The 224,343-nt window shown below is 69.7% G+C and carries 222 protein-coding genes, 4 tRNA genes and 3 pseudogenes (2 of these 229 cut by a window edge); 127 read left to right on the forward strand and 102 right to left on the reverse strand.

What is annotated here, in order from left to right; translation table 11 throughout:
• The 3 genes in view from LXM90_RS09880 to LXM90_RS09890 are tightly spaced (at most 27 nt apart) and all read right to left on the reverse strand, a layout consistent with a single transcriptional unit that may run on beyond the window.
• A protein-coding gene (locus LXM90_RS09880; protein ID WP_020092081.1) for a uridylate kinase crosses the window boundary here: on the reverse strand, positions 1–250 show its beginning. 326 nt of this gene lie to the left of the window's left edge; only the first 250 of its 576 coding nucleotides appear in the window; it begins with the start codon at positions 248–250; its stop codon lies off the left edge, out of view.
• Positions 247–948 carry a (5-formylfuran-3-yl)methyl phosphate synthase gene (locus tag LXM90_RS09885; RefSeq protein ID WP_020092082.1) on the reverse strand — a complete coding sequence of 234 codons (702 nt, stop codon included), beginning with the start codon at positions 946–948 and terminating at the stop codon, positions 247–249. The genes LXM90_RS09880 and LXM90_RS09885 overlap by 4 nt, the downstream gene beginning before the upstream one ends.
• 27 nt (positions 949–975) lie before the next feature.
• Positions 976–1,500 (reverse strand): DUF3280 domain-containing protein, encoded by a 525-nt coding sequence (locus LXM90_RS09890; protein ID WP_026604768.1) that lies wholly within the window; start codon positions 1,498–1,500, stop codon positions 976–978.
• A gap of 186 nt (positions 1,501–1,686) precedes the next feature.
• Between LXM90_RS09890 and LXM90_RS09895 the strand changes: the two genes are divergently transcribed.
• From LXM90_RS09895 to LXM90_RS09935, 9 genes are all read left to right on the forward strand, one after another.
• Positions 1,687–2,958, forward strand: coding sequence for an ABC transporter substrate-binding protein (locus LXM90_RS09895; protein ID WP_042672901.1), 1,272 nt, complete (start codon positions 1,687–1,689; stop codon positions 2,956–2,958).
• 121 nt (positions 2,959–3,079) lie between these two features.
• Positions 3,080–4,063 (forward strand): YVTN family beta-propeller repeat protein, encoded by a 984-nt coding sequence (locus LXM90_RS09900; RefSeq protein WP_020092085.1) that lies wholly within the window; start codon positions 3,080–3,082, stop codon positions 4,061–4,063.
• Positions 4,064–4,130: 67 nt separating this feature from the next.
• Entirely contained in the window at positions 4,131–4,565 is a 435-nt protein-coding gene (locus tag LXM90_RS09905; RefSeq protein WP_081636452.1) for a hypothetical protein, read from the forward strand.
• Positions 4,565–4,807 carry a hypothetical protein gene (locus LXM90_RS09910; protein WP_020092087.1) on the forward strand — a complete coding sequence of 81 codons (243 nt, stop codon included), beginning with the start codon at positions 4,565–4,567 and terminating at the stop codon, positions 4,805–4,807. Before LXM90_RS09905 ends, LXM90_RS09910 begins: the two co-directional genes overlap by 1 nt.
• Positions 4,804–5,553, forward strand: a complete 750-nt coding sequence (locus LXM90_RS09915; protein WP_020092088.1) for an ABC transporter ATP-binding protein — start codon at positions 4,804–4,806, stop codon at positions 5,551–5,553. Before LXM90_RS09910 ends, LXM90_RS09915 begins: the two co-directional genes overlap by 4 nt.
• The gene (locus LXM90_RS09920; RefSeq protein WP_020092089.1) at positions 5,550–6,443 is read left to right on the forward strand and encodes an ABC transporter permease; all 894 of its coding nucleotides are present in this window, start codon (positions 5,550–5,552) and stop codon (positions 6,441–6,443) included. The genes LXM90_RS09915 and LXM90_RS09920 overlap by 4 nt, the downstream gene beginning before the upstream one ends.
• 13 nt (positions 6,444–6,456) lie before the next feature.
• A complete protein-coding gene (locus LXM90_RS09925; RefSeq protein ID WP_020092090.1) occupies positions 6,457–7,095 on the forward strand; it encodes a hypothetical protein in 639 nt (212 codons plus the stop codon).
• A 247-nt stretch (positions 7,096–7,342) separates the two neighbouring features.
• Positions 7,343–9,913, forward strand: coding sequence for a TonB-dependent receptor (locus LXM90_RS09930; RefSeq protein WP_020092091.1), 2,571 nt, complete (start codon positions 7,343–7,345; stop codon positions 9,911–9,913).
• A 213-nt stretch (positions 9,914–10,126) separates the two neighbouring features.
• A complete protein-coding gene (locus LXM90_RS09935; protein WP_234082503.1) occupies positions 10,127–10,480 on the forward strand; it encodes a hypothetical protein in 354 nt (117 codons plus the stop codon).
• Positions 10,481–10,521: 41 nt separating this feature from the next.
• Here LXM90_RS09935 and LXM90_RS09940 read toward each other — a convergent pair whose 3' ends face one another.
• From LXM90_RS09940 to LXM90_RS09955, 4 genes are all read right to left on the reverse strand, one after another.
• Positions 10,522–12,039, reverse strand: a complete 1,518-nt coding sequence (locus tag LXM90_RS09940) for an undecaprenyl-phosphate glucose phosphotransferase (protein ID WP_234082505.1) — start codon at positions 12,037–12,039, stop codon at positions 10,522–10,524.
• Positions 12,040–12,183: 144 nt separating this feature from the next.
• Positions 12,184–13,383 (reverse strand): glycosyltransferase family 4 protein, encoded by a 1,200-nt coding sequence (locus LXM90_RS09945; protein ID WP_020092094.1) that lies wholly within the window; start codon positions 13,381–13,383, stop codon positions 12,184–12,186.
• 141 nt (positions 13,384–13,524) lie between these two features.
• Positions 13,525–14,208 carry a PAQR family membrane homeostasis protein TrhA gene (gene trhA, locus LXM90_RS09950; protein WP_234082508.1) on the reverse strand — a complete coding sequence of 228 codons (684 nt, stop codon included), beginning with the start codon at positions 14,206–14,208 and terminating at the stop codon, positions 13,525–13,527.
• A gap of 150 nt (positions 14,209–14,358) precedes the next feature.
• Positions 14,359–15,462, reverse strand: coding sequence for a COX15/CtaA family protein (locus tag LXM90_RS09955; protein WP_234082512.1), 1,104 nt, complete (start codon positions 15,460–15,462; stop codon positions 14,359–14,361).
• A 210-nt stretch (positions 15,463–15,672) separates the two neighbouring features.
• On the opposite strand from LXM90_RS09955, the gene LXM90_RS09960 reads away from it, so the two are divergent.
• Together LXM90_RS09960 and LXM90_RS09965 are read left to right on the forward strand one after the other, a co-directional pair.
• A complete protein-coding gene (locus tag LXM90_RS09960; protein ID WP_012319661.1) occupies positions 15,673–15,879 on the forward strand; it encodes a DUF2842 domain-containing protein in 207 nt (68 codons plus the stop codon).
• Between the two features lie 66 nt (positions 15,880–15,945).
• A complete protein-coding gene (locus LXM90_RS09965) occupies positions 15,946–16,311 on the forward strand; it encodes a hypothetical protein (RefSeq protein WP_234082515.1) in 366 nt (121 codons plus the stop codon).
• 24 nt (positions 16,312–16,335) lie between these two features.
• Here LXM90_RS09965 and aat read toward each other — a convergent pair whose 3' ends face one another.
• The 4 genes from aat to LXM90_RS09985 form a co-directional block, all read right to left on the reverse strand.
• On the reverse strand, positions 16,336–17,019 hold the full coding sequence (aat, locus tag LXM90_RS09970; RefSeq protein ID WP_020092098.1) for a leucyl/phenylalanyl-tRNA--protein transferase: 684 nt from the start codon (positions 17,017–17,019) through the stop codon (positions 16,336–16,338).
• A gap of 79 nt (positions 17,020–17,098) precedes the next feature.
• Positions 17,099–18,451: an acetyl-CoA carboxylase biotin carboxylase subunit gene (gene accC, locus LXM90_RS09975; protein ID WP_020092099.1), complete on the reverse strand. Its 1,353-nt coding sequence runs from the start codon at positions 18,449–18,451 to the stop codon at positions 17,099–17,101.
• 104 nt (positions 18,452–18,555) lie between these two features.
• Positions 18,556–19,032: an acetyl-CoA carboxylase biotin carboxyl carrier protein gene (gene accB / locus LXM90_RS09980; protein ID WP_020092100.1), complete on the reverse strand. Its 477-nt coding sequence runs from the start codon at positions 19,030–19,032 to the stop codon at positions 18,556–18,558.
• A gap of 156 nt (positions 19,033–19,188) precedes the next feature.
• Positions 19,189–19,971 (reverse strand): DsbA family protein, encoded by a 783-nt coding sequence (locus LXM90_RS09985; RefSeq protein ID WP_020092101.1) that lies wholly within the window; start codon positions 19,969–19,971, stop codon positions 19,189–19,191.
• A gap of 183 nt (positions 19,972–20,154) precedes the next feature.
• Here LXM90_RS09985 and LXM90_RS09990 point away from each other — a divergent pair, with 183 nt between their 5' ends.
• Positions 20,155–21,309 (forward strand): pyridoxal phosphate-dependent aminotransferase, encoded by a 1,155-nt coding sequence (locus LXM90_RS09990; protein WP_103984755.1) that lies wholly within the window; start codon positions 20,155–20,157, stop codon positions 21,307–21,309.
• Positions 21,310–21,313: 4 nt separating this feature from the next.
• On the opposite strand, the gene gph is transcribed toward LXM90_RS09990, so the two are convergent.
• Positions 21,314–22,006: a phosphoglycolate phosphatase gene (gph, locus tag LXM90_RS09995; protein WP_020092103.1), complete on the reverse strand. Its 693-nt coding sequence runs from the start codon at positions 22,004–22,006 to the stop codon at positions 21,314–21,316.
• A gap of 172 nt (positions 22,007–22,178) precedes the next feature.
• Between gph and LXM90_RS10000 the strand changes: the two genes are divergently transcribed.
• From LXM90_RS10000 to LXM90_RS10030, 7 genes are all read left to right on the forward strand, one after another.
• Positions 22,179–22,643 (forward strand): hypothetical protein, encoded by a 465-nt coding sequence (locus tag LXM90_RS10000; protein ID WP_020092104.1) that lies wholly within the window; start codon positions 22,179–22,181, stop codon positions 22,641–22,643.
• Positions 22,644–22,772: 129 nt separating this feature from the next.
• Positions 22,773–23,486, forward strand: coding sequence for a ribose-5-phosphate isomerase RpiA (gene rpiA, locus LXM90_RS10005; RefSeq protein ID WP_020092105.1), 714 nt, complete (start codon positions 22,773–22,775; stop codon positions 23,484–23,486).
• Between the two features lie 44 nt (positions 23,487–23,530).
• Positions 23,531–24,124: a DUF2059 domain-containing protein gene (locus LXM90_RS10010; RefSeq protein ID WP_020092106.1), complete on the forward strand. Its 594-nt coding sequence runs from the start codon at positions 23,531–23,533 to the stop codon at positions 24,122–24,124.
• Positions 24,125–24,166: 42 nt separating this feature from the next.
• Positions 24,167–25,387 (forward strand): O-antigen ligase family protein, encoded by a 1,221-nt coding sequence (locus LXM90_RS10015; RefSeq protein ID WP_026604770.1) that lies wholly within the window; start codon positions 24,167–24,169, stop codon positions 25,385–25,387.
• Complete coding sequence (gor, locus tag LXM90_RS10020; protein WP_020092108.1) at positions 25,384–26,766, forward strand: glutathione-disulfide reductase; 1,383 nt, start codon at positions 25,384–25,386, stop codon at positions 26,764–26,766. The genes LXM90_RS10015 and gor overlap by 4 nt, the downstream gene beginning before the upstream one ends.
• Positions 26,767–26,821: 55 nt before the next feature.
• A complete protein-coding gene (locus tag LXM90_RS10025; protein ID WP_020092109.1) occupies positions 26,822–27,139 on the forward strand; it encodes an RNA polymerase sigma factor region1.1 domain-containing protein in 318 nt (105 codons plus the stop codon).
• A gap of 127 nt (positions 27,140–27,266) precedes the next feature.
• Positions 27,267–28,649: a class II 3-deoxy-7-phosphoheptulonate synthase gene (locus LXM90_RS10030; protein ID WP_020092110.1), complete on the forward strand. Its 1,383-nt coding sequence runs from the start codon at positions 27,267–27,269 to the stop codon at positions 28,647–28,649.
• 87 nt (positions 28,650–28,736) lie between these two features.
• Here the strand turns inward: LXM90_RS10030 and LXM90_RS10035 are convergent, their stop codons facing one another.
• The 3 genes from LXM90_RS10035 to LXM90_RS10045 form a co-directional block, all read right to left on the reverse strand.
• Positions 28,737–31,619 carry an EAL domain-containing protein gene (locus tag LXM90_RS10035; RefSeq protein ID WP_234082518.1) on the reverse strand — a complete coding sequence of 961 codons (2,883 nt, stop codon included), beginning with the start codon at positions 31,617–31,619 and terminating at the stop codon, positions 28,737–28,739.
• 394 nt (positions 31,620–32,013) lie between these two features.
• A complete protein-coding gene (locus LXM90_RS10040; protein WP_020092112.1) occupies positions 32,014–33,288 on the reverse strand; it encodes an efflux RND transporter periplasmic adaptor subunit in 1,275 nt (424 codons plus the stop codon).
• Between the two features lie 101 nt (positions 33,289–33,389).
• Positions 33,390–34,091, reverse strand: a complete 702-nt coding sequence (locus LXM90_RS10045) for a sulfate transporter family protein (RefSeq protein WP_020092113.1) — start codon at positions 34,089–34,091, stop codon at positions 33,390–33,392.
• 230 nt (positions 34,092–34,321) lie between these two features.
• Between LXM90_RS10045 and LXM90_RS10050 the strand changes: the two genes are divergently transcribed.
• Positions 34,322–35,581: an FAD-dependent oxidoreductase gene (locus tag LXM90_RS10050; protein WP_020092114.1), complete on the forward strand. Its 1,260-nt coding sequence runs from the start codon at positions 34,322–34,324 to the stop codon at positions 35,579–35,581.
• 87 nt (positions 35,582–35,668) lie between these two features.
• Complete coding sequence (locus LXM90_RS10055) at positions 35,669–36,295, forward strand: Crp/Fnr family transcriptional regulator (protein WP_020092115.1); 627 nt, start codon at positions 35,669–35,671, stop codon at positions 36,293–36,295.
• Positions 36,296–36,327: 32 nt separating this feature from the next.
• Here the strand turns inward: LXM90_RS10055 and LXM90_RS10060 are convergent, their stop codons facing one another.
• On the reverse strand, positions 36,328–37,326 hold the full coding sequence (locus LXM90_RS10060) for a 2-hydroxyacid dehydrogenase (protein WP_020092116.1): 999 nt from the start codon (positions 37,324–37,326) through the stop codon (positions 36,328–36,330).
• Between the two features lie 270 nt (positions 37,327–37,596).
• On the opposite strand from LXM90_RS10060, the gene LXM90_RS10065 reads away from it, so the two are divergent.
• On the forward strand, positions 37,597–38,160 hold the full coding sequence (locus tag LXM90_RS10065; RefSeq protein ID WP_020092117.1) for an SH3 domain-containing protein: 564 nt from the start codon (positions 37,597–37,599) through the stop codon (positions 38,158–38,160).
• Between the two features lie 143 nt (positions 38,161–38,303).
• Here the strand turns inward: LXM90_RS10065 and irr are convergent, their stop codons facing one another.
• Positions 38,304–38,819 (reverse strand): Fur family transcriptional regulator Irr, encoded by a 516-nt coding sequence (irr, locus tag LXM90_RS10070; RefSeq protein WP_012319639.1) that lies wholly within the window; start codon positions 38,817–38,819, stop codon positions 38,304–38,306.
• A 215-nt stretch (positions 38,820–39,034) separates the two neighbouring features.
• Between irr and fabA the strand changes: the two genes are divergently transcribed.
• The 4 genes from fabA to fabI all read left to right on the forward strand — a co-directional run bounded on the left by fabA (position 39,035) and on the right by fabI (position 42,136).
• The gene (gene fabA / locus LXM90_RS10075) at positions 39,035–39,571 is read left to right on the forward strand and encodes a 3-hydroxyacyl-[acyl-carrier-protein] dehydratase FabA (RefSeq protein ID WP_020092118.1); all 537 of its coding nucleotides are present in this window, start codon (positions 39,035–39,037) and stop codon (positions 39,569–39,571) included.
• Between the two features lie 140 nt (positions 39,572–39,711).
• Positions 39,712–40,938: a beta-ketoacyl-ACP synthase I gene (gene fabB / locus LXM90_RS10080; RefSeq protein ID WP_020092119.1), complete on the forward strand. Its 1,227-nt coding sequence runs from the start codon at positions 39,712–39,714 to the stop codon at positions 40,936–40,938.
• 59 nt (positions 40,939–40,997) lie between these two features.
• Entirely contained in the window at positions 40,998–41,120 is a 123-nt protein-coding gene (locus tag LXM90_RS31900) for a hypothetical protein (protein ID WP_267965799.1), read from the forward strand.
• A 185-nt stretch (positions 41,121–41,305) separates the two neighbouring features.
• Positions 41,306–42,136 (forward strand): enoyl-ACP reductase FabI, encoded by an 831-nt coding sequence (gene fabI / locus LXM90_RS10085; RefSeq protein WP_026604772.1) that lies wholly within the window; start codon positions 41,306–41,308, stop codon positions 42,134–42,136.
• A 6-nt stretch (positions 42,137–42,142) separates the two neighbouring features.
• Here the strand turns inward: fabI and LXM90_RS10090 are convergent, their stop codons facing one another.
• On the reverse strand, positions 42,143–42,394 hold the full coding sequence (locus LXM90_RS10090) for a hypothetical protein (protein ID WP_042672450.1): 252 nt from the start codon (positions 42,392–42,394) through the stop codon (positions 42,143–42,145).
• 137 nt (positions 42,395–42,531) lie between these two features.
• On the opposite strand from LXM90_RS10090, the gene LXM90_RS10095 reads away from it, so the two are divergent.
• Positions 42,532–42,771 carry a hypothetical protein gene (locus LXM90_RS10095; protein WP_020092122.1) on the forward strand — a complete coding sequence of 80 codons (240 nt, stop codon included), beginning with the start codon at positions 42,532–42,534 and terminating at the stop codon, positions 42,769–42,771.
• A gap of 52 nt (positions 42,772–42,823) precedes the next feature.
• The gene (locus tag LXM90_RS10100) at positions 42,824–44,335 is read left to right on the forward strand and encodes a DUF6880 family protein (protein WP_020092123.1); all 1,512 of its coding nucleotides are present in this window, start codon (positions 42,824–42,826) and stop codon (positions 44,333–44,335) included.
• Positions 44,336–44,353: 18 nt separating this feature from the next.
• Here LXM90_RS10100 and LXM90_RS10105 read toward each other — a convergent pair whose 3' ends face one another.
• Both LXM90_RS10105 and LXM90_RS10110 read right to left on the reverse strand, forming a co-directional pair.
• Entirely contained in the window at positions 44,354–44,716 is a 363-nt protein-coding gene (locus LXM90_RS10105) for a DUF427 domain-containing protein (RefSeq protein WP_020092124.1), read from the reverse strand.
• Positions 44,713–45,603 (reverse strand): methyltransferase domain-containing protein, encoded by an 891-nt coding sequence (locus LXM90_RS10110; RefSeq protein ID WP_020092125.1) that lies wholly within the window; start codon positions 45,601–45,603, stop codon positions 44,713–44,715. The genes LXM90_RS10105 and LXM90_RS10110 overlap by 4 nt, the downstream gene beginning before the upstream one ends.
• Before the next feature lie 149 nt (positions 45,604–45,752).
• On the opposite strand from LXM90_RS10110, the gene LXM90_RS10115 reads away from it, so the two are divergent.
• Both LXM90_RS10115 and LXM90_RS10120 read left to right on the forward strand, forming a co-directional pair.
• Entirely contained in the window at positions 45,753–45,998 is a 246-nt protein-coding gene (locus tag LXM90_RS10115; RefSeq protein ID WP_020092126.1) for a hypothetical protein, read from the forward strand.
• A gap of 28 nt (positions 45,999–46,026) precedes the next feature.
• The gene (locus tag LXM90_RS10120; protein WP_234082521.1) at positions 46,027–46,788 is read left to right on the forward strand and encodes a ComF family protein; all 762 of its coding nucleotides are present in this window, start codon (positions 46,027–46,029) and stop codon (positions 46,786–46,788) included.
• Between the two features lie 9 nt (positions 46,789–46,797).
• Here LXM90_RS10120 and LXM90_RS10125 read toward each other — a convergent pair whose 3' ends face one another.
• Complete coding sequence (locus LXM90_RS10125; RefSeq protein ID WP_020092128.1) at positions 46,798–47,391, reverse strand: GNAT family N-acetyltransferase; 594 nt, start codon at positions 47,389–47,391, stop codon at positions 46,798–46,800.
• A gap of 322 nt (positions 47,392–47,713) precedes the next feature.
• Between LXM90_RS10125 and zapE the strand changes: the two genes are divergently transcribed.
• Positions 47,714–48,946: a cell division protein ZapE gene (gene zapE / locus LXM90_RS10130; protein WP_020092129.1), complete on the forward strand. Its 1,233-nt coding sequence runs from the start codon at positions 47,714–47,716 to the stop codon at positions 48,944–48,946.
• A complete protein-coding gene (locus LXM90_RS10135) occupies positions 48,943–51,918 on the forward strand; it encodes a response regulator (RefSeq protein WP_020092130.1) in 2,976 nt (991 codons plus the stop codon). The genes zapE and LXM90_RS10135 overlap by 4 nt, the downstream gene beginning before the upstream one ends.
• A 50-nt stretch (positions 51,919–51,968) precedes the next feature.
• Here LXM90_RS10135 and ubiB read toward each other — a convergent pair whose 3' ends face one another.
• The 4 genes from ubiB to LXM90_RS10155 all read right to left on the reverse strand — a co-directional run bounded on the left by ubiB (position 51,969) and on the right by LXM90_RS10155 (position 56,403).
• Complete coding sequence (ubiB, locus tag LXM90_RS10140) at positions 51,969–53,531, reverse strand: 2-polyprenylphenol 6-hydroxylase (protein ID WP_020092131.1); 1,563 nt, start codon at positions 53,529–53,531, stop codon at positions 51,969–51,971.
• A 31-nt stretch (positions 53,532–53,562) separates the two neighbouring features.
• On the reverse strand, positions 53,563–54,348 hold the full coding sequence (ubiE, locus tag LXM90_RS10145; protein ID WP_020092132.1) for a bifunctional demethylmenaquinone methyltransferase/2-methoxy-6-polyprenyl-1,4-benzoquinol methylase UbiE: 786 nt from the start codon (positions 54,346–54,348) through the stop codon (positions 53,563–53,565).
• A 113-nt stretch (positions 54,349–54,461) separates the two neighbouring features.
• The gene (leuB, locus tag LXM90_RS10150; RefSeq protein WP_020092133.1) at positions 54,462–55,571 is read right to left on the reverse strand and encodes a 3-isopropylmalate dehydrogenase; all 1,110 of its coding nucleotides are present in this window, start codon (positions 55,569–55,571) and stop codon (positions 54,462–54,464) included.
• Positions 55,572–55,686: 115 nt separating this feature from the next.
• Positions 55,687–56,403 (reverse strand): carbonic anhydrase, encoded by a 717-nt coding sequence (locus LXM90_RS10155; protein WP_020092134.1) that lies wholly within the window; start codon positions 56,401–56,403, stop codon positions 55,687–55,689.
• A 194-nt stretch (positions 56,404–56,597) separates the two neighbouring features.
• On the opposite strand from LXM90_RS10155, the gene LXM90_RS10160 reads away from it, so the two are divergent.
• The 3 genes from LXM90_RS10160 (at position 56,598) to LXM90_RS10170 (ending at position 59,550) form a co-directional block, all read left to right on the forward strand.
• A complete protein-coding gene (locus LXM90_RS10160; protein ID WP_020092135.1) occupies positions 56,598–57,539 on the forward strand; it encodes a hypothetical protein in 942 nt (313 codons plus the stop codon).
• Between the two features lie 269 nt (positions 57,540–57,808).
• On the forward strand, positions 57,809–59,374 hold the full coding sequence (locus tag LXM90_RS10165) for a 2-isopropylmalate synthase (RefSeq protein ID WP_020092136.1): 1,566 nt from the start codon (positions 57,809–57,811) through the stop codon (positions 59,372–59,374).
• 100 nt (positions 59,375–59,474) lie between these two features.
• Positions 59,475–59,550, forward strand: a tRNA-Lys gene (locus tag LXM90_RS10170).
• Positions 59,551–60,671: 1,121 nt separating this feature from the next.
• Here the strand turns inward: LXM90_RS10170 and LXM90_RS10175 are convergent.
• Positions 60,672–60,747 (reverse strand) — tRNA-Phe (locus LXM90_RS10175).
• 319 nt (positions 60,748–61,066) lie between these two features.
• Between LXM90_RS10175 and LXM90_RS10180 the strand changes: the two genes are divergently transcribed.
• The 9 genes from LXM90_RS10180 (at position 61,067) to LXM90_RS10220 (ending at position 68,518) form a co-directional block, all read left to right on the forward strand.
• Complete coding sequence (locus LXM90_RS10180) at positions 61,067–61,894, forward strand: hypothetical protein (protein WP_234082525.1); 828 nt, start codon at positions 61,067–61,069, stop codon at positions 61,892–61,894.
• Between the two features lie 63 nt (positions 61,895–61,957).
• Complete coding sequence (locus LXM90_RS10185) at positions 61,958–62,212, forward strand: hypothetical protein (protein WP_234082528.1); 255 nt, start codon at positions 61,958–61,960, stop codon at positions 62,210–62,212.
• 78 nt (positions 62,213–62,290) lie between these two features.
• Complete coding sequence (locus LXM90_RS10190) at positions 62,291–62,752, forward strand: hypothetical protein (protein WP_234082531.1); 462 nt, start codon at positions 62,291–62,293, stop codon at positions 62,750–62,752.
• A 60-nt stretch (positions 62,753–62,812) separates the two neighbouring features.
• Complete coding sequence (locus LXM90_RS10195; RefSeq protein WP_234082534.1) at positions 62,813–63,223, forward strand: hypothetical protein; 411 nt, start codon at positions 62,813–62,815, stop codon at positions 63,221–63,223.
• A gap of 119 nt (positions 63,224–63,342) precedes the next feature.
• On the forward strand, positions 63,343–63,957 hold the full coding sequence (locus LXM90_RS10200; RefSeq protein ID WP_234082538.1) for a hypothetical protein: 615 nt from the start codon (positions 63,343–63,345) through the stop codon (positions 63,955–63,957).
• A 67-nt stretch (positions 63,958–64,024) separates the two neighbouring features.
• Positions 64,025–66,529 carry an AAA family ATPase gene (locus tag LXM90_RS10205; RefSeq protein ID WP_234082541.1) on the forward strand — a complete coding sequence of 835 codons (2,505 nt, stop codon included), beginning with the start codon at positions 64,025–64,027 and terminating at the stop codon, positions 66,527–66,529.
• A 235-nt stretch (positions 66,530–66,764) separates the two neighbouring features.
• Positions 66,765–67,004 carry a hypothetical protein gene (locus LXM90_RS10210; RefSeq protein ID WP_234082544.1) on the forward strand — a complete coding sequence of 80 codons (240 nt, stop codon included), beginning with the start codon at positions 66,765–66,767 and terminating at the stop codon, positions 67,002–67,004.
• Between the two features lie 239 nt (positions 67,005–67,243).
• Entirely contained in the window at positions 67,244–68,077 is an 834-nt protein-coding gene (locus LXM90_RS10215) for a metallophosphoesterase (RefSeq protein ID WP_234082545.1), read from the forward strand.
• A 72-nt stretch (positions 68,078–68,149) separates the two neighbouring features.
• Positions 68,150–68,518 carry a hypothetical protein gene (locus tag LXM90_RS10220; RefSeq protein ID WP_234082548.1) on the forward strand — a complete coding sequence of 123 codons (369 nt, stop codon included), beginning with the start codon at positions 68,150–68,152 and terminating at the stop codon, positions 68,516–68,518.
• Positions 68,519–68,720: 202 nt separating this feature from the next.
• On the opposite strand, the gene LXM90_RS10225 is transcribed toward LXM90_RS10220, so the two are convergent.
• The 3 genes from LXM90_RS10225 to LXM90_RS10235 are packed head-to-tail and all read right to left on the reverse strand — an operon-like array spanning position 68,721 to position 71,340.
• The gene (locus LXM90_RS10225; protein ID WP_234082549.1) at positions 68,721–69,212 is read right to left on the reverse strand and encodes an Lrp/AsnC family transcriptional regulator; all 492 of its coding nucleotides are present in this window, start codon (positions 69,210–69,212) and stop codon (positions 68,721–68,723) included.
• Between the two features lie 30 nt (positions 69,213–69,242).
• The gene (locus tag LXM90_RS10230; protein WP_234082551.1) at positions 69,243–69,971 is read right to left on the reverse strand and encodes a haloacid dehalogenase type II; all 729 of its coding nucleotides are present in this window, start codon (positions 69,969–69,971) and stop codon (positions 69,243–69,245) included.
• A complete protein-coding gene (locus LXM90_RS10235; protein WP_234082553.1) occupies positions 69,955–71,340 on the reverse strand; it encodes an aminotransferase class III-fold pyridoxal phosphate-dependent enzyme in 1,386 nt (461 codons plus the stop codon). Before LXM90_RS10235 ends, LXM90_RS10230 begins: the two co-directional genes overlap by 17 nt.
• Positions 71,341–71,808: 468 nt before the next feature.
• Here LXM90_RS10235 and LXM90_RS10240 point away from each other — a divergent pair, with 468 nt between their 5' ends.
• Positions 71,809–72,192 carry an ester cyclase gene (locus LXM90_RS10240; protein WP_234082556.1) on the forward strand — a complete coding sequence of 128 codons (384 nt, stop codon included), beginning with the start codon at positions 71,809–71,811 and terminating at the stop codon, positions 72,190–72,192.
• 181 nt (positions 72,193–72,373) lie between these two features.
• On the opposite strand, the gene LXM90_RS10245 is transcribed toward LXM90_RS10240, so the two are convergent.
• From LXM90_RS10245 to LXM90_RS10260, 4 genes are read right to left on the reverse strand one after another with little or no spacing between them, the layout of a single operon-like run.
• On the reverse strand, positions 72,374–72,781 hold the full coding sequence (locus LXM90_RS10245; RefSeq protein ID WP_234082559.1) for a RidA family protein: 408 nt from the start codon (positions 72,779–72,781) through the stop codon (positions 72,374–72,376).
• A complete protein-coding gene (locus LXM90_RS10250; protein ID WP_234082560.1) occupies positions 72,778–73,710 on the reverse strand; it encodes an MBL fold metallo-hydrolase in 933 nt (310 codons plus the stop codon). The genes LXM90_RS10245 and LXM90_RS10250 overlap by 4 nt, the downstream gene beginning before the upstream one ends.
• A 30-nt stretch (positions 73,711–73,740) precedes the next feature.
• Positions 73,741–74,526: a creatininase family protein gene (locus LXM90_RS10255; RefSeq protein ID WP_234082563.1), complete on the reverse strand. Its 786-nt coding sequence runs from the start codon at positions 74,524–74,526 to the stop codon at positions 73,741–73,743.
• Positions 74,527–74,536: 10 nt separating this feature from the next.
• Positions 74,537–75,907 (reverse strand): MFS transporter, encoded by a 1,371-nt coding sequence (locus LXM90_RS10260; protein WP_234082565.1) that lies wholly within the window; start codon positions 75,905–75,907, stop codon positions 74,537–74,539.
• A gap of 163 nt (positions 75,908–76,070) precedes the next feature.
• On the opposite strand from LXM90_RS10260, the gene LXM90_RS10265 reads away from it, so the two are divergent.
• From LXM90_RS10265 to LXM90_RS10280, 4 genes are all read left to right on the forward strand, one after another.
• Positions 76,071–76,745, forward strand: coding sequence for a TetR/AcrR family transcriptional regulator (locus LXM90_RS10265; RefSeq protein WP_234082568.1), 675 nt, complete (start codon positions 76,071–76,073; stop codon positions 76,743–76,745).
• A gap of 138 nt (positions 76,746–76,883) precedes the next feature.
• The gene (locus LXM90_RS10270) at positions 76,884–77,798 is read left to right on the forward strand and encodes a LysR family transcriptional regulator (RefSeq protein WP_234082570.1); all 915 of its coding nucleotides are present in this window, start codon (positions 76,884–76,886) and stop codon (positions 77,796–77,798) included.
• 117 nt (positions 77,799–77,915) lie between these two features.
• The gene (locus LXM90_RS10275; protein WP_234082573.1) at positions 77,916–78,662 is read left to right on the forward strand and encodes an SDR family NAD(P)-dependent oxidoreductase; all 747 of its coding nucleotides are present in this window, start codon (positions 77,916–77,918) and stop codon (positions 78,660–78,662) included.
• Between the two features lie 33 nt (positions 78,663–78,695).
• A complete protein-coding gene (locus LXM90_RS10280) occupies positions 78,696–79,094 on the forward strand; it encodes a cupin domain-containing protein (protein WP_234082576.1) in 399 nt (132 codons plus the stop codon).
• A 237-nt stretch (positions 79,095–79,331) separates the two neighbouring features.
• On the opposite strand, the gene LXM90_RS10285 is transcribed toward LXM90_RS10280, so the two are convergent.
• The 5 genes from LXM90_RS10285 to LXM90_RS10305 form a co-directional block, all read right to left on the reverse strand.
• On the reverse strand, positions 79,332–80,609 hold the full coding sequence (locus LXM90_RS10285) for a cation:proton antiporter (protein WP_020096195.1): 1,278 nt from the start codon (positions 80,607–80,609) through the stop codon (positions 79,332–79,334).
• A gap of 154 nt (positions 80,610–80,763) precedes the next feature.
• Positions 80,764–81,624 carry a transglutaminase family protein gene (locus LXM90_RS10290; protein WP_020096196.1) on the reverse strand — a complete coding sequence of 287 codons (861 nt, stop codon included), beginning with the start codon at positions 81,622–81,624 and terminating at the stop codon, positions 80,764–80,766.
• Between the two features lie 48 nt (positions 81,625–81,672).
• Positions 81,673–82,587: an alpha/beta hydrolase family esterase gene (locus LXM90_RS10295; protein ID WP_020096197.1), complete on the reverse strand. Its 915-nt coding sequence runs from the start codon at positions 82,585–82,587 to the stop codon at positions 81,673–81,675.
• 45 nt (positions 82,588–82,632) lie between these two features.
• The gene (locus LXM90_RS10300; protein WP_020096198.1) at positions 82,633–82,986 is read right to left on the reverse strand and encodes a hypothetical protein; all 354 of its coding nucleotides are present in this window, start codon (positions 82,984–82,986) and stop codon (positions 82,633–82,635) included.
• Positions 82,987–83,201: 215 nt separating this feature from the next.
• Positions 83,202–84,257 (reverse strand): fatty acid desaturase, encoded by a 1,056-nt coding sequence (locus tag LXM90_RS10305; protein WP_020096199.1) that lies wholly within the window; start codon positions 84,255–84,257, stop codon positions 83,202–83,204.
• Between the two features lie 619 nt (positions 84,258–84,876).
• On the opposite strand from LXM90_RS10305, the gene LXM90_RS10310 reads away from it, so the two are divergent.
• The gene (locus LXM90_RS10310) at positions 84,877–85,512 is read left to right on the forward strand and encodes a BA14K family protein (protein ID WP_081636583.1); all 636 of its coding nucleotides are present in this window, start codon (positions 84,877–84,879) and stop codon (positions 85,510–85,512) included.
• Positions 85,513–85,611: 99 nt separating this feature from the next.
• Here LXM90_RS10310 and LXM90_RS10315 read toward each other — a convergent pair whose 3' ends face one another.
• On the reverse strand, positions 85,612–85,908 hold the full coding sequence (locus LXM90_RS10315; RefSeq protein WP_128083233.1) for a hypothetical protein: 297 nt from the start codon (positions 85,906–85,908) through the stop codon (positions 85,612–85,614).
• A 353-nt stretch (positions 85,909–86,261) separates the two neighbouring features.
• On the opposite strand from LXM90_RS10315, the gene LXM90_RS10320 reads away from it, so the two are divergent.
• The 4 genes from LXM90_RS10320 to LXM90_RS10335 all read left to right on the forward strand — a co-directional run bounded on the left by LXM90_RS10320 (position 86,262) and on the right by LXM90_RS10335 (position 88,225).
• Positions 86,262–86,528 carry a hypothetical protein gene (locus LXM90_RS10320; protein ID WP_128083234.1) on the forward strand — a complete coding sequence of 89 codons (267 nt, stop codon included), beginning with the start codon at positions 86,262–86,264 and terminating at the stop codon, positions 86,526–86,528.
• Between the two features lie 218 nt (positions 86,529–86,746).
• Positions 86,747–87,103: a hypothetical protein gene (locus tag LXM90_RS10325; protein WP_042669323.1), complete on the forward strand. Its 357-nt coding sequence runs from the start codon at positions 86,747–86,749 to the stop codon at positions 87,101–87,103.
• 28 nt (positions 87,104–87,131) lie between these two features.
• Complete coding sequence (locus LXM90_RS10330; RefSeq protein ID WP_234082578.1) at positions 87,132–87,383, forward strand: hypothetical protein; 252 nt, start codon at positions 87,132–87,134, stop codon at positions 87,381–87,383.
• Between the two features lie 350 nt (positions 87,384–87,733).
• Complete coding sequence (locus LXM90_RS10335; RefSeq protein ID WP_205834012.1) at positions 87,734–88,225, forward strand: hypothetical protein; 492 nt, start codon at positions 87,734–87,736, stop codon at positions 88,223–88,225.
• A 143-nt stretch (positions 88,226–88,368) separates the two neighbouring features.
• On the opposite strand, the gene LXM90_RS10340 is transcribed toward LXM90_RS10335, so the two are convergent.
• Positions 88,369–89,115, reverse strand: coding sequence for a Crp/Fnr family transcriptional regulator (locus LXM90_RS10340; RefSeq protein WP_042669329.1), 747 nt, complete (start codon positions 89,113–89,115; stop codon positions 88,369–88,371).
• 344 nt (positions 89,116–89,459) lie between these two features.
• Positions 89,460–91,790 (reverse strand): FdhF/YdeP family oxidoreductase, encoded by a 2,331-nt coding sequence (locus tag LXM90_RS10345; RefSeq protein ID WP_234082581.1) that lies wholly within the window; start codon positions 91,788–91,790, stop codon positions 89,460–89,462.
• Positions 91,791–91,929: 139 nt separating this feature from the next.
• Between LXM90_RS10345 and LXM90_RS10350 the strand changes: the two genes are divergently transcribed.
• Positions 91,930–92,160, forward strand: a complete 231-nt coding sequence (locus LXM90_RS10350) for a hypothetical protein (protein WP_234082583.1) — start codon at positions 91,930–91,932, stop codon at positions 92,158–92,160.
• 12 nt (positions 92,161–92,172) lie between these two features.
• Here the strand turns inward: LXM90_RS10350 and LXM90_RS10355 are convergent, their stop codons facing one another.
• Both LXM90_RS10355 and LXM90_RS10360 read right to left on the reverse strand, forming a co-directional pair.
• A complete protein-coding gene (locus LXM90_RS10355) occupies positions 92,173–92,847 on the reverse strand; it encodes an HAD family hydrolase (protein ID WP_042669330.1) in 675 nt (224 codons plus the stop codon).
• Positions 92,848–92,861: 14 nt separating this feature from the next.
• Positions 92,862–93,833 carry an alpha/beta fold hydrolase gene (locus LXM90_RS10360; RefSeq protein WP_042669331.1) on the reverse strand — a complete coding sequence of 324 codons (972 nt, stop codon included), beginning with the start codon at positions 93,831–93,833 and terminating at the stop codon, positions 92,862–92,864.
• A 328-nt stretch (positions 93,834–94,161) separates the two neighbouring features.
• On the opposite strand from LXM90_RS10360, the gene LXM90_RS10365 reads away from it, so the two are divergent.
• Positions 94,162–95,340 (forward strand): zinc-dependent alcohol dehydrogenase, encoded by a 1,179-nt coding sequence (locus LXM90_RS10365; protein WP_205834010.1) that lies wholly within the window; start codon positions 94,162–94,164, stop codon positions 95,338–95,340.
• A gap of 54 nt (positions 95,341–95,394) precedes the next feature.
• On the opposite strand, the gene LXM90_RS10370 is transcribed toward LXM90_RS10365, so the two are convergent.
• On the reverse strand, positions 95,395–95,577 hold the full coding sequence (locus LXM90_RS10370) for a hypothetical protein (protein ID WP_205834009.1): 183 nt from the start codon (positions 95,575–95,577) through the stop codon (positions 95,395–95,397).
• A gap of 199 nt (positions 95,578–95,776) precedes the next feature.
• Here LXM90_RS10370 and LXM90_RS10375 point away from each other — a divergent pair, with 199 nt between their 5' ends.
• From LXM90_RS10375 to LXM90_RS10395, 5 genes are all read left to right on the forward strand, one after another.
• Positions 95,777–96,070, forward strand: a complete 294-nt coding sequence (locus tag LXM90_RS10375; protein ID WP_042669334.1) for a hypothetical protein — start codon at positions 95,777–95,779, stop codon at positions 96,068–96,070.
• A 522-nt stretch (positions 96,071–96,592) separates the two neighbouring features.
• Positions 96,593–96,784 carry a hypothetical protein gene (locus LXM90_RS10380; RefSeq protein ID WP_234082585.1) on the forward strand — a complete coding sequence of 64 codons (192 nt, stop codon included), beginning with the start codon at positions 96,593–96,595 and terminating at the stop codon, positions 96,782–96,784.
• Between the two features lie 4 nt (positions 96,785–96,788).
• Complete coding sequence (locus LXM90_RS10385; RefSeq protein ID WP_234082588.1) at positions 96,789–97,154, forward strand: hypothetical protein; 366 nt, start codon at positions 96,789–96,791, stop codon at positions 97,152–97,154.
• A gap of 550 nt (positions 97,155–97,704) precedes the next feature.
• Positions 97,705–98,469: a Crp/Fnr family transcriptional regulator gene (locus LXM90_RS10390; RefSeq protein ID WP_234082590.1), complete on the forward strand. Its 765-nt coding sequence runs from the start codon at positions 97,705–97,707 to the stop codon at positions 98,467–98,469.
• Between the two features lie 3 nt (positions 98,470–98,472).
• Positions 98,473–98,742: a hypothetical protein gene (locus LXM90_RS10395; RefSeq protein ID WP_042669338.1), complete on the forward strand. Its 270-nt coding sequence runs from the start codon at positions 98,473–98,475 to the stop codon at positions 98,740–98,742.
• A gap of 471 nt (positions 98,743–99,213) precedes the next feature.
• Here the strand turns inward: LXM90_RS10395 and LXM90_RS10400 are convergent, their stop codons facing one another.
• The 5 genes from LXM90_RS10400 to LXM90_RS10420 all read right to left on the reverse strand — a co-directional run bounded on the left by LXM90_RS10400 (position 99,214) and on the right by LXM90_RS10420 (position 102,758).
• A complete protein-coding gene (locus tag LXM90_RS10400; protein ID WP_234082593.1) occupies positions 99,214–99,510 on the reverse strand; it encodes a hypothetical protein in 297 nt (98 codons plus the stop codon).
• Positions 99,511–99,702: 192 nt separating this feature from the next.
• The gene (locus tag LXM90_RS10405) at positions 99,703–100,683 is read right to left on the reverse strand and encodes a PhnA-like protein (RefSeq protein ID WP_419149857.1); all 981 of its coding nucleotides are present in this window, start codon (positions 100,681–100,683) and stop codon (positions 99,703–99,705) included.
• A gap of 52 nt (positions 100,684–100,735) precedes the next feature.
• Positions 100,736–100,996 (reverse strand): GlsB/YeaQ/YmgE family stress response membrane protein, encoded by a 261-nt coding sequence (locus LXM90_RS10410; protein WP_042669340.1) that lies wholly within the window; start codon positions 100,994–100,996, stop codon positions 100,736–100,738.
• Between the two features lie 716 nt (positions 100,997–101,712).
• The gene (locus LXM90_RS10415; RefSeq protein WP_049961771.1) at positions 101,713–101,991 is read right to left on the reverse strand and encodes a hypothetical protein; all 279 of its coding nucleotides are present in this window, start codon (positions 101,989–101,991) and stop codon (positions 101,713–101,715) included.
• A 2-nt stretch (positions 101,992–101,993) separates the two neighbouring features.
• Positions 101,994–102,758: a Crp/Fnr family transcriptional regulator gene (locus tag LXM90_RS10420; protein ID WP_042669341.1), complete on the reverse strand. Its 765-nt coding sequence runs from the start codon at positions 102,756–102,758 to the stop codon at positions 101,994–101,996.
• Between the two features lie 650 nt (positions 102,759–103,408).
• Between LXM90_RS10420 and LXM90_RS10425 the strand changes: the two genes are divergently transcribed.
• The 3 genes from LXM90_RS10425 (at position 103,409) to LXM90_RS10435 (ending at position 104,521) form a co-directional block, all read left to right on the forward strand.
• Positions 103,409–103,735 carry a PAS domain-containing protein gene (locus LXM90_RS10425; RefSeq protein ID WP_234082595.1) on the forward strand — a complete coding sequence of 109 codons (327 nt, stop codon included), beginning with the start codon at positions 103,409–103,411 and terminating at the stop codon, positions 103,733–103,735.
• Between the two features lie 57 nt (positions 103,736–103,792).
• A complete protein-coding gene (locus LXM90_RS10430) occupies positions 103,793–103,942 on the forward strand; it encodes an HWE histidine kinase domain-containing protein (protein WP_085986734.1) in 150 nt (49 codons plus the stop codon).
• Positions 103,943–104,044: 102 nt separating this feature from the next.
• Positions 104,045–104,521, forward strand: coding sequence for a sensor histidine kinase (locus LXM90_RS10435; protein ID WP_234083109.1), 477 nt, complete (start codon positions 104,045–104,047; stop codon positions 104,519–104,521).
• Between the two features lie 26 nt (positions 104,522–104,547).
• Here the strand turns inward: LXM90_RS10435 and LXM90_RS10440 are convergent, their stop codons facing one another.
• The 4 genes and pseudogenes from LXM90_RS10440 to LXM90_RS10455 form a co-directional block, all read right to left on the reverse strand.
• Positions 104,548–104,835, reverse strand: coding sequence for a response regulator (locus tag LXM90_RS10440; RefSeq protein ID WP_326491897.1), 288 nt, complete (start codon positions 104,833–104,835; stop codon positions 104,548–104,550).
• A 53-nt stretch (positions 104,836–104,888) separates the two neighbouring features.
• Positions 104,889–105,488, reverse strand: a pseudogene (locus LXM90_RS10445) (IS630 family transposase); the annotation flags it as partial.
• A 68-nt stretch (positions 105,489–105,556) separates the two neighbouring features.
• Complete coding sequence (locus LXM90_RS10450) at positions 105,557–106,714, reverse strand: Gfo/Idh/MocA family protein (protein ID WP_234082597.1); 1,158 nt, start codon at positions 106,712–106,714, stop codon at positions 105,557–105,559.
• A gap of 178 nt (positions 106,715–106,892) precedes the next feature.
• Positions 106,893–108,851, reverse strand: a pseudogene (locus LXM90_RS10455) (AI-2E family transporter).
• 190 nt (positions 108,852–109,041) lie between these two features.
• Here LXM90_RS10455 and LXM90_RS10460 point away from each other — a divergent pair.
• Together LXM90_RS10460 and LXM90_RS32000 are read left to right on the forward strand one after the other, a co-directional pair.
• Complete coding sequence (locus LXM90_RS10460; RefSeq protein ID WP_234082600.1) at positions 109,042–109,869, forward strand: transglutaminase-like domain-containing protein; 828 nt, start codon at positions 109,042–109,044, stop codon at positions 109,867–109,869.
• 500 nt (positions 109,870–110,369) lie between these two features.
• Positions 110,370–110,528, forward strand: coding sequence for a hypothetical protein (locus LXM90_RS32000; protein WP_326491906.1), 159 nt, complete (start codon positions 110,370–110,372; stop codon positions 110,526–110,528).
• Here the strand turns inward: LXM90_RS32000 and LXM90_RS10470 are convergent.
• From LXM90_RS10470 to LXM90_RS10485, 4 genes are all read right to left on the reverse strand, one after another.
• Positions 110,464–111,489 carry an IS481 family transposase gene (locus LXM90_RS10470; RefSeq protein ID WP_234082603.1) on the reverse strand — a complete coding sequence of 342 codons (1,026 nt, stop codon included), beginning with the start codon at positions 111,487–111,489 and terminating at the stop codon, positions 110,464–110,466. The genes LXM90_RS32000 and LXM90_RS10470 overlap by 65 nt on opposite strands.
• A gap of 424 nt (positions 111,490–111,913) precedes the next feature.
• Positions 111,914–114,130, reverse strand: coding sequence for a CHASE3 domain-containing protein (locus LXM90_RS10475; protein WP_234082606.1), 2,217 nt, complete (start codon positions 114,128–114,130; stop codon positions 111,914–111,916).
• Between the two features lie 512 nt (positions 114,131–114,642).
• The gene (locus LXM90_RS10480; protein ID WP_234082607.1) at positions 114,643–116,679 is read right to left on the reverse strand and encodes an ATP-binding protein; all 2,037 of its coding nucleotides are present in this window, start codon (positions 116,677–116,679) and stop codon (positions 114,643–114,645) included.
• Positions 116,676–116,867, reverse strand: coding sequence for a type II toxin-antitoxin system ParD family antitoxin (locus LXM90_RS10485; RefSeq protein ID WP_234082610.1), 192 nt, complete (start codon positions 116,865–116,867; stop codon positions 116,676–116,678). Before LXM90_RS10485 ends, LXM90_RS10480 begins: the two co-directional genes overlap by 4 nt.
• Here LXM90_RS10485 and LXM90_RS32005 point away from each other — a divergent pair.
• Positions 116,842–117,222, forward strand: coding sequence for a hypothetical protein (locus LXM90_RS32005; protein ID WP_326491898.1), 381 nt, complete (start codon positions 116,842–116,844; stop codon positions 117,220–117,222). The genes LXM90_RS10485 and LXM90_RS32005 overlap by 26 nt on opposite strands.
• Here the strand turns inward: LXM90_RS32005 and LXM90_RS10490 are convergent.
• From LXM90_RS10490 to LXM90_RS10505, 4 genes are all read right to left on the reverse strand, one after another.
• On the reverse strand, positions 117,114–117,581 hold the full coding sequence (locus LXM90_RS10490) for a hypothetical protein (protein WP_234082612.1): 468 nt from the start codon (positions 117,579–117,581) through the stop codon (positions 117,114–117,116). The two genes, LXM90_RS32005 and LXM90_RS10490, sit on opposite strands and share 109 nt — an antisense overlap.
• A gap of 438 nt (positions 117,582–118,019) precedes the next feature.
• Complete coding sequence (locus LXM90_RS10495; protein WP_326491899.1) at positions 118,020–118,568, reverse strand: GAF domain-containing protein; 549 nt, start codon at positions 118,566–118,568, stop codon at positions 118,020–118,022.
• Entirely contained in the window at positions 118,565–120,694 is a 2,130-nt protein-coding gene (locus tag LXM90_RS10500; protein WP_234082613.1) for a PAS domain-containing sensor histidine kinase, read from the reverse strand. The genes LXM90_RS10495 and LXM90_RS10500 overlap by 4 nt, the downstream gene beginning before the upstream one ends.
• A complete protein-coding gene (locus LXM90_RS10505; protein WP_234082615.1) occupies positions 120,681–120,887 on the reverse strand; it encodes a type II toxin-antitoxin system ParD family antitoxin in 207 nt (68 codons plus the stop codon). The genes LXM90_RS10500 and LXM90_RS10505 overlap by 14 nt, the downstream gene beginning before the upstream one ends.
• A gap of 377 nt (positions 120,888–121,264) precedes the next feature.
• On the opposite strand from LXM90_RS10505, the gene LXM90_RS10510 reads away from it, so the two are divergent.
• The 10 genes from LXM90_RS10510 (at position 121,265) to LXM90_RS10555 (ending at position 134,146) form a co-directional block, all read left to right on the forward strand.
• Complete coding sequence (locus tag LXM90_RS10510; protein ID WP_234082617.1) at positions 121,265–122,389, forward strand: sensor histidine kinase; 1,125 nt, start codon at positions 121,265–121,267, stop codon at positions 122,387–122,389.
• Positions 122,373–122,798 carry a response regulator gene (locus tag LXM90_RS10515; RefSeq protein ID WP_234082619.1) on the forward strand — a complete coding sequence of 142 codons (426 nt, stop codon included), beginning with the start codon at positions 122,373–122,375 and terminating at the stop codon, positions 122,796–122,798. The genes LXM90_RS10510 and LXM90_RS10515 overlap by 17 nt, the downstream gene beginning before the upstream one ends.
• 8 nt (positions 122,799–122,806) lie before the next feature.
• Positions 122,807–123,973 (forward strand): hybrid sensor histidine kinase/response regulator, encoded by a 1,167-nt coding sequence (locus tag LXM90_RS10520; RefSeq protein ID WP_234082621.1) that lies wholly within the window; start codon positions 122,807–122,809, stop codon positions 123,971–123,973.
• 496 nt (positions 123,974–124,469) lie between these two features.
• Entirely contained in the window at positions 124,470–125,345 is an 876-nt protein-coding gene (locus LXM90_RS10525) for an STAS domain-containing protein (RefSeq protein WP_234082623.1), read from the forward strand.
• A gap of 4 nt (positions 125,346–125,349) precedes the next feature.
• Entirely contained in the window at positions 125,350–125,751 is a 402-nt protein-coding gene (locus tag LXM90_RS10530) for an STAS domain-containing protein (RefSeq protein WP_056271262.1), read from the forward strand.
• Positions 125,732–126,136 (forward strand): anti-sigma regulatory factor, encoded by a 405-nt coding sequence (locus LXM90_RS10535; protein WP_234082625.1) that lies wholly within the window; start codon positions 125,732–125,734, stop codon positions 126,134–126,136. The genes LXM90_RS10530 and LXM90_RS10535 overlap by 20 nt, the downstream gene beginning before the upstream one ends.
• A gap of 2 nt (positions 126,137–126,138) precedes the next feature.
• The gene (locus LXM90_RS10540) at positions 126,139–127,134 is read left to right on the forward strand and encodes an ATP-binding protein (RefSeq protein WP_234082628.1); all 996 of its coding nucleotides are present in this window, start codon (positions 126,139–126,141) and stop codon (positions 127,132–127,134) included.
• A complete protein-coding gene (locus LXM90_RS10545; protein ID WP_048431755.1) occupies positions 127,131–129,047 on the forward strand; it encodes an ATP-binding protein in 1,917 nt (638 codons plus the stop codon). Before LXM90_RS10540 ends, LXM90_RS10545 begins: the two co-directional genes overlap by 4 nt.
• 529 nt (positions 129,048–129,576) lie before the next feature.
• Positions 129,577–132,417, forward strand: a complete 2,841-nt coding sequence (locus LXM90_RS10550) for a PAS domain-containing protein (protein ID WP_234082631.1) — start codon at positions 129,577–129,579, stop codon at positions 132,415–132,417.
• Positions 132,418–132,430: 13 nt separating this feature from the next.
• Positions 132,431–134,146 carry an HWE histidine kinase domain-containing protein gene (locus LXM90_RS10555; RefSeq protein WP_234082634.1) on the forward strand — a complete coding sequence of 572 codons (1,716 nt, stop codon included), beginning with the start codon at positions 132,431–132,433 and terminating at the stop codon, positions 134,144–134,146.
• 539 nt (positions 134,147–134,685) lie between these two features.
• On the opposite strand, the gene LXM90_RS10560 is transcribed toward LXM90_RS10555, so the two are convergent.
• From LXM90_RS10560 to LXM90_RS10570, 3 genes are all read right to left on the reverse strand, one after another.
• The gene (locus tag LXM90_RS10560; protein WP_234082637.1) at positions 134,686–135,705 is read right to left on the reverse strand and encodes a CobW family GTP-binding protein; all 1,020 of its coding nucleotides are present in this window, start codon (positions 135,703–135,705) and stop codon (positions 134,686–134,688) included.
• Positions 135,702–137,303 (reverse strand): amidohydrolase family protein, encoded by a 1,602-nt coding sequence (locus LXM90_RS10565; protein ID WP_234082639.1) that lies wholly within the window; start codon positions 137,301–137,303, stop codon positions 135,702–135,704. Before LXM90_RS10565 ends, LXM90_RS10560 begins: the two co-directional genes overlap by 4 nt.
• Before the next feature lie 167 nt (positions 137,304–137,470).
• On the reverse strand, positions 137,471–138,892 hold the full coding sequence (locus tag LXM90_RS10570; protein WP_234082642.1) for an MFS transporter: 1,422 nt from the start codon (positions 138,890–138,892) through the stop codon (positions 137,471–137,473).
• A gap of 492 nt (positions 138,893–139,384) precedes the next feature.
• Between LXM90_RS10570 and alr the strand changes: the two genes are divergently transcribed.
• From alr to LXM90_RS10600, 6 genes are all read left to right on the forward strand, one after another.
• Positions 139,385–140,521, forward strand: coding sequence for an alanine racemase (alr, locus tag LXM90_RS10575; protein WP_234082644.1), 1,137 nt, complete (start codon positions 139,385–139,387; stop codon positions 140,519–140,521).
• 10 nt (positions 140,522–140,531) lie between these two features.
• Positions 140,532–141,797, forward strand: a complete 1,266-nt coding sequence (locus LXM90_RS10580) for a D-amino acid dehydrogenase (RefSeq protein WP_234082647.1) — start codon at positions 140,532–140,534, stop codon at positions 141,795–141,797.
• 132 nt (positions 141,798–141,929) lie between these two features.
• Entirely contained in the window at positions 141,930–142,403 is a 474-nt protein-coding gene (locus LXM90_RS10585; RefSeq protein WP_234082648.1) for a RidA family protein, read from the forward strand.
• A 29-nt stretch (positions 142,404–142,432) separates the two neighbouring features.
• Positions 142,433–143,488 carry a tartrate dehydrogenase gene (locus LXM90_RS10590; protein ID WP_234082650.1) on the forward strand — a complete coding sequence of 352 codons (1,056 nt, stop codon included), beginning with the start codon at positions 142,433–142,435 and terminating at the stop codon, positions 143,486–143,488.
• Between the two features lie 149 nt (positions 143,489–143,637).
• Complete coding sequence (locus LXM90_RS10595; RefSeq protein WP_234082652.1) at positions 143,638–145,056, forward strand: FAD-binding oxidoreductase; 1,419 nt, start codon at positions 143,638–143,640, stop codon at positions 145,054–145,056.
• A 147-nt stretch (positions 145,057–145,203) separates the two neighbouring features.
• The gene (locus tag LXM90_RS10600) at positions 145,204–145,551 is read left to right on the forward strand and encodes a tRNA-binding protein (protein WP_234082653.1); all 348 of its coding nucleotides are present in this window, start codon (positions 145,204–145,206) and stop codon (positions 145,549–145,551) included.
• Positions 145,552–145,807: 256 nt separating this feature from the next.
• Here the strand turns inward: LXM90_RS10600 and LXM90_RS10605 are convergent, their stop codons facing one another.
• Both LXM90_RS10605 and LXM90_RS10610 read right to left on the reverse strand, forming a co-directional pair.
• A complete protein-coding gene (locus tag LXM90_RS10605; protein WP_234082655.1) occupies positions 145,808–146,227 on the reverse strand; it encodes a hypothetical protein in 420 nt (139 codons plus the stop codon).
• Between the two features lie 128 nt (positions 146,228–146,355).
• Complete coding sequence (locus LXM90_RS10610; protein WP_234082656.1) at positions 146,356–148,011, reverse strand: anti-phage dCTP deaminase; 1,656 nt, start codon at positions 148,009–148,011, stop codon at positions 146,356–146,358.
• 459 nt (positions 148,012–148,470) lie between these two features.
• On the opposite strand from LXM90_RS10610, the gene LXM90_RS10615 reads away from it, so the two are divergent.
• The 3 genes from LXM90_RS10615 (at position 148,471) to LXM90_RS10625 (ending at position 153,737) form a co-directional block, all read left to right on the forward strand.
• Complete coding sequence (locus LXM90_RS10615) at positions 148,471–149,934, forward strand: NAD-dependent succinate-semialdehyde dehydrogenase (protein WP_234082989.1); 1,464 nt, start codon at positions 148,471–148,473, stop codon at positions 149,932–149,934.
• Positions 149,935–149,991: 57 nt separating this feature from the next.
• A complete protein-coding gene (locus LXM90_RS10620) occupies positions 149,992–150,882 on the forward strand; it encodes an EamA family transporter (RefSeq protein ID WP_234082659.1) in 891 nt (296 codons plus the stop codon).
• Positions 150,883–151,589: 707 nt separating this feature from the next.
• Positions 151,590–153,737, forward strand: coding sequence for a hypothetical protein (locus LXM90_RS10625; protein WP_234082661.1), 2,148 nt, complete (start codon positions 151,590–151,592; stop codon positions 153,735–153,737).
• 317 nt (positions 153,738–154,054) lie between these two features.
• On the opposite strand, the gene LXM90_RS31905 is transcribed toward LXM90_RS10625, so the two are convergent.
• The gene (locus LXM90_RS31905) at positions 154,055–154,186 is read right to left on the reverse strand and encodes a hypothetical protein (RefSeq protein ID WP_267965800.1); all 132 of its coding nucleotides are present in this window, start codon (positions 154,184–154,186) and stop codon (positions 154,055–154,057) included.
• Positions 154,187–154,404: 218 nt separating this feature from the next.
• Here LXM90_RS31905 and LXM90_RS10630 point away from each other — a divergent pair, with 218 nt between their 5' ends.
• Together LXM90_RS10630 and LXM90_RS10635 are read left to right on the forward strand one after the other, a co-directional pair.
• A complete protein-coding gene (locus tag LXM90_RS10630; protein WP_234082663.1) occupies positions 154,405–154,599 on the forward strand; it encodes a hypothetical protein in 195 nt (64 codons plus the stop codon).
• 29 nt (positions 154,600–154,628) lie between these two features.
• The gene (locus LXM90_RS10635; RefSeq protein WP_234082665.1) at positions 154,629–155,042 is read left to right on the forward strand and encodes a hypothetical protein; all 414 of its coding nucleotides are present in this window, start codon (positions 154,629–154,631) and stop codon (positions 155,040–155,042) included.
• Between the two features lie 877 nt (positions 155,043–155,919).
• Here the strand turns inward: LXM90_RS10635 and LXM90_RS10640 are convergent.
• The 3 genes from LXM90_RS10640 to LXM90_RS10650 all read right to left on the reverse strand — a co-directional run bounded on the left by LXM90_RS10640 (position 155,920) and on the right by LXM90_RS10650 (position 159,729).
• Positions 155,920–157,926 carry an AAA family ATPase gene (locus LXM90_RS10640; protein ID WP_234082667.1) on the reverse strand — a complete coding sequence of 669 codons (2,007 nt, stop codon included), beginning with the start codon at positions 157,924–157,926 and terminating at the stop codon, positions 155,920–155,922.
• 67 nt (positions 157,927–157,993) lie between these two features.
• Entirely contained in the window at positions 157,994–159,490 is a 1,497-nt protein-coding gene (locus LXM90_RS10645) for a DUF2235 domain-containing protein (protein ID WP_234082669.1), read from the reverse strand.
• A 65-nt stretch (positions 159,491–159,555) separates the two neighbouring features.
• Positions 159,556–159,729, reverse strand: coding sequence for a hypothetical protein (locus LXM90_RS10650; protein ID WP_234082671.1), 174 nt, complete (start codon positions 159,727–159,729; stop codon positions 159,556–159,558).
• Between the two features lie 234 nt (positions 159,730–159,963).
• Here LXM90_RS10650 and LXM90_RS10655 point away from each other — a divergent pair, with 234 nt between their 5' ends.
• From LXM90_RS10655 to LXM90_RS10665, 3 genes are all read left to right on the forward strand, one after another.
• On the forward strand, positions 159,964–161,067 hold the full coding sequence (locus LXM90_RS10655) for an XRE family transcriptional regulator (RefSeq protein ID WP_234082672.1): 1,104 nt from the start codon (positions 159,964–159,966) through the stop codon (positions 161,065–161,067).
• Between the two features lie 234 nt (positions 161,068–161,301).
• Complete coding sequence (locus LXM90_RS10660; protein ID WP_234082674.1) at positions 161,302–162,042, forward strand: DNA-binding protein; 741 nt, start codon at positions 161,302–161,304, stop codon at positions 162,040–162,042.
• Between the two features lie 481 nt (positions 162,043–162,523).
• Positions 162,524–162,811, forward strand: a complete 288-nt coding sequence (locus tag LXM90_RS10665; protein WP_234082677.1) for a hypothetical protein — start codon at positions 162,524–162,526, stop codon at positions 162,809–162,811.
• A gap of 154 nt (positions 162,812–162,965) precedes the next feature.
• Here the strand turns inward: LXM90_RS10665 and LXM90_RS10670 are convergent, their stop codons facing one another.
• The gene (locus LXM90_RS10670) at positions 162,966–163,547 is read right to left on the reverse strand and encodes a hypothetical protein (protein ID WP_234082678.1); all 582 of its coding nucleotides are present in this window, start codon (positions 163,545–163,547) and stop codon (positions 162,966–162,968) included.
• A 53-nt stretch (positions 163,548–163,600) separates the two neighbouring features.
• A complete protein-coding gene (locus tag LXM90_RS10675; protein WP_234082681.1) occupies positions 163,601–164,566 on the reverse strand; it encodes a hypothetical protein in 966 nt (321 codons plus the stop codon).
• Between the two features lie 255 nt (positions 164,567–164,821).
• On the opposite strand from LXM90_RS10675, the gene LXM90_RS10680 reads away from it, so the two are divergent.
• The 10 genes from LXM90_RS10680 to LXM90_RS10725 all read left to right on the forward strand — a co-directional run bounded on the left by LXM90_RS10680 (position 164,822) and on the right by LXM90_RS10725 (position 169,008).
• Positions 164,822–165,157, forward strand: coding sequence for a hypothetical protein (locus LXM90_RS10680; protein ID WP_234082683.1), 336 nt, complete (start codon positions 164,822–164,824; stop codon positions 165,155–165,157).
• The gene (locus LXM90_RS10685; protein WP_234082685.1) at positions 165,154–165,411 is read left to right on the forward strand and encodes a hypothetical protein; all 258 of its coding nucleotides are present in this window, start codon (positions 165,154–165,156) and stop codon (positions 165,409–165,411) included. The genes LXM90_RS10680 and LXM90_RS10685 overlap by 4 nt, the downstream gene beginning before the upstream one ends.
• A complete protein-coding gene (locus tag LXM90_RS10690) occupies positions 165,408–165,611 on the forward strand; it encodes a hypothetical protein (RefSeq protein ID WP_234082688.1) in 204 nt (67 codons plus the stop codon). Before LXM90_RS10685 ends, LXM90_RS10690 begins: the two co-directional genes overlap by 4 nt.
• Positions 165,608–166,150, forward strand: a complete 543-nt coding sequence (locus tag LXM90_RS10695; protein WP_234082691.1) for a hypothetical protein — start codon at positions 165,608–165,610, stop codon at positions 166,148–166,150. Before LXM90_RS10690 ends, LXM90_RS10695 begins: the two co-directional genes overlap by 4 nt.
• 11 nt (positions 166,151–166,161) lie before the next feature.
• Positions 166,162–166,554, forward strand: coding sequence for a hypothetical protein (locus LXM90_RS10700; protein ID WP_234082693.1), 393 nt, complete (start codon positions 166,162–166,164; stop codon positions 166,552–166,554).
• On the forward strand, positions 166,551–167,054 hold the full coding sequence (locus LXM90_RS10705; protein ID WP_234082695.1) for a hypothetical protein: 504 nt from the start codon (positions 166,551–166,553) through the stop codon (positions 167,052–167,054). Before LXM90_RS10700 ends, LXM90_RS10705 begins: the two co-directional genes overlap by 4 nt.
• Positions 167,055–167,297, forward strand: coding sequence for a hypothetical protein (locus LXM90_RS10710; RefSeq protein WP_234082698.1), 243 nt, complete (start codon positions 167,055–167,057; stop codon positions 167,295–167,297). It abuts the gene before it with no gap.
• A complete protein-coding gene (locus LXM90_RS10715; RefSeq protein WP_234082699.1) occupies positions 167,290–167,514 on the forward strand; it encodes a hypothetical protein in 225 nt (74 codons plus the stop codon). The genes LXM90_RS10710 and LXM90_RS10715 overlap by 8 nt, the downstream gene beginning before the upstream one ends.
• Positions 167,504–168,355: an HIRAN domain-containing protein gene (locus LXM90_RS10720; protein ID WP_234082701.1), complete on the forward strand. Its 852-nt coding sequence runs from the start codon at positions 167,504–167,506 to the stop codon at positions 168,353–168,355. The genes LXM90_RS10715 and LXM90_RS10720 overlap by 11 nt, the downstream gene beginning before the upstream one ends.
• A 179-nt stretch (positions 168,356–168,534) precedes the next feature.
• Positions 168,535–169,008, forward strand: coding sequence for a hypothetical protein (locus tag LXM90_RS10725; RefSeq protein ID WP_234082703.1), 474 nt, complete (start codon positions 168,535–168,537; stop codon positions 169,006–169,008).
• On the opposite strand, the gene LXM90_RS10730 is transcribed toward LXM90_RS10725, so the two are convergent.
• Positions 168,986–169,534 (reverse strand): metallophosphoesterase, encoded by a 549-nt coding sequence (locus LXM90_RS10730; protein ID WP_234082704.1) that lies wholly within the window; start codon positions 169,532–169,534, stop codon positions 168,986–168,988. The two genes, LXM90_RS10725 and LXM90_RS10730, sit on opposite strands and share 23 nt — an antisense overlap.
• A gap of 115 nt (positions 169,535–169,649) precedes the next feature.
• Positions 169,650–171,191 (reverse strand): tyrosine-type recombinase/integrase, encoded by a 1,542-nt coding sequence (locus tag LXM90_RS10735; protein WP_234082707.1) that lies wholly within the window; start codon positions 171,189–171,191, stop codon positions 169,650–169,652.
• A gap of 536 nt (positions 171,192–171,727) precedes the next feature.
• Here LXM90_RS10735 and tnpA point away from each other — a divergent pair.
• The 3 genes from tnpA (at position 171,728) to tnpC (ending at position 174,077) form a co-directional block, all read left to right on the forward strand.
• Entirely contained in the window at positions 171,728–172,135 is a 408-nt protein-coding gene (tnpA, locus tag LXM90_RS10740) for an IS66-like element accessory protein TnpA (RefSeq protein ID WP_234082708.1), read from the forward strand.
• The gene (tnpB, locus tag LXM90_RS10745; RefSeq protein WP_234082711.1) at positions 172,132–172,488 is read left to right on the forward strand and encodes an IS66 family insertion sequence element accessory protein TnpB; all 357 of its coding nucleotides are present in this window, start codon (positions 172,132–172,134) and stop codon (positions 172,486–172,488) included. The genes tnpA and tnpB overlap by 4 nt, the downstream gene beginning before the upstream one ends.
• Before the next feature lie 68 nt (positions 172,489–172,556).
• Positions 172,557–174,077, forward strand: coding sequence for an IS66 family transposase (gene tnpC / locus LXM90_RS10750; protein ID WP_234082714.1), 1,521 nt, complete (start codon positions 172,557–172,559; stop codon positions 174,075–174,077).
• A gap of 21 nt (positions 174,078–174,098) precedes the next feature.
• On the opposite strand, the gene LXM90_RS10755 is transcribed toward tnpC, so the two are convergent.
• The 4 genes from LXM90_RS10755 to LXM90_RS10770 form a co-directional block, all read right to left on the reverse strand.
• The gene (locus LXM90_RS10755) at positions 174,099–174,329 is read right to left on the reverse strand and encodes a DUF6429 family protein (RefSeq protein WP_234082717.1); all 231 of its coding nucleotides are present in this window, start codon (positions 174,327–174,329) and stop codon (positions 174,099–174,101) included.
• A 230-nt stretch (positions 174,330–174,559) separates the two neighbouring features.
• Positions 174,560–177,043, reverse strand: a complete 2,484-nt coding sequence (locus tag LXM90_RS10760; protein ID WP_234082719.1) for a Hint domain-containing protein — start codon at positions 177,041–177,043, stop codon at positions 174,560–174,562.
• A gap of 700 nt (positions 177,044–177,743) precedes the next feature.
• Positions 177,744–178,790, reverse strand: a complete 1,047-nt coding sequence (locus LXM90_RS10765) for a glycosyltransferase family 2 protein (protein WP_205833771.1) — start codon at positions 178,788–178,790, stop codon at positions 177,744–177,746.
• Between the two features lie 317 nt (positions 178,791–179,107).
• Complete coding sequence (locus LXM90_RS10770) at positions 179,108–179,344, reverse strand: hypothetical protein (protein ID WP_128083307.1); 237 nt, start codon at positions 179,342–179,344, stop codon at positions 179,108–179,110.
• A 531-nt stretch (positions 179,345–179,875) separates the two neighbouring features.
• Here LXM90_RS10770 and LXM90_RS10775 point away from each other — a divergent pair.
• On the forward strand, positions 179,876–180,199 hold the full coding sequence (locus tag LXM90_RS10775; RefSeq protein WP_128083306.1) for a hypothetical protein: 324 nt from the start codon (positions 179,876–179,878) through the stop codon (positions 180,197–180,199).
• A gap of 463 nt (positions 180,200–180,662) precedes the next feature.
• Positions 180,663–180,935: a hypothetical protein gene (locus tag LXM90_RS10780; protein WP_020092139.1), complete on the forward strand. Its 273-nt coding sequence runs from the start codon at positions 180,663–180,665 to the stop codon at positions 180,933–180,935.
• Positions 180,936–181,108: 173 nt separating this feature from the next.
• On the opposite strand, the gene LXM90_RS10785 is transcribed toward LXM90_RS10780, so the two are convergent.
• Both LXM90_RS10785 and LXM90_RS10790 read right to left on the reverse strand, forming a co-directional pair.
• A complete protein-coding gene (locus LXM90_RS10785) occupies positions 181,109–181,402 on the reverse strand; it encodes a hypothetical protein (protein ID WP_020092140.1) in 294 nt (97 codons plus the stop codon).
• Between the two features lie 231 nt (positions 181,403–181,633).
• Entirely contained in the window at positions 181,634–184,309 is a 2,676-nt protein-coding gene (locus LXM90_RS10790; RefSeq protein WP_234082722.1) for an excinuclease ABC subunit UvrA, read from the reverse strand.
• A 364-nt stretch (positions 184,310–184,673) separates the two neighbouring features.
• On the opposite strand from LXM90_RS10790, the gene LXM90_RS10795 reads away from it, so the two are divergent.
• Positions 184,674–185,417 (forward strand): dienelactone hydrolase family protein, encoded by a 744-nt coding sequence (locus LXM90_RS10795; protein WP_020092142.1) that lies wholly within the window; start codon positions 184,674–184,676, stop codon positions 185,415–185,417.
• 14 nt (positions 185,418–185,431) lie between these two features.
• Here the strand turns inward: LXM90_RS10795 and LXM90_RS10800 are convergent, their stop codons facing one another.
• Positions 185,432–185,944, reverse strand: coding sequence for a CYTH domain-containing protein (locus LXM90_RS10800; protein WP_026604773.1), 513 nt, complete (start codon positions 185,942–185,944; stop codon positions 185,432–185,434).
• A gap of 563 nt (positions 185,945–186,507) precedes the next feature.
• On the opposite strand from LXM90_RS10800, the pseudogene LXM90_RS10805 reads away from it, so the two are divergent.
• From LXM90_RS10805 to LXM90_RS10815, 3 genes and pseudogenes are all read left to right on the forward strand, one after another.
• Positions 186,508–187,344, forward strand: a pseudogene (locus LXM90_RS10805) (FAD-dependent oxidoreductase); the annotation flags it as partial.
• Positions 187,323–187,808, forward strand: coding sequence for a sarcosine oxidase subunit gamma (locus tag LXM90_RS10810; RefSeq protein WP_234082725.1), 486 nt, complete (start codon positions 187,323–187,325; stop codon positions 187,806–187,808). The pseudogene LXM90_RS10805 and the gene LXM90_RS10810, both read left to right, overlap by 22 nt.
• Positions 187,805–189,157 carry an L-serine ammonia-lyase gene (locus LXM90_RS10815; protein WP_020092146.1) on the forward strand — a complete coding sequence of 451 codons (1,353 nt, stop codon included), beginning with the start codon at positions 187,805–187,807 and terminating at the stop codon, positions 189,155–189,157. Before LXM90_RS10810 ends, LXM90_RS10815 begins: the two co-directional genes overlap by 4 nt.
• Before the next feature lie 35 nt (positions 189,158–189,192).
• Here the strand turns inward: LXM90_RS10815 and LXM90_RS10820 are convergent, their stop codons facing one another.
• From LXM90_RS10820 to LXM90_RS10840, 5 genes are all read right to left on the reverse strand, one after another.
• A complete protein-coding gene (locus LXM90_RS10820; protein ID WP_026604774.1) occupies positions 189,193–189,705 on the reverse strand; it encodes a prolyl-tRNA synthetase associated domain-containing protein in 513 nt (170 codons plus the stop codon).
• Between the two features lie 8 nt (positions 189,706–189,713).
• Complete coding sequence (locus LXM90_RS10825) at positions 189,714–190,496, reverse strand: electron transfer flavoprotein subunit beta (protein ID WP_042671677.1); 783 nt, start codon at positions 190,494–190,496, stop codon at positions 189,714–189,716.
• Complete coding sequence (locus LXM90_RS10830; protein WP_081636455.1) at positions 190,493–191,509, reverse strand: FAD-binding protein; 1,017 nt, start codon at positions 191,507–191,509, stop codon at positions 190,493–190,495. The genes LXM90_RS10825 and LXM90_RS10830 overlap by 4 nt, the downstream gene beginning before the upstream one ends.
• Positions 191,510–191,639: 130 nt before the next feature.
• The gene (locus tag LXM90_RS10835) at positions 191,640–193,505 is read right to left on the reverse strand and encodes a glycoside hydrolase family 15 protein (RefSeq protein WP_234082727.1); all 1,866 of its coding nucleotides are present in this window, start codon (positions 193,503–193,505) and stop codon (positions 191,640–191,642) included.
• 126 nt (positions 193,506–193,631) lie between these two features.
• Positions 193,632–194,876 (reverse strand): acyl-CoA dehydrogenase family protein, encoded by a 1,245-nt coding sequence (locus LXM90_RS10840; protein ID WP_234082729.1) that lies wholly within the window; start codon positions 194,874–194,876, stop codon positions 193,632–193,634.
• A gap of 124 nt (positions 194,877–195,000) precedes the next feature.
• On the opposite strand from LXM90_RS10840, the gene LXM90_RS10845 reads away from it, so the two are divergent.
• Both LXM90_RS10845 and LXM90_RS10850 read left to right on the forward strand, forming a co-directional pair.
• Positions 195,001–195,756 (forward strand): response regulator, encoded by a 756-nt coding sequence (locus LXM90_RS10845; protein WP_020092151.1) that lies wholly within the window; start codon positions 195,001–195,003, stop codon positions 195,754–195,756.
• Positions 195,753–197,162, forward strand: coding sequence for an ATP-binding protein (locus tag LXM90_RS10850; RefSeq protein ID WP_020092152.1), 1,410 nt, complete (start codon positions 195,753–195,755; stop codon positions 197,160–197,162). Before LXM90_RS10845 ends, LXM90_RS10850 begins: the two co-directional genes overlap by 4 nt.
• Positions 197,163–197,186: 24 nt before the next feature.
• On the opposite strand, the gene LXM90_RS10855 is transcribed toward LXM90_RS10850, so the two are convergent.
• A complete protein-coding gene (locus LXM90_RS10855) occupies positions 197,187–199,343 on the reverse strand; it encodes a methyl-accepting chemotaxis protein (RefSeq protein WP_234082732.1) in 2,157 nt (718 codons plus the stop codon).
• A gap of 415 nt (positions 199,344–199,758) precedes the next feature.
• Here LXM90_RS10855 and rocF point away from each other — a divergent pair, with 415 nt between their 5' ends.
• The 3 genes from rocF (at position 199,759) to LXM90_RS10870 (ending at position 201,778) form a co-directional block, all read left to right on the forward strand.
• Positions 199,759–200,727, forward strand: a complete 969-nt coding sequence (gene rocF / locus LXM90_RS10860) for an arginase (RefSeq protein WP_020092154.1) — start codon at positions 199,759–199,761, stop codon at positions 200,725–200,727.
• The gene (locus tag LXM90_RS10865) at positions 200,727–201,587 is read left to right on the forward strand and encodes an urease accessory protein UreD (RefSeq protein WP_042671671.1); all 861 of its coding nucleotides are present in this window, start codon (positions 200,727–200,729) and stop codon (positions 201,585–201,587) included. The genes rocF and LXM90_RS10865 overlap by 1 nt, the downstream gene beginning before the upstream one ends.
• A gap of 117 nt (positions 201,588–201,704) precedes the next feature.
• Positions 201,705–201,778, forward strand: a tRNA-Cys gene (locus tag LXM90_RS10870).
• Between the two features lie 48 nt (positions 201,779–201,826).
• Here LXM90_RS10870 and LXM90_RS10875 read toward each other — a convergent pair.
• Both LXM90_RS10875 and LXM90_RS10880 read right to left on the reverse strand, forming a co-directional pair.
• Positions 201,827–203,506 (reverse strand): methyl-accepting chemotaxis protein, encoded by a 1,680-nt coding sequence (locus LXM90_RS10875; RefSeq protein ID WP_020092156.1) that lies wholly within the window; start codon positions 203,504–203,506, stop codon positions 201,827–201,829.
• A 318-nt stretch (positions 203,507–203,824) separates the two neighbouring features.
• The gene (locus tag LXM90_RS10880; protein WP_020092157.1) at positions 203,825–204,061 is read right to left on the reverse strand and encodes a hypothetical protein; all 237 of its coding nucleotides are present in this window, start codon (positions 204,059–204,061) and stop codon (positions 203,825–203,827) included.
• A gap of 268 nt (positions 204,062–204,329) precedes the next feature.
• Between LXM90_RS10880 and LXM90_RS10885 the strand changes: the two genes are divergently transcribed.
• The 3 genes from LXM90_RS10885 (at position 204,330) to LXM90_RS10895 (ending at position 205,343) form a co-directional block, all read left to right on the forward strand.
• A tRNA-Asn gene (locus tag LXM90_RS10885) sits at positions 204,330–204,405 on the forward strand.
• A gap of 344 nt (positions 204,406–204,749) precedes the next feature.
• Complete coding sequence (locus LXM90_RS10890) at positions 204,750–204,974, forward strand: hypothetical protein (protein WP_234082735.1); 225 nt, start codon at positions 204,750–204,752, stop codon at positions 204,972–204,974.
• Between the two features lie 126 nt (positions 204,975–205,100).
• Positions 205,101–205,343: a hypothetical protein gene (locus LXM90_RS10895; protein ID WP_020092159.1), complete on the forward strand. Its 243-nt coding sequence runs from the start codon at positions 205,101–205,103 to the stop codon at positions 205,341–205,343.
• Positions 205,344–205,459: 116 nt separating this feature from the next.
• Here the strand turns inward: LXM90_RS10895 and LXM90_RS10900 are convergent, their stop codons facing one another.
• From LXM90_RS10900 to LXM90_RS10910, 3 genes are all read right to left on the reverse strand, one after another.
• Positions 205,460–206,131 (reverse strand): BA14K family protein, encoded by a 672-nt coding sequence (locus tag LXM90_RS10900; protein ID WP_020092160.1) that lies wholly within the window; start codon positions 206,129–206,131, stop codon positions 205,460–205,462.
• Positions 206,132–206,256: 125 nt separating this feature from the next.
• The gene (locus tag LXM90_RS10905) at positions 206,257–206,574 is read right to left on the reverse strand and encodes a hypothetical protein (RefSeq protein WP_026604776.1); all 318 of its coding nucleotides are present in this window, start codon (positions 206,572–206,574) and stop codon (positions 206,257–206,259) included.
• 69 nt (positions 206,575–206,643) lie between these two features.
• On the reverse strand, positions 206,644–206,826 hold the full coding sequence (locus LXM90_RS10910) for a hypothetical protein (protein ID WP_012319429.1): 183 nt from the start codon (positions 206,824–206,826) through the stop codon (positions 206,644–206,646).
• Between the two features lie 476 nt (positions 206,827–207,302).
• On the opposite strand from LXM90_RS10910, the gene LXM90_RS10915 reads away from it, so the two are divergent.
• The 3 genes from LXM90_RS10915 to LXM90_RS10925 all read left to right on the forward strand — a co-directional run bounded on the left by LXM90_RS10915 (position 207,303) and on the right by LXM90_RS10925 (position 209,309).
• Complete coding sequence (locus tag LXM90_RS10915) at positions 207,303–207,980, forward strand: hypothetical protein (RefSeq protein WP_020092162.1); 678 nt, start codon at positions 207,303–207,305, stop codon at positions 207,978–207,980.
• A gap of 72 nt (positions 207,981–208,052) precedes the next feature.
• On the forward strand, positions 208,053–208,631 hold the full coding sequence (locus tag LXM90_RS10920; protein WP_020092163.1) for an NADPH-dependent FMN reductase: 579 nt from the start codon (positions 208,053–208,055) through the stop codon (positions 208,629–208,631).
• Positions 208,632–208,976: 345 nt separating this feature from the next.
• Entirely contained in the window at positions 208,977–209,309 is a 333-nt protein-coding gene (locus LXM90_RS10925; protein WP_020092164.1) for a hypothetical protein, read from the forward strand.
• A 322-nt stretch (positions 209,310–209,631) separates the two neighbouring features.
• On the opposite strand, the gene LXM90_RS10930 is transcribed toward LXM90_RS10925, so the two are convergent.
• A complete protein-coding gene (locus LXM90_RS10930; RefSeq protein WP_020092165.1) occupies positions 209,632–209,847 on the reverse strand; it encodes a hypothetical protein in 216 nt (71 codons plus the stop codon).
• Positions 209,848–210,152: 305 nt separating this feature from the next.
• Here LXM90_RS10930 and LXM90_RS10935 point away from each other — a divergent pair, with 305 nt between their 5' ends.
• Positions 210,153–210,305 (forward strand): hypothetical protein, encoded by a 153-nt coding sequence (locus LXM90_RS10935; RefSeq protein ID WP_020092166.1) that lies wholly within the window; start codon positions 210,153–210,155, stop codon positions 210,303–210,305.
• Between the two features lie 3 nt (positions 210,306–210,308).
• On the opposite strand, the gene LXM90_RS10940 is transcribed toward LXM90_RS10935, so the two are convergent.
• Both LXM90_RS10940 and serA read right to left on the reverse strand, forming a co-directional pair.
• Positions 210,309–210,788, reverse strand: a complete 480-nt coding sequence (locus tag LXM90_RS10940) for a hypothetical protein (RefSeq protein ID WP_026604777.1) — start codon at positions 210,786–210,788, stop codon at positions 210,309–210,311.
• A 154-nt stretch (positions 210,789–210,942) separates the two neighbouring features.
• Complete coding sequence (serA, locus tag LXM90_RS10945) at positions 210,943–212,193, reverse strand: phosphoglycerate dehydrogenase (protein WP_020092168.1); 1,251 nt, start codon at positions 212,191–212,193, stop codon at positions 210,943–210,945.
• Positions 212,194–212,544: 351 nt separating this feature from the next.
• On the opposite strand from serA, the gene LXM90_RS10950 reads away from it, so the two are divergent.
• Complete coding sequence (locus LXM90_RS10950) at positions 212,545–213,393, forward strand: transglutaminase-like domain-containing protein (RefSeq protein WP_234082737.1); 849 nt, start codon at positions 212,545–212,547, stop codon at positions 213,391–213,393.
• Between the two features lie 34 nt (positions 213,394–213,427).
• On the opposite strand, the gene LXM90_RS10955 is transcribed toward LXM90_RS10950, so the two are convergent.
• Entirely contained in the window at positions 213,428–214,195 is a 768-nt protein-coding gene (locus LXM90_RS10955; RefSeq protein ID WP_020092170.1) for a Crp/Fnr family transcriptional regulator, read from the reverse strand.
• A 534-nt stretch (positions 214,196–214,729) separates the two neighbouring features.
• On the opposite strand from LXM90_RS10955, the gene rpsA reads away from it, so the two are divergent.
• From rpsA to LXM90_RS10975, 4 genes are all read left to right on the forward strand, one after another.
• Positions 214,730–216,442 carry a 30S ribosomal protein S1 gene (gene rpsA / locus LXM90_RS10960; RefSeq protein ID WP_010683172.1) on the forward strand — a complete coding sequence of 571 codons (1,713 nt, stop codon included), beginning with the start codon at positions 214,730–214,732 and terminating at the stop codon, positions 216,440–216,442.
• A 342-nt stretch (positions 216,443–216,784) separates the two neighbouring features.
• On the forward strand, positions 216,785–217,747 hold the full coding sequence (gene sppA, locus LXM90_RS10965; protein WP_020092171.1) for a signal peptide peptidase SppA: 963 nt from the start codon (positions 216,785–216,787) through the stop codon (positions 217,745–217,747).
• Between the two features lie 50 nt (positions 217,748–217,797).
• Positions 217,798–218,109 carry an integration host factor subunit beta gene (locus tag LXM90_RS10970; protein ID WP_012319412.1) on the forward strand — a complete coding sequence of 104 codons (312 nt, stop codon included), beginning with the start codon at positions 217,798–217,800 and terminating at the stop codon, positions 218,107–218,109.
• 18 nt (positions 218,110–218,127) lie between these two features.
• Positions 218,128–218,496, forward strand: a complete 369-nt coding sequence (locus tag LXM90_RS10975) for a LapA family protein (RefSeq protein WP_026604778.1) — start codon at positions 218,128–218,130, stop codon at positions 218,494–218,496.
• Positions 218,497–218,506: 10 nt separating this feature from the next.
• Here LXM90_RS10975 and LXM90_RS10980 read toward each other — a convergent pair whose 3' ends face one another.
• The 6 genes from LXM90_RS10980 to LXM90_RS11005 form a co-directional block, all read right to left on the reverse strand.
• Positions 218,507–219,166 (reverse strand): phosphoribosylanthranilate isomerase, encoded by a 660-nt coding sequence (locus LXM90_RS10980; protein WP_020092173.1) that lies wholly within the window; start codon positions 219,164–219,166, stop codon positions 218,507–218,509.
• Between the two features lie 113 nt (positions 219,167–219,279).
• Positions 219,280–220,386 (reverse strand): DUF2125 domain-containing protein, encoded by a 1,107-nt coding sequence (locus tag LXM90_RS10985; protein ID WP_020092174.1) that lies wholly within the window; start codon positions 220,384–220,386, stop codon positions 219,280–219,282.
• 136 nt (positions 220,387–220,522) lie between these two features.
• The gene (locus tag LXM90_RS10990) at positions 220,523–220,969 is read right to left on the reverse strand and encodes a hypothetical protein (RefSeq protein WP_012319408.1); all 447 of its coding nucleotides are present in this window, start codon (positions 220,967–220,969) and stop codon (positions 220,523–220,525) included.
• A 132-nt stretch (positions 220,970–221,101) separates the two neighbouring features.
• The gene (locus LXM90_RS10995) at positions 221,102–221,881 is read right to left on the reverse strand and encodes a lysophospholipid acyltransferase family protein (RefSeq protein ID WP_234082738.1); all 780 of its coding nucleotides are present in this window, start codon (positions 221,879–221,881) and stop codon (positions 221,102–221,104) included.
• Positions 221,882–221,955: 74 nt separating this feature from the next.
• On the reverse strand, positions 221,956–222,471 hold the full coding sequence (locus tag LXM90_RS11000) for a hypothetical protein (RefSeq protein ID WP_020092176.1): 516 nt from the start codon (positions 222,469–222,471) through the stop codon (positions 221,956–221,958).
• A gap of 109 nt (positions 222,472–222,580) precedes the next feature.
• On the reverse strand, positions 222,581–224,343 hold the 3' portion of the coding sequence (locus tag LXM90_RS11005; RefSeq protein WP_020092177.1) for an efflux RND transporter permease subunit. The gene runs 1,435 nt beyond the window's last position; only the last 1,763 of its 3,198 coding nucleotides appear in the window; the start codon falls outside the window, past its right edge — the gene reads right to left on this strand; the stop codon is at positions 222,581–222,583.

Raw genomic sequence — 224,343 nt, forward strand, 5'->3', positions numbered from 1 at the left:
GCACGAGCCGCGGCTCGATCCCGCGGAAGATGCCGGCCGCGTCGCTCATGGCGTCGAGCGCCCGGCGATGGGCCTCGGCGTCGCCGAAGCGCTCCCGCGCCTGCGCGGCCCGGACGGCGTCCGCGAAGGCGCCGCCGCCCGGCACCACGATGCAGCGCCCGTGCGTGCCGTCGCCGATCGCTTCCAGCAGGGCGCGGCGGCGATGCGGATCCGCCTCGAGGCTGCCGCCGATCTTGATGACGCTCGTCACGCCGCGTCCTGCCGGCTCGGCCGCAGGGCGCGCAGGGCCTCGGCCACGCGCAGCGGATCGATGCCGTTGCGGCGGTCGAAGTCCCGGCACAGGCCGCCGCGGAAGCCGAGGTAATCCGGCCGATGCGCGCAGAGGCCGGGGATGTCGATGACCCGCAGCGACCCGGCGAGGCCGCTCATCAGGCCGTTCGCCCGGCAGGCGGTGGTGAAGGCCGAGAGGTCCGAGGGCGCGGCGAGGTCGGGCAGGCGGGCGCCGGTCTTGCCGGCGGTGTCGATCATGGCGCCGGCAAAGCCGGCCGCCGCCAGGGCGGGCACATGCGGGGCCGCCGGCCCGTCCTCGGCGAACAGCACGGCGATCAGCCGGCCCGGCGCGGCCGCGACGCGATCGGCCAGCGTCGCCGCGTCCCGGATCTCGGCAGGACGTAGACCGACCTTCACCCAGTCGACGCCGGTCCGGGCCAGGGCGGCGACGGATCCGGCCGCCGGATCGGCCACCGCGCTCGTCGCGGCACCGCCGGACACGCGGGCGACGATCTCCCGCACGACGTCCTCGTCCAGGGCGCCGAGCGCCCCGCGCTCCGGGTCCTTGGCGTCGATCAGGTCGGCGCCGGCGAGGCGGGCTGCCTCGGCCTCGGCCGGATCGCGAACGCTGACGAGGAGCCGGGGCAGGGGGTCTTGCTGGATGGTGGACGCGGGCACGAAACACTCGAACTTGAACGGGCCGTCTCAGGACTTCCCGGGCAGCGGCTCGGCGAGCAGGCGGTTCTTGACCACCCAACGCATCGCATGCGCCCAGGTATCGTCGGTGTCGGCCCGGATCGTCACCTGCCCGCCGCGCACCACCTTGCCGGTATCGGCTTCGGCGATCGCGACGCTCAGGTTGAAGATCTGGCCGGACCCCTTCTCCACATAACCGGTCACGACGAGGTCCGCACCCAGGCTCTTGGCGATGTCGGCCGCGCAGCCGTTGCATTTGTAGAGCGGCCCCTCCTTGGCCACGACGTCGGCCTTGGGCGCGGTATCGACGATCTCCAGACCGGCCTTGTCGCGCAGGGCGTTGCGCAACTCGTCGGTGACGAGGGCGAGCTTCCGGGCGTCCACCGGCCGCGTCCGGGATCCGTAGGCGGCACCGGGATCGAACAGCTCGACCGGGAAGACGGCGGCCTTCTCGGCGGCGCCGGCCGCACCGGGCAGGGTGGTCCACAGGACGACGCCGCAGGCGAGCGCGGCGCGGAGAGACGTGTGGCGCATCGGCGGGAGCTTCCTCTCGAGGCGTTCGACCGCCCGAGGCGGCGGCATCGTTCCCGCCATAGGTCGGGCGAAGGGACAATTTGGCAATGTACTTCCGCGCCCGCCTATCCCACGACGGTAACGTGAACGTCGGGACGAGACGCCGCGGTTGAGCGGCCTGAGCGGAAGCTGATAGAGGCCGCGCGCATGCACCATCCTGCACCCGACACGGCCCTCCGGCACAAGACGCGCCCGTCCTGGCTGCGCGCGGCCGCCGTCGCGCTCGCCATCGCCCCGGCGGCGGCGCGGGCCGAGGACCCGGCGCCGGCCGCGGCGGCGCAGCCGGCCCAGGCCGCCGCTCCGCAGGCGCTCGAGACCCATGTCGGCCTGATCTACCGGCCGCAGTCCGCCCCGTCCTCGTACGATGCCGAGGCGGCGCCGGAGGACGAGGGCCTGGCCGGCGCCAAGATGGGCATCGCCGACAACAACACCACCGGCCGCTTCACCAAGCAGACCTACGTCCTGGACGAAGTCGCCCTGACCGACGACAAGCCGGACGCCGTGGCGGCGGCCAAGGAGCTGATCGGCAAGGGCGTGCGCTACTTGGTCCTGGCGCTCCCCGCCGACGCGGTTCTGGCCGTGGCCGACGCCGTCAAGGACACGGGCGCGGTCGTGCTCAACGCGGGGGCGCCCGACGATCGTCTGCGCGGCGCCGAGTGCCGCGCCAACGTGTTCCACATCCTGCCGTCGCGGGCGATGCTCACCGACGCCCTGGCGCAGTACCTGACCGTGATGCGCTGGCGGAAGCTCTTCCTGATCGTCGGCCCGACCGACGCCGACAAGGCCTACGCCGACGCGATGCGCAACTCGGCGCGGAAGTTCGCGCTGAAGATCACCGCCGAGAAGCCCTGGACCTTCGGCCCCCTCGCCAAGGCGCGCGGCGACACGCCGACCCGCGCCGAGGCGATGGTCTTCACCCGGGGCCTCGACTACGACATGGCCATCGTGGCCGACGAGGAGGGCGACTGGGGCGACTACGTGCCCTACCGCACCGTCGATCCGCGCCCCGTCGGCGGCACGCAGGCGCTGACGCCGACGACCTGGTCCCCCGTGCTGGAGACCTGGGGCGCCGCGCAGGCCCAGAACCGGTTCCGGCGGCTCGCCTCCCGGCTGATGCGCCCGCTGGACTATCAGGTCTGGGCCGCGGTGCGGACGGTGGGCGAGGCCGTGACGGCCAAGAAGACCAACGACCCGGCCGTGATCGCCCCGTACCTCGTCGAGCCCGCCTTCACGCTGCCGGCCTACAAGGGCGTGCCGCTGAGCTTCCGGCCCTGGGACCACCAGCTCCGGCAGGCGATCATCGTGGTACAGCCGAAGGCGCTGGTCTCCGTCGCGCCGGAGCAGGGTTTCCTGCACCAGCGCACGCCCCTCGACACGCTGGGCGTCGACCTCCCCGAGACCACCTGCAAGTTCAAGTGAACCCGCGGCCTGCGGCGATGGCGAGCGGCCAAGGCCCTCGCAACGCGCGGAAATCGCACTACAAACGTCCCCCGAGAACGTCCGCCCAGGGCGCCGGGCCGTCGCAAGGGAAGGAAACCGTATGAGCCGCCGCGTCGAGGCATGTCTGAGTGGGGTCGCCCTCGGTGCGTGGTTCGCCCTGTGCGGGCCGGCCGCCGCCTTCACCGCCTACGTGACGAACGAGAAGGGCAACTCGGTCAGCGTCATCGACACCAACACGATGGCGGTGACGGCGACGTGGAAGGTCGGGCGGCGCCCGCGCGGTGTGACCGTCTCCAAGGATGGCAAGGAGCTGTTCGTCTGCGCGAGCGACGACGACCGGATCGACGTGCTCGACACCAGTTCCGGAAAGGTGGTGCGCTCGCTGCGCTCCGGGCCGGATCCGGAGCAGTTCATCCTCGACGCCTCCGGGAACCCGCTCTACGTGGCCAACGAGGACGACAGCCAGGTCACGATCATCGACATCGAGAAGAACAAGGTGCTCGCCGAGGTACCGGTGGGCGTCGAGCCGGAGGGCATGGGCCTGTCGCCGGACGGGAAGATCCTCGTCAACACCTCCGAGACGACCAACATGGCCCACTTCATCGATACGAAGACATTCCAGGTCATCGACAACGTGCTGGTCGACGCCCGGCCGCGCTTCGCCGAGTTCACCGCCGACGGCAAGTTCCTGTGGGTCTCGGCGGAGGTCGGCGGCACGGTGAGCGTGATCGACGTCGCCCAGCGCCGCGTGATCAGGAAGATCACCTTCAAGATCCCGGGCGTGAACGACGAGGCGATCCAGCCGGTGGGCATCCGGATCACCAAGGACGGATCCAAGGCCTTCGTGGCCCTCGGGCCGGCGAACCGCGTCGCCGTGATCGACGCCAAGACCTACGCGGTCGAGAAGTATCTGCCGGTCGGCCAGCGGGTCTGGCAGCTCGCCTTCACGCCTGACCAGAAGCAGCTCTTCACCACGAACGGCACCTCTAACGACGTCTCGGTGATCGACGTGGCCGCCGAGAAGGTGGTGAAGAGCATCCCGGTCGGGCTCCTGCCTTGGGGCGTGGCGATCTCGCCGAACTGATCCGCGCGACCTCCGGGCGCCGAGCGAGGACGGCCGCGCGCGACGCGGCCCTAGGGTGGAACACGACATGACACGCATGTTTCGAACGGCGGCCCTCGGCTTGGCAGGGCTGCTCGCCGCGGCACCGGCCAGTGCCCTCGACCTGACCAAGAAGCGGGAGAACCTGCCCGACCTCGTCCTGGGCGACGATCAGGGCAACGACTTCGTGGTCGAGAACAAGGACATCACGCTGGAATCCGGCAAGGCCTACCGGCTACGGATCGTCGCCAAGGGGCGCCAGGAATACAAATTCTACGCGCCGGAGTTCTTCCGCTACATCTGGTTCAACCAGATCGTGATCGAGCACAAGGAGATCCACGGCGGCGGCCCACCCGATCACCTGGAGTTCGACGATCCCGGTGAGATCGCCATCGAGTTCGTCGCGATCAAGCCCGGCACCTACACGTGGTCGGTGCACGGCCTGGAGTCCAAGGGCATGACCGGCACGCTGACGGTGAAGTGATGCGCATCCTCCTCCTCTCCGCCTGCCTCCTCGCCGCCGGCCCGGCCCTCGCGGCCGACGACGCCTCGTCCTGCGCCGAGGGCATCACGATGATCCGCGACGCCCTCGCCCTGAACCCGCCCGAGACGGCGGTGCCGAAGCTCAGGGAGGCCCTGCGGGTGGCCGAGCGGGAGCAGAAGGAGGGCGAGTTCGACGAGTGCCTCGACGCCGTCTCCGACGCCCGGAAGGTCCTGGGCCGATGAGCGCGACCGAGCCGGCGGCCCTCCTGATCGAGCATGTCGGCCACAAGTTCGGCGCCCGCGCCGCGCTGAACGACGTCTCGATCACGGTGGAGCGTGGCCACTTCGCCGCGCTGCTGGGGCCGAACGGCGCCGGCAAGACGACGCTGTTCTCGGTTATCACCCGGCTCTACAACAACCAGACCGGGCGGGTTTCGATCTTCGGCCACGCCCTGGATCGCGAGCCGTCCCGGGCGCTGGCGCGGCTCGGCGTCGTGTTCCAGGCCCGCACCCTCGACACCGATCTCACCGTCGAGCAGAATCTCCTCTACCACGCGAGCCTGCACGGCATCGCCCGCGGCGCCGCCAAGGTCCGTGTGGGCGAGCTGCTCGACCGCGTCGGACTCGCGGACCGCCGCCACGACAAGGTGCGCACACTCTCGGGCGGCCAGTCGCGCCGGATCGAGATCGCCCGCTCGCTGATCCACCGCCCGGACCTGCTGCTCCTCGACGAGCCCACCGTCGGCCTCGACCTCGAGTCGCGGGCCGACATCGTGGCGATCGTCCGCGCCCTGGTGCGGGAGGAGGGCTTGTCGGTGCTCTGGGCGACCCACATCTTCGAGGAGATCGCGGACGACGACGACGCCGTGGTGCTGCACCGGGGCCGGATCGTCGCCCGGGGCCGGGCCGGCGGGATCGGCAGGCCCGGCGAGGCCCTCGCCGACGCGTTCCGCCGCTTGGTCGCCGAGCCGGGGAGGGCGGCGGCATGACGAACCCGACGCCCCTCGCCACCCGGATCGGCACCGCCCCGCCGCGCGGCCAGGCCGCGCGGATCGGCCGCCTCGATGCGGTCGGCTACCTGATCTGCCTCGGCGGCATCGTCCGCCGCGAGCTGCTGCGATTCTTCAATCAGAAGGAGCGGTTCTTCTCGGCGCTGGTCCGGCCGCTGGTCTGGCTGTTCATCTTCGCGGCCGGCTTCCGCAACACACTCGGCGTGTCCATCGAGCCGCCCTACCAGACCTACGTGCTCTACGAGGTCTACGTGGTGCCGGGCCTCGCCGTGATGATCCAGCTGTTCAACGGCATGCAATCGTCGCTGTCCATGGTCTACGACCGCGAGGTCGGCTCGATGAAGGTGCTGCTCACCTCGCCCTATCCGCGGTGGCTGCTCCTGCTCGCCAAGCTGATCGCCGGCGTCGCCGTGTCGATCGTGCAGGCCTACGCGTTCCTGGCCGTGGCGTATTTCTGGGAGAGCGACATCCCGTGGCTGGGCTACCTCGCGGCCCTGCCGGCCTTCCTGGCCACGGGGCTGATGCTGGGGGCGATCGGGCTGTTCCTGTCCTCGCTGGTCCGCCAGCTCGAGAACTTCGCCAGCGTGATGAACTTCGTGATCTTCCCGATGTTCTTCGCCTCGTCGGCCCTCTACCCCCTGTGGCGGATCCGGGAATCCTCCGAGACCCTCTACTGGATCTGCGAGCTGAACCCGTTCAGCCACGCGGTCCAGCTCGTCCGCTACGCCCTCTACCTCCAGTTCGAGCCGGTCGCCTGCGCCGTGGTGCTGGGCGTGGGGCTCGCCTTCTTCGGCATGGCGGTGGTCGCCTACGACCCCGGCCGCGGCATCATGGCCCGGCGCGGCGGCCCGGCCGGCGACAACACCTGATGGAGTCCGCCCAATGAACGTCCTCCTGACCCGCATCGTCGGCCCGGCGCTCGGGCTCGTGATCCTCGCCGGTCCAGCCCTGGCGCAGCCGAAACAGGATCCGGATTGGCCCTGCGTCCAGCGCAAGGTCGCCACACTCAGTCCCGGCCAGTTCTGGACCGGCCCCGACGTGGAGGCCGCCGGCGACTGGGGCAGCGACAACGACGCCGCCGTCCTGGCGCAGAAGATCGCGTCGCGCCGCACCGACCTCTCGCAGGTCGGCCCGCTCCTCGACACGTTCGCGGAGAAGTTCGGCTCCGACAAGGACGCGAAGGACAAGGCCCTGACCCGCGTCTACTCTGGCGTGTTCGAGGTGCTGAACGGCGAGCGCAACAAGGTGGTCGGCGGCATCGCGCGCTACGCGCAGGGCCAGCGCCGTATGGCCGAGCGGATCCGCGACGAGGCCGACAAGATCAGTCAGGTGAAGGACGCGCCGAGCGCCTCCGACGCCACGGAACTCCCGAAAGACCAGTCCGAGCTGGAGACGAAGTTCGCCTGGGATCGCCGGATCTTTCAGGAGCGGAGCCAGTCGCTGACCTATGTCTGCGAGGTTCCGCAGCTGCTCGAGCAGCGGCTCGGCGAGATCGCGCGCCTGATTCAGGCACGGCTCTGACCACGCGCCGGCGATCATTGCCAAATTATCCCGGGTAGATTGCCGAAATATCCTTAAGTGGCTGAAATCTTTACCGAAACTGTTGCTGTTTAACCACGTGGCGGCGGCTTCGCTCGGCGCAGGCCGGAAATGAGGCCGAAACGCGTCTCACGTGTTCTTGAACCAATTGTGCGCGTTCCCGGCACCCTCCAAGAAAGACCCAAGCTCGGCAGTCACGAGCACGTGTTTGGGTTTGAGGGGGTTGGGGATGTCACTTCGGGCGCTTCGGAGCGGCCTGGTCGCGTCGGCATCGGTTCTCGCCGGGACGGTTCTCCCGGCGGCGGTGCAGGCTCAGCAATCGGTCACGCTCGGCGAGATCAGCGTCGTCTCGACGTCGCCGGTCGGGTCCGGCGGCGGAAATTCGAGCCAGGCGCAGATCTTCAACGGTCCCGGACCGGTGCCGCCGGCCGGCTCCCTGGGACCGAGCACCGGCGTGCGGCTGCGCGGCTCCGAGCAGCCGCTCTACAAGATCCCCAGCACCGTCGAATCGGTCACGGCGAGCGATATCACGATCGATCGCGCCAGCGACAACCTGACCACGACGCTGGCCCGGCGCACGCCCGGCATCAACGTCTCCGACTCGCAGGGCAACAACAACCGCGTCGACATCACCTACCGCGGCTTCACGGCCTCGCCCGTGCAGGGCGTGCCGCAGGGCCTCGCCGTGTATCAGAATGGCGTGCGCATCAACGAGGCCTTCGGCGACATCGTCAACTTCGACCTGATCCCGCCGCAGGCGATCCAGCGCATCGACGTGGTCACCGGCAACCCGGTCTTCGGCCTCAACGCGCTCGGAGGCGCGGTCAACATCCAGATGAAGAACGGCTTCACCTGGCAGGGCACCGAGATCTCGGCCTGGGGCGGCTCGGACGCGCGCACCGCCGGCTATCTCGAGTACGGTAAGGTCTCCGGCCCGTGGAGCGTCTACTTCACCGGCGACGGCCTGAACGACCGCGGCTGGCGCTACGAGAGCCCGAGCACGATCGGCCGCCTCTACGGTGACATCGGCTACCGCTCGCAGGATGCGGAGTTCCACCTGATCGGGCTCGCCGCCCGCAGCTTCTTCGGCGCGGCCGCGGCCACGCCGGTGGACTTCACCCACCGCGACCCGCGGGCGATCTTCACCTTCCCGCAGACCACCACCACCGAGGTCGGCACGCTCCAGCTGACCGGCCGGGTCGACATCTCGCCGACCTGGGATCTCGCCGGCAACGCCTATTTCCGCCGCTTCAGCCAGACCTACGTCGACGGCAACGACGGCAACTTCGAGAACTGCAGCACGCGCTCCAGCTTCCGCGGCAACCTCTGCTTCGAGGATGACGGGTTCAGCCCGGCGGCCGGACAGTCGCAGCTCGCCTTCCGCAACCAGTTCCTGATCCTGGGGCAGCAGAACCAGCGCATCCCGTTCCGGGCGGGCATCCCGTACGGCACGCTTGACACGACCCGAACGGAAGCCACCGGCTTCGGCGGCTCGCTCCAGGCCGCCAATCGCGACCGGATCTTCGGCCTGTCCAACACCTTCGTGGTCGGCGGCAGCATCGACGCGGCCAATTACGGCTTCAAGTCGTCCAGCACGCTCGGCGTCATCAACCCGGATCTGTCGATCACGACCAACCCGAGCAACCCGTTCTACGGCAACGTCCCGGGCCTCGGCACGCCGCAGCTGCGGACCGCCGGCGCGCTCGGCATCGCGCCGAGCTCGGTCAACGGCTCCAACCTCTACATGGGCCTCTACACCCTCGACACGCTCGACGTGACCGACCGGCTGTCGCTGACCGCCGGCGCCCGGCTCAACTTCGCGCGCATCCAGAGCGAGGACCTGACCGGCTTCTCGCCGGACGTAACCGGCACGCACTACTTCAACAAGATCAACCCGGTCGCCGGCCTGACCTACCGGTTCTTCGACGCGCTGAACCTCTACGGCAGCTACTCGGAGTCGAACCGCGCCCCGACCCCGCTGGAGCTGGCCTGCGCCAACCCGGACCGGCCGTGCCTGCTGCCGAACTCGCTGGTGGCCGACCCACCGCTCAAGCAGGTCACCGGGCGGACCTACGAGGTCGGCTTCCGCGGCCAGCTGCCGAACACCTATGACGGCGGCATCATCACCTACAAGATCGGCGCCTTCCGCACCGATCTCGCCAACGACATCCTGTCGCTGGCCACCCCCGGCAACACCGCCCGCGCCTACTTCGTCAACGTGCCGTCGACGCAGCGGCAGGGCATCGAGGTCGGCGGCGAGTACACGGCCGATTACCTGCGGGTCTACGCCAACTACGCGCTGGTCGACGCGACCTTCCAGTTCAACGGCACCCTGTCGTCGCCCAACAACCCGCTCGCGGATGACGGCGCGATCCAGGTCCGCAAGGGCAACGTCGTGCCGCTGGTGCCGACCCACCAGATCAAGGCCGGGTTCGACTACTTCGTCACGCCCAACTGGCAGTTCGGCCTCTACCTCCAGGCCTTCTCCTCGTCCTACTTCCGCGGCGACGAGTCGAACCTGAACCGCAAGCTGCCGCCCTACTACGTTCTGAACTTCCAGACGAAGTATCAGGTGACGAAGAACCTCGAGGTCTTCGGCCTCATCACCAACCTGACCAACAACCGCTACACCACGTTCGGCACCTACGCCGAGCCGGGCGCGGTGGCGGGCAACCTGCGGATCAGCGATCCGCGGACCACGACCCTGGCGCAGCCCTTCTCGGTCTACGCCGGCATCCGCTACGCCTTCGGCGCCGATCCGGTGCCGATGTCGCCGGAGCCGATCATCCGGAAGTACTGATCCGTCAGCGGCGTCGAGAGGCGGGCGCCTCCCGCGGCCAGAAGGCCGCGCGGGGCGCCCGTCGCGTTTCCGCACTACCGCATGCGGCCTCCTGTCTCGGGAACGGGCCCGTTCGCCCGGCGTCTCCCCGGTAGCCGCACCGGCGCATTACCGTCCGCTCATGCATGAGGGGTCGGCGCCGGCCGCATCCCGACACCGTGGAGCCTCGTCCCGATGATCATGCGTTTCGCCGTTGCAGCCCTGGCCCTGGCGGCCGCTACGCCAGCCCTGGCGACCCCGTGCGCCGACGAGGTCGACACGCTGCAGCGGCGGCTGGACAGCGCCGGCGCGGCCTCGGTGACCGGCACGACGCCGCCCGGCGGCACCACGTCCTCGAACTCGCCCAAGGCGCTCGACACGCCGCCAGCGCTCACCAAGTCGGACGCCGCCGTGAAGCCCACCGCCGCGGGCGTCGAGGAAGCCAAGAAGCTGGTCGCGCTGGCGCGCCAGCAGGACAAGGGCGGCGACGCCCAGGGCTGCCGCGACACGATCCTGAAGGCCAAGGAGAAGGCCGGCGCGCTGCCGTAGCGCGCTTCCGGCCGGCACCGCTCCGGTGCCGGCCCTTCCGCTCAGTAGGCGTTCTCGGTCTTGAACAGCGCGAACGGCGTGGTCAGCAAGATCTGCAGATCGAGCAGCACCGACCAGTTCTCAATGTAGTAGAGGTCGTGCTCGACGCGCCGCTGCAGCTTCTCTGAGGTGTCGGTCTCGCCACGCCAGCCGTTGACCTGCGCCCATCCGGTGATGCCGGGCTTGACCTTGTGGCGCGCGAAGTACCCGTCGACCACTTGGTCGTAGAGCGTGTTGGCGGCTTTGGCCTGCAACGCGTGCGGGCGCGGGCCGACCAGCGACAGGTCGCCCTTGAGCACGTTGAACAGCTGCGGCAGCTCGTCGAGCGAGGTCTTCCGGATGAAGCGCCCGACCGGCGTGACCCGGGGATCGCCCCGTGTCACCATCTTGGCCGCGCCGGCGTCGCACTGATCCACGTACATCGAGCGGAACTTGTAGACCTCGATCAGCTCGTTGTTGAACCCGTGGCGCTTCTGCCGGAACAGCACCGGCCCGCGCGATGTCAGCCGGACCGCGAGGGCGATGACCAGCATGAGCGGCGATAGCGCCAGCAGCATCATCAGGCCGACGCAGCGGTCGAACAGCGCCTTCACCACGACGTCCCAGTCGGCGATCGGACGGTCGAACACATCCAGCACCGGGACGGAGCCCAGATACGAGTAGCTGCGCGGGCGCAGGCGCAGCTTTGCGGCGTGCGCCGAGAGGCGGATGTCGATCGGCAGGACCCAGAGCTTGGCGAGCATCTGGAGGATCCGGGCCTCCGCGGTGATCGGGATCGTGAAGACGATCAGGTCGAGCCGGGCGTGTCGCGCGTAGGCGACGAGGTCGTCGACGTTGCCGAGCTTCGGGTGCCCCGCCACCACGTCCGAAGAGCGATCGGCATTGCGGTCGTCGAACACCCCGACGATGCGGATGCCGCTCTCGCTCTGCGTCTCCAGGGCGGCGATCAGGTCCTCCGCGGGCTGCCCGCCGCCCACGATCGCGGTGCGCCGGTCGAACCGTCCTGCCCGGGTCTGGGCATCGATGATGCGGAACAGGACGAAGCGGCCGACCAGCAGCATCACGAGGCCGGTGCCGAAGAAGGTCGCGAGCCAGAGGCGCGAGTAGTGGTCGGCGACCTTGGCCAGCACGAGGCCGGCGGCGACCATCAAGAATGTCATCGACCACGCCGCGATCAGCCGGACGGCGGTCTTGAAGAAGCTCCGGAAGGCAGCGACCCGGTAGCCGCCGGACGCCTGGATCAGCGTCACCGTGATCACCGCGATCATGCCGATCGCGCCCGCGTAGGTCAGTCCGAACGGGACGCGGCCGCGGAGCATCAGCACGTGCAGCAATGCGCCCAAGCCGAAGATGAGCGCGCATTCCAGCCCGCGCACCAGACCGGCCACCACGACGGGCGAGATCGCCGTCGGGCCGGGGACGGCGGTCTCGGCGAGGGGCACGCTGCCCGCGGCCGGGGTCGAGGACGCCTCCATCGGGACGGCGGCCTCGAGAAGATCGCGAATGTCGAACGCGCTCATCGATCGGCTCCCCCCGAGCCTTGCGGTCGCTGCCTCGGCGAAACCCTGGCACGGGGCGTTGTGGGAACATTTAAGAGCGCGGGCGCCGCCGCCTTTTCCACCGCGGCGCACAGGCCCCCGTTCCTCTTGCTGCTGGTCTCGTCGTCAGGCGGTCCGGGCCCCGGCGATCGCGCGCGGTGCGGGATCGCGGCGCTCCGCGCGGGCCTCGAAGGCCGCGGCGTAGCCGGAGATCACCTCGCTGCCCATGCGTTCCAGGGAGAAGCGCTGCCGGATCGAGGCGCTCAGACTCTGCGTCCGCTCGGCCAGGGCCTCCGGCGCGGCGTCGAGGACCCGTCGGATCCCCTCCACGAGCGCCGCCGGGTCGCGCGACGGCACGAGGTCGCGCGCGGCCGCGCCGAAGATCTCCGGGATTCCGCCGACCCGAGTGGCGACCAGGGGCTGCGCCGCCGCGGCAGCTTCCAGCACGACGTAGGGCAGCGACTCCGCGAGCGACGGGACAACGAGGATCCGCCCGCGGGCGAGCACGGAGCGGATCGCCTGCGGCGGCTCGAACGCCACCGCGTCGGCGAGGCCGAGCCGCGCCACGGTGTCGCGAAGGATCTCGGCATCCGGTCCCGACCCAACGAGGAGCAGGCGCAGCGCCCGGCCCTCGGCCCGCAGCCGGACGAGGGCCTCGAGCAGGTAGGGCAGGCCCTTGGCCTCCCGCAGCTCGCCGACGTAGAGCAGGTCGAAGGGCTCGGCGACGCGGTCCAGCGGCGCGAACTCGGCCTCGGCGATGCCGTTGTGCACGATCCGCGTCACCCGCTCGGGACCGCCGACGAAGCTCCGATGGCGGCCGGCGACGTACTCGCTCTCGAACAGGAACGCGTCGGTGCGGCGGGCGAGCACCGCCTCGGCACCCATGTAGAGGCGGTGCAGCGGGCTGCCCGGCCGGTAATTGTAGCTGCCGCCGTGCGGCGTGTAGGCGCGGATCGCCGGACCTGCCGCGGCGAGCCGGGCATAGGCGCCGCCCTTGGCGCCGTGTCCGTGCAGGACCTCCGCGCCGACCTCCGCGGCCCTCTGCGCCACGGCCCGGAGGCAGGACCAGTCCGACGGATGCGGATTGCGGCGCATCGGCAGCCGGACAAGGCCGAGGTCCAGGCAGGGCACCAGGTCCGCCAGGGCGCCCGCAGCGCGGTCGCCGCCGGTGCTGGAATCACAGATGAGACCGACATGGTGCCCCGCGGCCGCCTGGAGGCGAGCGAGATCCATCACGTGCCGAAACAAGCCGCCCACCGGCGCGCGGAACACGTGCAGGATCCGGTAACGCTGAGCGATGCCAGAGTCGTTCGTCTTCGGGACCAAGGTCCAGCTCCCGGGAATATCAGTCCCTAGGTTGTGGTTCACCCGTGGTCGCAGGAAACTTAAAGCAGGTCGCCGCGTCTCGACCTTTCCATCAGGACGGTAACCGGAATTTTACGCGCACGATCGCAATCGATCCCAACGCTAAGTCATCGGCGAGCCGTTCAGGCTGGCCCAGATCGTCCCGTAGTGGCAGGCCGTGGCGGCGAGGACGAAGCCGTGCCAGATCGCGTTCTGGAAGGGCAGGGTCCGCCAGATGTGGAACACGACGCCGATCGAATAGAGCGCTCCGCCCATTCCCAAGAGCCACAGGGCGGTCGGCTGAAGCGCCGCGATCACTGATTCGTAGGCGAACAACCCGCTCCAGCCGAGCAACAGGTAGAGCCCGATCGACAGGCGGTCGAACCGGCCCGGCAGAACCAGCTTCACGGCGATCCCGATGAGGGCCACGACCCAGATCATCGCCAGGAGCGCGTAGGCCCGCGGGCCCGACCCGACGAGGGCCACCAGCGGCGTGTAGGTCCCGGCGATCATCAGGTAGATCAGCGCGTGATCGGCGCGGCGCAGGAGCCATTTGCGCGGGCTCACAGGGTAGAGATTGTAGACGGCCGAGACGCCGAGCATCAGGACGAGGGCCGTGGCGTACACGACAACGGCCGCACGTTCGCCGAGCCCGAGATGCGCCGTGACCGCGGTCGCCACCAGGGCAACGGCACCGGCGAGGCCGAGCACCACGCCGAGACCGTGGATCACGCCATCCGCCATGATCTCCCGCGGCGTGTAGTGCCAGGTCAGGGAGAGCGGTCGACCATCCTCCGCGAGAGACATCTTGAAGCCTCCTGCAACGCGTGCAGCTTAAAGCTTGAGAAGTCTTAGTCGTTCCATGTGCAGATTGCTGATGGGGAGTTATCCCAAGGTTCCACTGAAAGCGGTAAAAGTCTCGTGCGGCGCAGCAAGGCCGCTGCACCGCACGAGAGCCTAGATGCGGCCGGCGGCGAGCCCCTCGAAGCCCAGCGGCGGCTCGGCGGCTGCGGGCTCGACCAAGCCGGATCCCCGGCCGAGGCGGGCATGGACGGTGGCCATCGTGAGCACCGCCATGGCGAGCACCTGATGCGCGAGCGCCGCCCAGAGGGGCACGGCGAGGAGCAGCGTCGCGATCCCAAGCGCCATCTGGGCGAGGACGAGGATGACGACCCCCGTGGCCCGCCCGGCCGCGCTCTTCGGGCCGGTGAGCCAGGCGTCGACGGCGTGCAGCACCGCCACGACGAAGACGAGGTAGGCCGTCACCCGGTGGTCGAACTGAACCAAGGCGTGGTTGTCGATGAAATTCTCGATCCACGGCCGGATCGCGAACAGGCTGTCCAACGGAGGGACGAGATGGCCGTCCATGGTCGGCCATGTGTTGTAGACGAGGCCGGCATGCGAGCCGGCGACGAGGCCACCGAGGAAGATCTGCACCAGGACCAGGATCGGCAGCAGCAGGGCGGTCGCCCGCAGGCGCGCCGGGGCGGGCGCCAGGACGCCGGGGCGCTGGCCCGCGGCCAGCCAGACCAGCCCGGCCAGGATCAGGCTCGCGGTGGTGAGGTGCAGGGCGAGCTTGAGCGGCGCCACGGCCGTCATGCCGGGCTGGAGGCCCGAGGCGACCATGATCCAGCCGATGGCGCCCTGGAGGCCGCCGAGCGCGCCTAGACCGAGCAGGCCGAGGCCGAGCCGCCGGCTGATCCGGCCCTGCCACCAGAACACGATTAGCGGCAGGAAGAACACGAGGCCGATCACCCGGCCGAGCAGGCGATGGCCCCATTCCCAGCCGTACAGCACCTTGAAGGCGGACAATCCCATCCCCTGGTTGAGGATGTTGTATTGCGGCGTGTCCTTGTACTTGGCGAACTCGGCCGCCCAGTCTGCCTCCGTCAGCGGCGGGATCGCGCCCGTGACGGGGCGCCACTCGGTGATCGACAGGCCGGACCCGGTCAGCCGCGTCGCACCGCCGACCGCCACCATGGCGACCACCAGGGCCGCGACCACGTAGAGCCAGGTTCGCACCGCCCCCGACCGCCGGTCGCCCGCGCCGCTCATGTCCATACACGTCCCTTCCGCGGATGCCGGGATGCCCCCCGCAGTGCCCGGGTTAGGGGATGTCCGGTCGCCCATCAACGGCGCCGGCGCCGCAGCCCGCGTCAGCGGGCGCGTTGCCAACCGGGTTCTAGGACGGTAGCCGTCGCCCGTCCGAGCCCGCGGCGCCGCCCGCGGGACCAGGAGTACTTTTCGAAGACACGGTCCAGGAACACAGCAATGCGCCGCCGCACCCGGACCCTGATCGGCACCCTCGCCATCCTGGTCTTCGTCTGCCTCTACGGGCCGCTGGCGATGACCCTGGCCGATAGCCGCATCTCGGAGACGCCGGCGGCGGTGCAGGCGGTGATCTACTCGATCCTCGGCATCGCGTGGATCTTCCCACTGATGCCGCTGATCCGGTGGATGGAGCGGCCCGATCGCTGAGGCCGACCCTCGATTTTGCCGCACTCGGGGATCACAAGCCTGCCGTCGCCGCTCGAGACCCCCTCCGTGCACCGCCCGACTCTCTGCCTCAAGCCGCTGGCCGCTCTCGTCGTGCTACTCGCGCCCCTGCCGGCCCTGGCGCAGGGGACACCGCGCTCCATCGGTGAATGCGAGCGTCTCAAGAACGACCTCGCCTACAACCAGTGTCTCGCGATGTTCGGACCGGCGGCCAAGAACGTCGCCGGGGGCTACGCCTCGGCCGATACGGCGGTCGCCATGGCGGCGACGCCCGCGGCGGCTATGGCCGAGCCGATCCCGCAGGTGGAGGAGTCGGTCGAGGCCAGCACCAGCCGGCGTCGGCGCTACCGGTCCGTGCGCGGCCGTCAATACGCCTCGTTCTCGACCGGCTACCGCCACCGGCGTCGGCGCTAGCGGCCACCGGCCCGCGTCACTGCACTAACGGCGATCCGGAGCTTCGAGCGCCTCGAGGACCCGCGTACCCGGAACCGAACCGTCGCCGGGCCAGACGTTCCAGTCGGCGACCTGATCGAGAGCCTCGGCGAGGCGGCGCTTGTAGACGTGGCGCGGCACCTCCTCGGCACCGAACTGCGACAGGTGGTCGGTGACGAATTGGGTATCGGCGAGCCGGTAGCGCCCGGCGCGCAGGCGGGCCATCAGGTGGACGAGGGCGACCTTCGAGGCGTCGCGGACCTCGTGGAACATGCTCTCGCCGAAGAAGGCCGCCCCCAGCGAGACGCCGTACAGGCCGCCGACGAGCCGGCCGTCCGCGCCCGCGTAGACCTCGACCGTGTGGACGTGGCCGATGTCGAACAGGGCGCCGTAGAGCTCGCGGATCCGCCCGTTGATCCAGGTGCGCTCGCTGTCCCGCCGGGGCGCAGCGCAGCCGTCGATCACCCCGTCGAAATCGGTGTCGCAGCGGACCACGAACTGGTCGGACCGCACCGTCCGGGCGAGGCGCCGGGGAACGCGGAACGTGTCGAGGGGCAGAACGCCGCGCGCCTTGGGTTCGACCCAGTAGAGCGTGGGATCGTCGGCATCCTCCGCCATCGGGAAGATGCCCGCCGCGTAGGCCTTCAGCAGGATCTCAGGGGTGATGTCCACGCGGGCGGTGTCGTGCATGCCGTGAATGTCGCGCGCGGACGGCGCGAAGACCAGATCCCGCGCGCGCCGCGCTCGCCGCAGCCCCGCCCAGGTCCGGTCAGGCTTTCATGCCGCCGTCTTCCAGGAAATGCTCCAGCCAGTGAATGTCGTAAAGGCCGTTTTGCACGTCCGGGTTGCGGACCAGCGTCCGGAACAGCGGCAGCGTCGTGTCGATCCCGTCGATGACGAACTCGTCCAGGGCGCGCCGCAGGCGCATCAGGCACTCGTTGCGGGTCCGGCCGTGGACGATCAGCTTGCCGATCAGCGAATCGTAGTTCGGCGGGATGCGATAGCCCTGGAACGCGGCCGAATCGACCCGGACGCCGAGGCCGCCGGGCGTGTGGTAGTGGGTGATCTCGCCGGGCGACGGCCGGAAGGTCTCCGGGTGCTCGGCGTTGATCCGGCACTCGATGGCGTGGCCCTCGACCTTGATGTCCGCCTGGCTCACCGACAGCGGGCCGCCCGAGGCGACCTGGATCTGCTCGATGACGAGGTCGATCCCGGTGATCATCTCGGTGACCGGATGCTCGACCTGGATGCGGGTGTTCATCTCGATGAAGTAGAAGCGTCCGTCCTCGTAGAGGAACTCGATGGTTCCGGCGCCGAGGTAGCCGAGCTCCTTCATGGCGTTGGCGCAGATGCCGCCGATCTCGGCGCGCATCGACTCGTTGAGGGCCGGCGAGCCGCCTTCCTCCCAGACCTTCTGGTGTCGGCGCTGGAGGGAGCAGTCGCGCTCGGCGAGGTGCACGGCGCCGCCGCGGCCGTCGCCGAGCACCTGCACCTCGATGTGCCGGGGCTTCTCCAGGTATTTCTCGAGATAGACCGCGTCGTCGCCGAAGGCGGCCTTGGCCTCGGACTTGGCCATGCCGATCGCCTGCTCGAGGTCGGCCTCGGAGCGCGCGACCTTCATGCCGCGGCCGCCGCCGCCAGCCGCCGCCTTGACGAGCACCGGGTAGCCGATCCCGGCAGCCACGCGCTTGGCCGTGTCGATGTCGTCGACGCCACCCTCGGAGCCCGGCACGCACGGGATGCCGAGCTTCAGCGCCGTGCGCTTGGCCTCGATCTTGTCGCCCATGGTGCGGATGTGCTGCGCCTTGGGTCCGATGAAGCCGATCTGGTGATGGGCCAGAACCTCGGCGAAGCGGGCATTCTCCGACAGGAAGCCGTAGCCGGGATGCACGGCATCGGCCCCGGTGATCTCGCAGGCCGCGATGATCGACGGGATGTTGAGGTAGCTGTCGCGGGCGGCCGGTGGCCCGATGCAGACGCTCTCGTCGGCGAGGCGCACGTGCATCGCGTCCGCGTCGGCGGTGGAGTGGACCGCCACGGTAGCGATCCCGAGCTCCTTCGCCGCCCGCAGGATGCGCAGGGCGATCTCGCCGCGGTTCGCGATCAGGATCTTGTCGAACATCGGACCCGTTAGGGCGTCCTGGCGATCCCGGACCGCGCAGGATGCTCTATCCTCTCGTGTTGCGGCGTCGTCCGGGACTGGGCGGCGGGCGCCCGGCGGACGTCCTAGGTGATGACGAGCAGGGCCTCGCCGAACTCGACCGGCTGACCGTCCTCGACGAAGATGGCGCTGATCGTGCCGGCGCGGGGCGCCACGATCTCGTTGAAGGTCTTCATCGCCTCGATCAGCAGCAGCTTGTCGCCGACCGCGACCGTCGAGCCGACATCCACGAAGGCCTTGGCGTCGGGCGAGGGGCGGAGATAGGCGGTCCCGACCATCGGCGAGGGCACGGTGCCGGGCTGCGCGCGGGCCGGCTCGGCCGGGGCGAGGGGAGACGACGCGGCGGGCGCGGAAACCGGAGGCGGGGCGACGGCCGCGAGCGGCGCGGGCGCCGCGACCTGCACGCTCACGGGCTCGAGCCGCCGCGCCACGCGGATGCGCAGGTCGCCCTTCTCGACCTCGATCTCGGACAGGCCGGTCTCGGTCACGAGGTTGGCGAGCTCGCGCACGAGCTCGGGATCGATGGCGTCGTTCTTTGGCATCCGGCCTACTTCGTCTCGCGGCACGTCGGTGCGTACATCCGGGCTCGGCCCTGGACCCCACCGCGGCCCTGCGGCTGGCGGCTCTTAGACGAAGGCGCCCCGGCGCGACAAGGCTGCGCGGACCGCCTTCGGGGTTCCTCGGCCCGATCCGTCAGCTCAGCAGGAGGCGTGGCCGCACTGGCGCACGTCGGCGATGGTCTTGCGCATCGGCTCGACGCCGACGGCGCCCGGGATCACCTCGTCGCCGATGATGAAAGCCGGCGTGCCCGACAGGCCCAGGCGGTCGCCGAGGCCGCGGTTCTCGCTGAGCGCGGCCTTCACCTCGGGGGAGGCCATGTCCTTCTGCAGCTTGGCCGTGTCGACGCCCATGTCCTTGGCGACCTGGATCGCGCGGGCGCCGTTCACCCGGCCCTTGGTCTCCAGAAGCTTCTGATGAAACTCGAACAGCTTGTCGCCCTTCAGCTGCTGGCGCACCGCGACGGCGACCTGGCTGGCCTCCAGCGATTCCGGGCCGAGGACCGGGAAGTCCTTGATGACCACCCGCAGCTTCGGGTCGGATTTGATCAGCGCCTGGATGTCGCCTAGGGCCTTGCGGCAGTAGCCGCAATTGTAATCGAAGAACTCGACCAGCGTGACGTCGCCCGACGGGTTGCCGGCAACGACGTCGTGGGGACCGTTGTGGAGAGCCTCGCGCGACTCCTTGAGGGCGGCGGCCTGGGCCAGGCGCTGCGTCTCGGCCTGCTGCTTCTCGGCCTCGGCGAGGGCCTCCTGGAGCACCTCGGGATGCTTGATCAGGTAGTCCTTGACGATCGCCTCGATGCCGGCGCGCTGCGCGTCGGTGAACGGCGCGGCGGGGGGCGTCGCGGTCTGCGCGAGGGCCGGGACGGCGACGAGGCCGAGCGCCAGGACCAGCGCGGGCAGGGGGCGGATGAAGGGCATAGATCCTCGCTTGCGCGGCGGGGCGGCCCGCGCGTGGCGCGAGCGGTAGGGGCTGGGTTAGGCGTTTTCGCGGCGTCCGGTCAATTCCCGCGGCGAGGGCGGCGTGCGCCGCCGGCTTGAGGCGGGAAGGGGGAGCGTCTAACCCCCGGAGGCTCCAGCGTCGTCCGGCTCAGAGCAGACCCCATGATCCCGATCTCCCGGCGCGCCGCCGCCGTCCAGCCGTTCCTCGCGATGGATGTCATGGCCGCCGCCGCCGCCAAGGCGCGGGCCGGCAGCGACGTGGTGCGGATGGAGGTCGGCCAGCCGTCGGCGCCGGCGCCCCGGGCGGTCATCGCGGCCGCGCAGGGGGCGCTCGCGACCGGCCGCGTGCCCTACACCGAGGCCCTGGGCCTGCCGTCCCTGCGCGCCCGCATCGCCCGGGACTACGCGGAGCGGCACGGCGTCGCGGTGAGCCCGGAGCGCGTGGTGATCACCACCGGATCCTCGGCCGGCTTCATCCTCGCCTTCATGAGCCTGTTCGACTCCGGCGCCCGGGTCGCCGTCCCGCAGCCCGGCTATCCCGCCTATCGCAGCATCCTGGCCGCCCTCGACCTCGTGCCGGCGCCGATGGTGCTGCGCGCCGAGGACCGCTTCGCGCCGACCGCCGCCCTGCTGCGCGAGACCCACGCCCGCGCGCCAGTCTCCGGGGCACTGGTGATGAGCCCGGCGAACCCCTCCGGCACAGTCATTACGGAGGGCGCCCTGCAGGATCTCTGCGCGGCGGCGCGCGGCCTCGGCCTGCCGCTGATCTCCGACGAGATCTATCACGGCCTCAGCTACGGCGAGCCCACCGTCACGGCCCTGCGCTTCGACCCCGACGCGGTCGTGATCAACTCGTTCTCGAAGTACCACTGCATGACCGGCTGGCGCGTCGGCTGGATGGTCGTGCCGGAGGCGCTGGTCCGCCCGATCGAGCGGCTGGCCCAGAACCTCTACATCTCGGCGCCGTACCTGTCGCAGGTCGGCGCCCTGGCGGCCTTCGATGCGACGGACGAACTCGACGCCGTTCGCGACGGCTACGCACGCAACCGCGCGATCCTCCTGGACGCGCTGCCGGCCCTCGGCCTCGGCCGCGTCCACCCGGCCGACGGCGCCTTCTACCTCTACGCGGACGTCTCGAACCTCACCAACGACGCCTCGGACTTCTGCCGGCGCATGCTCGACGAGGCGCACGTCGCGGCGACGCCGGGCCTCGATTTCGATCCGGACGTGGGCAACCATCACGTCCGCTTCTCCTTCGCGGGCTCGGAGACCGAGTGCCGCGAGGCGGCGCGGCGCCTGAAGGCGTGGCTGCGCTGACAGGTCAGGCCACCGGCACGAGCGCGCCGACCGCCTCGACCAGCTCCGAGAAGTGCTCGATCACCCGGTCGGGCCCGAGCTCGGCGACCGGGCGGTCGGTGTAGCCGAAGGTGACCGCCACCACCGGGATCCCGGCGGCCTTGGCGGTGTCGATGTCGGTGCGGGAATCGCCCACCATCACGGCGCGGGCCGGATCGCCGTCGGCGCGGGCGATGGTGCCGGTCAGGTGGCGGGGGTCGGGCTTCGACTGCGGGAAGGTGTCCCGACCGCAGATCGCCGCGAAGCGGTGGCCGATGCCGAGGAGGCGCAGCAGCTCGACCGACTGCCCCTCGTACTTGTTGGTGCAGACCGCGAGCCGGAAACCCGCCGCCTCGAGGGCGTCGAGCGCCTCGACGACGCCCGGGAAGAGGTGGGACGTGTCGGCGAGGTGCGCCCCGTAATGGGCAATGAAGGCGTCGAACAGCCGGTCGTGGTCCTCCGGCGAGAGTGGCCGGCCCTCGGCCTCGAAACCCCGCCGGATCAGCGCCCGGGCGCCGGCGCCGATCAGCCCGCGCGCCTGCGAGAGGGGCAGCTCGGCCAATCCCTCGCGCTTCATCAGCACGTTGAGGGTGCCGATAAGGTCGCCCGCGGTCTCAGCGAGCGTCCCGTCCAGGTCGAAAACGGCGATCGGGGGCTTGCGCGTCGATTCGGTAGACATGCCTGGGCGGTTCCGTGCTCGGCGGGATCTCGAACGGCGTCGCTATCGGGGCCGGGCACCCGGGGCAAGCCGACCGGCGCAGCACGGCGGATGCGCGGATCGTCTCACCGGGCGCCCCAGACTCGCCCGAAAGCGCAGCGAAAGGCAGCGCGTACCAGCCCCGGGACCCGCGATGAAACTCTTCCTGCCCCTCCTGGCCGCCTGCGCCGCGCTGCAAGCCCTGCCGGCGGCGGCGACCTCCTTCGAGTTCGTGCCCGCCCCGCAGACCGACCTGAACCGGATGTACCGAGTCGACAAGGTGACCGGCGAGGTGACCTCTTGCCAGTACGGCCTCCAGGAATCGGCGGGCGGCATCGGCCAGACGGTCTGCTTCGGATCGGGAGAGGGCGCCGGGCCGCAGACCCCGTCCGAATACGGGCTGGTGGCGAGCCGGCATACCCGCGAGGCCGGCGTCTTCCGGGTGAACTACCGCACCGGCGAGATGAGCATCTGTTTCGTGCTGGTGAAGAAGGAGCAGGTCGTCTGCACCCAGCAGGGCAAGCCGGGCGCCGAGGGCGCGTCCGACGCGCCGCTGACCGGTCCGGCCCCGGGTCGCGCGGGCGCCAGCGCCACCCCGACACAGGGCGGCCGTCCGTGACGCGGCCGTGCGGGCGGGGCGTTCCGGTCGGCCCGGTCCCGTGCTAGGGGCCGCCCGACGCCCACGGAAAGACCGGCTGCCCATGACCCGCGCTCCCTCGCTCCCCCTCGCCGACCGGGCCGTGTCCCGGTGAGTGGGCCGGACCTGCGGCGGGCCGCGGCCGCCCGCGCCCTCGACCTCGTCGAACCGGGCATGCGGCTCGGCCTCGGCACGGGCTCCACGGCGGCGGCCTTCGTGGCGCTCCTCGGCGAGCGCGTCCGCGCCGGCCTCGACATCGTCGGCGTCCCGACCTCCGAGGCCACGCGCGCGCAGGCCGAGGGCCTGGGCATCCGCCTCGCGACCCTGGACGAGCAGCCCGAGCTCGACCTGACCATCGACGGCGCCGACGAGGTCGACGACCGGCTGCGCCTGATCAAGGGCGGCGGCGCGGCACTCCTGCGCGAGAAGATCGTCGCCTGCGCGAGCCATCGCATGGTGGTGATCGCCGACGCGGCCAAGCACGTGGCGCGGCTGGGCGCCTTCCCGCTCCCGATCGAGGTCAATCCCTTCGGCCTCAAGGCCACGCACCGGGCCGTCGAGGCCGCAATCGCCGGGACCGGCTGCTCCGGCGAGGTCCGGCTGCGCGCCCTGACGGATGGCAAGCCCCTGGTCACCGACGGAGGCCATTACATCCTCGACGCGCGCCTCGGAGCGATTCCTGATCCGGAGGCCCTCGGCGCCGCCCTCTGGGCCGTGCCGGGCGTCGTCGAGCACGGTCTGTTCCTCGGCATCGCCGACGCCGCGATCCTGGCGGCGGCGCGGGACGGGCAGGCCGAGGTCACCGTTCTCGGCAGCCTCACCTGAGGCGCCGCCCTCCATCGCCGGCCATCCTCGCAAGAAAGTCCAGCATGTCCCGTCGCCTCACCGCCGTGCCAGGCCTCGCGCTCAGCCTCGCGCTCGGCCTCGCGCTCCCGGCGCTCCCCCACGCGGCGGTCGCGCAGCCGCAGAAGGCCGCGCAGGCCAAGCCGGCGGCGCAGCCGGCCGCCGGCGCCCCCGCGGCCAACAGCCCGGCCGCGGCCACCTACACGCCGGCCCACCTCGCCCTGGCCCGCGAGGTGATGCTCAGCTCCGGCATCGCCCGGTCGTTCGACTCGGTGCTGCCGGCCTTCGCCGACCAGATCCGCAAGCAGGCGGTCACCCGTCCCGAGCTGTCCAAGGACCTCGAGGAGGTCCTGGCCTCCCTGCAGCCGGAGATGGAACTGCAGAAGCAGCGCATGATCGACATCGCGGCGCGCACCTACGCGTCGAAGTTCTCGGAAACCGAGTTGAAGGAGATCGCAACCTTCTTCCGCTCGCCCGCCGGCAAGCACTACGTCGAGGCGCAGCCGCAGCTCCTCGACGAGATGGTGCAGGAGATGCAGGACTGGACGCAGGACGTCTCCGAATACGTCATGGTCCGCGTCCGTGCCGAGATGGGCAAGCGCGGACACCAGATGCAGTGAGGGCAGCCGCTCCCGGGGGCGGATCGCCGTGAGAGGTCGTCCATGAGAGCGGCCGGCCGCATGTACGCGGCGGGCGGCGCGCTCCTCGCGGCCATGCCGCTCGCCATGGTGCTGGCCAACCGGTCGAGCCCGCTGGTCGTCGGGCTGGCGGCGCTCGCCTTCCTGGCCGGACGATGGGCGGAGGACGCGTCCGCCCTGCGCCGCGCGCTGCTGTCCCCGCTGCGGACGCCGCTCGCCGGGGCGGCGCTCGCCTTCCTGGCCTGGGCGCTGGTCTCGCTGGCCTGGAGCCCGTTCGAGGCGGCCTCCCTGCGGGTGCTGGGCGAATTCATCCCGACGCTGCTTGCCGCCTACCTGCTGGCCTGCCTCGCGCCCGGCCGGATCCCGGCCTTCGCGCCGCGGCTCGGCGCGATCGCGATCGCGCTGGCGGGACTCCTGATCGCGGTGGATCTCGCCTCGGATCTGGCCCTGGAGCGAGCCCTCGGGCGCCGGGTCGCGGCCTTCGTGCACAACCGGCCGGCCCTGACCCTCGACCTCGTGGCCGGCCCGCTGGCCCTCGTCCTCTGGAAGGACCGCGCCCGCGGCCTCGCCGCCGCGACGCTCGCCTTCGCGAGCCTCGGCGTGGTCCGCTCGATCAGCGGCGCCGCCCAGCTCGGTCTCCTGGCGGGCGCCGCGATGGCGACCCTCGCGCTTTCGCTGCCCAGGCGGGTCGGCATAGGCCTCGCCGGACTCGGTCTCGGCCTCGCGCTGGTCCTCGCCCCGGTCGAGGGTGACCTCCTCGCCCGCGCCATGCCGGAGGCCGCCCACGAGCGCCTCGTCCAGTCCTCGTCCCGGGCCCGAGTCGCGATCGCGCGCAGCTTCGGGGCCGCGGTGGCGGCCGATCCCTGGCGCGGCGCGGGCGTCGGCACCAGCGCGCGCTTCGCCGAGACAGCCGTCGCGCAGACGGTGCCGCCGGAGATGCGCGTTCTCCTCGGGGTCGGGCACCCGCACAACAGCTTCCTGCAGGTCTGGGCCGAACTCGGCCTGCCCGGCGCGATCCTCGCTGCGCTGACCGCGATGCTGATGCTCGCCCGGATCGCGCGGCTGCCGCGGCCGGACCGCGCGGCGGCGCTCGGCCTCGTGGCCTGCGCGGCTTCGATCGCCTTCGTCGAGCACAACGGCTGGGCCGCGTGGTGGACGGCGGGGCTCGGCGCTGCCATCACCTGGATGCGCGCGGCCCCTCGGGGCGGCGCGATCGTGAGATCCGAGCGGGACGGTCCGGCATGAGCGCGTTCGACGTCGACCTCTTCGTCATCGGCGGCGGGTCCGGTGGTGTCCGCGCGGCGCGGATCGCGGCCGGGTACGGCGCGCGGGTGATGCTGGCCGAGGAGTACCGGGTCGGCGGAACCTGCGTGATCCGCGGCTGCGTCCCGAAGAAGCTGATGGTCTATGCCGGCCGCTTCGCCGACGAGTTCGAGGACGCCGCGGGCTTCGGGTGGACGGTGGATAAGCCCCGCTTCGACTGGGGCACGCTCAAGACGCGGCGCGACGCGGAGGTGACCCGGCTCGAAGGCATCTACGACACCAACCTGATCCGCGCCGGCGTCGAGATCGTACCCGAGCGGGCGGTGATCGAGGATCCCCACACGATCCGCCTCGTCGCGTCCGGCCGCACCATCCGGGCCGAGCGGATCCTGGTGGCGGTCGGCGCGCACCCCGTGAAGGAGCCGGCGGTGCCGGGCATCGACTTAGCGATCACCTCCAACGAGGTGTTCGAGCTGGAGCGCCTGCCGGACCGGATCCTGGTGATCGGCGGCGGCTACATCGCGGTGGAGTTCGCCGGCGTCTTCGCGGCGCTCGGCAGCCGCACGACGCTGCTGCACCGGGGCGACAGGTTGCTGCGCGGGTTCGACGACGAGATCCGCGACGCTCTGGCCGAAGCCTACGCCCAGCGCATGGACCTGCGGCTCGGGCGCACGCTGCGGCGCATCGAGCGCCGGGACGGCGACCTCTGCGCGCAGCTCGACGACGGCGACGAGATCCTGGTGGACGAGGTGCTCGTCGCCACGGGGCGGCGGCCGAACGTCGAGGGCCTCGGCCTCGACCGGGTCGGCATAGAGACCGACGCCGCCGGCGCGATCCCGGTCGACGCCTACTCGCAGACCAAGGTGCCGTCGATCTACGCGGTGGGCGACGTGACCAACCGCGCCAACCTGACGCCGGTGGCGATCCGCGAGGGTCACGCCTTCGCCGACACGGTCTACGGCGGCAAGCCGGCCTGCGTCGACCATCGCCTGATCCCGACCGCGGTGTTCTCGACCCCCGAGATCGGCGTCGTCGGCCACAACGAGGCGGCCGCCCGGGCGATCTACGGCAAGATCGACGTCTACAAGGCGCGCTTCCGCCCGATGAAGGCGACCCTGTCCGGCCGCGAGGAGCGGATCTTCATCAAGGTGCTGGTCGACTGCGCCAGCGACCGCGTGGTCGGCGTCCACATCTTCGGCCACGATGCCGGGGAGGTGATCCAGGCGGTGGGCATCGCCGTGACCATGGGCGCCACGAAGGCCGATTTCGACCGGACCATCGCGGTCCACCCGACAGCCGCCGAGGAGCTGGTGACCATGCGCGTCCCGGAGGTCACCAAGCACCCGGTCGGCGTCGGCTGAGACCTCCGCCGCGGCCGGGGCTCGACGCGGTGCGCGACCGAGCCATATCAGGGTCATGGGCAAGCAGGGCACCGGCAAGGGACGACGCGAGGACGACGCGCACGCGCGGCGGCAGGCGATCATCGACGGCCTGCTGGAGGATGCCCTGCGGCCGGCCTTCCACCGGCCGCCGAGCCACGAGGCCCTCTCCCCCGACATCCGGCATGCGATCGACCGCCTCCTCGCCAAAGCTGAGGCGCAGCGCAGCCGCAACCTGACCTACGACGACCTCGAGGAGGCGCTGCCGCCCCGGGACGTCTCGGCCGAGGATCTGGAGGCGATCTTCTGGATTCTGGCCGAGCACGGGATCGAGGTCGAGGACGGCGAGGCCTGATCCGAGACCTGAATCCGGGACGCGCCTGCCCCCCGGTTCACGGCACTCGCCAGTGTAGAGGAACCTCTCTATAAGCCGCGCTTCGCGCGTAGGCGCGATCGCACGAAGAGGTGCGCGGAGAGAGACCATGGGCGAGCGTTGGACACCGAAGAGCTGGAGACATCTGCCGATCGAGCAGGTCCCCACCTATCCGGACGCCGCCAGCCTCGGTGCCGTCGAGTCGCAGATCGCGAGCTTTCCGCCGCTGGTCTTTGCCGGTGAGGCCCGCAAGCTGAAGGCCGCGCTCGGGCGCGTCGCCGCGGGCCAGGCCTTCCTGCTCCAGGGCGGCGACTGCGCCGAGAGCTTCGACGAGCACTCTGCCGACAACATCCGCGACTTCTTCCGGGTGTTCCTGCAGATGGCGATGGTGCTGACCTTCGCGGGCGGTTCGCCCGTGGTGAAGGTCGGGCGCATCGCCGGGCAGTTCGCCAAGCCGCGCTCGTCGCCGACCGAGACCCTCGAGGGCGTGAGCCTGCCGAGCTACCGGGGCGACATCATCAACGGCATCGGCTTCACCGAGGAGTCGCGGGTGCCGGATCCGCGCCGCCAGCTCGAGGCGTACCGGCAATCGGCCGCGACGCTGAACCTGCTGCGCGCCTTCGCAACCGGCGGTTACGCGAACCTCGAGAATGCGCATCGCTGGATGCTGGGCTTCGTGAAGGATTCGCCGCAATCCTCGCGTTACCAGGACGTGGCCGGCCGCATGACCGACGCGCTCGACTTCATGCGGGCGATCGGCATCAACCCGGAGACCCATCCGGAGGTGCGGACCACCGACTTCTACACCAGTCACGAGGCCCTGCTGCTCGGCTACGAGGAGGCGCTGACCCGCGTCGATTCGACGACCGGCGACTGGTACGCGACCTCCGGCCACATGCTGTGGATCGGCGACCGGACCCGGCAGCCGGACCACGCCCACGTCGAGTACGCCCGCGGCATCAAGAACCCGATCGGCCTCAAGTGCGGCCCGTCCATGAAGGCGGAGGGCCTGATCCGGCTCATCGACCTGCTCAACCCGGAGAACGAGCCGGGGCGCCTCAGCCTGATCTGCCGCTTCGGCGCCGACAAGGTCGGTGACCACCTGCCGGCGCTGATTCGGGCGGTCGAGCGGGAAGGGCGCTCGGTCGTGTGGATCTGCGATCCGATGCACGGCAACACGATCCCGGCCGGCCGCTACAAGACCCGGCCGTTCGAGCGGGTGATGCAGGAGATCGAGGGCTTCTTCGGCGTCCACCGCGCCGAGGGCACCTTCGCGGGCGGCATCCACCTGGAGATGACCGGCAAGGACGTGACCGAGTGCACGGGCGGCGCCCGGGCACTGACGGCGGACGACCTGCAGGACCGCTACCACACCTACTGCGACCCGCGTCTCAACGCGGAGCAGGCGCTGGAGGTGGCGTTTCGCACGGCCGAGCTGGTCAAGGCCGAGCGCAGCCACATCGAGCGCCCGCGCCTCGACGCGGCCGAGTAGGGCGGATCTCCGACCGGTCATCCGACCGGCCAACGACGCGCGCTGTCCCCTCGCGGGGGCGGCGCGCACCGCCGGACGCCACGATGGTCAGGCGATCGCCCGGAGCGTGCCGTTCCAGCGGCGGATGACCGAGGCGACCTCCGAGACGGGGACGGCGCGGCTGAACAGGTAGCCCTGGACCTCGTCGCAGCCCTCGGCACGCAGTTGCGCGAGTTGCGCCTCCGTCTCGACGCCCTCGGCGGTCGTCGTCATGCCGAGGCTGGCACCGAGACCGATCACCGCCCGAACGATGAAATCGGTCCCGTCCTTCACGCACAGGTCGCGCACGAAGGACTGGTCGATCTTGATCTTGTCGAACGGGAAGGAGCGCAGGTAGCTGAGCGACGAGTAGCCGGTGCCGAAATCGTCCATCGCCACGCGCACGCCCAGCGCGCGCAGGCTATGCAGGATCGCCGTCGTCGCACCGGGATTGGCCACCAGGACCGTCTCGGTGATCTCCAGCTCCAGGCGCCGGCCCGGCAACCCGGTCCGCCGCAGCGCCTCGCGCACGGCGGTGACGAGGCTCGCCGAGGTGAACTGCACGGCCGAGACGTTGACGGCGACCTTGAGCTCGTCCGGCCAGCGGGCGGCCTCCTCGCAGGCGCGGCGCAGCACCCACTCGCCGAGCGGCACGATCAGCCCGAGCTCCTCGGCGATCGGGATGAATTCGGCCGGCGAGACGGAGCCGCGGACCGCGTGGTTCCAGCGCAGCAGCGCCTCGAAGCCGCAGATCCGGTCCGTCTCGAGGCTGTAGATCGGCTGGTAGTAGACCTCGAACGCCTCCCGGGCGAGGGCGTCACGCAGGTCGCGCTCCATGATCCGCCGGGCCATGAGGCGGGCATCCATGGCCGGCTCGAAGAAGCGGAACGCGCCCCGCGCCTCGGCCTTGCCCCGGTCGAGGGCGACCTCGGCGTTCTTCAGGAGCTTGTCCGCGTCGGACCCGTCGCTCGGGGCGAGGGTGATGCCGATGGTGAGCCCGACGCAGATCGTGTGGTGGGTGAGGCTGTAGGGCGCGCCGACGACCTCGATGATGCGCCGGGCGAGGATGGCGGCGTCCTCGGGCCGGTCGACGCCGCGCTGGACCACGATGAACTCGTCGGCTCCGAGGCGCGCGACGCAGTCGATCTCGCGCACGCAGGCGGTGAGCCGATTCGCGACCGCGACGAGCAGCTCGTCGCCGATCCCGTGGCCCAGGGTCTCGTTGACCGGCCGGAAGTCGTCGAGGTCGATGGCGAAGACCGCGAAGCCCTGGTCGCGCCCGGCCTGCGCCACGGCCACGTCGATCTGCTGCCCCACCGCCACCCGGTTAGGCAGGCCGGTCAGCATGTCGTGATGCGCCAGGAAGGCGATGCGGGCCTCGGCCCGGCGGCGCTCCGTGACGTCCTCGTAGGTGGCCACGAAGCCGCCATCGGCGGCCTCTCGCCGGTCGATGGCGACGATTCGGCCGTTGCTCAGCTCCTGGAAATGCGTCTGCCAAACGCCGTTGCTGAAGGCGTCCCGCTGCTGGCGCAGCAGCGCTTCGAGATCGCAGCCGGGATGGTTGCCGGCCGCGAGACTGGCGCTCAGGATCTCGAGGGCCGTCATGCCGGGTACGACCGTGCCGGGCGGCAGGCCGTAGATCTCGCCGTAGCGCCGGTTGACCACCATCAACCGATGCTGCGCGTCGTACAGGCAGAGCCCCTGGGACATGGTGTCGAGGGCCGCATCGAGGCGCAGGTTGGTCCGGGTCAGGAAATGCTCCTGCTCCTTGAGCAGGCTGATATCGCTGCACACCGCGATGAAGCCGCCCTGCCGGGTCGCGGTGCGGCTCACCCGCAGCCAGCGGCCGTCGGCCAACCGGACGTCGCCGTCCCGGGCCAGGGCTCCGAAGCGATCCTCCGGGACATCCGAGCGGTAGTCCTGCGGCTCGTGCGCAACCTTCGTCAGCGACAGACCGGCCTCGATGGCAGCGTCGAGCCCGTCGAAGAAGCGCAGGGCCTGCGCGTTGGCCAGGGTGATCCGGCCGTCGGCATCGACCACGACGACGCCTTCCCGTGCTGTCTGCAGCGCGTCCGTCACCTGCGTCTCGGTGCCCCGGCGCTGGCTGCCCTCGCGGAGCGTGAGAGCCCGGATGGTCGACCGCATCGCCGCGACGGCGTTCAGCAGCCGGCTCAACCGGTCGCGGCCGCCGGTGGGGATCCGATCGTCGCGCTGGCCGCCCGCGATCCGTTCGGCCGCCTCGGCCGCCGCGCCGACCGATCCGCCGATGTGGCGGGTGAGCAGCCAGGCGATCAGCCCGCAGGCGATGATCACGAGGGCCGCCGCGATGGCGTGCCACCGGACGACGCCCCGCACGCGCTGCCGCGCAGCCTGTCGGAAGGTGAAGCCGTCGCCGGCCATGACGTTGATCAGGAGATCGATCTGGCCTTCGATTGCGTCGGCCTGCCGTTCGAGAGACGCCTTCTGATCCGGCCGCACCGTCACGGGATCGAAAGCGCGGCGCAGGCTCTCCCAGGACGCCACGCTGGTCTGGACGGCCTCGGCCGTCCGCGCCGCCCGCTCGGACTGGGCCCGCTCGGCCGCGATGGTGAGATCCTCGGCCAGGATCGCCGAGAGGTCGGTGATGTCCGCATCCCGCTTCGCCACCTCGGCAGCGTCGCCGGTCTGCATCCGCCGGACGAGGGCAGCGCGCATCTTCGCGAAGTCGGCCGCCACCGCGCGGGCGAAGCTGATCGAGGTCAGGGATTCGTCGTAGGTCCGTGTGACGAGCGTGCCGACCTGCGTGATCGCCACACCAGCCGAGAGCGCGAGCGCGCCGAGGAGAAGACCGACACAGAGGAAGGCGACGCTGACCGCGGCGCGGATCGATGTGATACGGCCCGTCCGCGTGGCGGCCGCGCGGGTGTGCCCGGCTCGGTCCGCGCACGCCGTCGGTGTCTCGGGATCTCGCATCGCACAGGTCGCTGGGTCACACGTCCGGCCAGCGATAAATGTCACTTGTTAAGAGGCAATTAGCTGGCTTGTCTCAGATCACGGATCAGCTGTGCGCGACCGTCACGGAGCAATCGGCGGATCGTGCACAGTCGACCGCACGATCGGTGAAATCTTCGGCACCGCGCTTGTGCCGGCGAGCGGATCCCGTCGATTGAACGCAACCTTTCATTACGAGTGGCGCGCATTTGAGCAACGGAGCCGACCGGCGCGATGCTCATGTCGCCAGCTCGGCACCGATATACCGACCGGTTTCCGACAGCTCAGAGGCCGTATCCGCGCGCCGGCCCGCCGTCGCGACGCGGTCCGCGGCCGGCGCGCCCGAATGATTCCCGCGGTCGAGTGTTTCCCGCGTTCACCGCTGCGCCGAGCGGAGCGGCCCGGGCGGAGGCGGTGACTTCAGGGGCTCGACCGACTGGCCGTCCCGCAGATCCGGGGCGGGGCTGTAGATGATCCGGCTGTCGGCGGGCAGCCCCGAGTCGAGCTCCAGCGTGCGCCCGAGATCGCGCCGGACGCGGATCGTCCGCCACGTCACCCGGTCGTCGTCGCTGAGGGTGGCGACCCTGAGGTCGTTGCCGTCGAACACCGTCGCCTCGGCGGGGATCGACACGCCGGGCTCGGCCCGGGGGATCTTGAGGGTGACGTAGGCGTACAGCCCGGCCCGCAGCGCCCGGTCGGCGTTGGGGACGTCCACCTGGGTGGTCAGCGTGCGCGACGCCGCGTTCAGCGCGACGGAGCTGCGCTCCACGTAGCCTTCGAAGCGCCGCCCCGGCATCTGCGGCACAGTGATCTCGGCCCGCACCCCGGGTTTGACGCCGACGGCATCCTTCTGCGGCACGTTGACGGTGATGCGCAGCAGGCTGTCCTGATCCATGGTCAGCAGCGGCGTGCCCCCGTTGTCGGCGCGGACGAGGTCGCCGACATCGACGTTGCGCACGGTCACGACCCCGTCGAACGGCGCCACGACACGCTCGAAGGCGGTGAGCGCCTTCAGGCGGTCGACCACGGCCTCCTGCGCCTTGATGTTGGCGGTGGCGACCTTCACGCCGGCCTCGGCGGCGGCGAGCGCGGCAGCTTGGCTCAGCACGCCCGCCTTGGTGTTGTCGGCGTTCTGCCGCGAGGCCCAGCCCTGCACGGCCAGGGTGCTGGTGCGGTTGTTGGTGAGGTTGGCGAGGTTCACATTCGCGCGGGCCTGCTCGACCTGCGCCTGCGCCTGGAGCAGCTGCGCCTTCAGCTGGCCGACCTGCGCCTCGGCCTGCGAGAGCTGCTGGTCGAGATCCGGTGCGGCGATGCGCAGAAGGAGGCCGCCCGCCTTGACCCGGGATCCGATATCAACCCGGCGCTCCGCGATGTAGCCAGTGGCGCGCGCGGCGATCGCCGCCGTGGTGAAGGCCTGGATCTCGCCGGGAAGCACGAGATCGAGGGGGCCCTCGGCCCGCTCGGCGGCCACGGTGCGCACCTGCGGCACGAGGGTCTTGATCCGCTCCAGCGTCGCGGTCGCCTCCACGTCGCGCTGCCAGTGACCGTAGGCACCCCAGGCGAGCAGGCCGAGTCCGGCGAGGCCGACCAGCAGGAACGGGGCCTTGCCGGGCGGCGGAGGGACGTCCGAGCCCGCGTCGTGCGCCTTCATCGATCGGCTCTCCGCCCCGGACATCCGGCCAAGTCACGGTGAGGGTAGCGCCCGGCGGGCCGGCCGGCCAGCGTGTGCATTGGCCGCATCGGCGCGTCGGCCTAACGCGCTGGCCCGGCCACCAGCGGGCGCCGGCTGAGGCGCTTGTGCAGGTGGACCATCAGGGCGATACCGAAGAGGGGCGTCAGCAGGTTGAGGACCGGGACGATCATCAGGCCGGCCAGGAGGCACCCGGCGCCGAGCGTCCGGACCGAGAAGGCGCGGCGCATCTCGGCGGCCTCGGGAAGGGGGCGGAACCGGGCCGCCGCCATCTCGAAGTACTCGCGGGACAGCAGGTAGGCGTTGGCGGCGAAGAAAGCCGCGATCCCGATGACGGGAACGAAGAAGATCACTAGGGCCGCGAGGTTCACCAGCAGCGTCACACCGGCGAAGCGCAGGGCGTAGAGCATGGCGGTCCCGAACGGCATGGCGCGTCCGGGCGGCTCGTTCGGGAAATCGGTACGCTCGACGATCTCGGCCGCGTCGTCGAGGAAGAAGCCCGCCACCAGGATCGAGACCGCCGGCATCAGGTAGGCGAGGGCCACGACCAGACCGAAACCCGCGAGGTAGTAGGCGAGGCTGTCGAGGATCGGGTACTGGGCGGAAATGTGGTGGCTCGCCTGGAAGGCCTGGATCAGCCGGGTCAGGCCGAGCCAGATCAGGAGCAGGAGCCCGACCGTCAGGCCGAGGGACTTCCACAGGATCGCGCGCAGCGGCGGCGAGAAGGTCTGGCGCAAAGCCGCCGCGGCGGACTCAACGAGCATCGGGCGAGAATTCCGGCCTGCGCCGGAAGCGGCGCTGGCGCGTTGTGGAGCGGTGCGGCGACCGGTGCAAGATCGGGCTCCGTCGCAGGGGCGGCAGGGTGCGGGGAGCACGCGTGCAGGACACGACAGGACAGGTCTCGGCGCCGCGGGCGCCCGATCACCGGTGGAGCGACCCGGTCGTCCGGCCCACCTACAGGCCGCGCCTCGCGCCTCTACCCGAGAAGCCCGAGGTGCTGGTGATCGGCGCGGGCGCCGCCGGCATCGGCGCGGCCCGCAACCTCGCGGCCCGGGGCGTGTCCGTCGCGGTGCTGGAGGCGCGGGAGCGCGTCGGCGGCCGCGCCCTGACGGTGACCCTGCGCGGCCACGCCCTCGATCTCGGGGCTCACTGGCTCCATGCCGGGCCGATCAACCCCCTGGTGGCGCTCGGCCGGGCGCGCGGCGAGCGGCTCCGCCGGGCCGCGCAGGAGAGCCATGTCTGGGTCGGGGGCCGGCCGGGCCGCGCCGACGACGTCCGGGCCAACGCGCGCGCCTTCGACCGCGCGGACCGCGCCATGACCCGTGGCGCCGCGCAGCCCGGCCCCGACCGGCCGGCCGCCAGCGCGCTGCCGCCCGGGCTCGGTGCCTGGGGCGACCGGGTCGCGCAGGTCCACGGCCTCGTCTCGGGCCGACCGCTGGAGGCGGTCTCGCTCCACGACTTCCCCAGCATGGAGTACGGCGACAACTACTTCCTGGCCGACGGCTACGGCAGCTACGTCGCCCGACTGGCGGACGGCCTGCCGGTGGCGCTCGCGTCGCCGGTGACCCGGATCGACTGGTCGGATGGCCGCGTCCGCGCGACAGGCGCGGACGGGACGGTCTACGCCGCCCGCGCGGTGATCGTGACGGTTCCGATGATGGTGCTCCGGGACGGGCCGGCCTTCACGCCGCCGCTGCCGAACGCGGTGCGCGCCGCCATCGACGGCTTCACCACCGGCATCTACGAGCACGCGGTGCTGCACTGGCCATCGAGCCCGTTCCGCGGCCGCGACCGGCTGGCGGCGATCCACGGCGGGCGGCGCGCCCCGCCGGGCCTCCTCACCCGCATCGACGACACGCCCTTCCACTACTACGAGCTCGACCTGCACGAGGCGGCGGCGATCGACGCCGCGGGATCCGGCGCGGACGGCGTGCGCCGCCATGTCCGCGCGGTCCTGGGCGAGCATTTCGGCCGGGCGCGGCTGCGCGACCTGACGATCCCCGCGGTGAGCGCGTGGCGCCACGACCGGTGGTCGCGCGGCTCGTGGGCCGTGGTCCCGCCGGGCCACGCGCCGGCGCGACAGGCCCTCCGCGCCGCCGTCGCCGACACCGTCTGGTTCGCCGGCGAGGCGCTGTCCCGGGAGCAGTGGGGCACGGTCGGGGGCGCCTACGCGGAGGGCGTCCGGGCCGCCGAGGCCGTGTCCGCCGTCGTACAGACGGGCGCCGGCGAGCGTATCCGGGCGGGCACAGGCTGAAGCGCGCGCGGCGCGGAACCTGCCGGAACGCTTGCCGCAGCCGGACAAGACAGGCATCCCCCGGCCGAAACGCGACAGGGGGCGGCGATGGATTGGGTCGAGGGCATCGGCTATCTCGGGACGGCGCTGACCATCACGGCGACGGCCATGAGCACGATGATCCCGCTGCGGATCATCTCGCTCTGCGCGAGCTGCGCCGTGATCACCTACGGCATCATGATCGGCAGCATGCCGGTGGTGCTGACCGAATTGATCCAGATGCCGTTCAATGCCTACCGGCTCTGGCAGATGCTGCGCCTCGTTCGAGACGTGGAGACGGCCGCCGAGAACGACCTGTCCCTGGAATGGCTCCGACCCTTCGGCTCCCGACGCCCGTTCGGCATCGGCGAGGTGGTGTTCCGCAAGGGGGATCTCGCCGCCGAGATGTACTACATCGAGAGCGGCGTGTTCCGGATCCCGGAGGTCGACCTCGAGGTGCGCCAGGGCGGGATCGTCGGCGAGCTCGGGCTCCTGTCGCCCGGCAACGCCCGCACCGCCTCGCTGGTCTGCGTCGAGGCGGGACACGCGCTGTGCGTGTCCTACTCGGACGTGAAGCAGCTCTACTACCAGAACCCCGAATTCGGGTTCTACTTCCTCAAGCTGACCAGTGAGCGGCTCTTCCAGGGTGTGCAGGGCATGTCCAAGCCCCAGGCGGTGGCCGGCGACGCCCTGTGAGGCGCCGCCGTCCGCTGCTCAGTGTCTGCCGCTCAGAGCATGCTCGGCAGGATGCGGTCCGGCGGCCGGTGTCCGTCCATGAAGGTCTTGATGTTGATGATGACCTTCTCGCCCATGTCGGTGCGGCTCTCGTAGGTCGCCGAGCCCATGTGGGGCAGGAGGACGACCTTGCCCTGGCGGGCGAGCTTGACGAGGCGCGGGCTGACGGCGGGCTCCTGCTCGAACACGTCGAGGCCGGCCGCCGAGACCTCCCCGCCCTCGATCAGGCGCGCCAGGGCGTTCTCGTCGATCACCTCGCCGCGGGCCGTGTTGACCACGATCGCCTCGGGCTTGAGCAGCTTGAGGCGTCGGGCCGAGAGCAGATGATACGTGGCGGGCGTGTGCGGGCAGTTCACCGACACGATGTCGACGCGCGCCAGCATCTGGTCGAGGGATTCCCAGTAGGTCGCGTCCAGCGCGCTCTCGATGGCGGCCGGCACCCGGCGGCGGTTGTGGTAGTGCACCTGCAGTCCGAAGGCGCGGGCGCGCTTGGCCAGCGCCTGGCCGATCCGGCCCATGCCGACGATGCCGAGGCGCTTGCCGGTGATGCGCCGGCCGAGCATCCAGGTCGGCGACCAGCCGGTGGTCCACTCGTCGTCCGGGATGATCCGCGCGCCCTCGGTGACCCGGCGGGCCACCGCGAGGATCAACGCCATGGTCATGTCGGCGGTGTCCTCGGTCAGCACGCCGGGCGTGTTGGTGACCGTGATGCCGCGCTCCAGCGCCGCCGCCACGTCGATATGGTCGACGCCGTTGCCGAAATTGGCGATCAGGCGGAGGTTCGGGCCGGCCTGGGCGATCAGCCCGGCATCGATCTCGTCGGTCACGGTGGGGACGAGCACGTCGGCCTCGCGCAGGGCCGACGCCATGGCGTCCGGCGCCATCGGCGCGTCCTCGGAATTGAGCCGGACGTCGAACAGCTCGCGCATCCGCGTCTCGACGGCATCCGGCAGGCGCCGCGTCACGACCACCAGCGGCTTGCGCTTCGACACGTCTCTCTCCCCGTCAGCCCAGCGGCCTTGATAGCGGCTCGCGCCCGGTGGCTCCCGCCCGGACCGCGTCCCGCAAGCGTCCGTTAACCGAACTCGGCCAGACAGGATCGGTCACGGGGCGCCGGTTCCGGAGCCCGTTCCGACCCATCGGCCTCTCTACCAGAGGTGGGCCGGAACACAATCGGATGCGGGCTGGTCCGCGTGTCGAACCGGCCCCGCTTTCGACATGTCCGGCGCCCAGCAACGCCACGTCTGGATAGGGAGACGACCATGCGCGTGTCATGCCTCAGCCTCGCCGTCGCGGCGGTGCTGGCCGGCGGCCTCGCGACCGGTGCCCGCGCGGCGCCGCCGACCGGCCCCGAGGCCGGGGTCGGGCCGGTGACCAAGCTGCCGCTGCCGCGCTACGCGAGCCTGAAGACCGATCGCGTCAACCTCCGCGAAGGCCCCTCGAAGGATCACAGGACGCTCTGGGTGTTCCAGCGGGCCGGCCTGCCGGTCGAGATCGTGGGCGAGTTCGAAACCTGGCGCAGGATCCGCGATTCGGAGGGCACCGAGGGCTGGGTGCTGCACTCGCTGCTGTCCGGGCGCCGCACCGCCATCGTGAATGCCGGCCCCGACAAGGGTGTCGAGAAGGCGGCCGTGTCGCTGCGGGCCAAGGCCGACGACGGCGCCGACGACGAGGCCAAGCTCCAGACCGGCGTGATCGGCAGCGTCAAGAGCTGCACCGGCACGTGGTGCCGCATGATCGTCGCGCTTCCCAACAAGCGGGACGTCGACGGCTACATTCGCCAGAATCGCCTGTGGGGCGTCTACCCGAACGAGGTCGTGGAATAGCGGTCCGGGCGCCCCGACGGCGCCCGTCCGTCATTCCGGGCGGCGGCGGCGCGCCAGCTCCCGGCACGCCGGCAGCCCGAAAAAGCGAAGGCCCGGACGATGTCGGGCCTCGCGTCGCTCGCGTACTGCGTTGGACGCGGGCCTCAGCCCTGACGGCGGCCCGCCGGACGGCTGCGGCGCAGGCGCACGATCACCTCGACCCCGGCGATCTCCATGCCCTCGGGCGCCTCCGGCAGCGAATCGACCGTGATGCCGCAATCCGGCATGTCGATCACCTGGCTCTCGTCCTCCAGGTAGAAATGGTGGTGCTCGGTCGGGTTCGTGTCGAAATAGGCCTTCGACCCGTCGAGCGCGAGCTGGCGCAGGAGCCCGGCCTCGGTGAACTGGTGCAGCGTGTTGTAGACGGTCGCCAGCGAGACCGGCACCTTGGCGCGCATCGCCTCGTCGTACAGCATCTCCGCCGTCAGGTGGCGGTCGCCGCGGCCGAAGAGCAGCCAGCCCAGGGACAGGCGCTGCCGCGTCGGGCGCAGGCCGGCCCGACGCAGACGGTCGCGCAGGTCGGACAGCGGACAGCCGCGGCGCGGAGTCCCGTTGGCCTCCAACTGGGGGGCGGGGACCCGGCCGTTGAAGACGGCCTGGAATGGCACCGGTTCGGACATCGCTGGACTGAACGCTCGACGAGGGGCCTGAAGGAACGGATGTCTCCTCAGTATATTGAAGTGGTCGGACAGTCGCAACCCGAGCGTTGCCGCATACCCGCGGCTGCAGGCTTTGAAGGCGCGGCGCCCCGTGCTAACCCGCGCGCCAGCCGATGGGCCGAGTATAGTCGCCCGCGACGCGAAGATCGCGCACATCCGAGGAAACAGCCAACGCAATGCCGCCAGACGCCGAGACACAAGCGCAGGGTGCGAACCGCCGGTCGCACTATTCCTACGAGGATCTTCTGGCCTGCGGGCGCGGCGAACTCTTCGGATCCGGCAACGCGCAGTTGCCGCTGCCGCCGATGCTGATGTTCGACCGGATCACGTCCATCGGGACCGAGGGCGGCGCCCACGGCAAGGGGCACGTGACGGCCGAGCTCGATATCCGGCCGGACCTCTGGTTCTTCCCCTGCCATTTCCAGGGCGACCCGGTGATGCCGGGCTGCCTCGGCCTCGACGCCCTGTGGCAGATGCTGGGCTTCCATCTCGGCTGGCTCGGCTCGCCGGGTCGCGGCCGCGCCCTGGGCGTGGGCGAGGTGAAGCTCGCGGGCCAGGTGCTGCCGACGATCAAGAAGGTCGTCTACAATGTCGACGTGAAGCGGGTCCGTCAGGGCAAGCTCGTGCTCGGCATCGGCGACGGCTGGCTCGAGGCCGACGGCGAGCGCGTCTATCAGGTCCAGGACATGCGGGTCGGCCTGTTCCAGAGCTGAGCCGCAGCCGCCGCGCGTCCAGTTCGCGGCTTGGCCGCAACGCCGGACGGTCTCGGCGGTTGTGATTGTGTCCGCGTCACCTTAGCTGACCGTGACGCGGCCCGGGCGACCGGGACCGCGACGGAGGTAGTGTCACCATCATGCGCCGTGTCGTCATCACCGGGATGGGCATCGTCTCGTCCATCGGCAACAACACGCAGGAGGTGCTCGCCTCCCTGCGCGAGGCCCGCTCGGGCATCGCGCGCGACGCCAGCTACGCCGAGCACGGCTTCCGCAGCCAGGTCTCCGGCGCGCCCACCCTCGATCCCGAGGGCGTGGTGGACCGGCGCGCGATGCGCTTCCACGGCGGCGGGACCGCCTGGAACCACGTCGCCATGGATCAGGCGATCCAGGATGCCGGCCTGGATCAGGGCGACATCTCGAACGAGCGCACCGGCATCATCATGGGCTCGGGCGGTCCCTCGACCCGCGTGATCGTGGAGGCCGCCGGCATCGCGCGGGACAAGGGTCCCAAGCGCATCGGCCCGTTCGCCGTGCCGAAGGCGATGTCGTCGACCGCCTCGGCAACGCTCGCGACGTGGTTCAAGATCCGCGGCGTGAACTACTCGATTTCCTCCGCCTGCGCGACCTCGAACCACTGCATCGGCAACGCCGCCGAGATCATCCAGGGCGGCCGGCAGGACATCATCTTCGCGGGCGGCTGCGAGGATCTCGACTGGACGCTCTCGGTGCTGTTCGACGCCATGGGCGCCATGTCGTCGAAGTACAACGACACGCCGTCCCGTGCCTCCCGCGCCTACGACGCCAACCGCGACGGTTTCGTCATCGCGGGCGGCGCCGGCGTGCTGGTCCTCGAGGAGCTGGAGCACGCCAAGGCGCGCGGCGCCCGGATCTACGGCGAGGTTGCGGGCTACGGCGCCACCTCGGACGGCCACGACATGGTCGCGCCGTCGGGCGAGGGCGCCGTGCGCTGCATGCGCCAGGCGCTGGACGGGCTGAAGGGCGCGCGGATCGACTACATCAACCCGCACGCCACCTCGACGCCGGTCGGCGACGACAAGGAGATCGAGGCGATCCGCGAGGTGTTCGGCCGCGGCGAGGATTGCCCGCCGATCTCGGCCACCAAGTCGCTGACCGGCCATTCCCTGGGCGCCACCGGCGTGCAGGAGGCGATCTACAGCCTGCTGATGATGAACAACGGCTTCATCTGCGAGAGCGCGCACATCGACACGCTCGACCCGGCCTTCGCCGACATGCCGATCCTGCAACAGCGCCGGGACGACGCGCAGCTCGGCCACGTGCTGACCAATTCCTTCGGCTTCGGCGGCACCAACGCCACCCTGGTCCTGAAGCACGTCGACGCCTGATCGCCCGGCGCGGAACCGCCGGCCACAGGCCGGCGTTTACCCGCTGTTGAGATCTGGTGGTGGCGATGGGGACTTTCATCTTCGGAACATTGGGCGGCCTCATGATCGCCGGTGTCGCGGCGATCTACGCGAAGCAGGCCGCGCTGGAAGAAGCGGATTCCCACACGGACGGGCATTTCTGAGCCCGGCCGCCGCGCCACCATCGCCCCGCCCGCCGGCGGGGCTTTTTTTTGCCCGTTGCAGGACACCGCTGCGTTTGGAACGCGGCGCGAGCCGCGTTAAGGCAGCCTGCCGCGGTTCGCTCGTCGCGACCCCGGTCCGGGCCCGCTTCGCGGGTCCGGCGTGCTCGGTCAGGATGTGAGTCGGCATGACGGGTTTGATGGCGGGCAAGCGCGGCCTGATCATGGGCGTCGCGAACGATCACTCGATCGCCTGGGGGATCGCCAAGGCGCTGCACGCCCAGGGCGCGCGACTGGCCTTCACGTACCAGGGCGAGGCCCTGGGCCGCCGGGTGGCGCCCCTCGCCGCCAAGCTCGATTCGGACATCGTCCTGCCCTGCGACGTCGAGGATCTGGCCTCGGTCGACGCGACCTTCGAGGCCCTGGACGCCCGATTCGATGGCGGCCTCGACTTCGTGGTCCACGCCATCGGCTTCTCCGACAAGGCGCAGCTCAAGGGCCGCTACGTCGACGTGACGACGCGCGAGAATTTCGTGCGCACGATGACGATCTCGTGCTTCTCGTTCACCGAGATCGCGCAGCGCGCGGCCAAGCGGATGCACCAGGGCGGCTCGCTGCTGACCCTGACCTACGGCGGCGCGACCCGGGTCATGCCGAACTACAACGTCATGGGCGTCGCCAAGGCGGCGCTCGAGGCCTCGGTGCGCTACCTGGCGAGCGACCTGGGCCCGGACGGGATCCGGGTGAACGCGCTCTCCGCCGGCCCGATGCGGACGCTGGCGGGCGCCGGGATCGCCGACGCGCGGCTGATGTTCAACCACCAGCGGGCACACGCACCGCTGCGCCGCACGGTCAGCCTGGAGGATGTCGGCGGTTCGGCCCTCTACCTGCTGTCGCCGCTCTCGGGCGGCGTCACCGGCGAGGTCCACTTCGTCGATGCCGGCTACAACATCATCTCGATGCCGCGCCCGGACGTGCTGCAGGCGCAGGACGAGGCCGGCGTCGTCGGGGACGCCTGAGGCGCCTCACTCCTCCGGGATGCGCCCCGGGGGCAGGGGACCGGCCGGCGAACCGCGCTCGCCGCGGACCGAGCGCCGCTCCCGGGCGGCGCGCGCCTCCTCCGCGGTCGGCGGCGCCGAGGGATAGTTCGACGCGAAGGGGTTGGGCGGCGCCCCGCGCCCGGAGCCGCCGAACAGCTTGTCGAGGAAGCCCTCCTCGGCGCTCGCGGGTCGGGCGACCAGGAGAAGGGCGAGGGCGAGGATCGGGCGAAGCTGCATCGTCGTCGTCTGCGTGCCGGGACCGTGCCGGGTTAGGGCCACTTTCCGGCGGATCGGAGGCCGAGTCCCCGTCGCCTGGAACCCCGGCGCGTCCGGCGGGTTCGCGGTCAACGATGAGGGCGCGTACAGGAGGCGTGATGTCCGAGGTTACCTATCGCATCGTCGAGCACGACGGCGGATTCGCCTATAAGGTCGGCGACGTGTTCTCCGAGACGTTCCCGAGCCGCGAGGAGGCGCTGCAGGCGGCGCAGGCCGCGGCGGCGGAGCAGCAGGTCCCCGGGTCGACCGAGGGGATCCGCTACCAGGATCAGGCCGGCGGCTGGCACGACGAGACGGCGCAGGGCAGCGACCGGCCCCGCGCCCGGGTCGTGGAGTAGCCGCGGCGGACGGGACGGACATGCGCGATCGTCCGCAACGGCGGGAAATCTCGTGGCGCGTGCGCGGCGCGTAACCCCGGCCGCGGCGCCGACCGGTCGCAGGGCGCCCGCCCTGCCGAAGGGCGCACGCCGCACGACCCCGTCGCCGGAGACGCTGGCGTCGCTCGGCCCGGACCGGCTGATCGCGCTGATCCTCGGCGAGACCGGGCGCAACCCGGCCTTCAAGAAGCTGGTGAGCGCCGCGCTCGCCTCGCTCCAGGGCCCCGAGGCCGTCGCGGCGATCGTCGACCGGCGGCTGACGGCCCTCGAGGGCGCCCAGGGCTACATCGACTGGCAGAAGCGCCGGACCTTCGCGGCCGACCTCAACACCACCGTGACGGTGATCCTCAACGAGCTGCGGCCCCTCGATCCGGGGGCCGCGCTCGACCGGCTCCGCCGCTTCCTCGACGGCGCCGACGCGGTCCTGAACCGCGTCGACGACAGCACCGGCGCCGTGCAGGGCGTGTTCGACCGCGCCGCCGCGGCGTTCGTGGAGATCGCCGGCGCCCTGCCGCCGGAGGACGCTGCCCGGGTAGCGGCGCGCCTCGTCGAGCCGTTCGCGGCGGATCCGTTCGGCCCACTCGGAACCGTCCTCGGCGAGATGATCCCGGCGCTGCCCGAGCCATCCCTCGCGGAGATCGACGACCGGCTCGCCGCCGCCGAGGCGGCCCTGCCGCAGGGCGGGGATCCCCGCCGCGACGCGACCCACCACCGGCAGGCGGCCCGGATCCAGATCCTGCGCCTGCGCCAGGCCGTCGCCGACCGGCGCGGCGACACCGACACCTTCATCGCCCTGGAGCGGGCGACCTTGCCGGGGCGGGAGAACCGCGTCGCGATTGCCCGGCGGCTCCTCGGCGCGGGGCGCGCCGCCGAGGCGCTGGACTGGATCCGACGCATGCAGGATCCGGGTCTGCGCATCGCCACCCGGGCCGACCTGATCGCCGGCTTCGACCTGCGCGGACCCGAGCGGGAACGGCAGGCGCTGGAGATCGAGATCCTCGACGCGCTCGGCCGGGGCGATGAGGCGCAGGCCCTGCGCTGGGGGCGGTTCGAGCGCGAACTCGACGCGGCGATGCTGCGCACCTTCCTCGCCAAGCTTCCGGATTTCGAGGACGAGGAGGCGCTACGGCGCGCCCTCGACCACGCCGAGGCCTTCCCGCAGCCGCACCGGGCGCTCGCCTTCCTGGCGGCCTGGCCGGATCTGCGCCGTGCGGCCGCGCTGGTCGTCGCGCGGCCTGAGACCTGGCAGGGCGACCAGTACGCGGTGCTGGCGCCGGTCGCCGAGGCGCTGGCGCAGGATCACCCCCGGGCCGCGACGATCCTGTATCGCCGGCTCCTCAACTCGATCCTCGAGACCGGCCGCAGCGCCGCCTACCCGCACGGCGCGCGCTACCTCGCGGAGCTCGACGCCCTGGCGGGGCGCCTCGCGACCGGCGACGTCGATCCGGATCCGCAGGCCTACCGCGCTGCTCTGCGGCGGGCGCACGGCCGCAAGCACGGGTTCTGGAGCCTCGTGCGCGACTGAACCGGATGCGCGGCCGGCTCAGTCCTCCAGCACGATGGCGTCGACCCGGTCCGGGTAGAAAGCCACGTGGTCGCGGATTGCCGCGACGGCCGGGTACGGGTCGCCGTAGCTCCAGACCGCGTCGGGGCGCCGATCGCCGTCGACGACGAGGTCGAAATAGTGGGCGTCGCCCTTGTACGGGCAGTGGCTCGTCCGCGCCGAGGCGACGAAACAATCGGCGCGGATGTCGCTTCGCGGCACGTAGAAGACCGGTGGGTACCGAGCCTCCTGCAGCCGCAGGGCGTTCCGGGTCTCGGCGACCGCGGCGCCCGCCACGACGACGCGGACGCGGCGGGACTCGGGCTCGACGGTGATCGGGTGGTCCGGTCCGGGCAGCTTCATGGCGTGTTCCCTCCCTCGGGCTTCAACTCGACGGTCCCGAGCGCGTCGGCGAGGCGCGTCTTCGCGGTCCCGGGCCGCAGGGGCTTCTGCTGGGTCTCGTGCGGCACCCAGCCCGAGAGCCACAGCACCTCGAAGGTCGCCCGCACGCGACCGTCCGGGTCCGAGAACCGCTCGGCGTAGATCTCGGCCATGCGCAGCAACGTCGCCCGCCGCAGCGGAGTCCGCCGCCGCTCGGTGAGCACGTTGGTCATGCCCATGGCCCGCAGGTCGCGCATCAGGCCGAACGGGTCGGCGTAGCGGACCGTCAGCGTGTCGGTATCGGCCACCGGCAGCGCGAAGCCCGCCCGCTGCAGCAGGCCGCCGGCCTCGCGCACCGCCGCGAAGGGCGCCACGCGGGGGCTGACCCCACCCTCGACCTCGCTCTCGGCCTGGGCGAAGCTCTGGCGCAGCTCCGTCAGCGTCGCGCCGCCGAGCAGGCAGCCGACGAACAGCCCATCCGGACGGAGGGCGCGGCGCAGCTGGATCAGCGTGCCGGGGAGGTCGTTCACGGCGTGGAGGGCCAGCAGCGACACGGCGAGGTCCAGGCTCCCGGTCGCCAGCGGCAGCGCTTCGGGATCTCCGACGATCAGGTCGCCGCCCGGCTCTGGCAGGGCCGCGAGGCGGACATGCCGCGCCGCCGGATAGCGGGCGGCGAGCAGCCGGGTCGCCACGGGACGCGGCGTGGCGAGGTCGAGAACAGAGACGAAGCTGCGCAGGACGGCGCCGAGCCGGTCGTCGAGATCCTCGGCGAGGCGGTCGAGGAGGAAGCCCGGGTAGCCGAGGCGCCCGGCACGGGCGAGGCGGCGGCGGGCGAGGCGCGTGTCGAACAGGGCGGCGGGAGCATCCATCGGGGGGCAGATGGCATCTGCGGTCGCGTCGCGCCACCGTCGCCGCGCACGGTCTCGTGAGCTGCGCTAGGATGCTGGAACGACTCGGGAGCGTCGCTGTTCCTGCTGCAACCGGCCCAACGGCCGAGATTCCTCAGGGAGCACACATCATGAAGCGCATGCTCGTCGGGGCCGCCGTGGCCCTCACCACCCTGGCCGCCGCGGGCGGCGCCGAGGCGAAGGGCTGCATCAAGGGCGCCATCGTCGGCGGCATCGCGGGTCACTACGCCGGCCATCACGGCCTCGTCGGTGCCGCGGCCGGCTGCGCCATCGGCCGCCACCGCGCCAACGCGCGCGACCGTCAGGTCGAGCGGCAGCAGATGGCGCCGCAGGCGCGCCCCGTCTCGGCCCAGTAAGCCAGCTCTGCGGGAGCGCGTCGCGCGCATGACGGCCTTCCAGGCCGTCGCCACGGCCCTGCGCGGTCTGCCGCGCGGGGTCGTCTCCCTGATCTACCCGCCCACCTGCGCGGGCTGCGGCGGCGCCACCGCCGACCCGGGCGCCCTCTGTCCGTCCTGCTGGTCGAGCCTGCGCCTGATCGAGGAACCGGTGTGCCAGCGCTACGGTACACCCTTCGCGGTCGACCTCGGGGTCGGCCCGCTGGTGTCGCCCCGGGCCATCGCGGAACCGCCGGTCTTCGGCCGCGCCCGGGCGGTCGCCCTCTACGATTCCGTGGCGCGGCGGCTCGTCCATCGCCTGAAATACGAGGACCGGCTCGATCTCGCCGGCGTGATGGCCCGGATGATGGCCGCGAGCGGCCGGACTCTGATCGCCGAGGCCGAGTGCCTCGTGCCGGTACCGCTCCATCGCGGACGCCTGTGGCGGCGGCGCTTCAACCAGTCCGCCCTGCTGGCGCGGGCGATCGCGGATGCGGCAGGGCGGCCGTGCGTCGCCACGGCCCTGGTGCGCGTGCGCGCCACGCGATCCCAGGTCGGCCTGAGCCGCGCGGCGCGGGCCGAGAACCTGAGCGGCGCCTTCCGGGTCGCTTCCGCCGAGCAGCACCGCGTCCGCGGGCGCCGGGTCCTTCTCGTGGACGACGTCATGACCACCGGCGCCACCGGCAACGCCGCCGCCCGCGCGCTCCTGCGCGGCGGGGCGACGTCCGTGGATCTCCTGACCTTCGCCCTCGTCGGCGAGATCGCCGGCTGAAGCCTGCCTTCAGCGCCCGGCCTGCACCCGCTCCGGGAAGCCCGCCGCCAGGGTGAAGTCGAACGCCTCCGCGATCCCCTCGTACCAGAGCGAGAACGGCGTCGGACGCGCGAGGTGCAGGGCGCCCTCGGTCTCGCGCCCCTCGTGCTGGAGGGCCGCCCCGTGCTTGGCCGCGAGCCGCAGCATGGGCCCGTTTCCCGACAGGCAGCGGACGTGGAGATCCTTGACGCCGCGATGCCGCGCCGCGCGGGCGATCCGGGCGAACAGGGCGGCCCCGATCCCCTTCCGGCGGAAGGTCTGCTCGACCGCGAAGGCCGCCTCAGCGTGCGGCCCCAGGGCGTAGCGGGACGCGCCCGGCCCCATCGGCCGCAACTCGGCGAGACCGCGCAACACGCCGCCCACGAAGGCGCCGTACATCACGCCCTCCGCGGTCAGCGCCTGCGCGGCGTAGGCCCGGACTCCGGCCTCGCTGACATTGCCCATGAAGCGGCTCGCCCGGGTCTCCGGATCCAGCCGCAGGAAATAGTCGAGGACCGCAGCGCGGTCCGCCGGCCAGAGACGCCGGATGGTGTGGGTCGGCCCATCGAGGGCTTGTACCGCCATGATGAAGCTCCGGTTCGTGCGCGCTGCCGCGCGGAGTGATCCGGACGCTCCTCCCAAGAGACCGCCGGGATGTCGCATCCCCGTATTCATTGTGCAATGCAGCAGAGTGCGGGGCCGGCCGGCCGCGGGCCTGCCATGCGTGGGACCGATGCGAGGCTTCGATGGGACGCCTCAATGGGACGCTTGCCCGCGGCTGTTCGGCCGCGGGCTTGATTCAGGCCGAGCTTGCGCGGCACTGGAACAGGCCCCGGGTCGTTGACCGCCGACGCGGGTGCAGGGGGTGCCGAACCGGTACCGCGATCAGCAGCGAGGAACCGGCGGCGTGAACGACAGATCCGGCAAGCCCATAGCTTCGTCGCCGGCGGCGCTCGCCGGTGCGGTCTCGCCAGGCCCGGTCCACGAGCGCTACGAGGCGCTGGTCGCCACCGGCGCCATCGAGCGCGATCCCGCCCAGGCGCACCTCGTGCGCGCCCTCGACCGGCTGGTCGTCGACCTCCAGCGCCGCAAGCGGGCCAGCAAGACGAGCGCCCTGGGGTGGCTGTTCCGTCGCAAGGACGAGGCCGAGGCGATCAAGGGCCTGTACATCTGGGGCTCGGTCGGGCGCGGGAAGACCATGCTGATGGACCTCTTCCACGAGGCGGCGCCGGAGCCGAAGCGGCGCGTCCATTTCCACGGTTTCCTGGCCGACGCGCACGAGCGGATCCACGCCTACCGTCAGGCGCTGAAGGCCGGCACCGTCAAGGGCGACGACCCGATCGGACCGGTGGCCGACCAGCTGGCCGACGAGGCGACCCTGCTGTGCTTCGACGAGTTCACTGTCACCGACATCGCCGACGCGATGATCCTGGGTCGCCTGTTCAACCACCTGTTCCGGCGCGGCGTCACCGTCGTCGCGACCTCGAACGTCGAGCCCGACCGACTCTACGAGGGCGGCCTCAACCGGGCGCTGTTCCTGCCCTTCGTGGCGAACCTCCAGGAACGCGTGACCGTCGTCCGCCTCGACTCCCGGACGGATTTCCGGCTGGAGAAGCTCGGCGGCGCGGCGGTCTACCATGTCCCCGCCGACGCGGCGGCGCGCGCGGCCCTCGACGCCGCCTTCAAGGCCCTGACCGGCAAGGCTCGCGGCCTCCCAGCGACGGTCACGGTCCACGGCCGGGCCGTGGCGGTTCCCGAGCAGGCGACCGGCGTGGCCCGGTTCGGCTTCGACGATCTCTGTCGCCAGCCCCTCGGCGCCTCCGACTACATGGCACTCGCCCGCGCCTACCACACGGTGATCCTCGACGGGATCCCGGTGATGGGCGAGGCGGAGCGGAACGAGGCCAAGCGCTTCATCACGCTGGTCGACACGCTCTACGACCGGCATGTGAAGCTCGTGGCCTCCGCGGCCGCCGAAGCGCAGGACCTCTACACCGCCCGGACCGGCCGCGAGGCCTTCGAGTTCGACCGGACCGTCTCGCGCCTCATCGAGATGCGGTCGCGGGAATATCTCGGCCAGCCGCACGGCCGGCCGGATTCCGAGGCGTCGGGCGCCACCACCGGGCTGGTGGAGACGTGAGCGCCCCGTCGCGTGCCGGATCGATCTTCGGCCTGCGCCGGCGCAATTGGCGCGGCGCCGGCCCGCTGGGCTGGCTCCTCGGCTCGCCCGTCGCCTTCATCCTGCTGATCGTCGCCCTGGGCAGCGGCACGGCCAATTACGTGACCGGCGAGACCGACCGGGCCGCGACCGCCCGGGCGAACGCGACGATCGCCGGGATCGAGCGCCTGATCTCCGAGGTCAAGGACCTGGAGACCGGGGAGCGCGGCTTCGTGCTGGTCGGCAGCGAGGATTACCTCCGTCCCTACACGACCGCCCTCACCAAGATCGACACGGAGCTGACCGGCCTCGGCGCCGCCGCGCAGGAGTCGGTCCGAGCCGGCGGCCCGTCGCTCGCCGGGCTGATCGCGCAGAAGCGCGACTTCGCCGCCCGGGTGGTGGAGGCGCGGCGGAACCGGGGCTTCGACGCCGCCATCGACCTCGTCCGCACCGGCGAGGGCAAGCAGCTGATGGACGCGATCCGCGCCGAATCGGCGGCCCGGCAGGCCGCGACCCTGGAGCAGCTCGCGACCATCCAGGCGCACGAAGCGTGGCGCGAACTCCTGCTGTTCCTCCTCTCCGCGGCGGCGGCCCTCGGAGCGATCGTGCTGCTGGCGCGCCTCGCCCTGGTGCGACGGCAGGAATCCCTGCGGATGTCCCGTCTCCTCGACGGGGTGCTGGCCAACGCGCCGGTGGGGCTCGGCTTCCTCGACCGTGACCTGAAAATCAGGCACATGAACCGGGCGCTCGCCACCATGAGCGAGCGCGGCTTCGGGGCCGATCTCGGCGCGCCGATCTGGGCCATGCTCCCGACGCTGCGGGAGGAGCTGGCCCCGAAGCTGGCCGCGGCCCTGACGGAAGGCCTGGTCTCGCCGAACGTGCCGGTGGCGGTGCCGACCCCCTCGGCGCCGGGCGGCGTGCGGCATTTCTCGATGAGCTTCTATCCGCTCCGGGGCGAGGAGAGCGCGGCGGCCGACCAGAGCGTCGAGGGCGTCGGCCTTGTGGTGGTCGACGAGACCATCCGCCACCTCGCGGAGGCCCGGCTGCGCCGGAGCGAGGAGCGCTTCCGCTCGCTGATCGAGGCGAGCGCCGCCATCGTCTGGACCGCCAACCCGGAAGGGAGCCTCCATCGCCGCCAGACGGCCTGGACCCGCTTCACCGGCCAGGACGAGGCCGCCTACGCGGGGCTCGGCTTCCTCGACGCGGTCCACCCGGAGGACCGTGCGCATACCCGCGCCGCGTGGACCCGCGCTGTCACCAGCCTGGAACCCTACGCCACCGAGCACCGGATCCGAGCCGCCTCCGGGACCTACCGGCACATGAGCGTGCGCGCCGTCCCGATCCTCGAACCCGACGGCACCCTGCGGGAGTGGGTCGGGACCCACACGGACATCACCGAGCGCAAGGAGGCCGAGGCCGCGATCGAGGCGGCGCGCGCGGCGGCCGAGGCCGCCAACGCGGCCAAGAGCCAGTTCCTGGCCAATATGAGCCACGAGCTGCGCACCCCGCTCTCGGCGGTGATCGGCTATTCCGAGATGGTGCAGGAGGAGTTGGAGGATATCGGCGAGGCCGATCTCGTCACCGACATGAAGAAGATCGAGACCAACGCCCGCCACCTCCTCGGCCTGATTAACGACGTGCTCGACATCTCGAAGATCGAGGCCGACCGGGTCGAGATCTACGCGGAGGATTTCGAGGTCGCCGCCGTGGTGCAGGAGGTCGCGGTCACGGTCGAGGGTCTCGTCGCCAAGAAGGGCAACACCCTGGCGCTGGAGCTGGAGCCAGGCCTGGGCAGCGCGCATACCGACGTGACCAAGCTGCGGCAGTGCCTGATCAATCTCCTGAGCAATGCCGCGAAGTTCACCGAGGATGGCCGGATCACCCTGGCGGTCGCCCGGGCGGACGGTGCGCTGCGCTTCTGCGTGACCGACACCGGCATCGGCATGACGCGGGAGCAGGTCGGCAAGCTGTTCGAGCGGTTCACCCAGGCCGACGCCTCCACGACGCGCCGGTTCGGCGGCACCGGGCTCGGCCTCGCGATCACCCGGGCCTTCGCCGAGATGCTGGGCGGCTCGATCACCGTGGACAGCCGCGAGGGGCAGGGCACCACCTTCACGCTGACGTTGCCGGACCGTTTCGAGGCCGCCGCGGCCGAGGACGCGGACCCGGCCGCATCGGGAGACGGCGACCGCGGGACGATCCTGGTGGTCGACGACGACGCCGCGACCCGCGATCTGCTGGCGCGCTTCCTGGAGCGCGAGGGCTTCTCGGTGACGGTCGCCGAGGACGGGCGGCGCGGGCTCGATCTCGCTCGCAGCCTGCATCCGCGGGCCGTTCTCCTCGACGTCACCATGCCGCAGATGGACGGATGGGCGGTGCTGCGGGCCATCCGGGCCGATCCCGAGATCGGCGCGACGCCGATCGTGATGGTGACGGTCCTGGACGAGCAGAACCTCGCCTTCTCCCTCGGCGCCACCGACTACCTGCAGAAGCCGATCGACTGGGGAAGCCTGCGCCAGATCGTCGACCGCTTCCGCCTCGCCTCGGGTGACGGCGCGATCCTCGTCGTCGAGGACGAGGCCGACGTCCGCGAGCACGTCTGCGCCTATCTCGCGCGCGAGGGCTTCCCGGTCCGCGAGGCCGAGAACGGCCTGCGCGCTCTGGCAGCCCTGGAGACGGAGCGCCCATCCCTCATCCTGCTCGACCTGATGATGCCCGAGATGGACGGATTCGCGTTCCTGCGGGCGCTGCGGGCCCGGCCTGACAGCCGCGACGTGCCGGTGGTAGTGCTCACCGCCAAGGACATCACGGCCGAGGACCGGCGCCGTCTGGCCGGTCAGGCCGACAGGGTGCTCGCCAAGGGCTCGACCGGGCTCAAGGAGCTGGCCCGCGAGCTGCGTGCCCTGGTCCCCGCGACGGAGGACGCGCCCGCCCAGGGACCCGGGCCCGGCTGAGCGCCCGCGGACCACGGCGGTCCCGGTCCCGGATCGGGGATGGTGCCGCGTCAGAGACCCCGGAACGCCAGTATCAGCGCGCCGACGGCGATGCCCCACAAGGCCAGCGTCGACCAGATCGCGCGGTAGCGTTCGTTGCGGGCGAAGCGCTCCAGCCGGCGGGCATCGCCGGTGCCGGCCTCGTCGAGGCGGACCAGCACGCGCTTCAACCGTATGGCAAGGTCCGGGATGTCGCCGACGACGTCGGAGACGACCTTGAGGGCGTCCAGGCCGCTCTGCGCCCGGCCGACCGGCCCCATGTTGCGGGCGATCCAGGCGCGCACGACCGGCTCGGCCGTGGTCCACATATCGAGGCGCGGGTCGAGGGAGCGGGCGACGCCCTCCACCACCACCATGGTCTTCTGGAGCATCACCAGCTCGGTGCGGGTGCTCATGTCGAACAGGGCCGTGACGTCGAACAGCAGGGTCAGGACCTTGGCCATCGAGATCTCGTCGGCCCGGCGCTGGTGGATCGGCTCGCCGATGGCGCGGATCGCCTGCGCGAAATCCTCCACGGAGTGATGGGCCGGCACGTAGCCCGCCTCGAAATGGACCTTCGCCACCCGGCGGTAATCCCGCAGGATGAAGCCCAGCAGGATCTCGGCGAGAAACCGGCGCTCGTTCGGGCCGAGGCGGCCCATGATGCCGAAATCGACCGCGACTAGCCGGCCCTCGGCATCGACCAGCAGGTTCCCCTGGTGCATGTCCGCGTGGAAGAAGCCGTCGCGGATCGCGTGCCGCAGGAAGCTCTGGATGACGGTCCGGCCGATTATCTGCGGATCATGCCCCCGGGCGGCGAGCTCCGCGGCGCTGTGCAGGCGGGTCCCCTCGATCCACTCGGCCGACAACACCTCACGGGCGGTCAGCTCCCATTCCGGCCTCGGCACACGGAAGTCCGGATCGTCCTTGGTGTTCTCGGCGAGCTCGGAGGCGGCCGCCGCCTCAAGGCGGAAATCCATCTCCATCAGCACCGAGCGCGCGAGGATCTCCACCACCTCGCGCGGGCGCAGCCGCTCCGCCTGCGGCGACAGGGCGTTCACCACCCGCGCCATGAAGCGCATGACCTCGAGGTCGCGCATGAAGCGCTCGCGGACGCCAGGCCGCATCACCTTCACGGCGAGGGCGCGCTGCGTGCCGTCGGGATCCTGCACGATCGCCTTGTGGACCTGCGCGATCGAGGCGGCGGCGATCGGCTCGCTGAACGACACGAACAGGGCGCTCACGGGCTTGCCGAGGGCGGCCTCGACGGTGCGAAGCGCGACCGCCTGCGGGAAGGGCGGCACCCGGTCCTGCAGTTTCTCCAAGTCGAAGGCCGCGCGCATGCCGACGATGTCGGGCCGCGTCGCCAGGAACTGGCCGAATTTCACGTAGGACGGGCCGAGGCGCGTCATCGCCGCAGAGAGCCGGGCCGCCCCGTCGTCGAGGCCGGGCCGCTCGAGGGAGCGGCCGATCCGCAGGGCGAGGCGCAGGTGCGGGGGCAGCTCAGAGGGGTCGACGAGGGCGAGGGCGCCCTCGCGGGCCAGCACGAAGCCGACCCGCGCGCCGCGAAACAAGTTGACGGCGGCGCTGATCACCGGTGCTGGCTCCCGTCGCGCGCGGCGGCGGTCAAGAGACCTTCCAGCCCGAATGGATCGCCACGATCCCGCCCGTCAGCGCCCGGTCGGTGACGTGCCGGAAACCCGCGCGCTCGATCATGCCCGCGAAGGCGCCGCGGGTCGGGAACTTCCGGATCGACTCCACGAGGTAGCGGTAGGACTCGGCGTCCCCGGCTACCCGGGCGCCGATGCGCGGGATCACGTTGAACGAGTAGGCGTCGTAGATGCGGTCGAGCAGCGGGATGTCGACGGCCGAGAATTCCAGGCAGAGGAAGCGCCCACCGGGCTTCAGCACCCGCCGCGCCTCGGCCAGCGCCGTCTCGATCCGCGGCACGTTCCGGATGCCGAAGGCGATCGTGTAGGCGTCGAAGGACGCGTCCGGCAGCGGCAGCGCCTCGGCGTTGCCGGTCACGAAGGCGATCCGGTCGCCGGCCTCGTCGACCTTGCGCTCCCGTGCCCGCTCGGCGCCGACCCGCAGCATCGACTCGTTGATGTCGAGTACGGTGACGCGGGTGCGCGGACCGCCCGCGGCCAGCACCCGGAAGGCCACGTCGCCGGTGCCGCCGGCGACGTCGAGATGCGCGAAGGCGCGGTTCTGCGGCGGCCGCAGCATCGAGACGAGCTGCGCCTTCCAGGCCCGGTGCAGGCCCGCCGACATCAGGTCGTTCATGATGTCGTAGCGGCGGGCGACCGAGTGGAAGACGCTGTCGACGCGCCCCTGCTTCTCGTCGAGCGCCACGCGCTCGAAGCCGAAATCCGCGCTCGCGCGCTCAGACGCCCCGTCTCCGGCCTTCATGACGCTCCCAATCCTCGATGGGCGCGTCATAGCGAAGGTCGCGCCCGACCGCCATGCGTCGAAACACGCGGCTGGGGACCGACCCCGGTGCTGCGACGCGCCGAAGACGTGTCTCAGCCGACCCGGGTGCGGAGCGCGTCCGCCACCGCGCTGGCCATGGCGCGCGTGCCCATCGGGTTCGTGCCCTCGCCGGCGATGTCGGCGGTGCGCGCGCCGCCCGCGAGGGCGTCGGTGATGGCGCCGTCGAGGGCGTCGGCCGCGTCGCCGAGGCCGAAGGAGTAGCGCAGGCACATGGCGAGCGAGCCGATCATGGCGATCGGGTTGGCCTTGTCCTGGCCGGCGATGTCGGGCGCCGAGCCGTGGACCGGCTCGTAGAGCGCGCGGCGCAGGCCGCTCGCGTCGACCGCGCCGAGGGAGGCCGACGGCAGCATGCCCAGCGAGCCGGTGAGCATGGCGGCGATGTCGGAGAGCACGTCGCCGAACAGGTTGTCGGTCACCAGCACGTCGAACTGCTTGGGCCGGCGCACCAGCTGCATGGCGCAGTTGTCGGCGAGGATGTGCTCGAGCTGCAGGTCGGCGTAGTGCGCGGCGTGCACCTTGGTGACGACCTCCTTCCAGAGAACGCCCGACTTCATCACGTTGTGCTTCTCGGCCGAGGCGACCCGGCCCGAGCGCTTGCCCGCGAGGTCGAAGGCCACGTGGGCGATCCGCTCGATCTCAGCCGTCGTGTAGACCTGGGTGTCGACCGCCCGCTTGGAGCCGTCCTCCAGCGTGGTGATCTCCTTCGGCTCGCCGAAATAGACGCCGCCGGTGAGCTCCCGGACGATCATGATGTCGAGCCCCTCGACGAGTTCGCGCTTCAGCGCCGAGGCCTCGGCCAGCGCCGGGTAGCAGATCGCGGGCCGCAGGTTGGCGAAGAGGTCCAGCTCCTTGCGCAGGCGCAGCAGGCCGGCTTCGGGGCGGTTCTCGTAGGCGACACCGGCCCATTTCGGTCCGCCGACCGCGCCGAGCAGGATGGCGTCCGCGTCACTCGCGCGCTGCAGGGTCGCGTCCGCGAGCGGGACGCCGTGCGCGTCGAGGGCGCTGCCGCCGACGAGGTCGGTCTCGGTCTCGAAGGTCGCGAGACCGGTCTCCTTGAGGGTGTCGAGCACCACCTGCATGCCGCCGGCGACCTCCGGGCCGATCCCGTCGCCGGGGAGGAGCAGGAGCTTGTAGCTGGCCATGACGGTCTCGCGGGTTCGGTCTCGACGTGCCGGCGGGCTTTATCGAGGCTGCACCGTCATTGGCAAGCTTCGGCAAAGCGCCGGCCCGCAGGCCGGGACGGATCGGGCACCGCGGTCAGAGGATCACGACCCGGCCGGTGCCGATGTCGTAGAAGCCGCCCACGACCTTCACCCGCTCGGCGGCGACGGCCTCCGCGATGATGGGGCCGGCCTGCTCGAGGCGCCGGACGCTGTGCCGGACATTCTGGGCGACGGCCTCGGCCAGGGGATCCTGCGCACGCGCCTTTTCGGCCAGATCCACCGCCGGGCGAATCGCCTCGATCAGCACGGGGAGATGACCGGGGAGCGACGCGTTGGTCTTCATGACGTCGATCGTCGCCTTCACGGCCCCGCAATCGGAATGGCCGAGGACGAGGATCAGCGGCGCGCCCAGGACCGACACGCCGTATTCGAGGCTGGCGAGACCGTCGGTGGTGACGAAGTTGCCGGCGACGCGGACGACGAACAGATCGCCCGGTCCCTGGTCGAAGATGAAATCCGGGGCGACCCGGGCATCGGCGCAGCCGACGATACAGGCGATCGGATACTGCGCCGCGGCCCGCGCGGCGCGACCGGCCGAGAAGTCTCGGTTCGTCGACGTGTTGGCGACGTAGCGGCCGTTGCCGTCGCGCAGCCGCGTGAGGGCCGCCTCGGGCGTGATGGCGTTCGATCGCGCGCCGTCGGGGGCCGCCTCGGCCCGCCGGATCCCGGCGGAAGCCCCCATCACGGTACCGGCCGCGGCCGCGGCCAGCAGGCCGCGCCGGGAGAGAGAGGGTCGATGCAGATCGCACACGGTGGACGGTCCCCTTCGGATCTGACGCCGGCCAGGCCCGGCGGACCGCTCGCTCCGGCAGCGCTGAGACAAGCACTGCGAGTCGTATCCCGGCGCGTTCTTCACCACCGAGTCCAAACTTTGCAGGAAATCCTGGACCGAAGGCCGGGCGCGCGGCATCCCTTCGGTCGGGATCCGGCTGAGTCGGGGCGCGGATGTTGGACGATCATTTCCGGGCGCGGATCACTCTGCTTCGATCCGAGCGCGATTTCCGCCCGGCGGTCGCCGGTTACTGCCAGGGCATGATCGAACCGGCGCAGATTGTTTGGCCGAGCCACAAGCTGCTCAATCAGATCGGGCGCTACGTGGTCTCGTTCATGCTGATCCACAACGACTACGCGTGGCGCCATCACGGGGGCCCGCGTCCCACCCTGACGGTCCTCCAGGCGATGGTGGGATCGAGCCCGAGGCAGACGGCCGGCTTCGTGTCGGCCCTGAAGGCCGGGCGCTTCGTCACCGCGGTGGCGGATCGGGGCGACGGGCGCGTGAAATGCCTGCAGGCGGCGCCGGCCCTGGTGACCGAGATCGCGCGGAGCGGGCGCCTGTTCGTCGCCGCCATGGACGCGGTGACCCGTCGCGACCCGGGCCACGCCGGGATGCTCGACGGCCCCGACCGGCTCGGGGAGTTGGTGCGCCTTTCGGCCGCCCACGTGCTGCGGCACGGCACGCTCATCGCGCCGTTCCCGCGGGTGCTCCATTTCGCAGGACGGGACTGCGGCTATCCGCTGCTCACGGCCCTGGTCGGGGCCCACTATGCCGCCACGGTGCCCGGCGCGCCGGCGGCGGTGTCGCTCAGCCTGCGCAGCCTCGCCGAGCGGCTGGACGTGTCGCGGGCCCATGTCGGCAACCTGCTCGGCGAGGCCGAGGCCGCGGGATGGATCCGGATCGCCGGCGGCCACCTGACCGCCTTCGACCCGACGCTGCTGGCGGAGTTCGAGGTCTGGGCCGCGGGGCAGATGCTGTTCTACGACGATCTCGCGGCGGCGATCCTCGCGGACCTGCCGGCCGCGACAGCCCCGGTCCGCGCCTCCGGACGCGCCGGTCTCGCTTGTGTTCCGGTCGATCCGGGGATACCTACGGGCCGCACCGCGCCGTGAGAACGTCCCGCGCGGGTCGCCGACAGGAGAGACGAGCCTTGGCCAGAGCCGGCTCAGCGATCGAGACCGCCCGCGCCGCCTCTACGGCGCTTCGGTCCCGTGCGCGCCGCTCCGGGCTCCTTCTTCCGCTTCTGCTTACCCGCCCCTGAGGGCCGTCCGGGCGCGCGCCTGGGCCTTCAGGGGAGTTCTTTCATTCGCGAATCCGCCCGCGAGGGCACCACGCCGCGCCGCGCCATCACGTGCCGGGCGGCCCGCGACAGGGTAATGCCATGACTACGACCAGCACCGCTTCCGCCCGCGACCGGATCCTGATCTTCGACACGACGCTCCGCGACGGCGAGCAGTGCCCCGGCGCCACCATGACCTTCGACGAGAAGCTCGCGGTCGCCGAGTTACTCGACACGATGGGCGTCGACATCATTGAGGCCGGGTTCCCCATCGCGTCGAACGGCGATTTCGAGGCGGTCTCGGAGATCGCCCGGAGGACCAAGCGCGCGACCATCGCCGGACTCGCCCGCGCGATCCCCGCCGACATCGCCCGGGCCGGCGAGGCCGTGCGCCACGCCAAGCGCGCGCGGATCCACACCTTCGTGTCGACCTCGCCGATCCATCTCGCGCACCAGATGCGCAAGAGCCAGGACGAGGTCGTCGAGATCATCCTGAAGACCGTGGCCCAGGCCCGCGACCTCGTCGAGGACGTGGAGTGGTCGGCCATGGACGCGACCCGCACGCCGCTCGACTACCTGTGCCGCTGCGTCGAGGCGGCGATCAAGGCCGGCGCCACGACGATCAACCTCCCCGATACGGTCGGCTACGCCACGCCGACCGAGTACCGCGACATGTTCGCGAACGTCCGCGCGCGCGTGCCGAACGCCGACAGGGCCGTGTTCTCGGTCCATTGCCACAACGACCTGGGCCTCGCGATCGCCAATTCCCTGGCTGGCATCGAGGGCGGCGCCCGGCAGGTCGAGTGCACGATCAACGGCATCGGCGAGCGGGCCGGCAACGCCGCGCTCGAGGAGATCGTGATGGCGCTGCGCACGCGCGCCGACGTGCTGCCCTACGAGACCGGCGTCGAATCGACCATGCTGACCCGCGCCTCGAAGCTCGTGAGCCACGCCACGAACTTCCCGGTGCAGTTCAACAAGGCGATCGTCGGCCGCAACGCCTTCGCGCACGAGAGCGGCATCCACCAGGACGGCATGCTCAAGAATGCCGAGACCTACGAGATCATGACGCCGGCCTCGGTCGGGCTGACCAAGACCTCCCTGGTGATGGGCAAGCATTCCGGCCGGGCGGCGTTCCGCTCCAAGCTGGAGGATCTCGGCCTGCACCTGTCCGACAACCAGTTCCAGGACGCCTTCGACCGGTTCAAGGCCTTGGCCGACCGGAAAAAGCACGTCTACGACGAGGACATCGAGGCGCTGGTCGACGAGAACCTCGCCACGGCCCACGACCGGATCCGGCTGGTCTCCCTGTCGGTGATCGCCGGAACCCGCGGACCGCAGCGCGCGACGCTGCGGATCGCCGACGAGGCCGGCACGCGGATCGAGGAGGCGGACGGCAACGGGCCGGTCGACGCGGTGTTCAACGCGATCTCGGCGCTGGTCCCGCATCAGGCGCAGCTGGAGCTCTATCAGGTCCATGCCGTGACCGGCGGCACGGACGCGCAGGCGGAGGTCTCGGTGCGGCTGCGGGACGGCGAGCGCAGCGTCACCGCGCGCGGCGCCGATCCGGACACGCTGGTGGCGTCCGCGAAGGCGTATCTCTCGGCGCTGAACAAGCTGTCGGCCCATTCCGTGCGCGTGCATGCACAGCATGCGGCGGCGGAATGAGAAAAAGCGGCGGCCGGGGGTGGACAGGCCCCGGCCGCGTTGGTATCAGCCCGCCACCCCGGACGGACTTGGTGGCCACCGGGCGGTCGCAGAAGCGATCGGGCGCATAGCTCAGTTGGTAGAGCAGCTGACTCTTAATCAGCGGGTCCTAGGTTCGAACCCTAGTGCGCCCACCAAATAAACTCTTCTCAGACAAAGATTTTCACCGAGGCGCCCCCGTGGCGCCTTTTCCATGTCTGGCCCTTGGGCGGGTTTTGGGCGGGCCTGTCCTTGGGCGAGGCTGCGGATTGCCGCCGCCGGCGCGGGCTGCGACCCTGCCGGTCTGACCAAGTCCCCCCTCCATCCCGTCGAGGACGGCCCCGGCGCCGGTCGTAACGTCGACGTCACCATGCGCGTGATGGTCGGCCCCCGCCGGTCCACAGTCCTCGTCGAGCGCCAGGGCGAGCCGGCCGCGATATACGAGACGCGGGAGCATGGCCGCGAGACGGACGGCCTGGGCTAGGCGGTCGAGGCGGTCGTGCGGGATGGGCTGACGAGACTGCGCTAGGCGGCCTTCGACCGCTTACGCCGGGAGGCATGCCGGTGGCGCCGGTAGCCGGCCTTGAGGATCTCCGACACCTGGACCTGGCAGACGCCGACCTCGGTGGCGATGCGGAACTGCGTGTAGCCCGGGGGCGAGCAGCGTTAGGATGCGGGAAAGGCGCGCGCCGGTCGGGTCGGGATCCAGCTTTCCCCGCACGCCGGCGTCGCGCAGGATCTCCGTGATCAGGGACAGGCGCAGGCCGAGGCGCTCGGCGATGCCGGCCTGCGTCAGGCGCTCGGCGCGGAGGCGAAGCACGGTCTCCTCGATGGTCTCAGCAATGGGATCCCGCGGTCAGGGTATCGACGGCCCGAGCCCACGCGAACGCGAGATGCCAGGCGTGGACGTAGGCCATCGTGCACGCGGTCATCGCCTTCTTGAGCAGGGCCTCGCTCGTCCGAAGGACCCCACGGCAGGGACGGAGGAGGCGCGGGCCGGTGGCGAGACGGCGGCGGCCGCCACCTGCTGGATGAGGACGAACAGGTCGTCAGCCTGCCGTGAGGGGGCCTCGTTGCCGGCGTTGACCTGCGCGACGGCGGCCTCGGCCTCGCGGCCCCGGCCTCCGCACGCTCCAGCGCCTTCCAGACGCCGGCGAGCTCGTCCATGAGTTCAAGCACCCGCGTCGCGAGCACGTCCTTAGAGCGGCCCATGAGGGAGCGCCGGGTCACCCGGCTGGTGATCTCGATGGTGGTCATCGTCCGGTCCCCTCCGGATGTCTGGTGCCCCGGCGACGAGTCGAACGTCGCTCTCCGGATTTTCAGTCCGGCGCTATCACCGGGTCAGCTGCCGGGGCTCGCCCTCGATCGAAGCAGGAAATCCGGATTCGCCTAGTCCCCCAGCACGAGAAAGGGGCCCCGCACTGCCACGCGGAGCCCCTTGCAGTCCCGGACAAGGCCCCCGGGATGGCCCCCGCACGTGGCACCGCGCTGGCTCCCGGCCGTGCCCGGCGGGGAGTGAGGAGGCATCCTCGGCGAGCACGGGGGAATCGTCGAGGGCGTGTGTGATCGGGGATCACAGGACGGGGGCTTGACCCGGCATCCGTGTCAGATTAAATCTGCCATACCAGAAGCGCCGGCCTGAGCCAGCGTGCGGTCCAGCAGGGAAACCAGACAGTGAGCGTCAACATCGACACCGTCATCGCCGCGTGGAAGTCCGCCCGGACCCAGGCCGACCGCGACCTCGCCGCCGAGGCCATCGAGCAGCACATCGCCCACGAGACCCCAGAGGGCGCCGACTACGAGTCCGCCACCGAGGAGCTCATCGACCGCCTCAAGGCCGAGTTCGGCCCGGTGCCGGTGGAAGACATCCGGCAGATCCTCCGCGCCACCGACGTCCGCCACTTCATCGCCGTGCCGGCCGTCGAGGCCAACCAGACGGCCATCTTCGGCCTCGGCAACACCGCGGAGGAGGCCGTCGCTGACGCCTACGCCGAAGCCCGCACGCAGGTCCCCACCATCGAGACGGGCACGGCGCCCTCGCGCTACGTCGACGGCGAGACCGAGCAGACGTGGACCGTCACGACCACGCAGAGCATCGAGACCTTCTACTCCGAGGCCGAGGCCGACCGGCACGTGGAGGCCAACAGCTTCGTCGCCCAGGAGTGCACCGAACGCCTGTTCCTCTCCGTCCAGAAGGGCAGCGTCAACCGCTGGACTACCAGCGGCCGCCTTCAGGACCTCGACGTCGACCAGGGCGCCGTCGACGAGGCCCTTGACGAGGTCAAGAAGCGGCTCATCGGCGACCACGAGAAGATCATCGCCGACCTCGATGCGGAGGACGCCCTGTACGAGGCCAACCTGTGCGTCGACTCCACTATCGGCCAGAACGGGACGAGCGACTACCACGACGCCATTTCCGACAATCCGGAGTTCCGGCTCGCCCTCGACCTCGCCGTCCGCGACCATCTGCTGGAGCTCATCGCCGAACGCGAGGCTGCCTGATCCCGCCACCCGCGCCCCGGCAATCCCGCCGGGGCGCCTCCTCAGGTTTCAGGAATCCCCGCCATGGCCCTCACCGCCGGCGCCGCCAGCCTCGCCATGCAGCAGGCCGCCAGCCTCGACGACGTCTGCCGGATCGCCGCCGGGCTCACGCCGGATGTGCTCCGCGCCCTGATCGACAGCTACCTCCCGGCCCACGATGAGGGAGCCGTCGAACCGCGCGGCACCGTCCTGGCACACGGCATCTACTGGACGGACACGCACTACGTCCACGCCGCCGTCGACGGTCGCTTCGTCGTCTACGAGCGCGACGACGCCTGACCCCAGGGGGTCCGACCCCCCGCCACCCCGCGCCCCGGCAATCCCGCCGGGGCGCCCTCAGGTTCAGGAAGTATCGTCATGAACACCCGCTCGAACCCCGTTGTCGGCCCGTTCGACGCCGACGCCCGCGAGGTCGGATACGTCGAGCCCGTCCTGCCCATCACTCCCCTCAGCGTCATGTATGCCGTCCACGGGCCCGAGGGCGTCGAGGATCGGCGTATCGGCGATCTCGATTGGCTCAGGGACCTGCTGCGAGCCTGCCAGCACCCCGGCGCGTACGCGGCGCTCCTCGGGTACCCGGAGGACCACCCGCTCGCCGACCCCGACGCGACCCTGCAGATGATCCGCAGCGTCGAGGATATGTACCGGCGCCTCGCGAAGCTGACCGGCTGGAACTCGGCCATCTACGACAGCGAGCGTGCCGTCGCGTCGGAAGCCCTCGTCGACCGCCTGCTGCCCAAGCTGCGGGCCCATGATGCCGAGCTCGCGGCCGAGAAGTCTGCCCGTGACGCCGTCGGCTACGACCCTTTCGGGCACTGATCCCGTCACCACGCGCCCCGGCAATCCCGCCGGGGCGCCATCGCTGCAGGGATCACCGCCGTGGGCATATTCGGATATCTCGACCGCATCGCGGCCGAGGCGCGGGACACGCGCACGCTTGAGGAGCGTGCCGCTGAGGCCGCCGCCTACGAGGCCAAGGGGCGCGAGGCCGCCGCCCGCCTCAACGCCGAGCGCGAGGCGTTCCTCGCCGCGGCCCCGCGCTACGTCCTGCCCGACGGGTCGACATGGCGCGCCGCCGACATGGTGGGCACGCTCCGCACCGGTAACCAGGGCGATCAGGGCCGTCGCCTCCACTTGGTCTCCGAGGACGAATGCGGGGTGTGGTCCGGCGTCGGCAAAGCGCTGTGCGGGGCCAAGCCCGGCCCTCGGTCCATAGGCTGGGGCGACGTCCGCGCGGAGCCGGCAGACTGCCCCCGCTGCGTCGCCAAGCTCCGGAAGGCCGGGCTGTGAGCCGGACCACCGTCACCATCGCGGGCGCCCCTGAACGCTCCGCCTCGCCATCTGGGTCGCCGCCAACGACGGCGGCCGTCCCACACCCGTAGACCTGCTCGCAGCCCCCTGAGGGACCCATGCGCATACATCTCGCCCCCGTGCCCCCCGACCGCGCCGCTGGCATCCCCGGCCACGCTGTGGGCTTCGTCGACGCCAAGGTCTCGCCGCTCGCCGGGCTGCGGCGGCGGACGCCGGAGATCATCGGCGGGAAAGTGCTGTCGTACGACGGCCGGCAGCCCCTGATCCACGGCGTGCCCGTCGAGCACGAGCGGATCGCGCAGGCGCTGTCGGACGAGATTACGCGCGTGGCCACCCGGGTCTACGGTCCGGAATACGTCGGCCCCATGGCCCTGGCCTCGGGCCTGAGCCTGCGGACCGTGGCTAAGGGCCGCATCATCTCGCACGGCCTGCCGTCGCCCTTGCTGGACATGCTCGGGCGCGCCAGCGCGACGGAGTACCCGCGGGCGACTGGCTACTGCCTGCAGGCCGTCGCTTACATGTGGGAGGAGCACATCGAGGAGTACGGGATGGGTGACGACGGCCCGGGCCCGATGTCGACGACTGGTAAGCAGGTCCTGACCGGCCGACTAGAGGGGATCCTCGTCCGGGCCGTCGAGCTCGTCGACGAGATGCGAGGGGCGGCTGCGGCGGCAAAAGCCAGGTCCGCCGCCCGCCTGGCAGGGGAATTTTAACGCCTTCCCTGTAGGGTCTTTCATCCCCGAAGCACTGGCCAAGCCGGTGCGCACTGAGGACATACAGATGGTCGACGACGCACAGCGTCGGGCGCAGGCCGCCCGCGCGGGTGACCACACGCCCGCACAAATCATCCCCGCCGTTCCCCCGACGTATCACGAGCTCGCCATCGGTCACACGACCGCCGGCCACCCATGCGCCGATATGGCCGCCTGGGCGTCCGAGACGGATTTCTCATGCAGCCCCGAAAGTGTCCGGCGTGCCTCCGACGCCTTGACGTTGGATTGCCAGGTCGTCCACGTGCTGGGCTTCGCGCAGGCCTGCGAGCTTGAGACCGTCAATAAGGCGCGCGCCGCGCATATGCGCGAGACACTCGACGAATGGGCGCGGCGGGCACGATTCTGCGCCGCCTTAGCCGGCCACTACGAGTGCGCCGTGCGCGCGATGCATTCGCTGGAGATGTACTTCGCGACGCTGGCGGATCCTGTGGAGAGGCGTCAGACAAGCTGCACACGTTCTGAGGTCTCGTACGCCGCCCGCAAGATCGAGCTCGGGTGGTACGACGCCGAGAATGCGTGGCGCCCCGAGAGCCGCATGCGCGCGAGGCAGATGGCCTGGGAAGATCTCGTCGCTAAGGCGGCCGTGGTTACGACAACTGCGCCGCGGGCCAGGCCCGAGGACGATGCCTGTTTCGACGGCCTCGACGATGTCGATCCCGGCCAGCCTCCGGTCTCGCACGCTGCGTCGCTTCAGCTCCGGCGAACGCTCAATGTCCCCGGTGTTCGCGAGGCCCTTTCCGGTGTGGGAGGTGTCGTCCTGCTCGACGTGCCGGACACGCTCACGCTTGCGATCCTGAAGGACACGACCGAGACGAAGCGGGAGCTCCCGTCCGGCGTTGAGATCGTCATCGAGGATGCGCCTATGAAGGGGTCCGACGTGGCCAAGAGAGAGCGGCAGTACGTCGCCTACTTGCGGCGCGACAAGCCGGTCCTGGCCCTATCCCCCGACGCGGCGACGTGCCTGCCGGCCGTAGCGCTGCGGGCGGCCGATCACCGCCTTATGCTTTCGCCTATCGGCGCCTCGGATGTGGCCGCCGTCATCCGTGGCACGACCGGAAAGGCCCTCACCGAGGCTGACCGCGCCCGGCTGGAGGGGCTGGCGTTTACGGCGGCTGACCTTGCATCGGCGGTCCGTCCGGGGCGGGATCCTAGGCAGTGTGTCGAGCACATCGTCCGTCTAGTCACGCCGACGCCGGCGTCGGGACGCGGGCGGGACCTGACGCTCGATCAGCTTCACGGCGCCCGTGAGGCAGTCGAGTGGTGCCGCAGCCTCCTCGTCGATCTAGCGGGCTGGCGAGAGGGCGCCCACTGGTCGACGGTCTCGAACGGCCTGCTGCTGGGGGGCCCACCCGGCACCGGAAAGACCTTGCTTGCGCAGGCCCTTGCAACAACGGGATCCCTTCCGTTCATCAGCGCCTCCTTAATGGCCTGGCAGGGCGCGGGCGAGGCTCATCTCGGGACGCTGCTCAAGGCGATGCGGGAGGATTTCGCGCGGGCAAAGGCACTGGCGACGGGCCGGCGCGGGTGCATCCTGCTCATCGACGAAATCGACACATTCGTTGACCGGCGGACGATCCAGCACAAGCACGTTGACTACTCCCTCCAAGTTTCAAACGGGCTCCTGGAGCAACTCGATGGCGCCGGCGGCCGCGAGGGCGTCGTCGTGATTGCGACAACGAACGACGTAAACCGGGTCGACCCCGCCATCCGGCGGCCGGGGCGTCTTGGTAAGACGATCATGATCGGACTCCCAGATGTGGAGGAGCGCGTCGCGATGCTGCGCGTCCGCTTAGGCGACGATCTGAGCGACGCCGATCTCCTGCCCGTCGCGTACCGCACGGAGCGGTATACCGGGGCGCAGATCGAGGCCTTCGTCGAGGACGCACGGCGGCGGGCGAGGCATGCTGGGCGGCCGCTCGACGTCGGGGACCTGCTGGCGGTGGCGGGAGCGGGCGAGGCGGACATGCCGTTGGCGGTGCGATACCGGCTGGCCGTTCACGAGTCCGGGCACGCCCTGCTGGCGCACATCGAGAACCCTGACCGCGACCTGATCGTGACGCTACAGGCCGGCGAGGGCACCGGCGGTTGGGTCGAGCTCGTCGGGCCGGACCCCGGCGTCTGGACACGTGCTGAGGCGGAGGCGCGGATCCGCATCGGGCTCGCGGGCCGGGCGGCTGAGGAGGCGATCCTCAACAGTGCCAGCTCGGGGGCTCGGCAAGACTTGCTGACGGTGACGAGCATCGCCGTGAGGATGCTTGGGGAATGGGGGTTGGGCGAGCGGAGCCTCATCGCCGTCGAGCGGGATCCGGTCACGGCACTGATATCGGACCCGCGCCTGCAGGCGGAGACCTCTGCCTTGCTCGACAGGCTGTACGGCGAGACGCGTGACATCGTCCGACGGCACGCTGCGGCGGTGCGCCGGATCGCGGATGCCCTGCTCGTCGAGCGTCGCCTCGATGGCGCGCATGTGGCTCGGCTCGTCGCCGAGCCTGCCCCAGTCCGGCGACGCTGATGGAGGTTGTCACACAACGGCAGGACACCCTTCCGATCGTCCGCGAGCATATCCGTCGCGCCTGGTCGCTCAGGCGTGTCTGCGGTCTAATCGCCATCGCGGCGGGCCTGCGGGTCGACCGCATCATCCGGCAGGAGGCTTGAGGGTGCACCGCCGCTCCGGACGCCCTGCGGATGGCGCTGGAGACCGAGGCCCTGGCGCTCGCGTTCGGCCCGCTGCCATGCGGAGGTGAGCCGTGACACAGGCGTACTGGGACACCCGCATGAGGCTCTGGTCGATCCGGGAGGACGACCGCGTCGTCGGGCACGGGCCCCGCGTCCTCCTGTTCGACGTCTCCCTCGTCGTCCTCCCGGACGTCGTCTCGCGCGTCCAGGTCCGCCGAGTTCGCGAGGTCTGCGCAAGGGTCGAGGGCCAGCGCGTCATCGCCGGCCCAGGAGGCGGCGGGAGTCGGCTGCTGTTCGACCCGTTTTGCTGAAACACCTTCGTCACCGCGGAGTAATGCGTCCCGGTAACCGGGTGTCGGGTCCTGAGGCTCGAACCGAACGGCTGGGCCTGGGGCTGGCTGCTCCGCTGGGAGATGATCGCCAGTCCTGTTGAAGGGTGAGTTTTAGGCCTGCGCCCAGGGTTTCTGAAAGCATTCGCCTGTATGGTGACAGCATTCCCGACAGCAGCGAAAGCCCAGGCGCCTCCAAGCGCAGGGCCGGAGGATTCGCCATGAACGACGTGCGCCTGTGGGTCCTCTCGGACCTCCACCTCGACTTTGCCCCGCTCGATTTGACGCCGCCGGAGCACGACGTCGTTGTGGTCGCCGGAGACGTGTCGGAGCACCTCTGTCGCAGCGTGCTACCCTGGCTCGGCCGCCTCCGCGAGAGCAACGGCCGTCCCGTGGTGTACGTGCCCGGCAACCACGACTTCTACGGGGGCGCCTATCAGAAGGAGGTCGAGGAGGCGCGCGAGCTGGCGAGCGCCGCGGACGTCACGCTCCTCGTAGAGGGCGACGTCGCCGAGCATGCCAGCCTCAGGTTCATCGGGGGTACCCTCTGGACAGACTGGGACATCCGGCCGGCCGAGCGCGTACGCGCGTTCGACGAGGCGTCGAGCCGCGTCGGCGGGCTGACCGACGTCCGGGCGATCAAGTGGAGACACGGGCCCAGGGATTACAGCAAGTTCCTGCCCCGGTTCTCCGCAAGCCTGCACGTCGTGCAGCGCCGGCGGATCGAGTCTGCGCTGGCTGAGCCCTTCGATGGGCGGACGGTCGTCGTCACGCACCACGCGCCGCACGAGCGGAGCCTGCGCACGGAGGCATGGCGCGAACCCCTCGACGCGGCGTACGCGAGCGACTTATCCGCCGTGCTGAAGGGGCCGCATGCCCCGGACTTGTGGATCCACGGCCACATCCACGAGCCTCGGGACTACCGCGTCGGCGGCACGAGGATCGTCGCGAACCCGCGGGGCTACGTCACCACGTCGCCGGCGTGGCGTGGGCAGGCGGCCGCAGTGAAGGTCGAGAACCCGGGGTTCAACCCGGCCCTCGTCGTCGAGGTCTGAGCTTGGCGGTCTGCCCAGAGCCGCACTTAGGCCCTGGGCCGGCGCATGCAGTAAGTGTCAACGGAGAGTGTGATGCGTACCTTCCTTACCCTGGCCGCCATCCTGGCGGCTGGTTCGGCGGCGGCTGGCCCAATCGATCAGCCCCGCTGGCACGCCGGCACGACCGAACGCCGGGGGCACGACGAGCTGACGACGTCGCTGGCGTTCGAGCGGACCGGCGCCGGGCAATGGGCGGTCTCGGCGCGCTGCGAGACTAGAGACACACGCACCGGCCGATGGCGCGCCAAGACCGGGACGGGGGCGGCGGTCCGGAGCATGGGCCTCGTCTTGATCGACCTCGGGCGGCTGGGCAGGTTGGCCTTGAACGAGCGCTCGCAGGAAATCTTCGGGACCGCGAAGGGATGCGCCGAAGGGATCATTGACGTGGGGACGGGGGACTAGCCCGCCCGGTGTGCGAGGTCGCCACGGATCAGGCCCAGCGCGATGCCAGGCGGGGTCGACCCGAAGCCACGACCGGGGCCCAACGCCGAACTCGGCGGTCGAGGTCTCGGTGAGGAAGGAGGCGGCAGGAGCGGCCGCGCTGCTCCTTCATAGGCAGAGGGCGACTTGTGAAGCGTCTCAAGGACGTCGATGGGAGGACATTTCAATCGTCGAACAGAATTGCTTCAAGCGGAACATGGTTCTTGGCAATCGGAGATTTGATTACAATATAAGTGAAGTATTTTGCAATTCCAATCTTGCGGTCTAAAAGATTATCGATCACCTGCTGGTAGTGCGGAATTCCGCGGGTCATAAACTTTAATAGATAGTCGAAGCCGCCGCTGACTAGGTGACATTCGACGAGCTCGTTTACGCTCCGGATCGACTGCTCGAAGCGGACGAAATCCTCTCGACGATGGTCGCCGAGCGTCACGGAGGTGAAGACAAGCTGCGCCTCGCCAAGCTTGGCTAGGTTCAGGTGGGCGCCGTACCCGCTTATGTATCCGGCCTTCTCCAGCCGCTTCACGCGCGCCAGGCAAGGGCTGGGCGATAGCCCGACCTCGCTGGCGAGCGTGATATTCGTCATCCGCCCGTTCTGTTGGAGCCGGGCCAGTATGTTGACGTCGATGCGGTCGAGTTTCGGGGTTGAAAGCATGGGGCATCATCCCCGAAAATCGTCGTGGGTCTACGCCGAGCGGAGGGCTTCCTGGTGGGCCTTCACAAGATCCGCCATGCTCGTGAACCGGAAGTCGTACTCGGGCATGTCCCCCGGATGCATGGTCGCGCCGAAGCCTTCCTGGCCACTACGACGGTGAATCCAGCATCCCGCCAGGCCGGCGGCCTTCCCCGGCTTGTGGTCGTGGAACAGGCTCTCCGCCGTGTGAAGGATGTCCGCCTTCTCGACGCCCAGGCCTGGAAGCTTCTCCAGCATGTACTCGAAGTTGCGCGGGCTCGGCTTGTAGGAGCCAATGTCCTCAGCCGTGTAGATCGCGTCGAACTCGACGGCGAGCTTCTCGTTGCTCGCGGCGAAGCTCTCGTTGTCGACGTTCGACAGGATGACAAGCTTGTAATACTTCTTCAGGTACTGGAGCGCTCCGGCGCTATCCGGGAACGCCGGCCAGTTCCGGACCGAGCGACCGTAGGTGACGCACTCGTCGACGGTGACGGTGACGCCCCATTCCTCGGCCAGCCGCTTGTAGACGATGGGCAGGAGATCCCGGTAGCGCACGCCCGGCGTGTAGCGCTGCTGCGACGACTCGTGCCGGGCATGCGCCTCTAGGATCTCGTCGCGCGTCAGGGAACGCTCGACGCGGGAGGTCAGGGGCTTCAGCCCCTCGACCATGCCGCTCTCCCAGTCGATCAGCGTGCCGTAGCAATCGAAGGTGAGGGCCTTGTAGTCAGTGAGCCGTGGCATCGCGAATCTCCTTGATTTCGAGGGCTTGGTTGAGGGTCCGGCGCAGGCGTTCGACCAGCAGGTCGACGTCGTCCCGGGTGAAGCAGAGGGGCGGGGCGAACCCGATCACGTCGTCGGCGAAGGCCCGGAAGATGAGGCCGTTCTCGTAGCCGTGCTCGAAGAGCTTCGCGCCGAGGCCGACCGCCGGGTCCGGCTTGGTCTTGCGGTGCTTGTCTACGACCAACTCGACGGCGGCCAGCATCCCGCGCCCGCGGACCTCGCCGACCAGCGGATGGTCCGAGAGGCCGCCCAGGCGCTCCATCAGGTAGCGCCCGACCCGCTGGCCGTTCTCCACGAGGCCGCCCTCGGTATAGAGCTTGAGCACCTCAAGGCCGACCGCCGCGCTGACCGGGTGGGCGGAGTAGGTGAAGCCGTGACCGATGGAGGCGCCAGGCGGATTGGCGTCCGCGATGGCGCGGTAGACGGCCTCCGAGAGGATGACCGCGCCCATCGGCACGTAGCCGGAGGTCAGGCCCTTGGCCACGGTCATGATATCCGGAACCACGCCCTCATGCTCGCATCCGAACATCGGTCCGGTCCGGCCGAAACCGGTGATGACCTCGTCGGCGACGAACAGGATGTCCAGCTCGCGGCACGCCTCGCGCATGGCGCGGAGCCAGCCGTCCGGTGGGACGATCACGCCGCCCGACCCCTGGATCGGCTCGCAGAAGAACGCCGCGACGCGCTCTTGTCCGCCGAGCTCCTCCACCTTGGCACGCAGCGTCGCGACGGAGGCGGCGATGACAGCTTCCGCGGACGAGCCCGCCGGGTTGCGGTACGGATACGGCGAAGGGATGTGGTGCTGGAAGGCCGACGGGCCGTCGAAGTTCTGGTGGAAGATCGGCAGCGCCGTCAGGCCGGAGCCCGTCGAGGTCGACCCGTGGTAGCCCCGGCCGAGGGCGATCATGTGCCGCTTCTCCGGCCGTCCGGTCGCCCGGTAAAGGTTTTGAATGAAGCGAACCGCGCTGTCGACCGCGTCGGAGCCGCCGAGCGTGAAGTAGACGTGGTTCAGGTCGCCGGGCGTCAGTTCGGCGAGGCGCGCGGCGAGGCGAATCGCCGCCTCACTCCCGAAACCGAAGTAGCCCGTCGCGTAAGGCAAGCGGCGCATCTGCTCGGTGGCCGCCTGCACGACGCTCTCGTGACCGTAGCCCGCGTTGACGCACCAAAGGCCGGCGAAGCCGTCGAGCAGGGTCTTGCCGCGGTTGTCGGTGACGTAAGAGCCGGCCCCGGACTCGATGACCGTAACCCCCCGTTCCTCGTGCTGGCGCCACGCCGTTACGGGATGGATCAGGTGCCGACGGTCGAGTTCGACCAGATCGTTGGCTAGCATGGCTCTCCCTCGCCTTATCTGCCCCCATTGTCGCCGCCGCGGCCGGACACGGACGCTGAAGGATGGCTGCGGGATGGCAAGATGTGCGGAGTTCGAGACCCGCCCGGCATTTTATGCTGCCGCGCCCGGCGCCGGTTCCATCAGGCCTGGTTCGGCGACCTCGTGGGCCTGAAGGGCTCGCCCATCTCCGCAGCGGCTCGCGACAACGAACGTGGAGATCCACGCACCGCCGCGAGATTGTCGGACCTCGCCGAACAACCGGAGTTAGGGATCCCGGCGATGAGTGGGCCTGACGTTCACCGATGTCAGCGTCGGCGGCCGGGGCGACGGCTTTGCCCGGTTGCCGTACATCAAGCGGGAAGCGTTCGCGCATCCTGCCGAGATGCGCCTTCGCGCGTACGGCGGCATTGATCCCGCGGGCTGTTCGAGGCGACAACCAAGTCCCGGGTCGTTTCAAAGAGTGGACGCATGGCCGATCTCGCGCTGAACAAGGAGAACGTGGTCGCGTTCTATGAACTGATGTTCAATGACTGCCGTCCGCGCGAAGCCATCGAGCGTTACGCTGGCAACGACTACATCCAGCACAACCCGCATGTCGCCACGGGCAAGGACGGATTCATCGCTTACTTTGAGCGAATGGCGCGCGAGTGGCCGGGCAAGCGCGTAGAGGTCAAACGGGCGATTGCCGAGGGAGACTTGGTCGTGCTGCACTGCCTCCAGCACTGGCCGGGCGACAAGGATTACGCGACCGTGGACATTTTCCGTCTCGATGGGAGCGGCCGCATCGTCGAGCACTGGGATGTGCTGCAGGTCCTCCCCGAGACATCAGCCAATCTCAACGGAATGTTCTAATCGAAAGGTCTTCTTCGCCTCGGTGCAGGCAAGGGCCGGCGACAAGTGCGGGGCACGAGGGGATTGATGGCGTTCGTTATCCTGATGTGCCTCGCCGAAGGCCGGGAAGCCATCTCCGTATACAACGCCCACTCACCTACCTGCTCAGGGAACATCCCACGCTGGTCTTGAGACGGTCAGCCTACGATACCTTCGCTCGGCTCGGCGACGTCTTCGAGACTGACGTTACATGGGCCGTCACCTCGATCTCGACGTCGACCCCTCCGACCAGCTTCGCCTCCACGGTGCTGCGGGCCGGGAGGTGCGCGCCGAAATGTGCGGCGTACACGGCATTGAACCGCGGCATCAGGTCGAGGTCCGACAGCCACACGGTGCAGCGGACGACGGAGGAAAGGTCCAGCCCAAACTCCGCGAGCGACGACCGGACCGCCGCGATCACGGCCTCCGTCTGCACCTCGATGCTGCCCCGCACAGGCCTGAGGTCGTCTCCCCGCGGGGTCTGGCCGGACAGGAACAACAGGTCGCCGGCCCGCACGGCCTTGGACAGCGGCGCCGGAAGGGGCGAGGGGTAACGGACGAGCCCGGTCATGCGCCACGGCCCCGGTCGGGAGACGGCATCGAACGCAGCGGCGCGTCAGCCCCACGGAACGACCAGGCGAACCGTTCCCCATCCCGGGTCACCGTTCCGGCGGACGACCCGGCGCAATGCGAACTGAACCAAGTCAGCCCCCGCTCGGCGGCGAGATCGAGCATGCGGCCCCGGGACCGGCGCGCCTCTTCGGGTGCCTCGCAGAACATCGAGCTCAAGTCCGGGCGGGCGACCTGCACCGGGTGATGCAGCACGTCGCCAGCGAACAGCGCTTCCCGCCCTTCCGCTCGGAAGATGATCGACATGTGGTCCCGGCTGTGCCCCGGGGTGGGTAGGTAGGTGAAGCCGGACAGCACCTCGCCACCCTCCGGCGGCACGAACTCCGCGAGACCCGCCTCGACGACGGGCAGGACGCTGTCGGCGAACATGTCGTGGTTCGGGCGCGAACGGCCCCCCGGCGCCGTGAACAATTCGTACCCAAGGCGAGGCATAAGGGTGCGCGCGTTGGGGAAGGTCGGCACCCATCCGTCCGGACCGGGCACGGTGTTCCAGCCGACATGGTCGGTGTGCAGGTGGGTCAGCAGGACGTGTGTGACGTCGTCCGGCCGCGCTCCCGCAGCGGCGAGCCGGTCGAGCCAAGGCGTGTCGAGCCTATCGAACAGCGTCGACGCCCGATGCTTGCCGTTGCCGACGCCGGAATCGACCAGCACGGTCATGGCCCCGACCCGGACGAGCCACGAGTGGATGGATAGGGGCAGGTGGCCGCCGTCACCGCCCAAGGTTCTCGATCCGTCTCGATGCGGCGGCAGCGCGGCCGGCTCGTAACCCGGCAGGAGCTTGCCAGCCGGAAAGTCGGCGATGATCTCCGGGATCTTCGTCACGCTCGCATCGCCGACCCGATAGGGCGCGGGTATCTCATTCGCGCTCATGGTGCCCTCCGTCCGTCCGCGGTGACACCGTCACGCCCAGGGTTCGCCGGCCCGCAAGCGGTCGGCGAGCGCCCCGGCGCAGGCATCGAGCAAGGCCTCGCCCTTGTTCGCGGTGGCCCGACGAGCGTCCCCGGCGACACCGCCGGGCGAGACATCCTCCCAAGCGCGCACCCGCCGGAGCGTCGGCAGCAGCGAGGCCGCCACGTCGAACGCCGGCCCGTGCGCCTCGGGAAGGCGCGCCGCGTCGACGAGGTCGGGGGCGAGCGCCATCATCATCGCGGTCTCGCCCTCGCAGGCGTGCATCACGTTGGCCTGGTCTTCCAGGATGCCCGCCACCGCGTCGGCGGCCTCGACGAAATACGTCACCGTAGCGATTGCCGCGTCGAGCTCGCGTGTCAGTTCCACGGCGAGCGCCGACAGCGCGGCGATGTTGCCGCCGTGGCTGTTGACCAGCACGATCCGGCGGAAGCCCGCCCCCAGGATCGACCGGCACAGGTCGCGCAACAGGGCATGGTAGGTGGACAGGGATAGGGTGAAGGTGCCGCCGAAGGCCACGTGATGCTCGGCCAACCCGCACCAGAGCGTGGGGGCGACGACGGCCGGGTGGTCGGGCGCGAGACGTTCGGCGGTCCGGTGGCAGATTGCGGTGCCGAGGAAGTCGTCGACGCCGGTGGGGATGTGCGGCCCGTGCTGCTCGGTGGAGGCCACCGGCAGCAGCACGACGGCGTCCCGGCGGGCTAGGTCGTTCAGGGCCTCGGCCGACAGGCGGCTCCAGGCCACCTCGGGCCGCGGGGTGGGGGCGGTCGACTCGGTCATCACGGTCTCCTCAGGCACGGGTCGCCAGCGCCGCTTCTGGCCCGGCGTCATGTGCCAGGGACGGCGGCGCTTCGGCGGCGTTGGCGGCCACGCAGGTGCGGTAGGCGCGGAGCCCCGCAAAGGAGGCCATCGCGGCGAGGATGGCCAAGGCCGGCGCGCCGACAGCGAGGGCGCGCCATAGCAGCGCCTCGTCGCCGAACGCTCGGTCCGTGAGCAGCGCGAACACGGTCGGGCCGAGGGACAGGCCGAGGCCGTTGAAGACGAACAGGTAGACCGCCGAGGCGGTGCCGCGCATCCGTGCTGGGGCGAGTTCCTGCACGCCCGTCGAGCCGGTGGTCGAGATCGCCGCAGTGAAGACGATCATCCCCCCGGCCAGGACGAGCGCGAGCCCCGGCGTCGCTGCGTGGGGAAAGGCGGCGGCGAACGGCAGGGCGCCGAGCGCCGCGAACCCGGTCACCCGCAGGCGCGCGTCGGTGCGCCCGGCCTTGATCAGGCGGTCGGAGATCACCCCTCCCGCGAGGACCCCCACCGTCCCGGCCACGACGGTGACCAGGCCGAACCACAGGCCGCCCTGGGCGATCGGCAGGCCGTAGGTCCGGCGTAGGAACTCGGGCACCCAGGCCCCGGTGCCGTAGAACAGCATGGCCAGCAACGTGCTCGCCGCGTGCTGCGTCGTGAAGGCGAACCAGTGTCGGCGGTAGTGGGCCACGACCTGCGACAGGCCGGGTGCCTCCGAGGCCGGCGCGGTCCGGCCCCTCGCACGCGCGGACCGCCGAGGCTCGAACAGCGACAGGACGAACGGAATGACCAGCAGGCCGGGCGGGCCGATCAGCAGGAACACTACCTGCCACGTGCGCACGGCGCCGACGAGGGGCGCCTCGACCGCGGAGATACCGTCGAAGGCGTGGACGATGGCGCTGCCCGCCACCAGTGCCAGCCCGGTGCCGACATAGGCCGAGACCGCGAACACCGCGAAGGCCAGCCCGCGCCGGTGCGGGGGGAACCAATCGCCGAGCAAGGAGACGACCACGGGGGTGCCGGTGGCCTCGCCGATGCCGACGCCGGAACGCGCGAGCGCGAGTTGCGGGAAGGAACGGACGAAGCCGCACATGAAGGTGCAGCCGCACCAGAGGGTGAGCCCGGCCGCGAGGAGGGCGGGGCGGGAGACGCGGTCCACCAAGCGGCCGATGGGCAGGCCGGCGACGGCGTAGGCCAGGGCGAAGCCAAGGCCGATGACGAGGCTGACCTCCGTGTCCGACATGCCGAGATCGGCCTTGATCGGGGCGATGAGCAGGCTCAGCGCCTGGCGGTCGACGAACGAGAAGATCTGCACCACGAACAGGACGGTGACGCCGTACCATGCCACCGCAGGGCGCGGCATTGCGGGCGAGACTTCGCCGACGGCAGGACCAGGAACGGGATGGTGTAGGGACATGGCGGCCTCCCGGATCGGGGGCAACCGCGCGTCTTCGATGCGGCGCGGTTCACCCGATGGGATGGACGTGATATGTGTACTTTACAGTAAAGTAAAGTGAGGGCGACGAATGGCGCGACGCGGCACGGTTACAGGGGGTGATGCGGAGGGCGCGGCGGTCGCTTCCGGTGCGGATACCTCGACCGCGATCCTGGACGCCGCACGCCGGCTGTTCCTCGATGCCGGATACGACGGGGTCAACCTCGATCAGGTCGGCCGCGCCGCGGGGGTGTCCCGCCAGACGGTGTACAACCAGTTCGGCAGCAAGGACGCGGTGTTCCGCGCGGTGGTGGACCGGCATTGGGAGGCCATCCGCACCGAGGTTGCGGCGGTGTCCGCCCCGTCGCTGGACTTGGCCGCCGATGCCGAGGATGTGCTGCGCCGCATCGCGCGATCCCTTCTGCGCTTCGTCCACGAGACGGACCAGATCGCGTTCACGCGCTTGGTGATCGCGGAGTCCCGCCACCTGCCCTGGATCGCCGAGGCGTTCTACCAGGCAGGCAAGGCGCCGCTCGTGGCGGCGTTCGCGGCGGTGCTGGCGGAGTTGACGGAACGCCGCCTCCTGGCGTGCGACCGACCCGAGTTCGCGGCGCGCCAGTTCATGGGGTTGATCCAGGAGTTCGTGATCTGGCCGGGTGTCATGGGGGTCAAGGGCGGCGTGCGGGGCGCCGCGAACGACCCCGTCGTTGTCGACGAGGCGGTGGCTGTGTTCCTCGCCCGATACGGGGTCAAACAGCCGTCGTAGGCGACGACCGAGAACGGCCGTAAGCGGAGTAGGCGCTTCGGAGAGCCGCCGCGGGAAAAGCGATGGTCTGTAAACGACCCAACCCGGTCATGACGCGATACGGATTGCTTTCCCGCTAGCAGACATTTCACTGCCCCGATGCGGATTAATCGAGCCGAACTGGCCGACCTCGGGACGTTCCTGACCATCGCGCGCCACCGCAGCTTCCGGAGGGCGGGCCTGGAACTTGGCGTCAGCGCCTCTGCGCTCAGCCACGCGCTCAAGGCGATGGAGGCGCGCCTCGGCGTCCGCCTCCTAAACCGCACCAGTCGCAGCGTCACGCTGACCGCGGCGGGCGAGGATCTGCTCGCATCACTGGACGCTCCGTTCGCGGCGATCGGTTCCGCGCTCGATATTCTCAACCAGCACCGAGAGCCGACGAAGGCGACGGGGCGCATCCGCCTCAACGTGCTCGAACATGCTAGCACGTTGCTGCTCGCCCCTGTGCTGCCTCTCTTCCACCAGCGCCACCCGCAGGTCGAGATCGACGTTCGCGTGTCCAACGATCTGCTCGACGTCGTGGAGGCCGGAGCCGATGCGGGCATCCGATACGGCGGAACGGTCCCGCAGGACATGGTGGCGCAGCGCCTGTCAGCCGATCTGCGCTGGGTCGTGGTCGGCGCTCCAGCTTATCTCGATCGGAATGGGACGCCCGATCATCCGCGCGCCCTCGCAGACCACCAATGCCTGCGCATCCGCCTCGGCGACGAGAGCCTCTACCGGTGGGAGTTCGAGAGGAAGGACGAGGCCATCGCGCTCAACGTCCCAGGCGCGGTGACGCTCGACAACACGCAGTTTGCCCTGTCGCTCGCGGCGGCGGGTGGTGGCCTCGCCTACCTCCCGGAGGCGTGTGTCGGCCCCTCGGTCGCCCGCGGCGAACTTCGCATCGTCCTGGCAGAATGGGCTCCTGTAGGATCGGGCTTCCACCTCTACTATCCCGGTCGTCGCCAACTGCCGACGGGATTGCGGCTCCTCATCGATCTAATCCGCGAGGCAAAGCCGCTCGGATTGTAGAGGCCACCCGTTCCGACGATGAGCAGCGCTCATCGTTCCGTTGAGGGGCGAACGGCTGATCAGCGACCGGGACAATGTCTACGTCCGGCCCAACGAATTCAGCCGAGGGATCTAGACATGCGCCGTTTCACCGGGAAAGTCGCCTTCATCACGGGTGCGGCCAGCGGCATCGGCCGCGCCGCCGCCATCGCATTTGCGCGGGAAGGCGCGCGAGTGGCGATCACCGACCGGACCGAGGCTGGGCTCGATCAGCTTCGCGCCGAGATCGAAGCGGAGGGCGGCGAGGCGCTTGCGATCCGGTGCGATGTGTCGGTGCCGGAGGACGTCGAGGCGGCGGTCACCAAAGCCGTCGAGCGGTTCGGCCGCATGGACTGCGCCTTCAACAATGCCGGTGTTGAGAACAGGGCCGCTCCTGTCCACGAGATCGCCCTTGACGAGTGGGACCGCATCCTCGGCATCAATCTGCGCGGCACATTCGTGTGCATGAAGCACGAGATTGCGCAGATGCTGCGTCAGGGCAGCGGCGTGGTGGTCAATACGTCGTCCGGCGCGGGCATCAGGGGCGTGGCGGGCGGCGCGAGCTACGCCGCCTCCAAGCACGCCCTCATCGGCCTCACCAAGTCGGCCGCCCTCGATTATGCCAAGGCGAACATCCGGGTGAATGCCGTCCTGCCCGGAAACATCGAGACGCCGATGATGGATCGCTTCACGGGCGGCGACATTCAGAAGGCGATCAACCTTGAGCCGGTCGGGCGGCTTGGCAAGCCCGAGGAGATCGCGGAAGCCGTCCTGTGGATGTGCTCGGACCTCGGGGCGTTCGTGACCGGCGCATCGATCTCGGTCGATGGCGGCTGGTCGCTCTGAGCGGCGTTTTCAGGACGACGGAGGAAAGATCGCATGGACATCAAGCGCAGCGGAAGCCAGCCTTCGGGCCAAGGACCGTCCGAGTGGTTCACCGGCACGGTGCGGATCGATCCGCTCCACAGCGCACCTGATCCTGCCCGCGTCGCGATGGCGAGCGTTACCTTCGAGCCGGGCGCACGGACGGCGTGGCACACGCACCCGCTTGGCCAGACGCTGATCGTCACGTTCGGACGCGGGTGGGTTCAGCGCGAGGGCGGTCCGATCGAGGAAATCGCGCCGGGCGACGTCGTTTGGTTCGAGCCGAACGAGAAGCATTGGCATGGGGCCACCGCGACCACAGCAATGGCGCACGTCGCAATCCAGGAGCGTCTCGACGGCAAGGCCGTGACTTGGATGGAGCAGGTCACCGAAGGACAGTACTCCGGGTCCTGAGCTTGAGCCGCAAGGTCCGCTTTCGGCGACACGACGCCTGGAGCGGACCAGCGGCTTTCCACCCATCTGAGACGTTCGTCCGGGCACCGGGCGACGGCAGATGCTGGCCGTAAGCCGCCGGTCCGATTTGGAGAAGGTTGGGCGGAGAAGCAGACGGACCCCGACCATCGGACACTCTGAAGGCAGCGGGTTGACGGTCGGCGCAGAAGGCGGCGTGGTTCCGGGGCGGCTTCATCGTCATGGTAACGTAAACTGCAAGTCGGGCTGTGAGCTGTCCGTCTTACGGCCTATCCGGCGGTCGACCAGACGCTGGGTCGGTGTGACCGTGACGCCATGCATGAGGATCGAGATCAGAACCGTCAGACCGGCCGTGGCCCATAGAAGGTCCGCGTGCTCAAACGGGGCATGTCCGCAAGCATAGCCGAGATAGAAGGCGGTCCCGAGCCCTCGGATGCCAAAGAAGCTCACGACTGCGCGCTCTTCCAGCGCTCGGGCACTCCCCAGCATGCCAATCCACCCGCTTAGGGGACGAACGACCAGCAGGGCGAGCAGGGCAAAAACGACGGCTTGCCAAGTGAGAGCCTGGAGAAGGCCTCCACCGATGAGTACGGCGCCGAAGCCGACCAGCAGCACCATCATCATGAGGCGTTCCAGTTCCTCGACGTAGTCGTGCATCTTGCGATGATAGGCATGCCCCCGGCTCGAGGAGCGGAGCGCCAGGGCCGCGGCGAACACGCCGATGAAGCCGTAGCCGTCGACCGCCTGGACGACACCGTAGGCAAGGCATGTCACGCCCAGGGCCACGAAGCCGTCGCCGGTCCGGGAGAGCTTCGACAGGTTCGGGAGGTGAAAGGTCAGCCAGCCGAGCCCCGGGCCGATGACCGCCCCGAGCACGGCCCCCACTGCGATCTTCCAGAAAACGTCCACCGCCAGCCAGTGCGACCAAGACAGGCCGGCTAGGCCGCCTCCTGCAGCGAGCGCGATGGCCAGGTTCACGAACGGGAAGGCGAGGCCGTCGTTGAGCCCGGCCTCGGAGGTCAGGGCGAAGCGCGGCTCGTCCTCGTGGTCCCCGGCCGGGTGGCCGACCTGGACGTCGGACGCGAGCACCGGATCCGTGGGCGCCAGGGACGAACCCAGCAGCAACGCCGCGGCGACCCCGAGTCCGAGCAGGGTTGAAGCCAAGGCCGTCAGGGCCAGGATCGTCAGCGGCATCGCGATGCCGAGCAGCCGCCACGTCACAACCCAGCGTTTCCAGCCGATGAGCCGGTCGATCTTCAGGCCTGCACCCATGAGCGAGATGACGACGACGGCCTCGGTGGCGTGCTCGATGAGCTTCAGGTGCAGGCTCGGGTGGGGCGTGAGGTCGGCCACAGCCGGGATTGCGGAGAGAGCGGCGCCGATGCCGACGCAGCAGATGGGCAGGGACAGGGGGAGCGCCCGGAGCACCATCGGCAGCCATGCCGTCAGAAGCACCAGGACACCAAACCCGGCGACGACAAGGACATAGGTTTCCATTAGAAGGTGAACCGTGCCCGGGCCCGGCTCGTTCCTAATTCTGCCGCGTCCTCGACGCTCGGTCCGACATGGCCTTACGGATCGCAGCGACGCTGTCCGGCACGCCGCCGGCGCCGCGATGAGCCAATCCCCGCCTCCGGCCCGAGCCGGCGCGTCATGCCGAAACCGCGACGGAGACGGCCATGTCGCGGAAGGCGTCGGCGGGCCCGATGAAGCTGCCCGTCACCGGCATGGCTTGGCGGATGTCGCGCGCCACGGCGACCGGCATCAGATTGGCACCGCCCACGCCGCGATTGGTCGGATCGAAGGTCACCCAGCCGGCGCCCGGCAGGTAGACCTCCGCCCAGGCGTGGGTGGACCCGGCATCGGCCGATCCGAGCAGGCTGCGCGTGGGGTCGTGCAGATAGCCCGACACGATCCGTGCGCCGAAGCCGAGGCTCCGGACGGCCTCGACGAAGAGCGTGGCGAGATCCCGGCAGGAGCCCTGGCCCGACGACAAGGTCTGGTCCGGCGTCTGCGTGCCCGCATCCTCCCGGGCATGATAGGTGATGCCGCTGCCCACACCGGCATTGATGTCCTTGAGGAGCGACAGGGTGTCGGTCGGGCAGCCCGCCACAAAGCCCTGGGCCCAGGATTGCAGGCGCCCCCCATCCGGGTACTGGCGCATCGTCAGGGCGCCGAGATCCGTCCATTCGTCATCGGCGTAGCGGAAGGGAAACGCGATGGCCGTGGCGGCGATGTCGAAGACCGGATAGGCGGAAGCGGACAGCGCGATGTGGACCCGGCTGTCGATGACGAGGCTGTCGGACGATGTCGCGAAGCTGGCCGTCGCGACGGCGTTCCCGGCCACGTCGTAGGCCCAGGTCAGCGTCGCGTCCGGCGTCACCCGGACGTCGCTCGAGAGCAGCCGCAGGTCCCGGGTCTCCCGCGGTCGCAGCATCAGCCGGTGCGGTCCGAGCCCGACCGGCTGGCTGTAGCGATACGTCGTCCGGTGGTGGATGCGGAGATCGACCAAGATGCGCTCCTCATGAACCAATTCGGTCTCGCGCCTCCGGGACGCGCGTCATTGTCGGTGCGCGCGCGGCTGTTTGGCTTGCGACAGGAAGAAGCGCAGCATCTCGCGGCTGGCATCGGGGCCGCTCGGATCAGTGTGCGAGCCGGCCGGGTGGCCGCCGGCCCAGGCGTGGTCCGCGCCGTGCAGGACCCAGTGCTCCGCGGACCACGGGCCACCCGGTTCGGTCAGGACCGTCCGCGTATACGCCATCCCGCCCTCCGAGCGTCCCGCGACGGTGGCGCCGGTCAGCCGTCCCTCGGGCCGCGCCTGGGCGAGGGCTTGGTCGCCGTTGACGGGCGAGACGGTCGTATCCCTGTCTCCGTGAAAGACGATGGTCGGCACCGGCTGCACGGCCTGTACCGGCTGGAGCAGGGCACCCCGACGCATCGTGGAGAAGGCGGCCGACATCGAGCCGGCCGAACCGCACGCCAGTCCGGAATGGATGCCGACGGCCGCGTAGAGATCCGGATACATCATCGCCAGGACCGCGGCGGCCGCGCCGCCCGAGGACAGACCGGCGACGTAGACCCGCGATGGGTCGACGTTGAACGCGGCCATGATCGCACGCGTCAGGCCGGCGACGATCGACGGCTCGCCGCTGCCGCGTCTCTGATCCTTGTCCCTGAACCAGTTCCAGCTCTTGGCGAGGTTGGCCGAGCGCGGCTGGTCGGGATAGGCGACGAGGAAGCCCTGCGCCTCCGCCAGCACGTCCATCCGCGTGCCGATGGCGAAGTCGCGCGCTGTCTGCGAGCAGCCGTGCAGCATCACCACCAGCGGAAGCGGAGCCCCCGCGTATCCGGACGGAACGAACAGGTCGTAGTCCCGGCTTCCGGCGACGTTGCTGAACCGGCGCGCCAACGCACGCGGCCGGTCGATGGCCAACTTCGACGGGCTCGAAGGGATGGTCCCGAGGTTCTGGCTCATCGCGGCGCTTTCGTGGGAGGCTCTGCCGGCTTCGATCGGGTCCGGCTACGGCAACGCGCCGATCATGCCCTTGACCTCGCTCATGGTGTTCTCGCACGCCCTCTTGTCGCCGCGCCTGTCCTCGTCGGCGGCCCGGACGATGAGGGTCTTGGCGTGCGCCACGCGCTCGGGCGTCGAGACCAGGATGGGATCACTCGGAGCATCGAGGCGGGCAGCCTGTACGCCCCGGGGCGATCCGGTTCGAAGGGCGTGACCCGCCTGCAGGCCGGTCACCTGGATGGCACCGGCGCTGTCGAGGCGCCGCTCGATGGTGCCGATCTGCTCGGCGCAGGACGATGCCAACGCCGGCAACGGCGCGAGGGCGGCGAGAATCGTGAGAGTGGTCGGGACGAAGCGCATCGGGGGTTGAGACTTTCCACGGGGTGGCAGCATCCAGGACCCGCTCGGCGAGCGCGTAACCCGATGCCGTCCCTCACCGGTCGGTGCGAGGGTAGCAGTGGGACAACCCGTGCATCGGTCACTTGTTGCACCGCAACATGAAACGCTGGGCAGGCCCGCGTCCGAAGGCGTCTCCGCCGAAGACCGGGCCTGTGGGGCCGTCCGTGACGCCGCCCTCAGGCCGGGCAAAGCACCCGCAGGCGCGAGAAGCCCACGAGCCTGCGGGCGTCCTCATCCCAGAGTGCCAATCCGAGGCAACGCAGGCTGTCGCGCAGGGTCAGCCGTCCGACCTGCCCGAGCATCGCGTGGCCCTCCAGACAGGCCTGGAGCCGGTAGTTGGGGATGCGGCTGTTCAGGTGATGGACGTGATGCAGGCCGACATTGCCGGTGAACCATTGCAGCACGCGCGGCAGGACGTAGTACGAGCTGCCGCCCAGAGCCGCGCGGTGGAAGTCCCAGGCTTCGCCGTCCTCCCAGACGGTCCCCTCGTACTGGTGCTGGACGTAGAACAGCCAGCCCCCGATCCACGCGGCCACGCTGACCGTCGGCAGGACCATCCAGAGCACCGGCCCGATCCCGCCGGACGCGACGGCGAGCGCCCCTAGGAGGACGGTCAGGCCAAGGTCGAGGGCGAGCACGTCCCGCCACGCCGTTCGCCACGGGAGCCCGACGCCGAAGGGCATCCGCTGCAGGACGAGAAAGTTCAGGGGCGAGCCGAGGACGATCAGGATGAACGGGTTGCGGTAGAGGCGGTAGCGCAGACGACCCCAAGGCGGCAGCACGAGATACTCGCGCACGGTGAGGGTGTGGACGTCCCCCGTGCCACGGCGGCTGAGGTCGCCCGTGGAGGCATGGTGCAGCGCGTGCGCCCGCTTCCAGCTGTCGTAGGGCGTCAGCGTCAGCAGGCTGAGGGCCCGGCCGAGCCAGTCGTTGGCCGGACGCGAAGACAGGAAAGAGCCGTGCCCGCAATCGTGCTGGAGAATGAACAGCCGCACGAGCAGGCCGCCGGCCGGCACCGCGAGGGGGAGGACGAGCAGGCCGTGGCCCTGCACGGCGCCCCATACCATGAGAGCGCAGAGGGCCAGGTAGGGCAGCAGGGTGTTGGCCAGTTGCCGAAGGGCAAGCCTGAGATCAGGCTCGCGGAAGGTGGCGCAGTGCCGGGCGACCTCGCGCGCGAGCGCCGCGACGTCGATCCGAGTAGGCCCGTCCTCGTCCCGACCGTCCGGGACCAAGTTTGATGCGTCCTGTATCACGGCTGGCCGGCAATCCTGTGCGGTGATGGGGAAACAAGGCGGTCCGGGTGTGGACTCGGAACCCATGGTCCGTCGCCAGCGGCTGGCAGCGACATCCCGCCCGGATCCGGTGAGGGATGTGGCGGCTGTCGTGGCGACAGCCGAAAAGCTGCCTCAATAAAGCCCTTAACGGGCATAATACGAAAATGTTCATTTTCAAAACTGCGTCATATGACGCTATTATTGTTATGCATTGGAATCTCACGTCCACCGGATGGGCTGATCTTCCGTGCGCGCACCGGCTTCATCCCGGCGACGCACGTGTCAGTCCTGTTACGGCACCTGCCGGCGCCCTTGAGGCGTGGAACAGCTTCGGTCGCGCTCGCCCGGAGCGGGCAACGGCAGGGGTGCGACCCGGGGCAATCGGACGACGCGCCCGTCGGAAGAGACACTGTTCCGACGGGTCCGCCGCGTCGAGACCGCCGTCCCGCAGATCGAGTGCGTCTTTTCCGATATTTTTGCGGACCGATCGAATATGGACATAATGTAGCATGCCCAATCTCCCGCATGGCTCGTTGTCATAATGGAAGAAATATTTATCGTTGATTGGCAGAAAACAATGAAAAAGGCGATCATGATGGCGACCGCTGCGCTTGGTGCGCTGGTCATACTTCCGGTCGGCGCCGATGCGCGCAGTGGCTTCGGTGGTGGAGGCGGGTTCCACGGTGGCGGTTTCGGGGGCGGCAGCTTCCGGGGCGGCGGGTTCGGCGGCGGAGCTGGTCGCGGCTTCGGAGGCGGACTTGGCGGCAATCGCTTCGGCGGCGGTCTGGCAGGCGGCCGCTTCGGTGGACGCGAAGGCCTCGGGGGCGGCGGAATCCGCGGAACGGGCTTCGCCGGCAATCGCGGGTTTGGGGGCCGGGGCTATGGCTATGGGGGTCGGGGCTACGGGGGTCGGGGCTTCGGCTATGGCGGCCTGGGGCTCGGCGTCGGTCTGGGCCTCGCCGGAGCGGGATTAGGCTATGGCTACGGCGGCTTCGACGACGGCTACTATGGCACGGAGTACGGGTCTGCCGGATACGGCGGATACGGGGGCGGCTATGCCCCGGCCGGCTACGGGCAGGGATACGGTGCCGTCGAGACGGAGGTGGCGCCGGCAGGCGAGTCGGTCAACTACTGCGTTCAGCGTTTCCGGTCGTACGACCGTCGCAGCGGCACGTATCTGGGCAATGATGGCCAGCGCCATTCCTGCCCGTAACGCCCCGCGGCGAGCCTGACAGGATACGACAGGAGGGCCCCTAGCCGCGCAGGCTGCGGGGCCCTCAGCGCGCGCAACCCCGGCTGGATTCCGGACGCCTCAGGCACGTCGGAGATAGCGCGAGTGATCCGCCCGAGCCTTCCGCGCGGATTGACGCTTCAGGACATCCGGCGTGAGGTCGCTCGCATCGCCGAGGAGTCGTCGACCGGAGGTGATCACCTGAAGGGTCTGCCGATCCGCGCCCGTCGTCCAGGCGGCCTGTTCCAGGTGCTGCAACCGGGTGATGATGTCCACACGGTCTTCGGTCGCGCGACCGAGTTGTGCTGTCACCAAAACCGTGACGAGGTGCTGGAGGGTGCTCGATCCGTCGTGGTCACGCTGATGAGTGGCTGTCACGTCGCTGCTCCTTCGTGTCTAGCCCCTGCAACATGTCCCAAGCGGCGATACAAATACTTCAACATAAATTGTACTGCGCCGCGATTTTATTCCATCTTTTGATACAAATCCGAAATACGCGCGGCCATTGCTTATGCAGCCTAAAGAAAATCGCGGCGCAAATCTCTAAACCACGGAACATTGCGGCACCGAAGAGCTTCATCAAGAGCGGAACGTTTTCTGGTTGATCCGCTGCAGTCTCTGGAGCAGGAGACCGCGGACCCATCGGCGCCTCGTCATCAGCCGGATCTGTCCGCCCGCCGTTCGGGCAGCGGAGACCGCTGCCGGTACTTCCTTCATCGACAGGAAATCTTATGAAGCGACTGCTCCTAGCGATCGCGACCTTGGCCGCTGCGGCACCGGCTCTGGCGCAAGAATCGTCTTATCGCGATCCCGACGCGACGGGATCAATCATCTCAACACAGCCCAACAACACGGGTGGCGGTAACGACATCACGGCCTCCCGAGTCGGGACCGGCGTCGACACGCTCAGCAGCAGCTCGGCCGCAGGCGGGAATGTCAGCCGCCCCGAGCTTGGCGCGCCCAACAGCAGCGGCGGCTCCAGCAACAATGGCGGCTGAAGCGCCCGGCGCCGAACGGGCCGCCGGTCCAGCGTAAGCGAGCATGCCCGTTCGGGACTCGGAGCCGTTCCCGCGAGCGATGCGACCGGGAGAGGCCCTGGTCTGCCGCGGTCGAAGGCCTCGGCTCCGTGCCGCTGCACCGGGTGAAGTCATCGAAACCCGCGCATGGGCGTGACCCTCGAGGCGAACAGAGCCCTTTCTTGCGAAAGTCATGTGTCATGCTGTTCCGATCCGAGACCCCGCCGCCGCCCGGCAACCTGCGCGTACCGGAGCCGGGCGCCTCGGAGCGACCGACCACGGCCATGCTGAATGCCGACATCGACAGCGGCGCGACGGGCGACAAGATCGCCGCCTACGACCCGGGCCTGTCGCAGCTCGGGACGGATGACGAGGCAGCCGGCAATGCACCGTCGCACGAGCGTATTGCCCTGGCCCGCAAGACCGAGGCGGCGTCCGCCAGCGTCAGGCGCGCGGCACGGCCTCCCAGCCTGGATGCCTGGCTCGTGCTGGGCTTCAGCGGGTTCATCGGCGCGATCGGGATCGTGCTGAGCGCCGCCATCTGGCTTGGACACTGACGTCGCCCCTCTATCGGATCTATGGGGCATGACCACCCTCGACCAGACCTTGCAGGTCTTCCGGGCGCTCCTCGAAGCGGAGGAGCCCGCGGGCATTGCCGAGGCCGATCAGGCGGTCTGGACGTATCTGTCCTCGCAGCAGGGCCTTAAGGCTCAGGTCGGGGCGCTGGCGGTGCTTCGGCAGAGAACCACGGACCTGAGCGGCGATACCGCCGTCCTGCTGCGCCTGCTGGATAACCTCGATCTCCACAGGGAGCGGCTCAGCGAGAAGTCCGTCTGACGCGCGCAGAAGCGTCATCTCGGCAGCCGGTTCTTGAACCTCGGCGGCGCATGCCGCCGGCGGCCGACACGTCGGCGCGGCGCCGGACGCCGACCAGCATCGTCCGGAGGATCACCGTGGATCTGGCCCCTATCAAAATCTTCATCGGTCCTTGACCGGGCATCGCCTTCTGGCTCAGCCGCCTTCCGGCCTCCATCTCGTCTTGGAACGCCGGCCGCGCCCTGGCGTGCGCTCAAGGACCAGGCTGATCCGCCACGGAACCAGCATCATGAGGTCAATCCTCGCAACTCGGGAGCCGGCGGCGGTTCCAGCAGGACAGATGGCGACAAGCATAGTCCGCTGATCAATCCTTGCGGTTGATCGCGTTTGACGTGTCGGCGGCGTATCCGTGGTGGCTGCACGTGCTGCGCGCCAGGGATTGCTTCCACAGAAAAACGTACTACCGACTGCTGGCCCGCTGGCTTGAACAAAGATTCAGAAAGCCGTCAAATTTCAATTCTGCGGTCTCGATGCTGTGCAAAGTTGGCACGTCAACGCCAAAGTCCGACGGCTTTGGCATGGTCTGCGCCGGGAATAGGATACTCCGAGCGGCCCGCGCAGGCTTCCGGTTGGAGGCGTCCGGCATGGCATACCGCGTCAGGATCGATCGCATCGGGAAGACCGGCGTGCCGCGGAGCGCCCCGCGGATCTACAATGCGCGGGACGAAGCGGATGCCATCACCATCGCGACTTACGAGGTCGACGGGAGCAAACCCGGCCGTCCGCGTGTCGCCACGGTCACCGACGGCTCCGGCCATAGGCTGTTCATCTATTCCGGCCGCACCGTCACGACGCTTCGATGATCGAGATGGAGCGCTAGGCGTGGCCGTCGCGGGTTTGGCCGATGTCGCGGCCGCCGGACCTCTCGTGAGGCGGCCGTCGGCGAAGGTGAGCCGGCCTTGACGGCGTGCCTCCACGCGGCGGACTGCCACGGCGCAGCCGTCGCTCACCCGGCCGCCCGCTTCTCAAGCTGCAGGTACGTTGGGTCAAACTCGGAGACCCGCAGAAGTTCGTCCCACGCCTCAATAACGAGCATCTGGCTGCGGAGCGTGATCAGGGTCCGGCCGCGCATCTCCTTCAGCACGCGGTTGATGTGCACGGGCGTCAGCCCGAGCGCATCGGCGAGATCGGTCTGGGTGAGCGGCAGCGGGCAGCGGTGATCGCCCGCCAAGCCCACCGCCTGCAGCTTCAGGTACAGCTCGCAGAACAGGTGCGCGACGTGCTCGAAGGCCGAGCGACGGCCCATGCTGACCAGCCACTCCCGGAAGATGCCCGCATCGATCAGCGTGTCGCGCCAGAACACGGCGGCGAGGTTCGGAAAGCGAGCCGTGAGATCGTGCAGGCTCTCGTGGGGGATGAAGGCCACGACGGCCTTGGTCAGCGTGGCGAGGCTGTGATCCATCGTGAGGATGTGCAGGCTCTGCAGGTCCGGGATGTCGCCGGGAATATGAAACGACAGGATCTGGCGCTTGCCCTGGCTGAGGAGCTTGTACCGGCAGGCCCATCCGTCGAGGATGAGGCAACAATGCGTGGGCTGGTCGCCGTCGCGCACGATGTCCTGACGGGCGCTGAGGTTCTGGATCCGCACCGGCAGGCTCTGGACGGCCTGACGCTCTGCATCCGACAGGGTGGTGATGCTCTCCAGCTTGCGGATGAGCATGCCGAAGGCGTGTTGGTCGGGGGCTGAGTTCATGTCGTTCCACCACGGCACTGCAGGCGGAAGCGGGCGGCTCTCCCAGTCATCAGAGCCTGTCCCGGATCAGCTGATGATCCCTAGAATAGACCGATGTGGATTGCGTGTGCTGTCATAAGACAGATTTCCGAGGCGATTAATTATAGGCAGAGCCCCTTGTCTGCTGGCCCGCTGCTTCGACGGCGTGCCGGGCACGCCGTCGAGGGGGGCACAGACCGTGCGACCGCTCCGCGGCGGCCCGCCGGCCGGCCGCGGACCGGGCCCCGATCCGGGGATCGGACCGGAGGAACCGCCGGTGTCGAGGCTTGCACCGGAGCGGGGTTCAAACCCCGCCCGGCGTTCGGTCAGCCTTCGGCGTATTCCAGCAGGGGGGCGATCACCCGGTCGCCGTCGGACCGGATCGTGACGGGGATGCCCTTGGCGGCTGGGGTCTTGCTGCCGATGGCGTAGTGCCAGATCGGCAGGAGGACATTGCATTCCGGGTAATAGCCGCCGATGCAGCCGATCGGGATGTCGTAGGCCACGACCAGCAGGCCCGAGAGCGCCCGGTCGACGCCGTCGTCGGCCACCGTCCGCAGCGTCACCGCCTGACCGACCTTCAGACCCAGGCGGTCGATGTCCGAGCGGTTCATCAACACGACCTTCCGGGTGTTCTTGATACCCCGGAACCGGTCGTCGTAGCCGTAGACCGTGGTGTTGAACTGGTCGTTGCTGCGGAGCGTCATCAGGCGCAGGGAGGCGTGGCCGACCTGGGGCATGTCGGCATCCTCGTCGAGGCCGGTCGGCGTGACGAAGTTGGCCCGGCCCGTTTCCGTGTGCCAATCTCGGCGCTTGGCTGGCAGGTCGCGCTGGAAGCCGCCCGGCTCCCACATGCGCCGCTCGTAATCCCAGAAGGAATCCGGCAGGGTCTCGCTGATCTCCTTCCGGATCTCCGCGTAGTCGGTCCGGTATTCCTCCCAGCGGACCCGCGGGTTGGGCTCGAGCACCCGCTGCGCCAGTTCGCAGATCAGACGGATCTCGCTGATCAGGTGCGGCGAGGCCGGCTTGCGCAGGCCGCGGTTGCCGTGCACGCAGGCCGAAGTGTCCTCCATGGACAGGACCTGCTGGCCCTTCGTCGTCTCGTCGATCTCCAGACGGCCGATCACCGGCAGGATGTAGCTGACCGCACCCGGCAGCAGCGCGCTGCGGTTGAGCTTGGTGATCACGTTGACGGTCAGCCGCATCCGCCGCCAGGCCGGCTCCATCTGGCCGTGATCGGGGATGGCGCGGACGAAGTTGCCGCCCAGCATGAAGAAGGCGCGAACCTCGTCCTTCAGGATCGCCTCGCAGGCCTCCACGGTGTTGTAGCCGGCCTCCCGCGGCGGCTCGAAGCCGAACTGCGCGCCGAGCCGGTCCAGCGGAAACAGCTCGGGCTTCTCGGTGATGCCCACCGTGCGCTGGCCCTGCACGTTGGAATGGCCCCGGACCGGGCAGATGCCGGAGCCGCTGCGGCCGATATTGCCGCGCATCAGCAGCAGGTTGACCAGCATCTGCACGGTCTCGACCCCGGCTTGGTGCTGGGTCAGGCCCATCCCGTACACCGCGACGGTCGCCCGCGCCGCGCCGTAGACCTTCGCGGTCGCCTCCATGTCGGCCCGGTGCAGGCCGGAGCGGCGCTCCAGCTCGTCCCAGTCCTGGGCGCGCAGCCAGTCGGCGAAGGTCTCGAAGCCGTGGGTGTGCTCCCGGATGAAGGCCTCGTCGAGCACCGCCTTGCCGCCGGCCGCCAGCGCCGCGTCGTGCGCGTCCAGCACGGACTTGCAGATGCCCGCCAGGGCCGCGAGGTCGCCGCCCGCCTTGACCTGATGGTACTGCGAGCTGATCCGGGTCTCCTTGCGGCTCAGCATCTCGGCGGGTGATTGCGGGTTCAGGAACCGCTCCAGCCCGCGCTCGCGCAGCGGGTTGTAGGTGATGATCGGGACGCCGCGCTGGCTGGCCTCCTGCAGCGGGTGCAGCATGCGGGGCGAGTTGCTCCCCGGATTCTGGCCGAAGAACAGGATGCAGTCGGACTTGGCGAAATCGTCGAGCGAGACGGTGCCAATGCCCTGGCCGATGCTGATCGGCAGCGCCACCGAGGTCGTCTCGTGGCACATGTTGGACGAGTCCGGCAGGTTGTTGTTGCCGTAGAGCCGCGCGAAGAGCTGATAGAGGTAGCTGCCCTCGTTCGAGAGGCGGCCCGAGCTGTAGAAGACCGTGCCCTTCTTGCGGTCCTCCACGGCCAGGAGTTCGCGGGCGATCTCCTCGATGGCGTGGCCCCAGGAGACCGGCATGTACCTGTCGGTTGCCGCATCGTAGCGCAGCGGATGTGTCAGGCGGCCGGTCTGCTCGAGCTCGTACTCGTCCCAGTCCAGCAGCTCGGAGACCGTGTGCTTGGCGAAGAAGTCCGGCGTGCAGCGGTGGGCGGTGAGTTCCCAGGCCACGGCCTTCACGCCGTTCTCGCAGAACTCGAACGGCAACGGGCTCGCGGGCTTCACCCAGGCGCAGCTGTTGCACTGGTAGCCTTCGACCTTGTTATGCCGCGTCAGCGCGATCGGTCCGCTCGCCAGCACCCCTTCCCGCCGCAGGATGTTACCGACCGAGCGCGCGGAGCCCCATCCCCCGGAGGGAAGACGGTAGGGCCTGAACACGGGCTTCTCCAAGGGACAACTCCTGGCCTGAAAAACTTCGGGAAACACGAACGTTCGAGCGGTGTTACACTCGAAACCGCAGTTGAAAAGATTTGTTCGCAAGAATTATTATTCATTAATGGAGATCAATTTGACCGTCACGCGAGATTACATGCTCCGGAAGGACGCAGGGCCCTCCGCCGCCAAGCTGCTCTTCGACACGCGCGCCGTGCCGCTGGCGGTGAACATGGCCGGCAGCCTCGAAGTCGCCCTGAATCGCGCCGCGGCCCGCAGCGGCCTCAGGCCGTCCCTGATCCTGGCCGGCCTCGCGGGCGCGGGCGCTCTCGCCGTGCTCCGCCTCGTCCGGGCGTCCCGGCGAACCCGGACGCGCCGCGCCGTCTGACCGGCGCGGAGCTCAGCGGCGTCCGCCGACCTCGTCGAGATGCTCCAAGAGATCCGCCGGATCCTCGTAGACCCGCACGGCCCCGGACCGCTCCAGCTCCTCGGTGCCGTAGCCGCCCGAGAGGAGGCCGACGCCGAGACCCCGGCACCGGCGCGCCGCCAGCATGTCCCAGATCGAGTCGCCGACGATCACCGCATTCTCGATCGGCTTGCCCAGCCGTTCGGCGGCCGCCAGGAACAGGTCCGGGTCCGGCTTGGCGTACTTGACCATGTCGCGCGTCACGACCGGGACCCGGTCCGGATCGACGCCGAGGGCGTCGAGATTGACCCGGGCCGTCTCCATCCGGCCGCTCGTGGCGATCGCCCAGGGGATCCCGGCCGCCGTCAGGGTGTCGAGCAGTGCCTTCGCCCCAGGGAGAGGGCGGATCTGCCCCGAGAGCCGTCCGTAGGCTTCCGCATGCAGCCTGCCCAGCCGGGCGACATGCTCGTCGCTGATCGCCCGCCCCGTCTCCCGCAGGAGCTGGTTGGTGAACAGGCCACCGCTCATGCCGATCTTCCGGTGGATGCGCCAGACCGAGAGGGAGATCCCCTCCGCGTCGAGCGCCTGGTTCCAGGCGAGCACGTGCTGATAGACGCTGTCGACGAGCGTGCCGTCGAGGTCGAACAGGAAGCAGGTCTCGATCCGCATGGCCGCATCCTCCCTCAAGCCGCCGGACGGAGCCGCTCCGACGCGCGCGCCACGGCGGCGACGACGTGTTCGGGGGCGAGATGATGGATCATGTGGCCCAGGCCGGGCACGACCACGAGCTCGCTGCCGGGAATGTCGTGGTGGAGCCGCCGCGACTGGCGGCCGACATCGGCGATCTGGTCGTCCCCACCGGTGATGATCACGACGGGCAGGTCCAGATCCCGGTAATGCGCCTGCAGCTCAACCGTGACGGGCGTCATCATCGCGGCATCCTCCGCCGAAGCGCGCAGCTGGAGCGGGCGCAGCATCATGGCCTTCGGAAAGCTGCGTTCGAAGCGCTCGGGGATGGCCGCCGGGGCGAACAGCCCCTTGATCATGGCCGGCATCATGAGGCGCCCGGCCAGCGGCGAGACCGTGTGGCGCAGGAGGTCGCCGATGCCGGGGATCGCCACCGGCGACGCCAGGATCACGTCGGCGCGCAGCGTCGGATAGTAGTAGCCGGAGGCCAGCACGAGGCCGCGCACGAGCCGCGGCGCCTGAAGCGCGAGGGCGACCGCGACCAACGTGCCCCAGGAATGGCCGAGGACCACGGCCTGCGTGACGCCGAGCTGTTGCAGCGCTTTCTGGAAGAGCGTGGCGTGGGCGCGGGGCGTCCAGAAGCCGCGTGGCCGGTCGCTGTAGCCGTAGCCGGGGCGGTCGAACACGATGACCCGGTGGCGCTTGGCGAGATCGTCGACGATGCCGCTGACCAAAAAGTCTTGGATCAGGGTGCCGTTGCCGTGGATGAGCACCAGCGGATCGCCCTGTCCGCGCTCCAGGTAGTGCAGGCGGACGCCATCCACCGTCAGGAAGGTGCCGACGGGCGGGGTGCGCTCCTCCGCCCGGCGCGTCGCCGCCGCCGTGTGAAGCGCGGCCGCACCCAAGGCCGCGGCCGAGCCGAGCAGCGCGGGAACCAGCCAAGTCCGGGAGTGGGTGCGTCGCGTCATGCCGTGAACCTGAAGGGTGAGAGGAGGTGCGCCGCGATCGGCGGGATCGATCGGAAGCGGCGCGGCCCGTGTGGAAGGCCGGGTCGGTCCCGATGGGAATGCGCACCGTTCGCATGTCCCCGCCGCGATCCGTGCGATAGCGGGCGGACCGCGGGCCGATGGTGCGCTGCACTCTGCAAACACCGGAGATCAGCGAACGATCCCGATCGGATCAATAAATAATCGGCACCTTAATCTCACAGTCCAAACGGTGAATTTATGCGGATCATTTGACGTGAAGCCGCGGTTGATTTCAGAGATCCGCTGTTGGGCGATGGAGAGATTTGGAATGAAGGCACTCACTTGGCAGAGCCGCGGCACGATCTCCTGCGAGACGGTCCCCGACCCGAAGATCGAGGAGGGACGCGACGTCATCATCAAGGTGACCGCCTGCGCCATCTGCGGCTCGGACCTGCACCTGATGGGCGGATTCATGCCGACCATGGAATGCGGCGACATCCTCGGCCACGAGACGATGGGCGAGGTCATCGAGGTCGGGCGTGACAACCGGAAACTGAAGGTCGGCGACCGCATCGTCGTGCCGTTCACGATCTGCTGCGGCGAGTGCCGGCAGTGCAAGTGGGGCAACTGGAGCTGCTGCGAGCGGACCAACCCGAACGGCAAGCTGCAGGCGCAGACCTACGGCTACCCGCTCGCCGGCCTGTTCGGCTTCTCGCACATCACCGGCGGCTTCGCCGGCGGTCAGGCCGAGTATCTCCGCGTGCCCTACGCGGATGTTGGCCCGATCGTGGTCCCCGAGGGCCTCAGCGACGAGCAGGTCCTGTTCCTCAGCGACATCTTCCCGACGGCCTACCAGGCGGCGGAGCATTGCGACATCGGCCCGGAGGACACGGTCGCGATCTGGGGCTGCGGCCCGGTCGGCGTGCTCGCGGTGAAGTGCTGCTACCTGCTCGGGGCCAAGCGGGTCATCGCCATCGACAGCGTCCCCGAGCGGCTGGCGCTCGCCCGCGAGGCCGGCGCCGAGACCATCGATCTCGGCCATCAGAACGTGCAGGACACGCTCACGGAGATGACCCACGGCCTGGGTCCCGATTCGGTCATCGAGGCGGTCGGGATGGAATCCCACGGGGCGGACACGACGCTCCAGAAGGTGTCCTCCGCCATCATGGAGCACACGGTGAGCCTGGAGCGGCCCTTCGCGCTCAATCAGGCGATCCTGGCGTGCCGGCCCGGCGGCAACGTCTCAATGCCGGGCGTCTTCGCCGGCCCCGTCGGGCCGGTGGCGCTCGGCGTCCTGATGAACAAAGGCCTCACCCTCAAGACGGGCCAAACCCACATGGTCCGGTACATGAAGCCCCTGCTGGAGCACATCCAGAAGGGGGATATCGATCCGTCCTTCATCATCAGTCACCGCTCCACCAACTTGGAAGAAGGGCCGGCGCTCTACGAGGCGTTCCGGGACAAGACCGACAAGTGCACGAAGGTCGTGTTCAAGCCGCACGGCTAAGCCTCGGCGCGGCGGTCGCGCCGCTGCGCCTGGTTCCCGAGCGACGCCCGGGCCTCAACCGGCCAGCGCCGAGAACACTGCCCCCGATCCGCCGAGCACCACGGCGCCGAGGCCTCCGACGAAGGCGAGATTCCAGCTGGCGAGCTGCTCCGAGACGGGAGCTCCGGAATCCGTGGCCAACGTCAGGGCGCCCCCGGTGGCCGCCAGGGCGAGGGCGACGGACATGACGAGCGACATGGTTCGTTCCTGGGGTTTGAGCCGTTGAGGGCGCCCTCCGTTCACTATGGGTAAACAAGTATCCGAAAATGATCTTTTCACTGATTTTCGCGATAAATACTTTCATCGATTGATCCATAACGTCACACGGCCAGAACTTCAGCCGCAGGGGCCACGTTGTTCGTTCAGCTCGACCTCTTCGAGCCAGCGAGGTTCACGTGTGTCAGACAACATCTCCGGTGAGGACGGCCGGCAGGGCAAGCGCGGCCGGCCGGCCCTCTACGTCCTGATCGTCAGCGTCGGCCTGATGCTGACGTCCCTGGCCGGTCTGATGATCTGGCAGGGTGCGAACGCGCCGCCCGATTATGCTAGCCAGAGCCAGGCAGCGTCGCGCAAGCAGATTACCGGTTCCGAGACAGGCAGGTCGGACGCCCCGTCGTCGGCCACCAGCAGCGGCGTGCCCGGCGGCAATCCGGCGTTCCCGCAGCCCGCCGTGCGGAGCGCCACCCCATGAGTGGGCCCGAGATGGCGAATGACGATCCGGTCGAAGCTGCGGTGGTCGAACGCGCGCGTCAGAACTTCTGTGACAAGGGGCCGGGCGACCGGATGTGGTCGGATCCTTCTCCGATGAAGGGGTCCACGATGAGCGCCGGCTTCGCGCTGAGCGCGGACCAGCGCGCCGCGTTCATCGCTGGGGCGCGGACGGAGATCGCATTCGAGGGCGATACGGCTGCGCGGCCGGAGAAGCCCGCGCAGTCGCGCGAAGCTCCGCCGGCAGGTCTCGGCATTCTCGCGCTGTATCAGAGCCCCGGCAAGGCGCAGGCGGCGACGGCCACGCTGGTCGCAGCCGGCATCCCCGAGCGGGCGATCCAGCGCGTGGTCGCCCCCTCCGATTCGGATGACGGCCGCGCCGGGGCGGGAGCATCGCTTCCCGACGACAACCTCCGGGACAGGCTCGGGACGATCGGCGTGGCTCCGGAGGCGCTGGAGGCCTGCTGCGCCGCGCTGAGGCAGGGGGCGGCGATGCTTAAAGCTCGTGGTTGCGGACGCCCAGCGGGACCGCGTCCTGGGCATCCTGAAGGATCACGGCTCCGTCGATCCGACGCTGCGCCTCGCGACGTGGCGCGCCGAGGGGTGGGGCGGCACGTCGCCCGTCTCCACGGAGGGTTGGGGCGGCTATTCCGCCACCGCGACCGGGGCAACCGACATCGCGACGCGGCGGGAATAAGCCGATGGCCCTCTTCGCTCCCGTCCGGTCCGAGACGACCGACCTCGACGCCGTGCGGCGGTACGCGGTGAGCGTCATCGCGCGATCCGAAGGGGAGGACCTGCAGATGAAGGCGGTCACCCTGGCGTTGCTCGGCGGGATCATGTGGCGCGCCGTGCAGGGATCGACCGCGCTGATGCAGGACCCGGCGGGCGCCAAGGCCATCCTGTCGACCACCCTCGGCAGCCGCCATCTGACCTTCGCGTATGACCAGAACACCGAGGCGATCGAGATGCGCGAAGGCACCACGGACGGACCCGTCCTGCACCGCTTCTGCAACCGGACCCTGGTGGGGGACTTCGAAGGACCCTTCAGCGTCCTGTGGCGGTGAGGACGCCCGGATCCCGGTCCGCACGTTCGGCAGAACCCGTGGATGCCGCGCCGGTGCCGCCGCCCGTCTGTCCGTGCACGCGTTCACCGAGACGCTCGGTGAACGGGCGGGTACCGATGCCTGTCCCGACCGGCGGACAGAAGACGGGCTCGGTCGAATCTGAACTCACTATAAGATCCAGCCGTCATTTAATGAACTTTCAGCGCAAAATCCTTTTCAATCTTGCTTTTTGACCAGTCGGAGTCCTGCAATCCCGGGCACAGTCAGCAGACTGTCGCCGCGGTGACGTGAGCGCAGCGAGCCCTGCGAGCATTCCTCGCTTCCCTATCGCCCGCACGGCTCCTTCCGACCCGAGACCAGTCGGGCACCGTCGTCCAGTCTGGGCCGCGGGGCTCCTTTTTACGCGGGCCGGCGAGCGCCGGACGGGACGCCACCGTCTGAGACCGCACCCGCCGAGGGTCGCTCGGGATCGGTCAGGCCGGGCGCCACGTTCCCCCGATGGGCCGCGCCCGGACGGTCGCGCCGTCTGCTTACCTGTGAGAGCGGTCCGATGCAGCAGGCGCTGATGCGGAAGCTGGAGAGCTTCGAGCCGTTGTCAGACCCGGCCCGGTGGGCCCTGAACCGCCTGGTGCTCAAGGCGCGGCAGGTGGGCGCGCGCCAGGATCTGATCCAGGAGGGCGACAAGCCCGAGAACGTGCTCCTCATCCTCGACGGCTTCGCCTGCCGCTACAAGGTCCTCCCGGACGGCCAGCGCCAGATCATGGCCCTGCTCGTGCCGGGCGACTTCTGCGACCTGAACGTCTTCATCCTCGACGAGATGGATCACGCCATCGGCACGATCTCGGCCTGCCAGGTCGTGGACATCCCGCGCCAGGCCATCGACGAGATCGCCAGGGAACACGCCAGCATCGCGCGCGCCTTCTGGTGGTGCTCGCTGGTCGACGGCGCGGTCCTGCGCGAGTGGCTCGTCAACATCGGCGGCCGGCTCCCGCCTCAGCGCATCGCCCACCTGCTCTGCGAGCTTCTCATGCGCCTGGAGGCGGTGGGCCGCGTCACCGACAACGGCTACGCGTTCCCGCTCACCCAGACGCAGATCGCCGAGACGATGGGCCTGTCCGACGTGCACGTGAACCGGACGCTGCGGGATCTGCGCGCGGTCGGCCTGATCCACCTGAAGCGGCGGGTGCTGACCGTCCTCGACGTCGAGCGGCTCAAGGCCTATTGCGGCTTCACGCCGAACTATCTGCACCTGCGCAACACGCGCTGGGGCCGGCGGCGCGACCTGAGCTGGCCCGGTCAGACCCAGGAGAGCTAGCCGATGTCCGGGCGCAGCAACGTCGAGACGCTGCTCGTGCTGAAGCGTCAGCCGATCACGGTCGATACCGGCAGCCTCGACCGCGACGGCGTGCTGTTGCTCGCCAACGGCCTGCTCGTGGCCGTGCTGGTGCGCCTCGACGCGCTCGAGCATGAGCATCCGGGATATTGGTTCCTGGAGGCAGGGTTCGGACGCCTCCAGGGCATGAGGGTGGATGCCTTCCCGACTCTCGACCACGCGACGCGCTGGGTGCGCAAGCAGCTGATCCGGTGACGCGCTCATCGCTGCGCGGGCCTGTCGATCCCTAGGACTGGACCGTCGCAGCCGTGACGACCGACGCCCGTGCCCGCCGGCGCATGGCGCCGGTGACGAACGGCGGGATCTCGAGAGCCGCTTGCGATCCCGTTAGGTCACCGGACACGACGGCATCCCGTGACCTCGGTGATCCCAGCTCGCCCCTCATCCTGAGGTGCCGGAGCCGCAGCGCAGGCCTCGAAGGAGCCCTCCAGCCGGCCGTGCGATCCCCGAAGTCTTCCTTCAAGGCGGCTGAGACGCCGCACCTCAGGATGAAGCGGATGGGTGGGACGACCGGTCTCCGCAGGGGCCTGCCGCAGGAGCGCAATCCGATCGGGCACGGCCCCGGACGGCCCTCGACAAGCCGGGTCGGCGCATCGGTCGTCGGGGGACGCCCAATCCTCGCTGGGCATCCCCCGGGTGCGAACGGAGCGCCGGGCTCCCGGGTCCTCAGCAATCCGCGTCGCCGGGCTTGATCACTTTGCCCTCCGGGGCCTTCGCCCGGTCGGCCGAGGGCTTCGTGTTCGCGCCGACGTTGTTCATCGCCCCGACAGTACCAGGGGATTCGGACTTGGCGCCGGGTGTCACATTCGCGGTTGAGCCGCCATCGACGTTGGAGGAGGTATCCCCAGCTTGGCGTCCGGTGCTGTCAGTGGTGGTTCCGGTCGTGCACGGGGCGGCCGCGGCGAGGCCGGCCGAGAGGATTATCGCGGTGATCGCGCAGGTCAGGGTGGAGACGGTCTTCATGGTGGATGCCTTCGGTTGGGGGGTTAGAGGAGGCGGTTGAGCGCGGAGACGACCGCAGGAACCGTCCGGACCGGGACCCGGACGAAAGCGGGCGGCGGCCGCGGAGCGGAATAGCCGCAGGACCGGGGCCGGTTTTGACCGGCTCCGGCCCTGGTCGAAGGTCGAGGCGTGGCTTGCCCCGCCCCGGTGGCCTCAGGCGCGACGCGGCGTCAGCGTCGGGGATCGGGTGACCGTCGGATCGACCGCGGAGCTGCGGCCGGCGAAGAAGGCGGCGAGCGCCCCGAAGATCAGGGCGAGCGCCCCGAACAGCGCGCCCTGGGAGACCCGGCGCGCCGTAGCGTCGGCAACCTGCTTCGACTGCTCCTTGGCCGAGGCGAGGGTCTCCTTGAACTGCTGCGTGTACTGGCCAACCTGCGTCCGGGCCTGCTCGACCGGGATGTTCTGCGCCTTAGCGAGGGCGACGGCCGCCTTCTCCTGCGCGGCGGCCTGCTGGGCGCCGTCACCCGAGACGGCGGCGCGCATGGCGGTCACCGCTGTGTCCTTCAGGGCCGCCGGATCGGAGCCTGTATTGCTTCGGACGTTGGCCTCGATCCCCGAGAACGGGTCGGTGACCTTGGTCAACGACGGAGCGGCCGCCTGCGCAAGGGTGGAGACGGACCCGCCCGCGGCGTTGCCCATCCCGCCGATGGCCGACGAGGCCGTGCCGAGGGCACCGCCCACGAGGCCGCTCGCCGCCGACGACAGCATGTACAGGACCACGAGGGTCGAGACCGCCCAGGCGAGGAGACCGTGGTAGCCGGCGGTCGCGGTCGACGGCTTGCCCGAGAGCCGGCCGGCCAGGGCGCCGCCCGCCACCGCGGCGAGCACCCCGGAGACGACGAACCAGAGACCCGCACCGATGCCGATCGAGCTCGCCGCCGGGGTGCCGTCGCCCAGAGGATCCACCGTCGACAGGCCGATGCCGAGGCCGAGCATGTTCAGGATGACCTGGGAGATCAGCCCGACCGTCGCGCCGGCGAGGACCGCGCCCCAGGAAACCGAGTGCAGCATCATCGTGCGCATGTCCTCGGCCGGCGTGACCGTGCTGCCCTGCGACAGGTCGCGGTCGAGCCCGGTCCGGTCCGGGATGGGGCGGCCTGTCGCGGCAAGGGTGTTATCGGTGACGGTAGCCATGGTGAGTCTCCGAGAATTGCGCGTTGTAGAGGAACGGGGCAGCCGGACCGGATCAGACGATCCGACCGCGTCCCGCGAGGGCGTGGTAGAGCCACAGCACGACGACGGCCCCGACGACCGCGACGAGCAGGCTGTAGAGGTTGAGGCCCGAGACGCCGGGTTGGCCGAACTGCTCGAACAGGAAGCCGCCGACCACGGCGCCGACCACGCCGAGCAGGACATCGACGAGCACGCCCTGGCCGGTGTTGTTGACGATCCGGCTCGCGATGAAGCCAGCGATCAGGCCGAGGACGATCCAGGCGAGGACAGACATGGGCGGCTCCGGTTCGACGCGTGCGTCAGGGTTCCGGCGCCGGGGCAGCGCCGATGGAGGCTAGGTCTCCACGCCGTGCGAAGCTGGCCGCCGAGGTGCGAGCGCGGCGCCGCCGGGATGGTTTGGCCGATCGTACCGATGACTGCTCGATCAGGTCACAGGCTTGGGCGCTCGACGGAACCGCATCGCCCGCGGCCCGATGTAACGTCCCGGTCGCCATCCGAGCAGGCGGCTGGGTGCCAGCATCGAGCCGGGTGCGATTGTTCAATGGTGTCGCCCAGTCGAATGTTCCGATGATAAACATTAAATCATCAAGGCCGAGCAAATCGACTTATTTATGTTTCTTTTGGATGGAATGATCACAAAATCCATCAAATGTTGTCTCTTCTTCGACTTGGCGTCTTCTGGCTGGGCACATCACGCTGCCGTCGCGTCTGAGTTGCCGGCGCCGGTGTCCAGGCACTCGCGGTCAGAAGCCTGCGGCAGCGCGCGGCGGCACGTTTCGGACTGTCGGATCGCCGGCCGACGGCCGTGCGCCCGGGACGTTGACGACCGCGACGCGCGGGAGGCGGCACCATCGCCTGCGGATCACCCCACAGCCATGACGGGAACGGGCGATCGGAGAGGCGTGCAACTCGTCGCGGATCGGGCTCCCAGCCTATCGGTCTTCGGCAAGACGGGCTGGTTCCGTGCGGCGACGGCCAGTCGCGAACCTGTCAGGTCTCGCCGTGCGATCCGCGCAGGCGCCGCCGGATCCAGCGCGTTGCATCTTGAAGGGTGTCGAACACGGGGGCGCGCACACCCGCCAGCCGCCCCAGCCCGGCTTCCATGTGCCAAGCCCCAGGACGCGTGTGCCAGGACGCATCAAGGCGGACCAGAACCGCCACGAGCAGCCCGTTGACCAGCACCAGCATGCCGGCCTGATCCGGGCTGCGCGTATCGACGGAAATGGATTGGAGGACGACCAGGGGCTCGACGTTGTCCTGGTCCGCCAACTCTACCCGCCCTGGACGCTACTCAGCCACGGCACCTGCCGGCGGCTACTCCAACGCGCGTTCCTGAGGTGGAGGTAATTGGGATTGAACCCACAGTACGCTTTGAGCTGATCCACGTCCAGGATTGTCAGGATCCGGTGCTTCAGCGTGATAAGTTGAAGCCCGCGCAACTCCCGCAGCGTGCGGCTGACCTGCACGTCCGACAGGCCCATCGTGTCGGCGACATCGGTCTGGGTGAACGGGAACGCGTAGCTGTTGTCGGTGACGCGTCCCACCGCGTCCAGGCGCAGCAACAGCTCGCAGAACAGGTGCGCGATCCGCTGGTCGGCCTGACGGCTGCCGATGTTGACCAGCCACTCGCGCAGCACGGCCTCATCCACGAGGGCGCACCACATCAAGGCCCGTGTCACCTGCGGGTGGTGCGCCGTGATCTCCTCGATGGCGTGCCGGGGGATCTCGACCACGTGGCAGGGCGAGATCGTGCCGATGGTGTGATCCATCTGGTCGAGGATGAACACGTTCAGGTCGCAGAAGTCGCCGGGCACGAAGAAGGCCATGATCTGGCGCTGGCCGTCCTGCAGGACCTTGTAGCGGCAGGCAAAGCCGTCGAGGATGAGATGCACGTTGCCGGGGACGTCGCCTTCCTGGATCAGGTCCGTCCGCGCGCCCACCTGCCGCACCCGCGGGGCGAACGCCCGCAGAGCCGCGCGATCCGCGTCGGTGAGGTCCTCGAAACTCTCAAGCTTGCGGATCAGCGCATCTTGCATTGGATCACAACGGCGAAGGGCGATCGATGATCCTTACGTCGAATTTAAGACAAAAATCCCCGTCATAGGACGGGATTTGGTGACTAGCAGCAGGTAAGTGGCTGATGCCGCATGGCTGTTCTCACCAGGATACGCCGGAACGGAGCCGCAGAGTACTGCTTTTGTCCCGCCGACTACGCGGACGCGGCGCCGGTCTGCGCGAACGGTGCGGTGGCACGGGCCGGCGATCCGCCCGGGAACCCGGAGGTCGCCGACGGCCTGCCGGCAGGCGGCCCGATCCTGAGTTCGACGGCACATACGGCACCTGCGGGCCGAACGACGCGCCGGATAGGATCCTCGTAATCACCCGCAAGCTCTGCAGAAACAGCCGCTGAGCGCGTCCCGCCCGTGTCGGCGTGAGCCGGACCACGCCGGGCGCGACGACGGGAATGTCGGAAGCGACGCAGATGGCATCCCCGGCGGCAGGCGCCTTCCCCGCGACACAATCGCCGTGACGGCACCTTACCGGACCGTCCACGGTTGTACCATCGATAGGGTCCCCGGGGCCGTCGTCGTCCTGGACGCAAGGCGCGACGCGCCACACGGCGCTCAGGGGAGATGATCGAGTACCGGGTCCAGACGAGAACGAGCCCGGGGCGGGCGACCTGCGGTTGCTAAGGGCCGCGATCGAGGCGACGAGCGAAGCCATCCTCATCACCACGGCCGACCTCGACGAGCCCGGACCGAGCATCGTCTTCGCCAACCCGGCCTTCACGCGCCTGACCGGCTACACGGCCCACGATGTGACCGGACGCAGCCCCCGCTTCCTGCGAGGCCCGCAGACCGACCGCGCCACGCTGGACCGGATCGGCGCCGCGTTGTCAGCCGGGGAAGCCTTCCAGGGCGAGGCGCTCAACTACCGGAAGGACGGATCGGCCTACACCGTCGAGTGGCTTATCACGCCGGTCAGGAACGCGCAGGGGCGCATCATTCATTGAGTCTCGGTCCAGCGCGACGTCACCGAGCGCCGCGCCTACGAGCACCAGCAGGCGCTGATGGTACGCGAGCTCCACCATCGGGTGAAGAACACGCTCGCCACCGTGCAGGCGGTCTTGAACGCAACCCTGCGCTCGGCCGTCTCCCTGCCGGAATTCGGTCGCGCCTTCTCGGGCGGATCATGTCGCTCGCACGGACGCACGCGCTGATCACCCAGGACCAGGCAACAGGTCGCCTCTTTCGAGGACCTGCTGCGGGCCGAGCTCGATCGCGATCGAGAGGATGGCCGTATCGCGCTTCGGGGGCCGGGCGTGAAGCTTCTCTCGGAGCTCGCGGTCCCGGTGAGCATGGCGTTGCACGAGCTGACCACGAACGCGCTCCGCCACGGGGCGCTGGCACATCCGAGCGGACGGGTCGCGGTGACCTGGGCGGTCGAGGACGGAGCGGCAGGTCGGTGCCTGTCCTGGACCTGGGACGAGCATGACGGTCCACCGCCGGCGCTGCCGACCCGCGAAGGTTTCGGCTCCCGGCTGCTCAACAAGATCCTGGCTGCGCAGACGGCGGCCGCCGTCGAAGTCGCCTTGGCCGCCGACGGCCTGCGGGTGCATGTCCGGATGCCGCTCGAACGCCGCCCGTGGGCGGCCTGCGCGCGCGAAGGGATTGCGGGCGGAAAGGACGAAGCGCCCTGGCTATCTGACCGACGCCAGCCCACGCTTCACTCCAAACCGAGCCGCGGCCGCGGGCTCGATTGCGGCCACAGGCGGATGGAATCGCGCGCGGCGGTCTGACGGTCGCGTCGGGTTGCCTCTCATCATCATCCGCGTGCGGGGCCGCTCCCATGAGAGCGCGCAGGGTAGCGGTGAGGTCCGCCATGCTGTGGCTGCCCTTCCGCAGGATTCGGTCGGCCTTGCCGCCGAGCCGCCGTCACGTCCTTGGCGGTCAACACGACGACCGGGATGTCGCGCCAGTCCGACCGCGCCCGAAGCTCCCTCAGGAAGCCGAAGCCGTCCAGCTCGGGCATCATCAAGTCGAGCAGCACGAGCCCGGGCTTGCCAGCGGAGACCGCTTCGAGGCCCGCTCCGCCGTTCTCGGCCGTGGTCACGCGCCAGCCCTCGCGGGTCAGCAGCGTAGTCTTGCGTGCGCACACGGCGGAGTCGTCGTGGGCTGACCCGGCTTCATCGGCAACGGGTCCTGCGTTCGGATGAGCGCCTGGATCTGCGACTTCTCATCGACGGAGAGCACCACGGCATGAGCCGGTGGATCGACGTAGAGCCCGACCACATCGCGCAGTTTGGCGGCGAAGGCTGGGTCGGTAGAAAGCTTGAACTGTCGCACCCGATGTGGCTGCAGGCCGTGCCCGCGCCAGATCCGCTGCACCGACGAGACGCTGATGGATGCGGCCTGGGCCATGGCAGCCGCGGTCCAATGCGTGGTCTCACCGGGCGGATTAGCCTGGGTCAGGGCCACCACGCGCGCCGCCACCTCCGGGCCGAGGGGCGGGATGCGGGCTGGCCGTGTCTTGTTGCGAAGGAGTCCATCGAGGCCCTCCTGTGCGAAGCGCTCCTGCCAGCGCCAGACCGCGGTCTTGGACACGCCCGCCTCACGCATGATCGCATGAGTACCCAGACCATCGGAGCTCAGCAGCACGATGCGAGCGCGCCAGACATGCTTCTGGGGCGTGTTCCGGTCAGCCACGAGGACTTCGAGCCGAAGGCGAACCGAGGCGGGAAGCGTGAAGGAGATGCCGCTGCGCATCCCGCCAGACTCGCAGGACACAGCCCAAACCGAAACCCGAGACGGACTCAACCGTCAGGTTTCGACCACTAGTTCTTCGGGATTTTCTCTTTGCCCTTGCCAGGGTTCGAGGTGTTGACGAGCTCGGGTGACTTCTGCGCGCGTAAGGTCTCCGCCTGGGCCTTCGTGTCGATCCGCTTGGTGCGCGTGAACGGCTCCAGCTTCACGGCAGCGCCGGTCTGGATTGCCTGCACGATCCCTTCGAGCACGCGTACGTCCGCATATCCCTCTTCGGCGTCCGGCTCAGGATCCTTGTCGTTCAGGATGCAATCGGAGAAGTAGTGCAGCTCGCCACCGAAATGGTCGGTGTTCTCGAATCTCTCGTGGCGTTTGCTCTCGCCCAGCGTGACGGTGTGCTCCAGCGGCTTGCCGTACATGTAGCCGGGGTTCATCTCGACGCTGCCCTTCGTGCCCACCACCGCGTATGTGTCGAGCGCGTTGCCGTAGTAGGACAGCACGAACTGCGCGAGCCGGTTACCCGGGAAGCGCAGCGTCACCGCCACGGTGTCGTCGAAGTCGCCGAGGCCGGCCTCCGGGTGGCGCACGCCGACGGCCGAGACCACCTCGCTCGGCTCGTCGCCGAACACGTAGCGAGCGGCGTTCAATGGGTATGGGCCCATGTCGAAGATCGGCCCTGCCCCGACGCCGTTCCTGGCCCGGTGGTTTTCGGGCGAGACCATCTGAGTGAATGTCGAGGTGAAGGTCAGGAGCTCGCCTAGCTGGCCCGACCGGACCAGGTCGATGGTGGCGAGCGTCGCGGGTTCGAAGTGCAGCCGGTAGGCCACCATCAGCTTGGCCGAGGAGCCCTTGGCCGCCTCCAGGATCTCGCGGCACTTCTCGGTGGAGACCTCCAGCGGCTTCTCCACCAGTACATGGATGCCGGCCTTCAGAGCGGGGATGGCGAACTCTGCATGGCGCCAGTTTGGGGTGGCGAGGTAGATCGCGTCGATCTTGCCTGAGGCCAGGAGTTCGTCGAAACGCTCGTAGCCGTAGCTGTCGGTGACGCCGTACTGCTTACCGACGCCGTGCGCCTTCTCCGGGTCGCCCGTGACGAACGCGACCACCTCCGAGTTGCCGGTATGGGCCACCCCAGGCAGCATGGCTTCCTGGGTGATGTCGCCCAGCGCGACGAAGGCGTAGCGGACCTTCTTGGCAGAGGTCAGCCCGAGGGCGGAAGCGAGGCTCATGCGGGGTCCGGTTCATGTCTGTCGGAAGGTGGGTTCCGGACCGCAGGCAATCCGGATGCTGAGGCCAACCCGATCCAAGCCGCCTTTGTTGCGGCGGTAGGGCGCTGCCCGCCTTGAACCGGAATGACGTTGCGGATGCGTGGTGACATCCATGTCCGTGAGAACGTTTCGTTAACGTTCAGGCGGCCACACGCGAGGGGCCCGTTTGCGGGGTCGCCGACTTGAGGCAGGCCTCCACCGCGTCCCGCAGCGAGGACACATAGACATCTGCACCGACCTCCCGTCCCACGGCGGCGTCGCTGAGCACCTTCTCGCCCACAGGCCAAAGACCGACCAACACCGGCATATCCGGTGCACGCCGTTTCAGCCGTTCCAGAAGGTAGCGCAGGTGTGCCGGGTTGCCGGTGATGTCGAGGTACGAGATGCACACCATCGCCACGCCCGTAAGGTCGAGGTCGCGGATGCGGTCTCGCGAGACGGCCTCGTAGCCGGCCACCCGGGCTCCGAGCCCGTGCTTACGCAGCAACTGGGCAAGCATCGCCGAAGATGCCTCGTCCAATGGACCTCGCCCGGCCACGCACAGGACGGGCGCCTCCCCGCGCCACGCTTCCGGGAGAGCCTCACGCGGCGGAGCCTGCCTAGGCACGGCCTCGTTCTTCGGATGAGCCCGTTCGGCAAGCGTCAGGGTCTCCCTGGGGTGGATCGCCTTGTCGCCACCGTTGGGCTCGGCGTCCGCCCTGTCCTCGAAATCCTCGACCAGGGACCGGGCCGACGCCCGGATGTTTTCCAACTGCGCCGGCGTGACGACCCCGCGGGCATAGTCGTTGGCGGCGAGCTGCAAACCCTTGAGGGCGACCTCATCGTAGTAGGACGACAGCGAGCGGTCCTTGAGCATCGTCTCGCCGAGGTCGCGCGCCTCGTCCGGGTCACCGGCGAGCATCCGCTGGTAGAAGTTCTCTACCGGGGTCAGAGGCGGCCGGTCGCCGAGCATGATGTCGAGGAACTCAAGGCTGTCGACATGCCGGCCGAGCACGACCAGGCAGACCGTGAAGGGCGTGGCCAGGATCAGCCCGATGGGGCCCCACAGGAAGCCCCAGAACAGCGTCGAGACGATCACCGCGAAGGGCGAGAGCCCGGTGGAGTGGCCGTAGAGCAGCGGCTCGACCACCTGCCCGAACACCGGCTCGGCGATGAGGAATAAGGCGGCGGTCGCGATGACCATCGACCAGCCCGGGTCGACCGCCGCCGCGAGCGCCACGGGAAAGATGCCGGAGATGAAGGCGCCGATGTAGGGCACGAAGCGCATCAGCGCCGAGAACACGCCCCACAACAGCGGATTGGGCACGCCGATGAGCCACAACCCGACGCCGACGATGACCCCGAAGGTGGCGTTCATGCCGAGTTGGGCGAGAAAGTAGGTGCCGAGCCGGCCGGCCGCGTCGTCCATGGCCACGGTCGTGCGGTGCAGGTCGCTCGACCCGAACAGGCGGATCATGCGGTTACGCAGGTCCTCCCGCTGCAGCAGCAGGAACACCACCACCACCAGCACGATGCCGACCGTGGTCAGTGGTTCGACCACAGGGCCGAGGATGTTGTGGGCGAGCGTCAACGGCGAGACCTCGGGCTCCTCAACCTTGACCAACTGCGCCTTGGGCGTGTCGCCTGCCGGTCCCATCGCCGCCGAGGTGCCGGCGGCGTCGGCCTTCTGGGTCACGTCGTGGACCTGATGGCTGAACTTCTAGATGACCCGATTGGCCTCGCCGAGCCAACCCTGCTGCAGGCCGGCGAACTTCTTCTGCACGGTGACCTGCTACTGCGGCAGGTTGCCGGCGAGCCCAGCCACCTGCGTGCCGATGATCGCGCCGAAGCCGCCGATGACGCCCAGCGCGAGCAAGACGGCGACGATGACGGACGGCACCCGCCCGAGCTTGATCCTCCGCAGCAGGCTGACCACCGGTCCCAGGACGAAGCTGAGCAACACGGCCAGGACGAGGGGGATGAACACGTCGCGTCCGAAGTACAGGGCCGCCACGAGCACGACGCCGACGGCGAGCGTGAGCAGGCCACGCAGGCCCGGCACCAGCGGGGGCGGGACCTGGGCGGGCGGACGCGGGACTGCAGCTTCCTCGGTCGGCATGCGACGTGTACTCCTCGACGCAGCACCGACATGCGCGGCACCCGGGCTGACAACGCCGCCGCACGCGTTTCGCCCCGGAATACTTGTCGTTCCGGAGCCATCCCGGTCGGGTCGAACCGCCAACTGCCGGCTGAGAACGGTCGCTTGGTGAGCCTCTTGCCTGGGTAAGCCGTCAGGCAGAGGCCACCCCATGCTCATCCGCTGCGGCTACACCGTCGCCCTCGACACGTTCGGCCCGACGCCGATGGTCCTGCTGCTCAATGTGCGCCCGGAGCGGCAACCCGACCTGCGCAGCCGCGAGGTCATCGCGTTCGACCCGCCGGTCGCGGCGAGACAGTTCCGTGACCCATTCGGAAATGTCGCCACCCGCATCCTCGTGCCGGGCGGGCGCATCACCATGTCGGCGGACTTCGAGATCGAAGACCATGGCCGGCCGGACGAGCACGCCCCCGACGCTCGACAGATCCCGATTCACGACCTCCCGGACGAGGCGCTGCGGTTCCTGCTCGGCTCGCGCTACTGCGACACCGACAAGCTCTCCCAGACAGCGTGGAATCTATTCGGGGCTACGCCGGAGGGCTGGGCTCGCGTGCAGGCCGTCGTCGACTACGCGAACAGCCGGCTGCGCTTCGACTACATGCAGGCCGACGCAACCCGCAGCGCGTTCGACGGCCACGGCCAGCAGGTCGGCGTCTGCCGGGACTTCGCCCATCTCGCCATCACGCTGTGCCGATGCATGAACATACCGGCCCGCTACGCCACCGGCTACCTCGGCGACATAGGCGTGCCCAAGGACCCGGCGCCGATGGATTTCTCCGCCTGGTTCGAGGTGTACCTGGACGGACCAACCGGACCGCGCTGGTACACGTTCGATGCGCGGCACAACCGCCCTCGGATCGGCCGCATCGTCATGGCCTACGGTCGGGACGCGACGGACTGCGCGATCACGACGAGCTTCGGACCGGCCCCACTCGCCGGGTTCACCGTGCACACGGATGAGGTCCCGGGCGGGGGATGAGCTCGCCGCACTGATCGCAGGAGGCCGGCATCTCCGAGCCTTACCCGTGCCTCATGGTCGACGCCCTCCAGCCACTTGACCCCGGTCTCAGCCTGACCCGACATTTACCTGGATCCGTGTCACAGGTCAGCGGCAAGTCGTGGCCCAGGAAACGGTCACGCCTACCACCCATTACGAAGGCCGGGGACGGCAGAAGCCCGGGATACATCCCTGGCTCCCTCGTCGGTGACGGCTCGCACCGATGCGCCGCATCGACAAGGCCGACCGAGCGTGGCACCCGACGCCTGGCCGGCATCCCCACGTTGCGGATGCGGCATGCTTCCCGGGTGCGGAGCCACGCCCAGGCATCAACTGCGAAGCTGAAACCTTATCCCAGGTTGAATGTTGGAAGCTTTCCCCAGGTGCAGTTAGCTCCCCCGATGACGGCAAAGTCTCCGACAATCCAACCGGTCGTGCTCGTCGTCGAGGACGAAGGTTTCGTGCGCTTGGTCGCGCGGGACATGCTTGAGGATGCCGGCTTCGAGGTGATCGAGGCGGAGACCGCCGACGCTGCGCTGGAGGTCCTAAGGGACGAGCCCGGCATCGACGCCCTGTTCACCGACATCGACATGCCCGGCACGTGTTCGGTCCCGGCATGTGGTGTGACGGATCGAGCCTGAAGCGTTCAGGCTCTTTCGTCCAGGTCTGGCAGATGAACTCGTAGGGGGTGAGGCCGCGTAGGGTCTTGAGCCGGCGACCGTAGTTGTAGGCATCCACGAACAGCTGCAGGTGCTGCCGGAGCTCGTCGTGGCTGGCATAATGGTAGCGCTTGACCGTGGCGTCCTTGATGGTGCGGTTCATCCGCTCGACTTGACCGTTTGTCCACGGGCAGCGCGGCTTGGTCAGGCGATGCTCGATCTTCGTCTGCTCGCACGCCCAATCGAACGAGTGCCAGCGGTAGATGCGCGGCCGATCCTGGGTCGCCCAGTAGGCGGCCGCCTTGGCCTCAGCCTCCTCGTCTACCGGATGATTGTCGGCGAACTGGATGCCATTATCCGTCAGCACCGTGTGGATTATGTACGGCACGGCGGCCACTAGATCGTGTAGAAAGGCTGCCGCGATCCGTTGCGTCGCCTTCTCGTGCAGTTGAACGAATGCAAACTTGCTGGTGCGGTCGATGGCCACGAACAGGTGTAGCTTGCCCTGTTCGGTGCTGACCTGCGCGATGTCGATGTGGAAGTAGCCGATCGGATAGGCTTTGAAGCGGGACCGCTTTGGCTTGTCGCCATCGACGTCCGGCAGGCGGCTGATGCTGTGACGCTGCAGGCAGCGATGCAGCGACGAGCGGGTCAGATGCGGCAGGCTCGGCTGCAGCGCGTAGAGGCAGTCGTCGAGCGGCAGCAGGGTATGCCGCCGGAAGGCGACGATCACCGCCTCGTCCTCCAGGCTAAGCACGCTGGAGCGGGGCTCCTTCGGTCCCATTCGCGCATCGGTGCTGGTCTGGCGTGAGCGCCACTTCTGCACCGTCGTGGCGCTGATGCCGTAGCGCTTGGCGGCGGCCCTCACGCTCTCTTGACGAGCTTGGATTGCCCGACGGACCGTCTCAGTCGTCGTGGCGCTGCCGTGGAGAACCTGTCCCATAGCGCGTCCCTCCATGCGGCACCAATCGTACCACCACACAGCGGGACCGAACATCAGCGGGTAAGATTCGATCTTGGGTACCGCGGGGCAACGGCCACACACTACCTGGGCGGCAGCTTCGCCTCAGCCCTGGCAAGGTGGGCCTCGTGCTCATTCTGAAGGTCCTCGAAGCTGGCCAGGAGCACCTCGGCCTCTCCCGTCGGCAGAGCGCGTTCCTTGAGCCCAGCGATGAGCGCACGTTGGTTGGCGACGTGCCCGGCTCTCTGCCGAACATGCCGCCGTACCATTTGCAGGTCGGTCTCATCGGTGTTCATCGGAACAACATAGGTTGCGAGCCGCTGAGGTCACGAGGTGACCGTCCGCCAGGCATTGACGCCGACGGCGAGCGTCAACGCGTGCCCGATGGCTTCTGCGATGTCTGGCGCTACGACGTGCGCGGGCGGAGTTCGACCACGTTGGCCTCGACGGTCTTGGCGGGGCCGCCGAGAACCTCCGCGACCTTGCGCGCGAGCTGCTCGCGCTTGAACGGCTTGCCGATCAGGTGGACGCCGTCATCGAGCCGCCCGTGATGGACGATGGAATTCTCGGTGTAGCCCGACATGAACACCACCGGGATCTCAGGGCGGATGGCGGTGATCCGCTCCGCGAGCTCACGCCCCCGGACCTTGCCGGGCAGCACGACGTCGGTGAGCAGCAGGTCGATGGCGAGGGTGTTCGCCCCAAACACCCGCAGGGCCTCGTCGCCGTCGGCGGCCTCCAACACCCGGTAGCCGAGGTCGGCCAGGATCGCGCAGGCGATCTCGCGCACCGCTGCCTCGTCCTCCACGACGAGAATCGTCGCCGAGCCGCGCGGCAACTCCAACGGTGCGGTGATCCGCTGGCTTGCGACAGCCGCCCTGACCGCGCGCGGGAGGTAAATCTTCACGGTCGTGCCCTCGCCGGGCTCGGAGTAGATCTTCACGTGCCCGCCCGATTGCTTGACGAAGCCGAACACCATGGCGAGGCCTAGCCCCGTGCCCTTGCCGTCGGGCTTGGTCGTGAAGAATGGCTCGAACACTCGGGCGACGACCTCCGGCGTCATGCCGTGGCCGGTATCGGAGACCGCGACCATGGCGTAGTCGCCGGGAGTGACCTCGGCGTGTTCGCGGGCGTAGGCCTCGTCCAGAACCTTGTTGCCGAGCTCGATGGTGAGCCGCCCGCCGCCGGGCATGGCGTCGCGGGCGTTTAGGGCGAGGTTCAGGACGGCGCTCTCCATCTGCGCCGGATCGGCCATCGCCGGCCATAGGCCGGCGGTCTCGACGTAGCGCACCTCGATATGCTCGCCGAGCGTCCGCCGCAGCAGCGGGATCAAGTCCGGCATCGTCGCAGCGAGGTCGATGGCGGCCGGCGCCAGCGGCTGCTTGCGCGCGAAGGCGAGGAGCTGGCCGGTGAGCGCCGCGCCGCGCTGGGCCGCCCAGGCCGCACGCTCTATGCGCTGCTGTAGCCGGGCGTCGTCCGCCACCTTGGTTCGCACGAATTCCAGGTTCCCGAGGATCACCTGCAGCAGGTTGTTGAAGTCGTGCGCGATGCCGCCGGTCAACTGACCGATGGCCTGCATCTTCTGCGCCTCGCGCAGGACGCCCTCGGCCTGGGCGCGCTTGGTCATGTCCGAGATGGTCAGGACGAAGCCGCCGTCCGGCATCGGGGTGCGCCGGATCTCCAGGTGGTGCCCGTCCGCGCGCTCGCGCTCGTAAGTCACGGCCTCGCGCGGGTTGTGGCTGCCGTGGCGGATCTGGTCCCACGTCTCCAGCGCCGGCCGGCCGGGTTCGGACGTATGCTCCACGAAGGCCGCGTAGGACGTGCCCGCCCGCGTCATGGCCTTGGGCAGGTCGAGCAGCACCTGGAAGCACTCGTTCCAGTTCGTCAGCACCCGGTCGGGTCCGAACACCGCGACGCCCTGGCTGAGGCTGTCGAGCGTCGTGCGCAGGCGCAGCGCCAGGGTGCGCTGCTCGGCCTCGGTCCGGTAGGAGTGCGACCACGCCTGGTTGAGCAGACGGGCGGCCCAGAGCAGGGTCAGGACCGCGAGCACCGAGCCTGCAAGCGTCATCCACCGCACCCAAGCGGCGCGGTCGTCGTTCTCACTCAGGCGGCGGGCGAGCAACGTCTCCTCGTCGGCCAGCATGGACGCGAGGGTGATCTCACCCTCTTTCGTCAGGCCGCGACCGGCATCCGTGTTCACGAGGCGCTGGGCCGCCTCGAATCCGACGTCGCGCCGCAACTGCACGGTCTGCCCGAGCTCCTCCAGCTTGCGCTGGACCAGGGGGGCGAGGGTGCGCAGGCGCTCCTGCTGCGCCGGGTTGTCGGCGGTCAGCTTCAGCAACTCGCCCTGGAGCAACCCGAGATGGTCGCGGGCGGCCTCGTAGGGCACGAGGTACTCGTCTTTGCCGGTGATGACGTAGCCGCGCTGGCCGGTCTCGGCGTCGCGGAGGGCAATGGCGAGATCCTTCAAGGTGGCCAGCACGCGGTAGCTGTGCTGCGACCACTCCCGGGCCTCCCGTGAGGCGCTGAGCCGCTCCCAGGTCACGGCCCCGACGAGGACCAGGATGGCGAGGAGCACCGCGAAGACGAGGAGGTTCGCGCGCGCGACGATATGCTTGGACATGATCCGGAGGCCGCCGCCCGCGCCGTGACCCGGGTTGGGCCGCGTGGTCGCGGTACTCGCCCGAACGCCGAGGACCGCGTGCGCGCTTGCAGGTTATGGTAGCGCGATGCCCGAAGATTGAGGAGCTTTTAAGATCGCGTCGTCACCGCCCGCGCGACGCCGATGCCGGGCGTTCGGCATGGTCCACCTCGATGCCCCGTCTTTGGAAAGCCGCCGCCACCACGGTGACGAGACCCGATGGAGGATGTCGACTGCAAACTGCACCAGGACGTGGCTGTCCGCCTTATATCTGCAGTCTGCCATCCCGTCGTTGGGTCGGGGCGCAGGGGACAGAGCCGACGCACGGCCGCGGGGGGATTAACGCCGCCCGATCCCGTGCGGGTCACGGGCGGACCCGGGACCGCGACAAGGTTCGTCTTCACCGCACGGTCGCGACCGGCCGGGGCGCGCTTCCCCTGCACCGGAGGCCTGAGGCGTGCCGAGCGCCTTGGCACCGACCGCTGTCGGAAAGATCAGGTCTTGGCGATAAGCCGGGGGAGGATACGGCCGAGCTGGTCCGCCGAGTACGGCTTATGCAGAAGTTCGAAGTCGTGCGCCCCTTCCTGCGCCAGCACATGGCTGTAGCCCGAGGCCAGAAGCACCGGTAGCCCGGGCATACGCAGTCGGAGCGTTTTGGCCAGCTGGATCCCACCCATGCCCGGCATGACCACGTCCGAGAACACCGCGTCGAACCCGGAGCCGTCCGGCCCGAGTTTCTCCAGCGCATCCTCGGCGTTCGTCGCCCAAGTCGTGCGGTAGCCCAGATCCTCCAGGATCTGCGTGGCGAAGCGACCGACCTCGACGTTGTCCTCCACCACCAACACGCTTTCGCCGGCGCCGGTCGGGAAATCCGCGCTTCCTTGCCTGGCGACCGATTCCCGGTTCGGCTCGGCCTCGATCTCCGGCAAGTAGAGCGTGAAGGTAGTGCCTTGCCCGACCATGCTCTCGACCGAGACGTCGCCGCCAGACTGCTTGGCGAAGCCGAACACCTGAGACAGGCCGAGGCCGGTGCCCTTGCCGACCGCCTTCGTCGTGAAGAACGGCTCGAAGATCTGCACGAGCTGTTGCGGGGCGATGCCTCCGCCGGTGTCAGCAAGGGATACGGCCGCGAAGCGACCGGGCGCACCCGCATGGCCTCGGATCGGCGGCATCGCCCCGGAGCAGACCAGCCGCAGCGTGAGCGTGCCCTCGCCGTCCATGGCGTCGCGAGCGTTGACCGCCATGTTCACGAGCGCGGTCTCGAACTGGCTGAGGTCAGCCCGCACGAAGCACGGCGCGTCCGGCGTCTCCGTGACCACGTGGATGCGGGCGCCGGTGACCGTGTCGAGCATGTCGGCCACCGCGTGCAGCCGTGCGCCGACCTCGAAGACCTCGGGCTTGAGTGTCTGCCGCCGGGCGAAGGCAAGGAGCTGGCCGGTCAGCTTGGCAGCGCGGTCGACGGTGTCCGAGACCGCGTCCATGTAGCGGGCGCGTCGTTCCTCCGGCAGATTCGGGCGGCGCAGGAAGTCGATGGACGAGCGGATGATGGTCAGCAGGTTGTTGAAGTCATGCGCGACCCCGCCCGTGAGCTGTCCGACTGCCTCTAGCTTCTGCGACTGGCGCAACGCTTCCTGGGCGTCCCTAAGCTCGGCCTCGGCCAGGAGCCGCGCGCTGATGTCGTGCGCCTGGTGGAAGGCCCCGATGATGGCGCCCGTCTCGTCGCGCAGGGGCGTGTAAGTGATCTCCCAGCAGGGCTGCCCGAACTCGGGACGGCCGAAGACCGCCTCAACCTTGTACGCCTCGCCCGTCAACGCCCGGCTCATGTTGGCGCGCATGACGGCGGCCTGTTCCGGGATGAACAGGTCCGGGAATACGTCGCCGACCTTCGTGTGGAAGCCGTTGACCCGAAAAAACTCGTCGTTGTGGGCCTTGTTGAAGGCAATCAGGCGGAAGTCCTTGTTGAAGGCGCAGATCGGCGCCGCGTCCGACTGCACGATGTTGGCGTAGAGCCGCAGCGCCGCGCCGCTCGACACCACACGCTGGTTGGCATCGAGGTGGAAGCCGATCAGGTCGGCGAACATCTTGAACATGCCAATTATGGCCGGCGTGTTCAGGTTGGCCGGCTTGGGGTCGATGGCGCAGAGCGTGCCGAAGAACATGCCGTCCGGCAGCACGATCGGCATCGAGATGTAGCTCTGGAAGCCGTACAGCGCGGGCGTGGGATGCCCGCGATAGGTCGGGTCCTCGCCGACGTGGTTGATGACCACGGCCTTCCCGCCCTGCCGGATTTCGTGGCAGATGGTGGTCTCGACCTTCAGCTCGCCACCGGCCTTGAGGCCGAACGCGATGTCGTCGCTGACGCTGCAGGCGACCCAACGGTCCTCGGTGACGCGCGCCACGGCGGCGAAGCCCATGCCGGTAGTGCGGCAGACGACGTCCAGGATCGTCGGGACGGCGGCGATGCTCTCTACGCCGAGAATGTCGGCCTGGAAGTCATGCGCGGCGGACGGGTCGAGCCCGGAGGTGCTCATCGAGCGGACGACGGCTTCGCTGTCGCAACGCGGGTGCGTGGCACGACTCGGTCGCGCTCCATCAAGAGGCGCAACCCGGCGCGGACGACCTCGCTGGCGTTCGAGTAGTGCCCGGTCGCGACCTGCGCGCGGATGTAGCTCTCCAGCTCGGTCGTCAGGGAGATGTTGCGCGTCGGCGTGCTGGACATTGCTGGACCTACGCGCTCCCCCGCCGGGCCGTCAAGGATTGACAGCTCCGGGGTAGCGCAGCGGGTGGGCGCTGCCGCGCCTTACTCCGGGCTGGACGAGGCGCGCTTCAAGTGGCTACGCAGTCTGGAGGAAGCGGAGTGGAGACCCGGGATGGCGGCACGGCTCGGGTTAGGGCCGGCCGACCTGCCGGCCGTCTGGGACGCCGACTTCCTGCTCGGGTTGAGGAACGCCGCCTGCGAGGGCACCTATGTTCTCTGCGAGATCAACGCGAGCTCGGTGTATCCCATCCTCGACGAGGCGCACGCCGCCCTGGCGGCGTCGCTGCGGTGGCTGGCCCAGACCCGCGCCCGCTGAGCTGCGGCGGTGAGGCCGCCGAAGGTGGCCCCATAATCGGCCGCGCCTCTTGGCTTTCCGTGGGGCGTGAGTCCTCTGCGCCTGCCGTAGCGCCCGTCGGGCTGGGCCTCGAAGTAGCGCCCGAAGCCGACCCGCACGTCCATCTTCTCCTTGACGGTGACGGGCTTGAGCGGCTCCTTGTGGAAGGCGGCGCCGCGAATGGTCCAGGGCCGGAGCTTGGTCAGGATCTCGCCCGGGGTCATGGCGCCGCCGGCGGGTATGATCTTGAAGATCTCCTGCATGACCCGGTCCCAGAACTCCAGTGCGTGGAAGCGGTCGAGTTGGTTCTCGACCTCGTGGAGGCGCGCCTGAACGCGCACGGCCTGGTCCTCGGCGGCCTCCGCGCGGGACAGGAGGCAGCGTTCTCGGCCTGGAGCTTCTCGATGAGCGTGGCAAGTGCTCCCGGTCCGTTGTCTCATGCGCTCAGCTACTGGAGCGTCCGCTTCGGAGAAGGCGCCGGAGTGGGCCGAATGACCGGGTTGGGCGCCAAGCCGAACGTCCGGTATTGCGCACGATTTCGTCCTGGCACGACGTAATCTGGCCGAAAGCCGCCGGTCTGCTTCGGAGCAGCTCTGCGGAAAAAGCGGACGATCTCCTACCGACCCAACCCGGCCACCAGAAGCGCAGTCGGAGTTACTCCAAAGCAGCCATTCGTCAGCCGTCCGGCAACCTCGGCCCGGAGTGAGAAACAGTAGTTGCCCCCCCACCTAGAAACCGACGTTCAGCGCCACTTTTGCAATGACCGTTGGTAACCCAGATCACGCGGCGACTAGGCGTGCGATCTCTGCCTTGGCCGCAGCTAGCTCGCGGCGCAGTTCGAGTTGCGCCATCACCTGGGCGGCAAGCGCATGGAGGCCCTCGGCCTGCTCCTGGGGCAGCCCGTTTGGGCGCGGGAAGGTATCGAGCACGCACAGCGTACCCAGCGTCAGGCCCTCCGGCGTGCGCAGTGGTGCCCCTGCGTAGAACCGGAGGTGCGGTCTGCCTGTCACAAGGCCGTTGTTGCGCGTGCGCGGGTCGGCTGTCAGGTCGGGAATGACCAACAGATCAGCCTGGTGCAAGGCATGCGCGCACACCGATTGGCTTAGCGGCGTCTGGCCTGGGCCAAACCCCGAGCGCGCCTTGAACCACTGGTGGTCCTCGGCCACGAAGCTGATCAGCGCAGCGGGGGCGGCGCAAATCTGGCGTGCCAACAGCACGATCCCGTCGAACGTCCGTTCCGGGGCTGTACCGAGGATTCCGTAAGCATCGAGGGCCGCCAGGCGGTCGGCGTCGGACACTGGGTGGGGCGGAACAAAGCGGTCAATCATCGAGCATGGAGACGCACACAAGCAGCTGAAGGTTTCACGACGACCCGTTGCAAAATGCGGGCGAGCTGTTCGGCCGAGTAGGGCTTGTGCAGCAGCTCGAACCCATGGTCGTCCCTGCGGGCGAGCACGTGGCTGTAGCCGGATGCCAGCACCACCGGCAGGCCGGGAAGCCGTTCCCGCAGGATTTCCGCCAGGGCGACGCCGCCCATGCCGGGCATCACCACGTCGGAGAACACCACGTCGAATCCGCCGCCGTCCACACCGAGGCGATCGAGCGCCTCCTCGGCGTTGGCGGCCCACTCGGTGACGTAACCAAGGTCCTGTAGGATCTGGGTGCAGAACCGGCCGACCTCGATGTTGTCCTCCACCACCAGCACGCGCTGCCCTGCGCCTACGGGGGACCCGAGCACATCGGCATCGCCACTCGCCGTGCTGGCCGGTGCCATCGTCTCCTCGGGCAGGTAGAGCGTGAAGGTCGTGCCCTCCCCGAGGACGCTGCTCACGTTCACGTCGCCGCCGGACTGTTTGGCGAACCCGAACACCTGGGACAGGCCGAGGCCGGTGCCCTTGCCAACCTCCTTGGTCGTGAAGAATGGCTCGAAGATGCGGGCGAGCTGTTCGGGCGCGATACCGCTGCCGGTATCGGTGACCGACAGCACCACAAAGGCGGCCGGGGACGCCGCATGCCCACGGATCTGTGGCATCTCCTTCCCGCAGGCGAGGCGCAGGGCCAGGCGGCCCTCACCGTCCATCGCGTCACGGGCGTTGACCGCCATGTTGACCAGCGCGGTCTCGAACTGGCTCAAATCGGCACGCGCGAAGCAGGGTTCGTCAGGCACGTCCACAGTCACATGCACCCGCGCGCCGGTCACGGTGTCGAGCATGTCCGCGATCCCGCGCAGCTTGCTGCCGACATCGAAGATCTCGGGCTTGAGCGACTGGCGGCGTGCAAAGGCGAGGAGCTGGCCGGTGAGCTTGGCGGCCCGGTCAACGGTTTCGGAGACGGCGTCGAGGTAGCGCACCTTGCGCGCCTCCGGCAGCTCAGGACGGCGCAGGAAGTCTACCGACGAGCGGATGATCGTCAGCAGGTTGTTGAAGTCGTGCGCGACGCCGCCGGTCAGTTGGCCGATCGCCTCCATCTTCTGAGACTGGCGCAGCCTGTCCTCGGTCTCTGACAGCACTGCCGACCGCTCGGCTACCCGTTGTTCGAGTGTCTCGTTGAGTTCGTGCAACGCGACCGTCGCGCGGTTCTGGACGGTGACATCGTAGCCGCCGACGAAGATCCCGGTGACCACGCCGTCGCCGTTGCGAATCGGGTGATACAGGAGATCGATGAAGCGGTCTTCGTCCTCACCGCCGAGGCGGATCGGGATAGCGCTGGCTAAGAACGGCTCGCCGGTCTTGTAGACCCCATCGAGCAACTCGAAGAAGCCTTGTCCTACGAGGTCAGGAAACACCTCGCGTACACTATGACCCAGGAAGCTGCGCTGACCCGCTATCGTCACGTAAGCGTCGTTGACGTATTCGTAAACGTGTGTGGGACCGGTCAGAACCGCGACGAAGCCGGGCATCTGTCGCAATAAGTCGCGATGGCGCCGGTCGCTGGCGCGGAGACTGTCCTCTAGCGCTTTACGCTTGGTGGTCTCGTTCAGGATCGACATGACCCCGCCGATGCCGCCGGGGGCAGTGTCATCATCGATGGGACTGAACCCGTAGGTCCAGTACGCATCTTCAAGACGGCCTCGCCGCATGATCGGGACGTGCCGGTCCTCGTACCACGTGTGCCCGCCACCGTTGCGGACCTTGGCGACCTCGGAGGCGATCACCGGCCAGATCTCGCCCCAGCTTTCCGAAGCCGGGCGGCCGAGCGCGGAAGAATGGCGTTCCGGTCCCGCCGAAGGCACGAAGGCGTCGTTGTAGAAGAACGTCGCGTCGGGCCCCCAGAAGATGTGCATGGGGTGATGGCTGTTGAGGAGCAGGCGCACCGCCGTGCGCAGGCCGGAGGGCCAACCCTCGGGCTCGCCGAGCGGCGTCGTGGTCCAATCGTAGGCGCGCATCAGCGTCGCCATCTCGCCCGCCCCGGCAAGGAAGTCGCGGCGACCTGACATCGGATCAGGCTCGGTCATGAGGGGGAGAGGTCCGCTGCGCTATCGCTTGCTGCGCGCTCGGGGCCTTACCCATCTCGGCGCGCTCGAACTCGCGCAGGGCGGCCCGCACGACCTCACTGATGCTCGTGTAGCGTCCGGTGGCGACGCATCCTTGCAGGAACGTTCGTAGTTCCGGGGGCACGGAGATGGTGATGGTTTCGCGCACGGCCATGCTTGATCGGTAACGCGTCCACACACTGTCTTACAAGTGACACATGCGTGATCCGGCTGCGGTCCTCATACCGCCCACTTCCCCGCAGGAACGGACGTTGCGACGCGCCGACACGAGCGTCCGAGTTGGGTCGGGTGCGGGCACGGATACGTTGTCCGCTCCTTTGGATCGCCCCCGGCTGTCGACGGGTCATCGGTAACGCTCGGGTGGTCACGTTACCCGTCGGTCCTTACCCTCGGGGGGCGCTCGTCCGATAGCGGGATCACCAAGGGAAAGCGGTGTGTTGTTCTTGGGACGCCACGCATCGATGACGTAGCCTCGGCCGGGGTGTATGCGCCTATCGCCATAGCTTCGTCTGCGAGAATGGGAGCCCCCGCGTGGAGCGAGCCGCGAACCTTACCACGGACGACTTCCGTGCCCTCGCCGACGCGCTGCCCCAGATGGCCTGGGTCGCCGAGCCGAACGGCGACATCATCTGGTACAACCAGAGATGGTACGACTACACCGGCACCACCATCGAGCAGATGTTTGGCTGGGGCTGGCGTGACGTCCACCACCCCGATCACGTCGAGCGCGTCGTGGAGCGTATCAGCGAGGCGTTCCGGACCGGCGAGCCGTGGAAGGACACCTTCCCGCTCCGGGGCGCCGACGGCGAGTACCGCTGGTTCCTGTCGCTGGCACAACCCCATCGCGGGCCGGACGGGGCCATCCTGCGCTGGTTCGGGACCAACACCGATATCACCGAGCGCAAGGGCCTGGAGCGCCGGCTCGCCCGCCACGCCATCGACCTGCGCCGATCCAACGAGGAACTGGAGCAGTTCGCCTACGTCGCCTCGCACGACCTCAAGGCGCCGCTGCGCGGCATCGAGAACCTCGTCGGCTGGATCGAGGAGGACCTGGAGGGTTCGCTGACCGGCGACGTCCAGACCAACATGGAGTTGCTCAAGAGCCGGGTGCGGCGGCTCGACAGCCTGCTCGACGACCTCCTGGCCTATTCCAGGGCGGGACGGGCCGACACGGCGATGGACACGGTCGACACGAAGGCGCTCGTCGAGGAACTCGGCGTCCTGGTCAGCCCTCCCGAAGGCTTCGCGATCACGGCGGACGATTCCCTGCCGACGTTGCGGGCGGCCCGGGCCCCGCTGACCCAGGCCTTGCAGAACCTGATCGGCAACGCCATCAAGCATCACGACCGGCCGGCCGAGGGGCACATCCGGGTCGAGGCCAAGCCTGCGGGGGACGCGGTCGAGTTCGTCGTGACCGACGACGGGCCGGGCATCCCCGAGCAGTTCCGCGAGCGTGTCTTCGGCATGTTCCAGACGCTCAAGCCCCGCGACGAGGTCGAGGGCAGCGGCATGGGGCTGGCCATCGTGCGCAAGTTGGTCGACCGCCAGGGCGGCAAGGTCTGGCTCTCCGACGGGCCCGACGGGCGCGGCTTGGCGGTGCATTTCACGTGGCCGCGCGACGGCCGGAAGGGACAGGCAGATGGGCTCGACGGTTAACATCCTGCTGGTCGACGACGACGAGGTCGACGTTCAGGGGCTCAAGCGCGCCTTCAAGAAGAGCAAGATCGGCAACCCGATCACGGTCGCCCGCGACGGCGTCGAAGCCCTGGAGATCCTGCGCGGCGAGAACGGGCATGCCAAGCTGCCGAGGCCGCACCTGATCCTGCTCGACCTGAACATGCCGCGCATGAACGGCATCGAGTTCCTGGAGGCGATCCGCGCCGACCACGACCTGCGTTCGGCGGTGGTGTTCATGATCACCACGTCGAAGGCCGACGAGGACCGGATGCGGGCCTACGGCCACAACGTCGCCGGCTACATCGTCAAGCGCGACCCGGCCAACACCTTCATGGAAGCGGTGGCGCTCCTGGAGCACTACTGGAAGGTGGTCGAGTTTCCTGCATAGTCCCCATCGTGACGAACCCGACCCGCATCCTGCTGATCGACGACGACGCGGTCGACCGCGCGGCCGTGCGGCGGGCGCTCGCCAAGTCCGGCCTCGCCCACACCCTGACGGAGGCGGCCGGAGGCGAGGATGGCGAGCGCCTCGCCTCCGAGGAAACGTTCGACTGCATCCTGCTCGACTATCGCCTGCCGGGCATCGACACGTTCGCGCTCCTGAAGACCCTGCTGGCGGCCGAGGGCGAGGCGCGGGCGGTGCTGATGCTGACCGGCGAGGCCGACCCGGACCTGGCGACGCGGCTGATGCGGACCGGCGCGCTGGACTACATCGACAAGGCCGAGGTCACGCCTTCCGGCCTGGCGCGGGCGATCCGCTTCGCCGAGGCACGGCGCGCCTTCCAGGCGGAACTCGCCGAAGCCCGCCGCGAGGCGGAGGCGAAGTCGCTCGAACTCGACACGCTGAACCGGCAGAAATCGCTGCTGTTCTCGATCATCGCCCACGACCTGCGCAACCCGTTCCAGGCGCTGCTCGGCCTGTCGGAAGTGCTCGGGAAGGCCGTCGCGGCGCGCGACCCCGCCTCCATCGAGCGCCGAGCCAAGGGAATCCACGAGGCGGCGACACAGGCCTACGCCCTGCTTGAGAGCCTGTTCTCCTGGGCGAGCCTGCAGATGGACACGCTGGCCGTCACCCTCACCGACGTCGACCTCGGCACCCTGGCAGGAGACGTCCTGAAGGGAGCCGCCGAGGCCGCCTCGGACAAGGGCCTGAGCTTGGAAGCGTCCTGCGACCGCACGGTGGTGCGTGCGCAGCGGGACATGCTCGCCACGGTGTTGCGCAACCTCGTCAGCAACGCGATCAAGTTCACGCTGCCCGGCGGCACCATCGCGGTCGCCGCCCGGCGTGAGGGCGACGCGGTCGAGATCTCCGTCACGGATACCGGCGTCGGCATGCCGCCTGGCAGGGTGGACGACCTGTTCAGGCTGGACCGGCGGACGACGACGAACGGGACGGCGGGCGAGCGCGGGAGCGGCCTGGGCCTGCTGCTGTGCAGGGACCTCGTCGAGCGCCAGGGCGGCGTGCTCGAAGTCAGGAGCGCCGTCGACCGGGGGACGACCTTCCTGTTCCGGCTGCCCGTGTCCGGCACCGTGCATGCCGCATCGACCGCTACGGGATCCTGACGGTCCGTTCAGGCATCGCTTCAGGTTAGGCTTCATGGCTTCGCCGCCGGTCGCAGGCATGCGAGCGGCGGCGCGGAGCCTGCTTGCAGTCGAAGGTGCGCTCGACCCGCCGCTGCAGGGGTGTCCCGTCGCCGGGGATGTGTTCGGCGCCATCCCAAGCAAGGTGTAGCAGCGGCCGGTGAGCCCTAGGAAATCGAGTTTCTCGAATGTCGTCTCACGACGGTCTCGGCACACCCAGGGGAGCGACCACCATTTCGAGCGGCTGCAGAAGCCCTACTCGGTCGAGGCGCTGTCGCGCATCCTCCGCCGGGCTGCCTCGAAGCCCCGGCGACGCAGGAAGGCCACGGGATAGCCGGGACCGGGAAAACCCGTCGATGGACAACCCCGACTAACTGACTAGGGACAACACTTTTCGCCGACCCGGCATATGGCATTGCCGCCTATCGAGCCCGCCCCGGACAGGTTAAAGGCTTCCGCTGGTGACGAGGATGATCTGATGACAACGGACGGCGCCGAGGTCCTGAGCAAGACCGTCACGAAGGACGAGGCCGCCATCCTCGATGCCTGGAACGCCGCCCTGCGGGAGGGGGCCTCCCTTCAGAGTGGCCGCATCCGCGAGGCGGAGCTCAAGACCCAGGCCAAGGCTGTGTTCGGTCAGCTCCGGGACGCGCTCGGGGCGGGTGGGCTCGATGCCGATGGCGCTGGTTTCGTCCCGCTGCGCGAGACCCTCGCCGATATCTCCCGCTCGCGGGCGATCCAAGGCTTCACCCCCACCGACACCGCCAACTTCGTCTTCTCGCTCAAGGAGCCGATCTTCGAGGCCCTGAAGCGCGCGTCCGGCACGGACGCGACGTCCCTCGCGGCCGGTATCTGGGCGGCCGGCAAGGTCCTCGATCGGCTCGGCCTTCAGACCATGGAGGTGTTCCTGGCCAGCCGCGAGGAGGTGATCGGGCGCCAGGGCCAGGAGATCGCCGAGCTCTCGACGCCGGTCGTCCGGCTCTGGGACGGCATCCTCGCCCTGCCGCTGATCGGCACCCTCGACAGCGCCCGCACCGGCGTCGTGATGGAGAACCTGCTGCAGGCCATCGTCGACGAGGAGGCCGAGATCGCCATCATCGACATCACCGGCGTCCCTACCGTCGATACCCTGGTGGCGCAGCACCTTCTGAAGACCGTCGCGGCGGCGCGGTTGATGGGCGCCGACTGCATCGTCTCCGGCATCCGGCCGCAGATCGCCCAGACCATGGTCCATCTCGGCGTCGAGCTGAACGTCGTCTCGAAGGCGACCCTGGCCGACGCCTTCGCCGTCGCCTTGAGGCGGACCGGCCGCAAGGTGGTACGCCAGCAGGCTTCGACCGAGGGACGCGGCTGACGCCATGGACCGCATTCCGATCCTCAAGCTCGGTGGCGTGCTTATCGTCACCATCCAGGTCGACATGCACGACCGCCTCGCCCTCGCGCTGGAGGAGGACCTCACGGCGATGATCGCGCGCACCGGCGCGCGCGGCGTCCTGCTCGAAATCTCGGCGCTGGAAATCGTCGATTCCTTCATCGGCCGCATGCTGGTGAGCATCGCCGCGGTCTCGCGCGTCCTCGACGCGGAGACCGTCGTTGCCGGGATGCGCCCGGCGGTGGCCATCACCCTGGTCGAGCTCGGCCTAGAGCTCACCGGCATCAGGACCGCCCTCAACGTCGAGCGGGGCATGGCGCTGATCCAGGCCCGCATTTCCGAGGAGGACGACGGACACGGGAGCGACCGTGACCGTCACGAAGACTGAGACCTTGTCGGTCCGCTCCGGCGACGACGTGGTCCACGTGCGGCAGCGGGTCCGCGCTCTCTCCATCGAGATCGGCCTAGGGCTCGTCGACCAGACCAAGATCGTCACCGCGGCGAGCGAGCTCGCGCGCAACACCCTCGATTACGGCGGCGGGGGCGACGTCCTCATGGAGATCGTCCAGGCCGGGATACGCAAGGGCTTGCGCCTGACCTTTGAGGACCAGGGACCGGGCATACCCGACATCGAGCAGGCGATGACAGACCGCTTCACCACCGGCCGCGGCATGGGGCTCGGCCTCGGCGGAGCCAAGCGGCTCTCGAACGAGTTCCACATCGAGTCGACGCCCGGTTCAGGCACCCGCGTGACCATCGCGCGCTGGAAGTAGGCATGGACCGGGTCACAGTCACGGAAGCGAGCCAGGTTGCCGAGGCGCGACGACGGGCGGTGTCCGCCGCGCAGTCCATCGGCTTCGACGAGACCGCGGCTGGCCGGGTGGCCCTGGTCGCGACCGAGCTCGCCACCAACATCGTCAAGTACGGCGTGCCCGGCGAAATCCTCGTCGGCACCTACGAGGACGGCACCGGCTCCGGGGTCGAGATCCTCGCCGTCGACAAGGGATCCGGCGTCTCGGACATCGGATCTGCCCTGCGCGACGGGCATTCCACCGGCGGCAGCGCCGGCGAGGGCCTCGGCGCGGTGCGGCGGCTGTCCGACGCCTTCGACATAGCCTCCCGAGCGGGAGGGGGCACCGTGGTGATGGCGCGTCTGTCCGGCGTGCGGCCGGCCGCCTCGGACGCACTGCCGGCCTTCGGTGCGGTAACGGTGCCACTGAAGGGCGAGACGGCCAACGGCGATGCCTACGCGGTGCGCGAGCGGGCTGACGGCTGGACGGCCATCGTAGCGGACGGCCTCGGCCATGGACCGGAGGCGGCCATGGCGTCCGAGGAGGCGCTCAAGATTTTCCGGCGCCATCAGGACAGACCGCCGGCCACGATCCTCGCCGCCATCCATGCAGGTCTCTCCCACACCCGAGGCGGGGCGGTCTCCGTCGCGCGCTACGAGCGGGATCGAGAAACCGTCACGCTCGCGGGCATCGGCAATGTGATGGGAGCCGTCGTCTCTGGCACGGCGACCAAGCGAACGGTCAGCCTTGCGGGCACGGCCGGTCATGCGGCCCGACGCATCCAGGAGTTCGAGTACCCGATGCGGCAGGACGATCTGTTCGTGCTCTGCTCGGACGGCATCGCGACCGGATGGTCCCTCGACGCCTTCCCGGGGATCGCCGGGGCGCATCCGGCGCTCGTGGCGGGCGTGATCTACCGCGACTTCGCCCGGGTCCGCGACGACGCCACCGTCCTCGTCGTTCGGGACACCGCCGCATGAGGTGGCCGCTCCTCGCCACGCAGGTCGAGCACGAGGACGACATCATCACGGTGCGCCAGCGCGTGCGCCGGCTGGCCGAGCGCCTCGGCTTCGAGGTCCAGGACCAGACCCGCATCGCCACGGCCGTGTCCGAGATCGCGCGCAACGCCTACGGCTACGCCGGCGGCGGCCGGGTCGAGTACGGCCTCGACGAGGAAAGCGGCGGACAGTCCCTCGTCGTCCGCGTCCGCGACCAGGGGCCGGGGATCCCCCACCTCGATGACGTCCTTCAGGGACGCTATCGCTCGACGACGGGCCTCGGCATCGGCATCACCGGCTCCCGCCGGCTGATGGACCGCTTCGAGATCGAGACCGAGCTCGGCAAGGGCACGCTCGTGACCTTCGCCAAGCGGCTGCCGCACGGCACGATATCCTTCACCGGAAAGAGGCTCGCGAGCCTGGCAGAGGATGTCGCCCGGGCGCGGACCGAGGAACCGCTGGTCGCCTTGCGGGAGCAGAACCGCGAGCTACTGCGCAGCCTCGCCGAGCTCGCCGAGCGCCAGGAAGAGGCGGAGCGCCTGAACCGCGAGCTCGCCGAGACCAACCGCGGGGTGGTCGCGCTGCATGCCGAGCTGGAGGACCAGGCCGAGCGGTTGCGCCAGGCTGGGGCCTCGCTGGAGACCCAGGTCGCCGCGCGGACGGCGGAGCTCGCTGAGGCGAACGCTCGCCTCGTCGCCGAGGCAGCCGAACGCGAACGGATGGAGCACGACCTGCGTCAGTCGCAGAAGCTGGAGGCCGTGGGCCAGCTCACCGGCGGCGTCGCGCACGATTTCAACAATTTGCTGACCATCATCAGGTCCTCTGTGGACTTCCTGCGCCGCCCGGACCTGCCCGAGGACCGGCGCAAGCGGTACATGGATGCGGTCTCGGACACGGTCGACCGGGCCGCCAAGCTCACGGGGCAGCTTCTTGCCTTCGCGCGCCGGCAATCCCTCAAGCCCGAGGTGTTCGATGTCGGCGAGCGCCTGCGTAGCGTCGCCGACATGCTCGATACCATCACCGGTGCCCGCATCCGCGTGAGGGTCGAGGCTCCCGAAGGAGCCGCACTGGTACGCGCCGACGTCAACCAGTTCGAGACGGCGGTGGTGAACGCCGCGGTAAATGCCCGCGACGCCATGGACGGCGTCGGGACGCTGACGATGCGGGTGCTCGTCGGGCAGCCCATGCCGTCGATCCGCGGCCATGGCGGCGCGCGCGGGCCGTTCGTGGCCGTCTCCCTAACTGACACCGGCGCGGGCATCCCCGCCGACGTCCTCGGACGCATCTTCGAGCCGTTCTTCACGACGAAGGTCGTCGGGCGTGGCACCGGGCTTGGGCTCTCACAGGTGTTCGGCTTCGCCAAGCAGTCCGGCGGCGACGTCGACGTGTCCAGCGAGGTCGGGCAGGGCACGACCTTCACCCTCTACCTCCCCGAGGTCTCGGATGAGCCGGCCGAGATGCCGGTCCCAGGCCCCGACGCCGGGGCGACGCCCTCCGGCCAGGGCCAACCGGTCCTGCTCGTCGAGGACAACCTGGAGGTCGGGCGCTTCTGCGCCCAGATCCTGGAGGACCTTGGCTACGCGCCGGAATGGGTCGTCAACGCCGAGGAGGCGCTCGAACGCCTGGGCGCCGACGGCGCCGGCTTCCGGGCCGTGTTTTCCGACGTGGTCATGCCAGGCATGGGGGGCATCGAGCTCGCTAAGGCGCTCCGCATCCGAATGCCCACCCTGCCGGTGGTGCTGGCCTCGGGCTACAGCCATGTCCTGGCGCGCGAGGACAGCCACGGCTTTGAGCTCCTGCACAAGCCGTACTCGGCCGCTCAAATCGGCCAAGTCCTGAGCCGGGTCATCGCGGCCTCTTGCACTCCCGTTGGCCGGAACGGACCGAAGCGGTGAAGCTGCGCCGGAATGATGCCTTCGGCACCGCACGCGCAGTGCTGCAACCCGAACGATGATCGCGCTTCGGTCGGGTGCCCGTCGGATTACATTGAGCGGAGCGACCTCCATTCCGCCCAGTTCCAAGGGAGGAAGGCGGGCCTTCTCCGCGTCGTGCGATCGGGATTTCCGTGCCACCGGAACGCCTGACTGCATGGCGATCATGAAACTGCCAGGGAACCTCGATTCCGGCATGCGAGCGATGATCGCCGCGACGGTACGTCCGACCTTGGCGCTCTTTTAGGGAAACGCGTGTCCATCGCCGCGTGCTAGGCGTGAGCATGCCCGGGAAGCACTTGCGCCACAACACATTGTCCTGCCTTCTCGCGGAGAAGGCGCGGCACCGTGCTGACAATCGCGACCGGACCTTGCACGGCGACTGCGTCCGAACCGCTCTCCGGCTCCCCAAGGCTCCGGACGGGGGTCGTCCGGATGCGCCGCCCTCGACGCGTGGAACGAACGCACCGACGCCAGAGACAGGTGGGACCCGATGAGCACCCACATCATCGAGCAGGGCAGCCAGGCCACCGCGAATTTTTACAACGACATCGATATCGGCTTTTGCATCATCGAGGTCGCCTTCGACGCGCCCAACCGCCAGGCCGACTACCGGTTCCTGGAGGTCAACTCCGCGTTCGAGGAGCATACGGGCCTGATCGACGTGACCGGCCGGTGGATGCGCAACCTCGCCCCGGACCATGAGCAATTCTGGTTCGACCGATACGGCAGCATCGCTCGTACCGGACGACCGGCCCGTTTCGAGTATTCGGCGCAAGCCCTCGGTGGTCGTCACTTCGAGGTCTACGCATACCGTACCGGAGACCCCGAGCAGCAGCGGGTGGCGGTCCTGTTCGCAGATATCAGCTTACGCAAACGTGAGGAGAGGCTCCGCACAGCACTGTTCGACCTGACAGACCGGCTCGCCGAGCAGGAAGACGTTGCGGCGCTCACGGACGTCGCCTGCGGTATCCTGGGCCGGACACTGGGCGTTCAGTTGGTCGGCTACGGCCTGGTCAATCCGGTGGCGGAGACCATCACGGTCGATCACGACTGGACAACCGACGGTGCTCAGTCGCTGGCCGGGATGCTCCAGTTCCGCGACTTCGGCTCGTACATCGACGACCTTAAGCGTGGCGAGACGGTCGTCGTCGAGGACGCCCGCACGGATTCGCGCACGGAAACGTTCGCGGCGGCCCTGGAGGAGCGCAGCGCGCGGGCGTTCGTCAACACTCCGATCTTCGAGCGCGGACAGTTCGTGGCGCTGCAATACGTCAGCACGGGCGAGCCACGCATCTGGATGGAGGAGGAACTCAGGTTCATCCGCGAGGTGGGGGTTCGCACGCGGACGGCAACCGCAAGGCGGCAGGCGGAAATGGCTTTGCAGGCCAGCGAGGCGCGTCAGCGCCACCTCTTGCAGCAGATGCCCAGCTTCGTCGGCGTCCTGACCGGACCCGACCACACGTACGCTTACGTCAACGACGCCTATGTACGGACGGCGGGTCCGCGCGCTTATCTTGGACGCAGCGTGCGCGACGTGTTCCCGGAACTGGCCGGTCAGGGTTTCTTCGAGCTCCTGGACCAGGTCTACGCCACCGGCGTGCCGTTCTCGGCCCGGACCACGCCGGTCCGTTTCGCTGGCGAGGACACGGACCGGTACATCGATTTCAGCTTCCAACCGACCCGGCGCGACGACGGTACTGTCACGGGCATCTTCGTCGGCGGCTATGACGTGACCGAGCAACAGCGCACAGCCCTGGCGTTGCGGGAACTCAATGTCGACCTTGAGCGGAAGGTTACGGAGCGTGCCTTGGCGCGCGGCCGGACTTGGCAACTCAGCCCGGACATCATGGGCGTGATCAACGCGCAGGGCTACTTCGAGCAATCGAATCCCGCCTGGGCTACCGTCCTCGGTTGGTCGGAAGCGGAGGTCGCGAGCACGGTATTCTTTGACTTCCTGCATCCCGACGACGTAGCTCCGGCGCAGGAAGCCTGGGCGGCGGCGCTGAATCTCGGCCTGCCGGCGCTGAGCTTCGAGAACCGCTACCGGCACAAGGACGGGGGCTGGCGCTGGCTCTCGTGGGTCGCGGTGCCGGACGACGGCAAGGTCTACTGCTCCGCCCGCGACATCACCGCGGGCAAGGAGCAGGCGAACGCCCTGCTGCGGGCCGAGGACGCGCTGCGCCAGGCGCAGAAGTTGGAAGCGGTCGGGCAGCTGACCGGTGGCGTGGCCCACGATTTCAACAACCTGCTCACCGTGATCAAATCGTCCACCGACCTCCTGAAACGACCGAACCTGCCGGAGGAACGTCGCGTGCGCTACGTCGGCGCGATCTCGGACACGGTGGACCGGGCCGCCCGCCTGACGGGCCAGCTCCTCGCCTTCGCCCGCCGCCAGACCCTCAAGCCCGAGGTGTTCGCCGCCTGCGACGGCGTACGCGCGATCACGGAGATGGTCGGCACGCTGACGGGCGCGCGGATCAAGCTCGTGACCGACCTGCCGGAGGAGCGCGTCTTCATCAGCGCCGACCCGAGCCAGTTCGACACGGCGCTCGTGAACATGGCGGTCAACGCCCGCGACGCGATGGACGGCGAGGGACAGATCACCATCATGGTGCGTCCGGCGGATGCGATCCCTGCCATGCGCACCCACCCTGCCGTCGAAGGCCGTTTCGCCGCGATCTCGCTCAGCGATACCGGCACCGGGATCCCGGCCGACAGGCTCGACCAGATCTTCGAGCCGTTCTTCACGACCAAGGAGGTCGGCAAGGGGACGGGCCTCGGCCTCTCCCAGGTGTTCGGCTTCGCCAAGCAGACCGGCGGCGACGTGATGGTGTCGAGCGTGGTCGGCGAGGGCACGACGTTTACGCTCTACCTGCCACACGTCGCCGCGGGGCAACGTGAGACGCCAACCAAGGCTCTTGAACCGGATGTCCTGACAGTGGGCCACGACACCTGCGTGCTCGTCGTCGAGGACAACGCCGACGTGGGCGGCTTTTCGGTACAGGCGCTGATCGAGCTGGGCTTCCGGCCGGTCCTCGCCGGCAATGCCGACGAGGCGCTGGCCGAACTTGCAACCGACGCGGGGCGCTTCGACGTGGTGTTCACCGACGTAGTCATGCCCGGCATGAACGGCATCGACCTCGCCAAGGAGATCCAGCACCGGCATCCCGGCCTGCCCGTGGTGCTGACCTCGGGGTACAGCCACGTGCTGGCACAGGAAGGGACCCACGGCTTCGAACTGCTGCAGAAGCCCTATTCGGCCGATGACCTGTCGAGGGTATTTCGGCGCGTGACGAGCCGGCGCCCGCATCCGACGGCACTGCCGAACTGAGCGCGCAACCCCGATGCTGACCCAACGCATCCTGGCCCTGGTGGCGCTCGCCCTGACGCCCGCGCTCGCGATCCAGGGCTACAACGAGTACGCCCTGCGTACGTCACGCGATGCGGCGGTGCGGGCCGATGCGCTGGGCACCGCCCGGACCGTGGCCGCCGACCTGGAGCAGCTCGCGCAGAGCCTACGTCAGGTGCTCGACCTCGTCGGCACCGAGGAGGCCGTGCGGCGCAAGGATCCGGGTACCTGCACCGCCTACCTCGGTTCGATCATCGAACGGCTGCCGCAACTCAGCCTGCTCTCCGTCGCCGAACCGGACGGACGCGTCGTCTGCGACTCTCGCGGTTCTTCCCCCGGGTTCTACTCGAACGCGGAGCGCGCCTATCACAAGCGTGTCCTCTCCAGCGATGCCTTCGCGGTGGGCGACTTCGTGATCGGCGTGCGCACGCGTCAGCCGGCGATACACTTCGCCCAGCCCGTGCGAGGGTCCGACGACCGACTGACCGGCGTGATCGTGGCCAGCGTCGACCTCGCGCGGCTGTCGGAACGCCTGCAGGCGGCGCTGCGCTTCGCAAGCACCACCCTTACGGTGACCGACCGGGAGGGAACGGTTCTGGTGCGTCGTCCAGACCATCAGGAGTGGGTCGGGCGCAAGCTTTCGGCCGAGCGACTGTCACGGTTGATGCAGGCCGACGAGACCACGCGTTCGGTCGAGGGTCTCGATGGGCGCCAGCGCATCGTCGGAATCGCCAAGCCCGATGGCGCACTCACGGGCTTCAACGTCATCGTCGGCCGCGACCGCGAGGTGGCGTTCGCGGACATCGACGCAGCCACATACCGCGGCATCACCGTGATCCTGCTCGGTGCAATTCTCGCGGTGCTGGCGACGCTTTTCGCGGGAAGGCGCTTCATCGAACGGCCGGTGCGGCGCCTCCTGCGGGGCGTTGCCGCGTGGCAGGGGGGCGACCTCGATGCGCGGACCGGGATGAGCGGCCCCTCGGAGTTCGACCGCCTGGGCGCGGCGTTCGACGCCATGGCCACGACGCTGCAGGGCCGGGAACATGACCTGCATGGCGAGATCGCTCGTGGACGGAGGATGCAGGAGCAGCAGACGACGATGCTGCACGAGTTGAACCACCGGGTGAAGAACACGCTGGCCACGGTCCAGTCCCTGGCGCGGCAGGCCCGCGGAGGAGAGGCGCAGGCGGCGCAACTGGAGGCCCGCATCCTCGCACTGTCGAAGACGCACGACCTGCTGACCCGCGAGGACTGGACGGGCGCCTCGTTGCGGGACGTGCTGGAGAACGAGCTGGCCCCTTATCGCACCGGCATCGACCACATCACCCTCGATGGACCAGAGGTGCCCTTGCCGCCACGCTACGCGCTCGCCATCGGCATGACGGTGCATGAGTTGGCCACCAACGCGGCCAAGTACGGCGCCCTGTCGGATGTCGGCGGGCAGGTCCGTGTCGCCTGGCGCCTCGTGCAGTGCGAGGGAGGTGGTCGGCGCCTTCGTCTCGACTGGCAGGAGAACGGCGGTCCTCGGGTCGAGCCGCCGTCCAGGCGCGGTTTCGGCACGAGGCTGATCGCCGGGGGCATGCAACGGGAGCTCGGCGGTGAGGTCCGGCTGACGTTCGATCCGACCGGGCTGCGCTGCCTTCTCGACGTACCCCTCCAGGGTAGCCACACGAGCATGCTGAGCCCGCTGGCGGATGGGTTAATCCACTAAGACAGTCGCAGCCTCGTTCTCCAATCGTAATTCCGAGGTCCCATGCGGCCGGGTCGGAAGGAGACTGGAGCTGACCGTGCCGTCGCCAGGATGATCATCGGCCGCCGTCGAGGAGGGCTTCCTATCCCGTTAGGCCCGCGGACAAGCTCATCCCAAGGTTCCGAAGGACGGACCGTCGGAATGCCATCGTCGACGTCCCTTGACCTCGTTTCATGTCCAGCTCCTTCGGTCATGACTGATCCTGTCAATCAGCCTGGTCCAGAGCCAGCCAGTCAAGCCACTGACGGAGCTGAGTTTTATATGTGTCACAACGTCAGAACGTTGAGCCCGCCGGATGGAGAATCATCGTCTCAACAGCAGCTGTCGGGTTTAAAGCGGCGATTCAAGTGGTTTCGCCCATTGGTCCGCGGATGGCGCAGAGCAGTCGACCGTTCGCTCGTATAGGGCGTCCGCTTTTCCGGTTTCGCCACCCGAAACCGGACTAGCTGGAAACCACCCTGAGCGGACTTCGCGGGTGAGTGCAAAGCGTCAGATCGTACCTACCGGCCGCCCGCTTGCGCGCTCACGCGAAATGCCGTGTTGGACGGTGACGCGATGGCCGGCGAGCCAGGCACGGCGTCCAGGAACTCCTGGAACGACAGCATGTCCAGATCGCGAAGGATGATTATAAGCCCCTCGGGCGCGTCGCGCGCGCCCGCGATCCTGCGCGGCGTGTCGAACACCGTCCCGACCCCCTGTATCAGCACCCGGTCCGACGAGCCGGCGACGTCGAGGAAGCCTTTCGTCCGCAAGAGGCGCTCGCCGCAAAACCCGGCGAGGTCCTCCAGCCAATCCTCGACGGTCGGCCAGTCGACGGGGCTCGCCCAGCGGACCCTCAGTACGGAGACGTCCGGATGGGTAGCGGCACCGGTGCCCTCGTCCAGCGCGAAGAAGGACTGCTTGGCCAGGACCCCGGAGAAGGCCTGCAGGGCGCGGTCGTGCCGGTCGGGCGCCACGACGATCCGCGCGAGGGGATTGAGGCCGCCGACGCGCCCGGCGAGGCCCGCCAGCGAACCGGCGTCCACGCAATCGGTCTTGGTGAGCACGACAATGTGGGCAGCCGCGATGTGCGCCGTGGCCTCGGCGCCCGTCTCGCAGCCACGGAGCCAGTCCTGGCGGCAGTCGTAGGTCGAGACGATGCCGAGCCTCGGGCCGAGGTGGCGCAATTCGCTCAACGAGCGCACGACGGGTCCGGGCCGGGCCAGCCCGCTGGTCTCCAAGACGATGCGCCTCAACGGGCGCCCCTGCCGCTCCTTGGCCCGCATCAACTCCTCGACCGCGTCGCGGAGCCCGTTCCCGATGGAGCAGCAGACGCAGCCGTTGCTGAGGTAGGCCATATTCAGGCCGGGCCGTTCGGTGGCTATCAGCGCCCCGTCGACGCTGATCTCCCCAAACTCGTTGACGATCACGCCTGTGTCGGCGGCTTCCGCCTGTGCGAGGTAGTCCGACAGCAGCGTCGTCTTCCCGCTGCCCAACCCCCCGCACAGGAGGAAGAAGTCCGGCCCCTCGACGGGCTTCACGGGGTCGCCCCGTTCGCTGCCTTGCGCGCCTCGACCATCCCGGCGACGTCCGCCAAAAGCTCGGCCGGATCGTAGACGATCCCGTCCTTGATCGTCGCGGACAGGCAGCGCGGCCACGTCACCTCGGTGGTCCCGTCCTCAAGGCGCATCGCCCCGGTGCCGTACAACAGCTTGAAGTCGTCGAGGGGATTGCGGTCGTGGACGAGGATGTCGGCGCGCTTGCCGGTCTCCAGGGTGCCGATCTCATCCCCGACCCCGAGCAGCTCGGCGCCGTGCAGGGTCGCGGCGCGCAGCACCTCCAGCGGATGGAAGCCCGCCTCCTGCAGGAGTTCGAGCTCGCGCACGTAACCGAACCCGTAGACCTGGTACATGAAGCCGGAATCGCTGCCGACCCCGACCCGGCCGCCGAGGTTCTTGTAGGCGTTCACGAAGGCCATCCAGAGCCTGAACGTCTCGCGCCATTCGACCTCGTTCGTGGTCGACCACCGGTACCAGTAGGCGCCGTGGCCACCCCGTTGAGGCTGGAAGTAGGCCCAGAGCGTCGGGTCCGTGTAGCGCTCGTGCCAGTCCGCCCGGCGGGTGCGCATGAGGTCGCGGTTCCCGTCGTAGACGTTGAACGTCGGGACGAAGCTGTGCCCCGACTCCAGGAACGCCGCGAGCACCGCCTCCCATTTCGCCGAGCCCGGCTTCGCCGCCTGCAGGAACGTCTGGCCGGCGGCCGAGAACCGAAGGTACTCATCACGGTAGTCGTAACCCTGCGGGAAGTCCTGGACCGTCCGTCGCTCAAGCAGGGCTTCAGGCAGCCCGTAGGAATGCTCCGAGCTCGTGAGGCCCCACTGTGCCGTCGTCAGGGCGTTCATGCGCCCGACCGCAAGTTGCGCGTGGTGGCAGCAGCTCCGCATGCCGGTGCGGGCGCATTCCTCCAGGGCGGCGCGCATCAGCGTCGGCGGGGCGCCGAAGAACTTGATGCCGTCAGCCGCCCGCTCCTTCACGTTCTCGATCCAGGCGCGGGCCGCTTCCGGCGTATGGATGGTCTTGACGTAGTCGTTGGTCCCCGGGAACGGCGCGTAGGCGAAGATGCGGGGCGCGGCGATGCGGTTCTCGGCGGAGGCCCGCTTCTGTTCGAGGGTCCAGGACAGGCCGTTGAAGCATCCGGTCTCGCGGACCGTGGTGACGCCGTGGGCGAGCCACAACTTGTAGACGTAGTCCGCCGAGGGCATCGGCCCGTTCTCGGCGTGGAACGGGGCGCCGATATGGGCGTGGCAATCCACAAAGCCGGGGGTGACGAACTTGCCCGTGCAGTCGATCTCGTGGTCGCCGGCAGCCGGACGGCGCGCCGGGTTGACCGCCATGCCCGGCGTCCCGACGGCCTTCAGCACCGTGATGCGTCCATCTTCCACCACAATGTCGGCCGGCCCCCACGGGGGTGCGCCCGTCCCGTCTATGACGGTCGCCCCGCGCAGCAGCAGCCGGCGATAGGGGCCAAGCCCGCGGTCGCGCGAGGTGGCCCGCTCCGCGCACGGAAGACCCGCCGCCGCGAACATCGCGGAGAACTCGTCCCCTGCGGCCGGCTGTTGATCGGGCTCGGGTGGCGCCATGTTCAGTCTCCCCGGTCTCGTCGAGACTACCGTGTGTCCACGGCGGCGCGTGGCCACCGTGCCGTGATACCGGCCCCCTCCGGGAGCGGGAAACGAATGCCCGGCATCCGCAGACGCGGCGCCGGGCACCCAATCGTCCGCCGGCGGGGGCCGACGGCGCGGGCGGTCTATGCGCGGGTCGACGTTTGCGCGACCATGGGGGCCACAGGTGCCTCCGACAACCCGACATGGCCGACCTCGGCCGCGGTGATGTCCTCCAGGACGCGCCCCTTGGTGGCGATGCCCAAAACCAGCACCGCGAGCCCCCCGATGAAGAGGACGGCGGTGGTGATGCCGAACACCCCGGCGAAGCCGTAGATCGGATAGACGTACCCCACCACGATGGGGGACGCGATGGCCCCGATGCGGCCGATTGCCGAGGCGACGCCGTGACCGGTCGCTCGCAGTTCCGTGGGGAAAAGCTCCGGCGTGTAGACGTAGAGCCCGCTGTAGGTGCCGTTCATGAAAAAGGACAGCAACGCTCCGGCGATGGCGATCTCCGTGTTGCTGCTCGCATTGGCCAGGCCGAAAGCCGACACGCCGGCGAGCATCATGTAGGAGACGATCACCGCCTTGCGCCCGATCTTGTCCACAAGGAACGCCGCCGAGTAGTAGCCGGGGATCTGCGCGAGGTAGATCAGGATGGAGTAGCCGAAGCTCTTCGTCATCGTCATGCCCGACTTGACGAGTAGGCTCGGGATCCAGGTGAAGAAGGCATAGTAGCAGGACGTCTGGGCGAACCACACGATCCACGCCATCGCCGTGACCCGGCGCAACGGGCGCGACCACAGCGCCTTGAGGTTTCCGAGGAACGTGCCGGTGCCGACCTTTGGGGGAGCGGACGCACCCGCCGTCACCTCCGGAAGGCGGCCGTGGCGGGCCTCGATCTCGTCCTCCAACTTGCGGACGATGGCGTCGGCCTCGGCATGGCGGCCGCGGGTCTCAAGCCAGCGGGCCGACTCGGGCAGGTCGCGCCGCCACCACAGGAGCATGACGATGGGCAGCGCCGTGATGAGCAACGCGTAGCGCCACGCTCCGGCGTCGAGCGGCACGATCATGTTGCCCAGAAGGGCCGCGCCTACGAACCCGAACGAGAAGAAGCCGGCAAGGGCCCCCGCGAACCGGCCCCTGTAGCGGCTGGCGACGAACTCGATGAGGAACGGGACCACGATGGCGCTCTCGGCGCCGGTCCCGAACCCCGCGATGACGCGGGTCGCGAAGAACGTGTGCCAGTCGGTGGAGAGGGCGCTGACGACGGTGGCAAGGCAGTAGATGGCCAGCGCGTACATCATGACGCGGCGGCGCCCGATCAGGTCCCCGAGGGTACCGGCGCTGAACGCGCCGAAGAAGTATCCGATGTATGTCGCGCTTCCCAGGATGCCGACCTGCACGCTGTCCAGCGACCACAGCACGGTCAGGACCGGCAGGACGAATGCGACGATGGCCAGGTCCATCGCGTCGAAGGCGAAGCCGAGGCCGCCCATCATCAGGAGGCGATAGTGTGGTCTGCCGAACGGCAGCCGCTCAAGTCTATCCGCTATATTGTACATCGCAACATCCCCTCTTGCTCGAAGAAGCCAGGCAAAACGTTTCCGCGGCCGGCTGCTCGATCACTGTCGGATCGTTCGCGACCAAACCTTCCTCATCATGGAGAGTGCGCCCGAGACAGGTGACGGGATCTTGGCACCAAAGCGGATTTCCATGCCGAATTTAGCCGGCGTTCCCGCATGATTGACTGCGCTGGCGACGACCGTTCGAGCCGGGTGCGCAGGGCGCGATACGTGCGACACGGTTGGCATGGTGGTCCGTCCACGGGGGCAATTTCCCGAAGTCCACCTCGTGGTCCGGCGGGCCATCGGTCCGGGGACGGGCGATGCAACGTTCGGGCGATGCGGAAGCACGGATGATCGCGGGCGCCGCGAAATTCGGGGAATGATTCCGTTCGCCGCGGTTGAACGGGCCCAAAAGCCGTCCGTGCCTGGGACAATTCCCGTGTTCATCGCGTCGCCCGGAGTCGAGGCGGACGTGCGGGGATACCGACCATGCGCATCGCGGATACGGGCCGGCCGCCGTCCGAACCTTCCTCCGATACGGCTAGCGCCGTCCTGACCGTGGACCTGGCCGCCATCGTCACGAACTACGACCTCCTGCGCCGGCAAGTCGGAGGGGCGGGATGTGCGGCCGTGGTGAAGGCGGACGCCTACGGCCTCGGTGCCGACCGGGTCGCCCCCGCGCTCGCCCGGGCCGGCTGCCGCACGTTCTTCGTCGCCCAGGTCGAGGAAGGGGTCGCGCTCCGCGGCATCCTCGGACCGGACGTTGAGATCGCCATCCTCAACGGGACCACGCCCGGCAGCGAGGGTGCCTGCGTCGCGCACGGCCTGGTCCCCGTGCTGAACACCGATGTGCAGAGGCGCGCCTGGATCGCGCTCTCCGGCCGGCTGGATAGGCGGCTCCCGGCCATCCTGCAGGTCGACACCGGGATGGCCCGCTTCGGCTTCGCTTCGAACGAGTTCGACCGGTTGCTAGAGGATCCGTCATCCTTGGACGGCATCGAACTCCGCCTCGTGATGAGCCATCTCGCCTGCGCCGATGAGCCGGGCTCTCCTGCCAACAATGCCCAGAGACAGGCCTTCGACAGGGTTCGCCGCAGGCTGCCGGGCGTCCCCGCCAGCCTCGCCGCTTCCTCAGGGATCTTCCTGGGACCGGACTTCCACTACGACCTGGTCCGGCCGGGGGCCGCCCTCTACGGGATCGCCCCCCAGGCCGGCCGGCCCAATCCCATGAGGCCGGTCGTCACGCTTCGGGCTCGCGTGTTGCAGGTCCGGACGGTCCCGGCGGGGACGCGGGTCGGTTACGGGCACGCCGAGCTCGTGCGCCGCGAGAGCCGCCTGGCGACCGTCGCCATCGGTTACGCGGATGGCTTTTTCCGAAGCTCCTCCGGCGCGGGCGAGGCTTGGTCCGACGGATGCCGGCTGCCGCTGGTCGGCCGGGTCTCGATGGACAGCATCATCCTCGATGCGACGGACGCGCCCCCGGACGCCGTCCGGTCCGGCAGCCTCGTCGACCTCTTCGGGCCGGACCGGGACGTCGACGCGGTCGCCTCGGCCGCCGGAACCATCGGCTACGAGGTCCTGACGGGCCTCGGTCGCCGCTTCCATCGCACTTTCCTCGACGCGTGAGGCCTTTCCCATGCATGTGATGATCCTCGGGGGCGGCGTCGTCGGCGTCGCCTCGGCCTATTACCTCGCCAAGGCCGGCCACCAGGTCACTGTGATCGAACGCCAGCCCGGCGTCGGCCTGGAGACCAGCTTCGCCAATGCCGGGCAGGTCTCACCCGGCTACTCGGCCCCGTGGGCGGCCCCGGGCATCCCGCTGAAGGCGATGAAGTGGCTGATGATGCGGCATCGGCCGCTCGTGCTCTGGCCATGCCTGGAGCCCCGCCTCTACGGCTGGCTCGCCCGGATGCTCGCGAACTGCACGGAGGACGCCTACCGGCGCAACAAGGGACGCATGGTGCGCCTCGCCGAGTACAGCCGCGACGCCCTGCGCGACCTTCGCTCGGAAACCGGCATTACCTACGACCACCGGGAGAAGGGCACGCTCCAACTCTTCCGCACGCAGAAGCAACTCGACCACGTCGGTGATGACACCCGCGTCCTCGACGCCTATGGCGTCCCCTACGAAGTCCTCGATTCCGCCGGCTGCATCGCGGCCGAACCGGCACTGCGGCACGTCGGCGGGATTATCGCCGGCGGTCTCCGCCTGCCCGGCGACGAGACCGGCGACGCCCACCTGTTCACGCAACGCCTCGCCGCGATCTGCGAGGGTCTCGGCGTGGCGTTCCGCTACCGCGTCCCGGTCGCGCAGCTCCTGTCGAGGGGCGATCGGATCGAAGGCGTCGAGACCGGCGACGGCGAGATCCTGCGGGCGGACGCCTACGTCGTCGCCCTCGGCAGCTACTCGCCGGCCCTGCTGCGCCCGCTCGGGATCGAGGCACCGGTCTACCCGGTGAAGGGTTACTCGCTGACGCTCCCGGTCACCGACGCGACCGCCGCGCCGGTCTCGACGGTCATGGACGAGACCTTCAAGGTGGGCATCACCCGGCTGGGGGACCGCATCCGCGTCGGCGGGACCGCCGAGCTCGCCGGGTTCAGCGACGTCCTGAGGGTGCCGCGGCGTCAGACCCTCGAACGCTCGGTCGGCGACCTCTTCCCGAGGGGAGGCGACCTGGGCCAAGCCAAGTTCTGGACCGGGCTCCGGCCGATGACGCCCGACGGCACCCCGCTCGTCGGCCCGACCCGCGTCGCGAACCTGTTCACGAACACGGGCCATGGCACGCTCGGCTGGACGATGGCCTGCGGGTCGGGCCGGCTCCTGGCCGACCTGGTCTCCGGACGCGCGCCCGAGATCGAGAGCGAGGATCTGGGGGTCCGGCGCTACGCCGTCCCGGCCTGAGGCACGGGGGCGGCCGCCGTTTCGCACAGGAGCCGAAGATCGCACGAAAGTTCTTCGGGCGAAGGCTCAAAGAGCATCAAGTTCCGTACGCCTCCGGCGATGCTCCCGGCCACCAGAGACCGGGAGTTCGGAATGTCGACGATCCTGCAGCGCCTCCACGCGATGGGGCTGACCTTGCCGAAACCGGCGGCGCCCGTGGCCAACTACGTCTCCTGCAGGCGTCACGGGGGCGTCGTCATCGTCTCCGGACAGATCTGCCTCGGTCCCGACGGCCGGCTCGGAGTCGAGCATACGGGCAAGCTCGGCCAAACCGTGTCGGTCGAGCGCGGCGTTGAGGCGGCCCGTCTCTGCGCCCTCAACGTGATCGCGCAAGTGGGCAGGATGGTCGGTGACCTCGACCGCCCGGACCTGACGTGCCTGCGCCTGGGCGGCTTCATCAATGCCGCCCCGGATTTCGCGGGCGTGGCCACGGTCATGAACGGGGCCTCCGACCTGATCGTGGAGCTCATGGGCGAGAAGGGGCGTCACGCGCGCTCGACCGTCGGGGTCGCGGTCCTTCCGCTCGACGCGGCGGTCGAGGTCGAGGCCACCTTCGGCATCGAATGACGACGGACACTGCGGAGGGAGGAACGGACATGTCACGCCATACGGTTGCGGTCATCGCGGGCGACGGCATCGGCAAGGAGGTCATGCCCGAAGGCATCCGCGTCATGGAGGCCGCAGGGCAAAAATTCGGGTTCGGGCTCTCCTGGGATGAGCTCCCGTGGAGTTGCGAGTATTACGCGCGCCACGGGCGCATGATGCCTGCCGACGGCCTGGACCGGATACGCGGACACGACGCCATATTCCTGGGCGCCGTGGGCTTCCCGGGCGTGCCGGACCACGTCTCGCTCTGGGGACTGCTCATTGCCATCCGCCGCGGCTTCCGGCAATACGCGAACGTCCGCCCCGTCCGCCTCCTGCCCGGCATCGAGTCCCCCTTGCGCGGCCGCTTTTCCGGCGACATCGACTTCATCGTCGTGCGCGAGAACAACGAAGGCGAATACTCGTCGTCCGGCGGCATCAGCTTCGAGGGGACCGACGACGAGGTCGTCATCCAGAACAGCGTCTTCACGCGCCGCGGGACCGACCGCATCCTGAGATACGCGTTTGAGGTCGCGAGCGCCCGTCCGCGCAGGCACGTCACGTCCGCCACGAAGTCGAACGGCGTGTTCGTCTCGATGCCGTACTGGGACGCCCGGTTCCGCGAGATGGCCGCCCGGTACCCAGACGTGCAGGCCGACCAGTACCACATCGACATCCTGGCCGCGCATTTCGTGCGCAACCCGGACCGGTTCGACGTGGTGGTCGGGAGCAACCTCTTCGGCGACATCCTGTCGGACCTCGGCCCGGCCTGCACCGGCACCATCGCAGTCGCACCCTCGGCCAACCTGAACCCCGAACGCGACTTCCCGTCGATGTTCGAGCCGGTCCACGGCTCGGCCCCGGACATCTACGGACGCAACATCGCCAACCCCATCGGGCAGATCTGGTCGGGGGCGATGATGCTGGAGCATCTGGGACACCCGGAAGCGGCCGCGGCCGTCGTGCGGGCCATCGAGGTCGTGTTGATCGAGGGGCCGCGCACCCCGGACATCGGCGGTACGGCCAGCACGCAGGAGGTCGGTCGGGCGATTGCGGAAGCCGTCTGAGCGCACCGATAGGTCCGGCGGCGAACGGGTGCCGCCGCCGGCCTTTAGCCTACCGGGGCGACCGCCCAAGGCGCCCATGCGGCGCCGACGGGGCACGGTGGTATGAGCCACGGTCCCGCGCATCAACCGCCTCGAACCCAGGCTTCCGGATGTCAGACCTGCCAGCCTCCGACCTGTCCCCCTTCCGCGATCTCCTCGGCGAGGGCGGGATCATCACCGATGCCGCCGGCCTGACGCGCTACACCCATGACCAGCGCGCCTTGATGCAGGGGGAAACCCCGGGCGTCCTGCGCCCGCGCACGGTCGAGGAGGTCCAGGAGATCGTCCGCATCGCGGCGCGCCTCGGCTTCGGCCTCGTGCCCCAAGGCGGCAACACCGGCTACGTCGGCGGCGCCACGCCCGAGCCCGGCCGCGGGCAGCTCGTGGTGAGCCTTGAGCGGATGAACCGGATACGCTCCGTCGACCCGACCGGCTTCACGCTCGCCTGCGACGCCGGCACGATCCTCGCGGACGCGCAGGCTGCCGCCGAGGCGGGCGGCTGCCTCCTGCCCCTCAGCCTGGGCGCCGAGGGCAGTTGCCGCCTCGGCGGCAACGTCGGGACCAATGCCGGCGGCCTGCAGGTTTTGCGCTACGGCATGACCCGCGACCTCGTGCTCGGCCTGGAGGTCGTACTGCCTGACGCCTCGCTGTTCTCCGACATGCGGACGCTGCGCAAGAACAACATCGGCTACGACCTGAAGCAGCTTTTCGTCGGGGCCGAGGGCACGCTCGGCATCGTCACCGGGGTGGTGCTCAAGCTCTGGCCCGCCCAGACGAAGCGCGCCACCGCATGGATGCAACTCGCGGCGGGCGCGCCCATCCCTGAGGTGGCGGCCCTGGTCCGGCGGGAAACCTCGGACCTCGCCTCGACCTTCGAGCTCATCTCGGCCTCGTCGCTGGCGCTCGTCGCCGACATGCGCGGCACCGAGCTCGGCCTCGCGGCCGGGCCCGGTGGCGCGGTGCTGCTCGAACTTTCCGCGTCCTCGGAAGGCATCCCCCTCGACGACATCCTCCTTGGCACGTTGGAGGCGCTGATGGAGGCCGGCCACGTCGAGGACGCGGTGTTGGCCCAGTCGGAGCGGCAGCGGCGCGAGATGTGGACCATCCGCGAGACCATCCCGGAGGCGGAGAAGCACGCCGGCGGGTCTGTGAAGCTCGACATCGCGGTGCCGACCTCCGCGGTCTCAGCCTTCCTGGCCTCGGCGGGCGCGGTGGTGGAGGCGCAGGCCCCCGGCACGCGCCTGTCGTTCTACGGCCATGTCGGCGACGGCAACATCCACTTCAACCTCATGGTGCCGTCCGGCCGCGACCGGCTCGCCTTCACGCGGGAAGTGGAGGCGGGCATCGCCCATGCGGTCTACGCGGTGGCCCTCGACCTCGGTGGAAGCTTCAGCGCCGAGTACGGCATCGGCCGGTTCAAGAGGGACCTGCTGGACCGGTACGGCGACCCGACCCGGCTGGCCCTCCTCGGCGCGATCAAGCGGGCGGTCGACCCGCGGGGATCGATGAACGCCGGGGCGATGTTGTGAAAACCGGCCCCGCGGCGGGAGGTTCGGCTCGACGGGACGGCCCGTGCCCTTCGGTGGATGATGCCGCCGCAGGCTCGGAAACCGGCGACAAATGCCGACCGAATCCGCCACCCTGGGCCATTCTAAAACCAACGAGGAGCATGAACGGTGGACACGACGCCGAAGCCCGAGACCGTCTACGACACGTTCGCGGCCGTCGACATGCGCGTGGGACGGGTCGTCGACGTGCAGCCGTTCCCGCGGGCGCGGAACCCGGCCTACAAGGTCGAGGTCGACCTCGGGCCGCTCGGACGGCGCTGGTCCAGCGCCCAGGTCACCAGGTACAAGCCGGAGGAGTTGCTAGGCTCCCTGGTGGTCGTGGTCCTCAACTTGCCGCCGCGGAACATCGCGGGCTTCCGGTCCGAGGTCCTGATCCTCGGGGCCAGGAACGAGGCGGGCGACGTCATCGTCCTCACGCCGCGGTCGGACGTGACTCCCGGCGAACAGGTGTTCTGATTTCGGCGATCCGTTCGCCAGGTCGTCCGAGCTGACCGGCTGACCGGCAACGTCGACGAACGAGATCTTGGACAGGGTTGACCGGGAGGCTGGCGCCCGCCGGTCCTCCCGGCCTTGCAGTCTCGGACCACCGCCTCGGCGGCGATATAGCCCGGGGAGTGGTTGCCGGCCCCAGCCACGATGCCGTCGACAGTCGCGCGGATGTTAGCCGGCGGACGACCGGGATCTTCGGCTGCCTTCAGCGCCCAGCGAAGAGCTACCGGGAATGTTGCGAGCCGTCGACGGACGTGACCGCCTCGTGGGGCTGCACGTGCCAGACATGGTCCTCGTCGCCTGCGAGCCCGCGAAGAGCTTCGTCGAGCACGTCGATCTCGGCCGCGCGATTGACCAGGATGATGACCGACGAGCTGTCGTAAGTGGCGCCGCCCCCGACCTTGTCCATGAGCACCGTTCGCACGGCCTGCCGACGTTGCCACCGGCCGGCCTGATCCTGCGGAGGCCGCAGGTCGAGCGGCGCCTGCACGTACTCGCAGGACAGGCCTGCGAGGAGGCGGGACGCCATCGACCGGTTCAGGCCCGGGAGGTCGAAGTAAGGATAGGCACGCGCGTCCAGCACGAGCCTGTACCGGGCCTGCGACACGGCGCGGGCGAACGTCGCGCCGTGGATGTCGGCCATGGGCAGGCACAGGACGTGGTGAGACGGTCGCAGATCGAAGAGGGAGAGTTGTCGAGGCGTAGGCCTCGTGAGCTGAAAAACTTCATCGGTGCAGGGGCTTGGCTCGACGAGGCGGAGCATCGTCCTGCTCATGCTTGAAGCTCCCCCAGGCCCGATTCCAGTTCCAGGTAATGTACCCGGAAGGATGGTGAGTGACCACCCCAAGCCGGTGTCTTGACCCCGAAGTCCCCCGTCGCCTTGTCCTTGTAGTCACGGTCCTTGAGGAAGACGCGGGCGTACATCCTTGGGGCCACTCCGACGAAGGGATGGAACAGGACCTTGGGCGCCTTGCGCGGTTGCTCCGCGGTCTCCCGCGCCGGGCCTGGCCTCTCTAAAGGCTGCGCCTGCGACGGAGGTTCCCAACCCTCCGAGTCCGTGGTTATCGCGTCGCAGTGCAGGGCGATGGCCTGGCTCTTCGGATAGGGCTCGATGTACTGGACCTCGTCGATGCCGGCCGCCACGATGTGCCGGGCGCAGTAGTGGCACGGGAAGGTGCTGACGTAGAGCCTGCAGCCTCTCGGCGAGGTGCCCGTCCTGGCGGCGGCGAGGATAGCGTCCATCTCCGCATGGACCGCGCGGCTGAACTCGATCAGGCCGCCGATCTTGGTGCGGCGGAGCTCGCCCAGGGCCTGCGGCCGGGTGCGCCCCTCCGACAGGGCGGGGTACTTGTCGATCAGCTCGCCGATGATGGCGTTCTGCTCCCGGTTGCTGCTGCAGAACTTGTCGGGCCGGTAGGCGCAACGATGGTCCGGCGCCTCGTCGTCGAAGTCGGCCCCGTAGAGGCCGCCACCCGCCTTGGGCACGTCGTTGGCGCCGGTGGAGACCACGTTCCCACCCGCATCCACGAGCGCCGCGCCGACCTGGCGGGAAAGGCAGGCGCTCCTGAGCTGGGCCGAGTGGGCCTGGTGCATCGCGGTCTCGCCGATCTTCGGCCGGATGACCTCGGAAGCCGTAAGCATCCGCACCAGCCGCCGCAGCGGTTCATTCATCGCCGTGTTCCGAGGGTCGTTTTGCGCGTCCTTGGAGTTGTCGACGAAGAAGTCGGCCTCGTGGAAGGTGTCGATGACATGCTGTCCATGGCTCGCGGGCGCGTCGGCGTCACGGGCCATGAAGGCGGAGACGCGGTCGAGGTTCTCCTGCTTGCCGCGGTCACCGAAGCCGAAAAGGTCCCGGATCAATCGCTTGCGACGCTCGTCCTCCTCGCAGACCACCCCCACCAGGGTGAAGGCGTCCTGGTAGACGCGGCGCAGGAGTTGGGCCTCGGACGGGTGGCGCAGGGACTCGATGAGGTACGCCCGCGGCTTCCCGTCGATCTCCCCCTCGGGCCTGCCGCTGGCCGTGGCCCGCACCGCCCGGATGCGCGCCATGATCGCGCGTGCGACGGCGGCGTTGTCCCTGAACGACAGCCGCATCTCGTCGCCGAGGTTCTGCATGTGCTCGACCCCGTCGAGCGACTTGTGCGCGGTCTCGACGAGGCTGAGGTCCTTGCCGTTCTTTCTCGCCCACGCCTTGATCTCGGTGCTCGCCTTGAGGATGTGGACCTCGTACGTGCGGTCCCCGACCGCCTGTGTCTCCAGGAACTCCTTGAGGATCATGGCCGCCTGGCCGGAGCCAGACCCTCCCGGTCCGACGAAACCGATGAAGAGCTCGTTCGCGAGGTTTTCCGTGAGGTGTTCCTGGCTCGTCGCCCTGGCAGCCGCCGCGGGTGGCCTCGGAACCTGGCGGAGCGACTTCAAGGCGGACATCCAGCTTCAATCCCGAAATCGCACGGTTCGCAAGGGAGCGCGACGGGGGTGGCATCTGCCACACCGCTCGGTCCAGCGAAAGCACCAAGCGTGTCGATCTCAGGTTAACGCCCGGGCTTAGAAACGCTGTCAGGCCAGGGCGCTCGTCCAAGCGCTCCGGCGGAACGGACCAGCGGTGGATCGGACCCGGCCGGCAGCGTCCCTCATGTCCCAGGGTGACGGGGGCGACCGTCTGCCCGGCAGCGTCGCGCGAGTCCCGCCCGGTCAGGGGCCGCCGAAGCAGGACATGCGGCTTTGACCGCGCGCAGCCGGCATTCCATGTCGCCGCCGGCCGTTCTTCGGCATCATGCTCCGCGAAGGACGGCTAGAATTCCCGGAGCGACGTCGACCGCCCCGTCCGGGGCCGGAGGTAACCCTGCGGTCGCGCTCGACGAAACCTCCCGCTCGAAAGGCCGCCCCATGCTCACGGAACGCTTGAAGGATCGGACGCTGCTGGTCGAGCGGGCGTACGTCGGGGGCGCGTGGACCGACGCGGATGGGGGCGAACGCATCCCGGTCGTCGATCCGGCGACGGGTGCCGAGATCGCGTCCGTTCCGGCGCTCGGCGCCGTCGAGACCGCGCGGGCGGTCGCCGCCGCCGATGGCGCCTTCGAGGCCTGGCGCTCCAAGGCCGCCGGGGAGCGCGCCGAGATCCTTGAGCGCTGGGCGGCGTCGATGGTCGCCAACGCGGACGATCTCGCGGCCATCATGACGGCCGAGCAGGGCAAGCCCCTCGACGAGGCGCGGGGCGAGATCCGTTACGGCGCCAGCTTCGCGAAGTGGTTCGGGGAGGAGGCGCGACGCGCCTATGGCGACACCATCCCCGGCCCGACCGCGGACAAGCGCATCCTCGTCCTGAAGCAGCCCGTCGGCGTCTCGGCGGCGGTCACGCCGTGGAACTTCCCGACGGCGATGATCACCCGCAAATGCGCGCCGGCGCTAGCGGCCGGCTGCCCGGTTGTGGTCAAGCCGTCCGAGCTGACGCCGCTGTCCGCCCTCGCGCTCGCGGTCCTCGGCGAGCGGGCCGGCATCCCTCCGGGCGTATTCAACGTCGTCACCGGCATGCCGCAAGGTATCGGTGGCGAACTGACGGGCAATCCCACGGTCCGCAAGCTGTCGTTCACCGGCTCGACCCGCGTCGGGCAGCTCCTGATGCGCCAGTGCGCCGACACGGTGAAGCGGGTCAGCTTCGAGCTCGGGGGCAACGCGCCGTTCATCGTGTTCGACGACGCGGACCTCGACCTCGCCGTCGCCGGCGTGATGGCGAGCAAGTTCCGCAACGCCGGCCAGACCTGCGTCTGCGCCAACCGCATCCTCGTACAGGACGGGATCTTCGACCGGTTCTCGGAGATGCTCGCCGCCGCCGTGGCGAGGCTGAGGGTCGGCAACGGCTTCCTCGACGGCGTGACCATCGGCCCGGTCATCAATCGCGCCTCGGTCGAGAAGATCCGCCACCACGTCGAGGACGCGCTCTCGCGCGGGGCCACGGCCCTGACCGGGGGCATCCCGACCGGCGACGACCAATTCGTCCAGCCGACCGTCCTGACAGGCGCGAGCGTCGACATGGTGCTCGCCCGGGAGGAAACCTTCGGCCCCGTCGCGCCGCTGTTCCGGTTCCACGAGGAGCGCGAGGCCATTGAGGTCGCCAACGCCACCCCTTTCGGGTTGGCGGCCTACTTCTACACGCGCGACCTCAACCGCTCGTGGCGGGTGGCCGAACGATTGGAATTCGGGATGGTCGGGCTGAACACCGGCACGCTCGCGACAGAGGTGGCCCCCTTCGGAGGCGTCAAGCAATCCGGGATCGGTCGCGAGGGCTCGAAGTACGGACTCGACGAGTACCTGGAAGCCAAGGCGTTCCATATCGGGGGCCTTTCGGCGTGATGCCGGCAGCCGCATGGAGCGGCCGTTCGCCGGTCCCCAATTCAGGATACCAAGCTGATGACGACGGCATCGCATGCCATGGACAGGCAGGCGGCGGTCCTGGGAGGCGGCGCCATCCTGTTCTCCCAGGCATCGCTGAACCTGGGGGCCGCCCTGGGAAAGCACCTGTTTCCCGTAGTCGGAGCCGAGGGCGTCGCGGCGTTGCGCGTCGGTCTCGCCGCGGTCCTACTGCTGGCCATCCTCCGCCCGTGGCGTTCGCCGGTAGGTCGGGGGCACGTCGGCAGCCTCCTGCTCTACGGCACGACGATGGGCATGATGAGCCTGTTCATCTACCAAGCCATCGCCCGCATCCCCATCGGCGTGGCGACGGCCATCGAGGTGACGGGCCCGTTGAGCATCGTGCTCCTCAATTCCCGGCGTCCCCTCGATTTCCTCTGGCTCGGGGCGGCGGTGTTGGGGTTGGCGCTGCTGCTGCCGCTCGATACGTCGAAGGCGCTTGACCCCCTCGGCGTGGCGTTCGCGTGCGGTGCGGCCACCTGCTGGGCGCTCTACGTCGTCTCCGCGCGCAAGGTCTCCGGGCCCCTGGGAAACCGCGCCGTCGCCTGGGGCATGCTCGTCGCCGCGCTGATCGCGCTGCCGTTCGGGGCCGCCAGGGCGGGCGCGAGCCTGTTCGAACCCAGAATCGTCGCGACCGGGCTCGTCGTCGCGGTCCTGTCCAGCGTGATGCCGTACCTGATTGAGATCGTCGCGATGAACCGCCTCACGGCGAGCGTCGTCGGGCTGAGCCTGGGCGCGGCGCCCGCCGCGGGGGCGCTGGTGGGGTTCCTCGTCCTTGGCGAGCGCCTCCTGCCTATCCAAGGGGTGGCGATCCTATGCATCATCGGGGCGTCGGTCGGCTGTGCCCTGGCATCGTCCTGGTCGAGACAGACCGACATCGACGCGAGGTAGGGCCGACCCCGACAAAGCTGCGCTCACCCTGGCCGAGCGGTCCACTTTTGCGGCAAGCGCAAGCCGTGCCACGCCGACGTTATGTGAGACATGCCCTGCGCCATCGCCGTATCCCCACTAAGGCGCAGGTGCGGGTTTCCGGCGGCACGGACAAATTGGGCGGACGCGCCGGACGAGGAGTTCAAGTCGCCCGGCCCAGGACCAGGCGGACATCAGGCTGCCCGCGGTAGATGCAGGGGCCGTGATCGGCGATGGGCGAGACCGCGCATGGTAAGAGCCGGGAACCGAACCGCATCCGATTAAAGCACGATCGATTCGCACCTGGGTCCGTCGCGCAAACCTCAATCCACTCCGCGGAGAATGCTGTTTCATGGGGTGGCCATGGGCCTCCGTCAGAATCTGAAGGCGTCCGCACAAAAATTCGACCGCCCGCGGACGGCACCTGGGCGCTCAACAAGGCCACCGGCGTGTGTCTCCCCAGAAATACAACGGGCGATGGACACTGGGCGATCCTGATGGGGGAAACCCCAACTCCCATGGGGCTCGAACCCATGTGGCTAGGGGCATGGGGTGGGCAGGGGGCTCGCCGGTTAAGGTTGCATCCCGACGGAGCTGGTAGCTAGCCAGCGAACCGCACAGGCTAGGGGCGCGCGGGGCTGAGTGGTGCCGGTCCGGGCGCATATCCGTCCTCCAGCCTGTGCGCGTTGATGAGCTTCCAGAGGCCGCCCCCGGAGGGGCACGATTTCCCGCTGGACTTCCACTGGAGGACCAAGCCGTCCTTCATCGCCCGCGCCGGCGTCAGCCTGGCCGGCCACCCCCGGGCCCAGGAGGCCCGGAACTCGATCATGACCTCGCTCGCCCGGGCCGCCCTCGCGGGCCGGGGCAGCTGGGTCTCCTACTCCCGGTCCAAAAGGTTCTACGCGCCGCTGGCCCGCTACGAGGGCACCGCGTACACCTACGACCGCGTCCTCGCTGCCGTCGACGAGCTCCTTGCCCTCGGCCTGATCGAGGAGGAGCGCGCGCTCCCCGGCCCCGCGTCGCACGGCTGGCAGTCCCGCATCCGGGCGACCGACCGGCTCCTCGCCGCGTTCCGCAACTGCCCCTTCCAGCACGTCTGGCCCAGGGACGTCATCGAGCTCCGCGACGCCAGCGGCGAGCGCATGGCCTACGTCGACACGGACCACACGCGGCGCCTGCGTAGGGTCATTGAGGCCCGCAATGAGGCCCTCGGCGCCATCTCCGTTAAGATGCCCGAGAAGAACGGCTGGATCCACACGCCCGGGCACGTCTCGGTCCGATCCGATAAGACCGGCAACTGGGTCAGCCTTCGCCCTCTGCCCATCCCCCAGGTCGTACGCATCTACGGCCGGGGCCGGTGGGACATGCACGGCCGCCTGTATGGCTGGTGGCAGCAGCTCCCGGCGTCCCGACGCCTGGAGCTCCTCATCAACGGGGAGGTGGCGTTCGAGGAGGACTGGAGGGCGTGCCATCCGACGCTCCTATACGCCATGGCCGGCAAGGTGCCGGTCGGCGAGATCTACGACGTGGCCGGTTACGACCCGCGGCACGTTAAGGCGGCGCTCCTCACCGTCATGAACACCAAGAGGACCTACGGCGGCGTCCTGTCCCTGATGAAGCGGGAGGAGGACGACCCGGGCGCGTGGCCGCACTCGCTGGACTACACGAAGGGCCTGATGAAGGCCGTCTTGGACCGCCACAAGCCCATCGCACACCTGCTCGGGGCGGACATGGGGATCCGCCTGATGCACGTCGAGAGCGAGATGTGCGTCGAGGTCCTCAAGCGCAGCGAGCGCCAGAACATCCCCGCCCTGCCGGTACATGACTCCTTCGTGACGCCGGCCTCGAAGGGCACCGCCTTGACCGCCATCATGACCGAAGTCATGGAGGCGAAGTGCGCCGAGATAAATCATTCCAGGCCCTCAATAAAAGCCGGAATCCCCCCACAGATGGGAGCGGCGCTGGTTTCCAGGGTGTCTGCGGCTGCCTCCGCCCCTGTCTCTCCCGCACGCGAGGCCGCTTCCAACCCTTCTTCTTTCGCATCCTCCATTACCGGCCCTGCCAAGGCCGTTTCTCGCCCCTTACAGACCGTCGAGAAGCAGCCGGCTCCCTCTGTCGCTCCTACCGCCTTCGAGGCTCCTGGGAGGGACTGGGACTTGGCCGAGCGGACCGAGGCCCTCACCGCCCACTTCGAGAGAAAGGGCAAGGCGGAGCTCGCCTACGCCCATCACATCCTTGGCCTGAAGGTGGACCTGCGCGAGACCCGCTCGTCCCGGGCGCGCGCCAGGGAGGAGGCCGAGGAGATGGCCCAGAGAGAGTGGACCGAGGGCCGCAGGCTCGTCGACAGGGTCCCGGACCGTCTCTCTGACAAAGAGAAGGCGCTGCGAGCCAAGGCGGCGGCTCCCAGGGCCCCCCGGCTCCGCAGGCCTATGCCGAGGCCCCGCCGCCCGTCGACCTGCTGGGGGCAGCCCGAGGCCGCCCCGACCCTGGTCAAAGCGAAGCCCCAGGAGGCCTCGCCCAGGATCAAGGCGAAGCCCGAGGCGACCGTTGCCCCGGTCAAGGCGAAGTCCGCCTCCCGGCCGGCCAGGAGCCTCGCGGCCCTGCTCCGCACCCGGGACCCGATGCTAGTGCCGGAGGAACAGGGGCCCGGCTGGACCGCCAACCCGCGTCGCCGCCCGGACGGGATCACCGCCAGGGCCCACGCCGGGGTGTGGCGCGCCCTGGGCCGTGTCCCGTCCGAGCCCGAGGGCGGGCACGAGCCTCCCGGCGGACCCGTCGCCACCCCGCGGGCGGCCACCGGCTGCGCCCCGTATCCGAGCCGGCCCCGCGCTTGGTGAAATGCCTCGGCGCCGCCCTTGTCCCAGTCTGGCGCCGAGGCTAGGCTCCGTACGTCCACGCACAGGACGCGGCGTTGCACCACAACCCGGCAGAACCCCCGACCCGGTGACCTGGGCGGGGGTTCTCTCGTTCCGGGCCCTGTGGTCCCTTGCCAAGCCTGGCGGCAGGATGGGCCATGATCCCGACCCCCACCTTCGCCATGATCTCTCCCGTCCCCCCTCCGTCCTCCAAGACGGCGCGCCGCGATGCCGACCGTGCCCGCAAAAGGGCCGAACGCCAGGCCTTACGGGATGCCGGCGCCCCTGATCTCAGGCAGCTAGACGCGGCCATCGTCGATGCCCTGCGGGATGCCTTGCGCCCCCCGGCAGACCAGGGAGCCGTCCGCCGGCATGTCGACCTCCACGACGTACTCAGGGGCGCCGCGCTGGCCCTGAGGGGCAGGACACACGGAGGAGTCTCCCTGCAGCGCGAGGCCATCCATTCGGCTCTGGCCAACCGTCTCGCGCCCCGGCAGGACTGACCGGGGGTGGGTACTTAATACCCACCCTTGCGCGGTCCCGGCGGCAGCTGCAGCCTGCCCGGCATGTCTGACCGCCCCCTCGTCGACCTGAAATTCCGCGTGGACACCGAGGGCTGGGCCCGCCAGCTCGGGGGGGCGCTTTGGACGTGACCCCGTTCGCCGCCTCCTACTCCCTCAACGGTGTCGTCTTCGCCGCCCGGGACGCCCTGCGGGACGAGGCAAAGCGTGTCTTCGACAGGCCCGTGGACTTCTCGGTTAGGAACGCCTTCGGCTACACCCGGGCCCGGTTCAACGGGGACATGACGGCCCGCATCTCAATCCGGGACCGGCAGTTGGCGTAATACGCCTACTAGATCCGGGGGGCACCCGCATGTTCGGGAACATTGGCCCCGGCCAGACTTGGCTCTTCCTCCCCGTCGCGCCCGAGCTTGTCGACCCGGCCTCCGGGGGGCTGCGTCGCAACGTCCTGCGCGGCCTGTCCCACCGTGCCGCCCCCAAGGGAAAGGGCACGGCCGTGCACCGCACGACCAAGGCCAGGGACGCCCAGCACCGCCTCGTCTTCTTCGCCTCCGTGTTCGGGACGCAGGCCATATGGGAGCACCCGGAGCGGACCAAGGCGACCGGCCCACCACGCCGCGGGGTCCGGCAGGTGCACAACCTCTTCGCCCCCCGCCTGCTCGTGGGTGCCTACCGGCAGGAGGAGTACCGGCGGCCGAGGTTCACTTTCAGGGCATCGTGCGGAAGGCTTACGAGCACCTGCCCGTCATGTTCGACCAAGCCGTGAAGCAGCGCCTCGGCCGCATCCTGTCCGACCGAGGGCTGAGCGGTCGCTGACCCCATCCAGGGCCCATTGATCCCCATGGTTTTCCATGGGACGTCCATGGCACGGCCGCCCTCGACTCGGACCGCCTAACCCCTTGATCCCAGGCCATGACCGGCCACGGCCCCATGGGCTTGTCATGGGTCTGTCATGGGGCCTGGCAGCCCCCTAGCCGGGGTCCACGCGCCCCCCATCCCGGCCCCATGGATCCCCATGCCTGCCCATGAAGGCGCATGGGCCGCGACCCGACGCCGGCCTGCCGTCCCGCCCCATCGGTCCCCCGCGCCCATGGCGGGGTCCGCCTGCCTATCGGATCGGGACACCGATGGGTCGAGGCCCCAGGATGCCCGCCAGGCCATGCCGGGGTGGTGACGGGCAGATGTATGCGCGCGTACGCGAGGGGCTGCACTGCCGCTCCAGGGCCTCGCCCGCCGGTTCGATATATCCCCATGGTGTCGGGTTGATTTGGCATCGCACGCGCGCCCGGTTCGAGGATCGCCCCGACCCCCGCCAGCATCAGCATCCCCCCGGGCCAGCCGGCGCCGGCGCCCCGGGGATCCCGCCGCCCTGCAGGCGCGCCCCCATCCCCGGCATTCCCGTCCCCGGGCAGGCGCCTCTACCATTAAGGGCGACCCCGCCCGCTCCCTGGGCGCGCCTGGTGGTGCTCGGCGCCCCGGGACGCGGCGCGGTCTATGAGAGCGGGGCGCCCCCGGGCCCCCGGCCGTAGTGCGGGGTTGTTTCGCCATCGCTTTTTCTTGCCGTTCGGGGATCGCCCCGATCCCCGCCAGCATCAGCATCTCCCGGGCCCGCCCGCGCCCTGAGGATCCCGCCGCCCTACACTCTAAGACGCGAGGGCTCCGTTGATCGCCTTGATGACTTTCTCGGCGTTGTTGAGCGTCGCCGCGACGCCCGGGCCGTCGCCGTCCAGGAAGCCGGGGTTCCGGATCAGCCAGTCGGCGGGGGAGAAGTGGTCAAACTCGGGCGTGGAGGGTGGCAGGACCCTGAACAGCGTCTCCATGCGCTTGACGAGCCGGTTCGGCCCTGGGGCTTCCCTATCGAGCTTGGCCAGCGTCAGGACCGAGCGCCCTTTCAATTCGAATGCACCATTGACGATCCCGACGTAGGTCTCTGGGTCGAAGATGTCCTCGACGTCCCCCTCGGGCAGGCCGAGCACGTCGGGGTAGTTCATGATGCGGCTCTCGGGGATCGCCCCCGCGGCCCGGAGCTGCTCCAGCTTGCGCTTGTCCCCCTGAGCTCTGTCGGACATCACCGCCAGATGCAGGTTTGCCCCCTTGAAGAGGGACACGAAGGACTGGATCTTGTCGAGGCCGCCGGCTGGGCAGATCGTCCAGCGCGGGTCGAGCTCAGTCCTGCGGCGGCGCCTCAACTGGGCGGACAGGGCCTTAAGAAAAAGGATGTCCCCCGGGCCCTCCACCAGCAGTGTGTGCTTGCCGATGAAAAGCGTCTGGGTGACGTCGTAGCCCAGGGCCGCCTGTAGTGGGAACAGCGTGTCCGGGTCGGTGGCGAGCACGTCGTCCCTGACCTTCGTGCCCTTCGTGGTCCAGACGCCGGGCCGTTTCATCTCGACCTGGTCCTCGACGATACGGGAAAGCGTCAGGTCGTCGGGCGGCACCATGAACGGGGAGTGCGTGGAGAATACCACTTGATGGTGGGGCACCAGCTTGTCGTCGAAGTACCGCAGCAGGTCCGCCTGGGCCTTGCCGTGCAGGGTCAGGCCCGGCTCGTCCAAAAGGAGCACGAGGTTGCCGCCCCGCTTGCTCACCTGCGCGAACTTCACCAGGAACGAGAAGAACCAGATGAAGCCGGCGCTACGTTCCGAGAACGGCACGGTCACGCGATGAAGGGTGTTCTTGACGCGCGCGCGCGCGATCACCCCGGCGTTGAACGGGGCCGGATCACCGGCCTCGGCCTTGGTGACCCTGACCTCAAGTTCCAGGAACGCGTTTTGCGTCCAGTATTCCTGCAACTGGTCAGTGATGGCGTTGGAGGCGGCCTCGCACTTGGCGTTCAACGACTCGTAGGTCGTCGATGCCTTGATCTCCTCCACCGACGTGCCCGCAAATTCGAGGAAGTCGAGGAAGACCTTTTCGCCCACCTCCAACTTCGTGTGCCCATGCGGATGGCCGGGCTGATGATAAGGGTCGTCACCGTTGCGAACGATGTCATCGACCCTGATCTGACCGACCATCCGGTCATAGTACGAGAAGTACATGTACTGCGGCGTCTTCGACCTCACGAAGCCAGCGACCAGGCCGCGGGCGTTCTTGCTGGGCATCGCGCCGATCTTGGCCAACAGCGAGGCTTGAGCCGTCGTGCGCTCGGATAGACCCTCAAGCGCTGTGCGGAGCGTGTCTGTGGTCTTGGCGCCCGCCAGCGGGGCCCGTTCTTCCGGCGTCAGGCCGTGGCTCGTCAGCAGATGCTCGATGACCGCAGGGTAATCGATGTCCGCCTCGACCTCGAACGTCGTGTCCTCGTAACGACGCTTCAGTGTGACCTGTGGCGAGTTCAGGCAGTTCGCCCCCAGTTCGGCACGGAGTGCCGCAAGCATCGACGGCGACAGCGTCCACTCCGACGAGATGACGACCGCTTCCCCCCCATCCTTGGGATGCCGGGTATCGTATTCGTTGAGGTACCGTCTCGGGTAATCACGCTCCTTGTCGAACACGAAGGGCGTCGCGGGGTGAGGGTTTAGACCCGCCAGGGCGTGGAGGAGGGCGGTCTTGCCTGCCTCGTTCTTCCCGACGAGGCAGACCATGTCCCCGAGGGTGACATCACCTGAATCCTCGACGCTGCGGAAGTTGGTAACCCGGAAACTGTCGAGCTTCATGCGATATCCCTTGATCCTTGAGAGGCTCGCGTGATCGGTCTGGCTGTTGCGAGCAGGCGGCGCGATATCAGGGCCGCGCGGATGACACTCCACCGAAGGGAGGCGTGGGGGGTGCGTAGGCTTCCTTGAAGTCCTTGTGCCCGGCGAGTGCCGCTGGCCGGTAGGGCCCCTGTCCCGCACACTGGGTGACCTCAGGCAAGGCGAACCGCTCGCGGACGCTAGGATGGACCAGCGCCTCCTTCGGGATGTCCCGGACCTTCACGGGCCATCCGAGCCAGCCGAGGTGACGGCTGAGACAGGCCGGGAAGATGCGGGCGATGGTGTCGTGCATGCCGGCGACCTCGCAGTGCTGCATCCCGTCCGAGGCAGGGTGCAGATGCAGCCGGCCTGTGCCGGGCTTCCCCGGCTCCATCCCATCGACGACCAGCGGGCCGGGGATCCTGGTGGCCTCGCCGACCATCCACCCCAGCGCGATGTCGGACAGTCGGCTTTCGGCTTCGGGGTAGCTCCCGCCGACGTCGGAATGGTTTCCAGCGAACCACATCTGGATGAGCGGGTCCGGTTCCCCGACGACTTTCTTACGGATCCCGTCACGGCTGCCCCACTCGACGCGGGGGAAGTCGGTGCGGGTCTCGTCGATGGAAAGCGCGTGCCGGGCGAAGCCAACGTGTCCGCTGAGGAGGCGGTCATAATTCCCGGACCGCCACTGCGCGATGTGTCGGCGCGTCTTCCCATTCACCGGCGAGTTCTTGATGGTCTTGATTGCCGTCGGGAGCCATTGCGAGAGGACGAACATCCCGATCAGCGCCAGGGCGGCGAAGAACGGCCACCAGTAGCCGGTCCCAAAGGCTAGGTCCGCCAACACGGCGGGCACCGCCGCCGCCATCGCGGCCAGCATGGTCAGGCCGGCCGCGATGCCCCACCTTTTGGGCCCGGTCGCGCCGAGGGAGGCGACGGTGTCGAACACGCCGATAAAGTGGGGTGCCACGTTCGAGGACACGTCGTCTCCCGATCCGTAGGTGCGCCGGAACCGCCTCGCGAGCTCGAACCGGTCCTTCTCGTAATCGCCGCCGCGGGGGGATCCGGCCCCGTATTCATAGACCTTCATCACCGCCTCGTCGGCGATGTCCCGGGTCGCCTTGCGGAAGCGCGGCAGGTAGCTCCCAGGGGCGGTCGTCGGCACCCCGCACAGGAACAGCACGTTGGCGACGCAGCGGGCCGTGTAGGCCCCTCGGCTGAAGCCGACAAGAAAGATCCGGTCGCCCGGCTCGTAATAATTGAGGATGAACTCGTAGCAGTCGGCGATGTCTCGGGTGATACCCAGGCCTGTCACGGAGGACAGGAGCTTCTGGATCCGGCGATATGCCCCGGTGAAGCCCGTCGCGCCCGCGTCGGTGCCCAGTCCGGCGTCGTAGAACGCTACCTGGTCGCGCGGGTCGACGCCGCTGTCCGGGCCGACCCGGCAGGCGCGGTAGAGCTTGTACACGTTGCTCAGGCGCTGCTCCTCGCGGAGACCGCCTTCCTGTCCCGTGCCGTCCGAGAAGACGACGATGTTCTTGGCCATGATGCACCCTGCGTCCGACCGCCAGGTAGGCGGGCCCTCCCGAAGGTGGGCCCGCCGGGGGCGCCTCAGCGCTCCTTGCGCACGCCCTTGAAGGGGGTGCCGTCCTTCTTGCCGTCCATGAAGCGGCCGGTGTCCGCGTCCCGCTTGGTCCAGGTCTCCGTCCTGGGGTTGAAGACCTGCGACCGGTCGCGGACCATGCCGTTGCGGTGGCCGTCACCGGATGGAGGGTTCGTAGCCATGATTTCACCTGTAGTCGGGGGCTCGCGCGGACGCGGCGCGGCCCGGGATGCCTCAGCGCTTTCCCGCGGTCCGGGGCCGTTGGCGCCGGGACGGCCGGGAAGCCCTGACGCTCAAGCCCCCGGTCCGAGGTCATGGGCTAGCATCCGGAGTCCGACTGCGAAGCAACCTCGTGATTTGCTCAGATAGCTTGCAATTTACAATTTTGCAAGATATCGCCGCGATGGAGGAACTTGATGACATCCGCACCGGCAGGCACACGGCTCAAGGCACTTCGCGAGCAGCGGAACATGTCTCAGGAGGAGTTGTCTCGCGTACTCGGCTTCGACCACCGCCAGACCCTCCAGCAGATCGAGTCGGGCCAGCGCAGGCTCACGGCCGGCGAGCTCGTCGCCGCCGTGGAGGCGTTCGGCTTGCCGCTCGACTACTTCACCAATCCGTACCTGATCGTGGGCGAGGCCCGTTTCTCGTGGCGAAGGGATGCGGACACGTCCGTCGCGAATCTCGACGCATTCGAACGAAAGGCTGGTGAATGGATCGGCGCTTACCGTGAGCTCCGTACCGCCATGGGCAGGCCCGTGTCGCCCATCGTCCACCGGCTGAACCTGACGCGCGCGAGCAGCTACGAGGACGCGACCGATGCCGGCGAGGCGGTAGCCCAATTCCTCGACCTGGGCCCCATCCCCTCGCGAACCCTGGCCCGGGCCATGTACGAGAGGATGTCGATCCTGGTGCTCATGGTCGACGCGACGGTCGGCATCTCGGGCGCTGCCTGCCTCGTCCGTAACCTTGGCGCCGTCCTCGTGAACCGCGGGGAGGCGCCGGGCCGCCGCAGCTACGACCTCGCACACGAGCTCTTCCACATCCTGACCTGGGACGCGATGCCGCCGGAGCGACTGGACGACGGGGAGGGGACCGGGAAGCTCCAGAAGCGGGTCGAGACGATGGCCGAGAAGTTCGCGTCCGCGGTCCTGATGCCGGCACAGATCCTGAATGGAATTCCGATGGACGCCGCCGATCCCGCTTGGCTGAACGCCACCGCCACTGAACTCGGAGTGTCGTCGAAGGCGCTTAAGTGGAGGCTTGTCGACCTGGGCCGGCTCGACCGCTCCGTCGCGCGCGCCTTCGACGACGACCTGCTCGTGAACAACGGCGGACTCCTCGCAAGGGGGATGGACGCACCGTTGCCGTTCGGTCGGCCGTTCATTGAGGTCATGGCGGATGGGATCGGCCAGGGCCGCGTCTCAGTGGGGCGGGTCGCGGCGATGCTCGAAGTCACGGTCGAAGGACTTGGCGAACTCTTCGATGCGCATGGGGTCGCACGCACGTTCGATATCTGAGCAGGCCTACCCGCCCCGGAAGACGCGAGCCGTCCTCACTGGTCCATCAAGTCAGCCAGAGTTCGCAGAGGCCTTCCTGAGTGAAGATCCGCCCATGGTTCGAGGCAGCCTAAAAAAGAGGCGGTCGATGTGCGTAGCACAGCTAGCGTAGCGCTATCAGCTACACGTTACGGACGCGAAACGCTTCCTTAAGCATGTCGGCCTCCCATCGAGATGGCATGCGAGGGGGCGATCATGGCGGGAGGAACCGCAGTCGGGCGTACACCGGACGACGAACGCCGTCGGCGCGCCGTCTTCCAGGCGGCTGACGACCTCCGTGCCGAGGGCGTGGAAAGCGTCAGCCTACGGACGGTCTGGGCCCGGGTGAAGCGCGATCACGGGGTCGCCGGCAGCAACCAGACCATCGGCCGGTACTATGCCGAGTGGACCGCCGACAGGTGCTACGACCCTGCCATCGAGCAGTCTGGGATGCCCAAATCCGTCTCGACACGGCTGGCGAAGGCTGGCGTCGACCTTTGGGCAGCGGCGCAGGCCGAGGCCGCCATGATCTACCAGCGCGACCGCCAGCGCATGGAGGCGGAAATCGCGGGCGAACGAAAGTTGCGGGAAGAGGCACTCGCGATGCTGGACGCCCGCGAGGCTGTCATCGACGCTCAGCGAAACGAGCTTGCCTGGTACGCGACCGAGCTCGACCGGGTGAGGGAGCACCTGTCGTTGGTGAGATCGCGCGCCTTCTGGCGGAGGGTGGCCCAGGAGATCTGGGAGATCCTCCCTGAACGGGAGGCGATGCACCTGGCCGACATCGTGCCCCGGATCGGACACGAGTTCGTGAGGGAGGCCGAGGACTACCCCGGGGAATGGGGCGTGGATCTTATCCGGGGCGTGATGGACCAGCGGATCAAATTCAAGAAGCTCTTTGCGAAGGAGGGGGCGGCTCGATACAGGCGGCGTCGACCCGAGGACGATGCCGCCTGAGCCGTCCAGCCGTTCCAAGGCCGCCCTTGGCTTGTCGCCCATAAAAAGGGTCGCCGCTTCGAGGCGGCGCCCCCACTCACTCAAGGTTGTTGCGATGCGGAACTTTGGTGTCCGAAGTCGCAACACAGGTTCGGCTATCATCACCCACCAACCACCATTACGGCGAGTAGAAGCGGGGCGATGATGTTGGTGATTTTTATCACCGGGTTCACAGCGAGGTCGGCATTGCCACAACGAAGGTAGCTCGACCGACCGGAGAGGTGCCGTTCGCCTGGTAGGCGGAGGCCTCCGCCGCGTCCCCTTGGATTTCCGTTCCTCTTCATAGAAGTACTGGGGGGGCTGTGTGTCCAGGTCCGTCAAAGCACTCGGACGTGTCCCTCAGCATTCAGCGCCCAGGAATCCAGTAACCCTGCCGACGCTCGCAGCTGGACGGCAGCCCGGCGAGCTGAATCTATAGGCCTCCTGAGACGAGGAGGCGGCGATGCGGGACCACGGCCAGATCCTTCACGACGGCATCAGCGCAGGCCTGGGAGGCGCCCTCCTGGCGATGGACGCCGGCATCCGTGCCGCTCGCGAGCAGGCCGCTTGGGACCGGGCCGAGGCTCGCTCCGAAGCTGCCGTCCACCGTCTCGGTCAGGCCCTGCTCGCAAGCCGCGCCCGCGAGGCCGAGCTCGCCCGCCAGCTTGCCGCCGCCCGCGCCGAGATCGCCGGCTTGAGGATCCGCGCGACCAAGGCGGAGGCCCGGATCGCCCCCGCCCGGCGCGCCTGAAATCTTTCGCGGCGCCTGTCGATTTCGCTTGCGGCTTGCCCCGTGCGCCCGCGCGGGGCCGCAGAGAGACGCACGGGGGCCGCACGTAGGCCGACATGAAAAAGCCCGCCGGGGCGACCGCGGCGGGCTTCGTCGTTCCAGGAGGTGGGGCGGCTCAGGCGACCCGGATCTGGCGGACCCGCATGGCCTCCACGTGGGCAAGGAGGTCGGCCATCGCGCCGTCCCCGGGCGCCCCGCGGTAGGGCCATGAGAAGGCGGGCTCGGACACGTCCGCCTTTTCCTGGGGATGCGTCCCCAAGGCCTCGGACACATCCACCTCGTGGGGGCCAGCGAGCCCCGGGACGCGGCCGGTCCCGGCGGCCAGGGCCTCGGCCTGGTGGGGCATCGTCTTGGCGAGGATCGAGAGCTCGTCGGGCGAGAGGCTGTGCAGCCACGTGGCGACGTCGGCCGGCAGGCCTGCGAGGTCGACGGGATCCCCGCCATCGGTCACGTGCCGGGCGTGAAGGACGAGCGCCATTCCGACCGGATGGCACGCCCTGATGCCCTCGGGCACCGGCGCGGTCGGGGCGGCCGCCGCGGCGTCGAGGTAGTTCTCGGCCGCCGCAGCGGTGGGGAGGACGGGATCCGGGCGGGCGACGAGCTTTCGGATCCACTTGCCCCCCTCCCAGACCAGGGCGATGGGCGCGAGGGTGACGGCGGCGAGGACGGCGGCGAGGCGGGCGAGGAGGCGCATCATGGGGCTCCGTGGTGTGTGGAGCTCCATGATCGCCCCGCCCGGGCAAGCCACAATCACGCGGCGGCCGCGTCCGCGCTGGCCGCGATCCACGCCTCGGCGTCGAGGCCGAACAGCCTGACATCGAGCTCGCGCGGAAGCTGCCGCCGGTGCGTGCGCAGCGCCCGGAGCGCGTGGCTCGTGAGCACCGTGTCGAGCGTCTCGTGCGACGAGAGGACATGCCCCTTGACGGTCGTCGTCCTGCCCCATCCCGACTTGTTGTGGATGCTGGCGCGATCAGCATCGCGGGCCGAGAGGAGCCGGCATCCCTCCAGCGCGGCGATCTGCACGTCGGGGATGGAAGCGCGTTCGGCTTCGGGCTCGTAGACGACGGTCATCGCGGCCATCGCCCTGTCGACATTCGCCTGCGCGCGTTCGACGTACATCTCCAGCGACCAGATCAGCCGGCGCTCCAGCTGCTCGGGCGGGATAGCGATCAGGCGCCGGGCGCGGGCGACATCGTCCTGAAGGGCCCACGCCCACTCGTGGACGCGCAGGGACTCCTTCGCGGCGGCGATGGCACGGGTCGCGAGGTCGAGGTCCTCGGCCGCCTGGCGCTCCCTGTTCGCCGCCTCGAACGCCTCACGCTCAGCCGCTTCCTGGCGCTGCCGGGCGACCTTATCGCGGTGCGCCTGCAGGCCGTTGCAGGCCGTGTTGACGAGGACCTGGGCGGCCGGCCGGTCCAGATGAGCGCTCTCCCAGAAAACGGGCAGGTCATCCCGCCGGTCGCGGCTGAAGCCCACGGTCCTGAGATGCCACCCCTCGGGCCCGGCGAGGGCGTCGTCATAGTCCTGCGTCGTCGCCTCCGCGGTCCACAGCGCCTTGAGCTCGCCGCTCACGTGGAGCTCCCGCGGCACCGGCCGCCACGTCAGCCCCAGCCCCTGCGGCGGCCCCTGCCACTGCCGCGTGACCCTGTTCTCGTACGGCATCGCATACCTCTTCATGAGCCGTGCCGCCATTCGGCACACGACGAATGCTAGCACCGACGCGGGCTCCGGCAAGGATATTCTCTGTCGTGGTGTCAATTTTTAAAAGCAATCGTCCCGCACGAGTACGTGTTCATACGTACATTCCCTCTGCGGCGACAGGTTTTTGAACGCTGTTCAACTTTGATGCCGTTAACTTTGTGGTCCGCGACCCCTTTCGTCAAAAGACGAACGTGCTCAAATACCCCTGCGCGGCATCGCGCGGGGATTCGGAGGACGGCAATGCAGTTGTATCGGCAGGTGGGATTGGGGGTGACGGTGCCTGACGTCCGGCGCGTCGTTGCGGCGACCGTCGGCGTCGGCGTCGGCGCCGTGGCCCGCTGGCTCGGCGTCAGTGAGTTCACCGCGCACAAGTGGGCCCGGCTCGCCGGCGTCGAGATCCGTGCGGTGCCACCGACGGCGCGGCTGCCGGAGCGCCAGCGCATGACGGATGCCGCCGTCGCCGCGGCGATCCAGGGGCCGCTCTCGCTGCGGGCTGCGGCCGCCGCGCTGGGCGTCACGCCCCCCGCGCTGCAGAACCGGGCCCGCTACCTGGGCCTGCCGACGTCGCCCGCCGGCCGGGCCGCTCTCCGGGGGGCGGGCGCGTGAGCTGGCACCCCGACGATTCGTACGACGCGGCCGCCCTCAGCCGCGAGGAAGCGGCGCAGGTCGTGCCGCCCGAGGCCGTGCTCGACGAGCTGCGCGCCGCCATCCAGCGTCAGGGCTCGGCCGCCGCCTGGGGCCGCCGCCATGGCGTGGGCCCGGGCTATCTCGCCGACGTGCTCTCCGGACGTCGGCCGCCCGGAGCAAAAATCCTGCAGGGCCTCGGCATTGGCAGGGCATTCGTCAGGGGGTGCCTATGAGCGCCGCCTCCCAAGCCCGCGACGCTGCCGTCCTCGTCGCCCTCATGGCCGGGCCGTCGAGCACGCTCCCGATGCACCTCGCCCCGGCGCTTGGGCTCAGCATCGCCGAGGTCTCCCGCTCGCTGCAGCGGCTCCGCAAGGCCGGTCGCGTCCGGTGCGAGGGCCCCCGATGGATCGTGAACGAGGAGACCGGCGCGTGAAGAATCATCCCCTGCTCGAAGGGCTCGACACGCTGACTGGTCCCGCCCTGCGCCAGCGCCTTGTGGACGCTCGGGCGGCCGCCCTGGCGTCCGCCGCCGGCGACGAGAGCCATCCCATCGTCGGCCTGGTCCAGTGCGTGGAGCGCAACGTCGTCCGCGTGATGCGCGAAAGCGTCAACACCCTCGTCCAGGGCATGCACCGGCCGCCGCGCGAGCAGCCCGTCCCCGCGCCGGCACCGGCTCCCATCACCCCTCCGACGCCCATTCCCGCGCCGCGTCAGCCGATGACGCGTGCCCCGGCGCCCGCCGCGGCGGCGGTTCCCGCGCCGGTTCCGCCGCCGCGCCCCCCTGCGCCCGGCAGGCTGGCCAGACTGCGGCTGGCGACGCCGGCGGATGAGGGCCCTCCCGAGGCTCCCGAGCCGTCGGCGCGACCGGCCCCGGCGCGGCCGCCGCTCCCCCGCGTGCAGCCCCTGCCCGGGTACCGGCCGCCCCCGCCACCGCCGCCCATCGATCCCGCAGACGACGCCATCCCCTGGTGAGGAGACCGACAATGAGACTGACTGAGCGCCAGGCCCGCATCCGCCTCGCGGCCGCCGTTACCGCCGCGGGCGGCCAGATCCCCTTCGCCCAGGGACTGCAGGGCGTCCTGCCCCGGGCGGCGCCGAATCTCGTGTCGAGGTCGCTCCTCGGCCGCAACAGGATCTCCCCGCCGATCCTCGCGGCGCTCGGCCTGCGCCGGGACGAGTGCGGGGAGATCCACACCGTGGAGCCGCCCGCCCGCATCGAGGTCTTCGCCGTCCGGGCAGAGGGCGATGCCGGCGTCCGGGCCGCGGCCGCGCTCGTCGCCGGCATCCTCGGCCCCAGGCCCTGGCACATCCCCCACGGCGCCGGGGGGAGTGGCGCCGCATCCCGCAGCAGCCCGAAACGAAGGTTCGTCCGATGAGCATCCAGGTCGCCACCCCCGCACATGTCGCCATCGCGACTGCTCCCTCGCAGTGCCTCGGCAACATTCACGGGAGCGCCAACAAGGCCGCGTTCGTGATCGAGAGCTTGACGAAAGCCGGGTTCGAAATCGTCCGAAAGGACGCGCTCCCGGAGGGCGTCGTCCGCATCCACAAGAGCGACGCGGGCCGGGTCGAGACCCGGACACCGGCACCCTGGGTGCTCGCCAGCGTGACGCCCGGAGTGGTCGAAATCCGCCCCAGCTCTACCGTGTACGACCACGTCATCGAGGCCACCGCCACCGCGCTGCTTACCCGCGGCGACTTCTCCGAGAGGCGGGAGATCAAGGTGCAGACGGCCTGGTTCTGTAACGAAGGGGGTATCGAGGAATCGACCAGGGAGGCCGTCTCTCTCGCGCTTTGGCAGGCTCGCAAGGGGGCGGCCGCCTTCATCGCCGCTACGGCGTCGGACCCCGCGTCCACCGACGGGGAGGCCGCCTGAATGCGCGCCCTCCTCGCGATCACGTGCGGGACCGTCGGCGCGACTTTCGTCACGGCGGCTGCCATCACGACGCTCCTGTTCGCGTTCGCCGGCCACGCCGGCGAGCTCGCCTTGGCCGCCTTCGTCGTGGCCGAGTGGTCCCTCGCGTTCGGGTTCGTGTTCCTCGTCATCGCATTCCTCGCCCACGCCGGCGGCGTGCTGGAGCCCATCAACCCCGGCACGGAGGATCCCCTCGATGTCTGAGCGACCCCCGCTGCCGCCCGGGTCCGTCGTTGTCGACGGCGTCACCCGGCACGAGGCGAAGCTGCGCAAACCTGAGGCCCGGGCGGTCGTGCGCGGCGCCTGCAAGGCAGTGTCGGCCTCCCCGCTCGCACGGCCGGTCGAGCCCGTGGGCAGCCACCTCCGCGAGCTCGCCCGCGCCATCGACGGCATGGATCAGGAGGACGGCGATGGGCGCTGAGTTCCAGGCCGTCTCCCCCGAGCTCCTGCCCGACCTCACGGGCCTCGCCGGCACCGATGCCGGCGTTGAGATCGAGGTCCTGCGGCGCGGGGAGCCTTGGCTCGACACCTCCATCGCGGGCTTGCAGTTCTACGACTACGGCCTGACGGACGTGCTGACGGGGGAGCCACTGATCCCCGCCGCGGGCGACCGGCTCTCCCTCGTGCGTGAGCCCGAGAACCCGCATGACCCGTGCGCGATCGAGGTCTGGTGGCGGAACGGGGCCCGCCTCGGGCACCTGCCGCGGCTCGTCGCAGCCGAGGTCGCCGGGCCGCTCGATGCCGGCGTCGCGCTGCGGGCGTACGTGGCGCACGGCGGGGACGGCGAGGCCTGGTCCGCCCGGGCCCTCCTCGTCGGCCCGGCGGCCGAGGCGCTCCACGGCAAGCGCATCCGGCGCCTGCAGGAGTCCGCGTTCTCGGCGTGGGAGTGGGAACAGCAGTCCCGCGCGATCGGCGAGGACCGGCCGTCCAGGGAGCGGGGGCAGGCCTTCGCCCGCGAGCAATCCGGGCGGCGCGAGAGACGGTTGCTGCAGGCGGTCAACACGTTCGCGCAGGTCCCGTTCGAGATCGAGCCGCCGCCGGTCGGCGCGGTCCGCGAGGTCTACTCAATCCAGGACGCGCTGGGCTGCTCGCGGTCGACGGCGTTCAAGATCGCTCGCAACGCCGGCGTCGAGCCCCGGCTGCACTATCGAGGCTGGTACTGCGACGGCGCCACGGTCACCGTCACGCCCGAGCTCGTTGAGGCGATGCAAGCGTGGGCGGCCGCGCCCCGGACGCGGCTGACGTGGTACTCCCTGCGGTGATCCACGACCCTGGGCGCGGCCAAAACCCCGCGCCCAGGTCCGCTTAACGAATGATTCAAGGGATCAGGGTATAACAGGATCAGTCTCCGAGGCGACGGCTCTACAAGTATTCACCAAGTAGAACCTCAACACTCACTCCAAGCTATGTGCCAATCCCGGCGCCGGTTGGAGACCGTAAGATGGAGCCCTGTACTCGTACCCCCGACTTGTTCCACGGCCGCACTCGTGAACAGACGGCCGCCCTGCACCCGCCGCCCTTGCGCTACACGGCCGTGAGGCACGTGCGAGCGATCGTGCCGCCCGAATACAAGGAGCACGGCGAGGGGACGGGCGGCCCGTACACGATCCGGCGGATCGCGTACGCCGATAACCCGCTGTCGCTGGACGTCACGCCTCGGGATCCCCAAAAGATCCTGGATGTGTGGGAGATCCTGCAACCTGGCGATCCCGACTACTGCTGCGGCGTCCTCCTGAGGCGTCGGCACCCTGTCAGTGGCAGGGTGCAGTGGTGCTACTGGGACGGCACGTGCGAGCAGCAAGAGGAGCGCCTCGGCTACGCGGTCTGGGACTGCGCGTTCTACAGCCAACAGGGTGGGCTCTCGTCCACGGGCTGGCGCAGGCAGCGCTACCCTAACCCCCCGCCGGAGTTCTGAGTTCGGCAGGGACCGTATCGCTCGCCGCCATCCGCACGCGGATCTCGGCGAGCGACGTCGGCCGGTAGCCCCAGCAATCGACCCCCACGTCCAGCGACCGGCCGTCCCCAGGCAGGGTGCCATGGCTATGCCCGTAGAGGTGCAGGTCGCCCCGGTGCAGGCGAGGCCAGGTGCGGTGCGAGTAGTGCGAGAGCCAGATCCCGACGCCGTCGACGACGACCTGTCCGACGTCGCGGACGGTCGCCCACGGCAGGTCCACGGCGCTCTTGTCGTGGTTGCCCCGCACCAGATGCTTGACCCCGGCGAGACGGTCGAACAGCGCCCGCTCGCGGCGCGGGTGGCAGCGGTACGAGAAGTCCCCCAGGTGCCAGACCGTGTCGTCGGGCCCGACCGTCGCGTTCCAGTTCGCGACCAGCGCCTCGTCGTGCTCCTCGATGCTGGCGAACGCCAGGCGGGGCGTGTTGAACGTGGGGTTGACGATCCGGGTGTGCCCGAAATGCGTGTCCGCGGTGAACCAGTGGGCCATGATGCCTCCAATTTTTTGGAGGCCGGCGCGCGCGCTCAGGTCCTCCTAGACGACGGAAAGGGCGGCGGCGGTCGCGCGTTTCATGGCTGGATCTCCGGGACGAATCTGAAGGCTATCACGGACCCGTTAAGGGATCCCTGGCCGGGCGTCCCTTCTGCTCGGCGCGCCGCTTGAGGAACTCGACCCGGACCTCGTCGAGGTCGAAGGCGGCCGCGCCGGCGTGCTGCTCCACCAGGTCCCACCACGCCCTCATGACCGGGAGCTTGAGGTCGAGGCGGTCGTCGAGCGTGTAATGGCGCTCCGACACAGACCCGGGGGCGACGCCCTCGGCATGGTCGATGATCAGGTCGAGCACGCCGTCCGGCAACCGGAGCGTCCGGGCTCCGTGAGAACGCAGCGCGCGACGGAGGTCGTGGGGGCTGGCGTCCACCGGCAGGGCGGCCAGCAGGTGCGTTATTGCGTCCGCCGACAGGTGCCCGACGGGCTCCCCCCATCGGCGCGGCCGCATCCCCGGGAATAGCCACGCGCTCCCGGCGGCGGCCCCGATCTGCTCCCGCACGGCGTCCCATACCGGTGGGGGCAGGGGGATCGAATGGTGGGCCTGGGCGCTCTCTTGCTCGCCCGTCTTTCGCCGCACCGGCGGCAGGCGCCACACACCCCAGCCGGCCTCGCCGGGCACGTCCGTGAACTCGTCGCACTTTGCGGTCGCGATGGCGTAGCGGCGCTGGACGGTCGCGACGAGCAGCAGCACCGCGGCCGGAAACGGCGGCCGCAGCAGGTCGGTCCGGGCGAGGGCGACGATCAGGCCCACGCGCTCCATCGTCGGCCAGCGGACGCGCTGGCGCCGCACCGGGGAGACCAGCGTCCCGTCCCGGGCCTCCTTCGCCTTGGGGCGCTTCGGACGCGACAGGTCGTCGAGGTGGCCCTTGCCGACGCCGCTGTCGACGCGCGGGCCCGGCGTGGCGAGCCACTTGAAGAAATGACGGAGCCGGACGTACAGCGCGACCGCCTGCCTGTGGTGCGTCCGATTCTTGCCGGCGAGGAGCTTCGCCAGCTCGTCTGGGGTCACGTCCGCAACCGGCTTCCGGGACAGTCCGGTGAGCAGCGGGTGCTTCAGATTCTTCCTCGCGTCCGGGAGGGTCTTCGCTTTCCACTCATCCTCGTGCGCGGCGAGGTAGGCCTCGACCGCCCGCTCATAGGTCCACGTCCGCGGCCGGGGCGGCGGGGCAGGAGGCGCATCGTGGCGAGCGACCTCCGGGAACACGTCCTCCCTGCGGACCAGCCCGAGCTCAGCGAGCCGGCGGTTCAGCCATAGGACGCTAGGCCAGCCGTTGCCGGAGCGAAGCAGGTCCGATGCCTCCCCGGCGATGGACCGCACCTGGGCGACCGTCAGCCGCTCCACCGGGCCCAGGTCGAGGCGGATCGTGCGACCGAGCCTCTCAGCCTTGAACCCCCACGAGATCGTCCGGGGCGAGACCCTGAGAAGGAGGCCCGGCGCGCGCTGGTCGCGAACGTCCACCGCCGGCACGCCCGGGCGCTGCTCGGAGCGGGCGCGCTCGACGAAGGTTGCGGTCAGGTCGACAGCGCTCCGGGGCGGCCAGTCGATCCGGGCCTTGGGCGGTGAGGGCGTCTTCGTGGATGCCTTGGACCGGGCCATTCTGAACTGCGATCCTTGGGCGGGTTTGGGCGGGGTCTGGAAAATCACCCGGCCGGAGCCCGCCGTCGAGGGGGAACCGCCTTATAAGGTTAAGTGGCTGTGGAAGCTCGCGGAAGTTAACTGCAGATAGCTACGCGTTCCTGACGCCATATGCCGCCCAAAATGGGCCGGGAGGCTGACTCTTAATCAGCGGGTCCTAGGTTCGAACCCTAGTGCGCCCACCAAGACTTAGCCTACTTCCTGCGAGCCGGACCTCAATCCCGGTGAGCGAAGGGTAAGAAGGCGAAGCGATCAACAATCTTCATTGCAGCGATGAGCCGCTCTCCGTTCGCCGAACTGCGACGGGCGAGCCAAGTCCGCGGAAGCCTCGCTTCATGGCCGAGGGCTACGATTCGGTTCGCCAAGCCATCGCAGCGCTTCGAGATTGAGTTCTGACGTAAGCGCTTTCTGGGCGGCACCTTCCGGCAGGCGGTGTGAAGGCGACATACGGAGCGGAATGGGAGCTCCGTCACATGTCGATATCAGGGCGTATGGCTATGTCGGAGCCGATCCGGCGCCTGGAGCTTTTCACCGGGGCCGGCCGACGGCGGACGTGGTCGGATGAGGACAAGGCCGCCATCGTCGCCGAGAGTGATGGGCCGGGCACCTCGATCAGCGCGGTGGCACGCCGACATGGGTTGAGCGCCTCGCAGCTGTTCACGTGGCGGCGCCTGATGCGTCAGGCTGAGAGGCACGAAGATCAGCGCCCATTGCAGTTCGTGCCGGCCGTTCTGAGTGTGGGCCCGCAGGAGCCGACGTCTGCCGAGCTGAGCCCAGAGCTGGGGAAGCGATGCGGCTGGCACAGCATTGAAGTCGAGATCGCAGGCGCCACGGTCCGCATCGCTCAGGGCGCGAGCGCGGCTCAGATCGCGGTGGTGATCCAGGCGCTGAAGGCTTGCCCATGATCGGGCCGTCCGGTGCGGTGCGCGTGATGCTGGCCACCCGGCCGGTGGACTTCCGCAAGGGCATGGACGGGCTGGCCGCTCTGGTCCGGGACGCGATGGGCGCGGATCCGTTCTCCGGCACGGTCTACGTGTTCCGGTCAAAACGCGCCGACCGGGTGAAGCTCCTGGTCTGGGATGGAAGCGGGCTGGTCCTCGCGACCAAGCGTCTGGAGGCGGGTCAGTTCTGTTGGCCGAAGATTGAGGACGGCGTGGTCCGGCTGAGCGCGGCGCAGCTCGCGGCGCTCGTCGAAGGCTTGGACTGGAAGCGCGTCCATGCGGCCCGTGCCGTGGGCGTGCCGGTGGTGGCCAGCTAAGCAAAAAGGCTGGCCAGCGGGCTTCATCGCTGTGGTAAGTCACTGGCGGATCTGTTCTAATCCGCTTCGTGGCCGCGCCTGCTTCGCCCTCGTCCGACGATCCCGAGACGCTCAAAGCGCTGCTCGCCGAGGAGCGCGCCGAGAACGAGCGGCTGCGCCAGATCATCCTGGCCATGCAGCGCCACCGCTTCGGCCGCCGCGCCGAGAGCCTGCCTGAGGATCAACTCCTGCTCGGGCTGGAGGAGGCCGAGCAGGTCGAGGCCGCGGGCTTTGCCGCCGAGGAAACGGAGCCCGCCAAGGAGGTCCAGAGGGCCAAGCGGCGCACGAACCGTGGGGCGCTGCCCGCCCACCTGCCGCGGGTCGAGTGCCTCGTCGATATCGACAGCACCGCCTGTCCGTGCTGCTCGGGTGCCTTGCACCGGATCGGTGAGGACGTCTCCGAGCGCCTCGACGTGGTGCCGGTGCAGTTCCGCGTTCTGGTGATCCGCCGCCCACGCTACGCTTGCCGCGCCTGCGGGGACGCGGTCGTGCAGGCTCCGGCACCGGCGCGGCTGATCGAGGGCGGCCTACCGACCGACGCTCTCGTCGCGCAGGTCCTCGTCTCCAAATACGCCGACCACCTGCCGCTCTACCGGCAGGCGCAGATCTTCGCCCGCCAGGGCGTCAGCCTCGACCGCTCGACGCTGGCCGACTGGGTCGGGCGCGCCGCCTTCCTCCTCCGGCCCGTGCACGAGCGGCTCCTGGAGACGCTCAAACGCTCGGGCAAGCTGTTTGCCGACGAGACCACGGCACCGGTGCTCGACCCGGGCCGCGGCCGCACCAAGATCGGCCAGCTTTGGGCGTATGCCCGCGACGACCGGCCCTGGGGCGGGACCGATCCGCCCGGCGTCGCCTACGTCTACGCGCCCGACCGCACGGCTGGACGACCGATCGCGCATCTCTCCGGATTTGCAGGCGTGCTCCAGGTCGACGGCTACGCGGCCTACGAGAGCCTGGCCAAGGGCGGCGCGGTGCGGCTGGCCTACTGCTGGAGCCATGTGCGTCGGCAATTCTATGACCTCGCCGCCGCCTCGCCGATCGCCACAGAGACGCTGTCGCGCATCGCCGCGCTCTACCGGATCGAGGCCGAGATCCGCGGCCGCCCGGCTGAGGAGCGACGGGCGGCCCGTCAGGAACGAAGCCGGCCCGTCGTCGATGCACTGGAGGCGTGGTTGCGGGAGAAGCTCGGCCTCTTGAGCCGCAAGAGCAACCTGGCGGAGGCGATCCGTTACGCCCTGAGCCGCTGGGCGGGGCTGAGCCTGTTCCTCGACGACGGGCGCATCGAGATCGACTCCAACGCCGTCGAGCGCGCGATCCGGCCTCTGACCTTGAATCGGAAGAATGCCCTATTTGCTGGTTCGGACGGCGGGGGCGAGCACTGGGCGGTGATCGCCTCGTTGGTCGAGACCTGCAAGCTCGTCGGCGTCGAGCCGCAGGCTTACCTGGCCGACGTCATCACCCGCATCGTCGACGGCCATCCGCAGCGGCGCCTCGACGAGCTTCTGCCCTGGGCCTACCCGAGCACACCCCCTCTCCAAGCCGTGGCCTGAGAACGCTGCAGCCCTGGCGGGTCAGTCAGGGCGTGTGAACAGGGTCCGAAACAGCGCCTCGGATTGGCGCAATCCCTCGTCGGTGAGCACCACCGACTTGGCGCGTCCGACCGGATCGGCGATGAGCCCCTTGGCGTGGAGCCGGCCCAGCGCAGCCCAGTCGAAGCCCTTCCAGGCCCGACGCCCGTCGTGGAGCGTCAGCCACAAAAGGGCGAGGACGGCCTCGTCGATGCGCTCTTCGTCGACCAACATCCGAGCAGATTAGCACGTCGCGCTCAGACCGGGCGTGGTGCCAGCCGATCGGTTACGTTCTGACGGTCGGCTTCGAAAATACGCGTCGATGGAGGGGACTGGCTCACGATTGTTACCGTCGCACGATTGCGCCTCGCCCGCATTCCCCTCTGTCCGCGCAAGCCGCCGAAAAAGCCCCACGCGGCGGTGCCGGCGGGGCTGAGGGTCGGCGCCGGATGCCCCGATCGACGCTACGCTGCCAACAGCGCGATCCAAGACCCTGCCGCATCCATCCGCTTGGCGCACATCAGGAGGCCATCGGCCGACCGACGCACTTCGACACGATGATGCACGTGTGGAGCGAGGCGTACATGCACACCGAGGTCGAAGCCGCATCGCCCGTCGCCGAAGCCGGCCGCAGCAAGGTCCGACCGGAACTCGGCCGCCACCGCGAACGCGACGACGGCACCGTCTACCAACACGTCCAGGCACAGCGGGGTGTCGGGATGCGCCTCGTCGCGCGCCCAGCCCCCGACGTGCAGCAGGCCATCGCCCGTCACGACGCATCGGTCCAGCCACGCTCGCACCGAGCCCGGCTCTGCCGCACCGTCCAACGAGACAGCGCGGAGGGCTAAGCGCCCGCGCAGCGCGGCCAAGTCGGGGCCGAGTTCGGCGCGCGGAGCGTAGGGCATGCGCCCGGTGCCGACGTCGAGGGCCTGCACGCCATCGAAGCCGCCGCGCACGCCGGGCGCCGCCAGGAAGCTCTCCGCCGGAGCATTCTCCGCGAGCAGCAGGTCGTGGGTGTCCAACTCGACGTGCCAGTATGTGAGATCCGCCACCGCCTCGCCACGCGTGATGCTCGAGCCGTTGACCAGATGTCCCGCGGCCGCGAGCAGCCCGTCCAGCCACAGGCAGTGATCTGGAGAGACAAGCAGGTCGCGGGCGGGCACGCCCTCGCTCAGTGCGTCGGCCCGGATGCGGACGGGGCGCTCGGCCGGGGGAACCATCGATCCCCGGTACGCGCGGGTGCCGATCCAACGGATCGGGCGCGGCGTACCGGCAACCGTGATGGCGAGATCGCCCACCGCGAGCTGCTCCACCGGCACGTCCGAGATGACCCGATCGCGCAGGACACGGATCCGCGTCCCGGTCACGTAGCAGGGTGCAGGGTTGGCCGGCTGAGATGGGTTCGTGGGATTCGTGGGGTTCGGGGCCGTAGCGGCGCGCACGATCGTGCCGCCCTGGCCGTCCGACACCGCCGCGAAGCTGGTCGTGCGGGGGGCCGACAGCACGAAGTTCTCGCTCACCTGGCCGCCACCGGAGCGGGTGCCGGTGATGGTGATCGAGCTGTTCGCACTGTTGTAGCTGACGCTGGAGTTGGTCAGCCCGGCGAGCGCGATCTCGTTGCCCGAACCGAAATTGGAGATGGTGTTGGCGAAGGTGCCACCATTGGTCGGCTGAGCGGCCACGTTGAGCCCGAGGCGCGCTGTCGCCGTCCCCGACATCGTGCCGAAGGTGATCGTCCCCGTGCCGGCCGAGGTCGGACCGCCGAGCTGAAGGGTGCTCGACACAGCGCCGCCGTTCGAACCGATCGCGGTGCCGCCGGAGTAGGTGCTGACCCCTGTCAGCGTCTGCGTGCCACCGGTGACCGCCACGCCGCCAGTACCGGAGATCGCGCCGCTGTAGCTGGTCGAACCGTTGGTGATGGTCAGGGCCTGCGCACCGAGCGTCGTCCCGCCGGTGCCCGAGAGCGTGGTGATCGAGGCACCGGCCGTCGTCCCCGAGATGTCGAACGTGCCGGCGTTGGCTACGGGTCCGAGATTGTTGGGAGCGTTGCCGAGGACGCGCAATGTCGTGGCGCCGCCGGCGATCCCGAGGCCGCCGTTCAGCGTTCCCGTGCTGGGGGTCAGGCTGTTGGTGCCGCCCGTGACGTTGATAGCGACGGCCCGGACGGTTGTGCTGCCGCCGGTGAAGCCGCCCGAGATCGTGCCGGTGTTGGTGATGGCGATGTTCGCGCCGGACAGACCGGCTCCCCCCTGGCCCGCGATGCCCGCCGTGCCACCATTCGCGGCCCCGCCCAGACCACCGTTTCCGCCCGTGATCTGGCCGGTGTTGGTGCCCGTGCTCCCGTAGAGGAAAAGTCCGATGCCGCCCTCACCGCCGGAACCGCCGAAAGCGCCGGGACCGCCGGCGGCACCGCCGGCACCGCCGTTCCCGCCGGTGATCTGAGCGCTGGCGATGAAGGATCCGGGGCCGGGCTCAACGAAGCCGTAACCACCGCTGCCGCCGCCGCCACCTCCGCCCGTCCCGTTGCCGGCACCGCCCGTTCCACCGGTGCCGCCGGTCCGGGAAAAGGTGAAGCCTACGCCATTCCCCGTGTTGGAGAGGTACTGGCCGTGGCTGCCGCCGCCGCCGCCGCCGCCGCCGTCGCCGGGATTCGGACCGGCAAGGCCAGCCCCGCCAGCCCCCCCGAAAAAGCTGGAGCCCGTGTTGGTCGAGTAGGCGCCACCCGTTCCCGACGTGTTGGTGACAGTTCCACCAGCCGCCGCGCCCCCGTTGCCGCCGGCGCCTCCGACCGAGCCTGCGGAACCGCCCGCACCTCCGCCGCTCCCCTGGGCAGAAGCGCCGCCGTTTCCACCGGCCGCGCCGGTGCCGTTCGCCACCTCGTCCGCCCCGGGCTGACCGCCGGTGCCGTTGACCGGATCTGCGCCGCTCCCGCCCTGACCGCCCGACATCGCCGCGTTCCCAACCATCCGCATCTACCCGTCATCCGCAATCTTGCGCGGGCGGGTGCTTGCCGTCAGCGTGGCGCCTGTAGGCCCTCGGAGTCGAGGATGCAGCGTCGCCTAATCGGTGATCGCCGGGCTCGAGACAGCGCTTTTTGATCCGTTGTGCTCTCTCCGCGACAGGAGGTCAGACTGATCTGGCACGGAAACTGATTTGATGGCCTTTCATGCTCCTCTGCTGGGAAGAATAGTTATCAACAAGTCGACGGGTTGGTTCGCACGCCACTCATGCGCCCCAGCGCAGGGGTCGATCCGGATGTGGTCCGTCCGCAGTGTGACATATCTCAGAACGGATTCGGCGAAGTCCCGCGCGACGAATGCCGGCGGGGCTGAGGTCGGCTCAGGGATGAGAGCATAGTCTGCGCGCGGGCGGCGCGGCTCCTGTCAGCCGGGGGGGGCGGGCGGATCCTTCGGCGCGGTGCGATTGCCGATGATAATCCTGACCATCGGCGTCAAGAGCGCCTGTGCCGGGAGTCAGGCTTGAGCGCGGCCGGATCGGCCGGGCAGGCAATGCGCCACCGCCGCGACAGCTCAGTGTGCGCTGGTCCGGCATCCGCCGCGGCAACCTTGACGCCTGGATTGCGACGTCGAAGACCCATGCACAGCCGATATCGACAGGACGCTCGAAGGCCGAAACCTTAGCTCAGTTTCACTCATGGAGAGCCTTGCGCCCCGGCCTGATGATGGCGCCACGGGCGTAACTGAGGATAGATTTTGCGGTTCTGGCGAGCAGTGTTCTACCATTCAACCTGACACGAAGTATCAGTTTTGATACACGATTAGGTAAGAAGATCATGGAGATCGCCGCGCTCAAGGTCATCAATCTCCTCGCCGAACCGTACCATTTCGGAAAATATTCCGCCAGCTCGACTACCTGTTTCAACGTGAGCTTTTCCCCAGAGACAATATTGATGTATATCTGGTCTCTCAAGTATATATAATTTCTGCGACTCCCAATAATGTCATGGTCAATTTTTCTGGCGGAAAGTATGTGCTTCAAATGTTCCAAACGATTGGAAAATCGTTCTTGACTGTATTGAAGCCGCTCGACTGAAGGCAAGCGCCCGGTCGAGGACATATTTTTATCGTGAACCCTATAGTAGCCCAGCGCCTCATTGAACGTGTAGATTTCGCCCATGAACGGAGCCGCGATAAGGATTACACCGTCCACCGTATCATAGGATGCCTCCCGAAGAAGATCGCACACATCTCTTCGAAAAATATTCCCCGAGGTCGGAGGCGAAACATATGCTCCTGTTTCAGATATGTCCTGAATGTAGGAATTTTTGGTTTTTTGAGCGCTCAGATCAGGGAAAATTCTACCTTGTTCGTCCCCTTTTTCATCGATTATTGACAAGGGAAACTGAAGCTTAGAGTATTTTTCATCTAATGCACCGACAATTTTCCGTAAAGACCCTGAAGAAAGCTTATCGTCAGCATCCAAGAACAGAACGTGCCTCGCTGTCGTATTATCTAAGCCGAGTACGCAGGCGCTTACAGGACCACCGTTTTCCTTACGTAGACATTTTACCCCAGTGCCCTGAATCAAAGTCCACGAATTATCTGTCGATCCATCGTCCACGACCACCAGTTCACAGCCATCAAGGAGCTGTAAACTCACACTTTCGATCGCTTCGACTATATATTTCTCGTAATTATAACAGTTGACAATGATCGCGAGCTTCTTGCCACCCATCTGTCGGCTCCCAGTTCAGCCACTGAAACCCCGGGGGCCCAGCCGCGAATCATCCGCATCTGAATCTATCTTCGACTGCAAATACGGCAAATATCACCCATACGGATACGGGGAATTTCACTGAAGATTTGCTGGCGGCCAATTCAGATCAAGAAAAGTAATTTTTGGTCTCAGCTATCCATTTTCGGCTCAATCCCACATCATCGCGTAGGAAAATTATTTCATTATTTTTCAATTGCCATCGAATGTTCGGCCCTACGTGACAAAGATTCTAAATCTAGCCGTAATAGCCCCCAGTTTCGGAAACAGTGCTGTGCTCATTTGCCAATGGAGCTTCGAAATAACCGACTGAGCGGTCCGCAACGATTGTGTGGCCGAGAGAAATTCGACTCCTGATCGAGCGCCACCCTCCTTTCAACATTATAGAGGGTGTGGTTGTAGACATCGACCACATCTCGGGATCCCGAGATGTGGTCGAGCAAAGCATCGACACCGTGAGGCAGCACGCCCCGCTCGTTCATGCCGGTGGACACCGTCCGCCGCAGATCGTTCAACCGCCACTCCGTGACGCCAGACCGCTTGTTTGTCGCGGCCTTCGCGTTCAAGAATCCCGAGAACCTGGCGGCGCCCCCACCGAACAGGAGCGGCCAGCCAGCACTGGGCTGGACCTTTGCGAGCAGGTCGAGGCGCGGGACAGTGGCACGTCGAGCAGCAGACTATTCTTGGTCCGCTGGCCCGGTAGTCGCCAGATGCCGCTCGCCAAATCAAGCTCGGCCCGCGTCATGCCCGCCACCTCCTCGCGGCGCTGACCGGTCCGCGTTCGCGAGCGGACGATGCGGCCGAAGTCGTCATCCCGACAAGCCTTCAACGCAACCTTGATCTCGTCGGGCGCGAGCAACCCGGCAGCGCTTCTCCTCCTGGGCCGTCTCGATCGTGCCGACTACTGGGTTGGGCTCGGCCCTGCCGTTCCCGATCAGCCACCCAAAGATGGCTGAGAGCGTGGCCCGCGCCCTTTTCGCCGCGTCCGGCTCGTTCTCCTTCAAGATCACCCCGAGGCGCTCGGCGACTGTCGCCCGGCTCACAGCGTGAAGCGACTCGCGCAGCTTCCCGGTGGCTGCTCGGTCTTCGATCCGAACGTCACGGTGGCCCGCGCCTCGGCGAAATGCTCCTCGTCAGGCGAATCCGACCCGAGCTTGGCCAGCGCCGGCCGCTCGCTCGCCGCTCGCCAGGCATCGGTCGAGCAGCACGACCCGGCCGAGGGTGTCCCGCTTGGTCTGACCGATCGCGTTGCGGTATTGGACGATCCGCTGCCGCGAGCCGCCCGCGCCGACGCGCAGGCCGAAGCCAGGGAAATCGAACACGATCAAGCGTTCTATTCCGACCGAGAGTTCGCGGCGGCAGCGGTCTGATCGGCGAGGCGCATTCCGGCACACAGGCGGAGCGATTTCAACAGTGCCCAGCGTTGGACAATCGGCGGGTCCATTGATTTCGAGAGCGCGCTCGAGCTGTCGGCGACGCCGGCAAGCAGAACATGCGTGTCTCGGCGCCCGGAGCGTCGTCCTCTTACGCAGCGGGTCCGAAGTTCGAACCCCAGCGCGCCCACCGAGCCTTCGAGGACCATGGCCGAACCGCTCGGCAGCGTACTCCGCCAACCTTTCTTGCCTTCGGCGCGTCCTACGAAGGTGCGGCGCGTTTTCCGATCTCGACGTGGGGGCGCCGTCCCGGTTAGCTGGTGTGACACGGATCGGAGGGTCAGGAGGGAGCTGTGACAGGAGTTCGGCTGCGCGTGTCCGCCCCAAGGTGTCGTGCCCGCGCCGGTCGCGTCGGCGTAACGCCCTGCATGTCCGGCGGAGAGCGGGATCGGGAGGGGACATGACGTCCACCGCTCTCGCCGTGATGATGGCCGGCGTGCTGGGGGCCTTCTGCACGATCGTGTTCGCGGTCGACTGGGTACCGGGCTCCGTCGTTGGATTGCCGAACCTGCCGAGCCGGCGGGTGATCGGCCTGTGGGTCTACAACGGCGTTCTCTGCCTCGCCCTGGCCGCTTGGTTGGTGTGCACGTATTTCTGCACCGTCGACGGCTACGACGACATTCCCGCGGTGCGCGACAGCTACTGCAGGCCGCACGCGACCGTGGGCGCGTGACCGGCGCTTCTCCGGGCTCGGCGGGGTGCCGTGGCCCGCACGGGGGCCACGCTGAAAGTCGGGTCCGCGGCAGCGCGGTACGGGTCGGGGCATGATCATCCACTCGCCGCGCGGCATGCCGACGGTGCTGGATCGGCCGGTGACGTCCGGCCGGAATGCCCGGCGCGGATCTGTTAGCTGAGCTTGTCGTCGGGCTCCGTGGGCTCCACGCTCGTGCCCAGCGCACCGCCCGCGGGCGGATCGGTCCGACCGCGCTGGTCCCGGCCCGAGACTCCGTCCGTCTCGCCCGCCCGCTGCCCATGCGGGTGCAGCGCGTGACGGTTGGCGCGGGCCATCTCCTTGTGGGTCGGGATGGACCGCCACGGCGCGGAAGCGGTCCCCAGGCGAAGCGTTGAAGGGGACCGCGTGAGGAACACCGCGAGCAGGACCCACGGAATGACGAACACGGCGAACGCGGTGAGGCCCATGGCGATCCTCCGGAGAATTCAGCAGTAACGGTGGAAACTCCGGCGACTCAGTACTGATCCCGCAAACCTCACTTTAATCGATACTGCACCGCAGCGCGTTCTCCGGCGCGCAAGACGCGGAACACGATCGACCGGCCAGACCGTCGGACCACTGCCGGCAACCCGGCGCGTGACGCGTGCGCGCGGCACGCCTTCGTCCTCCGAGCCCTGTGCCGGCCGCGGTGGGTGACCTCAGCCCGGCGGCCGCGTTCGGACCGTCGCGAATTCCTCGCGCAGATAGGGCGCCGTGCGGCCGGCCGCGGCCGCGGCGACGATCTCGGGCCGGCCGGCGGCCACGACGGTGCCGCCCTGGTCGCCGCCGCCGGGGCCCATGTCGATCACGTGGTCGGCCCGGGCGACGACGCGCATGTCGTGCTCGGCCATGACGACGGTGTTGCCCGCGTCGACCAGACCGTTGAGCTGGACCATGAGGCGGTCGACGTCGGTCGGGTGCAGGCCGGTCGTCGGCTCGTCGAGGACGTAGAGCGTGCCGCCGCGCTGCCCGCGCTGCAGCTCGGTGGCGAGCTTGATGCGCTGGGCCTCTCCACCGGAGAGTTCGGTCGCCGGCTGGCCGAGCCGCAGGTAGCCGAGGCCGAGATCGCGCAGCACGGTGAGCGGCCGCAGCACGGACGGCTCGTCCGCGAAGGCCGCGCAGGCCCGGTCGACGGTCAGCGCGAGCACGTCCGCGATGCTCAGCCCGTTCCACGTCACCGCCAGCGTCTCCGGCGCGTAGCGCATGCCGTGGCAGGTCGGGCAGGGGGCGTAGACGCTCGGCATGAAGAGCAACTCGACGCTGACGAAGCCCTCGCCCTCGCAGGCCGGGCAGCGCCCCTTGGCCACATTGAAGGAGAAGCGGCCCGCATCGTAGCGGCGCCGCCGAGCCTCCGGGGTCGCGGCGAACAGCTTGCGGACGGCGTCGAACAGGCCCGTGTAGGTGGCGAGGTTCGAGCGCGGCGTGCGCCCGATGGGCTTCTGGTCGACCTGCACCAGGCGCCCGATCCCGTCCATGCCGCCGGCGATGCGGCCCTCCGACGGGCCCGGCACCTCGTCCAGGGGATCGTCCGGCTCGTCCTCGGTCTTCACCGGCCGGCCGAGACGCTCGCCGACCAGCTCGAGCAGGGCCTGACTGACCAAGCTCGACTTCCCGGAGCCCGAGACGCCGGTCACGGTGGTGAGACACCCGATCGGGAAGGGGACCGAGACGCCCTTCAGGTTGTTGCGAACGATGCCTTCGAGGCGCAGCCACCCCGCGGGCTCCCGCGACGGCCGCGGGGGCGCCTCCACCAGCCCGAACAGGTAGAGCCGCGTCCGGGACGCCGCGACGTCACGCAGGCCCTCCGGCGGCCCGCTATAGAGGATCGTGCCGCCGTTCTCGCCCGCTTCCGGCCCGACGTCGACCAGCCAGTCGGCGCGGCGCATGGTGCCGATGTCGTGCTCGACGACGAAGAGCGAATTGCCCGCGGCGAGCAGCCCGGCCAGCGCGTCGTGCATGGCATCCCCGTCGGCGGGGTGCAGACCGGCCGTGGGCTCGTCGAGCACGTAGACGACGCCGAACAGCTGCGAGCGCAGCTGGGTCGCGATGCGGAGGCGCTGCAGCTCACCCGACGACAGGGTCGTGGTGACACGGTCCAGCGAGAGGTAGCCCAGGCCCAGATCCGCGAGCGTCCCGATGCGCGCGATGAGGTCCGAGGCCAGGCGCTGGGCGGCGAGGCGCTTCTCGATCGACAGGTTCGGCGTGACGCGCACGTCCGGCGCGCCCGCATGGGCCGAGCCACCGGACGCGGCACGCTCGGCGCGGTCCTTCCGGCCCACCGCGCGGTCGAGGGTGGCGGGTGCGGCGTCGGCCTCGGGCTGCCGGTCCTCGGCCGCCGGCCTCAGGGCCTCGGCGAGCGCCGAGAGCGGCATGCGCGAGAGCGCGCCGATATCCAGCCCGGCGAACGTGACCGAAAGCGCCTCGGGCTTCAGCCGCTTGCCGTGGCAGGCCGGGCAATCCTCGCTCACGAGGTAGCGCGCGGCGCGGCGGCGCATCAGCGCGCTCTGCGAGTTGGTGAAGGTGCCGAGCACGTGGCGGCGGACGCTGGTGAAGGTGCCCATGTAACTCGGCTCCAGGCCGCGGCGGCGGGCGAGCTGCGTCTGCTCCGGGGTGAGGCCGGCATAGACCGGCTCCTGCGGCTGCTCGTCCGTGAAAAGGATCCAGTCCCGGAGCCTCCGGGGCAGCGCTTTCCAGGGCGTGTCGACGTCGACGCCCCGGCTGACAAGGATGTCCCGCAGGTTCTGGCCGCCCCAGGCCTGCGGCCAGGCCGCGACGGCCCGCTCGCGGATCGTAAGGGACGGGTCCGGCACCATCGAGGCTTCCGTCGCCTGGTAGACCCGCCCGAGGCCGCCGCAGGACGGGCAGGCGCCCTGCGGCGTGTTGGGCGAGAAATCCTCGGCGTAGAGCATCGGCTGGCCGGGCGGGTAGGTGCCGGCGCGCGAGTACATCAGGCGCACGAGGCTCGACAGGGTCGTGACGCTGCCGACCGACGAGCGCGCGCTCGGCGTGCCGCGCTGCTGCTGGAGCGCGACAGCGGGCGGGAGGCCCTCGATCGCGTCGACGTCGGGGACGCCGACCTGGTCGATCATCCGCCGCGCGTAGGGCGCGACCGATTCGAAGTAGCGGCGCTGCGCCTCCGCGTAGAGGGTGCCGAAGGCCAGCGAGGACTTGCCGGATCCGGAGACGCCCGTGAACACAACGAGCGCGTCGCGCGGCATCTCCACGTCGATGTCGCGCAGGTTGTGCTCCCGCGCGCCCCGGACCGTGACGTAGCCCGTCCGCCCCGCACCCGCCCGCGCGATCGTCGTGTCGCGCCGGGGTTTCGCTTGGTCCATGAGCAGCCTTCTCGGAGGAGGCCGGCGCCCCCGGCGGATCGTGAAATCGGGAGACCGGAGACCGGCGCGGGCGACGGGGCCGTCACCGCGCGGGCCGCCGTGGCGACCCGTATACCGTCCGGCCCACAAACCGAAACCGGACCGCGCCGGGAACGCGTCAGACCGCTGGCTTCGCGGCGGAGCGACCGGGATAGCTCGGTCGCAGGCGAGGACCGTCGCCGCAGCACCACCGGACCGGATCAGGTCACGGGCCTTCTCCTCGCTCATGGCGACCGGCGGCCCGAGACGTGGGGTGCGGTCGACGGCCTGGCGATTTTCCGAAGGCGGGCGCAGAACGTGTGGGCGCCCCGTCGAGGAACCGAGCATGGTCAACGAGCACGTCGCGATCCGGACCGAGGACGGCGTATGCGGGACGCACGTCGTCGCGCCGGACGGCGCGGGGCCCTGGCCGGCCGTGATCCTGTACATGGATGCCGGCGGTATCCGACCGGCCCTCGTCGACATGGCGCGGCGGCTCGCGACCGGCGGCTATCTCGTTCTGTTACCGGACCTCTTCTACCGCTACGGGCCCTATGGCCCCTTCGTCCCCGCGGACGTGTTCAAAGGCGATTTCCGAGCGATCCTCGGCCCGCTGATGGCGACGACGGACAATCTCAAGGCCGCGACCGATACAGCGGCGCTCCTCGCCTATCTCGACACGCGCGACGACGTCGCGGGGCGCGCGGTCGGGGCGGTGGGCTTCTGCATGGGCGGCCGCATGGCCATCACGGCGGCCGGCACGTATCCGGACCGGTTCGCCGCCGTCGCCAGCTTCCACGGCGGCAATCTCGCGACCGAGGAACCCGCGAGCCCGCATCGTCTGGCACCCGCGCTGAGGGCCGAGGTGTATATCGCGGCAGCCGAGAACGACGGAAGCTACCCGTCCGCGATGGCCGAGCGGCTGGAGACGGCGCTGTCGCGAGCCGGTGTCCGGTATGCAGCGGAGACCTATCCCGCCGCGCACGGCTGGATGATGCCGGATTTCCCCGTCCACGATCGCGTAGGCGCGGAGCGCGGCTGGGCGGCGATGAGCGCCCTGTTCGACCGCACCCTGCGCAGCACGGGCTGAGCGCGGCTGCGTCGCTAAGCGGCCACCGGCAGCCGCAGCACGTCGTCCATCGTGATCGGCCGGCCGGCCTCGCGGCAGAGGTGGAGCAGGGTGGACTGGCGGAACCGCAGGTCGCCGGTCACCTCCTCGCCGAGCCAAGCGGGCTTGCTGAAGGACTGATCGGCCCGCGCGAGCTCGACCTCGGCCAGGACCATCCCGGCCAGCGAACCCTGGAAGACGTCGACCTCCCAGGTCAGCCCGTCGTGCGGCACGCAGTAGCGGATCTTTTCGATCACGTTGCCGGTGCACACCTGATCGACCATGGCGGCGCCGTCGGCATGCGGGATCTCGTACTCGAACTCCGCGCGGGCGATGCCTTCGCGGGCGCCCTTGACCGTTAGCCAGGCACGCTCGCCGTCGAGCCGCACCCGGACCTTCCCGCGCGCGAAATGACCGACCAAGCCGTCCTTCAGGTGCCGAATGGATGTGGCCGCGTCGCGCCAGCCCGCGCCTGCCACGAGGAACTTCCGCTCGATCTCTAACCGCATCCACGCGTCCATTGCTTCGGCCGGACGCCTCGTAGCCCATCGGGGCCGCCGAGTCAGGCGTACTGGATCATCCGGTGCGGACGCACGGGAACGGGACTCGGCCTCGACGCAGATGTGCCGCTCACCGTTGCGGCAGAACGATCGTCAGCCTCTCGGATCGCCGTCGATCCGGCGACGTCGTGCCCGGGCGCGAACCGTGCCGTCGGCGTGACCGAGTCGATGATCGTGGGAGCGTGAAGAACAAGCGGCGGCGCCGCGAACGATGCGCCTGCAAAGGAACGCGAGCGTTCCTGCACAATATGTTCTCATCGCTGTCTAAATCGGTACCAATGCTGCAGTGCATTGTGAATTCATGACGGTAAAATTCCGGACGCGTCGTCTTCCCGCCGGAAAGCGTCGCAGGAAGGCAAGCCCGTGAGGGGCCCGCCGGTAGCTTTTCATTGTCATTGATAAAAGGCTCTCTCGGCTCAGGGCAACAAATGACGACTGGAAAGTGCAATAGATCGCAGAGTTCGTAACCACATGGCTCGTATTACCTTAGCGGGCGCGAGCTAGATCTTCGGCTGGAGCTGCGCGAGGGCCTCAGGACCCAGTGTCAGAACCACTGGCCGTTCCAGCGCTACGATGTCGGCGCGGTGAACGACCTGCTCTTGCCAGTCTTCGTCGCGGGGTTATACTACAAGACCTTCATGTGGCCCCGGAAATTCTGGGACGAGGTCTACGAGCCGTTCATCCGCGGCGCGGCCGGTCTCGGCAAGGCGCCGACCGAGGCCGATCCGGAGCGCTACGCCAACCGCCACTCCCACTGCGACGTCCTGATCGTCGGCGCCGGGCCGGCCGGCCTCGCGGCCGCGCTGGCGGCGGCGAGGACCGGCAAGCGGGTCATCCTCGCCGATGAGGGCGCGGAGCCCGGCGGCAGCCTTCTGCACGACGTGACCTCCGAGATCGACGGCCGCCCGGCCGCGGAGTGGCTGAAGACCGCCCTCGCCGACCTCGACGGGCGGGAGAACGTCATCCTGCTGCCGCGCACGACGAACTTCGGCTACTGCAACCACAACCACCTCGCGCTGGCCGAGCGGATCACCGACCACCTGCCCGCCGGGTCCGCGCAGACGCCGCGCGAGCGGCTCTGGCAGGTGCACTCCGGCGAGGTCGCGCTCGCCGGCGGCTCGCACGAGCGGCCGCTGGTCTTCGCCGACAACGACCGTCCGGGCATCCTGCTCGCCGAGAGCGTGCGGGTCTTCATCAACCGCTACGGCGTCCTGCCGGGACGGCGCGTCGTGTTCGCGACCGCCGGCGCCTCGGCCTACGTGGCGGCCCTCGACGCCAAGCGGGCCGGGGCCGACGTGACCGTGGTCGACCTGCGTCTCGAGGCCGATTGCGGGACCGAGCCGGCGCGGTCCCCGCTCGTCGGCGGCCAGTTTTCCCCCTCGACCGCCCGATCAACACCCTGTCGGGCGACGAGACTCGGTGGATCGCCCGCCTCGGTCCCGACGAGTGGCTGATCGACGCGCCCGAGACCGATGCCGACATCCTGGCCGCCGCCGTGAGCACCGACCTCGCCGGCCGGACGCACGCCCTCGTGGACGTGTCGCACCGCAATGTCGGGATCGACGTCCGCGGGGACGCGGCCGCGATCGCCCTCAACGCCGGCTGCCCCCTCGACCTCGGCGACGCCGCCTTCCCGGCGGGCAGCGCCACCCGCACGCTCCTCGGCAAGGCCGAGATCGTGCTGATCCGTCGCCCCGGCCCGGTCCCGACATACCGGGTTGAGTGCTGGCGGTCCTTCGCGACCTGCGTGTATGGCTTGCTGCAGGAAGCCGCCTTCGGGGCCGGCCCGCTGGAGAGAGCCGCCGCGCGATGATCAGCGCCTTCGATCTGTTCAAGATCGGGATCGGCCCGTCGAGTTCCCACACGATCGGGCCCATGGTGGCCGCGCGCCGCTTCCGCGACCGCGTCTCCGGCCGGGCCGGCGTCGCGCGGGTGTCCGCGGAGATCTTCGGCTCCCTCGCCTGGACCGGGCGCGGCCACGGCACCGACCTGGCGATCTTCCTCGGCCTGCTCGGCCACGAGCCCGCGACCGTCGATCCGGACGCCGTGACGGGCTACACGCGAACCCTGGCCGAGACCGGCGCCATCGGCCTGCCGGGCGTCGCCTTCGACACGACGAAGGACCTTGTCTTCAACTTCGCCGAGGTCCTGCCCCGCCACACCAACGGCATGCGCTTCCGCGCCCTGAACGCCGACGGCGCCGTGCTGGACGAGGTGGTCTGCTACTCGGTCGGCGGCGGCTTCGTCGAGGAGGAGGGGGCGGGGGAGACCGGCGGCCTCGGCGCCGTCGCGGTGCCCCACCCGTTCGAGAGCGGTGCCGACCTGCTGCGGATCTGCGCCGAGACCGGCCTCACCATCCCGCAGGTCCAGATGGCCAACGAGCGCGCCCTGCGCACCGAGGCGGAGATCGAGGCCGGGCTCGACGCCGTCCGCGACGCCATGCTGGCCTGCATCAGTCGTGGCCTGCGCATGGACGGCGAGCTGCCCGGCGGCCTCAGGGTCCGGCGGCGCGCGAAGCGCCTGCACGAGACCCTCGAGGCGAACCGCCTCACGAACAGCCGGCCGGCCCACGAGATCATGGACTGGATCAGCCTGTTCGCCCTGGCGGTGAACGAGGAGAACGCGTCCGGCGGCCGGATCGTCACGGCGCCGACCAACGGCGCGGCCGGGATCGTGCCGGCGGTGCTGCGCTACATCGTCGACTTCTATCCCGGCTGGAGCGAGGCGCGCGGCCGCGACTACCTCCTCGCCGCCGCGGCGATCGGCGGCCTGATCAAGCGCCGGGCCTCGATCTCGGGCGCCGAGGTCGGCTGCCAGGGCGAGGTCGGCTCCGCGGCCGCCATGGCGGCGGCCGGGCTCGCGTCCGTCCTCGGGGGCGACGCGCGGCAGGTCGCCAACGCCGCCGAGATCGCCATGGAGCACCATCTGGGCATGACCTGCGACCCGATCGGGGGGCTCGTCCAGATCCCCTGCATCGAGCGCAACGCCTTCGGTGCCAACAAGGCGGTGGCGGCCGCATCCCTCGCCCTCCACGGCGACGGGGTGCATTTCGTCAGCCTCGATCAGGTCATCGAGACGATGCGCCAGACCGGCCACGATATGCAGGCCAAGTACAAGGAAACCTCCCTCGGCGGCCTCGCGGTCAACGTGGCCGCCTGCTGAGCGCGACGTCCCGCGCGGCCTCGCAGGGGACCGTGTCAGGCCGCCTGCGACGCCCCCGGCAGCGCGAACGGCTCCGGCGCGTGACCCTCCGCGCGGAGCGCGGCCAGCAGGTCGTCGGGCGCGAGGTTGAGGGTGCGCGTGCTCACCAGGGGATGGACGTTGATCCGCGCCTCCGCGAGCAGGCTGTCCTGGACGAAGATCCGCACGCTGCCCGGCGCGGCGTTGAGGGCGGCGAGCGGCGACACCGCGCCGCTCGCGACGCCGAGCTGCGCGCCGAGCGCCTCGGCACTGGCGAAGGACAGGCCGCCCCGCGCGCCGAGGACGGCCCGGAACGCCTTCAGGTCCACCTGGGCGTCGTGACGGAGCGTGACGAGGAAGTGCGTCTTCTTGCCGTCGCGCAGGAACAGGTTCTTGGTGTGCGCGCCGACGATGTCGCCGCAGGCCGCCATCATCGCCTCGACGGTCAGGACCGGCGCGTGCTCGTAGAGCTTGTAGGCGACCCCGAGCGCGCGCAGCCGGGCCAGGAGATCGTCGGAGTTCAAAGGCATCGGGTTCCTCATCGCGGTTCGGAGGCCGGCGGCGCGAGGACGCCGATCCGGCGCAGGTGAGCCAGGATCTCGCGCGCGGCCGCGTCGGGCTCGGGCCGCACGAGCAGGCGCCCGCCGACGGACGCCGCCTCGCCGGTCGCAGCCCTCAGCCGCTCCGCCGCCGAGCCGCCGGACGGCGCACCTTTCACGAGTTTCGGCCGGCGGCGATAGGGGCGTTCCTCGAAGACCGGGACGGGGGCGGCGGCCGCGGCCGGGTCGCCCGCGACGGTCTCGATCACGCCGCGCCGCGCCTGCCCGTAGGCGAAGGGGAGCGGCGCGGGCGCGTCGGGATGGATCGTGGCCAGGACCGGGCCGCGCAGGGTCACGCGGCGGCGCGCGCCGCGGCCGAGGGTCTGGTCGAGGGACAATGCGCCCGCGTCGCCGGCCGCGAGGGCGACGACGTCGGGGATCAGGAGGCCGTCGAGGGCCTCCGCGACCGCGTAGGGAACCATCCCGGTCTCGTCGCCCCCCTGGCCGCGCCGGCCCGCGAGGATCAGGCCGGGCGCCATCCCCGCGAGGCGGGCGGAGAGGGCCGGCACCGGATCTGCCCCCGCCGGCACGCGGACGTGGACGATCCGGGACAGGCCGTGGCCCAGCGCGTCCGCGACGGCGGCCGCGGCCGGCCCGGCATGGAGGCCCACGGCCTCGCCGAGGCCCGTCGCGAGACGGATCGCCTGGGCCTCCAGCCGCGGCAGGGCCGTCGCGCCCGAGACCGGATGCCGTCCCGCGGAGAGGAGCACGACGCTGGTCAGGGGCTGCCCACCGGGCACGCGGCTTCCTCGGCCAGGAGCCGCAGCAGGGCGGGCATGACCGGCTGCGCGTCCTGCACGATGGCGAGGCCCGCCCGCTCGATCATCGCCGCGTGCAGGTCGGTGTTGACTGCCACGACGTGCTCGCAGCCCGCGACACCCTGCAGGTGCTGCGGCGCGCCCGAGATACCGAGGGCGAGGTAGCAGGTCGCCGCCAGGATGGTGCTGGAGGCGCCGACCTGGGTTCGGCGCGGCATCTGCCCGAAATCGCACAGGACCCGGCTCGCGCCCGGGGTTGCGCGGAGCGCCGCGACGAGCTGCCGGAACGCGTCGAGGTCGGTCACCCCGTTCCCCGCGGCGGTGACGAACGCGGCGAGCGCGAGCGGCACCGTGGCCGGATCGGCCGGGACGTGCCGCACCGAGAGGACCGCCGTCCGGGCGGGCGCGAGCCCCGCCATCGCGACCGCCAGCGGCCGCGCTTCCCGGGGCGGGCCGGCATACTCGGCCACCGCGTCGGAGGCGACGGTGGCGAGGAGACCCGGCGCGGCCCTCTGCTCAACGCTGCGGCCGCGCGCCGGGCGGATCAGCCCGGAGGCGGAGACAACCTCGGCCTGGGTGAACAGCGGCGCGCCGAGCCGGACCGCGACCCTTCGGGCCAGGTCGCCGCCGTCGATGGATTCTGGGAACAGGACGTGCCGCGGATCGAGCGCCGTCAGGGCCGCGGCGATCTGGGCGGCCCGGCCGGCGGGATCGTAGGCGCTATCGTGGAAGGCCCGCACGGCGCCGTCGTCGTCCCGGACGATCGCCACCGAGGTCTTGCCGATGTCGACGACCATGACGTCGCCGGCCTCCGGCACGTCGGGCTCGACGCCGACGTAGATCCAGTGGCGGCCGAAGATGACCGCCATGTCGGCCTTGAAGACTTCGGGGCTCAGGTAGAACTCGGCCGGCAGGCTGTAGCCGCGACGGCGCTCGCACCAGAGACGCTGCAGAGGGGTCGGCGTCACGTCGAGCATGGGACCTCCGGAGCCATTCAGGCCCCGAAACTATCGTCGCCGGACCGGCCGCCCGCTGCCACGCCAGCGACACTCGCTTGGTCAACGGCGACGTGGCGTGGACCGGCCCGCGCCGGGGGCCGGGGCGCCGCTACTCGGCGGCCGACCGCGTGACGGTCTCCGCCCCGTCGTCCACGCCGAAGCGCGCGATGCTGTCCTCCAGCCGCAGCGCGGCGTTGATCAGGGCCATGTGGGAGAAGCCCTGCGGCGTGTTCCCGCGCTGTGCCCCGGTGGCCGGGTCGATCTCCTCGGCGAGCAGCCCGACATCGTTGCACCGGGCGATCAGGCGCTCGAATGCGGCCCTGGCCTCGCTGGTCCGCCCGTCGAGGGCGAGGCAGCCGACCCGCCAGAACGCGCAAGCCGTGAACGTGCCCTCGTCGCCCTCCAGCCCGTCCTCCATGCGGTAGCGGTAGATCAGGTCGCCGACGCCCAGTTCGCGCTCGACCGCCGCCAGGGTCTCGCGCATGCGCGGCTCCCGAGGGTCGAGAGCCCCGAACAGGGCGACGCGCAGGACCGCGGCGTCGAGGTGGTGCGAATCGTAGGCGCCGACATAGGCCCGCTTCTCGGCGTTCCAGCCCTTCTCCAGGTATTCCGACCGGATCTCGGCGGCGATCCGCTCCCACTCGGCGATCCTCGCCTCGGGCACGCCCGCGATGTTGCGGGCGATCCGGGCCGCGTCCCGCAGCGCGACCCAGATCATCGCCTTGGTGTGGACCTGCTGGCGCGGCCCGCTGCGCAGCTCCCAGATGCCGTTATCCGCGTCGTGGCGGTGGCGGATGGCCCGGGCGGTGAGGTTGTCCAGCACCTCCGGCAGCCGATCGTTGACCTTCTCGGGCGGGTCGTAATCGACCGCCTCGAGGAAGACGCACAGCGCCCGGATCAGCTCGCCGTAGATGTCGTGCTGGTCCTGGCACTCGGCGATGTTGCCGATCATCACCGGCCCCACGCCGTTCCAGCCGGCGAGGTGGCTCAAGGCCTCCTCCGGCGGCATGTCGCCGGCGATGCCGTACATGAGCCGCGTCTCCCGCCCGAAGGTGCCGTCGCGCTCGCGCAGGAAGCGCAGGAACTCGGACGCCTCGCGGACGTAGCCCAGCATCACGAAGGCGGTGACCGTGAAGGCGGCGTCCCGCATCCAGGTGAAGCGGTAATCGTAGTTGCGGTTGCCCGGGACCGCCTCGGGCAGGCCGGCCGTGGCCGCCGCGACGATCCCGCCCGAGGGTGAGTAGGTCAGCAGCTTCAGGCACAGGGCGGACCGCATCACCGCGTCCCGGTAGGCGCCGCGATAGGTGCTCCGGGCGCACCAGCGGCGCCAGTAATCGGCGGTCGACTCCAGCCGCCTTTGGGCGCCGGCGAAATCCTCGATGCAGGCCTCGTCCTGATCCTCGCCGTGGGTCAGGACGAGGTAGGCGGTCTCGCCCTCCGCGAGGTCGAAGCGGACCTCGGCCGCGTCGCCCGCGAGGGTCGGGCACGCGTGCGCGTTGACCCGCACGCGCCAGTCACCGGCCTCGAACAGGACCGACCCGCCCTCGACCAGCGGGGTGCAGGGGCGGCGGGCGTAGTCGAAGGTCGGGCGGATCCGGAACACGCCCGAGACCCGGCCCTGCTCGCAGGTCAGCAGCCGGATCAGGCGGCTCTCGCTCTCGCCGTCCGGCCCCTCGTCGGGCTCCGGGCTCGGCGGGTTGACGGGCATCAGGTCGACGAGGCGCGCCCGGCCGGTCTCCGTGGTGAAGGTCGTCTCCAGGATGTTGGTGTCGGGCAGGTAGCGGCGCGCGCTCCCGGTCGGGCCGTCGAGGGCGAGGCTGCACGATCCGCCCTTCTCGTCGTCGAGGAGCTTCACGAACAGCGCCGGCGAATCGTGGCGCGGCCAGCACAGCCAGTCGATGGAGCCGTCCCGGGCGATCAGCGCGCAGGAATGGGTGTCACCGATGAGGGCGTAATCGCTGATGGGCTTCGACACGGGGCTTCCGGATGGCGGCACCCGGTCCGCCGGGCAGGACAGAGTCCTGAGGTAGCCGGGCGGCGCCGGGCGGGGAGTCCCGATCGACGATTCGCCGCACGGCCGCGCGCGATCGCTCCCGGTCGGTCAGGCCCCGGGCCGCGGCAGCATGCGGTCGCTGATGATCCGCCGCTGGATCTCGCTCGTGCCCTCGAAGATCGTCGTCAGCCGCGCGTCGCGCCAGTAGCGCTCGACCCGGCGCTCGGTGGTGTAGCCGTTGCCGCCGTGGAGCTGCATCGCTTGGTTGGTGACCCGAACCGCCATCTCGGTGGCCAAGAGCTTCACCATCGCCGACTCGCTCTCGGCGGCCTCGCCCTGGTCGAGGAGGTGGGCGACCTGATGCCAGAAGGCCCGCGCCTGCGCGACCTCGGCGGCCATGTCGGCCAGCGCGAAGCGCAGCGCCTGGAAGTCGCCGATCGGGTGTCCGAACTGGACGCGCTCCTGCAGGTAGCTCTGGCAATCCTCGACCGCCGCGCGTGCGACGCCGACGGCCCGGGCCGCCGTGTGCACCCGGGCGATGTTGAGGCCGCGCTGGACGGCGGCGAACCCTCCGGAATCCGCGTCCGCCCCCTGGTCGCCGTAGAGCCCGGTGAGCCGGTCGCTCTCGGGCACGCACACGTCCTCCAGGCTCAGCTCGAAGGTCTGGAAGCCGTGATAGCCGATCTTGTCGATCACCCGGCCGGTCACGCCGGGCGGGAAGCTGTCGCGCTCCTTGAGCACGAGGAACGGCTCGAGGCCGGCCGAGCGCGACTCGCCCGGCTCCGGGTCGCGGGTCCGGGCCAGAACCTCGATGAAGTCGGCGCCCTTGGCGAATCCCGCCCAGCGCTTGGTCCCGGTGATCCGCCACCGGTCGCCGTCGCGCACCGCGCGGGTCTGCACGCCGGCGAGGTCGGACCCGGCATCGGGTTCCGACAGCGAGATCGAGCCGATCCACTGCCCCCGGGCCGAGCGCCGGATCAGCTCCGCCCGGCGCTCCGCGTCGAGGGTCTGGGTGCCGAGGCCCTGACCGCGGGCCAGGATGCTGCCCACCGAGAGCCAGGCCCGGGCCAACTCCTCCGAGACGAGGCAGTACTCGAACACGCCGAGCCCGAGGCCGCCGTGCTCCGCCGGGATCGTGATCCCGAACCAGCCCTTCTCGGCCATGGCGTCGATGAGCGACCGCGGCATCTCGGCCTTGTGACGGTCGAGCTCGTCGGCGAGCGGCAGGACGGTGTCGCGGGCGAAGGCCCGGGCCTCGTCCTGCAACGCCGCCCGCGCCTCGGTGCGCCAGGGCGAGGCGAGTTCCGGCGGCTTCGGCGCGATCAGGTCCTTCCGATCCTCGGTTCCGGTCATCGTTCCCCCCTGTGATGTGACGCCGTGTGGCAACTCAGTTCAGGTCCGTGCGGGAAACACGCGCTTACAAAATGGTTCCGTGCCCCATCTTCGATTAATCGGCGGACGGGGTCATAATAGCTTGATGATGCAGGCCGAACCGCAGACCGACTCCTTCGCGATGAGCGCACCCGCAACACCCCACATCCTCGTCGTCGAGGACGATCGGGAGATCTCGGCGCTGATCGCGCGCTACCTGCGCGGCAACGATTGCCGCGTCACGCTGGCTGGCGACGGCGCCGACATGGACCGGGTCCTGGCGGAAGCGCGGATCGACCTCATCGTGCTCGACCTGATGCTTCCCGGCGAGGACGGGTTGAGCCTGTGCAGGCGCCTGCGCGGCACCTCGCAGATCCCGATCCTGATCCTGACCGCGAAATCCGAGGACGTGGACCGGATCCTCGGCCTCGAACTCGGCGCCGACGACTACCTCGCCAAGCCGTTCAACCCGCGGGAGCTGCTCGCCCGCATCCGCGCCATCCTGCGCCGGGTCGCCGCCGAGGCGCCGGACGCCGACGAGCGGCGGCGGCTGCACTTCTCAGGCTGGACCCTCGACGTCTCCCTGCGGCAGGTCCTGTCGCCAGAGGGTGCGCGGATCTCGATCACCGGCGCGGAGTTCGACCTCCTCCACGCCCTGTGCCTCCGGCCGGGGCGGGTGCTGTCGCGGGACCAGCTCCTCGACCTCACCCAGGGCCGGGCCGCGGGCCCGTTCGAGCGGAGCATCGACGTGCTGATCTCCCGGATCCGCCAGAAGATCGAGCGCGACACCCGCAACCCGGAATTCATCCGCACGATCCGCTCCGGGGGCTACCTGTTCACGCCGGAGGTCACGCGGTCATGAGCGGGCTGGAGCGGCTCCGCGCGCGGCTGCGTCCGAAGACCATCGCGGGCCAGATCGCGCTCCTCGTGGTCGCCGGCATCGCCGTGGCGCACGTGGTCGCCACCGCGGCGTTCCTGATGCTGCACGAGTCGCAGAATCCCGACACGCTGCCGGGCGTGGCCGCGAGCCGCCTCGGCGTTCTGGTGAGACTCATGGACGCCGCCGACCCGGCGGCGCGACCGGCGCTGCTGGCGAGCGGCCGCAGCCTGCCGCTGATCCAAGTCGAGCCCTGGGACGGGACGGTGCCGCCGGGGGCGAAGCCGGCCCCCGACCTGCCGGTGATCCGCAAGCTGCGCTACGGCGCCGGCCGGCCGGTGACGATCACCGATCTCGCCGCGGCCGACCCGGCGCGCGACAAGTCGGACGGCCGCCTCCATATCGGCATCGTCACGCCGGCGGGTGTGCGGGTCCAGGCGACGCTGCCGAACGATCCTCTGCGGGGACCCCGCCAGGGGGCGCTGATCTTCACCGTGGTGTTCCTGGCGCTGACGCTGGCGCTGCTCTGCGTCTGGGCCACGCGCGCCCTCACGGCGCCGCTGAAGCGGCTCGCCGGCGCGGCGGAAGCCTTCGGCGCCCGCGACGACCACGTGGCGCTGCCGGAGGCGGGGCCGCGCGAGGTGCTCGCCGTGTCCCGGGCGCTGGACCGGATGCGGTCGCGCGTCCGTCGCCTGATCGACGACCGGACGCAGATGCTGGCGGCGATCAGCCACGACCTGCGCACGCCGATCACCCGGCTGCGCCTGCGCGCCGAGTTCATCGAGGACGAGAACGCCCGGGCCTCGACCCTGCGCGACCTCGACCAGATGAACGGCCTCGTCGAGGCGGCGCTCTCCTTCGTGCGCGACGGCCAGATCCGCGACGCGAACAGCCACAGCCTCGTGGATCTCGCCTCGGTGGTGCAGACGGTCTGCGACGACTTCTCGGATTTCGGCGCCCCGGTCAGCGTCAGCCGCAGCCGGCACGTCCTGGTCCAGGGCCGGCCCGAGGAACTCCAGCGGGCGGTGACGAACCTCGTGGACAACGCCGTGAAGTACGGCGGCCGGGCCGACGTGCAGATGGAGGCCTCCGAGCGCGGCGTCCGGGTCTGCATCCTGGACAACGGCCCGGGGATCCCGGAGGCGGAGCGCGAGGCGATGCTCCAGCCCTTCGTGCGCGGCGACCGGGCGCGCAATCTCAACGAGGCCAGCGGCTTCGGCCTCGGCCTCTCGATCGTGCAGGCCATCGTCGAGGCCCATAACGGGCGCCTGCGGCTGGAGAACCGCCCCGAGGGCGGGCTCTGCGCGGCGATCGAGCTGCCCCTGGCCGCCCAGGCCTTCGCGGGGCGCGCGGCGCAGAAGCCCGCGCCGCTCCCGGCCGAGGCGGCCTGAGGCCGCCTCGAGTCCCGTCCGCTTCTACGCCGCCCGCACGTTGCGGAGGAACTGCGCCACCTCGGCGCGGAGCTGCTCCGAGCGCGTCGCCAGCGAGTCGGACGCCTGCGCGACCGAGTCCGCGGCCTCGCCGGCATCGCCAGCGACCCGCGCGACCTCGGCGATCTCCAGGGTCATCGTGCCGGTGCCGGCCGACGCCTGCCCCATGCTGCGCACGATGTCCTGCGTGGTGACGCCCTGCTGGTCCACCGCGGCGGCGATGCTGGTCGACACCTGGTTCATCGCCTCGATCTGGGCGGTGATGCCCTGGATCGCCCCGGCCGCGTCGCCCGTGACCGTCTGGATCGAGGCGACCTGACGGCTGATCTCCTCGGTGGCGCGGGTGGTCTGCGCGGCGAGTTCCTTGACCTCGGCGGCGACCACCGCGAAGCCGCGGCCCGCCTCGCCGGCGCGGGCGGCCTCGATCGTGGCGTTGAGCGCCAGCAGGTTCGTCTGCCCGGCGATGGTCGAGACCATGCCGACCACGTCGCCGATGCGCGTCGCGGCGGCGGCGAGGTCGGTCATGGTCTGCTCGGCCCGGCGGGCCTCGCCGACGGCGGTGGCGGACATGCCGGCGGCCTGCTCGACCTGCCGGCCGATCTCCTGGACGGTCGCGCCGAGTTCCTCGGCCGCGGCCGCCACGGTGTTGACGTTGTCGGAGGTCTGCTGCGCAGCCCCGGCGACGCTGGTCGAGCGCTCGGAGGTGCTGGAGACCGCGGCGCGCATCGTGTCCGAGGCGCCCTGAAGCTCCGTGACGGCGCCGGTCAGGCCCTCGACGATGCCGCCGACCGAGTGCTCGAAGCCGTCGGCCAGCTGCTTGAGCATGGCGCGCCGGCTCTGCTCCTCGCGCAGGCGCGCGGCCTCGGTGGTCTGGAGCTGCTGGGCGGCCTCCTCCAGCGACATGTCGCGGATCGTGACCACGGCGCGGGCGATGTCGCCGATCTCGTCCCGCCGCGCGCTGCCCGGCACGTCGGTCAGCGCCTGGCGATCGGCGAGGGCCTTGAGGGCGCGGGTGAGGGCACCGAGCGGCGCCACGATCGACCGGGCGAGCAGCAGGCCGAGCAGCGCCGTTCCGGCGAGCACGAACAGGCCGGTCAGGATCAGCGTGCGCGACAGGGCCTGGACCGCGTCGATCGCCTCGGCCTGGGTCTGCTCCGCCACCACCGTCCAGGGCGCGCCCAGGACGGTCACCGGCGAGGCGGCCGCCATGTGGGTGCCGTTCTCCGCCGCGAAGTCGACGGGACCGCCGGCCTTGACCCGGTCGGCGGCGAGGCCGATCCCGGCGAGGCCCGCGCCGGCACGCACGCCGGGGTTCAACGGCGGGTTGCTGCGCAGCAGGCCGTCCGCGCCGACCGCCAGGATCTGGCCCGTGTCGCCGAGACCGGTCCGCTTCGACAGCGTCTGGTCGAACAGGGCCGGCGTGACCCGCATGACGATGAAGCCGATCCGCTCGGCGGCCTGCGCGGTGCCCATGGCGACGTTGGCACGCTTGGTCATGGCGCGGCCGAGGAAGGCGGCCGGGACCCCGTCCACCGGGTAGGCGGCGAAATCCTCGTACAGGACCGCGCCCGGGTCGGCGGATTTCAGGCGTTCGACGAGGCGCGTGAGCGCCGTCCCCGCCAAGCCGTCCTCCGTGACCGCTTTGCCGAAATCGGCGCCCTTCGTCGTGGTGTAGTCGATCCGGCCGTTGTCATCGATGAACATCAGGTCGGCGTAGCCCGGCTGGGCGACGAGCTTGCGCGCCACCTCCTGAACCTTGACGTGCCGGCGGGCATACATCGACGACATGCCGCTGCCGTCGAGGGCGACCCGCGCCTCGGCGGTCTGCGGCGCGCGGAACGCCGCGATGACGCTCTCGGTGTCGGGCTTCGCCGGGTCGAGGTTCTCGAGCAGGTCGGGGAAGTTCGAGACGATCTGCGGGTGGGCCGCCACCGCCAGGAAGTCGGCCTGCGCCCGATCCGCCACCAGCTCGATCGCGTCCCGGCGCGCCGCCGCGGCGAGTTCGAGGCGCTCGTGGGCGGCGGTCATCAGACCCGCCCGCGCCGAGTACCAGCTGAATCCGCCCATGGCGGTGGCGCTCAGGAGCGCCAGGCCGACGGTCGTCGCGGGAAGGCGCGTGCTCAGCCGCGATAGCGAGATCATGATGCCCCTGTACTCTTTGGAAGATTGGTTTGACGTGAACCAATCGCCCAATCCTTATAAAAATCTCGTAAACACCGATACACCGCTCAAAACTTGAGCACACGCGGAACATACAACTTAAAGAACAGTCTAGGCACCATGATTCCAAGTTGTGAATGGTCGAGAGCCCGTTCCGGCAAGATTTCGCCGCGCGGGTCGTCACGGACGCCCGCGCGGCGTTGAGGGATGCGCGGCATCCGGCGAAGTTTCGGCCAGCCCGTTTCGGGCAGCCCGTCCTCCCGCGGCCGCCCCGGACACACCGTCACGGATCTTGCTGACCGATCCCGTCTCGCGGTCGGCGTCATCGGCCGGTTATGAGTCCGGGTGGTAGAGCGGCCGCGGAGAACGGTCGCTTCGTGACGGCGATGGAGGTGGGATGAGCGGCGAAGACCAGCCGGACCGGGCGCGCAGCATCGCGCTGATCGGGGCCCCGATCGAGGTCGGGACCAGCGAGGCCGGCGCCCTCATGGGCCCGGCGGCCCTGCGCACGGCCGGGCTGGTGCGGGCGCTCGCCGAACTCGGCCACGCGATCGCGGATCGCGGCGACGTCGCCCCGGACGGACCCGCCGGGACGCGCGGGCTGGACGGTGTCGCCGCCTGGACGCGGGCCCTGTCCCGCGCCGTGGAGGACGCCCTCGACGCGGGGGCGCTGCCGCTGACCGCCGGCGGCGATCACAGCCTGTCCCTGGGCTCCGTCGACGGGGTGATGCGGCACTGCGCGCGGCGCGGCCAGCCCGTCTTCGTCCTCTGGCTCGACGCCCACGCCGACTTCAACACGCCGGCGACCTCGCCCTCCGGCAACGTCCACGGCATGCCGCTCGCCGCCCTGTGCGGCGAGCCGGGCTTCCCGCCGCTCTTCGCCGAGCCGGCGCCGGCGCCCCTGCCGCCCGCCGACGTCCACCTGTTCGGCCTCCGGTCGATCGATGCCGGCGAGCGCGCCCTCGTGACGGCGCGCCGGGTCGGCGTCACCGACATGCGCACGATCGACGAGTTCGGCGTCGTGGCGCCCCTGCGGCAGGTGCTCGACCGCGTCGCCGCGCGGGGCGCGCATCTCCATGTCAGCCTCGACATCGACTTCCTCGATCCGTCGATCGCCCCGGCCGTGGGCACCACCGTTCCGGGCGGCGCCACCTTCCGGGAGGCCCATCTGATCATGGAGATGCTCCACGATTCCGGTCTGGTCCGCTCCCTCGACGTGGTGGAGCTCAACCCCTTCCTCGACGAGCGCGGCCGCAGCGCCCGGGTGCTGGTCGAGCTGGTGGCCAGCCTGTTCGGCCGGCGCATCCTCGACCGGCCGACCCTGCCGATCGAGGCCGTTCCGGCAGAGCCGGCCGGGCGCGCCTGATGCACGGCACTCTCGCGCCCTCATCCGCGCCCGAGATGACCGCGCCCGCGCGCCAGCGCTCGGACGGGCGCGTCCAGCTGCGTGTCGGACTGGCCCGTCCGGGCGGCGGGACGCGCATCCTGGATCTGGCAGAAGCCGGGCCGTCGCGGCTGCGCTTCCCCCGGGGCACCGGCGCGCCGGAGGCGGTCCTCGTCAACACGGCGGGCGGCGTCGCCTGCGGCGACACCTTCGCCATCGACCTCACGCTCGAACCGGGGGCCGAGCTGGTTCTGACCACGACGGCGGCCGAGAAGATCTATCGCTCTGACGGCCCCGTGAGCCGCATCGTCAACACGCTGAATCTGGGGGAGGGGGCCGGCCTCGCCTGGTTGCCGCAGGAGACGATCCTGTTCGATCGGGCCCGGGTGCGGCGGCGCTTCGTGGCCGATCTCGCCGAGGGGGCCGCGCTGCTCGCCGTGGAGGTCGTGGCGTTCGGCCGCGCCGCCCGGGGCGAGCGGATCGGCGACGGGCTGTTCGCGGATTCCTGGCGGATCCGCCGGGGCGGGCGCCTCGCCTACGCCGACGACCTCCTGCTGGAGGGGCCGATCAGCGACCACCTCGCTCGCCCGGCCATCGGCGGCGGCGCCCGCGCCTGCGCGACGATCCTCGACCTCTCCGCCGGGGCGGAGGCGCGCCTCGAGGAGGCGCGGACCCGGCTGGCCGAGGCCGCGTCGCCCGGGACGACGGCGGCGGCGAGCGCCTGGAACGGCCATCTGGCGGTCCGCGCGCTGGGCGACGCGGTCGGGCCCCTGCGCGGGCTCGTCGCCCGCTTCCTCGCGGGCTACCGCGGCCTGCCGATGCCGCGGGTCTGGCAGAGCTGACGCGGTCCGCGCGATCCGGGCCTCGGGGCCGTTGCCTGCGACCGCCGACCTCTGCTAGAGACGCGCACCCGGAGCTGTCCGCCAAGCTCCGGACGGGACGGCAGCGCCGTTCGGGAAGGCCTCGTGGCGGAGTGGTTACGCAGAGGACTGCAAATCCTTGCACCCCGGTTCGATTCCGGGCGAGGCCTCCATCCTTCCCAGACAGATTGTGCCGGCCGTGACGGGCCGGTGCGCGCCCGTCAGGCGCCGTGGACCTCCACCATGAAGGTCTCGATCGCCCGCTGCAGGCTGTGGGTCCCGGCATTGACCCGGGCGGCGCTGCCGCGCACCTGCCCGGCCTGCGCCTCGTTGGACGCGGCCGCGGCCTGAACGCCCGCTACGCTCTCGGAGACCTGTCGGGCCTCCGCGGCCGCGCCGAAGATCGCCCGCGCGATCTCCTGGCTGGCCTGCCCCTGCTGGTCGGTGGCGTCCGCGACCTCGGAGGCGATCAGGCTCATCCGGGCGATGGTCTCGCCGATCGTGCCGATGGCGCCGACCGTGCGCCCGGCGGCCCCCTGGATCGCCCCGACCTGCCCGGTGATGCGGTCGGTGGCGAGCGCCGTCTGGCCGGCCAGCGCCTTCACCTCCGCGGCGACCACCGCGAATCCCCGCCCCGCGGCGCCCGCGCGGGCCGCCTCGATCGTGGCGTTGAGCGCGAGGAGGTTCGTCTGCTCGGCCACCTCGCGGATCAGAGTGACCACGGCGCCGATCTCCTCGGCCGCCTGCGAGAGGCTCATCACCGTCTCCTTGAGCCCCTGCGTGTCGGAGAGGGCCGAGGTGGCGATCGCGCTGGTGTGACGGACCCGCGCCTCGATCTCCCGCGCCGAGGCCGAGAGCTCCTCGGCCGCGCTGGCGATGCTGTCGACGAGGCCCGCGCTCTGCTGCGACGCTCCGGCGACGACGGCCGACTCGGCCGCCATCGCGCCCGCGTTGCCCGAGAGCGTGTCGGCCGCCGCCTGCATCGCCTCGGCCGAGTCGGCGAGATCGGTGACGGCGCGGTGCGTCTCGGCCTCGAAGGTGCGCGTGGCCGCGGCCAGGGCCTCCGCCCGGCTGCGGTCGCGGTCGCGCCGCGCCTGCGCCTCGGCGTCGAGGTCGCGCTTCTCGATCATCGCCGTCTGGAACGCCGCGATGGCGGCGGCCATCTCGCCGATCTCGTCGCGGCGGTGCGTGAACGGGATCGCGCGGCCGAGATTGTTGGCGGCGAGCGCCGTCATCCCCTCTTTGAGCCGATGCAGCGGCCGCCGCACTTGGCTCACGATGATCCAGATCGCCGCGAGGAGGCCGAACGCCAGCGCCGCGGCCGGCACGGCCACCAGGGTGATCCGCGCCCGACGGCGGTCGGCCGCGTCCGCGGCGCGACGGGCGTTCAGGCGGTTCAGCACCTCCCGTCCGAGAATGCCGATCTCGGCCACCATGCGCTCGCGGTTCTTCACGGTCGCCTCGTCGGTCGCCTGGATCAGCGCGGCCCTGGGCGAGACCGTGAGGCCGAGTTCGGCCGTATCGGTCTGGTAGGCGACGAATTCCTTGACGAAGAGGTCGAACCGCCGCCGACGGTCGGCGGGGAGTTGATCCTCCATGGCCTCGAGGAAGGGCACCCGCACCTGCTCCACGGTGGCGAGGGCGTCGTGGAGCGCCGACAACCGTGTGCGCGCCTCCGTCGTGTCTTCCGCGGTGTAGAGGGCCGTGGCCTGCACGACCGCGTGCTCGATCGCCTGCCCCAGGGCGCCCGCCTGAAGGCCGGCGTTCCAGATCCGGTCGGTGGCGGCCGCCCGCTCCTGCTCCCAGTTCGATTGTCGAACCGCGAAGGCAGCGATGCCGATCGCCACCAGGGCCAGCAGCCCGATAACCGCGGAGAGCTTCAGGCCGAGTGAGATGCGCATGGCGACGAGCCGCTTCTGGCCGGAGATTCGTGTGACCGCAGCTATATCGAAGCAAATCTTTTTGAACAGGTAAATATAGCCGGCAAAAACATTTATCTTATACTCCGAAGCTCCGAGATTTTTGCCATCGCGCAGCCCGGCTCAACCTCAGCATCCAGGGGCTCATCGGAGGAAGAATTCGTGGATCTCGGCCGGTGCCGGATTGTCAGTTCAGTCTCGCGAGCGCTGTCGGCAGATGCGCCGGCAGGCAGGAGGACTGTTTCGCCCGGACGAAGCTGGATCGCCGCGCGCCCGACCGCGCGGGACACGGGTCGGCGATCACGGCAGGCGGATCTCGGTCCGACCTGGGATGCACGGCTCCGGAAGCGGTAGGGCGGCCACGATCTCGCGACGGAGATCGTCGCGCTGGGCCTCCACGAGGTCGGGGAGGATATCGGCCTCGTGCTCGTCCAGGGCCGCGATCAGGCGGAGATGGTCGGCGCTCCACTCGAAGGCGACGCGCACCTCGCGTTCGGCGTAGGGGTCCTGTGGGTCGAGGCAGCGATGGGTCGGCATAGCGGCAGGGTCGTCACACCGGCGCGCCGGCAGGCGGTCCCCGTAGGAGCGGGAGACGACAGACGGATGACTTCCACCGGCCGCGGACCGGCAGAGCCGGCGACGGGCCTCGGCGACGATGTTGCCGATCAGTCACATTCCGGGCCTCCCGACCTCCGCGGGAGTCGCCACGCGCTGTGTCGGGGGGTGCAGCGCGTCGGTTTGGACGCGGATCGTGCATCGAGGCCCTTGCGTCCCGCCATCCCGGTGTGTAGAGACCCCCTCGTGATCCCCGATAGCTCAGTTGGTAGAGCAGGCGACTGTTAATCGCCTTGTCGCAGGTTCGAGTCCTGCTCGGGGAGCCATCCACTTACCAACATCTTGATCGAACTGAGTTTTCGGATCTCTCACCCGTCCCGGGTTCTGAGGTTCGGGAACAGCGTTGCCGTTCCGGCATCCGTCAATACGTGCGACGTGCCGTGTTCGACTGGCGCGATGCGGGCGTGCCGGCGCCTCTGCCGACCGGTGCCGTCGCAGATCGATCCTCCACACCCCCCGCGGGATCCGGCGCGCGGTGGCGCCGACGGATGGCGGGATGTTTCGCGCGCCCTCGAACGTCTACGTCGTGCGCCCGTGCCGCCCGCCCCGTTGTGGCGCGGCGCGCTGAGCCACGACGACAGGCACGGCGGTGATCCCGATGTCGGGCGGCATGCTCGGTTCCCTGGCCCTGGCGGCCGTCTTCACGCTGGGGTGCTTCGGCATCCACAGCGCGCGCCGGCATCCGGACGCGGTGACCATCGGTCTGTTCCTCCTGCTCGGCCTGCTCGCGTCCCTGTATGTCGGCCAGCACGTCGGACCGGACGCGCACCATCCCACGTGGCAGCACGAGGCCCTGTATCGCGAGAGCGCGCCGACGTCGCATCCGACGATGTGACGGATGCGGCATGGCGCTGTCGGAGCGCGCGGCGACATCGACTGTGATCGATCGCGACGACTGTCGCGTGTGGCCGATGGCCTCGCGGTGACCTAGTTCCCGGAGCCCTCCTGCGAGAGACCGGCCATGGCTTTCCCCGATGCGAACGAACCCAGCGCCCCGTCGATCAGCGCCCTCGAGCTGGTCAATACCCTGATCGAGCGCAAGGAGAGCGGCGAGCCGGTCGACGCCGACATCCTGTCCTTCCTGACCGACATGGAACGGCTCGGGCTCACCGACACCGATGCCTACGCGACGCTCGACGCGTATCGGCCTGGGCCCGCACGGGGTGCGACCGGCGGGGATGACGCGAGCGAGGCGGACGCCTAGCGCCGGCGATCCGCCGCGCCGTCCTGGCCGGTCGTGACGATGGCACCTTCATCCCCGCCGACGCCGCGGCGGGGATGGTCCGAGCCGGATGCGGCCGTCGTCAGGACGGTCGCGGCTCACCGGCAGCGGTGGCGACGTCCATCCCGGCCGAGATAGGTTCCGCTCTGCGGGTCGTAGGATCGGAACCGGCGCGCGCAGTAGCGGTCGTCGTCCGCGACGCGGTAGGTTTCGGTGTCGGCGTAGCCGTACGTGACGGGCGCGTAACCGCCGTAGTACCCGGTGTCGTAGCCGTATCCCGGATAACCGTAGCCGCCGTACAGACCGCCCACGGCGACGCCGAGGCCGAGCCCGTATCCGCCCCGTCCGTATCCGTATCCATAGGGGCGGCCGTAGTAGCCGCGGTTGTAGCCGTAATGGCGATGATGACCGTAGCCCCGGTGGGCGCCGAGCCCGTGCCCGAACCCGGGATTGGCGAATCCGCCGCCGACAGCCGGTCGGCCGAAATTGTGGTTGCCGAAGCCGTTATTGGCGAAGCTACCCCCTCCGGCACCGGCAGCCGGCCCGAAGGCGTGATTGCCGAAGCCCCGGTTGGCGAAGCCGCCGCCCGCGGCGCCAGCCCCGACACCGGGACTGCTGAAGCCGCCGCCGCCGACGGCCGCGGCTCCGAAATTGTGGTTGCCGAAGCCGTGGTTGGCGAAGCTGCCCGCCTGCGCCTGGGCTCCGGTCGGCGCCCCGAGAAGAGCGCCGGCAAGGATTGCCGACGCGATCGCTGTGACTGTCGTGTTCATGGTCGCCACTCAGGCTGTGTTGCGTCTACTCTGATCAACGTCGCGCCCGAGACGGCCAATCCCGCTTCCTTTTGTCCCGCCACAGATCGGAGAGCGGCGCGCCGCCCTGCTCGTGAGCCGGAGACCTACGAGTGTTGCTGGGCCTTGAGGCTGCTCTGCGCCCCGGACTCGTCCGTCTTCGGGTTCGCGAGGCCGCTCGTGTTGCCGTCGGTGTCGGCGTCCGTCTCGGCAACCACCTGCCGGTTGCCGGCGTGGTCCTGGTACTGCTCGGTCTGGACGTTCTTGCTGTCCAGCCCGCGCTCGTCGCTGTGCCGCGACTTGTCGCGGTTGCTGAGCACCATGTTCTCCGGCAGCACGCCTTCGGGCAAGTCCGACATGGCCCCGGATCCGGTTCCCTTGCCCTGAGCGCCGGGACCGACTTTGTGCCGACTGGCATTCGCCATGATCTCTCTCCGATGCGGATCAACACGTCTCGGGCACGGCGGCTCGCGGTGCCCGCGCGGATCGGGCGGTCAGCGATCCTGCTGGTAGCCCTGGTTGGTGGTGTTCACCTTGGAGTTTCCGGCCTGGCCCACCTTGTCCGGATCCTTGGTCTGGGATCCGGCGCGCCCTTGCGTGAGCGGCGCTTCGGTGGCGCTGCCGGGGCCCTTGTCGGACCGGTTGGCCGGCGGAACGGGCGGTGGCTTGGTCGTCATGTGCACCTCGTGGTGACCAGTAAGGAGCCAACCCGACAGGGTACTCATCGTTCCGGGCGCAGTTGTTCCGGCCACGCTCGAGAGCTGAGCCGTGGCGCGCGAATAGAACGACACAGGCACCTCCGCTCATCGCGACTGCGATAGAGCGATCGATCGACTGTTCTACTTCGGACAATCGCGCGACGACGGCGGCACGTCGCGGCTGTTCGAGATTCCGCGCGAGACGATGCGAACGGGCTCGGATCTCCGTGGCGGCGACCGCGGCACCGCCCGAGAAGCTGCGCCGTCGCGACGACCGGCGCGCGCGACCCGACCGAATCCGTGCCGATGCGGTATCCGTCGGTCGGCGCGGCCGGCAGATTCTGCCGCTCGGCCGATCCTGCCGGCCGAGAGCCCGGACCCGCCGCTGAGATCATTGGGAAAATTCTGGAACGACCCGTGCCTGACCACCGTGAGGGCGGTCGCGGAGGCGTACCATGTCGGTCAACACGGTTTCGGGCAGTTCACTCCAGCGGGATCTCGTCAGCGCCCTCAGGCAGGCGCGGGCGGCGAACGTTGCCCGCCTCGATGTCGGCACCGCCGCGACGGCGAACCAGGAGACCGGCAAGCAGGCGGCCGCGGACGACACCGCCCCGTCGACCGGGACGGCCTCGACGCCGACCCTGTCGAACGACCTGATGGCGTCGCTCCTCCAGCTGCAGTCGGACTTCAGCCAGATGGGGCTGCAGAACGGCGTCACGGCGCCCGCGGAAGCCGCGGCCATCGCCGACGACACGTCGACGACCGGCACCGCCACCGGTACGGCGCCCGGTCAGGCCGCGGGCGGTGCGTCCGCCGTCCATCACCATCGCGGCCATCACGGCCACCGGCCGGCGTCGGATGCCGAGCAGAGCGAGGGTGCGGCCCAGGCCGGCACCGCGACCGACGCGTCCGCGGCCTCATCCGCGGCCTCGTCCGCGAGCACGTCCACCAGCACGTCCACCAGCACGTCCACCAGCACGTCCGCCACCGCGACCGCCGATCCCGCGACGGCGACCGGCAGCGGCAGCGACCTGCAATCCTTCCTGCAGCAGGTGACCAAGGCGGTGACCGCCTACGCGGCCGGCGGACCGCTCGGCATCGCGGCCGCGCTGACCAGCACCACCAAGGCCTGACGATCCCGGGCCCGGCCCGCGGCTGGAGCGGCGCGGCCGCCTCTGGCATGATCGGGGCAACCGGAGAGCGCCATGGCCCTGACCGTCCCCGTGATCCTCGGCAGCGTTCGGAGCGACCGCATCGGCATCCGCGCCGCGCGCTTCCTGATCGCGCAGCTGGAGTCCCGCGGCCACGCCGCCCCCCTGGTCGATCCGGCCGAGCTGGCGCTCCCGCTCCTCGACCGGATGTACAAGGAATACCCGGCCGGGACGGCGCCGGAGCCCCTGCAGCGCTGCGCCGACCTCTTCCGCCGCGCCGACGCCTTCCTGGTCGTCACGGCGGAGTACAACCACGGTGTGCCGCCGGCACTGTCGAACACGCTCGATCACTTCCTCGAGGAGTATTTCTGGCGGCCCTCGGCCATCTGCTGCTACTCGGCCGGCCAGTTCGGCGGCGTCCGGGCCGCGATGCCGCTGCGGGCCATGCTCGCCGAGATGGGCATGTCCAGCATCCCCTCCCTTCTGCCGATCCCGCGACTCCACAAGGTCATCGACGCGCAGGGCGTCCCCGCCGAGCCCTGGCTCGCGGCGGCGGCCGGCCGCTTCCTCGATGAGCTGGAGTGGCACGCCGAGGCCCTGCGGGACCGGCGCCGGGGCGGCACGCCGTACTGACCCGCGGAGCGCCCTCCGGACGCCGCGGGCCCGGGTCGGACGGTGGCTCGAGCGGTGCGGCCCCCAGCATCGCCCCTGCCGGAGCGGAGGTATTCGGACGGCGAACCGGGCCTCCACGCGGGCGTTTCTGTGCGCTGAATCTGTCGAGACGGCGCATTCGATTCTGGAAATGCCCAAATACTCGGCACACGATTGTAGAACAACTGTGCCGGATCGGGCCCGCGAGACGTTGAACCCGCGGAGCGCTCATGTCGCGAGACAGTATTGCGCTGTTGCAAAAAGGTGGCTGCACACAGCCCCGAAGTATGAGAGCTTGGCCGTGTTCCCGAACCCGGACCGATTCCGATGAAGATCGACGAGAGGGCGCTCCTGCAGGAGCGCGTGCGGACGCTTGTCCTGCGCCACGCCCTGGAAGCCGTACTGGACCGCCTCGCGTCGGTGGCGCGCGAGGCCGGGAAAGATGCCGAGACGGAATTCCTGAGCCTGGAGCAGTCGCTCGTCTCGGCCGCGCGCGGTCTCGCCGATCGGGCCACCGCCCAGAAGCTGGCGGTGCTGGTCGCCGTCGAGGACGCGGGCACGACGATCCGGGCCGCGTTCGACAACGCCCATGACCGCCTCGAGGCGCTGCGGCCGGCCCATCTCACCCTCGTCGCACCGACGGCGGCCGTCGCCGCCTAGCTGCGCGCGGTCTCGGGCTGAGCCCGGAGCGCCCGGCGCGGGCGCGATGTCGGTGCGGCCGCGCCTCGGGCTGGGACGCACCGCCGCGGGATCGTCGAGGACAGCGGGGATCTGGAACGCAGGGACCGGAATCCGGGACCGAACGTCCCGCCGCGCAACCGATACAGGCGGCGTCTCCTGCCGCACCGCTCGAAGATCCGGTCCCCGACTCGCCGTGGCTCACCGGAGACGTCCGCGAGGCTCCGCTCCGGCGCGGCCGGGGCTGGCGGAAGCCCGGATCGGGCGGGCGCGTCCGCGACGCGCCCGCCAGCTCACTGCCAGCTCACTGCTTGGCGCGATTGATGATCGCCCAGAGCGCGTGAGCGACGGGCTCGGTGACGGTGCGGCGGTACTTGCGGTGAACCAGTTGCCCGTTGTGGTAGACGTCCTGCTCCACGTAGAGCCGCTCGCCGTCCCAGCGGACGATGTTGTCGGACTCGGTGGTCTCCTCGACGCCGAGATCGCCTCGGAGAATCGAGTTGCCTGTCTGGGTCAGCATACGCGCGTCCTCGTTCACGCAGTCGGTTCTACCCGGGAAGCGCCGCCGCGGCCCGTGCAGCGCGATCCCAGGCAGCCCCCGATGTGGGCAGCATAGGAGGGCATCGGCGGACTTGCCAGCGAGGTGATGGACGCAAGCGCCCGACCGTCACGTCGTCCCCGCCGGCCCCGCGATCCGGGCACGACCTTAACGTTACCCATGTGCGCTTCGGCACGTCCAGCTCGGCCGTAAGGTGCGATCCTTCACAGGCGCACCCAGTCTGTCCGCACGACGCGGGCGGGATCGGCGGCGCGACGGAGGCGTCCATGCTCGCTCGCCCGTTCCGCCTGCTCGCCCCGGCGCTCGCAGCCCTCGGACTCGTGGCCCTGCGCCTCGCGAGCCCGTTCATCGGGCCGGTGTCGCCCGCGCAACCGGCCGCGACCGACGACGCGGGCGTCGTCTTCCGGCACTATCTCTGACGCTCAACCCCGGCGGCTCAGCACGGGAGCAGCGGCCGGCAGCGGGCAAGACGCGCCGGCCGCGGGCCCGAGGATGATGTCGCCTTGGCGCGGGTTGTTGACGGTGAACGGGGCCGTCTCCTGGAGACCGATGAAGCCGCGCCCGATCTGCGGCACGAACAGGTCGCCCCCGAACCGGACGAAGCAGCGGTCGAGCACCGCCTCGTAATCGAAGGTCCGCTGGGTGACCGGGGTCCCGCCCGCGCCCGGCGCACCGCAATAGGCCGTGATGTCGATCTGGCCCGGCCGCGCCAGCCGCACCGGGAGCGACTGGCCGGGCAGCAGCGTGGCGGGCGGGCCGCCGTCCTGACGGGCGACCAGAACGAGGTTCGACCGGTTGTAGACCCGGCGCAGGCAATCCGCCGACGCGCCGGAGACGACCGAGACCGACCCGACGATGCCGAGCACGAGGCCGGCCCATGCGCACGCTACACGCTTCGTCACCGCAATTCCTCCGCCGGCCGGGCGCTCGACCGGCCGAGGCCGTCGATGGTGCCGTCCCTGACTTGAACAGCGGCCAGCTTGGCCGCGCAAGACGAACGCGGCAAGACCCGCCGCGTTCACGCGCGCATCGTAAATTCCCGCGCGCGCCTCGGGATCAGCGGCGCTCGTAGAGGAGGCGGGCCCGGATCGTGCCCGGGATGGCGCGGATCTCGGTGAGCAGCGCCTCGGCATCCGCGTCGGTGGCGTCGGTCTCCAGCACCACGTAACCGACCTCGCCGTCGGTCTGGTAGAACTGCGCGGCGATGTTGACGTGGCCGCGGGAGAACACGTCGTTGAGCCGCCCGAGCATGCCGGGCAGGTTGCGCTGGACGTGGATGAACCGCGTCCCGGTCGGACGGGCCGGGAGCTGCACCTGCGGGAAGTTCACCGCGCCGACCGTCGAGCCGATATCGGAATAGTCCACGAGCTTGCGCGCCACCTCGGAGCCGATCCGCTCCTGCGCCTCCTCGGTGGAGCCGCCGATATGCGGGGTGAGGATCACGTTCTCGAGGCGCTGGAGCGGGCTCACGAACGTTTCGGCGTTCGAGCCGGGCTCCACCGGGAAGACGTCGACGGCCGCGCCCTTGAGATGGCCGTCGCGCAGGGCCGCGGCCAGCGCTTCGAGATCGACCACGGTGCCCCGGGCGTTGTTGATCAGGAAGGCGCCGGGCTTCATCGCCCGGATCTCGGCGGCGCCGATCATGTTGGCGGTGGCGTCGGTCTCCGGCACGTGCAGCGAGACGACGTCGCTCTGCGCCAGCAGGGCGTGCAGCGTCTCGACCGGCTCGGTGTTGCCGTGGCGCAGCTTGTCGGTGTGGTCGTAGAACAGCACCCGCATGCCCATGGCCTCGGCCAGGGTCGAGAGCTGCGTGCCGATATTGCCGTAGCCGACGATGCCCAGCGTCTTGCCGCGCACCTCCAGCGAGCCCACCGCCGACTTGTCCCAGCGGCCCGCGTGGGCGCCCACCGAGCGCGGAACGATCCGGCGCAGCAGCATCACGATCTCGCCGATCGTCAGCTCCGCCACCGAGCGGGTGTTGGAGAAGGGCGCGTTGAAGACCGGGATGCCCCGGTGGCGCGCCGCGTCTAGGTCGACCTGGTTGGTGCCGACCGAGAAGCAGCCCACGGCCAGGAGCCGGTCCGCCGCCTCGAAGGCGGCCGCGTCGAGCTGCGTGCGCGAGCGGATGCCCACCATGTGCACGCCCTGGAGCGCCTCGTGCAGGGCCTCCCGGTCCAGCGCCTTCGGCAGGCGGGTCAGGTTGGTGTAGCCGGCCGCCCGCATCAGCGCCACGGCGCTGTCGTTGATGCCCTCGAGCAGCAGGACGCGGATCTTGTCCTTCGGCAGGGAAAGCTTGTCGGGCGTCATGGGCGTCGATCGTCTGGCAGCAGGCCGGGCCGGGCGGTGCCGGCAGGCCCTGGAGTCGAGCGGCCTGGGATAAGAGGGCGCCGTGTGCGTTGCAACATGGCGCGGTGACGGACCGCCCCGCTTGACCGCAGCCCCGCCCCCGGCCTGCCGCATGGCTCACCGGATGCTGGCCGGCCCAGACGCGGCACGATTGCCGCAGGCGTCACCCTGCCAAATATTCGGGCAGCCCCAACCGTCCTGAACTGACCTCGCCGACGGAACTCGGCCTCCTCTCGCGGCTTATTGGGCCCTGTACTGTAACGACCCGCCTGCCGCTCCGTCGGCCGGCGTCCTTCCTCACGGTCCCCGACGATGCATATCCGCACCGGCTTCTCGATCGCCTTCGACACATTCGGCCCCACGCCGATGAACCTGCTCCTCAACGTGCGCCCGGAGCGGCGGGGCGACCTCCTGACGCCGGAGGTGATCGCCTTCGATCCGCCGGTCGCGGCGTCGCAGCACGTCGACGCCTTCGGCAATGTCTGCACGCGCATCGTCGCGCCGGGCGGCCGGATCACCATGGCGGCCGATTTCACGATCGCCGACAGCGGGCTGCCGGACGATCAGGCCCCCGGCGCCCGGCAGATCGCCGTCCAGGACCTGCCGGACGACGTCGTGCCGTACCTGCTCGGCTCCCGCTACTGCGACACCGACAAGCTGTCGAGCATCGCGTGGTCCCTGTTCGGCGGCACGCCGGAGGGCTGGGCCCGCGTCCAGGCGATCGTCGACTTCGCCCACACCCGCCTGCGCTTCGACTACCAGCAGGCCGACGCGACCCGCACCGCCTTCGACGGCTACACGCAGGGCGTCGGCGTGTGCCGGGACTTCGCGCACCTGGCGATCACCCTGTGCCGGTGCATGAACATCCCGGCGCGCTACGCCACCGGATACCTCGGCGATATCGGCGTGCCGAAGGACCCGGCGCCGATGGACTTCTCCGCGTGGTTCGAGGTCTTCCTCGAAGGGCCCGAGGGGCCGCGCTGGTACACGTTCGACGCCCGCCACAACCGGCCCCGCATCGGCCGCATCGTCATGGCCCGCGGCCGCGACGCCACCGACTGCGCCCTGACGACGAGCTTCGGTGCCGCCCATCTGGTCCGGTTCGACGTCCACACCGACGCGGTGGTCGAGCCGCCGGAGACCTTGGCCCGGGCCGCCTGAGGCGCGCGCCCGCCGCGTCACCCGGCCCCACCCGCTAGATCGCCTCGGCGGTCTCTCGGGCCGGCGCCGGGTTGTTCGCCAGGTGCAGGAACGTCTGGTCGAACTCCGCAACCTCCGTCAGCGCGTCCCAATCCTCGATGGTCAGGATGCCGCCGCTCAGCGTGACGAGCCCGCGTCCACGCAGGGTGCGCAGGACTCGGTTGAGGTGGACGCTGGTCAGGCCGAGCGCGTCGGCGAGTTCGGACTGCTTGGGCACCAGGGGGCAGCTCAGGCCGCGCGCGAGCCCGACCGCCTTCTGCCGCAGGTACAGCTCGCAGAACAGGTGGGCCACGCGGCCCAGCGCCTGCCGCCGCCCGAGGCTGGTGATCCGCTCGCGGTAATGGGCGGCGTCGATGAGGCTGTCGCGCCAAAGCGTGCCGGCGAGCCCCGGATTGCGCAGGAGGACCGCGCGCAGGTCGTCGTGCGCGATCAGTGCCACGACGCAGGACGTCAGGGTGGCGAGGTTGTGATCCATCCGGTGCAGATGGAGGCTCTGCAGATCCGGCAGGTCGCCAGCGATGTAGAACGACAGGATCTGCCGCCCGCCCTCGGCGAGGGCGGCGTAGCGGTAGACCCATCCCTGCAGGACGAGGCAGCTGTGGGTCGGCCGGTCACCGAACCGGACGATGTCGTGGCGGGCCGGCAGGTTCCGGACCGTGTGCGGCAGATCGAGAAGCGCCGCGCGGTCGGACTCGGCGAGCCGCGCGATGCTGTCGAGCTTGCGCGCCAGCATCTCCATCGGGGCGTTGTACCCGTTCGGCATCGGGGGCTCAGGCCCCGGAGCGCGCGGTGCCGCTGCGCCGACGGGGGGCAGACCGAGAGTCGAGATCAGGACAACCCACGCTTCACCCCCCCTTACGCCCCGGATCGCCGACCGGCGCGGACCTCGGTCGAGCGGGGTTACCCCCTCAGCCGGCGGAAGCGCGACCGCAAACGTTCGACGGCGGACAAGTTTGCCGGATCTGCGGCCGGCGGCAAGACCACCGATATCGCCCGGACCCCGCGGACCGTCCTCCGCCCCGCGAGCCTAAAACCCTAATCGGTTGAAGTCGCAAGGCCGATGTTGTAAGGGACGCGCGTCCTCCCGGATCCGCCCTCGCGCGCTCGTCTTCTGGCGCGCCCGCCGGGCCGCCGGACGGACCGCCCTCGTCATCCGTATCGACGCGTCGGCAAACCGGGTCCCGCGGGACCGGTCGCCTCTCCCGAAAGACTCCGGGAAGGCCGCGGCGAACGGGGGCGCCTGCAACGCGAGCCGCCGACGCAACGGGCCTCCGCCGGGGGCCGTTCAGGAGACAGAATGACCGCAGGTACCGCTCTGGGGCGTGGCCCGAGCCGCGAGGATTTCGCAGCCCTCCTCGAGGAGAGCTTCCTCGAACACGAGATCACCGAAGGCTCCGTCGTCAAGGGTCGCGTCGTCGCGATCGAGAAGGACGTGGCCGTCATCGACATCGGCGCCAAGACGGAAGGCCGTGTCGCGCTCAAGGAATTCACCGGTCCCGGCCGCGAGGGCGAGCTGAAGGTCGGCGACGAGGTCGAGGTCTACGTCGACCGGATCGAGAACGCGCTCGGCGAGGCCGTCATCTCGCGCGACAAGGCGCGCCGCGAGGAGAGCTGGGTCAAGCTTGAGAAGTCGTTCGAGAACAACGACCGCGTCACCGGCACGATCTTCAACCAGGTCAAGGGCGGCTACACGGTCGACCTCGACGGCGCCGTGGCGTTCCTGCCGCGCTCGCAGGTCGACATCCGCCCGGTCCGCGACGTCACCCCGCTGCTGGGCACCCCGCAGCCGTTCCAGATCCTCAAGATGGATCGCCGCCGCGGCAACATCGTCGTGTCGCGCCGGACCGTCCTCGAGGAGAGCCGCGCCGAGCAGCGCTCCGAGCTGGTGGCCAACCTCGAGGAAGGTCAGGTCATCGACGGCGTCGTCAAGAACATCACCGAGTACGGCGCGTTCGTCGACCTCGGCGGGATCGACGGCCTGCTGCACGTCACCGACATGGCGTGGCGCCGCGTGAACCACCCGTCCGAGGTGGTCACGATCGGCCAGACCGTGAAGGTCAAGATCATCAAGATCAACCACGAGACGCACCGCATCTCGCTCGGCATCAAGCAGCTGCTCGCCGATCCGTGGGAGGGCATCGCCGCCCGCTACCCGGAGGGCGCCAAGCTCAAGGGCCGCGTGACCAACATCACCGATTACGGCGCCTTCGTGGAGCTGGAGCCGGGGATCGAGGGCCTGATCCACGTCTCCGAGATGAGCTGGACCAAGAAGAACGTCCATCCGGGCAAGATCGTCTCCACCTCCCAGGAGGTCGAGGTTCAGATCCTGGAGGTCGATCCGGTCAAGCGCCGGATCTCGCTGGGCCTCAAGCAGACCCTGCAGAACCCCTGGGAGGCCTTCGCCGAGAAGCACCCGGTCGGTTCCGAGGTCGAGGGCGAGGTCAAGAACAAGACCGAGTTCGGCCTGTTCATCGGCCTCGAGGGCGACGTCGACGGCATGGTCCACCTGTCAGATCTCGACTGGAACCGTCCCGGCGAGCAGGTCATCGAGGAGTTCAAGAAGGGCGACATGGTCCGCGCCCAGGTTCTCGACGTCGACGTCGAGAAGGAGCGGATCTCGCTGGGCGTGAAGCAGCTCGGCGGTGACCCCTTCGCCGAGGCCGGCGAGATCAAGAAGGGTCAGATCGTCACCTGTGAGGTGGTCGAGGTGAAGGATGCCGGCGTCGAGGTGAAGATCGTCGACACCGACATGCAGACCTTCATCCGCCGGGCCGAACTCGCCCGCGACCGCGGCGACCAGCGCCCCGAGCGCTTCGCCACCGGCGAGAAGTTCGACGCCCGCGTCGTCCAGTTCGACCGGAAGGCCCGCCGCGTGCAGGTCTCGATCAAGGCCCTCGAGGTCGCCGAGGAGAAGGAGGCCATGGCCCAGTTCGGCTCTGCCGATTCGGGTGCCTCCCTCGGCGACATCCTCGGCGCCGCCTTCAACAAGAAGCGCTCCGACGACGAGTGAGATACTGGCTCCGCCGCCCGGCCTGTCCGGGCGGCGGAGCCGACGGTTGAGACCCGCGCGGGACCCCGGTCCCGGGCGGGTTTTTCTTTGGGCGCCGGCAATCCAAGGTTGCCAGGAGCGCGCGGCCGGTCCGGTCGTGCCGCCCGACGCGACAGCGACGGGCGGCCCCGTCATTTTCTTCGCGCGCCCCGTATCCAGGCCCGCGGAAAATGCTCTAGAACACCGGCCTCGCTCGGCTCGGGCCGGGCGAGCCGAAGGAAACCAAGGACTTGCCCGGCGCGGGGGTACGCCTCCCGCACCCCGTCGAGGGGCCGGTCGGGGTGCTTTAGGGGAAGCGACAGCATGGCAGCCGATGCCGAACTGCTGATTGACCGGCGGCGCCTGCGCCGCAGGTTGTCCCTCTGGCGCGTGCTCGGCGTCGGCGGCCTCATCGTGGCGGTCGGGGCCCTCGGGTACCGGGTGCGGACGGGCGCGGACGGCGCCTTCGCGGTGCAGCCCCAGATCGCCCGCATCTCCGTCTCGGGCTTCATCGCCGGGAGCGAGGCCACCGCCAAGCTGATGAAGCGGGTCGGCGATTCGGACGCCGTGAAGGGCGTGATCGTCTCGATCAACTCGCCGGGCGGCACGACTACGGGCTCGGAGGAGATCTTCCGCAACCTCCGGGCGCTCGCCGCCAAGAAGCCGATCGTGGCCTTCGTGGACGGCACCGCCGCGTCCGGCGCCTACATCACCGCGATCGCGGCCGATCACATCGTCGCGCGCGAGACCAGCCTGGTCGGCTCGATCGGCGTGCTGTTCCAGTACCCCGACTTCTCGGGTCTGCTGGACAAGGTCGGCGTCAAGGTCGAGTCGGTGAAGTCGTCGCCGCTCAAGGCCGAGCCCTCGGGCTTCACCCCGACCTCGCCGGAGGCGCGCGCCGCGCTGGCCTCCGTGGTGGGCGACACCTACGCGTGGTTCAAGGGCCTCGTCGCGGAGCGCCGCGGCATGGATCCGGCCCAGCTCAGCACCGTCTCGGACGGACGGGTGTTCAGCGGGCGCCAGAGCGTGCCGCTGAAGCTCGTCGACGAGCTCGGCGGCGAGCGGCAGGCGGTGGCGTGGCTGGAGAGCGCCCGCGGCGTCCAGACGAACCTGCCGATCAAGGACTGGAAGCCTGCCTCGGAGAGCCGGTTCTCCCTGTGGTCGGCCGCCGGGATCGGCGCCGACCTCCTCGGCCTGGAAGGCCTGGCGGCGCGGCTGCGATCCGTCGGCGCCGAGGCCGAGGCCGCCCGAGGCGGGATGCTCGCCCTCTGGCGCCCGGAACCCTGAACGACCGCCGCCGCGCAGCCCGCCCCGATCCCGCGAGAAGATCCCACGCCATGATCAAGTCGGAGCTCGTCCTCAAGATCGCCGAGCAGAACCCGCATCTCTACCAGCGCGACGTGGAGATCCTGGTCAACGCGATCCTCGACACCATTTCCGACGCGCTGGCCCGCGGCGACCGGGTCGAGCTGCGCGGCTTCGGCGCTTTCTCGGTCAAGCGCCGGGAGGCGCGCCGGGGACGCAACCCGCGCACGGGTGCCGCCGTTGCCGTGTCCGAGAAGGCGATCCCCGTGTTCAAGACCGGCAAGGAGATGCGCCAGCGCCTGAACGCCGCCGGGATCGGCGAGAATGCCTCGGCCGCCGAGTAGGAAGGACCTGTGAGCGCGATGATCCGTTTCCTGAAGAGCCTCGTGCTGCTGCCGATCGCCGCCCTGGTGATCCTCCTGGCGGTGGCCAATCGCGCGCCGGTGCGGCTCTCCTTCGATCCGTTCAACGTGGACGCGCCGGTCTTCAGCGTCGATCTCCCGCTCTACGCGATCCTGTTCGGCGCGGTGGCCCTGGGCATCGTGGTGGGCGGCATCTTCACGTGGCTCGGCCAGGGCAAGACCCGCGCGCGGGCGCGCTATCACCGCCGCGAGGCCGTCCGGCACGAGCGCGAGGCGACCCGCCTGCGGGCCTACGCGCCGGAGACCGAGACCTCGGGCGTCTACACGGTCCCGAATACCGGCCGGACGGCCCTGCCGGCCCCGCGCTGAGGCGGCCCCCTCAGCGCCGGCCGCGCGCGGCCGCCACGAAGGCCGCGATCTTCGCCGGATCCTTCACCCCGGGCGCCGTCTCGACACCCGACGAGACGTCGACGGCGCCGATCCCCGTGCGGGCGAGGGCGTCGGCCACGTTTCCGGCATCCAGTCCGCCCGACAGCATGGTCCCGGGCGGGAGCGCGGCGCCGCGCAGGATCTCCCAATCGAAGCGCCGGCCGTTGCCGCCCGGCAGGGCGGCGTCCGGCGGCGCCTTGGCGTCCAGCAGGATCCGGTCGGCGACCGCCGCGTAGGCCGGCAGGGCCGCGAGATCCGCCGACGTCGCGATGCCGAGCGCCTTCATCACCGGCCGCCCGGTCCGGGCACGGATCGCCGCGACGCGCTCCGGGCTCTCCCGGCCGTGGAGCTGGACGAGATCCGGATCCACCGCCTCGACGGACGCGGCGAGAAGCGCGTCGTCCGGATCGACGAGCAGGATGACCCGCTCGGCCCGGCCGCGGGCCAGAGCGGACAGCGCGGCGGCCCCCGCCAGCGCCACGTGCCGGGGACTGCGGGGGAAGTGCACGAGGCCGATCCAGTCCGCCCCGGCCTCCAGAGCGGCGGTCAGGGTCGCTTCGGTGCTGAGCCCGCAGATCTTCACGCGGGTCGGGGGCGGGGAGGAGGCCATCGGCCTCCTATAGCCGATCCCGCACCGACGAGCAGGCCCGCGGCGCGCCGAGCGGTCATACCGGTCGCGCCCGCACCGCCCACCCGGCAGTGCCGGCCGGCAGGGCCGCTCGCCTAGTACAGGGCCGGCACGTAGACGTTCGGGATCGGGAAGCCGCTGAAGACGAGCTTGCCGTCGACGAGCCGCAGCGGCGGGAGCGCCTTCAGCGGCGTCCCGTCGGCCGGCGCGTCGGGGCCGGGGCGCTGGGCCAGCCCCAGGAGCCCGCCGACCAGCTGGCCCACCAGCGCGCCCCGGTCCGAGCCGAAGCGCTGGCCGACGATGCTGCCGACCAGCGCGTCGACGCCGGCCGCCCGCAGGTCGATCTGCCCGGCGGGCCGGTGGGCGGCGTCGAGGGCGAGGCTGCCCTTCGCCTGGACGCGCTGCGGGCCCTTGGCGAGCGACAGGGCCGTCAGGTCCAGGGCACCGCCGGCCTGACGCCAGCGCTCCAGCTCGCGCGCCACCGTCCCGGTGCGCAGCACGGTCGCCTGCGTCAGGGTCGCGTCCAGGGCGAGGTCGGCCGGATCCTGCGTTCCGGTTACCGCGTCGAGCTGCGGAACCGCCGCCTGGTTCAGGCGCAGGCTGACATCCACGGCGCCGTCGGAGTCGAAGCGGCCCGGGCTCGGCCGGGCATGCAGCTCGAGGTGCCGCCCCGAGACCGCGATCGGGCCGGGCTCGGCGCCCGTCACGGTGATGTCGGGCTTGTCGACGACCAGGGACGCGCGGCTGAAGCCCCCCGCGGCGCCGTGGAAGCTGCCCTGGAGCGCGGTCCAGGACGCGTCGCCGGTCAGCGGGCCCTGCTCGACGTGGAAGGGGCCCGCGCTCTCGAAGACGACCAGGCGGGGCTGGTAGATCTGCGCCACCGCTGTGCTCGGGCCGAGCCGGAAGCGCCCGTCGGCGCGCTCGAGGGTCACGGCGCTGCAGCGCAGTTCCAGGCGGAACGGGTAGCCGCCGAGGGATCGGTCCGCGCAGGTCCAGGTGCGTCCGGCGGTCGCCTCGCGGGCGATCCAGCCGTCGATCTCGCTGGCCGCGCGCTCCCGCATCCACAGCCAGCCGGCCGACCAGCCCACGACCACGAGTGCGAGCAGGATGTAGGGCAGGAACAGCCCCCGCCGGGATCGCCGCGCGCCCCGTACCGGAGCTGTCTCAGCGGCACCCTCCGGCCGCGTCCGATCCTGCACCATGCGTTCCGCTCCCCGACCCGTCCCCGCGGGGACATCGTGACCCCGGCTTGTGGCCACGCAAGGGGCGAAACTGGGGCAGCACCGCCACGGGTCGACCGCCGCGGACGCGATCCGTCCGCGCGCGGCGCGTTCCCGGTCAGACCTGCGCCGGCTCGACGGTGTCGACCTGCAGATCCTCGACGATCGCCGTCCGCTCGGCCTCGTTCTCGGCGAGGCGGTGGACGTGCATCTCGGTGGCGCCCCGGCGGCGGACACGGTCGAGCCAGGTCCGGCGCAGGTGGTCGCGCGGGCTCTCGCTGGAACTCGCCACCGAGACCATCTCGGCGATGCCGGCGTTGTCCCGGCGGACGGCGATCACCACGGCCTGCGCCATCTCGTCGAGGTCGAAGCCGCCGGCCGGGTGGACACCGACCACGTAGCGCCGGCCGGAGCGGCCGCGCCAGGCCGAGAGCGGGAGCGCGGGGGAGCCGCGCAGACCCGCGGTCGTCTTGAGGCGTTCTTCACGCACATCCTGCCTCCGGGTGCGATCGTCCTTCAGGTCGCGGAGCGCGGCCGACCAGGACAGGGCTCTTCTGTTCGCCATTTGTTCTAACCTAACGCGCGATATCCACAGGCGTCAAGGGCGACGTTCCTAGAGCGAGATGTGGCGACGATGCCCGTTATCCACAAGCCGCCGGGCGCCGGTCCGACGCGGAAAACCGCGCTCGCGAACGGCTCAGCGTCGGGCGTCTGCGGCGGCCGGCGCCTCGTCGGCCGGCACGGCGTGCCCCTCGGCTGCGAGGCCCTGGAGGCCGCCCTCGACGAGGGCGTTCGAGGCCGTCTCGAGCCGCTCCTGGGCCAGCGCCTGGAACTCCTGGCGGGGCAGGCCCGGCGGGATGGGCGGCAGGAACTCGATCACCGCCCGGCCCGGCCGGCGCACGAGGCTGTTGCGCGACCAGAACAGGCCGGTGTTCAGCGCCACGGGCAGGCAAGGCACGTTCAGGGCGGTGTAGAGGTGCGAGAGCCCCTGCTTGTAGGCGGGCGGCGCCCCGACCGGACGCCGGGTGCCCTCGGGGAAGATGATGAGCTGGCGGCCGTCCCGGATCGCCGCGCCGGCGGCGGCGTTCATCAGGCTCATGGCCCGGCTGCCCTTCGACCGGTCGATCGCCACCATGCCGCTGCGCGACAGGTACCAGCCGATCAGCGGGATAAGCAGCAGCTCCTTCTTCAGGATGTAGGCGAAGTTCGGCAGCACCGTGCAGAGGGCCAGCGTCTCCAGGGCCGACTGGTGCTTGGCGGCCACCAGCAGGGGGCCGGCCGGGATGTTCTCCAGCCCGCGGAACTCGACCCGCGTTCCCGCGACGACCCGCAGGAGCCACAGGGTGATCCGCCCCCAGGCGCGGGCGAGCCGCAGCACCGACCGGCCGGAGACCAGCATGGGCAGGCCGGCGAAGGCCAGGACCGTCGTGACGGCGTAGAAGCAGATGTTGAAGGCGAGAGAGCGGAGGGTGAGCATCGGGAACCGTGTCGTGGCGGCTCCCCTGTAGCGCGCCCGCGTGTCCGCGGCCAAGGGCGACGTGCCGGGCGGCGTCAGGTCCCCTCGGGGCGATGCCCGTCCCGGACGAGCCCCGCGCCGCGCCCGGCGACCAGCCAGTAGACCAGGCCGGCGCTGGCACCGACCGCGAACAGGATCAGCGTCAGGCGCGCCTCGCCCGCGAGGAGGGCGGCGTCGCGGGCGCCGCCGGACCGGAGCGCGCCGCGCGTCAGCCAGGGGAGGGCGGCGGTGAGCAGCCCGCAGCCGGCGCCGTACCACAGCAGGCCGCGGCGCCCGAGGATCTCACCGCCGAAGCCGATCACGGCCGGGGGTACGAACAGCAGCGCGAACAGCGCCTTGGCGAGGCCGGCGAGGAGCAGGGCGAGCCCCTCCGGCGGCAGCCCGGCCGAGAGGTCCGGCAGGGCCATGTCGAGTCCGGCGAGCGCCCCGCCGGACAGCCAGGCCTGCGCGGCCGGGTCGACGAGCAGCGCCAGGACCAGGACCGCGAGACCCGTGGGGACAGCGAGCAGGAGGGCGAAGGCCCCTAGAATCAGGCGACCGAGGGCGTGCATGCCGCGAGCCTCTACACCGGGTGCCCCCGCCCGTCGCGCGGAAGCCGCGCCCGATCCTCGCGGATCCGGCGCGGCTTCCATCGTTCCGCGGCCCGGGGGGCGTATGCCGTCAGCCGTGGGCCGGGGCCGCGCCGCCGGGATCGCCGTGCGTGTGCTTCTTCCGGAACCGGCCCAGCCAGATCGAGAAGTGGCGGATCACCACGTAGAAGACCGGGGTCAGGAACAGGCCGAAGAAGGTCGCGCCGATCATCCCGAAGAACACCGCGGTGCCGAGCGCCTGGCGCATCTCGGCGCCGGGGCCGGTCGCCACGACCAGCGGAAGGGTGCCGAGGATGAACGCGAAGGCGGTCATCAGGATCGGGCGCAGGCGGAGACGGCAGGCCTCGACCGCCGCCTCGACCGGGCCGCGATGCTCCCGCTGCTCGATGTCGTGCGCGAACTCGACGATCAGGATCGCGTTCTTCGCCGCGAGGCCGATGAGCACGATCAGGCCGATCTGGGTCAGGATGTTGTTGTCTTGCCCCCGGAACTGCACGCCCGCGAGCGCGGCGAGCACGCCGGTCGGCACCACCAGCAGGATCGCGAGCGGCAGCGCCCAGGATTCGTACTGCGCGGCGAGCACGAGGAAGACCAGCAGCACGCCGAGGGCGAAGACCGCGCCGGCCGTGCCGCTCGCCGCCTTCTGCTGGTAGGCGATCTCGGTCCAGTCGTACGAGTAGCCGTCGGGCAGCGCCTTCTTGGCGATCTCCTCCATGGCGGTGAGCGCCTGTCCGGTGGAGACGCCGGGCTTGGCCACGCCCTGCACCGGGACCGAGTAGTACAGGTTGAACCGCTGCACGATCTGCGGACCGGTCACGTCCCGCACCGAAGCGAGGGTGCCCATCGGCACCAGGGCGCCGGTGGAGGAGCGCACCTTGATCTGCGAGATGTCCTGCACCGACGTGCGGAACGCCGCGTCGCCCTGCAAGCGCACCTGGTAGATGCGGCCCAGGGTGTTGAAATCGTTGACGTAGGTGCCGCCGAGATCCGCCTGGACCGACGAGAACACGTTGGCCAGCGGCACGTTCAGCATCCGCGCGATGGTGCGGTCGATGTCGAGGAAGAGCTGCGGCGTCGAGTTGTCGAAAGTCGTGAACACGCGCTGCACGTCCGCGCTCTGGTTCGCCTGGGCGATCACCTCGCCGGCGGCGGCCATGAGCGGGCCGATATCCGAGGATTGGCGGCTCTCGATCTGCATCTTGAAGCCGCCGCCGTTGCCGAGACCGCGGACGGGCGGGGGCGGGATGACGATGACCCGCGCCTCTTGGATGTCCGAGGTGGCCTTCAGCACGTCGCCGGTGATGACGGCCGCGCTCCGACCCACTTCCGCGCGCTCCTTCGCCCCCTTGAGGGTCAGGAACATCACGCCGGCATTGGTCGTGTTGGTGAAGGTCGCGCCGTCGAAGCCCGCGATGATCACCGCGTTGGCCACGCCGTCGACCGTCCGGGCCTGCTTGGCGGCGCGCAGGCACACCTCCGTGGTGCGGTCGAGGGAGGAGCCGGACGGGAGCTGGACGACGCCGATCAGGTAGCCCTGGTCCTGGTCCGGGATGAAGCCCGTGGGGGTCGTCTGCGCGAGGTGGAGCGTGCCAGCGATCACCGCGGCGTAGACCAGCAGCATCACGCCCAAGCCCACGATCCCGCCGGTGAGCACCCGGATCGTTCGGCCGTAGGCGTTCGACGTGGCGTCGAAGCCGCGGTTGAAGCCGTTCGCCAGCCAGTTCACGAACCGGGTCAGGAAGAACTTCGGCTCCTTGCGGGCGTGGTGGGGCACCAGCAGCAGCTTGCAGAGCGCCGGCGACAGGGTCAGCGAGTTGAAGGCCGAGATCAGGG

This window comes from Methylobacterium oryzae (genome assembly GCF_021398735.1).
Taxonomy (GTDB): Bacteria; Pseudomonadota; Alphaproteobacteria; order Rhizobiales; family Beijerinckiaceae; genus Methylobacterium.

Coding starts and splice junctions, on each gene's coding strand:
- LXM90_RS09890 (WP_026604768.1), bottom strand. CDS start 1,500: ATGCGCCACACGTCTCTCCGCGCCGCGCTCGCCTGCGGCGTCGTCCTG.
- LXM90_RS09895 (WP_042672901.1), top strand. CDS start 1,687: ATGCACCATCCTGCACCCGACACGGCCCTCCGGCACAAGACGCGCCCG.
- LXM90_RS09900 (WP_020092085.1), top strand. CDS start 3,080: ATGAGCCGCCGCGTCGAGGCATGTCTGAGTGGGGTCGCCCTCGGTGCG.
- LXM90_RS09905 (WP_081636452.1), top strand. CDS start 4,131: ATGACACGCATGTTTCGAACGGCGGCCCTCGGCTTGGCAGGGCTGCTC.
- LXM90_RS09910 (WP_020092087.1), top strand. CDS start 4,565: ATGCGCATCCTCCTCCTCTCCGCCTGCCTCCTCGCCGCCGGCCCGGCC.
- LXM90_RS09915 (WP_020092088.1), top strand. CDS start 4,804: ATGAGCGCGACCGAGCCGGCGGCCCTCCTGATCGAGCATGTCGGCCAC.
- LXM90_RS09920 (WP_020092089.1), top strand. CDS start 5,550: ATGACGAACCCGACGCCCCTCGCCACCCGGATCGGCACCGCCCCGCCG.
- LXM90_RS09925 (WP_020092090.1), top strand. CDS start 6,457: ATGAACGTCCTCCTGACCCGCATCGTCGGCCCGGCGCTCGGGCTCGTG.
- LXM90_RS09930 (WP_020092091.1), top strand. CDS start 7,343: ATGTCACTTCGGGCGCTTCGGAGCGGCCTGGTCGCGTCGGCATCGGTT.
- LXM90_RS09935 (WP_234082503.1), top strand. CDS start 10,127: ATGATCATGCGTTTCGCCGTTGCAGCCCTGGCCCTGGCGGCCGCTACG.
- LXM90_RS09940 (WP_234082505.1), bottom strand. CDS start 12,039: ATGAGCGCGTTCGACATTCGCGATCTTCTCGAGGCCGCCGTCCCGATG.
- trhA (WP_234082508.1), bottom strand. CDS start 14,208: ATGTCTCTCGCGGAGGATGGTCGACCGCTCTCCCTGACCTGGCACTAC.
- LXM90_RS09955 (WP_234082512.1), bottom strand. CDS start 15,462: ATGGACATGAGCGGCGCGGGCGACCGGCGGTCGGGGGCGGTGCGAACC.
- LXM90_RS09960 (WP_012319661.1), top strand. CDS start 15,673: ATGCGCCGCCGCACCCGGACCCTGATCGGCACCCTCGCCATCCTGGTC.
- aat (WP_020092098.1), bottom strand. CDS start 17,019: ATGCACGACACCGCCCGCGTGGACATCACCCCTGAGATCCTGCTGAAG.
- accC (WP_020092099.1), bottom strand. CDS start 18,451: ATGTTCGACAAGATCCTGATCGCGAACCGCGGCGAGATCGCCCTGCGC.
- accB (WP_020092100.1), bottom strand. CDS start 19,032: ATGCCAAAGAACGACGCCATCGATCCCGAGCTCGTGCGCGAGCTCGCC.
- LXM90_RS09985 (WP_020092101.1), bottom strand. CDS start 19,971: ATGCCCTTCATCCGCCCCCTGCCCGCGCTGGTCCTGGCGCTCGGCCTC.
- LXM90_RS09990 (WP_103984755.1), top strand. CDS start 20,155: ATGATCCCGATCTCCCGGCGCGCCGCCGCCGTCCAGCCGTTCCTCGCG.
- gph (WP_020092103.1), bottom strand. CDS start 22,006: ATGTCTACCGAATCGACGCGCAAGCCCCCGATCGCCGTTTTCGACCTG.
- LXM90_RS10000 (WP_020092104.1), top strand. CDS start 22,179: ATGAAACTCTTCCTGCCCCTCCTGGCCGCCTGCGCCGCGCTGCAAGCC.
- LXM90_RS10010 (WP_020092106.1), top strand. CDS start 23,531: ATGTCCCGTCGCCTCACCGCCGTGCCAGGCCTCGCGCTCAGCCTCGCG.
- LXM90_RS10015 (WP_026604770.1), top strand. CDS start 24,167: ATGAGAGCGGCCGGCCGCATGTACGCGGCGGGCGGCGCGCTCCTCGCG.
- gor (WP_020092108.1), top strand. CDS start 25,384: ATGAGCGCGTTCGACGTCGACCTCTTCGTCATCGGCGGCGGGTCCGGT.
- LXM90_RS10025 (WP_020092109.1), top strand. CDS start 26,822: ATGGGCAAGCAGGGCACCGGCAAGGGACGACGCGAGGACGACGCGCAC.
- LXM90_RS10030 (WP_020092110.1), top strand. CDS start 27,267: ATGGGCGAGCGTTGGACACCGAAGAGCTGGAGACATCTGCCGATCGAG.
- LXM90_RS10035 (WP_234082518.1), bottom strand. CDS start 31,619: ATGCGAGATCCCGAGACACCGACGGCGTGCGCGGACCGAGCCGGGCAC.
- LXM90_RS10040 (WP_020092112.1), bottom strand. CDS start 33,288: ATGAAGGCGCACGACGCGGGCTCGGACGTCCCTCCGCCGCCCGGCAAG.
- LXM90_RS10045 (WP_020092113.1), bottom strand. CDS start 34,091: ATGCTCGTTGAGTCCGCCGCGGCGGCTTTGCGCCAGACCTTCTCGCCG.
- LXM90_RS10055 (WP_020092115.1), top strand. CDS start 35,669: ATGGATTGGGTCGAGGGCATCGGCTATCTCGGGACGGCGCTGACCATC.
- LXM90_RS10065 (WP_020092117.1), top strand. CDS start 37,597: ATGCGCGTGTCATGCCTCAGCCTCGCCGTCGCGGCGGTGCTGGCCGGC.
- irr (WP_012319639.1), bottom strand. CDS start 38,819: ATGTCCGAACCGGTGCCATTCCAGGCCGTCTTCAACGGCCGGGTCCCC.
- fabA (WP_020092118.1), top strand. CDS start 39,035: ATGCCGCCAGACGCCGAGACACAAGCGCAGGGTGCGAACCGCCGGTCG.
- fabB (WP_020092119.1), top strand. CDS start 39,712: ATGCGCCGTGTCGTCATCACCGGGATGGGCATCGTCTCGTCCATCGGC.
- fabI (WP_026604772.1), top strand. CDS start 41,306: ATGACGGGTTTGATGGCGGGCAAGCGCGGCCTGATCATGGGCGTCGCG.
- LXM90_RS10090 (WP_042672450.1), bottom strand. CDS start 42,394: ATGCAGCTTCGCCCGATCCTCGCCCTCGCCCTTCTCCTGGTCGCCCGA.
- LXM90_RS10095 (WP_020092122.1), top strand. CDS start 42,532: ATGTCCGAGGTTACCTATCGCATCGTCGAGCACGACGGCGGATTCGCC.
- LXM90_RS10105 (WP_020092124.1), bottom strand. CDS start 44,716: ATGAAGCTGCCCGGACCGGACCACCCGATCACCGTCGAGCCCGAGTCC.
- LXM90_RS10110 (WP_020092125.1), bottom strand. CDS start 45,603: ATGGATGCTCCCGCCGCCCTGTTCGACACGCGCCTCGCCCGCCGCCGC.
- LXM90_RS10115 (WP_020092126.1), top strand. CDS start 45,753: ATGAAGCGCATGCTCGTCGGGGCCGCCGTGGCCCTCACCACCCTGGCC.
- LXM90_RS10120 (WP_234082521.1), top strand. CDS start 46,027: ATGACGGCCTTCCAGGCCGTCGCCACGGCCCTGCGCGGTCTGCCGCGC.
- LXM90_RS10125 (WP_020092128.1), bottom strand. CDS start 47,391: ATGGCGGTACAAGCCCTCGATGGGCCGACCCACACCATCCGGCGTCTC.
- ubiE (WP_020092132.1), bottom strand. CDS start 54,348: ATGAAGGCCGGAGACGGGGCGTCTGAGCGCGCGAGCGCGGATTTCGGC.
- leuB (WP_020092133.1), bottom strand. CDS start 55,571: ATGGCCAGCTACAAGCTCCTGCTCCTCCCCGGCGACGGGATCGGCCCG.
- LXM90_RS10160 (WP_020092135.1), top strand. CDS start 56,598: ATGTTGGACGATCATTTCCGGGCGCGGATCACTCTGCTTCGATCCGAG.
- LXM90_RS10165 (WP_020092136.1), top strand. CDS start 57,809: ATGACTACGACCAGCACCGCTTCCGCCCGCGACCGGATCCTGATCTTC.
- LXM90_RS10185 (WP_234082528.1), top strand. CDS start 61,958: ATGGCCCTCACCGCCGGCGCCGCCAGCCTCGCCATGCAGCAGGCCGCC.
- LXM90_RS10190 (WP_234082531.1), top strand. CDS start 62,291: ATGAACACCCGCTCGAACCCCGTTGTCGGCCCGTTCGACGCCGACGCC.
- LXM90_RS10200 (WP_234082538.1), top strand. CDS start 63,343: ATGCGCATACATCTCGCCCCCGTGCCCCCCGACCGCGCCGCTGGCATC.
- LXM90_RS10205 (WP_234082541.1), top strand. CDS start 64,025: ATGGTCGACGACGCACAGCGTCGGGCGCAGGCCGCCCGCGCGGGTGAC.
- LXM90_RS10215 (WP_234082545.1), top strand. CDS start 67,244: ATGAACGACGTGCGCCTGTGGGTCCTCTCGGACCTCCACCTCGACTTT.
- LXM90_RS10220 (WP_234082548.1), top strand. CDS start 68,150: ATGCGTACCTTCCTTACCCTGGCCGCCATCCTGGCGGCTGGTTCGGCG.
- LXM90_RS10225 (WP_234082549.1), bottom strand. CDS start 69,212: ATGCTTTCAACCCCGAAACTCGACCGCATCGACGTCAACATACTGGCC.
- LXM90_RS10230 (WP_234082551.1), bottom strand. CDS start 69,971: ATGCCACGGCTCACTGACTACAAGGCCCTCACCTTCGATTGCTACGGC.
- LXM90_RS10235 (WP_234082553.1), bottom strand. CDS start 71,340: ATGCTAGCCAACGATCTGGTCGAACTCGACCGTCGGCACCTGATCCAT.
- LXM90_RS10240 (WP_234082556.1), top strand. CDS start 71,809: ATGGCCGATCTCGCGCTGAACAAGGAGAACGTGGTCGCGTTCTATGAA.
- LXM90_RS10245 (WP_234082559.1), bottom strand. CDS start 72,781: ATGACCGGGCTCGTCCGTTACCCCTCGCCCCTTCCGGCGCCGCTGTCC.
- LXM90_RS10250 (WP_234082560.1), bottom strand. CDS start 73,710: ATGAGCGCGAATGAGATACCCGCGCCCTATCGGGTCGGCGATGCGAGC.
- LXM90_RS10255 (WP_234082563.1), bottom strand. CDS start 74,526: ATGACCGAGTCGACCGCCCCCACCCCGCGGCCCGAGGTGGCCTGGAGC.
- LXM90_RS10260 (WP_234082565.1), bottom strand. CDS start 75,907: ATGCCGCGCCCTGCGGTGGCATGGTACGGCGTCACCGTCCTGTTCGTG.
- LXM90_RS10265 (WP_234082568.1), top strand. CDS start 76,071: ATGGCGCGACGCGGCACGGTTACAGGGGGTGATGCGGAGGGCGCGGCG.
- LXM90_RS10270 (WP_234082570.1), top strand. CDS start 76,884: ATGCGGATTAATCGAGCCGAACTGGCCGACCTCGGGACGTTCCTGACC.
- LXM90_RS10275 (WP_234082573.1), top strand. CDS start 77,916: ATGCGCCGTTTCACCGGGAAAGTCGCCTTCATCACGGGTGCGGCCAGC.
- LXM90_RS10280 (WP_234082576.1), top strand. CDS start 78,696: ATGGACATCAAGCGCAGCGGAAGCCAGCCTTCGGGCCAAGGACCGTCC.
- LXM90_RS10285 (WP_020096195.1), bottom strand. CDS start 80,609: ATGGAAACCTATGTCCTTGTCGTCGCCGGGTTTGGTGTCCTGGTGCTT.
- LXM90_RS10295 (WP_020096197.1), bottom strand. CDS start 82,587: ATGAGCCAGAACCTCGGGACCATCCCTTCGAGCCCGTCGAAGTTGGCC.
- LXM90_RS10300 (WP_020096198.1), bottom strand. CDS start 82,986: ATGCGCTTCGTCCCGACCACTCTCACGATTCTCGCCGCCCTCGCGCCG.
- LXM90_RS10310 (WP_081636583.1), top strand. CDS start 84,877: ATGAAAAAGGCGATCATGATGGCGACCGCTGCGCTTGGTGCGCTGGTC.
- LXM90_RS10320 (WP_128083234.1), top strand. CDS start 86,262: ATGAAGCGACTGCTCCTAGCGATCGCGACCTTGGCCGCTGCGGCACCG.
- LXM90_RS10325 (WP_042669323.1), top strand. CDS start 86,747: ATGCTGTTCCGATCCGAGACCCCGCCGCCGCCCGGCAACCTGCGCGTA.
- LXM90_RS10330 (WP_234082578.1), top strand. CDS start 87,132: ATGACCACCCTCGACCAGACCTTGCAGGTCTTCCGGGCGCTCCTCGAA.
- LXM90_RS10340 (WP_042669329.1), bottom strand. CDS start 89,115: ATGAACTCAGCCCCCGACCAACACGCCTTCGGCATGCTCATCCGCAAG.
- LXM90_RS10350 (WP_234082583.1), top strand. CDS start 91,930: ATGCTCCGGAAGGACGCAGGGCCCTCCGCCGCCAAGCTGCTCTTCGAC.
- LXM90_RS10355 (WP_042669330.1), bottom strand. CDS start 92,847: ATGCGGATCGAGACCTGCTTCCTGTTCGACCTCGACGGCACGCTCGTC.
- LXM90_RS10360 (WP_042669331.1), bottom strand. CDS start 93,833: ATGACGCGACGCACCCACTCCCGGACTTGGCTGGTTCCCGCGCTGCTC.
- LXM90_RS10365 (WP_205834010.1), top strand. CDS start 94,162: ATGAAGGCACTCACTTGGCAGAGCCGCGGCACGATCTCCTGCGAGACG.
- LXM90_RS10370 (WP_205834009.1), bottom strand. CDS start 95,577: ATGTCGCTCGTCATGTCCGTCGCCCTCGCCCTGGCGGCCACCGGGGGC.
- LXM90_RS10385 (WP_234082588.1), top strand. CDS start 96,789: ATGGCCCTCTTCGCTCCCGTCCGGTCCGAGACGACCGACCTCGACGCC.
- LXM90_RS10390 (WP_234082590.1), top strand. CDS start 97,705: ATGCAGCAGGCGCTGATGCGGAAGCTGGAGAGCTTCGAGCCGTTGTCA.
- LXM90_RS10395 (WP_042669338.1), top strand. CDS start 98,473: ATGTCCGGGCGCAGCAACGTCGAGACGCTGCTCGTGCTGAAGCGTCAG.
- LXM90_RS10400 (WP_234082593.1), bottom strand. CDS start 99,510: ATGAAGACCGTCTCCACCCTGACCTGCGCGATCACCGCGATAATCCTC.
- LXM90_RS10405 (WP_419149857.1), bottom strand. CDS start 100,683: ATGGCTACCGTCACCGATAACACCCTTGCCGCGACAGGCCGCCCCATC.
- LXM90_RS10410 (WP_042669340.1), bottom strand. CDS start 100,996: ATGTCTGTCCTCGCCTGGATCGTCCTCGGCCTGATCGCTGGCTTCATC.
- LXM90_RS10420 (WP_042669341.1), bottom strand. CDS start 102,758: ATGCAAGATGCGCTGATCCGCAAGCTTGAGAGTTTCGAGGACCTCACC.
- LXM90_RS10430 (WP_085986734.1), top strand. CDS start 103,793: ATGGTACGCGAGCTCCACCATCGGGTGAAGAACACGCTCGCCACCGTG.
- LXM90_RS10450 (WP_234082597.1), bottom strand. CDS start 106,714: ATGAGCCTCGCTTCCGCCCTCGGGCTGACCTCTGCCAAGAAGGTCCGC.
- LXM90_RS10460 (WP_234082600.1), top strand. CDS start 109,042: ATGCTCATCCGCTGCGGCTACACCGTCGCCCTCGACACGTTCGGCCCG.
- LXM90_RS32000 (WP_326491906.1), top strand. CDS start 110,370: ATGCTTGAGGATGCCGGCTTCGAGGTGATCGAGGCGGAGACCGCCGAC.
- LXM90_RS10470 (WP_234082603.1), bottom strand. CDS start 111,489: ATGGGACAGGTTCTCCACGGCAGCGCCACGACGACTGAGACGGTCCGT.
- LXM90_RS10475 (WP_234082606.1), bottom strand. CDS start 114,130: ATGTCCAAGCATATCGTCGCGCGCGCGAACCTCCTCGTCTTCGCGGTG.
- LXM90_RS10480 (WP_234082607.1), bottom strand. CDS start 116,679: ATGAGCACCTCCGGGCTCGACCCGTCCGCCGCGCATGACTTCCAGGCC.
- LXM90_RS32005 (WP_326491898.1), top strand. CDS start 116,842: ATGTTGCGCGTCGGCGTGCTGGACATTGCTGGACCTACGCGCTCCCCC.
- LXM90_RS10485 (WP_234082610.1), bottom strand. CDS start 116,867: ATGTCCAGCACGCCGACGCGCAACATCTCCCTGACGACCGAGCTGGAG.
- LXM90_RS10495 (WP_326491899.1), bottom strand. CDS start 118,568: ATGATTGACCGCTTTGTTCCGCCCCACCCAGTGTCCGACGCCGACCGC.
- LXM90_RS10500 (WP_234082613.1), bottom strand. CDS start 120,694: ATGACCGAGCCTGATCCGATGTCAGGTCGCCGCGACTTCCTTGCCGGG.
- LXM90_RS10505 (WP_234082615.1), bottom strand. CDS start 120,887: ATGGCCGTGCGCGAAACCATCACCATCTCCGTGCCCCCGGAACTACGA.
- LXM90_RS10515 (WP_234082619.1), top strand. CDS start 122,373: ATGGGCTCGACGGTTAACATCCTGCTGGTCGACGACGACGAGGTCGAC.
- LXM90_RS10525 (WP_234082623.1), top strand. CDS start 124,470: ATGACAACGGACGGCGCCGAGGTCCTGAGCAAGACCGTCACGAAGGAC.
- LXM90_RS10530 (WP_056271262.1), top strand. CDS start 125,350: ATGGACCGCATTCCGATCCTCAAGCTCGGTGGCGTGCTTATCGTCACC.
- LXM90_RS10540 (WP_234082628.1), top strand. CDS start 126,139: ATGGACCGGGTCACAGTCACGGAAGCGAGCCAGGTTGCCGAGGCGCGA.
- LXM90_RS10545 (WP_048431755.1), top strand. CDS start 127,131: ATGAGGTGGCCGCTCCTCGCCACGCAGGTCGAGCACGAGGACGACATC.
- LXM90_RS10550 (WP_234082631.1), top strand. CDS start 129,577: ATGAGCACCCACATCATCGAGCAGGGCAGCCAGGCCACCGCGAATTTT.
- LXM90_RS10555 (WP_234082634.1), top strand. CDS start 132,431: ATGCTGACCCAACGCATCCTGGCCCTGGTGGCGCTCGCCCTGACGCCC.
- LXM90_RS10565 (WP_234082639.1), bottom strand. CDS start 137,303: ATGGCGCCACCCGAGCCCGATCAACAGCCGGCCGCAGGGGACGAGTTC.
- LXM90_RS10570 (WP_234082642.1), bottom strand. CDS start 138,892: ATGTACAATATAGCGGATAGACTTGAGCGGCTGCCGTTCGGCAGACCA.
- alr (WP_234082644.1), top strand. CDS start 139,385: ATGCGCATCGCGGATACGGGCCGGCCGCCGTCCGAACCTTCCTCCGAT.
- LXM90_RS10580 (WP_234082647.1), top strand. CDS start 140,532: ATGCATGTGATGATCCTCGGGGGCGGCGTCGTCGGCGTCGCCTCGGCC.
- LXM90_RS10585 (WP_234082648.1), top strand. CDS start 141,930: ATGTCGACGATCCTGCAGCGCCTCCACGCGATGGGGCTGACCTTGCCG.
- LXM90_RS10590 (WP_234082650.1), top strand. CDS start 142,433: ATGTCACGCCATACGGTTGCGGTCATCGCGGGCGACGGCATCGGCAAG.
- LXM90_RS10595 (WP_234082652.1), top strand. CDS start 143,638: ATGTCAGACCTGCCAGCCTCCGACCTGTCCCCCTTCCGCGATCTCCTC.
- LXM90_RS10605 (WP_234082655.1), bottom strand. CDS start 146,227: ATGGCCGACATCCACGGCGCGACGTTCGCCCGCGCCGTGTCGCAGGCC.
- LXM90_RS10610 (WP_234082656.1), bottom strand. CDS start 148,011: ATGTCCGCCTTGAAGTCGCTCCGCCAGGTTCCGAGGCCACCCGCGGCG.
- LXM90_RS10615 (WP_234082989.1), top strand. CDS start 148,471: ATGCTCACGGAACGCTTGAAGGATCGGACGCTGCTGGTCGAGCGGGCG.
- LXM90_RS10620 (WP_234082659.1), top strand. CDS start 149,992: ATGACGACGGCATCGCATGCCATGGACAGGCAGGCGGCGGTCCTGGGA.
- LXM90_RS10625 (WP_234082661.1), top strand. CDS start 151,590: ATGAGCTTCCAGAGGCCGCCCCCGGAGGGGCACGATTTCCCGCTGGAC.
- LXM90_RS10635 (WP_234082665.1), top strand. CDS start 154,629: ATGTTCGGGAACATTGGCCCCGGCCAGACTTGGCTCTTCCTCCCCGTC.
- LXM90_RS10640 (WP_234082667.1), bottom strand. CDS start 157,926: ATGAAGCTCGACAGTTTCCGGGTTACCAACTTCCGCAGCGTCGAGGAT.
- LXM90_RS10645 (WP_234082669.1), bottom strand. CDS start 159,490: ATGGCCAAGAACATCGTCGTCTTCTCGGACGGCACGGGACAGGAAGGC.
- LXM90_RS10650 (WP_234082671.1), bottom strand. CDS start 159,729: ATGGCTACGAACCCTCCATCCGGTGACGGCCACCGCAACGGCATGGTC.
- LXM90_RS10655 (WP_234082672.1), top strand. CDS start 159,964: ATGACATCCGCACCGGCAGGCACACGGCTCAAGGCACTTCGCGAGCAG.
- LXM90_RS10660 (WP_234082674.1), top strand. CDS start 161,302: ATGGCGGGAGGAACCGCAGTCGGGCGTACACCGGACGACGAACGCCGT.
- LXM90_RS10665 (WP_234082677.1), top strand. CDS start 162,524: ATGCGGGACCACGGCCAGATCCTTCACGACGGCATCAGCGCAGGCCTG.
- LXM90_RS10670 (WP_234082678.1), bottom strand. CDS start 163,547: ATGATGCGCCTCCTCGCCCGCCTCGCCGCCGTCCTCGCCGCCGTCACC.
- LXM90_RS10690 (WP_234082688.1), top strand. CDS start 165,408: ATGAGCGCCGCCTCCCAAGCCCGCGACGCTGCCGTCCTCGTCGCCCTC.
- LXM90_RS10700 (WP_234082693.1), top strand. CDS start 166,162: ATGAGACTGACTGAGCGCCAGGCCCGCATCCGCCTCGCGGCCGCCGTT.
- LXM90_RS10705 (WP_234082695.1), top strand. CDS start 166,551: ATGAGCATCCAGGTCGCCACCCCCGCACATGTCGCCATCGCGACTGCT.
- LXM90_RS10710 (WP_234082698.1), top strand. CDS start 167,055: ATGCGCGCCCTCCTCGCGATCACGTGCGGGACCGTCGGCGCGACTTTC.
- LXM90_RS10715 (WP_234082699.1), top strand. CDS start 167,290: ATGTCTGAGCGACCCCCGCTGCCGCCCGGGTCCGTCGTTGTCGACGGC.
- LXM90_RS10720 (WP_234082701.1), top strand. CDS start 167,504: ATGGGCGCTGAGTTCCAGGCCGTCTCCCCCGAGCTCCTGCCCGACCTC.
- LXM90_RS10725 (WP_234082703.1), top strand. CDS start 168,535: ATGGAGCCCTGTACTCGTACCCCCGACTTGTTCCACGGCCGCACTCGT.
- LXM90_RS10730 (WP_234082704.1), bottom strand. CDS start 169,534: ATGGCCCACTGGTTCACCGCGGACACGCATTTCGGGCACACCCGGATC.
- LXM90_RS10735 (WP_234082707.1), bottom strand. CDS start 171,191: ATGGCCCGGTCCAAGGCATCCACGAAGACGCCCTCACCGCCCAAGGCC.
- tnpA (WP_234082708.1), top strand. CDS start 171,728: ATGTCGGAGCCGATCCGGCGCCTGGAGCTTTTCACCGGGGCCGGCCGA.
- tnpB (WP_234082711.1), top strand. CDS start 172,132: ATGATCGGGCCGTCCGGTGCGGTGCGCGTGATGCTGGCCACCCGGCCG.
- LXM90_RS10755 (WP_234082717.1), bottom strand. CDS start 174,329: ATGTTGGTCGACGAAGAGCGCATCGACGAGGCCGTCCTCGCCCTTTTG.
- LXM90_RS10760 (WP_234082719.1), bottom strand. CDS start 177,043: ATGTCGGGCGGTCAGGGCGGGAGCGGCGCAGATCCGGTCAACGGCACC.
- LXM90_RS10765 (WP_205833771.1), bottom strand. CDS start 178,790: ATGGGTGGCAAGAAGCTCGCGATCATTGTCAACTGTTATAATTACGAG.
- LXM90_RS10780 (WP_020092139.1), top strand. CDS start 180,663: ATGACGTCCACCGCTCTCGCCGTGATGATGGCCGGCGTGCTGGGGGCC.
- LXM90_RS10785 (WP_020092140.1), bottom strand. CDS start 181,402: ATGGGCCTCACCGCGTTCGCCGTGTTCGTCATTCCGTGGGTCCTGCTC.
- LXM90_RS10790 (WP_234082722.1), bottom strand. CDS start 184,309: ATGGACCAAGCGAAACCCCGGCGCGACACGACGATCGCGCGGGCGGGT.
- LXM90_RS10795 (WP_020092142.1), top strand. CDS start 184,674: ATGGTCAACGAGCACGTCGCGATCCGGACCGAGGACGGCGTATGCGGG.
- LXM90_RS10800 (WP_026604773.1), bottom strand. CDS start 185,944: ATGCGGTTAGAGATCGAGCGGAAGTTCCTCGTGGCAGGCGCGGGCTGG.
- LXM90_RS10815 (WP_020092146.1), top strand. CDS start 187,805: ATGATCAGCGCCTTCGATCTGTTCAAGATCGGGATCGGCCCGTCGAGT.
- LXM90_RS10820 (WP_026604774.1), bottom strand. CDS start 189,705: ATGCCTTTGAACTCCGACGATCTCCTGGCCCGGCTGCGCGCGCTCGGG.
- LXM90_RS10830 (WP_081636455.1), bottom strand. CDS start 191,509: ATGCTCGACGTGACGCCGACCCCTCTGCAGCGTCTCTGGTGCGAGCGC.
- LXM90_RS10840 (WP_234082729.1), bottom strand. CDS start 194,876: ATGACCGGAACCGAGGATCGGAAGGACCTGATCGCGCCGAAGCCGCCG.
- LXM90_RS10845 (WP_020092151.1), top strand. CDS start 195,001: ATGATGCAGGCCGAACCGCAGACCGACTCCTTCGCGATGAGCGCACCC.
- LXM90_RS10850 (WP_020092152.1), top strand. CDS start 195,753: ATGAGCGGGCTGGAGCGGCTCCGCGCGCGGCTGCGTCCGAAGACCATC.
- LXM90_RS10855 (WP_234082732.1), bottom strand. CDS start 199,343: ATGATCTCGCTATCGCGGCTGAGCACGCGCCTTCCCGCGACGACCGTC.
- rocF (WP_020092154.1), top strand. CDS start 199,759: ATGAGCGGCGAAGACCAGCCGGACCGGGCGCGCAGCATCGCGCTGATC.
- LXM90_RS10865 (WP_042671671.1), top strand. CDS start 200,727: ATGCACGGCACTCTCGCGCCCTCATCCGCGCCCGAGATGACCGCGCCC.
- LXM90_RS10875 (WP_020092156.1), bottom strand. CDS start 203,506: ATGCGCATCTCACTCGGCCTGAAGCTCTCCGCGGTTATCGGGCTGCTG.
- LXM90_RS10880 (WP_020092157.1), bottom strand. CDS start 204,061: ATGCCGACCCATCGCTGCCTCGACCCACAGGACCCCTACGCCGAACGC.
- LXM90_RS10890 (WP_234082735.1), top strand. CDS start 204,750: ATGCTCGGTTCCCTGGCCCTGGCGGCCGTCTTCACGCTGGGGTGCTTC.
- LXM90_RS10895 (WP_020092159.1), top strand. CDS start 205,101: ATGGCTTTCCCCGATGCGAACGAACCCAGCGCCCCGTCGATCAGCGCC.
- LXM90_RS10900 (WP_020092160.1), bottom strand. CDS start 206,131: ATGAACACGACAGTCACAGCGATCGCGTCGGCAATCCTTGCCGGCGCT.
- LXM90_RS10905 (WP_026604776.1), bottom strand. CDS start 206,574: ATGGCGAATGCCAGTCGGCACAAAGTCGGTCCCGGCGCTCAGGGCAAG.
- LXM90_RS10910 (WP_012319429.1), bottom strand. CDS start 206,826: ATGACGACCAAGCCACCGCCCGTTCCGCCGGCCAACCGGTCCGACAAG.
- LXM90_RS10915 (WP_020092162.1), top strand. CDS start 207,303: ATGTCGGTCAACACGGTTTCGGGCAGTTCACTCCAGCGGGATCTCGTC.
- LXM90_RS10920 (WP_020092163.1), top strand. CDS start 208,053: ATGGCCCTGACCGTCCCCGTGATCCTCGGCAGCGTTCGGAGCGACCGC.
- LXM90_RS10925 (WP_020092164.1), top strand. CDS start 208,977: ATGAAGATCGACGAGAGGGCGCTCCTGCAGGAGCGCGTGCGGACGCTT.
- LXM90_RS10930 (WP_020092165.1), bottom strand. CDS start 209,847: ATGCTGACCCAGACAGGCAACTCGATTCTCCGAGGCGATCTCGGCGTC.
- LXM90_RS10935 (WP_020092166.1), top strand. CDS start 210,153: ATGCTCGCTCGCCCGTTCCGCCTGCTCGCCCCGGCGCTCGCAGCCCTC.
- serA (WP_020092168.1), bottom strand. CDS start 212,193: ATGACGCCCGACAAGCTTTCCCTGCCGAAGGACAAGATCCGCGTCCTG.
- LXM90_RS10950 (WP_234082737.1), top strand. CDS start 212,545: ATGCATATCCGCACCGGCTTCTCGATCGCCTTCGACACATTCGGCCCC.
- LXM90_RS10955 (WP_020092170.1), bottom strand. CDS start 214,195: ATGCCGAACGGGTACAACGCCCCGATGGAGATGCTGGCGCGCAAGCTC.
- rpsA (WP_010683172.1), top strand. CDS start 214,730: ATGACCGCAGGTACCGCTCTGGGGCGTGGCCCGAGCCGCGAGGATTTC.
- sppA (WP_020092171.1), top strand. CDS start 216,785: ATGGCAGCCGATGCCGAACTGCTGATTGACCGGCGGCGCCTGCGCCGC.
- LXM90_RS10970 (WP_012319412.1), top strand. CDS start 217,798: ATGATCAAGTCGGAGCTCGTCCTCAAGATCGCCGAGCAGAACCCGCAT.
- LXM90_RS10975 (WP_026604778.1), top strand. CDS start 218,128: ATGATCCGTTTCCTGAAGAGCCTCGTGCTGCTGCCGATCGCCGCCCTG.
- LXM90_RS10980 (WP_020092173.1), bottom strand. CDS start 219,166: ATGGCCTCCTCCCCGCCCCCGACCCGCGTGAAGATCTGCGGGCTCAGC.
- LXM90_RS10985 (WP_020092174.1), bottom strand. CDS start 220,386: ATGGTGCAGGATCGGACGCGGCCGGAGGGTGCCGCTGAGACAGCTCCG.
- LXM90_RS10990 (WP_012319408.1), bottom strand. CDS start 220,969: ATGGCGAACAGAAGAGCCCTGTCCTGGTCGGCCGCGCTCCGCGACCTG.
- LXM90_RS10995 (WP_234082738.1), bottom strand. CDS start 221,881: ATGCTCACCCTCCGCTCTCTCGCCTTCAACATCTGCTTCTACGCCGTC.
- LXM90_RS11000 (WP_020092176.1), bottom strand. CDS start 222,471: ATGCACGCCCTCGGTCGCCTGATTCTAGGGGCCTTCGCCCTCCTGCTC.